This window comes from Aliikangiella aequoris (assembly GCF_053709105.1).
Genome location: NZ_CM132298.1, coordinates 2448086 through 2678771, shown reverse-complemented (window position 1 = coordinate 2678771; position 230686 = coordinate 2448086). Strand labels below are relative to the sequence as shown.

The window sequence follows — 230686 nt, the reverse complement described above, 5'->3', positions numbered from 1 at the left end:
TTCGCGACTTGGATCTCTCCTTTGTATCCTTTTACTATTTCGTTAACGAAATAAAGGCCTAGCCCTTTACCGTGATGTTGATGAGATTTTCGCGTTGAATAGCCTAGCTTAAATAGCTGTTCTTGCTTAGTTTCATCTATCAAAGGACCTCGATTTAGTATATTAAGCTGAATTGCGTCTCGGCTGGATTGTAAATTAATATAAACGCTGTTTTCGCCAGCAGAGCGGGGAACTTTAGCATTAAAAAATAATGCATTTTTAATTAGGTTTTCAAGTAGTAATACTAAGTGATTTGCGTTTCCTAACAGTTCTTCACTGGGATTGAGACTCACCTTAAACTCTTCATTGTTAAAATTAATCGGTTCACGGTACATATGATGATTAATTTTAGCTAAGTAAAGTGTTCGTCTTAGTTCATCATCATGAACAAACATAAGTAGGGCTTTAAGCACCGCTTCTTGTGGATGGTAGGTTGGAGAAATAGGAATCTTTTGGGTACTATCTAAACTCTTATTCGCATCTAAGCTAAGTTGAAAGTAATGTTCTTCGCAATCGATGAGCTTGTTTGCAATATAAAGCGAAAGATTATCCGCAGTCGATAAATCTAGCAAATCCCATAAATAACGTATTGACTCAATCGCGTCTTCATAAAGGCTATTGGCAGTAAGAGATTGAGACGATTGATTTTTGGGTTTACGGGCAGCTAGTTGGTCGTAATCAAAGTCGACTGCTTCATCTGAGTCGTCGATTTGCTTAGATTCATAGATAGATAGAAATGATTGTTGCTCAATGGCTATATTTAATGCAGTGATAATTTTATCGTAACTAATCACACCGTTATGGCGAACTTCTGCTGCGATGCCTTTAAAGTGAATAAACTTTTCATCATGGTCCATAATTTCAATGAGCTTGTCACTAATGAAACTTTGAAGTTTGTCTTTATGATCAAGATAAGTATTTGCTTGTCTTTGCTGCGCTTGCTTTAAACTCCAAAGCTGTTGGTTAGATTGTATTAATCTTTTTTGTTGCTTGATAGCCCGCCTTTTAGTTAGCAGTGCTAGCACAAACTCAATTAACAAAATGGCAAAAACTCCCCCAATGACTAATGCAATCAAAGTTTTTGGTTCTAACTGGGCATTTTGGCTTTTTAATTGATAAAGAGCATCTGGAAAAAACAAGCTAATCAATAAAATAAGTAACACTACAATGAGTGATATATAAGGAAGATAGATAAAGGCAGTCGATTGCTTTTCTAATGCTGCCGAAGCAACTTCGTTTAATAGACTGTTGTTTTGGTGAGAGCTATCAGCCGTTCGATTGGTTTTATTATTCATTGTCTATTTACTCAACATTAGTTAGGTAATTGGGTCCTAAGTTTTAATTCCTACTGAGGCTTTACCCAGCAATAAGCATGCAAATCACCAAAAGTGACGACCCCTTCGCCATCTTTGCACAAGGCTAAAAAACTGTTTTTGTTGGTACTTTTTGCGGCTTGCTCAAATGAGTGTCTGAGTATCTTAATATGTTGACGGTAATTGCTATCAGTTAATTTTTCCAAATCAAGTAGTTCTGCCATTTGGTCGGTTGTTACGGGTCTTGGCGAGTGAATTACAAGTTCTTTGAGCATCTTTCGCGGGGTAGGGGCAAGCGGCCGCTTAGCGTTATTGGGGTTCATTAATTTGGTGTTATGCCAATAAACGTTCCATGTTTGCAAGTCAATTTGTAACGCTCCGCTGCTAAGTATTTGTGAGTTGATGTCAGAAGTAGCTGATTCCAGTTGCTTTTGGCGTAATAGCGCTTTAATTCGCCAACAGATTACTTGTTCAATATTTTGCTGATGTTTTGCAATAAAGTCGTGCGCATTATTTTGTTCAAATGCTTTTTCTTCAATTGGGGTTCCGCTGTGCTCGGAAAGGTAAATGATGGCCACACTGGGCCACTTTTGCTTTAGTTGCAACGAAAGAGTAAGTCCCGCTTCATCATTACCATTTAAGTTGGCATCGAGAATAACGATATCAGGTGAATGCTCGGCAAGCTTTATTGCTTGTTGTGCTGCTTGGTAAAACCGCATGACTTTTACTAAATTTGGATAGTCATTATCGCCAAAGTCTGCGCTTTCTAGCACTGGTTGAAACTTATTTATCCAATGAAACTGGTCTTCTACCCACCAAATATTTGCCATTGATAGTGCCAAGTTAGTTTTCTGTTTGATTAAACATTAGCACGCTTAATCGCATAAAAACAACGACTTAAAGCTTGCATATGTTGCATTAGGTCATTTATTTTAGTTTTTCTCACAAATTTTTCACTGCTAAGAGTCACAATTTAATCACGCTCAGCGAATGGATACATTATTTCAATGATTTTTCAAATACGCTAAGTGAGACTTGATTGGAGGAAAATGATGTTTAATGAACTTTTATCTGTTTGGTCTAATAACCAAGCTATATCTCTTTTAGTGTGGCTATTAATTGCTATTGTTAGCCTATATTTAGGCCGTAGCCAAGCTCATAAGCTGTTTGCTGGCTTAGGTAACGCGGTCTATAAAACCTTGCGCTTATGGAGTTTCTCGTTAGCTAGCGCTGAAGCGAAAATGCGTATTCGCAATGAGCAAGTGCTGCTCCAAAATGGCGCGCAAGCTCTAGAGAAAACGATTGAGCGGGAGTTTGTACGAATCGCTGATATAGTGCAGCGCGATCTGTCTCAATACCCAGGCTTACACCGAAAGTTATCGGAGTCTATTGATAAAATTGAGAGTAGCTATCAAGAGTCAACTCAAGCCGCACCACTACCGCCTGCTTGGGGAGAAGTAGTGGAAACTATTTCTAACTTACCCAGCAACGGTGATCCTACTGTGGTAAAAATACTCGCTAATATCAAAAAGGCCGTAGATGAGTCACATCAGCAAACGCTAAAAGCCTATAAACAGTCGAGTGCTAAAAGTCATCATTTACTTTCAACTATGCAACCGGAGTGGCGTCAAATTAGCCAAAAGTTGAGTGATGTTGACGCCAAGGTACAAGGCTTAGATGAGTGTGCTAAAAATATTGACTGTCATATTCAAAACTACGCTGATGTACTAGCAAGCAAAAATTCAAGTGTCAATCAACTCAGTGCGTCAGCGTTTACTCAGTTCTTTATTTCTGGATTGGTGCTTGTGGTTGCGGCCCTTGGCGGACTGATTAACTTTCAACTAATCGCTTTACCCATGTCAGAAATGGTTGGCGGCGCTAGTTATATTGGTTCAATGAAAACATCCGATATAGCGGCCTTAGTGATAATTTTAATAGAAATTGCGATGGGACTATTTTTATTTGAGTGTTTACGAATTACTCAGCTATTTCCTGTTATTAGCAGTATGGATGACAGGTTGCGCAAAAGGATGATGATTGTCACTTTTAGTATTTTATTCATACTCGCATCGATAGAAGCGTCTCTTGCTTACATGCGCGATTTACTAGCAATGGATAAAGAAGCATTGCAACACGCTTTAATGAATGCTGGGACTAACGCGAGTGTTGTGGAAGCCCAGTTTCGCTGGATTCCATCAGTTGGCCAAATGATAATGGGGTTTATTTTACCCTTTGCGCTGGCATTTATCGCGATTCCGCTTGAGTCATTTATTCACTCATTACGGGTAGTTCTTGGTGCGGTGAGCGTAGCGTTAATAAAAGTATTACGCGTCACATTACGGTCGCTCGGCGGGCTAGCAAAACAATCGAGTAAAATTTTAATCGCTTTGTATGACATCGTCATTATGATACCGGTTAGCTTTGAAAATCTTTGGGGTGCTTATCAGCAAAAAACTGATGCTAGTAAAATGCATCAAGTTAAGTCTTAAGTTTAAAGTGGGAGTTTAATATGATGAATTTAAATAAGATTTCAAAAACTGTTGTTGGTGCCTGTTTATTTATTTTGATTAGCGCATGCGGCGAAAATGCGCGCAAAAGTAAAGCGGTTTATTTGTTGTTAGATACCTCAGGTACTTACACACAAGAACTCGTTAAAGCGCAAGCGATTATGAATTATTTACTGGCCACCTTAAATAGTGGTGACTCAATTGCAATTGCAAGAATTGATAGTGGTAGTTTTAGCGAAAAAGATATTGTTGCTAAAACAACTTTTGATATTCGCCCAAGTAGAGCAAACGATCAAAAACGGCTATTCAAAAGCAATGTTGATCACTTTGTTAGCAGCCTCAAACGTGGTAGCAGTAATACTGATATCACTGGGGGGCTAGTGCAAGCGGCTGATTATGTTAACGAAACTAAAGCATCAGAAAAATATGTATTAATATTTTCTGATCTAGAAGAAGACTTAGCTAAAGGTCATGTGAGAGACTTTCCCATTGATGTGAAAGGTATTCAAGTGGTAGCGCTTAATGTCACCAAACTAAGAAGCGATAACATTGACCCTAGAGACTACAAAAAGCGACTGGCTGAATGGCAGTTGAGAGTAGAGCAGGGCGGAGGCCAATGGCGAGTTGTAAATGATTTAGAGCGGTTAGAAAAACTAATTAGCAGGCATTAAGGTTTTATGTTTGCTTGGTGCGTTAATACCAGATTTTAAACTAGCTAAAGTTAAGTGTAACCTCTAGCTAGTTTAACGTTAAGTTTTGTGAAGTATTTTCAAAGTGAACTTCAGCCACCGGCTTACCAAGAAAATACCCTTGTCCAAAATCACAGCCGTTAATAGTTAAAAAGTCAAGCTGTTCTTGCGTTTCAATTCCTTCAGCGATAACTTGAATGTCCATATTCTTAGCCATTGCAATAACAGTTTTAATTAATGTTTCAGAAGAGTGATCTAACCCTATTTGATCAACAAAGCTCTTGTCTATTTTTATAATATCTACAGGAAACTTAACTAAATAGCTCAGAGAGGAATAGCCTGTTCCAAAATCGTCAATCGCTATTTTAATGTCGAGACTTTTTAAGTGGTTTAGCACGTCAAGTGCTTTGTCACTATCGCTTGTAAGTAGTCGCTCGGTAATTTCAACGGTAATGTCGAGAGATTTGTTCAGCTCGGTAATGCACGAAATCCAAGTTTCTAAAGCATTGTCTTTAGTCACAAATAGCCGTGGAGAAATGTTAATTGATAAACCGATTTTATTTTTTCGTGTTCGGTTGCTTTGAATTAAATAAGCTGCCGATTTTTTTAGCATAGCGATATCTATTTTGTTAATTAAACCGCTTTCTTCAGCTATTGAAATAAATTCATTTGGAGGAATGAAGGAGCCATCAGTTTGCGGCCAGCGGCATAAAGACTCGCACTTTACAGTTTTAATTTCTTGTAAACAGGCGATGGGTTGATAGTAAGGAATGAGTTGCTCGCTATTAATGGCATCGATTAGTTCAGAGTGCAATGTGTGTCTATATTCTGAGCTAATCTGCATTTCATCAGTATAAAACTGCCAGCCATTTCTGCCTGAAGATTTTACAACATACATTGCCTGATCAGCATTTCTTATTAGCGTGTCTGCATCGCTAGCGTCGTCTGGATACAGCGCAATACCGATACTTGCAGAGCAATGAATTGAAAGGTCGTCTATTTGATAAGGTGCTTGCATAGCACCCATGATTTTTTCTATGATATTTAAAACATTAATATTTTCGTTAATATCAACCAATAAAACACCAAACTCGTCTCCACTCAACCTAGAAACCGTGTCGGAATTTCGGACGCAAGGTAAAATTCTATGAGCCGCTTCAATTAATAGTTGATCGCCAACAAGGTGACCATGATTATCATTAACGGGTTTAAAACGATCTAAGTCAATAAAAAGAACTGCTACTTTAAAGTTATTTCTTTCGGCTCTTTCTATTGCGTGAGTTAGCCTATCACTAAACAAAACTCGATTAGGGAGATCAGTTAGTGCATCGTAGGTTGCTTGGTGTTGAATAATTCTGGCATCAACTATTTTTGAGGTAATGTCTTGAATTGTTCCACTAATGTGCGCTGAATTTTTTGTCGCTACATCAGCAATTAATCTTACCCACAAGTTATCAATAGTTTTTGATTGAATAGAGATTTCTATGTCAAACGAATGGCCTCTACTAAACGCATCGCTAATTTTTTTCTTCCACAGCATTGCATCTTCAACTTTTAACTTTTGACAAAAATCGACTGTATTACTAGGCATTTTTTTAAAATAAGGCGAAAGCATCGACACTGCTTGTTTTGACCAAGCTTCAAATTCGCCATTTGAGTTGATGGTCCAACCGCCTATTTTGGCAATTTTTCCAACTTGAATAAGCGTGTGCTGTTTTTTCTTGACTTTGGCTTCTAAAAGTAGGCGTAGCTTTTCTTGATTAAAGCGATAAATAATTAGTAGCGTAAACACTATCGAAATAAATAGCGCAATGAGCCTTGAAATTAGTACTTCATTGCTAATTTCATTGCTTTCAAATTTTGGCGCGAGTGCCAGTTTCCAGGTGCCCCCTCCAACTGAAATGCTTTCCTGTACATGGGTGGGATGATCGAACGTAGACTTTTGTCCGTAAATGATCTTCCCTTCAATATTAAAAGTGTTATAAACCTTAATAGAGAGTTGATAATCATTACCGACTTGGTAAACATCTGAATGGCGATAGAGTTTGTCTGCATCTAGTGGGGCAGATATAATCCCCCAAAGTTTTCTGTTCGAACCTTCACCAGTGAAAATGGGGGAACGACCGATAAATGCAACTCCACCTTGAACTAAGTTAACAGGACCCACCACGAGCAGCTGTCCTGTATTTACAACTTCTAAAACCATGTCTTTTTGTGCTGGCGTTTTCAAGTAGTCAAGTCCAATGACTTTTTCATTGCCGGTTAGCGGATAAACCAAATTGACTTTTAAGTCTTTAGCGGCAGCAAAATTTATTAACATAGGTTCTTTCTTAAAAAGCTCTCTTGCGTAGCTTCTAAATTCTTCATCTGAAATTTGCGGGTGTGCCGAAATATAAGCGGAAAATCCAGTTAACATAGACAGGTTAATTTGCAAGTTGCCATTAAGTTTTGCACTAATTGAATTCAGTCTACGCGTGAGTTCAAGTTTTATTTCTTGAGATTCTTTGCGGGTGATTTCTTGTTCTACAATAGCTTCTAGAATCAGCATTAAGCTTAAAAAAACGACTAGCGTGCTGTAAAGCTTGCGCTTATACCATAATATAAAAATTAGGCTCAGTAATAAAAGGCAAACCAACACTTTGGTAATACCTGTTAGCAGAGCAGTTTGTGAGTCTTTATTTTTTTGAATATTGGAGTATAAAAAATTCTCATCGAGTGGTTTTCTCACTAGCCCGATAAACCTAAGTTGTTCGCTCATTCCAAACCATCGTTCCGGATTGATATGACCTATCGGTACTTCAGGATACTTTAATAAACTCTCGATATTATCAGCGAAAGCTTTATTGTAGGCGTTTAAGTCTTCGTAATTAACGATATGACGAGGTAGCTCGTTACTAATTCGATTAGCGAGTGAATACTTATTTTTCACCGCATACTCCCACCCTTTTAAACTAGCCTTTACAAAGCGATCCACTAGGTCTGGATTTTGTCGATAAAATGCACGCGAAGTAAAAAGTGAGTCGCTATAAAAATTAATGCCAAAATTGGAGGGTAAAAATTCGCTAAGTTCTACGCCTAGTTCTTTTGCTCTGTGAGCTGCTGAAATCTGGTAGGTTGAAATGACATCTGCTTTGCCGTTGAGCAAAGTTTCAATGGTTGGGGGTTCGTCAACAAATTTGATTAAATCGGTGTCATAGCCGCGCAGCTTAAACAATGTTTGTAATTCAGATTTTATTGCAGAGTCATTAATTACCGCAATACGCTTATTCTCCAGTTGGTTTAAGTCAGCAATGGGGGACGATGCCAGTGAAAATAGAGCTAGCGGGCTTTTTTGAAATATCGGGGCCAGAATTAAGAAGTCAGCCCCTTGATCAAGCGACACCAGCAGGTCTACAGAGCCAATGCCAAACTGTGCGCGTCCTGACATCACTTCTTGGGTTACGTTTTTAAATTCGCCATTGGGGTGTGACAAAGGCAGTATGTCTACTTCTATTCCTGCTTCTTGGTAATAGCCTTGCCATTTTGCTGCGTAATAACCGGCAAATTGAAACTCGTGCTCCCACTTAAGCTGCAACGATACTTTATCGAGCGCAAAAGCGCTCGATAGGCAGCAAAATAAAAGACTTAAAGCAGCAAAAATCTTAAGCATCTATCCAGTATTAGTTAAAAGATTGTTCTTTTAAGCCTAGTCGATAAAATTAACTTTTGCTGACTTAAACCTAATTGCTACAATTGAATATAAATCATTAAATATCAATGATTTACCTAAAAAAAAGGGGCTCTTAGTGGTGCCAGTTTTTGCTATATAAATCTCAATAATAGAAAATGAAGGGGGCTACTTTAATTTTTTAGGGGCTTTTCCCAAAAATGAGCCTTTCCCATTGCAGGATCAAGTTCATAACCTTGAAAGCCGTGTTTTCTATATAAGTTTTGTGCCAGTTCATTGCCTTCGAGTACTTCAAGCGTTATTTTACAATAGCCTCTTTGTTGAGCCAGTTTTTCAATTGCCTGAAGTAAGGTGCTCGCTAAACCATAGCCTCTGTATTCTGGTGAAATGGCAAAGTCATGAATATTAAGTAGTGCTTGACACTTAAAGGTTGAAAAGCCCTCAAAACAATTACTCATTCCAGCGGGTTTTCCGTCTACGTAGATAATAAATGAAACCGCATAGGAAAGCTTTTTAAGTTGCTTAATTAGCTGCTGTTGAGTTTCTGTAGCTAGGGGTTTACCTGCCCCCATTGGATCCATAGAGTAGTCATTTAACAAGTTAAGTAACTCTTCGCATTGTTTAGCGTTATTATAGTCGACAATTTCAGTGATGATATGGGGCATAGATGACCTGTATTAAGTTAGTGACTTCCGTAAGCTGAGTGACTAAAAGCAGAAGATAAATAAAGCGTGCTATCGATAAATGAGCCGATAGTTATACTTAAAATATTAAGTGTTCAATTTTCGGAAGTAAAATGATTTTTACTAGGGCATAATTTTATCTACTGTAAAAATTAAAGTTTATTAGGTTAAAAAGTGCCATGGCAATTTCTAATTCTCACCTACCTGCGCAAGCTGAAATGTATCGAGCACTGTGTAATAAAGATCCAAGTTATGAAGGGATATTTATTGTTGGAGTAAAAACCACAGGCATTTTTTGCCGGCCGACTTGCACTGCGCGTAAACCCAAACCAGAGAATGTCGAGTTTTTTGGCAATACTCAGCTTGCGCTAAATTATGGTTATCGTCCATGTAAAGTTTGCCAGCCTATGCGGGTGCAAGGTGAAACACCCGAGTGGCTGCAAGGCTTGCTAAAAGAAATTTCGGCTTGTCCGGGGATACGCATAACTGATCAGGGGTTGCGAGAAAGACAGCTTGACCCGGTTAGAGTCAGGCGATGGTTTAAAAAAAATCATGGCATCACTTTTCAAGCTTATTTGCGATCCTTAAGAGTCAATCATGCTTTCGGGCAAATTAGACATCAGCAAAAAGTCACTGATGCTGCCTTAGCGAGTGGATATGATTCAATTAGTGGGTTTAATGAAGCTTTTAAACAGTTAACTGGTGTGTTACCAAGCAAAAGCAAACAGCAGTCTGTTGTTATTGTTAATCGGCTTTTAACACCGCTAGGGCCAATGTTTGTAGGTGCAACTGAAGCTGGGATTTGTCTGCTAGAGTTTTGTGATAGGCGAATGCTAGAAACACAATTTAAGCGGCTTACTTTAAGCCTTAATGCACGAATAATGTCGGGTAATCATGAGCTGTTCAGTCAACTTGAGAATGAGTTGGCAGCCTATTTTAATGGCCAGTTAAGCCAGTTTAAGACGCCTTTAGATTTAGTTGGAACAGATTTTCAGCGCCAAGTTTGGGCAATGCTGTTGACCATTCCTTATGCTCAAACACGTAGTTACCAACAGCAAGCTGAGTTAATTGGTAATCCTAAGGCGGTGCGTGCGGTGGCTAAAGCAAATGGTGACAATAAAATTTCAATATTAGTGCCTTGTCATCGGGTAATTGGTAAAAATGGCAAGCTAACTGGATACGGTGGTGGCCTGTGGCGGAAGCAGCGGCTACTTGATTTGGAACAAAACCAACAAACTTCTATTTAAAAGGCTAGTTATGAAAGTGAGTGATGTTTTTAGCTTGTTGTTTTTAGCTGCTATTTGGGGCGCCTCGTTTTTGTTTATGCGAGTTAGCGCACCAGAATTTGGCGCAGTAGGGCTCATTGCACTAAGGGTGGCTATTGCAGGCCTATTTTTGCTTCCTTTCTTTTTTAAACAGGCCAAGCCCGAACAAGTTGCTCAACACTGGAAAGCCCTTAGCGTAGTTGGAGTGCTTAACTCAGCGTTGCCTTTTACACTATTAGCCTATGCAACGTTATCGCTCAGCGCTGGATATACCTCAATTTTAAATGCGGCAACGCCCATTTTTGCGGCATTTATTGGCAGCTTATGGTTTGCGTCGCGCTTTTCAAAAAGCGCATTACTCGGCCTGTTACTGGGGTTTTTAGGGGTTATATTATTGGTGTGGGAAAAGCTTGCTATTGGTCAACTTAATACCAGTTTAGCTGTGGCTGCAGGCTTAAGCGGGGCATTGTGCTACGCATTCGCGGCTAACTATAGTAAGAAGCACTTAATCGGAGTGAGTCCTTTAGCAATAACCACTGGAAGTCAGTTTGCAGCGACTTTGTTTCTTATTCCATTCGCAATTATTTGGTGGCCAGATAAAATGCCATCACAAGGAGCTTGGATTAATGTGATTATACTGGCTGTTGTTTGTACGGGAATGGCACAAGTCATTTACTTTAAGCTTATTGACAATGTCGGCCCAGCAAATGCAACCACAGTCACTTTTTTAATACCTATTTTTGGGGTTCTATGGGGATATTGGTTTCTCGACGAGGTACTTTCGTTGCAAGCACTTTTTGCTGGGTTAGTCATTTTAGTTGGTGTGACTTTAGCTACAGGCTTTTATGAAACCCTAATTAAGCGGTTGCGATTTAACAGGTAAGACCTTAAAAAATAGCTTATTAAGTCAATCGCAGGTATAGTGCGCGCTGACCAAAAACGAGTTAAAAACGTTTTTAATTAATGCTTGTCCTTTAAATCGTCGTCGCAACTGTCCGTAGCGGCTGCGCTTCAAGCCATTAATAACAAAGTTAACCGCGCGGAGCCAATATGTTTGTAAAAAATTACTGTAGTCAAGTTGAACAGTCTTACTCATTTTCTAAACAGCAAGCGAGCGATTTTGCTAAGCAAGTTGCTGGTGACTATAACCCTATCCATGATCCTGATAGTAAACGTTTTTGTGTACCTGGTGACCTACTTTTTGCGTTAACTTTAAGTGAGTTTGGCTTAAGTCAGTCCATGAATTTTGATTTTCAAGGCATGGTAGGCAGTGATACTCCAGTTCAGTTTGTCGAGCAGGGTGACTGTATAAGAGTTGAAAATGAACGCGGTAAAAGCTTTTTGACAGTTACTCGTAGTGGAGACGTGACAAAAGACGACACTTTTGTCAGCGAATTGATTAAATCATACGTTGCCTTTTCGGGTAAAACCTTTCCCCACATAATTGTAAAATTAATGAAGCAAGAAGGGGTAATGGTTAACGCAGAAAAGCCAATGGTTATTTATGACCAAATGAAGCTAACTTTAGACTCTTTTTCTGACGACAAGCCCTCAGTGGAGCTAGAACGATGCCAATTTGACGTAAATGGAAAACGTGGCTTAGTGTCGATGTTTTTTGATATTTGCGCAGCTGGAAAAGTCATTGGAAAAGGTGAAAAGCAAATTATTATGAGCGGGCTGCGCCCTTTTGAGCAAGCTGGGGTTGACTTGTTAGTGCAAAACTACGAAGAAAGTAAAGCAAAGTTCCAAGGCTAAAGCAGGTTTTAGAAGGCAAAAAGCGAGTCATTGCTCGCTTTTTGTTCAGTTAGTAGTTTAAATTAGTTGCGCTTTAATTGATTTAAAGTTTGCTTTATTTGCGAAAAAATCCTACATTATCAGTTAGATAGAATAACTCTAACGATAAAATCATTGATGATTGTGGGTAAATGCGCATGACAGCAAAGATCATTTCTATAGCTCAAGCAAAAGGTGGGGTCGGTAAAAGTACGGTCTGTGCCAATCTCGCGGTAACTTTTTCACAGTCAAATAAAGTTTTAATGATTGATTGTGATCCGCCACAACACTCACTTTCAGCTTGGTTTAATATACGCCAAGATCTCTACGAAGACACTGGTTTGGTGCTACAGCAGGCATCTACGCCGGCTCAATTAAATCAAGTTATTGATAAAAGCTGCGAAAACTTCGATTACATCATTATTGATGGCGCGCCTCACGTAAATGCTTTGGTTCGCGCAATGCTATTGCAGTCAAATTTGGTTTTAGTGCCACTTGCCCCGTCTTCGGTAGAAATATGGTCTTTTCAAACCTTTGAAGCCCTGTTAAACAAAGCTGCTGCGATTAATAAACAGTTAAAAACTAAAATTTGCTGGAATCGTGTGCGGCGTCGGGTGAAATCATCTGAAGAAGTTATTCAAAAGGTCGCCAAAGACTCTAAACTGACAGCATTTAAAAATCAGCTAACTTTTCGAGTGGCTTATATGGATTCTTTTGCTGAAGGCTGCAGTGTGTATGAGTGGACTGATCCTGTCGCTAGCGCAGAGGTATGGTCGTTGTCTTCTGCGGTAAAAAGAGCTGTTAGCAAAGAAGTCAAAGTATCGCTGTCTAAATCGACTAGCGCGCAAGAATTTATTAAAAAAGGTTAGTTTGTCATTTAAAAGTAAGCAATACGGCGTTTAATTGGCTATTCCGCGGGGGGATGTTTGCGTCTTCGCCAAGTAATAAAGCCGCTCAAAGCCAACAATATTAAAATTAAAGCCGTAATATCATTGGTGACCTTGCCACTTAGCCCCAAAATACTACCGCTGTGTAAGTCTTGAATAACTTTAAGCCAACTTAATTGACGTTGACGATAGTCTTGTGCCAAAGCGACTAGTTCTCCTTGGCTGACTTGTAAATTCGCCGGTAGTTTCTGCCAAGTTGCGAGTCGTTCGTGATTAACACTTGGCATTGCTGTTAACGAATAGTTATCCCAGTCAACTTGAAAGACTAATTGGTTAAGTTCGACTAAAAGTCGGTTTTGATGACTCGCGACTAACTCAACAGACTCAAATATTATGGGGCTGCCACTAAGCGCTTTAAACTTAACTTGGTCGATTAGCTGACCGTCATAAGTGAGTAACAATAGCTCTCGATTAGTTGCAACAACAAAGAATTCGTCGTTTAAAATGGCCGTTTTCAAAGGCATTTCTAGTTTTTGTATAAATTGCTTATTAAAGTAAATCAAATTGTCTAATTGACACAGTTTAGCGGATTTTATTGAGTAGCATTGAGCGTGTGTCGGCGCTTTTATTTGGTACCAATTTAGCAGCAAATTAGACTCAACTGCTGTGTTTTGTAAGCCGAGTGATTCGTAGTGATTAAGTAAAACACCCGTTACTGCTAAATTTAAAAGAAAAATTGAGGCGGCAAAGCCTAGCCGTCTATGCCATTTTCTGAAAATGCTTTTACGCTTTTTTTGCTTTTGTTTTTTATGGTATGCGTTCATTGGTTAAGCAGTTTAGCAAGCTTTAAGGCAACACGGGAAATTTTTTTCATGGCATTAACCGACATAGTCGCGCCGGAGATTCCATCAATAGGCCGGTTGAGTTGATCGCTCTCAGTTAGCTGGCTATTTTTAAACTGGTCGCTAAATGCTTGCATTTTTATTTCATCGCCACGACTTTCTCTAAACGCTAATACCTTAACCTGAATAATTTTATGATTGTTAATATGAACCGCAAATGAGATTGGCTTCTCTTTGCCAATTTCCTCTAAAAACCAAATAGTATTTTCTTCAAACTGCCAATACTTTAAGCGCAATTTAGGGTAGGGGTGGCCAAGAATGCTGGATATTTCAGATTGGATCGACTGGTTCAACCAAAGCGTTTTGCGTTGAAAGTTGCTTTGTGAAATAGCGCTGGAGACTTGTTGAATAAATTCATTTTCTGTTAAGTACACCTCGGCTTCAGCCGTTATGGTTAAGCTGAAACTCAGACACAAAAAGATGATCTTAAACAGTCGCTTCATTTATGAAAAACCCATCATTTAATTGTCTACTAGAACGCCAAATGGCAAGCTAAAGCTTGCCATTTTATATTGCTATAAGGCTGATTTAAACTAGAATTGATAACCAACACCTAAGTTAAATCCACTGCCATCTTGTGCACCCATGCGGTTCTCAACATCAAATTTAAAAACCACGTTTTCGTGTGGCCAATAATTTAAGCCCATGTTAGTTTGACGCATTTCTGTATCGTCGCTAAGACCTTCGTTATTATCCCATACGTTGTAGCGTGCAAACAGTCCAAAGTTTTGGTTTAGTCTGTAGCTTGGCTCAACATAAAAACCAGACTGCTCATCTCTACCAACTAACTCTGCTTCAGCACCATCGATTGACCATGTTGCGTAGAGTGCGCGTAGCCCAAAAGCGCCACTCGTATAAACCGCATGAGCCGTTAATAAACTAGCATCTGCGTTTAGTTCGCCTTGAGTAACATCTTGCTGGTACTGGTAAGAAGCTGCTAACTCTAAGCCTGGGATCGCAGTATATTTTAGCCGCGTCGTATAAGCTAAGCTATCCGCATTAGCACTGGCAACTTTTTGGCGGCCACTTCTAATTAAAAATGACTTGCTACCAGAAGTTGGTGTACTTAAACCTGAGTGTAATGCAAACTCAGCTGAAACACCTTCGGCTAATTTAGAGGTAACTCCAACACCTGCTTCCCACCAAGTAGAAGGAATAATGTTCTTTTCAACAGGGTTACGCTCTACGCCGTAAAATGTATTAGGCTCGTGAGTTTCGTTTAATATGCCCACTGGAACTAAAAATAAGCCCGCTTTAATTGATGTTGCATCGCTTAAGTCCATCTCAATATAAGCTTGCTCAAGCTCAACTTCACCAGGTTTTCCGTCGCCTGCGAGTGCATGCTCAATTTCTAGTTCTGAGAAAAAGCGGATATTACTAGTAAATTCGTGGCCGAAAAATAATACAAAACGGTGGAAGTCGATTGATTCGTTTTGTTCAATATTGTTGTAATGAAGCTCGCCATAGCCGCCAATTGATGTTTTTGACGCCACTGAGTTTGCCATTGATTCTTCTACTGCGGTGACACTGGCTTCAACTTTTTGTTCGGTTTGTTGATTTTTTTCCTGATTATCTTTTACTGACTTTTGCAACGCTTGAATTTGTGCTTGTTGCTTTTTAATTAAATCTAAAAGCTCCTGATTGCTTGGCTCTGCTGCAAAAGTTGTAGTGGAAGCTAATATGGCTGCTGAAACAGCCGCTAATTTAAAGTTCATTTTTATACCCTAAATGTTTAAAAAAGATAATGGTGGTTAAGTTTCGCGAACTATACGGTAATCGAATTCTAAATGCAAATCATTTGCAATAGTAAATGCGATTAATTGTTATTTGATGAGGTTGTTCAATTTAAAACCGTAAAAATTCTTGGTAAACACTAGCTTTCTAGCGATTTTTCGACAGAGTGTTTGGCTATTTATTTAAGCTTTTAGCTTTTTAAGGTCTTAATCATAAAGCGGTTAGGATCCACCGCTTGAGCAATCCTAGGCGATAAAGGGGATGGTTGGTTATTGATTAAGGCGGCTAAATGTTGACTGGCCAGTAAACTATAAAGCAGCCCATGAGAACCATAGGCGGTATTTAGCCAAAGCCCCTGCTGATAATAGCTTGTTTGTGGCTTAAGCTGAATTTTTCGCTGGCCGAGTTGGGCGAAGTCTTGTTGAATAGCTTTGGCATTGGGTACTCCGCCGACGATAGGTAAGCGATCGGAAGCATGCAGTCTATACCCTTGGGTGGCAAAATTTACCTCGTCGATATTAGGTACTGGCGGAAGCAGGTGAAGCTTAAGTAATTCGTTCGCCTGATTAAATAAGACTTGTTGATCGCTTGGCTCTAAACTATTAGGCATAGGGTTACTAAGCATTAATTGTTGCGCCACTGTTTTAAATGTACTGCCAATATGAAACCTTTGGTTTCCTAGTGGAACAATATAGCTCTTGCCACATAAAGGCGCATTTAATTGCTTTGCTAAATCTGCATGGTGAAACACGCCTGTTTGACCTTGGGTTATGTGGGTCGCTAACCCTGTATTAGTGGCGTTAATGAGGCTATGGTTTAAACTGGCTCCACCACAGAAAATAACGTGACTAAAGTGCTGAGTTGTTTCTATCTGCTTAGTCTTCAAGGTCAGTTGATGTTGGCCCTGATCTTTGGAATTGATATGCATCAACTGAGTTGAAAGTAAACAAGTAAGCTTGTCGCTTGAACAAAGCGCGATTAACAATTGGCAGAATGCGTTTAGATTAAGCGCACCAGCTTGAGTAAAAACAATGCTTTGCTGCTGATGTGACGATGGTTTATATTTTAGCCAGTCGGCAATCTCTAAGCGATTAAATAGGTTAAACAGCGCATCGGCTTTGTCTCGTTCGAGAGAGCGCTGCAAGTTTTTGCGCAAATCGAGTTGAGCACGTTGTTGACAACTTAATTGATTAAGAAAGCTGACTAGAACTTGATAGGCCTGCCAGTTAAATTGGCTAGCGTAATTTATATCTAGGGTAATTTGAGGGTGAAAAATCCCGGCAGCTGCGGCAGAAGCTGCACTGGCTAATTGAGGGGTTTGCTCAATTAGAGTGACCTGATAACCTTGATTCACTAAGGTAAAGGCAGTTGCGCACCCCGCAATGCCTGCACCAATTACTGCAATACTTTGGTTGTTTTGGGCTAACGAAGGTTGTGTGGCATAGCGAAACCAAGGTTTAGATTTTTTCAAGTTTAGGAAATTCGCTTGTTGGGTTGAGCCCACCTCAATGGGGGGAGCTAACGGAGTACCATTAAAAGTAGCGCAGAGCATTTCTCTTTTTTTGGCAAAGCCTTTGCGTTTTTGTATGCTAAAGCCGACTTGAATTAAGGGTTTTTTTACTGCCGCTGCTACGCTAAAAGAAGCTGCGCGAGTAGCAGAGTGGCTGAGTTGAGCCATTTTTTTGCAAGTTGGCAAGTTCCACATTGATTCGTTTTTAGCAGGCGCAAAGCCATCCAGAAACCAATGGTCAACCTTAAGCATCGGGCGGCTGGTTTGTTCGTCTATTAAATCCTGTAAAGCATCTTCTACCGGCATAAATAATAACGTTAGACTAATATTAAGTCGCTTAAATTTAATTTGAAAGCGTCCGTAAGTTGGGGCTGGATAGTTTTGCAGCAAATGCTCGCTGATCTGCTTAAACTCGGGCCACAGAGAATGCGCTTTTACAAGATCGCTATGTTTGAAAGGCCGCTTTTCTATTGAAATATATTCTAAATGCTGTTGATTTAAGTTGGGGTTGTTCTGATTTTTCTGCTGCCAATGGTGTGCGCAAACTAAAAAATTGAGGCCGCTACCAAAACCGAGTTCTGCGACATAATAGTGTTGCTGTTTAGCGCTTTGCCAATCCTCTAAAAGGTGGTTTCCTTGAATAAAAACATGTTCTGTTTCGGCCACGCCATCTAATTGCGAAAAGTAGATGTCGTTAAACTCAAGACTAATAGGGAGGCCTTCTCGCCACTCGATTTGCGCCGGCTTTACTTGGGCAAACCGAGCTAAATGGGCGCTAGACATATTCGATTTTACTCTCAGGTAATTTTGACTTTGCGCTAGTTTATTTTAGTCTCTAATTAATTCTAAAAACTCAGCACGTGTAGCAGGTTTAGAGCGGAAAGTCCCAAGCATTACCGAAGTTTTCATGGTTGAGTTTTGCTTTTCTACGCCGCGCATCATCATACACATGTGTTTAGCTTCAACAATCACTCCTACTCCGGAAGCCCCTGTCACTTGCATAATCGCTTCTGCAATTTGCTTGGTCATATTCTCTTGGATTTGGAGGCGACGCCCAAACATATCAACGATTCGAGCAATTTTAGAAAGCCCTATAACCTTGCCTGTTGGTAAATAGGCTACATGGCATTTGCCAATAAATGGTAGTAAGTGATGTTCGCACAGAGAGTAAAGTTCAATGTCTTTCACAATGACCATTTCATCGTTGTCTGACTCAAAGATTGCATTGTTGACTACTTCGTCTAATGACTGCTGATACCCGCGAGTTAAAAACTGCATAGCTTTGGCTGCTCTTTTCGGTGTGTCGATTAAGCCGTCTCTAGAAACGTTTTCGCCTAATTCAGTTAAAAGCTCGCTATAAAGTCCAGCTATTTTGTCACTCATTGGTTTTCCAAGGGTTATCGATAAAGCTGGCTATTGTAATCGACCTAGCCTTTTTAGCCAAGCGCTAACCATAATCCAACGCCAAACATTAACGAACCAGAAAGTCGGTTAATTGTTTTTACATTTTGTTGATTTCGCACTAGCTTACTTAAAGTATGTCCGCCAGTAGCATACAAGGTCATAAAGATAAACTCGCTAACTAATATGATTAAAACTAATGCAGACAATTGAGGGGTGAGAGGGAGCTCAGGGTTAATAAAAGGGGGCAATAAAGAAATAGTAAAAGCCCAGCCTTTAGGGTTAGCAATTGCAGTGACAAATCCTTGTAACATAAGTCTTAGCTCAGAAAATTGGACTTCTTGTGCGTCTAAATTAAGTGCCATTTTACCTTTTGAGCGCCACATTTGAATACCTAAGTAAATCAGGTAGGCTCCGCCGAGGTATTTAACTAAATTAAATACTCCGGGGTAATGTAACATGACACTCGCCACTCCAATCACGGCTGAAATAGAAACAATTGCGACTCCAACGAGTTCACCCCACATCATCCATAGGGTTTTCTTTAAGCCTACCGTCATTCCTAAAGTCAGCGCTAGAGTCATACACATGCCTGGGGTGGCAGAAACTAGCATAAAGGTAGGTATAAACAGAGCGAGTAAGGTGTAGTCGAGCAGCATAAGTATCAAAATCTTAAAATTCTAAGAGGGCGCATACTAACTAATTCGTAGGCTAAGTTAAAGCAATTCTTTGTTGTTGCTAAGCTAGTTTTTGGCGAGATTATTCAGTTTAAATTGTAATAAAAGCGCTTTTGAGTTCATTCGGTTTTAAGTTATTGGTAAACCGCTATATTGTCTGCAAAAGCTGACATTAACTATCAATGATGGCTGACAAATTAATACTGCCTTAGCTGAAAGACAGCTGGCGCGTATGGTGCTTAAATTACAACCTGACAAGACAAGTTTTTGTTAGCTATTTTGAATTGAATCGATTTTCTATTCGTCATTGCTTAGTTTTGTGCATGGCTAACTTCAATGCTCGGCTAACTTCAATGCTCGGCTAACTTAAATGCTTGGTTAACATCGGGTGAAAGTAATTTGCTTTCAGAATGCATCGTTTAAATGGACGAAAGAGAGGGAAGAATGCAGCAAGTTAAAGCGCAGCAAAAGTCAGACTTAAGCGCTAGATTGATGGGTTTTTTTAGTTTCGAAAAAACCTTGTTGGTGGTTGTCGTTTTTTTATTAGTCAGTCAGCGAGGCGAAGTGCAGCCAGAAGTTATAAGAGCGAATTTAAGTGATACGCAAGTACAACAAATCACGAGCGCTATAGTCGCTAATCAAAGCCTAAATCAAATTAATAGCTCGCAGTATGAGCAAGATAGTAACAACCAGATCCGTCAGATTAACGCTCAAGTTATCGAAGAAATAAAATTGCTAAAGGATGAAATTACGCTGTTGCAACAAGATTTAGCGCAGCGCAAAAATTCGCATTTAGGGAGTGCCACAGAAATTCCCTTAGAACAACAGCAACAAGCCGTTGCACAAATTGAATTGCGTTTACAGCAAGCCATTCAAAATGGAAGTTGGAGCGCTAATGACAGTGAGTCAATTATTGAGCACGTCGCGCTGATTAGTCTTCATGAAAGAATGAGGCTACTCGACTTATTCGCGCAGGCTGCTGAACAAGGGTTAAGCTCAATTGCTGAATACCCGCCGCCCCTATAAACGAGGCGTAAAGCATTACGTTACTTGGTGCTAAGTGAGTAAAAAAGTGCAGCAAGTTAGGTAATAGAAGTAAAGCGCGTGACGAGCACTTTACCCTTTTAAATCAAAACTGGAGATAAGGATATGCGAAAGTTATTAATTATTAGCGCTATTGCAACACTAGGATTTGCTTCATCAGTGTCAGCTCAAATTTTAGGCAGTGTGATAGTAAACTCAACCAATACTTCGATGACGGGGCAGTTTAATGTGGGTACTTCTCCTACTGCAGGGCATGCCAATAGTTATATTTGGGGTAACGGATATGCCAATAGTAGTATTGGTTTCGGTGGGCGAGACGCAGTGAGTGGGCGCAGCTTTTATTGCACAATTCCGGTAGGAAATGCTTTATACGATGCAGCAGTAAATATTCGTAATAACCTTGGCCCAATGACTTATTTGCGGGTCAATAAGTCAAGTACGAGTAGTACCTGTACTAGCGTGTTTGTACTTAAGGACTCTAGAAGGCATGGCTAGTTGCTTATAAGTCACCCTATCTATAGGTTGTTGAAAGGCAGTGCTTTTGTGGCATTGCCTTTTTTTTGACTAACGGTTTAGGCTTTTTAATCAAGTAGCTTATTTAAGTGTTTTATCACTAAGAGGGGTTAAATTTAGCGGTAAATAAGAAAAATGCGCTAAAACAGACTACATTTACTAAAGGTAAGCGGTATTCAAGTTTTATCTAAGTCGGGATGACCTAGTAATAAAAAGTAGCTTTAATTAAAACCGGTCAAGTTTATAGTAACAGCTGAGAGTCTATTGGAACCACGAAGTTTACAAGAAAGAGTATTAATTGGGTTAGGCGCTTTAGGTGCCGCGGTCATTTTCCCTTTTAGCATTATTCGCTTTTTAAATAGTGAATGGCTTATCGCAATCATCGACTTACTCATTGCTGGGGTTATGGCGCTAATATGTGGCTATGTATTTCGGACGCGCAAAGTGGCATTTCCGAGTTATGCGCTATCTTTAATTTCGGCTGCTGGGGTTATTTTGAGTGTTTCAGTTAAAGGTAGCTCGCAGATATTTTGGGTCTATCCGGCAATTTTAGCCGCCTATTATTTAATTAAGCCCAATGCCGCTGCGTTGGTGAGTTTGTTTGCTAGTGTCACTTGTATCGGTTTAATTGGGTTAGAAGCGAATACGGTAAATTTGTTAAGTATTAGTGCAACCTTATTTATGACCAATGGCTTTGCCTATGTATTTGCTAAAAGCATGCATGACAACCAAGCTAGATTGACCAATGAAGCAGGACGTGACCCATTAACCGGGTGTGGTAATCGTCGCTCGTTAAACGAAAAACTTGCTGAAGTAGTTGAAACACAAGCTCGGCAACCGAGTTCGATTTGTTTGTTTTTATTAGATTTAGACTATTTTAAAATGGTAAATGACCGATACGGACATAAAGCAGGCGATGATGTTTTAGTTGAAGTCGTTGAAATTATCAATAATCGAATTCGAGTCACTGACGCGCTTTACCGTTTTGGCGGCGAAGAATTTATCATCGTTCCCTTACCCATTGAAATTACTCAAGCTATTAATCTTGCTGAAGAGCTTCGCCAATTAGTGGCGAATACTAATTTTAAAAACCGAATTAAACTTACCATTTCAATTGGGCTTGCCCAGTATAACCCTCGCGAATCAGCGTCTGATTGGCTGTCTCGCGCAGACAAGGCGTTATATCAAGCTAAAGAGACAGGCCGAAATAAATGCTGTATTGCCGAGTAGCTAACTTCCTTGGTGAGCTAGTCTCGACAGTTATGTTGTTTCAGCGTTAAACTATAGGCTTTTCAAGTACAAGACCATATTCTGTGAGCTCAATAAAAAAGTTCAGCCTAGTTGCTGACGAAAATATGCCTTTGTTAGACGAGCTCTTTGCTTGTTTTGCTCAAATTCAAAAGTTGCCTGGTCGAGAAATAAAAGCGACGCATTTAGTCGCAGCTGATGCGCTATTGTGCCGTTCGGTGACTCAAGTTAATGCTACCTTGTTAAATGAAAGTCCGGTTAAATTTGTGGGTAGTGCAACCATTGGAATTGATCACTTAGATACTCAATGGCTCGATAATAATAAAATCACATGGACTAACGCCGCAGGCTGCAACGCTGCCGCAGTCGCTCAATATGTTATTAGTGCCATCAGCCATTGGTGTTTGCATAAGCATAAAAAAATAACCGAGCTTAAAGTTGCAATTGTTGGCGCGGGTAACGTAGGTAGTCTGTTAGCCGCGTATCTTAATATTCTTTGTGTTGACTATGTGTTGTGTGATCCGCCGTTAAAAAAATGTGGTGATAAAAGACGTTTTGTTAGTTTTGAAGAAGCGCTTAACTGCGATGTGGTCAGTCTGCATGTTCCTTTAACACATAACGGAGACTGCCCAACCTACCATTTGTTAAACGCGAATAATTTAAATCGTTTAAAACACAACCAGTTAGTGATTAATTCCGCACGAGGTGGCGTTATTGATAACTTAGCATTACGCAGTTATTTAAATCAGCCGCAGCACGCAGATTTTGCTTTAGATGTTTTCGAAAACGAACCTCATATTGATGGCGAGCTGGTCAAGCGCTGTTGGCTGGCAACTCCCCATATCGCTGGGCACACCTTAGAGGGCAAGTTAAGAGGAAGTTTTTTTATTTATCAAGCGTTTTGCCAACACTTTGGAATTTCGCCAACTGTGCTTGAAGAAACGATTTATCCACCTGTTCAATCACTTAATGTTGACTTAGGCCTTAGTGTCGAATCGGTATTGTTAAAAATTTATGACATAGCGAAAGATAGCGAAGCTTTAAGTAAGCAAGTTGAAATATCAGAAGATTTTGGTCAGAGTTTCGATAAATTAAGAAAGCACTATTTGCGCTCTCATAATCAAACACGAAGAGATTATTCGGGCTGGTTCGTAGCCGAGGCAGACAAAAAAACAAAGCACCTAAATGACTTAATAAAGACTCTTAAGCGCCTAACCGCAATACCTTAGCTTTTATTAGTAAAAAACATTCGCTCTACTCGCATCTAAATCGACTATTATAGTCCGCCAACTTCTATTTTATTTCTTCCACTGTGTTTGGCTTTATAAAGTGCTTGGTCGGCGTCATTGATCAAGCTGCTTTGGATGTTAAGCGGGTTGATTTTGTTTTTATCTTGGGGCTGCCAGCAGCTTACGCCAATTGATACAGTGAGTTGGATTTTTTGGTGGTCGGCTAATTTAATGCACAGCTCTGCAATGTTTTTTCTAATTCTTTCCGCTATTTTTTGTGCGGTTTCTAGTTGGCACTCGGTAAGTAAAATAGCGAATTCTTCACCGCCAAAGCGGGCTAGTGTATCTGATGTTCTAAGCACTGGTTTAATAGCTTTTGCTACTTGAACTAACGCTTCGTCACCAGCATGGTGACCATATTTATCATTGATTTTTTTAAAATGATCAATATCTAAATAAAGACAGCACAATGGCTCTAAAGAACGGCTCGCTTTAGCTATTTCTTTTGCCATAGCTTGGAAGAAGTAGCGTCGGTTTTTAGTTCGAGTTAATACATCTACCAAACTTAAATGAATAAACCTTTCTTGATTTAATGAGTTTTCAATACACACGCTAATAATAGAGCCTAAATGCTCTAAAAAATTGGTTGCTAAGCTGGGCTCAAATCGTTGTTGGTCGGTGCTGCCAATTTGGAGGCTCGCAATGAGTTGGTTGTTGCGCATCAGAGGCATTAATACCGCACTTTTTAGGTGACTGCATTGAGCTTTAAAGACTGAATTGATAGTTGAAGTTGATTGGGTTAACTGAAGTTGGGCAGTAGAGCCTTTAATCTCTTTTTGTGCTTGCTGTTGGTTAATTTGATAAAGTGCTTCTAGTTCAGTTACTGTATGACTAAAGTGCAAATTATGAAAGTCTAATTCGCCGTAAATTTCTTCGCAAAGCGATTTAATTTCATTGCCATTGTCAAAAATAACAAGCTCGACTTCTTGGATATTAAACTTAGTTTTAAAGTCAATTAATAAACGCTTAAGTAAAGTCTTAAAATTACTTGCCTGTAAAAAGAAAAGTTCTAGTTGGTAAAAGTTTTCTTGAGTGCGTTGGTTTTCTTTGGCGCTTGTTAAAAGTTGTTCTAAAACACGTTTTACTTTTGCGTGATCAGCCACAAGGTTTTTATTGTCAATTTCGAGAATACGTAACTGTTGGGTTAAGTCTGTCATTTTATGGCCTAGTGGCGTTTATAGTGGCAATCTTTACCGATTTTTTGTAAAAATCAGTAGAGCGCATACTTTATAACGATAAGTTTTCAAATATATTGTGGTCATTCCTATTACTATTATTAAAGCCTAGTCAATAGCGTCTGCTTTTGCTTAGAAATCTGTGCTTCAAGTTATTGGTTTATAATATAAAATGTGTTCATAGAATCAAAGGCTTAAACCCAACATAGTGCAATCCATTGAACTTTGAGATATTTTAAAGTACTAAGAAGGATAACTAGCTGCGAATAATCTTCTATACTGTTAATAAGGGATTGTAACTAACCCATCGTTGTTCCCGCTAGTTAACTCAATTAACCTTAGTTAATTAAATCTAGTGTAATCGATAAGCCGCAGTCACAGGGAACCTAAATAAATGGCTAAAAAAGACATAGATATGGTGAAACCAGAAGATAAAGTAACTTGGACTAGCGAGAAAATCGCGGAAAGGTCAGGTGAAGATAGGCGCACTGGAGAAGATCGTCGCCAGCTAAGCGGTAGAGCGATCACTGTTCCTGATATGCGTTCTGGTATTGATCGTCGCACTGGCGAAGATCGACGAAAGGTTCGCTTGACTATAACAGGCCGGGCTATTGATATTTAACTATTAATATTTTTCTATTTATATTTAGCTATTTATATTTCGACTGTTGCAGCCACCAATCTATATTTGGCTCACAACTAGGTACTACTCAATAAAATACTGCTTGCATAACTAGTTGCCGGTTGTTAGTATTTGCTTGTTGAGAGCGAGTGACTAAATAACTAAATTAAGCTTTATTTTAATCCTAAGTTAGATTGCTTTAGTTAATGTAAAGCTTCCCGGCTTTTTCTCCACAAGAAATTTTATCGTCGTCGGGTGGCTCCAAGTTATTTTTCGGTTAATGACCTAACACAGGGGCGTGAAGGGCGTTAGCTTCTTCGCTCTCAACTTTTTTTTTAACGAACCTCCAAGTAGTCTAATTATTTGATTTTTATGATATTCTTGTGCTCGAGGGTGCATAGATAAAACTGAAAAGCTTTATCTATGCATGTTTTAGGTGAATCTTAAGGTGTTTTAAGATGAATCATTTCCCTTAGTTTTGTATTTGAGACCTTAATTATGCTTGAGTATTTTTCTAATATGGCAAAAATTGAATGGGTGTTACTGTCTATAGCCGCGATTGGCGTTGTCGTTTTATTTATTGGTTTATATTTAGTTCGGCTTAGCCAGCTACTTAAAGGCGATAGCCTAACGCATCAGTTGGCTGCCATGGCCGAGTCTCATGCTGCCAGCGTTGCACAAATTGAAGCAAAACTAGAGTCTAACCAGCAACGCCTATTTGACAATTTAAGTCAAGATAGAGAGCGACAGCTTAACTCTATTGCAGCTTTGCGGCTCGACTTAGAGCAGCGCTTTTCTCTGTCTAGTAAGGTTTTAAGTGAAGATATACAAAGCTTTAAGCTTCAAATGGTTGAACATTTTGAAAAATTAAAGCGTGCTACGTTACAGTCTATGAGCGAAGGACATTTGACCTTAACCACTCATTTAAATCAGTTTTCTAAACAGTCTAACGAAGCTTTAATGCGCTTTCAGTCTGAGACGCAGTCTCAATTTGATCACAAAATATCTCAAGGGCTAAGTTTACTTAACCAAAATTTAGATAAAAGCATTAAACAGCAAAACGAGCAGTTAAAGCAGAGTCTTAATTTTTTAACAGAGTCAACTGATAAACGCTTAAGAGAGATTAGTGGTCAAGTTGAAAAGCGCTTAACCGAAGGCTTTGAAAAAACTACTCAAACCTTTCAAGACGTATTACAGCGGCTTGCTCTAATTGATGATGCCCAGAAGAAAATTACCGAACTGTCGAGTAATGTAATGAGTTTGCAAGAAGTTTTAAATGACAAACGTTCACGGGGCGCGTTTGGTGAAGTTCAGCTGCAGTCGCTTATAAGCAATACCATGCCTGATAGTCATTACAAGATGCAGTATAAACTGAGCAATGGGAAAATTGCAGACTGTATGCTAGAGCTTCCAGAGCCTTCTGGAAGAATAGCAATTGATGCAAAGTTTCCGCTGGAAAGTTATCGTAAAATGACTGATGTCCAACTGAGCGACATTGAGCGCGCAAGCTGTAGAAAACAGTTTTCAAAAGACATTAAAAAGCATATTTTTGATATATCAGGTAAGTACATACTACCGCCTGAAACTGGCGACGGGGCGGTTATGTTTATTCCTGCTGAAAGCGTTTTTGCTGAAATCCATGGCAGCCATCCTGAGTTAGTTGAGCTGGCATACCAAAAGAAAGTTTGGCTGGTTTCACCGACGACTTTAATGGCCATATTAACCACGGCTTCTAGTGTCATTAAAGACGAGCAAACTCGGCAGCAAGTACACATCATTAAACAGCATTTAGGCGCACTGGCCACTGATTTTGGCAGGTTTCAAACCCGAATGGACAATCTGGCGAAGCATATTGGACAGGTATCGAAAGACGTTGAGCAAGTACATGTTTCCGCTAGTAAAATATCTTCTCGGTTTGAGAAAATAGAGAAAGTTGAGGTAGAACAAGAGGTTATAGTAAAGTCTGCAGCCCTAAGTTTATCGGCTGAAGACTAAAGCCTAACTAGGTATCAGTGTTTGAATTAATTAAACTGGCTTATGCGAAAAAGTGGCTAATGGCTAAAATTGTGAATTGTTTCTGTTAGTTTTTGTTTAATCAGCTATATTTTATAGATAGACAAACAATTAGGATATCACCATTGCCAATACCAAAAGTAGTCGCTGACCAGCTTGAGCAACTTGCAATAGAGTTTGAAACAATAAAACTGCCTAGTCCTATGCCGTTGCGACAAGTGGCACAGTTTTTAGGAGAAGACGCTAACTTACTTATAAGAACGATTGCGGTAGATGAAGCCAGCCGCAAACAGCTCGTCGTTTTACCCTATACTTCAGTATTAGATGTTAAATTGTTTGTCGGTGAGTCTATAGAAAGCCTAGAGATTTTGCCTTTAGCGGATGCACAAAGCTTATTTGCTTTTCAGGTTGACTCTTCTTTTCCCCCGATTCAAAAGTGTTGTAAAACACGTTTAGTTGTAGACAGCTCTGTGCTAGAAATGCCTTCAGTTATTATAGAAAGTGGAAGCGCCACAGAGCTAATTAAGCTCAGCAGTGAAGCTGCCCATAAACTCTTTGATGAGTGTGAAACCTTCGCTTTTGCAGTTTCAAGTGAAAGACTGTTCGCAGGAAATAACAGCAAAAGTACTAAGCAAGAAGTCGACAGCAGTTTTACGCCTATTCGGCTAAAACAAAGAGTAGACGATACATTCGACTTGCCGTCGATGCCAGAAATTGCACAAGATATAATGAAGTTGCGAGTTGATCCCAGTGCCGACGCAACGCGATTGGCGCAAATAGTAAAACGCGATCCTTCGTTGGCCGCGCAAGTGATTAGCTGGGCCAGTTCTCCCTATTATGGTTACCAGGGCAAAATTGATTCTATAGAAACCGCGATTGCGCGGGTACTAGGTTTTGAGCTAGTGATGAACTTAGCCTTGGGAATTTCAATAGGAAAATCATTAAACGTTCCAATGGAAGGGCCACTCGGCGTCAAAGAATTTTGGCGACAGGCTATCTATTGTGCGAGCCTTTCAGAAAAGCTGTGCCGAGCTATGCCTATAAAGCAACGACCAGAGCGTGGCTTAATATACTTAAGTGGGCTATTACACAACTTTGGACATTTATTACTGGGGCATATCTTTCCGCCCCAATTTGAGTTGGTCAATAAAACTATTTTAGCCAACCCTCATATTGCGGTTGAAGATATCGAGTTTTATATTTTGGGTGTTACTCACGAAGAAATTGGCGCTTGGTTAATGCAAAACTGGCATATGCCCGACGAGCTTATTGTTGCTGTTCATCGCCACCATCAAGAAGAGTTTTGGAGTAAACACGCTGTTTACTCAAATATTGTGCTGGTAGCCAATCGCTTGCTTAAGCGTATAAATATTGGTGATTCTGTTGACACTATTATTCCAGAGTCCACTTTAGAGTTACTGTCAATTGATGAAGAAGTTACCGACAGCGCCCTTAAAGATATTATGCTTGAGTCTGAAAGCTTAGATATTATGGCTAAACAGTTAGTTGCCTAACATTTCAATTTAATCCTTAATCTGTGTAGTGCTCTCTCGTAGAGCGCTGACTTTCTGCTATCATTTCAATTCTCTTAGGTTATTATCAGTCAGTTGTAATAGACTAAAATTAAGTCAATAATATGCCGAGTTCTTGCATAGGACATAAGCCCTCAAGTAGTTAAGTTCAGTTTCTATTCAGTCGAATAGATTTAACATTGCAATCAAGCTAACCATTGATTGCATTTACTTGTGAATTTTCAAACAGTTCTATGTTTATAAAAGCAGTAAAAAATTTTACCAGATCAGCTTGTCAGACATTATCTTCAAGCTAGTGATATAATGCACTTAATAGTTACGCCTTTTGATTGAAACGAGTTAACACAACATGAAAAAATATATACGCTTTTGTTTAACTATCTGGATTGCTTTATTGAGTGTGACTCATGTGAGCGCGGGGCCTTTGGTTAACTCAAATAACGACCAGCCTTGCAAGATCAAAAGCAGCAAGCAAGTTATCGCGACTGCAGAAAAACGAACCGGTGGAAAAGTGGTGAGCATTAAGTTACGTAAAGATACTAAACAGCCAGTTTATCGGGTGAGAGTATTGGTTGATGGAAAAAGAGTGAAAAACCTAACTATTGAGGCCTGTAGGTAGTTTATGAAAGTATTAATTGTAGAAGATGAACAGCAGATCCGAGACAATTTAGTCGCCTCATTTAAGTCTGCTGGATATGCAGTTGAGGCAGCTTCTTCTGGCGAAGATGGCGCATTTTTAGCGGCTGAGTATCCTATCGATATAGCCGTTGTAGATATAGGACTACCTGGTATTTCTGGACTCGAACTTATCGCACAGTTGCGTAAAGATGGTAATCAAATTCCTGTGATTGTTCTTACCGCAAGAGACTCGTGGCAAGATAAAGTAGAGGGTTTGTCAACCGGAGCCGACGACTATATGGCTAAGCCTTTTCAGTTTGAGGAGTTGCTTGCTCGTTGCAATGCGTTGTTGCGGCGAACCGCCGGTTTTGCGTCACCAACAATTCAGTTTGCAGACATAGAGCTTGATACCATGGCACAGTCAATTTGTAAAAATGGTCAATCGATTGAGTTAACTGCTTATGAATATAAAGTTATTGAGTATTTATTTTTAAACCCTAAAAAAGTTGTTTCCAAGACCGAGCTCACCGAGCATATTTACGAGCAAGACTTTGATCGCGACAGCAATGTGCTTGAGGTTTTCGTTGGGCGTTTACGTAAAAAAATTGATCCTGACAAATCGCTTAACCTCATTCAAACTTTGCGTGGGCAAGGTTATCGCTTAAACCCCGAATACTTGAAAAAATAGCCAATGACTACTTGGTCTTTACGCAAGCGAATGATTTCGATTAGCTGCATTGTGGTAGTGATTGCTTTTTCTACTATTTATTTAATTACTAAGTCAGCTTATACAATCGCAAGTAAGTCGCGCCTGCAAGAAAGTCTTGTTGCGCAAATCTATTCATTAATGGCAGTTATAGAAGATGAAAATGGCCAGCTCGAGCTGCGCGAACTACAACGCAATGATCGCCTTAATCATTTAAACTCTGGACTAGTCGCGTATGTTTTAGACATAGATGGTGACTTGATTTGGCGCTCTCGCTCAAGTGATAGTTTTGCGGTACTGCCAAGTGTCGCAGACAATTATTCGTTAACCAGCATTACAGAATCTCATCTAGATGACAGTGCAATGTTTTGGATAGGTGATTCGATTATATGGGAGCATGAAAATGGCGTTGAGGGCGAATATTTATTTTTAATTGGTGAAAAGCAGTCCTTGCTCAAAGCTTCTGTGCGAGAATTTAAACGCGAAGTTGCTTTTTGGTTAGCAGTTACTGCAATTGTGCTGATTGTCTTAATCGCTTTTGCACTTAATCTTTCATTAAAGCCATTACAAAGCGCACAGTCTCAAATTGAATTAATTAGACGAGGTGATGCAGAAAAAATTAATGGTCGTTTTCCTAAAGAACTATTACCTTTGACGAATAGTATTAATCAGTTATTAGCGGGTGAAGCGCAGCAAAAAGTCCGTTATAGAGACTCACTGGGTAATCTAGCGCACAGCTTAAAAACGCCTTTAGCCATTATTAAAAGTGAACTGCCTAATAACGATAGCGAGTTAACGCATTCTCTTAAAAAGCAAGTTAGCCGGATTGATGATATCGTTAAATATCAATTAAATCGTTCAGTGGTTACCGCCGGGCAAACTATGCGCCGAAAAACACCGGTAAAGCCGTCAATTGAAAAAATTGCAGAAGCTTTACGTAAAGTGCATGCACAAAAAGCGATTGAAATATCGACTCAAATAGAAGAGGGCTGTACTTTTCTAGGAGAAAAAGGAGATTTAATGGAGTTAGTCGGAAATTTAGCCGATAACGCCTGTAAATGGGCCGCTTCTAAAGTTGAAATAAATTGCAAACGCGAAGCTAACCTACTCATTATTACTGTAAGCGACGATGGTTGCGGTGTGCCTGAAGCGCAGCGAGCGTTAATCTTAAATAGGGGCAAACGCTTAGATCAGCAGGCAGAAGGGCAGGGACTTGGACTTTCTATTGTGATGGACATTGTTAAAATTTATCAAGGTAACATGCTAATTGATCAGTCTCCTTTGGGTGGAGCGCTGTTTAGGCTAGAGCTGCCGAGCTTAGCTTAAGTTAAACCGCTTATTGCCTACGCTAAATCCTTTTAACGTATAACTAATTATTAATAAAGTGACGAATTAATCTCGCAATAATCGAGACCTATGATATCATGACTACTTATTAAAGTAGTACTTGAGCTGCTAGGCTTTTAGGTTGGGATTAACGAATCATTATGCGGAAAATAATCCATGTCGATTTAGATTGTTTTTATGCCGCAGTCGAAATGCGGGATAATCCGGCCTTAGCCAATCTTCCTGTGGCTGTCGGTGGCCAGCCGCATTCCCGCGGCGTTATTTCTACCTGTAATTATGAAGCGAGGCGCTACGGTGTGCACTCGGCTATGCCGAGCGCACACGCAGCGCGGTTGTGCCCCGACTTAGTGTTTGTCAAAACCAATATGGCCAAATATAAGCAAGAGTCACAGCGGATTCGAAAAATAATGTCTCGTTATAGTGAAAAGCTAGAACCTTTATCACTTGATGAAGCTTATCTTGATGTAACCGACTCTCCTCATTGCCAAGGTAGTGCTACTTGGATTGCTGAAGCGATATGTGCCGAAATATTCGAAACTTGTAAATTAACCGCATCTGCTGGAGTTGCGCGAACCAAGTTTTTAGCTAAAGTGGCCAGTGACTGGAATAAACCCAATGGAATTAAAGTCGTTTTACCGCAAGATGAAGGCACTTTTATTGATATGCTTCCCGTAAAAAAATTACACGGCGTTGGAAAAGTAATGGCACGTAAGCTAGAAGCTATGGACGTTTTTAATTGTCGAGAGCTGCGCCAAATTGAGCTAGAAGTGTTATTGAAAAGGTTTGGAAAGATGGGAAAGTATTTGTATGATCTTTGCCGCGGAATTGATTTACGTGAGGTGCGCTGTGACTCTCACAGAAAATCATTGAGCGTAGAAACTACTTTTTCGGAAAATATTGAGTCATGGGAAGAGTGTGAAAATGCGCTACACCGTTTAGTTTCAAGTCTTTCTCAACGGTTGGAAAAAGCGGGTAATGTAGAAAGAATTCGAAAAGTTTATGTAAAAATAAAACAGGAGAATTTTCAAATTCATTCGGCAGAGTCAATATCGATAGGGCTAGATATAAAGCTGTTAGTCGCCTTACTCAAACGATTACGAGTTCAATATTCCAAACCAATTCGTTTAATGGGAATTGGGGTAAGGTTTCCGCAGGAGAGCACTGGGTTAAATGCACAACAATTAAAGATTCCATTTTAATTAGTGCAAATAACCGCTAAGCGGGAGTTACTAGCTCCTATACCGTTAGACTGGCACGCATTTATGATTGTGTTGGCTAACGGCTCATTAAAATTTAACTCAAACTGACGCTTTAGCCAAAAATACTCATTATTTGTGGTTTGTCTTCTCTTCGGTTTTTTCCTGGAATTGAACCTTTGTTTTGGCGTAAAAATATTTCATTTATATCTTCAATGCTGTCTTCTAAGCGGCAGTAGTTTTGCTCTTTTAAAGAGGTCATCATACTATTGGCAAAATATTCAAATTCTGTGTGCCATAAATGTGGGGTATTGGGCTGTTTCATACGTCGTCCTATCCGACCTAAAATACCATAAAGTCTAGGCGCATCATGAGTTCTGCAATAGTCCTTAATAACATCTTTCATTAAACTAAACTCAGATGGGGTTATTTTTATGGCTTCTTTGGTGCCAAATTGAGGGCTTATTGTCTTCAAGATGGCAGGTATTTGTTGAACCGACATAGTTTCTACTCCTTTGGTAACCTCTTTCCCTAAAAATAGGTGAAAATCCAGTGATAAAAGCGTGCTACGTAGACATGCTTTCCTATAAAATATAGGTAAGCTTTTTAACAAGTACAATATTTATAATGAAACAATCTCATTTTGCTCTTTTGATAGTTTTAGTTGGTATAAATGCATCGATAACTATTGCAGAAGAAAGCCAAACTAGCCATCAAGCATGTTTATTAAGTGCGATTCAATCGGATGCCAATAATTCTAGCCAAGTATCTGATATTAAAGCGCTTTGCTCTGATAAGTCGGGAATAAATAAACCTAGCGATGACCCTAACTCAGAAACCGCGCAAAACATGTCTCCGCTAGAGCAGCGCATTAAAAAAGAAAAAAATCAGCTAGATAACCCTAATGTGATAACACCACATCGCCGTAACTATATGATGCCTATCACTTTTATGAAAAAGCCAAACAATGAACCATTTATTGGTTCATCATTTGATGGCAAATTAGAAAACTTAGAATCAAAATTTCAATTAAGCTTTAAAGCGCCTCTGTATAAATCCCTGTTAAAAGAAGATGATTTAATATTTTTTGGATTTACCTTGCAGTCTTACTGGCAAATGTATAATTCGGAAATCTCATCTCCTTTTAGAGAAACTAATTATCAGCCTGAAGTTTTCTATGGCTTTTTAAATGACTTTAAAGTTGGCCGTTGGACTAACCGTGTAAATATTATTGGAATTGAGCATCAGTCAAATGGTCGTTCTCAACCGCGCTCGCGAAGTTGGAACCGAGTTTATGCTAACTTTATTTGGGAAAATGACCGTTGGATTATTGGTTTTAAGCCCTGGTATCGGATACCAGAGAAAACCAAAGTCACACCGCAGCAAGCTGATGGTGATGATAACCCAGATATTGAAAAATACATGGGGCATTTTGAGTTTTCGAGCGCTTACAAGTGGAATGAACAAACTTTTGGAATTATGTTACGTAATAACTTACGCAGTGAAAACCGTGGAGCTATTCAGATCGATTGGACTTTTTCACTGGGATCGCGTTACAAGGGCTATGCGCAATACTTTAACGGCTATGGTGAAAGTTTAATTGACTACAATCAATCTGTGGAAAGGTTTGGTGTGGGCGTTATGCTGACTGACTTATTTTAGTCAGTCAGCATAACCTATATAAAGCGGAGCCTAATACAAGTTCGTCATTTTAGTTTGGATTGGATTTAAATATTGCAGTATAAATTTTTCCGTCTTGATCAATATAACCACGGTACATACCGCTTGAATTAAACGAAAAGATAGGTTTGCCGTCGCTGGTTAGTCCTATAATGCCGCCTTCTCCACCCATTTTAACTAATTTTTGTTGAATGACTTCATCTGCGGCTTGTTGCAAAGGCATGTTTTTATACAAGGTTCTCGCACATATATCATGAGCAACAGCTGCTCGAATAAAATATTCACCATGTCCTGTCGCAGATATTGCACAGGCAGAGTTATCGGCGTAAGTACCAGCGCCGATAATTGGCGCATCACCAATTCGGCCAAAACGCTTATTAGTCATTCCGCCGGTAGAGGTTCCGGCAGCTAAGTTGCCGTAAACATCATAAGCCACAGCACCAACGGTGCCAAACTTCTCATCATCTGGCCATTGACTGTGATTCGCTTGTTTGTGAACATCTTTGTTCGAAAGTACTGTGTGGGTATCGGATTGTTTAAGTAGGTTAATAATTTGTTGCCAACGCCTTTTAGTTTTAAAGTATTCTGGTGAGGCCATCTCTAAGTTTTGTTGTACTGCAAAAGCCTCGGCGCCTTTACCACTAAGCATTACATGCTTAGAGTTTTGCATGATTTCTATTGCTAGTTTTATCGGGTTTTTTATCTTGCTCACGCCGGAGACTGCGCCAGCATTTAAGTCTTCGCCGCGCATAATAGAAGCGTCGAGCTCAATGGTTTTATCATGGGTATAAACAGCTCCTTTACCAGCGTTAAACAGCGGTGAGTTCTCCATGCTAACAATTGCCGCTGCTACGGCTTGGGTGCTAGTTCCACCTTGCATTAATATCTGGTGTCCTGTGCTAAGCGCTTCTCTTAATGCTTGATGATAAGCTTTTTGCAGCTCTGGGCTCATTTTTGCCTTGATGATATTGCCTGCACCGCCGTGAATAGCAATAGATACCTTGTTGGCTTGTGATTTTTCTGGTTTCGCTGGTGTTGCTGGTGTTGTCGCAGCGGTCGTCGCAGCGACTAAGCTCAGTAGCCCAAAGAAAAATACAGATATTATGGTTGGCTGGCGTGTTTGCATGGTGTTGCTGCCTTTATTTGTTTTAATTAGACCAGAAAAGTAATCATTCACTGTTAAAAAAGCAACTGGTTAAGGTGTAACAATTCTTGCAAATAATATTTTATGTAATTCTGACATAAAATATTTCCTTTTGGGGCTTGTCGGCAACCCACAATCTATGCTTTTATGAGCGGTTAAGGGCGGTTAGCGATTTAAATTGGTTAGACCAGTAGTTATCGCTCGTTGTAAAGATGCACAGTCGGTTGCTGAATATACCAATAAATATAAAAATTAAACTGCAATAAAATAGCAGTAAAAAGATAAAAATTAATAGCAAAACAACTTATTCAAGATTAAGGAAGTAACATGGCAATTCAACGTGGGGGTTTTAGTACCCGTCTCGGATTTATATTAGCTGCGGCAGGCTCTGCGGTAGGTTTAGGCAACATTTGGAAGTTTCCATTTGAAGTAGGCCAGGGTGGTGGTGCTGCCTTTGTAGTGATGTATTTGGCTTTCTGCTTTATCTTATGCTTTCCAGTCATGGTTGCTGAAATTAGCATTGGTCGGCGAACTCAAAAAAATGCGGTAGGCGCTTTTACAGCTTTAGGGCACAAAAGCTGGTCAATAATTGGCTATTTGGGCTTAGCCAGTGGGGTCCTCATTCTTTCTTTTTATAACGTTGTGGCCGCGTGGGCCTTTGGCTATTTTGTCGATATTGTGATGGGGACTTTCTCTGTTGGTGGCGAAGCCTTTGGCAAGTTTGTTTCTGACTACGTTAAGGTTGGTGGTTATGCCATTTTATTTATGGTGGCCACGGCTACGGTTGTTTCTAAAGGCGTCTCTGGCGGAATTGAAAAAGCCGCGCGAATTTTAATGCCAACTTTGTTTATTATGATTATTTGTTTAATTGGCTATGCGTTAACACTGCCGAACGCAATGGAGGGTTTAAAATTCTACTTGGTGCCTGAGTTTAGTGAGATTACTGGCGCTGTTGTTTATTCGGCACTAGGCCAAGCCTTTTTCTCGTTATCATTAGGTATGGGCGCATTAATTACCTATGGCAGCTATCTTTCTAAAGAGTCTAATGTAGTTAAATCTGCAGCTCAAATCACGCTAATGGATGTGGGCGTTGCGGTACTGGCCGGATTTATGATTTTCCCTTTCGTATTCTCTCAAGGAATAGAAACAACCGGTGGTGCAGGCCTTATTTTTATGACATTGCCAGGGGTTTTTGAATCACTTGGTCCAATATTAGGCATTGTGGTCGGCGCATTTTTCTTTCTTTTGTTATCTTTTGCTGCTTTCACTTCAACCATCTCACTTTTAGAAGTACCAACAGCGTACATAGTAGATGAGCATAAAGTAAGTCGTACTAAAGGTACCTGGGGGGTTGCAATTGTCATCTTTTTAGTTGGAATTCCGTCTTTGCTTTCTGCCGGCGCTGTCGATTCTTTAACCAACTTTATAATCATGCCGGGTAAAGAGTCAGCGACCAGCTTCCTTGATTTTGTTGCATTAATCGCTAACGATACTTTCTTGCCATTAGGTGGCTTTTTAATTGCTGTGTTTACGGCCTATATTTGGCGCAAGGAAAACTTCAATGCTGAGTTGGATCAAGGCGGAGAAAATCTGAAAGGAAGCTTTTTACAAAGCTATGTTAACTTTGCTATTAGTTATATTTGCCCAATATTGCTAGGTACAATATTTGTTGTAACGGTTTTAGATAACTTTTTAGACATTAAAATACTAGATATGCTGTTAGGTTAAATTGTAAGCCGCTTAGACGCGAAGTAGCTGGGCTATTTCGCGCGCTTAAAATGAATTGAATGATTGTTTAAATTGGAGATGCTTGTGCAAGTAAAACCTTTATTACTATTGTGTTTTGGCGCCGCTTTATTTGGCTGTGAAGAAAAAGAAGAACCCAAAACGCCAATTGAAGTGGAGAAGCCAAAACCGGTTTTTGTATCGACTTATCAGCCGCTAGAGTCACAAGATTTTTTAATAACTAACGCGACTATTTTAATCGGTAATGGCGAGCGTGTTAACAATGGAAGTCTTTGGATTAAAGGTGGAAAAGTAGAGGCGGTTGGAGTTAATCTCGCAGCGCCAGAAGGTATTAGTCAAATCGATGTCAAAGGGAAATGGATAACTCCCGGGTTGATCGACGTACATTCGCATTTAGGGGTTTATCCTTCACCGTCTCATGAAGGTAACTCTGATGGTAATGAAATGACTTCGCCAGTGACTGCTCAAGTGTGGGCGGAACATGCAGTATGGCCGCAAGATCCAGGGTTTGATTTGGCTTTGGCTGGGGGCGTAACTAGTCTGCAAATTTTACCAGGATCTGGCAATTTAATTGGTGGCAGAGGCGTAACGCTGAAAAATATTCCATCTATCACTATGCAAGGTATGAAATTTCCAGATGCGCCACACGGTTTAAAAATGGCATGCGGTGAGAACCCCAAAAGAGTATACGGCAGAAAAGGCCAAGCTCCCATGACTCGAATGGGCAACGTAGCGGGTTACCGAGCTGCTTGGATTGAAGCAAAAGCCTATATGGACAAATGGGATCAATATTATCAAGCAGCCGAAGAAGGTGAAGCAAAAGATGAGCCAAAAAGAGATCTAAAATTAGAAACTTTAGCCGAGGTTTTACGCGGTAATATTTTAGTTCATAACCATTGTTACCGTGCAGAAGAAATGGCTGTGATGATCGATGTAGCGAAAGAGTTTGGTTATAAAATATCTACTTTCCATCACGCGGTTGAAGCTTTTAAAGTGGCAGATTTATTAGCCGAAAATGATATTTGTGCAGCAATGTGGGCTGATTGGTGGGGGTTTAAACACGAAGCCTATGACTCAGTGAGAGAAAATGTAGCCTTAGTTGAAAAAGCCAAAGCCTGTGCCGTAGTTCATTCCGATTCGGCAATTGGTATTCAACATTTAAACCAAGAATCGGCAAAAGCCATGGCAGCGGCAAATAAAAGAGGAATGAACCTTAAACCTGAAGATGCTATTCGCTGGACAACTATTAATGCGGCAAAGTCACTCGGTATTGAAGATAAAGTTGGTTCGTTAGAAAAGTCAAAAATGGCAGACTTCGTTGTGTGGTCGGGTAATCCTTTTAGTGTTTACAGCAAAGCTGAGCGAGTATTTATTGATGGCGCGTTGATCTATGATCGCAATAATCCAAAAAATAATGCAGTAAGTGATTTTGATTTAGGCATAACTGATCCAGAAGGAGAAAGACTATGAGAGCATTAACATCTGGATTAGTTTGTTTAGCTTGGGGAGTTTCATCTGCATTTGTGGCTACTAGTATACAAGCGGCAGATTATCTTATAAAAAATGCCACGGTCCATACCGCTACGGCAAAAGGCACTTTAAATAAAGCTGATGTATTGATACGTGACGGAAAAATAGTTCAAGTTGCAAGTGATATCAATAGTCAGCATAAAGTTATTCAAATTGACGCCACAGGAAAGCATTTAACCCCAGGGTTGGTCAATGCATCAACTCAAGTCGGCTTAGTGGAGATTAGTGCTGTATCTGGTACGGTGGATGCTTCTACTAAACTTCAAGGGATAGGAGCTTCATTTAACATTGCTCCGGCAATTAACTTTCGTTCTACTGTTATTCCTCAAAATAGAATTAACGGAATGACACGTGCAGTAGTTTTACCGCGCTCCACACAGTCTATATTTGCGGGGCAAGGTGCTGTAATCGCTTTGCATTCATCGCTTCGCGGCCTATTAATAGAAAATGCTGCAGTAGTCGCTCAGTATGACTCTCGAAAAGGCGGCGGCTCGCGTGCAGCAGCAATGCAATTACTCGACACGGCTTTATCGGAAGCTAAATATCTACGCGCTAATGAAGCTGAATTTAAGCCAGGAGTTAAGTCGGCATTTAGCCAGTCAGTAGCCGATCTTAAAGCCTTGTACCCAGTGCTAGACAGAAAAATACCACTAATTATTTCTGCTAATCGCGTCGATGATATTCAGCGACTAATTAAGCTCAGCCAAAAGCATAATTTTAGATTAGTGATTTCTGGTGGCGGCGAAGCTTGGTTAGTTGCAAAGCAATTAGCTCAAGCAAATGTTGCGGTGATTATGGATCCCATGAGCAACCTGCCTCAATTTGATGCTTTATCTGTGCGTTTAGATGCGGCAGCAAAGTTATACCAAGCTGGGGTAAAGTTATTGTTTACCGGAGGCGATACGCATAATGGCTATTTGGTACGCCAATCTGCGGGTAATGCCGTAGCTTATGGGTTACCGGCATCGGCAGCACTAGAAGCCATGACCATAAATACAGCAGAAGTATTTGGAATTAAGCATTACGGTCAAATAAAGGCGGGCATGCAAGCTGATATTGTACTTTGGGATGCTGAGCCATTAGAAATTACTTCAACGCCAGAGCTTGTGTTAATTCAAGGTGAAAAACAGCCTTTAACTTCACGCTCGACGCGCTTGGCTGATCGCTATTGGGAACTTAAAGGAAATCACCAACAGGCTTTTGAAAATAGCCAGTCGAATTAAAAATAATAAAAGGAAAGCCGAATGGGTAGTACAGAAAAAAAGCAACCAACATTACTTGATGCATTAGTCCCAGTAGTAGGGTTAATCATAATGTTGGTAGCCTCGGTTCAGTTGTATGAAAGTGATTCTTCTTATGGCGCCAATCAAATTGCCTTATTGCTAGCCGCTTCTTTAGCCATAATTGTAGGGTTTCGTAATGGTTACCAATGGAAAGAGCTAGAAGCAGGGATTGTGAAAGGTATTTCAATGTCGCTTGGTGCTATTTTAATACTTTTAATGGTTGGTTCATTAATTGGTACTTGGATATTAAGCGGAACAGTGCCAACGATGATTTTTTATGGATTAAAAATTCTAGACCCAAGCTATTTTTATGCTGCGGCCTGTATAACCTGCGCGTTAGTATCGGTATGCATTGGTAGCTCTTGGACAACTGCAGGGACTATTGGTATTGCGTTGGTAGGAATTGCTGGAGCTATGGGGTTATCGTTACCTATGACCGCTGGTGCGATTATTTCTGGCGCATATTTTGGCGATAAAATGTCACCGCTTTCAGATACAACAAACCTTGCGCCGGCGGTAGCTGGTACTGAATTATTTACCCATATTCGCCATATGGCTTGGACAACCGGCCCGAGTATTTTAGTCGCAGTAACTTTATTTTTTATTATCGGCCTCACTCAAGACAGCGTTGATGCGGAAAATAACTTGCAAGCTACTTTAGCAATTATGCAAAGCGAATTTGCGATTTCAATTTTTTCCTTGATACCTTTGTTCGCGGTATTATTTTTAGCTTATAAAAAAGTTCCTGCTTTTCCAACGTTAATGATTGGCGCACTATTAGGTGGCGTTTTTGCTGCAATTTTGCAACCGAGCACCGTTGAAAAAATGGTTAACTCTTCTATTTATTCTTGTTCGGTGGTTTCTTTAAAAACAGCGGAGTGCGAAGTTGAGTCGACTGAATTTACCCACTTAAGAAGTAGTGCGTCGTTAATTATTAATGAAGGTGCCAAGCAACACCAAGCCAGCATTAAGTTACCAGACGGTGATCAAAACCAGCAAATTGAGCAAGTTATTGCCAACAAAAACTTAACCGTTGAGTTTGAGCGACGTCCTTACTTCGTAAATATGATAGATGCTATTTGGCGCGCTTTAGCTAGTGGTTTTAGCATTGAAACGGGTAGTGAAGTAGTTAACGATTTACTTAATCGTGGTGGTATGAGCAGCATGCTAAACACGGTTTGGTTAATATTATGTGCGATGACTTTTGGTGCCGTAATGGAAACGGTAGGGCTACTTAATCGTTTAGTAAGCTCAGCATTAAAGCTAGTTCGTGGAACTGGCTCACTTGTTACTACAGTCATTTGTTCTTGTATTGGTATTAATATTATTGCAGCTGATCAATATATTGCCATAGTACTACCGGGAAGAATGTTTAGAGCCGAGTTTAAAAAGCGCAAACTTCACCCTAAAAATCTTTCGAGGGTGTTGGAAGATTCCGCGACTATAACTTCGCCGCTTATTCCTTGGAATACTTGTGGGCTTTACATGTCTAGTACGCTTGGTATTGCGACTTTAGCTTATTTGCCATTTTGTTTTTTCAATTTGATGAATCCTATTGTTTCTATTATTTATGGAATTACGCATTTTAAAATTGAAAAAATGAGTGAAACCGAACTGGCGGAACTTGAGTTAGTTGAAGCCCAGAGTAAAGCTTAACAACAGATTGCATAAGTTATTGTTAATATTTAGGTCTTAAAATATGAAAACGCTTTATTCGATAGAAGGTAATTCACAAAAGCTTGATGGCGGTGCTATGTTTGGCAATGCACCTAAAGCAATGTGGCAAAACTGGGTTGATGTTGACGAAGAAAATCGCATTGATTTAGCTTGCCGTGCATTGTTAGTAAAAGATGGCGATCGCAATATTTTGTTTGAGTTAGGTGTTGGCGCGTTTTTTGAACCAAAGCTAAAGCAGCGTTTTGGTATTGTTGAGTCGCATCATGTGTTATTAGACTCGTTACAAGCTGTTGGGCTGACTCATAATGACATAGACGTTTTGGTGTTGTCGCATTTGCATTTTGATCATATTGGTGGGTTATTAGCTGAATGGGAAGAAGGTAAGCCATTACGTTTATTGTTTCCTAATGCAGCCATTGTAACTAGTCAATCAGCGTGGGACAGAGCACATAACCCTCATCCCAGAGACAGAGCGTCTTTTATTCCAGAGCTCATGCAATTGCTAAAAGATCGGCCAAACGTCCATTTAGAAAGCGGCGACTCAAGTGAGGTTTTAGGACGTGACTATCGTTTTCATTATAGTGATGGTCATACACCCGGAATGATGCTGGGAGAAATAGCAATGCCAAATGGTCCAGTGGTATTTTGTGCTGACTTAATTCCAGGAGAAGCGTGGGTTCATCTGCCGATAACCATGGGGTATGATCGATTTGCCGAACTTGTTATTGACGAAAAGCAGCGCTTTTTAAGTGATTTATTAAAGCGCAATGGCAGATTGTTTTTTACCCATGACTGCAAAGTTGCACTGGGGCGTTTAGCTCAAAATGAGAAAGGCCGTTACCATCTCTCTGAAAAGCATGAAATACTTAATGGGTTGACCGAATAGCCATATAACTAACTGAAAATTAAGTAAAAAATAAAATAATCGAATTTATTTTAACAATTATTGAACCATTCTATCTTTGCCCAGTCTGAGTATATAGAGAATGTAACTCCCCAATGGTTGTTGGTTAGGCATTCGGATTGTCTAAAATGCTTTTTTGCTCAAGAATTTAGTAATTAAGTTAGTGACAGAATCTCCGAAACATTTTTAGCCACTTTATTAAGTGGCTTTTTTTTGCCTAAATTTTACCTTTTTAGCCTGCTCGTCAAGATAAAATAATTTTCAACCTGCCAACTTTTCTGCTCAAACTCTCGTCTTAGCAAAATGAGTCTATGTGCCGTCAAAGTGTCGCTCAGTTTTAAGATTGATTAGGGGATTTGACGATTTATTCGTTAATTTTGCTAAGCGATAGAAATATTCTTCCTTAATTACTTGTAACTTATTGATTTTTAAGTTTTAAAAAGTTGGCCTCTTTATTGCGTTGATATGGGTTCTAGAGTTTGAAGTTTTTTATTTATTTAACAAGGAAATTACAATGAAAAATCAAGTTGGGTTGTTTGCTGTTGCATTATTGAGTTTTGGGGTAATCGCTGGCAGCTTAGATTATCAAGAAACTAAAAGTCTAAAACTGTCTGCAGATGATTTAAAGTCTTTCAGAATTAAAGCGGGAGCAGGCAGTTTAACCGTAACCGGTGACGCGTCGCTTAAAGAAATAGAGGTTGTCGCAGAGCTTAATGTAGAAAAAGACAATTACGAGCTTACCTTAAAGCGGGATGGCAGCGAGGCATTACTTGTCGCTGATGCAAATTTAGATGATTCGAGTAATTGGTTTGGTAATAGTGATAGTCCGTATATCCACTTAAATGTGAAAGTCCCAGCTAATCTAAAGTTAAATATTAAAGATGGTTCGGGCTGGATGAAAGTTGCCGATATGATGGCTGACTTAGAAATTAGAGACGGCTCTGGCTCAATTGAAATCGATAGCATTAACGGTCAATTAAAAGTAAAGGACGGCTCTGGCGCTATGGAAATTGTTGGCGTAAGCGGCTCTGTTAATATAGATGATGGCAGTGGTAGTATCTCTGTCAAAAATATTGGCGATACAGTTACTATTGAAGATGGCTCCGGTAGTATAGAGGTAACAAACGTTTCGGATAGAGTCTTTATAGAAGATGGTTCAGGTAGCTTATTAGTTCAAGATATCTCAGGGCATGTCACTATAGATGACGGTTCTGGAGATATAAAAGTAAGGCGGTTAGAGCAAGGACTTACTATTGAAAACTCTGGCAGTGGCGGAGTTTCTATTAAAGATGTTAAGGGGGATGTAGTTCAAGATTAGTGGTTTGCATTTTTGTAATCTCTAACTAGAACTAAGTGCTTCCCTTAAGTTATTTAAATCTGCGAGTAGGAGAGTTTGTCTTGCTCGCTGGTGTGATTTAGCAAGCTACTTGAGGGCCATGTTTTGCAGACAAAATTATTGCCTCCCCATATTGGAGCAACTGATAAAGTGGTTTTATTTGATGGTGTTTGTAAAGTTTGTACTGCTTGGAGCAAGTTTTTAATAAAGTATGACAAACAGCAGCTTTTTAAGTTTTGCAGTGTACAATCAACGGAAGGGAAAGCTGTATTAAGGCATTTCGGGTTGTCTCCTCGCGCTTATGAAACCATGCTTTATGTGGAGGGCGCTTTATGTTTGCAAAAATCTAACGCTTTTTTAGCTGTGATGATGAAGCTAGGTTATCCGTGGAAATTTGCCGGCGTTTTCTATCTCATCCCAAAGCGCCTTCGTGATTGGTGTTATGATCGCATTGCGCTTAATAGATATAAACTTTTTGGCCAGCATGATGAATGTTTGTTACCCACACCGGAGCATAAAGCAAGGTTTATAAATGCCAAACACTAAGTTAGAGCATATTGCTTATGTCAGTAGACTTCTTTTAGGATTTCTGTTTATTTATCACGGCCTAGTGCCTAAAATACTTTGGTTAAGTCCACAAGAAACTCATCTAGTTCAATTAAGCGGTTTAAGTCTTTCCGCCGAAATAGTATCTCCCATTTCGGGCATAGTTGAAATTGCTTTAGGAGCGAGCATCTTATTATTCCCGGAAAGCAAAGTACCTATCTATTTAGCTGCAATAGCACTGCTCTGCTTGTTGTTCTATGTTTGTGTTGTGAGCCCTTTTTATTTAGTCCAAGCGTTTAACCCTGTTACAACCAATATATTAGGTTTGGGGTTGTGTTATTTAGCTTTATTTTCAAGTAATACTAGAAAAACATAATGCACCTGCTTTTTTATTAAAAATATAAAGCCGAGTCTAATTGTAAAAATTGAATTATACTAAATTTAGGTCTGGGCTAAACCAAGCGTTAAATATAACTTTTGGTGCACTATCAAAGGAAATGTCATGGATAAAGCGCTACAAACAATGATCGAAAATATGCCTGAAAAAACAGGTAAAAGTCTTGCTCAGTGGAAGACTCTCCTTAGTAAAAATAACTTTGAAAAACATTCACAAGCGGTCAACTATTTAAAAAGTGAGTATGGGATTACTCATGGCTTTGCTAATACGATAGTGAGCTTATATAAAGCAGATAATGAGCCTGAAATAGACTTAGTTAAAAGCCAGTATCTAAATAAAGAGCAGTTGTTGCCAATTTATGATGCACTTATAAAGTACGCTAAAAGCCTAGGAAGCGATGTTGTAGCAGTACCTAAAAAGGCAAGCGTTAGTATTAAAACTTCAAAGCAATTTGCATTAATCAAGCCTGCCACAAAAACTCGAATTGATTTAGGTTTAAAGTTAAAAGATGTTGAAGCTAAAGACAGGCTAGGACCTTCGGGGCCTTTTGGCGCCATGTGTACTCATAGAGTTCAATTAACAACTGTTGATGATGTTGACCAAGAAGTAAAGCAGTGGCTTAAACTTGCTTACGATAACTCTCACTGATTTATTGACGTCAGCTTCTGACAGCTACATAAATAAGAAAAATTGAATCCGAATAAACAGAGCCGTTTTAAGCTGATAGTTCGGCTTAGTTTATATTTGTGTTGTATTTGATTTAGTGGCTTTCACAAAGTAAAGTCTAGGCGTAAAACACCAACGGAGAAAGTGATGCTTGAACTAACCAACTTAATAGCGGTGATAGTCGCCGCGGCCGCTTCATTTGCGCTAGGAGGCTTGTGGTATTCGCCATGGCTTTTTCTAAAACCTTGGTTAGCTGATATGGGGTTAACCGAAGAAAAGCCTGGTCATCCTGGCAAAGTATTTGGCTTAGCTTTTTTCTTTAGCATTATCGCTTGTTTCTTTATGTTTTCATTTATTGGCGTTGGTAATGGCGCAATTGCCGGAATGATGTTTGGCGTTAAAGTGGTTGTTGGCTTTGTTTTTTGTAGTTATGGCGTTAATTATCAGTTTGCTAGTCGCTCGATTAGGGTGCTTTTTATTGATGGCGGCTACCATACCTTTCAGTTCGCGCTATTTGGCCTAATATTAGGTATATGGCCTTGGTAGTCTTTGCAAGACGAATAAAAAATCGGACAGTCATATAAATATTCGCATTTTAAATTGCTACACTAAGCTGTTTAAGTATTATGCGAATCATCATGTATTTGTTAAAAAAGGGTTTAATTTTTGAAAGGTCCGCTGAGCTTTCTCTAAAATCCAAAACAGAAGCAGCCAAAATACCCACGAGTGTGGTGATTTAAATGTTGCTTTGTGAATGGAGTAGGATTCGAAGTTATCCAGTGCTAAACAGTTTTTCTAATTGCCGAGTTCCTTGAATCCACTGTTGCTCGAGTTGCTCAACCTTCGCTTTTATTGCATTAATGCCTCCCACAAAGCGGCCATAGTTTCGACCATAATGCTGTATTTGGCTCAGCCAATGTGACTGGTTTATATTGAGCTGTGTGAGTACTGATTGAATGTTCGCAGGCAGTGCTGCTTTGTCGGGGTAGACTATTGCTTTACCGGTCCACTCCACTAGTGTTATATAGTCCTTAAGCTTAAAGTTTAACTTGCGCTCTTTTACCTGACCGGCTATCGCGGCAACCGCTTGATTAAGTTTTTCCCTGGTCATCGACTCAACGCGATGTTTAATACTGGTATGGTCGCTTTCTGGTAGCGACTTGGCAATGCCGGCTCTTATTGGGTTTAAGTCAACATAAGCCATACAAGCAAGCGCAGCCGACTCATCTAACAGCGCTTGTGAAGTAAAGCGCGACTCCCAAAAGTGGCCTTTACAGCCATCCTCTAAATTAGCCAGCCGAGCTAGTGGTTCATTTAAGCGTCGCATTAACCATGAAATATCTCCTAATCGTTTGCGGTAAGTGGCAAGCAGCTCATCATCATTGGCAATGGCCTGCAAGCGTAATTGGCGCTGTAATTGAAATTGTGGCTTGTCTAACTTACCAGGAAAAGCTCGTAACCAGCGCTCAGCGACTTCTCGATTTGACCACTGCTGAGGCGCTTTGGGGTTAGAGTAAACCACTAGGTGATAATGGTTGCTCATTACAGCATAAGAGTAGACTTCGATGGCAAACACCTTAGCCAGCTCAAGAATACGATTTTCTATCCAGAGACGACGGTGCTCAAAGCTTATGCCGGTTTCTTTATCAAACCCACACAAAAAAGTGCGTCTTACACAGCGGCTGATTAAATGATAATAACCGGGCGTTTCAGGATCAATTTGGTCTTTTCTGGGAATGGCCATGATTCGTCCTTGAGCATTGGATAGAAGAGCATTGTTGCAGAAAATATTTAACGCTTGAATAAGCAATACTTGATAAAAAGGTTAAGAGATTGGCGCTTGGGAGTGTAGGAAATTGACAGTAAGGTGACTGTCCGTAAATGGGAGTTGGGTTTATGGAAATGCGTCGCTTGGTGTCTGCTAGACATCAGCCTATTGGACTGGGGGTGATTATAAAGAAAATTTAAGATTTTGTTGGTTAGTTCAAGTTCTATTCACTATTCAGGGATATAATCTAATTTTTTAGCGTCGTTTCGTGTGTTACAAATTCTATTTGATGCAATCTTAACTTAAACTAGGAAGGTAAAAAGTGACAGTAAGTAAATGGTTAAAATTAGTGTTGTTGGCGGTTGTTATAGTCGTTAGTGGGCTCAATAGTTTACCTGCTCAGGCTAACATGCAGTTGGCTATTGACCTAAACGCTTCGTTAAAGCAGTTAACGGAAGCTGCGGCTAAAGTCCAACAACAAAATGGTCCTGAGGTGATTACAAAGTTTGGGAAGATCTTAGGCGAACAAAATAGTGATGAGTCATTGAAAGCTGCCGGACGAGCTATTAAGTACTCCTCAGCCGTAAAACAAGAATTCGATGTTGCTTCAAACAATGTTATCACCAATATCGATAGAATTATTGCTGCTAGTGAGATTGCAAGTGATCAAAGTGAGTGTAAGCGTCAGCTAGATAAAATTTTACCACAGTATACAAAACTAAAAGCCGCAGTTGAAGAAAGTGCAAGACTCTCAGTAAGTAATGATGAAGCCAGAGCTAAGGCATTTGTAGCTGCTAATCATGTAATTGGTTTAACTTTGATTGGCGCACAATTTAGTATGCTTAGTGTAGGCGTTTGCCGTTAAGATTGGTGCTTAAATAATAACTCAGTCGAAAATATAAAAGTTTTTGTAATAAATTACACTTTGAGTCGACTAAAGTAATTAGACAGTGAAATTGTTCCACTTTCAATGATTACAATAACAAATTAGGACTGATTATGTTAGAAGTAAAGAACCTTCATAAACGCTTTCGCATTGACAATAAAACGTTAAAAGAGAAGCGTAAAAATAACTCAACTCAAAGAGATGTAAGAGAAGACGGCCACTGGTTTCACGCAGTTAAAGATGTAAGCTTTAGTTGCCAGCCAGGTCAAGTGCTTGGCCTTTTAGGTCCTAATGGCGCGGGTAAAACAACTAGCTTACGAATGCTTTCTACCGCGCTTCAGCCTACCGATGGCGAAATTTCTATTAATGGAGACGATGTGGTTGCAGAGCCTGTTGCAATGCGCAAACGAATCGGCTTTTTGTCTGGAACAACCAGCTTATACCACCGATTAACGGTAAAAGAGAATGTGCAATATTTCGGAAGGCTGCATGGCATGTCTGAAGCCGATCTCGAGCAAGAAACCAAAAAAATATTCGACTTGCTCGATATTCATAGCTTCGCCGATAAAAAAGCCGATTCTCTATCAACAGGAATGAAACAAAGGGCTAATATTGCTCGTACTGTTATTCACCGCCCAGAAGTTATCGTTTTAGATGAGCCTACAACGGGTTTAGACGTTATATCCGCAAAAACGATTATGGAGTTTATCGACTCATACCGTGGGGGCAATGTTCCTGTGATTTTTTCTACTCATCACTTGCATGAAGTCGAACGGCTTTGTGATCGAGTGGTTTTAATCAATGAAGGTACGACCCAATTTAATGGTACGTTAGATGAATTTAGGGCAAAAAGCCCAACGGGCAATATCTACGATGTGTTTGTTAGCTTAGTAGAAAAGGGAGAGCAGTAAAATGTTGCAAGTCTATTTAAAAGAATTATTAGAGTTAACCCGAGACAAGAAAACGCTTATTTTTACTATTTTATTACCAACTCTCGTTATGCCTTTAATTATGGCAGGTTTTATTGCTATAGCGGCTCACATTGCCAATAAAGCTAATGAAGAAGTGCTTGATTTTGTTATTGTTGGCAGCGAAAACTATCCTCAAATAGAACAAGCACTTTTGAGAGAGCCACAAGGCGATGAAAAGCCATTAAACTTTAACTTGGTTAAGTTAGAAAATGGAAAAAGCGTAGAAGAGGCAATCAATGAAGAAGTCATTCGCTTTGCCATTGTCATCCCTGAAAAAACCCAGCAAGTGATTGCAAATAGTATGTCGGCGGAAATTGAGTTTAAGTACAATGACTCGGCTTCAACCAGTGGCTTAATTTATCGACGAGTTGATGATGCTTTGGAAGACTTAAAAAATCTCGAGTTAGTGAAGCGCTACTCCAAATGGGGACTGAGTGAAGAGCAAGGTCTTGCTTTTTCAAAGCCGATAGATTTAGTGAAGTCTTCAACCGCCGATGATCGAGAAGCATTTGGCGAAAAATTTGGTGCATTTTTACCTTACATTTTAATTTTAATTGCTTTGTCTGGCGCTATGTACCCAGCATTAGACCTTGGGGTTGGTGAAAAAGAGCGCGGCACTTTAGAAACCTTGTTGCTTACACCTGTACCGCGATTTCAATTGGTTTTTGCAAAATTTTTAGTAATTTTCTCTACCTCGTTTATATCGGTGCTGCTGTCCCTGCTCAGTTTTGCAATTATGGTCGGCTTTTTTAGCCCGTTTATGCTGAGCTCTATTGGGGCCGAGGGCAGCGAAAAAGTGGCTAGCTTAATGACGGCTTTAGGAACTATTTCTACTTTAGATGTATTTTTAATGTTCTTAATGTTGGTTCCAGTAGCAGCAATTTTTGCGTCACTATTATTAAGCGTGTCTATTTATGCACGTACCTTTAAAGAAGCGCAAAATTACATGTCACCCATTATGATGGTGGTGTTCTTTCCGATACTGTTAGCTATTTTACCGGGGGTAAAGCTTGATTGGGTTTGGGCTGCTGTACCGATTACTAATGTGTCTTTAGCGATTAAAGAAATTTTTAAAGGTACTATTGATTTAAATATGATGCTGGTTATATTTACCTCTACTACTATTTTTGCCGGTGTGTTGTTAGCTCTGTGTAATTGGTGGTTTCAACGCGAGCAAGTTCTCTTTAGGAGTTAGAAACTACTTTCAAGCAAGTATAAAAAAGCGGCCTAGGTGCCGCTTTTTTTGTGGCTGCTTGTTTGACGCTTTAATATACTGTGAATGAAGTTGACCAAAATCAGCTCGACCGATACAGCCCCTTTAAAAATTGTTAATAGGTTCATACTTTATTTAGCGAAAGTCGATATAATCTCACGTTGTAAATTAGTCTAATAAGGAGATTACAGTAATGGATAAGTCAGGAATTCGAGCCGCTATAATCGGCATTGGTCTATTCACTCTACCTAGCTACTTTTTTGCCGTTGAGGCTTCAGAACAGGTCGATAGCGTTGTTGATATGGTGCTGGCTGATATGAAGCAATCTGGCGAATTAAGTGATATGTCAAAGTGTTTTAAAGTTTCAGAAAAAAGCACCTTAAATGCGGTAGAAAAATCGTTAAAGTCCTGTTTTAATCAACATCCCGAGCAGCTCAGTGGCACCTCAAATCCTGATATATTGAGTTCTTGTGTTAAACAAAACTTAATGAAAAAACTAAGTTTAAGTGAAAACCAATACCAATCATGTGAAGCGCAGTATGCAGAAGATGAGCAAGGTGAAGATATCTATGACACTATGTCGACACATGAATTAGCTGAGCAAATCGACCAAGATCAAGCCGAAAGTATGGCAATGCTTGAGCAGAGTCTAAGCCAACAAAAAGCGATGGCGGCAGGCACAGAACATACAATAACCTTGCCTATTTATAGCAACAGTCAATTGTTATCTAACTATCCTCAAGGAATAACTATTGGTGATATTCAGGCATTGCCAGTGGCAATGTTTAAATCGCCAGATAGTCTCGAAAAAATTAGTGATTTTTATAAAAAAGCACTACCTCACTATGCGGTTAAAAACTACGACTTTGGCTATGTTTTATTTATGCCAAGTTTTCCCGAAGGATTTCATCCGCACAAAGGACTTCAAGTGTTAGCGACAACGCCCCACATTTCGATTACCCCTAGCAGCGACGGCACTGGCTCTAATATTGAAATTGCTTATCCTAAAAAATAAAAAAGCTATGCGTCAGCCTTCAGAACAGAAGGTTGCCGCATTCTATTGAGAGCGTAATTACTCTGATAGATTTTTGGCTTGCAACTAGGTAATGGATTACGTAAACTAAATGGTAATCTCTTTAGGAGATTGTTGCTTGGAGGGAACTCAAGTATTTTGGGTCCATTGATACCAGTCGATACAAGGATGTGATTATGCAAGACATTGAAGGTATGGGGTTGCTCGCACTGGGCTCTCGCCTAAAAAGAGCGAGTGATTTGTTATTTAAACAATGTGACGAACTCTATCAAGCTAAGGGAATTCAACTTCACTCCCGCCACTTCCCTATGCTCCAGCTGCTTGCGTCACAAGAAATGCTTTCAGTGACTCAGTTGGCCGCTTTACTAAGCCAAACCCATCCAGCAATAAGTCAAATTAGCAAAAAACTCGAACAACAAGGTTGGATTTATCATGACTCAGACAGTGAAGACGAGCGTAAACGCCTACTCGCACTTACACCCAAAGGCTTTGAGCTGGTTGATAAATTAACCCCAATCTGGGAAAATTTAGACACTGTTTTAAAACGAATACTTAGTAGCTCTGGCTATGGAATTCTTGAAAATATCCAATTAATAGAAAGAGAAATGGGGAAATTTTCAATTCGGGAAAGAGTGGAGTTATTAGAAAAACAAATGAAAAGCGAAAACGTTGAAATTATTCACTTTGAAAATCAGTATGCAGCTGACTTCTATCGCCTAAATAGAAATTGGCTTGAAAAATACTTTTATGTGGAAGCGTTAGATCATGAAATCCTTAGTCAGCCTAAAGAAAACATTATTGAAAAAGGCGGGTTTATATTGTTGGCGCGACTAGATGAAAAAATTATCGGTACTGCTGCTTTAATTGTGGCAGAAAATAATCAGCTTGAACTGTCTAAAATGTCAGTTGATGATGATTATCAAGGATTAGGTATTGGAGAGAAGCTTGCTCGTGCAGCTATAACGCAATATCGCGCAACAGATTGTAGTGGGTTATATTTAGAGTCAAACCGTAAATTAACTCCAGCATTAAACTTATATCGAAAGCTTGGATTTGTAGAAGCGCCTTGTCCATTTGACACATCACATTACACACGCGCTGATATTTATATGGAATATAAAGAAAGCGCCTAAACAGGCGCATTCAATGAAGTGAGGTAAGCCTTAATATTGGCGGGTTATATCAACATATAAGGTGAGTGAGTCACCAGGCTGCAAATATTTTTTATTACCCATTTTACGATTCCATTTTTTTACTGAGCCTAAACTAACATTAAACTTGTTAGCGATTCTTGCTAATGAATCTCCGCGTCTTACTTTGTAGTAAATCTTTTTGGTTTGCTTTTTTGAGTTCGATAAGCTGGCTAATTTTGTTGGCTGCTTTGTCCAAACTACAAGCTTTTGACCTACTTTTAGAGGGTCGGTTGGTGCCATATTATTCCATGCAGCTAATTTGCGCATATTAACCTTATAAAGCCGAGAAATATCCCAAAATGAATCACCTGACTTAACAATATAATTTATTTTAGTGCCAGCTCTGTTCCGACTTTGTTTAGCCAAAAGGCGCTGATTGGCGCTTTTATGGTATTCATCGCGAGCTTTGGAAGGTACAGGAATAAGCAGTTTTTTTCCTGCTCTAATCGAGTTTCCGCGAATGTTATTATTGCTTTTTAATAAGGCTACGGTCGTATTATGCTGTTGCGCAATTTTAATTAAGCTATCGCCTTGTTTTATTTGATAGGATTTAAATGATATGCGTTGTGCTTTAGGGATAGTTTTTAGGTTCTGCTTAAAAACACTTACTTTTTCTATCGGCAGTAATATATGGTGCGGGCCTTCAGGTGATGTTGCCCACTGATTAAAGGCTGGATTTAAGCGATAAAAATCATTCATTGATAGCTCGGCAAGTGCCGCAGCTAAACTGATGTCGATTTGAGACTCAGTATCAACAAGGTCGAAGTAGGGTAAGTTGGTAACGGGTGACCAATAAGCCACGTTCTCATTCTTTTCACTTAGTAATTCTGCTAATGCTAATAGTTTTGGCACATAGGCTTGGGTTTCTCTTGGGAGCTTTAATGACCAAAAGTCGGTTGGTTTGCCTTTTTTCTTATTACGCCGTATTGCTCTACTAACGTTGCCTTCACCTGAGTTATAGGCAGCTAAAGCATGTAGCCAATTGCCGTCAAAGCGCTTATTTAAGTAAGCTAAATATTTTATCGCAGCCTGAGTCGACATATAAACGTCACGACGACCGTCGTACCACCAGTTTTGTTTTAACCCAAATGTTCGGCCTGTTCCGGGAATAAACTGCCACATGCCCGAAGCCCTGCCATGAGAGTATGCAAAAGGGTCAAATGCGCTTTCTACAATCGGTAATAGCGCTAATTCTAACGGCATGTTGTGTTTTTCTAACTCTTCAACAATATGAAATAAGTAAGGTTCGGCTCTTTCCGTAACTCGCTGCATATACTCAGGGTGCCGTGAATACCAAGATTTTTGCGCTCTAACACGGCGTTTATCGGGTACTTCAAATGTCAGCTGGGCTTTGACTCTATCCCAAACATCGGAAAAAGCATGGGGATCGATATCATTGGGTTCAGCTGCACAGTTTTGGGTTAAATCAAAGCTATCTGTAGCGACCGGCTTAGGTTCAACTGGTGCAGTAGCTGCCAAAGAAAGGTTGTTATCAGTGCCATTTTGAACTGTAGGGAGTAAGGTTTTACAACCCGATAAAACGAGCACTAAGGCGCATATAGTTAACTTTAACTGCAAGTAGAAATCCTCTTTAAAGTACTGCTGTGGGCAAAGACGCCAGAATAATATCGCCAAATGGTATTTTCATTGCGGAAGCATGTCAAATTTTAGTCAAAATGTGTCTTTTTGGCGCCTAATTTTGCCAAAGAGTTGCACTGGGTCATTTAATAGATGGTTAGACTCAATATTAAGCGCTTGTTTAAAGTCACTATTGTCGACTCTTAAAAATGGGTTAATGTTTTTTTCCAAGCTAAGTTGTGTCGGTAAGCTCGGTAAGTTTTGCTGTCTTAATTGCTTTACCTTCTCATAATATTTTAATAGTGCTGAATTATTGGGCTCAACAGTTTTGGCAAACTCAAGGTTAGCCAATGTGTACTCATGCGCTGGGTATATTTGAGTTGTGTTAGGCAAATTCAATAACTTTTGTAAGGAGCGCCACATAGTCGCAGGGTCGCCCTCAAATAAACGCCCACAGCCACCAGAAAAAATTGTATCGCCGCAAAAGAGTTGGAGGTTTTGTAGGCTTTCGGCTCGCATAACATAAGCAATATGATCAAGGGTGTGCCCTGGTATTTCCAAAACTTCAAATTGTAGAGGAAACTCGGCAATTTCGAAGCTATCTCCTTCAGCTAGATGCTTTTCAACCTCTGGAATAGCGGGGTTGGTGTGATCATATTGATAGTTAGGGCCATAGACTTGGCAGTGGTATTTAGCCTTTAACTTTGCGATCCCGCCGGTATGATCATGATGATGATGGGTAATTAAAATAGCTTTCAGAGTCAGGTTATTGAGCTCCAAATACTGGTCAACTGGGGCTGCGTCGCCGGGGTCGACAACAATGGCGTTGCCCTGATAGGCGATTAGCCAAAAATAATTGTCGTTAAATGCCGGAATAGGAGTAATGGATATCATCATCACCTTGCGCTATGATAAATTTGATTGTGCATTGAATTAATTACGTCTATCTTAACGTAATAGTTTTCAGGAGGCTAATTTATGTCTCAAGCAAACCCGCTTGCTCCGTTTGACGATGAAGATCAAATGACTAATAAACGTCTCGAACTTATTGAGGCTGCATTGGCTCAAGAGCTTTGCCAAATATTTGGGTTTAATGCCTTACTTTATAAGCCAATGGCAAGAAAGTTATGCCAACAACACTTAAGTATTAGACAGCAAGTTGTAATCAGCCAAGATCCAGAACAAAGTGATGTTCAATGTCGCTTTGAAGAGTTACCTATCGCCTCAGACTGCATCGACTTAGCGGTACTTCCTAGTATACTCCAATGTAGCCAGTATCCACATCAGGTTTTACGTGAAGTAGAACGTGTTCTAATTCCTGAAGGCGTTGTTATTATCATTGGCCGAAATCCATTAAGCTGGTTAGGTATTTCCACTAGAATAAAACAGTTTAAGCAAGAGCAATGGCGAACTTCATTTTGGCGAGAAGTGCTTTGGCGTCAAGCGGATGGGTCTAATCGGTCGAAACAAAATAAAACTGCTTACGCGCGCGATATTAGTAAAAGCCGGGTGTGCGATTGGTTTAATTTATTGGGCTTTGAAGTAGAGAAAGAAGTCAGTATTAGTGTGAGCAATGCTCGAATAGAGGGCAATAGCGTGTCGCGTTGGGTAAAAAAAATTACCCAAATATTCTGTGATTGCTTTTGTAGCTACTATATAATCGTCGGCAGAAAAAAAGTGTCAACACTGACGCCCATAAGGCCTAGCTGGCGTCGCAATAAGCAGTTAGTTTCACCGCGTTTAGCGGAACCGAGTATTCGATCACTGGTTCAGCAGTGGTTTGAAAAGTTTCATCGTTAAACCGCTATCGACTAAACGCAGTATAATTTTTAGTCGCTTTAATCAATTGAATGTAAAAATTTAGACGGGGAAGTAGTTTGAGCCAAATAGAAATATTTACTGACGGAGCCTGCAGAGGCAATCCCGGGCCAGGCGGTTGGGGTGCGCTTTTAAGGGCTGGTAAACATAGTAAAGAGCTGTTTGGTGGAGAAGCTAACACGACCAATAACCGTATGGAACTAATGGCCGCGATTAGAGCTTTACAGGCGCTTAAAAAACCAAGTAATGTCGTTCTCACAACAGACTCTCAATATGTTCGCAAGGGCATTACTGAGTGGATGGAAGGCTGGAAATCTCGCGGTTGGAAGAATAGCGCAAAAAAAACAGTTAAGAATGTTGATCTTTGGCAGTTGTTAGACGAACAAAATTGTCGCCACCAAGTAGAGTGGAGATGGGTAAAAGGACACAGTGGCCATACCGAAAATGAAATCGCAGACAGCCTTGCCAATCGTGGTATTGATGAAATGCTAAAGGTTTAATCTAGCGCGATGTTTAATTTAAAAAAATTAGTTTTATTAAAAGCTGTTAGTCAAAATATTTAATGGGGTAACTTAGAGTATTACTATGCGCCAAATAATCTTAGATACAGAAACAACTGGTATTGAGCCAAGTAGAGGTCACCGCATTATTGAAATTGGTTGCGTTGAAATGGTTAATCGGCGTTTAACCGGAAACCACTTTCATGTATATATTAACCCTCAAAGAGAGATTGATGATGGCGCTATTGAAGTTCATGGAATTACGAATGAATTTTTGCATGACAAACCTCTGTTTGCTGATATTGCTGATGACTTTATAGAGTTTGTTAAAGGGAGTGAGTTGGTCATACACAACGCGCCATTTGATATCGGTTTTATTAACCATGAATTTAAACAATTAAACCCTCCTAAAGAAAAAATAGAAACCGTATGTAGCGTACTGGATACTTTGGTGTTAGCGCGTCAAATGCACCCTGGCCAAAAAAATAGTTTAGATGCTTTATGCAAACGCTACTTTATTGACAACTCCCAACGTGATCTTCATGGCGCACTCTTAGACTCTGAAATTTTAGCAGAAGTTTATTTGGCCATGACTGGCGGCCAGACTGATTTAACCTTAACTCAAAGACAAGACTATCTCTCAGCGAACCGCGACGAAGATGGTATTCGTCGTTTATCTGCTAAGCGTCAAGCTTTTAAAGTTGTAAGTGCGAGTCAAGAAGAGTTAGAGGCGCATCAGGCTTACTTAAAAACCATGCAAAAAACCTGCGGCGATAAGCTTATATGGAAAAACTAGCCGAAACAGCTATTTTTTCTGCATAATAATGCTTTCAATTTGTCAGCAATAATTTTGTTAAAAGTTTCAGTGTTTTGCCTTTGCCATAGTGTTGCCACAATTCAATCGAACTCTGCCATAGTTAATTCACTAAGTTGAAATGTTTTTCACTTAGACTCATTTATACTTAACTAAATGAGAGTGAAAACTATGCAAAAGCAATGGCCTAAAGATGAAAACATTTTGAGCTGGGATCCAGAGCACATGGAAAACTATTGGGAGCTTTGTCGCCAGTATGATCAATATCCTCAGATATCTATCAATGAAAAAGAAAGCCTAAGTCAAGCGAGTTTTAGCTTAACGGCTTCATCAACGAGCCAGTAATCGGCCGTTGATGAACTTGCGTTATATCAGGAAGTAAAAGGTTTGTAGTAGAGTGTTTTTAGCGCTGTTTTTTGAAAGCTAATAGCCTTATACGGGTAACTAAATACCAAACAGCTCCAATACCGGCCACGCTGAGCTCTATAAAGTGAGAAATATCCGTTAGCTGGTTATTGCCAACTAAATACCAGGTTGCTATACCGGCTAAGAATAAAATGATCCCACTCATAGCTTGCATTTGTAATGAATAACGTTGTTTTATTCGTTTGAGCTTTTGTTTTGACGCTAACTGCTCTTCGGTTTCTCCGCTAGCGGTTTCGCCTTTAACAAAATTAAAATTGCAATGGTTGCAAGTTTTTGCTTTGTCAGAGACTCGCTGCTTACATGCTGGACACTTAGTAATTGCCATTGGTTGTTTACCCTAAATAATTTAAATGGTTAATATTTTTTGTATTATAAACTCAAAGACTTATCGACCACTTCGAAAACATCGTTAGATAAGTTAGGCAGTAGCTTTATTCTTTCTAGTTGTTGTTGAATTAGCGCTTGTCTTTTAGCGTCAAATTTTTTCCACTGATTAAACTGTTTACTTAAGCCAGCAGCAATTTGGGGGTTTATTGAGTTTAAGCGAATAATAACGTCGGCGAGTAACTCGTAACCAGCCCCAGTGGCACTATGGAATTGCGGGATATTTCCAGCGACAAAAGCTCCAATTATAGCTCTAACCTTGTTGGGGTTTTCGATTGAAAATTTTGGATGTTTGAGCAGCGATTTAACAGTTTGAGTTACCGATTGGTGGTTAAACATCACTTGAGCGGCAAACCACTTGTCTAACACCAGATCTTCATTTTGCCATTTGTCGAAGAATGCTTGAATGGCTGTTTGCTTTAATGCGCTTTCATTTATCACGAGGGCTTGATACGCCGCCAACTCTTCGGTCATGTTATTGGACTGTTGCATTTGATTTAAAGCAACTTCGGCATATTGGCTTGGGCTAGCTAACATTAAATTACGTAATGCCATGTTTTTTAGCCAACGATCGGCTGGTGTGCTGTTACCTAGCTCACGATACAAAGTTAACCATTGGTCTTGCAACTGCTTTGCTAAATAGGTTTTTAGTTGTAAGTGCTTGGTAAATAGTTTGTCAGCATCAACTTGAGTAGAGCGACTGATTAAACTGCTTAAATCCGGTGTTTGAACGGCGAGCGCTTTCAGTGCGTTATCCAGGTTGTTATCACCTAAAACCGATTTAACTCCGCTGCTAATCACTTGCAGATCGGGTGCGCTAATTTGTTCACTGCTATCAAGTAATACCTGGCTCATCAAGGTTTGGCCAGCATCCCAACGATTAAATGGGTTGGGATCAAATGCATATAACTTAGCTAAATCTTGTTGCGAGTATTGATAAACTAATTTAACTGGCGCACTAAAATCTCTTAAGATAGACGGAATCAGGTTTTCCGTATCAGCGTTTATATTAAATGATTGTTCTTGTTGATTAACGACTAAGAGCTTCTCTAATTGTTTTTCGTCGTCATCAACTGAAAACTCGACCGCTTGACCTTGCTGGTTTATAAAGCCAATTTTTACCGGAATAACAAAAGGTTGTTTTTCTGGTTGCCCAGGAGTCGCAGGGCAAGTTTGACTAAACTTTAATTTAAAAGAATTTGCTGAAGTCGGGGTTAGTACAACATTTAACTGAGGTGTACCGGCTTGACGGTACCAGTTTCTAAATTGGCTCCAGTCTTGTTGGTTGGCATCTTCCATTGCTTTAATAAAGTCTTCGCAAGTAACAGCCTGACCATCGTGACGCTCAAAGTAAAGATCCATTCCCGCTCTAAAACCAGACTCACCAAGTAGAGTGTGCATCATGCGGATAACTTCTGCCCCTTTATTATAGACAGTGACGGTATAGAAGTTATTCATTTCAATGTAAGAGTCTGGGCGTATTGGGTGGGCCATAGGACCCGAGTCTTCCGCAAACTGCGCCGAGCGAATAATTTTAACTTGATCGATTCGTTGTACCGGGGCCGATTGCATATCTTGACTAAACTGCTGGTCTCGAAAAACCGTTAGACCTTCCTTTAAACTCAATTGAAACCAGTCGCGACAGGTAACTCGGTTGCCAGTCCAGTTATGAAAATATTCATGGGCAATAACTCTTTCGACGCCTTCAAAGTCATCGTCGGTCGCGGTGGCTTTATTGGCTAAAACATATTTGGTATTAAAAATGTTTAAGCCTTTGTTTTCCATCGCTCCCATATTAAAGTCGCTGACCGCCACAATCATATACAAGTCGAGATCATATTCTCTTCCGTACTTTTCCTCATCCCAGCGCATCGACTCTTTTAAGCTCTGCATAGCAAATTGACATTGATCTAACTTGCCCTTGTCAACAAATAGTTGCAGCTTTATTGAGCGATTGCTCATGGTTGTAAATGTATCTTCTAAACAGTCTAAATCACCGGCGACAAGAGCGAACAAGTAGCAAGGTTTAAGGTGAGGGTCGTGCCATTCTACAAAATGTCGATCGCCTTCCAGTTCGCCTTGGTCAACTGGATTTCCATTAGATAATAATAAGGGGTACTGATTTTGATCTGCTTCAATTCTAACGCTAAACTCAGACATGATTTCTGGCTTATCAAGATAAAAAGTGATCTTGCGAAAGCCCTCAGCTTCGCATTGAGTGCAAAACTTGCCGCTAGAGGTGTAGAGCCCTTCTAATGAGCGGTTTTTATTCGGCAAGATTTTAACTTGGCTAGTTAATGTAAATTGATTACTAGGTGGGGTAATTGTTAAGTGCTTGCCGTCGTAGTCATAATCATCGGATGACAAGGCTTTGCCGTCTAGCGAAAGCGCTATAATTTCTAATCCGACACCGTCAAGTTTTAAAGGTTGAATCGATTTTGAGGTAGCTAAAGGATTAAGTTCGAATTTTAGCTCACTGTGAACTAAAGTATGGCTATCGAACAATTGGAAGTTCAATCGGGTGTTTTTAATCAGAAATTGGCTTGGAAGGTAGTCTTTGCGAAATTTAACTTCCGGTTGACTGGCATTAGTCATATTTTAAAATCCTAGTTGACGTTACGGCAGCCTGAACTTCTACCTTAACGGGTCGAAAAATAAATTAAAACTAGTTTAACAGTGCTATGTAATAATAGAAAGTTTACGGTATGATAGGCGCCGCTGTGGTTAGACCAGAGAGGTCTAAAAATCCGCTAAATGTGTTGATTTGCGGCCAAAAAACACGAATTTATAGCTAAATGCATTAATTTCGCTATACAAAATTGGTTTAAAGGCTTATTATGCCCGCCCAACAAAAGTAACCAAAAATTGATAACTATTAACTCAATGTTTTATTGAAAATAAGTTGCGATTTTTGTCTCAGTCTTAACGTAATGATTGCAATCAGTTGTTCCAGTTCTGCAACCTCGATTATCGCAATACTAGCGTTCACCAAAAAGGAGATGTCATTTTGACCACCGTTGCTAAGTTTGAGATTAATTACCTCCAGTATATGGATGAAAGTGGCACATTTGTCAGCAAGCAAGTTCCACCAGAGTTTGCGCAAGACATTGACACGTTAAAATCTCTTTATAGAGACATGTGCTTAATTCGCGTCCTAGATCAAAAAGCCTACGCTTTGCAAAGAACCGGTAAAATGGGCACCTACCCAGCTGCCACTGGTCAAGAAGCCATTGGCGTAGGGTTTGGTTCTGCAATGACTAAAGAAGATGTTCTAGTTCCTTATTATCGTGGTCAAGCATCAATGATCCAGCATGGCGTACGCATGGAAGAAGTCCTATTGTATTGGGGCGGTGACGAGCGCGGCTGTGACTATCAAGATGCCAAACAAGACTTTCCAATCGCGGTTCCAATTGCGACCCAGTTATTGCATGCCGCAGGTGTTGCCAAGGCAATGCAAATGCGTGGTGAAAAGCGTTGTGTTTTCACAGAAATTGGTGAAGGCGGAACATCAGAAGGCGACTTTTACGAAGCATTAAATGTTGCGGGTATTTGGAACCTTGGTGTGGTTTTTATTATTAATAACAACCAATGGGCAATTTCAGTTCCTAGCGAAATTCAAACTAACTGTGAAACCTATGCGCAAAAAGCGATTGCTGCTGGCATAGACTGTATTCAAGTTGACGGTAACGATATTATTGCGGTGAGAGACGCAGCAGAAAAAGCGGCTGAAAAAGCACGTAATGGTGGCGGTCCTACGGTGATTGAGTGTATTAGTTTGCGCTTATGTGATCATACTACTGCTGACGATGCGACGCGTTATCGTCCAGAAGGCGAATTAGACGAAGGTTGGAAAAAAGAGCCTATTTTACGGTTACGTAAATATCTAGAAAGTAAAAAAGCCTGGAGCGAAGCAGACGAAGAAAAAATGAAAGCAGAGCTAGCAGAGCAAGTTCAACAGTCTGTTGATGCTTATCTCAATACCCCGGTAGATAGTCCAGAAGCGATGTTCGACAGCTTGTACGCGGAACTGCCAGAAAGAACGCTTGCGCAAAGAGAGTTAGCAATTGCACGAGGAGCAAAATAATGGCTGCGATTACATTAATTGAAGCGGTAAATAAAGCAATGGCCTATGAAATGGGCGCTGATAAAGATGTTGTTTTATTAGGTGAAGATGTTGGTGCTAACGGCGGTGTGTTTAGAGCGACCGATGGCTTGCAGCAAAAGTATGGTAAAGAGCGTGTAATTGACACTCCATTGGCCGAGTCTATGATTGCTGGTGTTTCTATTGGTATGGCAGCGCAAGGGTTAAAACCCGTTGCCGAAATTCAATTTATGGGCTTTATTTTTCCTGCAGTTGATCAAATCATCTGTCATGCGGCAAGAATGCGCCATAGAACTCGTGGTCGTATAAATTTACCCATGGTTATTAGAGCGCCATTTGGTGGCGGTATCCATGCGCCAGAGCATCATTCGGAAAGTACAGAAGCAATATTTGCCCATATTCCAGGGTTAAAAGTGGTAATTCCTTCTAATCCATCTAGAGCTTACGGATTGATGTTAGCGGCTATTAGAGATCCAGATCCAGTGATATTTTTAGAGCCAAAACGAGTTTACCGAATCGAAAAGCACGAAATTGAAGATAATGGTGAAGAGTATCCATTAGGTATGTGTTTTGTTGATCGTGAAGGCACCGATATCACATTGATTTCTTGGGGGGCAATGTTGCACGAAACCAAACAAGCTGCTGAGAAATTAGCTGCTGAGGGAATAAGTGCCGAAGTAATTGACGTTGCAACCGTAAGTCCACTAGACATTGATACTATATTAGAATCTGTAGAAAAAACGGGTCGTGCGTGTATTGTTCAAGAAGCACCTAAAGCCGGTGCGTTAGGTTCGGAAATTGCGGCTGAAATCGCAGAAAAAGGTGTTATGAACTTATTAGCACCCATTGGTCGAGTTTCTGGATATGATACAGTGATGCCCTATTACCGATTGGAAAAGCAATATATGCCAAAAGTTGAGCATATCGTGGAAGAAGCAAAACGAATTGTGGAGTACCGATGAAAACATTTAACTTACCCGATTTAGGGGAAGGCTTGCCAGATGCGGAGATTGTTCGCTGGTTAGTCAAAGAAGGCGATAAAGTAAGCTTAGATCAACCCATGGTTGAAATGGAAACGGCAAAGGCCGTCGTTGAAGTTCCTTCGCCGTATGACGGAGTGATTTCTAAACTTAATGGTCAGCCTGGAGATGTAATTGATGTAGGCGCTGTATTAGTTGAGTTTGATGGTGAAGCATCAAGTAACGAGGTTACTGCGCCACCACCAAAAGCTGAAGCAACAGAACAGCCAAAAGCGGCTTCTACAGCCAAAGCGAGCGCCTCGCAAGTGTTTACTTTGCCGGACTTAGGTGAAGGTTTACCTGATGCAGAGATCGTACGTTGGCTGGTTAGCGAAGGTGATGTATTAGCCGTTGACCAACCTATGGTTGAAATGGAAACCGCCAAAGCGGTGGTTGAAGTTCCATCACCTTTTGCCGCGAAAGTAGCCAAATTACATGGTCAAGCGGGCGACGTGATTGAAGTTGGCGCGGTGTTAGTTTCTTTTGGCGAATCAGGTGCAAGCGCTGAAGCAGAAGTTGAACCGGCTGCTGAAGAGCAAGAGTCTTCTGGTGATGCTGGTACGGTTGTTGGAGCGGTACAAGTTGGTAACCAAGTGGTTGCTGAATCTGCCAATGCAATTGTAAAAGCCTTAGCACGAAAACTGAAAGTTGATTTAACGCAAGTGGTCGCAACCGGCAAAAACGGTGAAATAACACAAGCTGATGTTAAACAAGCGAAGCAAGATGGAAAGCTGATTGGTTCGGGTAGTCAAGTTAAAACAGCGGCTGAAAAGCCTCAACAAAGCGCTACAACAGACGAAAATCCACTCGATTTTAAAGCGTCACCAGCAGTTAGAGCTCTGGCTCGCCGCTTAGGTGTTGCTCTGTCACAATGTAATGCGAGTGGCAAAAAAGGTTCTATCACTAAAGATGACGTGAATAAAGCCGCTAGCTCTCCGCAGTCTAATCGTGCTCCTAAGCCTGTAGCGTCTTCTACTGGCGGTTTACCGAGTGTTCAAGTGAGCATTGAGCCGCAAAGTGTGCGCGGCGTACGCAGAGCCATGGCCATGGGAATGGCAAAATCTCACGCCACTGTCGTACCTACTACTTTAATGGAAGATGCAGATATTAGTAGTTGGCCCAAGCAAGACTTCTTAGCTCGTTATGTGAGAGCTCTTGTGTTTGCGTCAAAAATTGAACCAGCACTTAATTGTTGGTTTGACGGTGAGAAGTTCGAGCGTTTGGTTCATCCAAATGTTCACGTTGGAATTGCAGTAGACTCGCCAGACGGCTTATATGTTCCTGTGATCCATGATGCCGATCAAAAAGACGCCAACCAAATTAGAGATCGCGTGCAAGACTTGCGTCAAAAAATTGAAACACGTTCTTTAAAGCAAGAAGATCAACAAGGTGCAACAATTACACTATCTAACTTTGGTTCTATTGCCGGTCGTTATGGCACGCCAGTTGTGTCACCACCGCAAGTAGCAATATTAGGGGTTGGTCGTTTTAGAGAAGAGTTAAAGCTAACTGATAAGGGGATTGCTAAGCACAAAATGCTACCATTATCGTTAACTTTTGATCATCGGGCTTGTACTGGCGGTGAAGCTGCACGCTTTTTAGCGGCGGTGATTCAAGATTTACAAAAGTCAGTTTAAGTTACATTAAGTGATTAGATAAAAAAAAAGCGCCTTAGGGCGCTTTTTTCGTTTTTATAATAGGCTAGTGTATCGCTAGTAAAGTCAGCCAGTAGAAATTTGCTATCTTGTAGTGAGATATAATTGTGCAAAAAGTTCGCAATTTTCCCCTAAATTATCAAAACAGGTTAAACTTAAAAAGTCATTTAATTAGTCCATTTCCTTGATTTAACTTAAAAAAGGATAAAGATGAGTAGTTTGCCCACAACTTTAACCTATTTTGCTAGCATTCAGTCGGTCATTCCTATTTTACAAAAGAAAGCATTGCCGTTGCTGCATTTTGATGAATTGAATGATCCTTTTTTACCAAACCATGAGTCTAAGCTCGGTTTTGATGTTAACCAGTTATTTGAAATGGCAGTTAAGTATATTACTTCTGCAATCACGGGGCGTACGCCACCTAGAGGGCAACCTAACCATCCGTTGCAAAAGGCAATTGCGCGCTGGCGCATGGAAAGTCGTTTTAATGACGAGTCTGAAATAAAAAATGCATTACTTGGGCTACTACCAGCAATGGTCGAACAATCGTTTCGTACCGCCAATCAGCAACACCAAGATTGGTTAGAGTTCTTAAAAAGTAAGCGGGTAGTCAGTTTATTTGAAAATTACCAAGCACTTGATTTATGGGAGCGCGGCGGCGTTCCTCATCGCTCAATTGGAATTAAATTCAATGTTGATGAAGCGTCTGTATTTCGATTGAGCGAAGCCTGTCTTTATAGCAAGCTGCCACCTAAAACCGTTGATGAAAGAGCTATCTTACAGCATATGGCTGGCGATATTCCTGAATTAGAATTTGACCTTAAAAGCATCGCTCTGAGTCAAAATTATGTTAAGCGTCACCAAAAAGAATGGCGAATTACTATTGATGATAACGATTTAGCGGAGCAATGGATTGAGTTTCCTAAAACGCTCATTAAAGGCTTTTATATAGGTGCTTTAGTTCCACCTAAAGTGGTTAGTCAATTAACTTCGCATATCAAGGCGATTATTCCAAAAACCGCAATTTATCAAGCGCATTGTAACCGTACTAGTTATGATTTAAGCTTTAATAAACTCGATTAGGTTTTTTCGCTGTTGCATTATAACTAACAAAAAATTGATACCTTTAAAACGCTACGCTTTGTCTTTGGTTAGACGAAAATTTAAAAAATATTAATATTAAAATAACGCAATAATCCCTCGCAAAAAGCGCTCGGCTAAGTTTTAGTTGCGTTTAACTTCACAATCAATACTGCCATTACTTAGCATGACCTCTAAGGTTTGATTCACTTTAGTTTGCTCAATTCGATTGATAACTTTACTGGTCTGTTTGTCTTTAACTATCGAATAACCTCGTTGCAGCGTTGAAAGTGGACTTAAGGTGTCCAATTTGCCAACGGCAACTCCTAGCGCTGCAGCGTTGTTATTGAGTTGGGTTTTAATACTGGAAAATAGTCGGTTTTCAATGCTAGCAAGCTTTCTAAGGTCTTGGTTGAGTTGATTAATAGGGTTAACTTGAGCTAACTTTTTTGAGCTGTAAACTAAGTGCTTAGTTTCCGCTTGTATTTTTTCTTTAATGGCTTTAACAAGTTGATTTAATAGGCGTTCTAATTGGTTTTGTTGAGTTAACAGGGCAAGCTTTGGGTCAGTGATTTTTAATGCGGTTTGTTTTAGTTGGTATTGACGCTGTTTAAGGATTGACTCAACGGATTGTGTTAGCTGGCTTCTAATTTGGTCGAGCTTTTGGCGTAAAGATTCAACGTCTATGGAAACAAGCTCTGCCGCGGCTGATGGGGTTGCTGCGCGTAAGTCTGCAACTAATTCTGCAATGGTTGTGTCTACTTCATGGCCAATGGCCGCGACAATGGGAATTGGACTGTTTAGGATCACTTGCGCCAGTCTTTCGTCATTAAAGCTCCATAAATCTTCTAAAGAGCCTCCTCCTCGGGTTAATACGATGACGTCAACTTCATTACGTTGTATTGCAGTTTGTAATTGACTAATAATGCTGTCGGCTGCTTGTGTGCCTTGTACCAGGGTAGGGTAGATTACCACTGGCGTCATTGGACTGCGCCTGGCCAATACGGTTAATACGTCATGAATGGCTGCGCCAGTTGGAGAAGTAACCACCCCTATTGCTTTGGGGTATTGGGGGAGCGCTTTTTTTCTATTTTGATCAAAATAGCCTTGTTCACTGAGTTTTTGCATGAGTACCCGCAGCTTTTGCTGCAAATCGCCAAGTCCTGCAGGTTCCATAAAGTCGGCAATAAGCTGATAGTCGCCTCTTGCTTCGTAAAGGCTTACCTTGGCCTTTACCACAACTTCGTCACCTTCTTGTGGAGAAAACTGCAGTGCTTGCGTTTTGAAACGAAACATTGCACAGCGAACTTGGGCTTGACTATCTTTTAAGCTAAAGTACCAATGGCCAGACGCGGCTTTGGTGAAATTGGAAATTTCTCCTTTGATCCAAACTGATCCTAAATTAGCCTCTAAGCAGGCTTTGGCACTTTTGTTTAGCTCAGATACGCTTAGAATCACTCTTTGCGGCGGCTGTTGAGGTTTTAGCATTGGTTGTAGCATTGGGAGCTTCTGTCTTGATAAATGATGATAGTGTCCTCGCTAGGGTCTATAGCAAGGTAACTTAAAGCCTCATTTTACTTAATTTTAAGGCTTTTTATAGTAAATTACTGAATATGACCTGTTTAATCGCGTGTTATTTGGCTTAGCTTTGCTGTTAAGGCCCTTAAAATAGGGCGAAATAGCCGCTAGAAAGCGTAATTATTAAATTTCGCAAAATATATTGTATTCTGATGGCTTTTTTCTATTGAAATTATTTTTACTCGCATTCATTTATCTGTATAATCCCGCTTTGGCTGCATAGCCCTTCTAAAAATGGTGACTAATAACATGCGTATCATTCAAGAAGCTCTCACGTTTGATGACGTTCTGCTTGTTCCTGCTCATTCTCAAGTTTTGCCTAATCAGGTAAACTTAAAAACTCGTATTACGAGAGATATTGAGCTAAATATCCCTTTAGTGTCTGCCGCAATGGACACGGTAACCGAAGCGAATCTTGCTATTGCATTAGCACAGGAAGGCGGCATTGGCTTTATCCATAAAAATATGGACATTGCCACTCAAGCGTCGGAAGTGTTAAAAGTTAAGAAATTTGAAAGTGGTGTTGTAACTGATCCCATTACAGTTACTCCTAACACGAGTATTGCCGATTTAAAAGAGATTACCTCGCGTAACGGAATTTCAGGTTTGCCCGTTGTAGAAAATGGTGAGCTACTTGGAATTGTCACTAGCCGCGATATCCGGTTTGAGACCCATCTAGATCGCCCTGTATCAACAGTTATGACTAGAAAAGAAAAGCTTGTCACAGTGACCGAGTCAGCGACTCAAGAAGACGTACTTAAATTAATGCATCAGCATCGTATTGAAAAGGTATTGATGGTCGATGACAATTTTAATTTAACCGGTTTATACACCGTTAAAGATATCCAAAAAGCAGAAGATAAGCCAAACGCGTGCAAAGATAAGCTCGGGCATTTACGCGTTGGTGCCGCAGTAGGTACTGGCCCAGACACCAATGAGCGTGTTACGGCTTTGGTTGCAGCTGGGGTAGATATCATTTTGGTCGATACTTCTCATGGACACTCTCAAGGCGTGTTAGATAAAGTTAAATGGGTCAAAGAAAACTTCCCTAAAGTTCAAGTTATTGGTGGAAACATTGCCACGGCTCAAGGTGCGAAAGATTTAGTCGCAGCCGGTGCAGACGGAGTTAAAGTTGGGATTGGCCCAGGTTCTATTTGTACCACCCGAATTGTAACCGGTGTGGGCGTACCACAAATTTCCGCGGTAAATAATGTAGCAGAAGCATTAGAAGGTACTGGTGTACCGCTGATTGCTGATGGCGGTATTCGTTATTCAGGCGATATGTGTAAAGCGATTGCTGCAGGCGCGTTTTCAGTGATGGTAGGTTCAATGTTAGCAGGTACAGAAGAAGCTCCTGGTGAAGTTGAGTTATTCCAAGGTCGCTCCTATAAGTCGTATCGTGGCATGGGCTCTTTAGGCGCTATGCAACAAAAACATGGTTCTGGCGATCGTTATTTTCAATCTTCAAATGCTGCCGATAAGTTTGTACCAGAAGGAATTGAAGGGCGCGTGCCTTATAAAGGTAGCTTAACTGCTATTGTTCACCAAATGCTAGGTGGCTTACGTTCATCAATGGGCTTAACCGGTTGTGGTGATATTCAAACTTACCGCACTAAAGCTGAATTTGTAAAAGTGACCGCCGCAGGCATGCGCGAAAGCCATGTTCATGATGTTCAAATTACGAAAGAAGCGCCTAACTATCAAGTTTCTAAATAGCGCGTTTAATCTTTGTATTGATTTAAACATGCGATTAATTTAAAAGACTTAGTAAGCCGCAAATCACCGAATGGTTTGCGGCTTTTAAGTTTTTAACTATTTTTATTGAGTCGCAGTTAAAAAAGTGACTCCTATAGACATTGCTGACAAAAGGTAAATACTATGTCCACAGATATTCATGCGCAAAAGATCTTAATTCTTGATTTTGGTTCGCAATACACTCAGTTGATTGCGCGTAGGGTACGAGAATTAGGCGTTTATTGTGAACTTTACCCGTTTGACTTAGAAGCCGAAAGAATTAAAGAGTTTGCGCCAGATGGCATTATTTTATCGGGTGGACCAGAAAGTGTTACCGCATTAAATACACCACGAGCCAATGACTTAGTGTTTGAACTTGGTGTGCCGGTTTTAGGGGTTTGTTATGGAATGCAAACTATGGCACATCAACTCGGCGGTGAAGTGGCTAGCTCATCTAAGCGAGAGTTTGGATATGCCAAAGTACGTCATGCAGCTAAGTCTAAGCTATTTGATGGAATAGAAGACCATATGGAAAATGCCGTTGGGGTTTTAGATGTTTGGATGAGCCACGGCGATAAAGTCACTAAACTGCCAGAAAATTTTGTCACCATTGGCGAGTCAGATAATGCCCCGTTTGCCGCTATGGCCAATGAAGAAAAACAGTTTTACGGCGTGCAGTTTCATCCTGAGGTCACTCATACTCACCAAGGTGGACGCATCTTAGAGCGATTTGTGAGAGATATTTGTCAGTGTGAAAAGTTGTGGACTGCCGACAATATAATTGAAAATGCGATTAACGAAATTAAGCAGTTAGTCGGAGACGAAGAAGTGATTCTTGGTTTGTCTGGTGGCGTAGATTCATCGGTAACCGCCATGTTGTTGCACCGAGCCATAGGGAGCCAGCTAACCTGCGTGTTTGTTGATAATGGTCTATTACGCTTAAACGAAGCCAAACAAGTTATGGAAATGTTCCATGAAGGCTTTGGCTTAAACGTGATAAAAGTTGATGCTGAAGAGCAGTTTTTAAGTGCGCTAAAAGGTGAGGTTGACCCGGAAGCTAAGCGTAAAATTATCGGTCGAGAATTCGTTAATGTTTTCCAACAGCAAGCGCTCAAGCTAACCAGTGCAAAGTGGTTAGCTCAGGGGACTATTTATCCTGACGTAATCGAATCTGCTGGAGCGAAAACCGGCAAAGCGCATGTGATTAAGTCACACCACAACGTTGGCGGTTTACCTAAAGATATGACGCTCAAATTAGTTGAACCGTTACGCGAGTTATTTAAAGATGAAGTACGCAAAATTGGATTGGAATTAGGCTTACCCTACGATATGTTATATCGTCATCCGTTTCCGGGGCCAGGACTCGGCGTTAGAATTTTAGCTGAAGTAAAAAAAGAATACGCAGACTTGCTAAGAAAAGCTGATGATATTTTTATTCAAGAGCTTTATAACCACGACTTGTACCATAAAACCTCTCAAGCATTTACCGTGTTTCTTCCCGTTAAGTCCGTTGGAGTTATGGGAGACGCGCGCAAATATGATTATGTTGTTGCTATACGCGCGGTGGAAACCATTGATTTTATGACTGCACGTTGGGCTCATTTACCTTATGAATTTTTAGAGCTAGTTTCTAATCGAATTATTAATGAAGTCGATGGGATATCTCGGGTCACTTACGATATTTCTTCTAAACCCCCTGCGACAATTGAGTGGGAGTAATAGGGCAACGCTAGCTTAATGCTAGCGTTTTATTTTCTGAAAGACGAATACTTGGTATTTCAGCGAAACCCGGCTTTAATTTCATACAGTTTACGATTAAATGTTAAAACAATTAAACCATGAATACTGGATGCAACAAGCTTTAGGCTTGGCTAAAAAAGCTGAGTCACTAGGAGAAGTACCTGTGGGTGCGCTACTCGTTAAGGATGATAAGCTTATCGCTGAGAGCTTTAACCAGCCTATAAAAAATAATAATCCCTGTGCCCATGCAGAAATATTAGTGCTCCAACTTGCCGGAGAAAAACTTAATAATTACCGGCTAATTGATAGCACGCTGTATGTAACGCTAGAGCCCTGCGCAATGTGCGCAATGGCCATGGTGCATGCCAGAATAAAACAGGTTGTTTATGCTGCACCAGAGCCAAAAACAGGAGCAGCGGGAAGTCTTTACCAATTGTTGCAGCATCCGGCTCACAATCATCAGGTTGAAGTTATTAGTGGAGTTTGTGAAGTGCAAGCTGTCGAACAAATACAAAGTTTTTTTCGACAGCGTCGCAAAGAGAATAAACAGAAAAAATCTTTAAGTTAATTAACCTTTTAAAAAATCTGACTCAATTAATTCTGGGAGCATAGGTTTTGAGTAGTAATAGCCTTGTATACGCTCAATTTCAAGGTTTTTGCATAGTTCAACCCCACCAATATCTTCTACGCCCTCAGCAGTAATAATTAACTCTAGTGACTTTAACATGGCGGTTAAGCCTTTAATCAGCGCGAGAGAGCGCTTTTCTTCATAATTAAACATCAATGACTTATCTATTTTTACTACATCTATCGGTAAATTTTGTAGATGAGAAAGTGAAGAAAATCCCGTTCCAAAGTCATCAAGTGCTATTGAACAACCTAATTGTTTTAATTCGTGAATGACGTGTGAACGTTCATTAGGATTTTGTATAAATGCGGTTTCGGTTAACTCAAATTCAATCGCAGGGGCATAAAGATTGTTCTTGGAAATTTGCTCTGCGATAAATTCAGGGAGCTTATCGTCGCCTAGTTGTACCGCAGACAAGTTTATAGCCATGGTGAGATTGCTGGAGTAGAGTTTTTGCCACTTAGCCAACTGCATAAAGGTTTCTTCAATGATCATTCTGCCGATATCAATAATTAAACCAGACTCTTCTGCAATACCAATAAACTCATCGGGCATTATGAGTTTCTTGCCGCTTTCCCAGCGCACTAAAGCTTCAACACCTAATACTTTATCATCTAGAGGTGATATAACCGGCTGGTAAAATACGATAAACTCGTTGTTACTAATGGCATCTTTTAATTGATTTTCAACATCATATCGGCGTATAAAATCTGCCTGCATTTTTGATTCGAAAAAACATAACTGATTTCTACCATTTTTTTTGGCGCGGTACATCGCTATATCTGCAAATTTAAATAAATCGTCTGAATTATTTGCATTTTCGGGAAAGGTTGACAGGCCGATACTTGCACTGATTTTTAAGATGGTTTCACCAATATGAAAAGGTTTTTCCAAAACCCTTAATATTCGCTGTGCCACCATGCTAATTACGCGTAAATCAGTGACATTTTTTAATATTATGGCAAATTCATCTCCGCCAATGCGAGCAAAAACCTCATTGCCTCGCAAACAACCATTGATACGATTGACGACTCGCTTTAAAAACAAGTCTCCAAAGTCATTGCCGTGGTGGTCGTTAATATATTTGAAATGATCTAAATCAAAAAGTAATAAAGCAACTCTTTCTTGACTGCGCGCAGCATCGCTAATCTCACTGCGTAAGCATTTTTCAAATAAATAGCGATTCGCTAATCCAGACAAAGCATCAATTTCAGCTAATTGCTTTACTTCTTGGTAGCTTCGCAATAGCTTCTGTTCTAACTCAAACCTTTCTCTCGCTTGCGAAATTGCTCGGTGTAGGCGAGAAGAGGTTACTTCTGATTTCATTAAAAAATCATGTGCACCTGCTTTAATACAACTTAACGCAAGCTCGTCGTCCTCAGAGTTACTCAGTAAAATTACCGCAACGCTGTGTGACTGCTTCAAATTTTTAATTTCGATTAGCAGTTCAATGCCATCCTTTTGCGGCATACGGTAGTCCGACAAAACAATATCGAATTTGTTTTTTTTGAGCTCTTCAATAGCATCATCTACTGAAGTTTTCTCAACAAAATTACATTGACTGATCGTTCGACTGAGAATATGTTTGATTTCTTCTCTATCTACATAGTCATCATCAACAATGAGTATATTCAAACTTAAACCTTAAATAACTTTAATAAAACGTGTGAAAGTAAACTGGCTTAATTAGCCATTACTAGGAAAGTGGACTACTTTCCAGTAACCTTCTAATAGGTTAACAACATTAAGAAATTCGCTGCCAGTTTGGTCTTTGACGAAATATCCCGCAATCTGTTTTTTATAACTTTCAGTGATGTCTCTATCATCTTTAGATGTAGTTAACACAAAAACAACACTGTCTTTTAGATCATCGTCTGAGCGAATCGCTTCTAGAAATTCAAGCCCATTCATTCTAGGCATTCTTAAATCTAGAAGTATAATATAGGGCCGTTCGATTTTTCCAGTGCGCAACATTTCTAGTGCTTCGAGGCCGTCACGGGCCCTCACAATAGGGTTGCTAATGCGCTGCTTTTTAAACTCTCGCGTTACCGTCATGGCATCAATGTCATCGTCTTCAATTAAAAATAGTTTGACTTCTTCGGTCATATTTTTTCCTCTTTATCATGATTAAGATAAACAATTTTCCAGTACCCGCCCAGTAATTCTATGATATCTTTAAACTCTTTGCCAACTTGGTCTTTAATAAAATAGCCGGCAATGTTTTTACTATAACTGAGTGCAATGTCTTTATGATCTTGAGACGTTGTTAAAACAAAAACTACCGTGTCTTTATGTTTTTCAATTTCTCTTAAATCGTTCAAAAACTCATGCCCATCCATTCTAGGCATTTTTAAGTCGAGCAAAATAACAAAGGGCTCTTTGATCTGACCGTTTTTAAGCATTGCCATTGCTTGTTCGCCATCTCTTGCTCTTACTATAGAGTTGCTAATTTTATTTTTCTTAAATTCACTTTCCAATAGCAAAGCGTCAACATCGTCATCGTCAACAATGAAAAGCGTTATCTCGCTAGACATCTTAAAAATTTCCAGGATTAGATTTTGGCCAGTTTAAGTGAATCCGGATGCCTCTACCCTCATGGGGTTCGATTTCTATACTGCCCTTGTAGTGTTCAATGATTTTTTTAGAGATAGCTAGCCCCATGCCACTGCCTTCCACTTGATCTCTAGCCTGTAAGGTTTGGAACATTTCCATTGCCTTTTCATGGAGTCTTGGTGGAATGCCGGGACCATCATCAGTAAAAGTAAAGTGATAAGAATTTTCAGACTCTTTGCAAATAACGCCAATGTCGGCGGTATCTTTATCATGGTGCTTAATTGAATTCGATATCATGTTTCGCGCAATAATTTCGAATGGAATTCTAGGCAAATAGAGTTCTTGAGTGTCTGCGGTTAATTTAACGCTGTCGCTATGATCTAAGTAGTTAAATATATTGGTCACCGATTGGCTAAGCTCAAATGCCTCGCTTGGGTAGTTGATTCGGCCAATTCTAGAATAATGGAGTAAGTCATCAAGTAACTTATTCATTCGTTTAGTTCTGCCTTTCAGCAACGCAATATGTTCTTGAGACTGTAAGGGTAAAATGCCTTTGCAGTCTTCCTCTATCCACGCGATAATTTTTTTAATGGCGTTAAGTGGCGACTTTAAATCGTGTGAGGCGACATAAGCAAATTGTTCTAGGTCGTAGTTAACTTCTTTTAAACTTTTAGCTTTTTCTTTTAAATCTTTTGTCATGCTGTCAGCTAGTTTAATAGCTTTGCGGTTTGCATTAGCCAGAAAAACAAACAATATAAATAGCAAGGAGTCAATTGTTAACCCGCCAATTAATATTAATAAAGGCTGGGAGTTTCTTGCGGCTTCAGAAAATGTATTATTGCTGGTAATGACAAAACTCCAAACTCTACCGTGCATTGTGATGTCTTTCGTAGTGATGAAGTCAGCGTTAATTTTTTCTTTCCCAATAGATTCATCCTTAGTGTTTGTAGTATCACTAAAGAGCAAGGTTTCGCCATCGGATATGCGAACATTCACAAGCCGATTTTTCTTGTCGAGGGTACCTTCCATTAACTTGTACATGATAAAAGGCGCATAAGTAGCACCGGCAATTTTGGCTCTGCGCTCTGTTATATTATTGGGGCTATCACCATTTTGGTAAAATGGCACATAGAATAAGAAGCCTGGTGTTTGCTTTTCGTCTTGAACCAAAGTGATCGGTCCTGTCACTTGTGAAAGCCCAGTATCTCTGGCTAAAGCGGCGGCATTATAGCGGTTGTCTTCAAAAGCAATATCAAGTCCAACCGCTTTTTTATTAACATCGACCGGCTCAATATAAGTAATTGGCCATAAGTCGTTACGTGAATGGCTTGGATGAACTGAAAAGTCTTTACGCTGCAGTCGTTGCTGGGCGATAAATGAATCTAATTTTTCTGGAGCAATATTAAAAATAACGCCTATACCATTGACACCAGGAAACCGTTTATCTATGTCTAAACTATGGGAAAAGTTATACCATTGTTCATGGGTGACAAATCCTTGGTTAGCATCAACATAAGCCGCGCTGGCTTGCAATACATTTTCATATAGCTCCATGCGCTCTTTGACAAGCTGTATTACTTGGTCAACTTCTCGCTCAAAGCGTTGTTGCTTATTTTTCTCTACTTGATTGTCAGAAATAAACCAAGCGCCTAGAGTCAAAATGAGTGAGAGAATAACCACGCACCAGTGAATCCAGCTAAGTCTAGCTAATGGCATATTTAAATTATCTGAACTTGATTGCGGAGCTTCGGGTTGGCTCATATTTATTACCACAAAAACTTATATTGAATACCCAGTGCTAAATTATTTACATCACTGCGACGGTATTGATTAACTCGGTATTCAGCGATTAAATAAAGATCGTCAATAAGCTGAAAGCCAAATTGAGCTTCACCTACAATGGGGTTGCTAGGTATGCTTGCTGGAAGATTTTCGTTAAATGTATGGTCGATAAAACCAGCGAGGTAAAGGCGGTTAGAGATATAAGGAAACTTCATAAAGAAAGAATGCTCTAATTGCCATACGGATTCACTTCGATGATCAAACTGTATGGCATGCAAATTAATCGCATATTTTAAGTTTATGCGCTTAAAAAAGCTGCTGAGACTATCGGTATCATTAAACCGCCAGCGAACCCCTAATCTATGTCTGTCGTTATTAGTTCCTGTGCGAAAATTGGATTGCCAGGTTAAATCGAATGGTGAGCTTTCAGATACTTGCCAGCGAATGTTATGTTCAGTGTAAAAGCTAGTGGTATCGCTTAGCTCTGAGCGATCTGACTGGTTTGCGAAATTGGTTAAGCTAAAGTATGAAAGGCGGTTGCCTAAATTAGCTGCTGCATTAATTGTTATGGTGTTGTCACCGCTCACGTCAGTCATGTAAGGGTAAACATTAAAGTCAATAAACCCGCCTTTAGTTTTTACTGCGTGGACTAAATTTGGCATAAGTAGGCTAAAAATAAGCATGCTCATACTGAGTAGCTGGGGGAGCCTCGTTCGAAAGCGCTGCGTCATTGTTATTCCTTTTGCTTTATTAGAGGCCACTGTTACAGCTCAGTTTGGCTCAGCTAATAGGATGTTGGTTGCTTTTTTATTAATATTTGTGCTTAATGCACTTTAAAGTTAGTCCAGTTTTGCTGATTTCGCCATTTAATTTACAACCTAAATAGCGCAAGTTACTTAAAAACACCTAACTTGACTTTAAAAATAAGCAAGGCTAACAACTTATTGATTATGAAAGAATTAATTAAAAGGCCTAGAAAATAATAGAGAATAAAAATAGGAGAATAAGAATGTTTAAAAAGTCAAAAGCCGCAGTTAAAACCATTAATATTATAGCTCTCATTTGGAATATTCTTGGATTAATGGCATTTATCATGCATTTAAGCATGTCGCCGGAAATGATTAGCCAATTACCGCCTGAGCAACAGGCTTTGTACACTAAAGTTCCTGATTGGCTTGAAATTGCTTTTGGTGCTGCAGTTATAGGTGGCACTTTAGGGTGTATTGCTTTGCTAATCGGCAATGCATTTGCAGTCCCTTTGTTTATCATTTCTTTAATTGGGGTGTTAGCGCAAAATTATCATTCATTTTTTATGAGCAATACTTTTGAGGTTATGGGCAATAGCGCCATGGTAATGCCTATTTTAGTTATTCTTATTGCAATTTATTTGGTGGTTTATTCACTTAAACTACGTAAAGAAGAGCATATTAAATAGCTGTTTTTCTTAAAGCTGTATTATAACTCCACAACTAAAGGCTTAATCCTTGGTTGTGGTGTTATTTAAAACCTTTCTTATTCCCCTGTTTTCCCCAAGTAGTTTTTCTTTTGATGTCCTGTCGCATTGATTGCACCGCTTTTTCAAGTTTATCAGTTGCTTATTTTTACAATGAACAAGCTGCTGACTTGCCACTCTTTGTGGATTGGCTTGAGTTGCCGCAAAAGCGGATTTCGCTTGCCGCTCTAGCTGAGCTATCTAGCTAACTTACTGTATTTAAAGCCTAAAATAACTGGCACAAGCTTTGCATTTAAGCTTGTGTAGAAATCAATTTTGGCTCAACTAATTGTACACAGGCGGTCAGAGGCTAAATTAATTGAACAATTGGTTACTGCAGCGAAGGAAGTAATTAACCATTTAAAGTGATTAATTAGCCGCAGCTAAATTAAATTGTGTTAGCGGCTAACTAATCACGGTAAGACAGAGCAACGGTAAAACTATGTCAATCAATTTTGAGAAAGCATTCGGTATTCATGCCACAGCACTAAACTTGAGAGCTGAGCGTGCCAAAGTGCTCGCTAATAATTTAGCTAATGCGGATACACCTAATTTTAAAGCAAGAGATATCGACTTTAGTAAGGCGCTTCAGCAAGCTCAAGGAAATTTAGATAGCAGCTTAAAAAGAACGCATGCCAACCATATTGATTCTAAAGTCGGCACAGAAATTCCTGGCTTGTCTTATCGTATCCCTTTGCAGCCAGATACCGGTGACGGTAATTCGGTTGACGCTCAAATTGAGCAAACAAAATTTGCAGAAAACGCAATGCAATATCAAACCTCATTGCGGTTTTTAGATGGAAAGATCAAAGGCTTAATGCAAGCAATACGTGGAGAATAACAGTGAGCTTATACGATATCTTTAATATTAGTGGTTCGGGAATGTCGGCGCAAAGTGTTCGCTTGAATACCACTGCGAGTAATATAGCCAATGCTGATAGCGTTGCGAGTAGTACCGAAGAAACTTACAAAGCAAGACATCCTGTTTTTGCCGCAGTACTACAAAATGCGACTTCAAACGCTACCTCAGGTGGCGTGGCAATAAAAGGCATTGTTGAGTCTCAAGCAGCGCCTGTTGCGCGGCACCAGCCAGACAACCCTTTGGCGGATGAAAATGGCTATGTTTATGCGCCTAATATTAATTTAGTGGAAGAGATGGCAAACATGATATCTGCTTCTCGTTCTTATCAATCGAATGTGCAAGTTGCCACTATGACTAAGCACTTACTTAATAAAACCTTGACCCTAGGCCAATAGACTAAGAGAAACTCATTATGACTAGTTCAGTTACGCCAACAGATTACTCCAATATTGGCCTTCAAAATCATACCGAGCAAACCAGAGAAATTAAAAAGGAGCTTGGTCAGGCAGACTTTTTAGCCTTGCTTACAACCCAGCTAGCTAATCAAGATCCTTTAACGCCGGTTGATAATAAAGAATTTATTTCGCAAATGTCACAATTTGCTAGTTTAGACAGTTTGCAGTCATTGGTTAGTGGCTTTGATGAACTGACTAACTCACTGACATCTAATCAAGCGCTGCAAGCCTCATCCTTAGTTGGCCGAAATGTTCTAGTTCAAGGCGATACAGGGCTACTCACAGACAATACCTTAATTGCGGGTCAATTAAACCTAGATTCAACCACGCAAAATATTCGTTTCGAAATCAAAGATCAGACCGGCCAAGTTGTTAGAAGTATGGCGATTGGAACACAAGAAGCCGGTGACATTGATTTTGTTTGGGATGGCAATAATAACGATGGCGAGAAAATGCCACCCGGACTCTACACTGTTGCCGCTTATGGGCAAGTTGGCGGCACCACCGAACAGCTTAAAACATCAATGGTGGCTCGTGTAGAAAGTGTTAATTTAGGCGGCCCTGGTGGCCAATTATTGCTGAACCTAGCAGGTTTAGGTGAAATAAAATTTAATGAAGTTAAAGAAATCGGTTAAACAGGAGAGCGGTTATGTCTTTTAATACAGCCTTAAGTGGTTTAAATGCGGCACAAGCAGAGCTAAATGTTACTGCAAATAATATTGCCAATGTAGGAACAACGGGTTTTAAAGAATCTCGCGCAGAATTTGCCGATATTTTCTCGACTACGTCGTTTGGTAGTTCTGGTACAACAATTGGTAATGGGGTGCTACTTGCAAATGTTGCACAACAATTTAATCAAGGTAATTTAGAGTTTACTTCAAACACTTTAGATTTGGCTATTTCCGGCGAAGGCTTTTTTGTTTTATCGCCTTCGGAAAGTAATAGCAACTCTATTTTTAGTCGTAATGGTGAAATGGGGGTGGACAATAACGGGTTTGTTGTTAATAACGCCGGGGCGCGTCTACAAGTTTTTCCAGTAAACGCAGATGGTACGGTTACCGCAACCAGTTTATCAAGCACAACATCATTGCAGCTTCCACAAACTGCGGGCGTACCAACAATGACTTCTTTGGTTGATATTGGTATTAATTTGCCGGCCAATGCTGCGGTTTTAGATCCCAACTCTTTTGACCCACAGCAAGCGTCAACATTTAATGCGTCAACGTCATTAACGGTTTTCGATTCGCTCGGTGAAAGCCACGTGGTGACAGCTTACTATACAAAAGTCGCTGATAATCAATGGGCAACTTATTACAATACGACTGACTCTAATGGCGTTAACTTGCCAATAGATATTGCTGGTGGCACAGCAGGCGCGGGTGGTCAGCTTTACCATTTAACCAACTTTGATAATACGGGTAGTTTTCAGTCAAATACACCGGATCCAATTATTACTACGGCTATAGATTTTAATAATGGTTCCGATCCAACTCAAACCTTAAATTTAAACTATGGCAATAATAATACGACTCAATTCTCATCGGCATTTACTGTAAATGTTTTATCTCAAAACGGTTTTCCTATAGGAAGATTAACAGGAGTTGAAATTTCTGATAGTGGTGTTGTAAGAGCTAATTTTTCTAACGGACAAACTACCGCTTTAGGAAAAATTGCGCTTGCTCGATTCCAAAACGCGCAAGGTTTAGCGCAAATTGGTAACAATGCTTGGGAAGACTCTATTGATTCGGGCACACCTTTAGTGGGCGAAGCATTAACTTCGAGCTTTGGCCAAATTAGAGCGGGTGCACTAGAAGTTTCTAATGTTGATTTAACCGCGCAGTTAGTTAACTTAATTTCAGCGCAGCGAAATTTTCAGGCAAACGCAAAATCAATTGAAACAAATAATACAGTGACTCAAGCAATTATTAACATTCGTTAGCGCGTAATGCTTCCTATTACCTAAGAGAGTTTGTTCAGGCTCTCTTAGGTCGTTTCAACTTAGCTACCAAGACTTATCGAGAATCTCTATGGATAACATGCTTTATATTTCAATGACCGGTGCGCGAGAAACTTCAATGGCGCAAGCTACTGCTGCTAATAACCTTGCTAACGCCAAAACCTCAAGCTTTAAAGCTGACTTAGCTCAGTTTAGAGCGATGCCTGTGTATGGCGAAGGATTAGCGTCGCGAGCTTTTGCAATGGCAGAAAGGCCTGGCTATGACTTTTCTCCTGGCAGTATGAAAACAACTGGCCGAGATTTGGATATTGCAATTCAAGGAGAGGGTTGGTTTGTTACCCAGAACGAACAGGGTGAAGAGCTGTTAACGCGACGAGGCGATTTAAAAATTACCGCCAATGGTGAGCTATTAAATGGAGCTAATCAACCCATTTTAGGCGAGGGTGGGCCAATTGCGCTTCCGCCTTTTGAAAAAATTGATATTGCTAAAGACGGTACCATCACGATTCTGCCCTTAGGCGCTGAAGCTAACGCCATTGCCGTACTCGATCGCATCAAAATGGTCAAACCGGATCCGGCAACGCTAGATAAAAACGCTCAAGGTCTGTTTAAAAGTATTGACGATGAACCTTTTGTGGCAGACGCAGCAGTTAGTTTAAGTAGCGGAGTGCTTGAGTCAAGTAATGTGAGTGTGGTTGAAGAGTTAACCAATATGATTTCTCTTTCACGCCAATTCGAAGTTCAAGTGAAATTAATGTCATCAGTTGAAGAACGTGGGCGATCTTTGGATCGATTATTGCAACCTTAATTCTATCAGACCTAAATAGTAGAAATATTGACAATTAGACGTGTCACTTAGGGTGGCAAAAAGAGGTAAAGATTATGCATCCAGCATTATGGATTTCAAAAACTGGGCTAGAAGCACAAACCAAAGATTTAGCTGTTATTTCAAATAACTTAGCTAACGCTGGAACAGTTGGTTTTAAAAAGTCGCGAGTCGCTTTTGAGGATTTATTTTACCAAAACCTACGTCAGCCCGGTGCTGACTCGTCGCAAGATACCCGTTTACCATCTGGTTTACAGCTTGGTACCGGGGTGAAAGTGGTTGCAACTCAAAAAATTCATACTCAGGGTAATTTTCAAACTTCAGAAAATCAACTGGATATGGCAATTCAAGGTTCTGGCTTTTTTCAAATTCTTATGCCTGATGGTTCTACAGGTTACACCAGAGCGGGTAACTTTACTCTGGATGAAAATGGGCAAATTGTTACCCAAGGAAGCGGCTATGTTTTGCAGCCTGCAATCACTATTCCCCAAACCGCAACCAGCATGAATGTGTCAATCGACGGCACAGTGACGGTGCAAGAGGCGGGGCAAGCAGCAGCAACTAATATTGGCAATATTCAATTGGCAGACTTTATTAATCCAAGTGGCTTACAACCCATAGGTGAAAACTTATTTTTAGAAACCGGAAGCAGCGGTGCGCCAGTCATTGGTACTCCGGGACTCGATGGGCTTGGTGCGGTAAGAGGCGGGCAACTTGAAACATCTAATGTTTCAACGGTTGAAGAGTTAGTCGCAATGATTGAAACCCAGCGAACTTATGAAACCAATGCCAAAGTACTTTCTGCAGTTGACCAAATGTTGCAGTTTATTAATCAAACACTTTAGTTGGATAGATTTTATGTACCGTTTATTAGATAAAGTTAAGAGTGGTGCTAAGCAAGTCAAACTGGTGAGTTATTCTTTTATCTTACTGAGTTTGTCCGGGTGCACTACGGTTTATCAGAATGCAAATGCTGGCGATCCGGAATGGGCACCGGCATACCCAGCAATGAGTGACACCAGTCAAAGCAACCCTGGTGCTATCTATAATCCTTCATCTAACCAAATGCTATTTCAAGATAAAAAAGCATTACGAGTTGGTGACATTATTACGATCGTTTTAACCGAGAATACCAACGCAAGCAAAAATGCCGATACTGAAGTGGCAAAAGATTCAAGTACCGAACTATCTGCGCCTTCGATTTTTGGCAATGTACTTTCGGTCGGTGGTGGAATGGCTGACTTAAGTGTATCAAGCGGCGGTCAAGCAAGAAGTTTTAAAGCTGAGGCCGATTCAGCTCAAAGCAATAAATTAAGTGGCACTATTACAGTGACCGTACATCAAGTCTATCCTAACGGAAATTTAATGATAAAAGGCGAAAAATGGATTTCGCTAAATCAAGGCAGTGAGTTTATTCGAGTTGCAGGACTGATTAGACCGGAAGATATTGATAAAGATAATCAAATACAATCTACAAAAATTGCGAATGCAAGAATTTATTATGGTGGAAAAGGAGTATTAGCCGAGGCAAATGAGTCAGGTTGGCTAACCCGATTTTTTAATACTGGCTGGTGGCCTTTTTAGACTCCTTTAAGCTTAGGAAACTATTTCAAATGAATCAGAATTTAAAACAGTATCATCAAAAGTTTAGCTTCGTACTCCGCTTATTTATAGTCGGTGTTTTGGGAGTAATTCCTTTAGCTAATGCCGAGCGACTGAAAGATATTACCAGTGTACAAGGTGTACGCGAAAACCAGTTAATTGGTTATGGACTTGTGGTTGGCCTTGATGGTACGGGTGAAAAAACTCGCTATACAGAACAAACTTTTCGCACTATGTTAGCGCGCTTCGGAATTAACGTGCCACAAGGTAGCCAGTTAAAACTAAAGAATACTGCGGCGGTTGCGGTTCATGCGACACTGCCTGCTTTTGCTAAAGCCGGACAAACGATTGATATAACCGTTAGCAGTTTAGGTGAAGCAAAAAGTTTACGTGGTGGCACGCTATTAATGACTCCGCTACGTGGAGCAGACGGGAAAACCTATGCTATTGCGCAAGGTAACTTAGTGGTTGGTGGTTTTGGTACTCAAGGTAGTGACGGTTCTAAAATTACCGTTAACCACCAAACTGTGGGTAGAGTGCCTAACGGCGCAAGTGTTGAGCAAATGGTGGAGACCAATTTTTTGACTCATGACTATCTAGTATTTAACTTAGATAAACCAGACTTCACTACCGCAGTAAGAGTTGCTAAAGCCATTAACGATTTAGTTGGTTCAAACACAGCCAAACCGATTGATCAAACCTCTATTCAAGTCACTGCTCCAAGAGATGCTGCACAGCGCATAAACTACTTGTCTGTATTAGAAAATATTGACGTAAAGCCGGCAGAATCAATTGGCAAAATAGTGGTTAACTCTAGAACGGGAACAATCGTTATTGGTAAACATGTTAACTTAAAAGAAGCGGCGATCGCACATGGCAATTTGATAGTTAAAATAAAAGAAAACCAAACCGTGAACCAACCTTTGCCATTAACACAAGGTCAAACCGCGATTAACCAAGATACCGAACTGGAAGTTGTGCAAGAAGATACACGCATGTTTCATTTTGAGCCAGGGGCTACTTTGCAGCAGTTAGTTGAAGCAGTTAACGCGGTGGGCGCTGCGCCGGGTGATGTTATGGCTATTTTAGAAGCGCTTAAACAGGCTGGCGCAATTAGCGGTGAGTTGGTGGTCATTTAAAATGAATTCTTTAGCTGATACTTCTATTACCCAAAGTGCATTTACTCAAGCGAGTATACACTCGGATCTGAGTTCATTGGATAGTATTAGAAAACAAGGGCTTACCGATGAAAAGGGGGCGATTGCCAAAGCGGCGAAAGAGTTTGAAGCATTCTTTATGAATATGCTCTTTAAAAGTATGCGCCAAGCGAGCGAAGTGATTAGTGAAGATTCGCCATTTAATAGCCAACAAGAAAAAATGTTTACCAGTATGTTAGATGAGCAAATGAGTGTTGAGCTAAGCCAACAAGGAAACTTTGGTATTGCGGAATTGATGATTAGCCAGTTAACCAATTCGCCGATTGAGCCGGTCAAGAAAACGATTAAATACATTCCTCCAGTTGATCAAGTCGCCTTAAAGGTGAATAGCTTAACAAGTAATCCTTTAGCTAATAATAAAACGTCTAACGAGCATGGGGCTAGTAAACTCAGTGAAGCAGCAGCGGTTAGAAAAGTAGATAAAGCCACTCAGTCAGTTAGCATTAGCAGCTCAAACGCTAGCGAAAAAGTAGCCCTTGAACCTGAGGCTATAACTAATTCCTTAGTTGACTCGTCTGCTCTAGAGACTCGTAAAGTTAAAGTCGAAAAGAAAGCGCTGTTTGATAATGCCAAAGACTTCGTCGCTTCACTTTTACCGGTTGCTACTAAAGCGGCAAAGCAGTTGGCTGTTGATCCTAAATTATTACTCGCACAGGCTGCACTAGAAACTGGGTGGGGTAAATATGTTATGCATGATGAGGCGGGTAAACCGGGATTTAATTTATTTGGAATAAAAGCCAATAATGCATGGCAGGGAGAAAGTATTGTCGCTGATACCTTAGAAGTAGAAAATCAAGCGTTTAAGAAAGTAAGTGCAGCGTTTAGAAAATATCACAGCTTACAAGAATCATTTACTGATTATGTTAACTTTATAAAAGGAAATTCACGTTATCAAGGCGCGGTGAAGGCATCGAGTGATGAAGCGAGTTATGCTAATGAGTTACAGTCTTCGGGATACGCCACTGATCCTAACTATGCAGAAAAGATTTTAAAAATTTACCAGATGTTAAAAACATCTGATTTAGATTCAAGTGAGCAGTAAGTTGTACTGAATCGTCTTGAAAAGAGAGATTAAATTATGAGTATATTCGATATTAGTGTTTCTGGATTGTTGGCAAACCAAGCCTCAATTGCGACTACCTCGCATAATATTGCGAATGCTAATGTTGATGGCTATTCTCGCCAAAGAGCAGAGCATACTAATCGTTTACCGCAGTTTGTTGGTGGAAACTATTTAGGTTCTGGAGTGGAAGTTGGTGCAGTCCGTAGAATATTTTTACAGTCACAACAGTTAGAGTTACAAAATACCACATCTGAGTTTAATAATTTTGATACATTTTTAACTCAAGCATCGAGAGTTGATAGCTTACTTGCTGATAGTGAAAATGGTGTTAACAATGCGATTCAAAATTTCTTTTCCGCTTTGCAAGGTGTTTCAAATGATCCTGCATCAATACCTGCAAGACAAGTAATGCTAAATGAAGCTCAAACGATGGTTTCTCGGTTTCAATTGGTTCATTCGCAACTAGAAAGCCAAGTCAATGAAGTGAACGGTAGTATTCGCTCTATCGCAGATGAAATATCTTCATTGGCCGACTCAATTTCAAAATTAAACGTGGCTATTACCGGTTCACCTGGCGATTTTCCACCAGATTTACTCGACCAAAGAGACCGTCAAATTAATCGATTAAGTGAATTAGTGAATGTACAAACTATTCAGCAAACCGATGGTAGTCTCAATGTATTTATTGGAACAGGGCAGTCGTTGGTTGTTGGTAGTTTAGCCAATAACCTAGAAGCATTTGCAGATCCACTTGATCCTAGAAGTATGCGATTAGCGCTGACTAATGCGTCTTCCAACGTTGACATTACCGATAATTTAAGTGGTGGTAAGCTCGGCGGTTTACTGACTTCTGTTGAAGAAATTATTGAACCGGCATTTAATACACTCGGAAGGGTAGCAATTGGTATCGCTGCTAATTTTAATCAGCAGCATGAGTTAGGACTCAATTTAAATAACCAGTTAGGGGGAAACTTCTTTAACGATATAAACTCTGCGAGTTTAGAAATTAGTCGTGTGGGATCGCCCGCTAGTAATACGGGTAATGCGGCGTTATCAATTACCATAGATGATCCTTCTTTAGTCGGTGATTCAAACTATCGCCTCTTTTTATCTGGTGGTAACTATCAATTAATTGACCAAACAACCAATGCAACAGTCGCTACCTTTTCGCCACCAGCAACCGTACCTAACAGCGTTCAAATTGTTTCGGAAGGTATTAGCATTAACTTTTTATCTGGCGCTGCTAATAATGGCGACCAATTTGAAATTCAGCCTAGCCGAGATTTCGCGAGGGACTTAGATGTTGTATTAACCTCGGCCGAGCAAATAGCTGCAGCTTCACCAGTAAGAGGCGAGCAGCTTTCTTCAAATATAGGTTCTGGCAGTATTTCTGCAATTAGCGTTACTGACACCACGACGGCTCAATTTACTACAACCCCAGGAAGTTTATCACCACCGATAAGGGTTAGTTTTGACGCCACACCAGGAGAGTTTTCTCTTTATGATATGAGCTCGGGGACGCCTGTGCTTTTGGCCGGCGGTATTAGCGGATTTGTTCCAAACCAAGAAAATAATATGCTTGCTTTAGCTGGAGCGCCTTACGATAGTTATGGCTATGAAGTCACTATTAACGGTGAACCTCAACCAGGAGATAGCTTTGATTTAAGCTTTAACACTAATGGCTCTGGAAATAACGCTAATATGAGCTTGCTTGGTGATTTACAATTAGCCGCGACTTTAGATAATGGTAAATCAAATTTTCAACAAGCGTTTGGTCGAGCAATTAGTCAAATAGGCGTTAAAACTCAGTCTGCCGAAATTAAACGCGGCGCTGCAGAAAGTCTTATGTTTCAAGCTCAAGAGCGAAAAGAAAGTACTTCGGGTGTTAACTTAGATGAAGAAGCTGCCAATTTAATTAAGTTTCAACAAGCCTATGAAGCTTCCGCGCAAGTGATTAGTGTTGCTCGTACTTTGTTTCAAACTGTGCTTGATTCGGTTAGGTAATCAGTATGCGACTATCTACAGCTCAAATGACAAACTCTGGCGTACGCCAAATGCTCTTAAGGCAAGCTGAAGTGCAGCACACTCAGCTTCAATTGGCGACTCAAAAGCGGGTGTTAAAGCCTTCTGATGATCCTGTAGCTGCCACATCAATTAACTTTTTGCGTGCTGAAATTGCTCAGCTAGAACAGTTTAATAAAAATGGTGATGCGGCAAAGGCTAGCAATGAGTTAGAAGAAAGTGTTTTATCTAGTAGCACAGATATTTTATTTCGAGTGAGAGAGCTAACCGTTCAACTTGGCAATGGAGCCTATGGTGAAAACGAGTTGGATAGTATCGGCGTTGAACTAAAAGAGCGGCTGGCAGAGTTAGTCGGTTTGGCTAATACGCGTAATGCAAACGGTGACTACTTATTTTCTGGCAGTAAAGTGAAGACTCAGCCCTTTGTTAAAGATGCTGCGGGAAACTATATTTATAATGGCGATCAAAATCAGCGTTTACTGCGAGTTTCAAGCGGAACCGTAGAGGCAACTTCTGACTCGGGATTTGAAGTTTTTCTCAATGTTAAAAATGGTAATGGCAAGTTTGCAACTTCCGCGAGCATTGCAAATACAGGAACAGGCATAATTGATCCTGGAAGCTATCAAGCACCGCCAAATTTTCTTGCTGAGCCTTACACCATTACCTTTGGAACAGATCTTAATGGAAACACTACCTATCAAGTCGATGGAGTGAACTCTGCAACCAATATTATTCCTGCTACCGTATGGAATTCTGGAGATGCGATTAGTTTTAACGGCGTTAACACGCAAATTCAAGGAGAACCGCAAGCCGGCGATGTTTTTACTGTGAGCCCGAGTAGCTCTGAAGATTTGTTTGGTAATATCCAATCAGCGATTAATGCAATTGAAAACTATACAGACAGCGATGCAGGGCGGGCGGCCTTTTCCAACCAAATTAATGGCATGCAAGAAACACTCGATCGGCATATGACCAACATTGACATTGTCAGAGGTAAAGTTGGCAGCCGCCTTAATGCCATAGAGTCTGAAAGTAATAGCAATTTAGCTTTACTTGTTACCAGTAAGTCGACTTTATCTGATGTAGAAGATCTTGATATTGTTGAAGCGTCAACTCGCTTTTCACAGCAGCTAGTGGTACTTGAAGCCGCTCAACAAAGTTTTGTTAGAGTACAAGGGCTTAACCTGTTTAATTTTCTTTAACACACTATTTTAAACTTAATAGCTAGTTTGGAATTAATAGCTGCTTCGTATTGTCTCTAACTTATGCCGACTAGTTGAATATCAAGTTTCGACTTTGCCGTATAGTGAACAACTTCCCCTAGCGAGAAAATTTTGATTAGAATGCCAACATGGACTGCTCATGGAGGCCGATTCAACAGGAATAAATTCGCTGGAGGGGTTGTGTTTTCTAGAAAAACTGGATAACGTGAGTTCACATTCAAAAGGTTGTCGCACAATTCGCATATCGCGCACCGTGCACAATAATTAGTTGTTATGCCTACTAGAATATGAAGCATCTGCTAGCCCAAAGTAAAAACTACCGACTCTACGGAGTTTATGAAGAAGCGCAGCTTGAAGGAACTGATATTGATGATTATCTGGTCGTTGGTGACTTCTATGGACATGTAGAATGCGCTTGTATTGACCAGGGCGAAAAGTGGTGTGCTATTGGTGGAAATGGATTGATTATCTATAAACTAGAACATCCACTTGAACCTTATCGATATGATCATAAAACGAAACAGTGGGATGAGCTATAGCGTTCTGATAGCGATTGGTATCCCGAAGTTATTTATCAGATAGATGAAGTAACATTACGAATGGTAATGGATGTATATGCGGAAGCGAAAGGTGTATACGATCTAAACATTAATTCGCTCGAGCTTACAAAGAGAGTATAAATGCATAACCATTCATTGGAAACGGCGCGAAAAACACGCGTCTCAATTTGGCGTTAGTTGACTTACCGATGTCGGCACTCGTTAAGGCCTAAATGATAAAATCAATTTTAAAGGACTTAAATAATGAAAGTTTTTCCCCTTCTAGTGTTGTTATCTATCTGGGCAAGTAGCTCTTGTGCTACGGATGATTTCTCTGCCATTGATAAATATGTTAACGCCGCAAAAAAAGAAATAGGCTTGCCTTATGGCACTGCTATTGCTGTTGTTAAAGAGGGGGAAATTGTTTATGAAGGATATTTTGGTTACGCCAACATCAAAGAAAAGAAGAAAGTAACTTCTGAAACTGCATTCTATATTGCCTCGATAACAAAACCTATGTTTGCTTTGTCCACTTTACTGTTGGAACACAATGGAGATATTAATGACAGCACTTCAATGGCTAAAATGTTCCCTAAGCAAGACTTTCTGAATATAGATGCAGATAAAGTTCAATTAAAACACTTGATGTCTTGTTCTTCAGGCATCAACAATGATGCACTTTTAAAAACTTTAGCTTTCACCGGCAACCATAATCTTAAGCAACGTCATGCTCTTTTAAGTGCTTCGGTTAAAAATGAAAGGAATCCTTTGGGGCAATTTGAATATACCAATCTTGGTTTTAATATTGCTAGCGTATGGATTGATGACTTCTACTCGCAAGGCTGGCAAAAGATATTATCAGAGACAATTTATCAACCACTTGGTATGAATCATACTAGTTCCTTCATGAGTGACGCCACTAAAAAAGGTATTGAGGTAGCTCGTCCTTATGGATTAAAAGGTAAAGATCCTGCAGCAATTTTACCGTTTGAAAAAAGCGATATAACTATGCATGCAGCTGGTGGAACTATTGCAACGGCATCTGATCTAGGGCTATTTTTAATCGCACAGCTCAATCAGGGAATAGTTAATGGAAAACAAGTTTTCCCTGCAGAAGTAATCAAAAAGTCTCACCAACAATTAGTCTCACACAATGCAAGTTTTCTTGATTTTAAACGTACTGGTTATGCATGGGGCTGGCAAATAGGCCCATACAAAGGAAGTCGAATGCTTCATCATTTTGGTGGTGTTGCTGGTACTCATACTCACAGCTCTTTTATTCCAGAGCACAATATTGGTTTAGTGGTATTGAATAATGAGAATCAAATTAGTCAATATTTGACCAATGCTATCAGTGATATCGCTTATAGTATTTTACTTGATGAAGGTGATGCCAATAAAAAGGCAGAAAAGCATATTTTAGCGATGCGAATGAGAGCTACTGAAGTGAAAGCAAACATTAAAAAGTGGGACGATATAAAGGCAAGAAAAGCATCCTCTAGAGTTATGAAACTTAGTCTGGAAAAACAAAAATATGTTGGAGTATTTCATCATCCTCTTTGGGGACAACTAAATATTAAGCTGCTTAAATCAGGTGCTTTTGAAGTGAGATTAGGTGCTATTAGTACAATAGCAACAGCTTATACTAAGTTGGATACAATGCGGGTCGAGTTCTCTGAAATGAATGAAGGAGGCAAAGTTTTAACATATAAATTAAAAGATGGCGAAGTTAAAGGCTTGTCGCTTTTCGGAGAAAACTTTAACAGGATATAACTAAAAAAAAGAGGGGTAAAATCCAACTAACACTTATACACCGTTCTCTAGTCAATAAGCAAAAGTAATTTATTTCGGTTACCTCAGTAACCAAATAGTAGTTAGTTATATCATCTATTTCGTTTGTCGTTTGAGCTGTGACGTCAACCGCTTACACAAACACTTAGTGAGGCTCTTTTATCGCAGCCTCACCACAACCTATCCCATTTCAGTCCTTAGAGTGAACAGGTCACTACGACTGCATGGATGTAGGAGTTAGAGTAACGCAGGTGCAGCTACCACGACATTCATCGGTTAACCCTGTGTTGGCACTATTTAAGAGACGGGTTGCTGTTTATCCAATTAGAATTAGGCTCCACTGTCCGGTTTACCGCCACTAACTCCTCCCTCAAAAGGGGAACGCCGATGGCAATTTTATAGCCTAGTACTGGTGAAAAAATTTAGGTCAATACCTGCAGTTTGCCATTATACGGTTTTAAAAAATTAACCGCCGACAAGTTTATCTCGGTTCTTAGAAATGGATACTCCGATGATGTCTAGACATAAAATCATAAGTGTGAGATGAAATTTGAGCATCCAAAGCTACTTGATGATTTTTCGCGCCGTAATAGAGGTAACTAAGTAGCCCGATTCTCGCCAAAAATTACCGGCCATGGCGTTTTGGACTGTGTAATTACACTCCACATAATTAATTCCATTTTCCTTAAAACAAGCTTCTGCATTTTTAACTAGTTCAGACGCAATTTTTTTATGTCGGTATTCCTTATCAACCCATAATAGTTGGATAACACCTTTTAAGTTCTCTTTAAGAAAACCATTATCATTAATAACGCTTGTAGCCAAAACAAATCCAACGGGGTTAGCGTTATAATTTGCAATTAATAGTAAGCTATTCAGGTTGTCCAATTCAGATTCTAGCCAAGTCGCCAAGTTTGATTCAAAGCGTTCGCTCATTTCAAGTTGCTTGTCGTTTTCTTGCTGATGAATACCTAAAGTCCAAGTTAGGAGTTTGCCTAAATCTGAACGATTTGCTTGAGTAATTTCTAACATAGGCCTTAAAATTTTGAGGTGGTTACTACCAAGTATAGATTAATATCTTGAGTAACTTTCAAATCTTTAATTGAATTTATGAGGTTGCAGTGTGATTTTTAGTGTTTTGATAGGCTTGTAATGCAGTTTGAGAGCTTTTTAAGTCTAAATTTTCTTGGATAGAAGCGCTTTTAGCAAGTTTGATTGCTTTCATTAGTTGCTCGTCCGTTTGCTTAATCACTCGATGGATTTTTTTTGCTAGGTCAATATCTTGCGCTTGATGCGCTTCTGTAGTGAGCGATGTAACTAATTGATGACGCTTTTCAGTGTGAGTCTTTACGCCGCTCCAGTCGGATAGCTTGGCCGATTTGAGTATTTGCTGGTTGAGTAATTCTAACTGTTGGAAGTTACTCATTAGCTTTGGTTTAACTCTTGTATGGCTTGTTCGCGAATTCCGTCCCAACCTTCTTTTATTTGTTGCATTACTTGCAATACTTCATCCAGTTTTTCGCTGCTATTTTCAAGGTTTGCTTCTACCAGTTTTAAGCTGCAAAATTCATAGAGAGTGTCCAGCGTCGTTGCTAAGTCGCCACCTTTTTCTTTGTCTAAGCTTCCTTTCAGGCCTCCAATAATGGAAATAGCCCAGCTAATATGCTGACCCTTTTCGGCTATTTTATTGTTTTTCATAAAAAACTTGGCTCTGTTTATTTTTTCAATACTACCGTCAATGAGCATTTGAATAAGACGATGAGGATCGGCATTTTCAACGCCTGTGGTTGTACTCATTTTTGAATAAGCGGATGCACCTGTTAATCCCATTGATTCGGCCTCTATAATTTAAATGTTACTATTCTTTTTTACTTGAAAAGCCAGGTAAGCTGGCAAATTGTTGAGCAATGTAGCTTTGAGTGCTGTTCATTTGAGCTACTATAGCGTCCATAGTCGCAAACTGCTCAGTCAAGCGTATGGTTAAAGCTTCAATTCTACGATTAAGCGAAATTCTATCATCGGAAATTTGTGATAGTTGTTCGTTTAAAGACTGCTCTCTAGAAGAAATAACACCAGATGAGCCCGTGTAGTTATCCACTAAATCTTTAAGCTTTGTTGCAAATCCTTGCTCGCCACTAAATAGCTCTCCAAAGTCTTCAAAATTACTTTCAATCGCCGCGTCTAAAGTCGTATTATTGATCTCTAGCTTGCCTTCTCTAGTCGTTGTAATTCCAAGAGATGAAAGACTGTTAAAACTGCCTAAAATATCTGAGTTTGGAGTGGAAATTAAGTTTCTTATTTGAGAGTTGGCTTGTCTTAAAGTGTAATCACCAACGAGTAAGCCCGCTTGCCCGGTTTCTGCAGAGCCTAATTCTTTCACCACGTCGACAAATCCGTTAAAAGCTTCAACAAATGAAGTGACTAGTGCCTTAGTACTTGCAGTATTCAAAGCAACAGAAAGTGTTTCAGTTTCGCCAAGTGTATTGATTTTCTTAACATCAATAGTTACGTCTTGGACAATATTTTCAAACTTATTTGTGCTACTGGTTGCTTCAAAGCCATCGACGAGTATTTTTGCGTCTCCAGCTGGTGTAGTTTGGGTTAAGTTGTCTGCAAGATCGGCAAGCGATGCATCGCCAGTGTAGGTAACAACTAAGTCATTGCCTGCACCGGTTACTGCCGAATTAAAAGTTAAAACGCTGCCGGTTTCATCTGGATCCGGTGTAGTATCGGTTATATTGTTGAGAAGGTTAGCAGAAACAAAATCGTTTCCAGTTGCTGCGTTAATATTCGCTCTCACTTCTTCAAGCGTATCGGTTGAGCTGACCGCTACGTCAAAAGTTTGGCTGCCAACGGTGAAAGTCAGAGTGCCATCTCCGAATGTCGTTGTTGCTCCTCCAGTAAAAACCTTTGATTGTTGCGTACTACCAACAGCAAGCTGTTGAACTTCAATTGCGTATTCACCCGCATTGGCGCTACTTGTTGCCGTAGCACTAAAATAGGCTTTGTCTGAAATTGTGACACTGCGTTTAGAAAAGCTTGACGATAAAGATAGATCGAAAGCTGCAGTTCGTAGTTCATTTAATGAAGCTTTTAATCCACCAAGGCCGGTTAAGGTGACAGAGACATCGGTTTCAAATCGATCTAAGCTATTTTGCTTAGGCGCTCGTTCAGCATTGACTAATGCTTCAACGATTCCCTGAACATCTAACCCCGAACCGAGTCCACCTATAGAAATAAGGCCCATAATATTACCTAATTAATTATCCTAAATTTGATTTAAATGACTTTATTTAAAATCTATTTGAATCGTGTTTCTAACAATCACAAACACTGTTCAGATAACTTTTAAAAAAGTTCCTGGTTAAAAATAAATATTGCAACGTTTCAAATGCTTTGCTTATTTATCATTCGAAAGTTATTGATCATAAATATAGCAAATATTGCGCCAATTTTAATAATGCTAAGTGAAGGGGAGCGAACCCCCCTTTACCTAAACTTTCTCTTGAAGCAAAATACCTCGACTGCCGACATTCTCTTCATTGAGCTCCTTCAACCTTTTAGAAAGGTTAATGAGTTCTTCTGGTGGAAATTGTCTAATCAGTTCGTCGGTTTGTTTATCGACGACCCTAACAATTGTCACGCCAAGCTCCTCATCTACCTTAAACTGGAGACTTCGGTCGATACTTTGATTAAAGTTTTGAAGTTCTTCAATCTCAGAAGCGGCTTCTTTTTCCGCGTTAGGTTGCTTTCTCTCAGTTAGTTTACTGACATCACTCGCATAATCTGTGGGTGAAACAGTGTTAACTGCTCTCAAGTCCGTTTCAGTTTCCGCATTAGCAGCTGAAGGCGCTCTGCCTTCCGATGACGGCAAACTGCTGCCGCTCGTCGGTTGAGGCGGTTGAAAGTTGCCAGACAAATTATATATAGCCATAGCAAATTACCTTTGTAGAGCGAATGAGTAAGTCGAAATAAATCGACTTACTCGCTTAACGTTAAAAATAGTTTTAACGTGATTCATCAGCTTATTGAAGTAATGACAACACTGACTGACTTGAAGCGTTAGCTTGCGCTAATACTGAAAGTCCGGCTTGTTGAAGTACTTGGTTTTTAGCTAAGTTAGCTGTTTCAGCGGCAAAGTCAGTATCTCTAATCCGTGAACGTGCTGCCGATACGTTTTCGATGATACTTCCTAAGTTAGATATCGTGCTGCTTAGACGATTTTGTATCGCACCTAAACTCGCTCGATTACTATCGATACCTTGGATTGCAGCGTCAACTACTGCGATAGCGTTTTGCGCACCTGACTGTGAACCTATGTCAATTGATGCAACGCTACTTAAAGCTGAAGAGTTAGCTGTTGTTGCACCAAAAAGACCGCCAACTGCTGCTGAAGTTACAGTAAATGCACTACTTCCAGTAAAGGTTAAATTACCACCAGCTTTAGTTGAGTCTGCAGCTGTTCCATTCGCATCTAAAGTCCGTGTAGTACCATTCTCCGCACCCGTTTGATCTAGCGCAGTAAAGTCAATGTCAGCAGCATCAGTTGCGGCAGCATTGGTGTCATTACCGAAATTCTCGATGTAAATGTCACGACCTTCTTCGTTAGTCAAAATAATGTTGTCACCGAAAGACTCTGCGGTAACTCCAGTCGTTGCAGCTTGTGCATTAATTGCATCTGCCAATGAAGATAAATCACTGGTTGAAGCAACCGTCACATTAATTGCAGCAGATTGCGTGGTTAAACCCGAATCGTCACCAGAGGTAGTACCTAAGGTGAAATAAAGGTCACCGGTAGCAGCTAAGTTATCTAGCTTAACCTGCGTTCTTGCACTTGCGGTAACGCCCGTTGATGAGGTGTTTGCGTTGACTAATGCTGCAACTGAGTCTGCAGTTTGACCAGCAAGCACATCAATTGTTGCTGAACCCAAATTTCCAGAAACAGTTAAGTCTTCTGTGGCTAACACACCATTGGTGGTTGCCGCACTAGTTGCGCCCAAAGCAATCGCTTCGTTCAAAGTACCGCCAATATTAACGGTATTAGCACCAATGTTAGTACCTCTAGCGTTGCTAATTGTTACTTGGATGGTTTCATTTGCCTGCGCACCAACTTGTAGCTGAGTCGATCCAAAAGTTCCGTCTAGTAGATTACGACCACCAAAAGAGGTTGTTTCCGCTATTCGGTTTAGCTCCTGTTGTAGCTGACTTACTTCTTGTTGTAACGCTGAGCGTTCAGAAGCACTGTTACTACCATTTGCCGATTGGATAGACAAATCACGAATACGTTGCAAGATATTAGTAGACTCTTGTAATGCACCCTCTGCAGTTTGCGCTAAAGAAATACCGTCATTCGCGTTTCTCACTGCTACACCCAAACCGTTGATTTGAGAAGTTAAGCTGTTTGAAATTTGAAGTCCGGCTGCGTCATCTTTTGCACTGTTAATTCTTAAACCAGTAGAAAGACGTTGAAAAGTGGTACCTAGTGCTTCGTTTGTTCTGCCTAAAGTGCGTTGTGCAGCGATAGACGACACGTTCGTTTGTATTACATTACCCATGATAAATCTCCTAAACCTTTGATATTTATGACAATTAAAATCACAAAATTACAAAGTGCTTAAAAAGTAAGATGGCAAATACCATCCGCGAAAAATGCTAAACCATTGTCTGAGAAACAAAATTGTTAGCTAGGATTGAGGTTTTCTAGAAATGAAATCTGAGAAAAATCATCGCCTGAGAAACAACAATCTATTGTGATTGCAAATCGCTGAGAACAATTTGCGTTCAAAAGAAGTATCGGCCCTGAAAATGGCGACTTTACAAAAACGTGAAAATAATTTGAATAAATTTAATGAGGATTTCGTAACTAACTGAATTGTAAGTGAAAACCCGAGCAAAATAAATTGCTCGGGCAATGCACCTAAGGTTGTCGTACGGTAGGGGCTTTTCGGGCTTGCATTATTCTAACCTTGTAGCAGGGTTAATACAGACTGACTTGAAGCATTCGCCTGTGTTAATACCGATAGTCCGGCCTGTTGGAGTACTTGGTTCTTAGATAAGTTTGAAGTTTCAACCGCATAATCAGTGTCTCTAATACGTGATCTCGCCGCAGCAACGTTCTCAATGATGCTTTGTAGGTTAGAGATTGTAGAAGATAGTCTGTTTTGCACCGCACCTAAATCTGCACGATTACGGTCAATTTGCTTGATGGAAGCGTCTACTACCGAAATTGCCGACTGCGCACCAGTATTAGTAGATATATCTAAGTCACTGACTCGGTCGCCTGCGGTAACATTGCCAGCTACTGAAGTTGTTCCGATAATACCGCCAGATCCAGCTGCTGTAGAGCCGATTAATGAAAAGGTGGAGTTAGTATCGCTAGTTGTAAATGCAATATCACCAGTGACTACCGTGCCTTCAGAAACCGCGTCCAATACCACTGGGGTTCCACCTGGCGTACCTGCAGCGTTTACATAGTCAACGGTCATGGTTTCGTCAGTGTCAGTTGCTGTAATCGCCGTTAACTGAACCGAAATATCGGCACCGCTTTGGTCGGTGATTTCAACATAGTTATTAGTCGTGTCTATAGTAACTTCTAAGCCACTTAACGCGCCCAACTGCTGAATACCAGAACCAAGTGAAGTTAATAACTCGTCTTGAGTAGTTCCGGTAACAACGAGTGAAGTTTCTCCATTGATACTTACACTGTATGACTCGTCGCCATCTAATGTACCGCCAAAGCTTAATCGCGCCGTGGTTTTAGCATCAGCAGTAACGCTAGGCACTTCAGAGTTGATTTTATCGGCAATTTGCTGAGCCGAGTCTCCAGCAGCCACAGAAACCGCAGAAGACGCGCTGTTAACGCCAAAAGTTAATGTGTCAGCTACAACGCTGCTAGTAGGGGTTGTTGAAACAGCACTTACTCGGTTGCTTGCAAATCCGGTAAAGGCAAGATTATTAATGCCTAAATCGTCGGCACGTGCTGAGTTAACCGAAATGTTAATTGTTTCAAAGGATTGCGCACCGACTTGAAACTGCGCGCCGGTTAATGTCCCAGTTAAAATATTGCGACTTCCAAAGCGAGTTGTATTGGCAATTCTGTCAACCTCTTGAACAAGTTGTTGAACTTCTGCATTAAGTGCAGCGCGTTCAGAAGGTCCGTTACTTCCATTCGCACTTTGAATCGCTAAGTCACGAATACGTTGCAGTATGTTGGTGGTTTCCTGCATCGCGCCTTCAGCTACCTGAGCTAAGGATATACCATCGTTGGCGTTCCTTGAGGCTACAGTTAAGCCATTGACTTGTGAAGTAAGGCCATTAGAAATTTGTAAGCCCGCGGCATCATCTTTGGCGCTATTAATGCGTAATCCAGAAGATAAACGTTGGAAAGTTTGCGAAAGGCTGCCATTGACATTAGTTAAGCTGCGCTGCGCATTTAGAGAAGAAACATTGGTTGCTAATACGTTTCCCATTTTATTGACTCCTAATCTATCGCTTTAAACAACAGGCGGTCAGAGGGCTTGTTGTTAGGTAAAGCTTTAAAAAATTAATAACAAAGTTTGGGAAAGAAACACTGAGAATATTCTTTCGATGTAATATCACCATCTGAGAACTGGGATGAGCTTTAATAAAAAACACTGAGAATGCTACAACTTTTATTAAAGTGAGAGGAATTGAGATTTTCCGCTCACAAGTTGTATCGGCGTCAAAAAATCCGACTTTAAAAAAAAAGTGAATTTTTTTAATTTTTTTATTTTAAGCCTTTTTAAAAAGCTGGCACGCTGATTGCTTTATGGGAAAGTAGCAAATGTTTTTGTGAATGAAGAAAATCATTACCCATGATAAATCTCCAGAAACTAACATGAGCTATCGCTCGCAAGAGCAACGCTAGACTTAATGTTGTAAGTTGCTGAGAACAGCTTAAAACAAAGGGTTTAGCTCGAAGATTGAAAGCTTTTGATTGCTGAGAACAGTCATAATGCATTTATCTTCTGTCGTACGGTAAGGGGTCGAGTTTCGACCCCTTTTCTTTTGCCTAAAATTTCTTCCGGCAAAAAACGTCAAAATAACGTGGCAAAAGCTTGCCCATTTGTAATTTGATAAACGTATTTTATAAAACGATCCCAGATGGCCTTTTAAATAGATAATAGTGGATTCTTATAAACAGCATAAGACTATCTAAGTTGATGAGTGCTTTATCTAGGGCTAATTTTTAGCGCTATTTTTTCGATCTTAAGTTAGGTAATAAAAAGTACTTTTTAGATAACTTAAATCCAATGATTGATTGTTTTATAATCAACTTTTAGTCACTTGGCTAGCCTTTAATAATTTTCTTGTTTATTTAGCGACAAAACTTTGACAAATTCCCATCCTTTGACTAGATATAAAGCTATATCCTTAATTTTAAAACTATTTTTGCATATTTTTTAAACGGCGATTGATTGTTTTCAGGGAATAATAAATGCTAAAAAATAAGAAACTGCTAATCATTGACGATGATCAAAGTCGTTGTCATGATTTGAAAATGATCCTCGATTTTGTTGGAGAGTCATGCCAAGAGTCAAATAGTGCTCAATGGCAACAAAGTTTTAAAGCTACCGAATCACTAATTGGCGTTTTAGTGGGTCAGCTAGATAACTATCCTAATCTGGCCGATTTTTTAAAGTCGCTTGGTGAGTTAGACAACACAATGCCGGTGATCCTTTTAGATGATATTGCCGCCAGTGGCGATCTTTCGAATGAGCAGTCTCAACAAGTGGTCGGGCGAATTAGCTGGCCGTTAAAGCAAAATGAAGTGTTAGAGTCTATTCATTCTTGTCAATACTGCCGCGACAACCAACACGCATTTTCTTCCGACGAAAAATCTTTAGAGCTATTTCGAAGCATGGTTGGTCAAAGTAATGCAATGCAAGGAATTAGAAGACTTATAGAGCAAGTTGCGTCGAGTGATGCGAATGTTTTAATACTAGGCGAATCTGGGACCGGTAAAGAAGTTGCCGCGCGAAATTTACACTATTTATCTAATCGCGCAGAGAAACCTTTTGTGCCTATTAATTGTGGTGCGATACCGGCGGAATTATTAGAAAGCGAATTATTTGGCCATGAAAAAGGGGCCTTCACCGGAGCATTAACAGCGCGCAAAGGCCGTTTTGAACTGGCCAAAGGCGGTACAATTTTCTTAGATGAAATTGGCGATATGCCACTTCCTATGCAAGTGAAATTATTGCGAGTTTTACAAGAGCGAACCTTTGAAAGAGTGGGCAGTAGTGAGCCTATTACTGCTGATGTACGAATTATTGCGGCAACCCACCGTCAGCTAGAAGAAGAAGTGTCAGAAAACCGCTTTAGAGAAGATCTATTTTATCGCTTAAATGTTTTTCCTATAGAAATGCCAGCACTTCGTGATCGATGTGACGATATTCCAATGTTAGTAAATGAATTGGTCGCTCGTTTAGAAAGCGACAAACGTGGCTCGGTGAGACTAAGCCCTAATGCACTGCAAAGTTTAATGCAGTGCCAATGGCCAGGTAATGTCCGTGAGTTGGCCAACTTGATTGAACGTATGTGTATTCTTTACCCCTATGGTGTGGTTGATGTTAAAGAGTTACCCGCTGAATATCAGTTTGTTGAGGGATTAGAAAGTTACCCAAAACCAGAATTAGCAGAGCGAAGAGAAGCGATAGCACCGCAAGTGGTGACAGATCAACCCTTAATTCCAGTGGCGCAATTACCAGAGCAGGGCGTTAATCTCAAAGAGTTTGTCGCTAAATTAGAAATCTCCTATATAGAACAAGCTTTAATGGAAGAAGATTGGGTTGTAGCGCGTGCTGCGAAACGTTTAGGAATGCGCAGAACTACCTTAGTAGAAAAAATGCGTAAATATGAGCTTCAAAAAGCCAGTTAATTGACGACCATCCGCAATGTTTTATAAAACCGAATTTAACCTATTGAAATAAAAGGAAAATAAAAACAGGCACGACCTTTGCATTATATCAGTTAGAGCGTTTATTTAAGTAAAATTTTTGACACTTAGACTTAAATAAAAATGACCAGATATAATGACCGAGGTTCTAATGTCACAACTAAGCAGCCAAGTAATTTCAGATGATAGTTTCGTTACCCTAAACGAACAAGAAGCATTGTCTACTGCAACAGAAACTTCCTCTAATAAAAATAATTCGGCTCAATCTAGTGAGCAACTCGAGTCTGTGATGGGCGAATTAAATCGTTTGTCGAAATCATTTGTTAATTCCTATCAAACTTTAGAAAACCAAGTAGAAAAACTTAATGGTCAATTGATTAATGAGTCTCAACAAAAAAATACCGCGCTGCAAGAGAAACAACGTTTATTAGAAGAAAAAGCCTCACTGTCTGATCGGCTACAAAACTTATTGGCCATTATGCCTGCAGGCGTCGTTGTGATTGATGCAGAAGGCAGAATTAAAGAATGCAACGCTATGGCCACTGAACTTTTAGGTAGGCCATTAATGGGGCAAAAGTGGGTTTCTATTATTCAGCGCGCGTTTCAACCTCAAGCAGATGACGGACATCAAGTCTCTTTAAAAGATGGCCGAAAAATTCATATTGAAACGCGGGCACTAGATAGCGAGCCAGGACAACTCGTTTTATTGACAGATTTAACTAAAACGCGCGAACTACAGGCTGAACTAAGCCAGCAACAAAAGCTATCGAGCATGGGGAAAATGATTGCTTCGCTTGCTCACCAAATAAGAACGCCATTGTCGGCGGCTATTCTTTATGGTTCACACATCGCCGACGAACAAATTGAAGATGAAACTAAAAAAGAATTTAGTGGCCGCTTGATGGAAAGGCTGCATTTTATTGAGCGACAAATTAATGACATGCTCAATTTTATGAAAGGTGAGCGTAAGCAAAAGTCGACACTGGCTATTACCAACTTATACCAAACTTTAGTCAGTATGAGCCAAGGCATTAGCGAAGATATTACTTTTAGCTTAGATAGTGCGGCTGAAAATTTTGCCGTTTATGCAGACCAAGACGCACTGCTAGGCGCCATTGTTAATTTAATTGAGAACGCGTGTCAGGCTTGTGAAAAGCAAGACTCACCAGAAGTAAAAGTCGATTTTAATATTGGGCGCGAGCTTTCAATAAGCGTGAAAGACAATGGTGTTGGCTTAACTGAGTCGCAAAAGAAAAAAATATTTGAACCATTTTATACCAGTAAAAAACAAGGCAATGGGCTAGGTTTAGCAATCGTTTATGGCGTGGTTCTTGACCATCGCGGTCAGATTAAAGTCGATTCAATTGTCAACCAAGGAAGCGAGTTTAAAATTTCATTACCGCTGTTAAGCATTAATAAAGAGGAGAATCTTCATGAACTCTAGAGTCCTCGTTGTTGAAGACGACCAAGCATTACGCGACGCATTAACGACAACTTTGAAGATTGGCGGTTATCATACTTCGAGCGTGGACTGTGCTGAGTCTGCTTTGCAGCTGCTTAACTCTAATGAAACACCAGATATGGTCATTACAGACATTCAAATGGGTGAAATGAGTGGGATCGAATTGTTACGCAATGTGCGTAAAACTAACGCCAGTCTACCGGTAATTTTAATGACTGCACATGGTGATATAAGTGATGCAGTTGAAGCGATGCGACTCGGCGCTTGTGATTATTTGCAAAAACCGTTTGAACCACGTTCATTAAAAGCATTAATTGAAAACTACTTGCCGACTAAAACGCAATCTGAAGTGATCATTAAAGATCCTGCTAGCAGAAAAATCTTTGATTATGCCGAGCGGATTGCGCAAACTGACTCTAACGTTTTGCTAAGTGGCCCAAGTGGCGCAGGTAAAGAAGTGATGGCGCAGTTTATTCATAAAAATTCCCATCGTAATGAACAACCTTTTGTTGCTATCAATTGTGCTGCTATTCCAGAGAATATGTTAGAAGCCACTTTGTTTGGTTATGAAAAAGGCGCATTTACTGGCGCGCACCAAGCAAACCCAGGAAAGTTCGAACAAGCTCAAAACGGAACGCTTTTGTTAGATGAAATTTCAGAAATGGATTTAGGCTTACAAGCAAAAATTTTAAGGGTCATCCAAGAGAAAGAAGTAGAGCGCTTGGGCGGAAAAAAATCAATAAAGTTAGACGTTAGAATTATTGCTACAACTAATCGAGATTTAAAGCTTGAAGTAGAAAACAAAAACTTTAGAGAAGATCTTTACTATCGGCTTAATGTCTTTCCTATTCGTTGTTTGCCTTTGTGTGAGAGACCACAAGATATTATTCCATTAGCAGAAAGCATGTTGAAGAAAAATGACTATGTGAAAGGTCGTGGCGGCTTAACTTTTTCGAGTGAAGCCAAGGCCAAACTAGTTGCTTATAGTTGGCCTGGCAATGTTAGGGAGCTAGATAATTTAATTCAACGAGTCGCAGTATTAGCGATGGGAGCCATGATACGAGCTGATGATATTGATTTTGAAAATGACTTAAAAAGTGTGGATCAAGATAAATCTTCTAGCACCTTAACAGGCGAAAGCCCTTTAGGTAATGAAATGCAACACCATGAGTTTCAATTGATAATTGAGTCAATTCAAAAGTACAACGGTAAGAAAAAAGATGTTGCGGAGGCGCTAGGAATCAGTCCAAGAACCTTGCGCTATAAAATTGCGAAAATGCGCGAAATGGGATACGAAATTCCAACTAAAGGAGGCGTAAAATGAAAACGGGTTTAGATCAGAACGCCATGTTGGCGCAAATGCACAAGCTTAGTCAGCTTGCCAAGTCTGGCGGAGCCCAAGCCAGTCAAAATATTAACCCAGCGAATGCTGCACAACCTACTGACTTTACTCAGGTTTTAAGTGGCGCAATTAATAAAGTTAACCAATATCAACAAGAGTCTGCTCAAGCGGCGACTCAAATAGAAACAGGCGATGGTGGCGCTAGCTTAGTTAAAGCAGTTATTGCTTCGCAAAAAGCCAGTGTGGCTTTTCAAGCAACTTTACAAGTTCGCAATAAAGTTGTGAATGCATACCAAGACATTATGAATATGCCAATTTAATAGGCTTTATAAAAAGAGCGAAAAACAAATGCAATTTTTAAACAAAAATTTAAGTTGGAGTTAACGTGGCCGAAACAGCTTCTACAGAAATGATGTCGGTTGATTCGTCTAACCAAGGAGGAATACTTCCTGGCATGACGAGCCTTGCGCCGTTAAAACAGGTTGGAATTCTTGTTGCGATTGCGGCAAGTATTGCGTTAGGTGTGTTTATTGCACTTTGGTCTAACGAGCCGCCAATGAGACCGCTCGGTAATTTATCGCCAGAAGTTTCGATGGATGTTATTAACTTTTTAGAGCAGCAACAAATTACTTACCGAGTTGATCCAAGTGGTAAAATTTTAGTACCGCAATCTCGTTATAAGCGAATTCAAATAGAACTGGGCGCACAGGGTGTTGCGATTGAAAGTAACAATGAAGATTCATACTTAAAGAAAGATTCCGGATTTGGTGTAAGCCAACGCATGGAGCAAGCCAGACTATTGCGAAACCAAGAATTGCGCCTAACTAAAACGTTAGAGCAGTTTAATGGTGTTAAAGGAGTGAAGGTTCACCTTGCGATCCCAAAGGAGTCTTCTTTTATTAAAAATCGCCGTGATCCGAGTGCTTCAGTGTTGTTAAACCTTTATTCAAGAGGTAGCTTAGCTGACGAACAAGTCGATGCCATGGTCGATTTAGTGTCAGGCTCTATTCCTAACTTAAAGCGCGAAAAAGTGACTATTACCGATCAATACGGCAGGCTCTATCATTCAGGTAGCATGAGTCAGGTACAAAGAGACTCTTCAAAAGAGTTAAATATTGTGCGTGAAAGGCAGGCTGATATTAAGTCTCGGATCGAGCAAATTTTAACGCCTTTAGTTGGCGCGGCTGCCTACACAGTTCAAGTAAATGTCGATATGGACTTTACTAAAAAAGAGCAAACTCAGCAGTCATATAATCCAGACTTACCGGCTATTCGAAGCGAAAGAACACTAAACGATACAACTGGTGCCGGTGGTGGAGGCCAAGGCGTTCCAGGGGCTTTATCAAACCAACCACCCGGGGCAGCGCAAATTCCAGCAACTACTGCTGCTAATACTAACCAAGCGCAAAATGGTGTAGCGGCTAATCAACGTAGTGAAGCCGAGCGAAATTACGAGCTAGATACCACCATTAGTCATATATTACCGCAAGTTGGTGTGGTAGAGCGGTTAAGCGTTTCAATTGGCTTAGATCATATTGAAGATGCTAATAATGCGGGTCAAAAAATTCCGAGAACTCCGGCTGAGCTAGCTCAAATATCGCGCTTAGTACAAGCAGCGATAGGCTATAATGTTCAAAGAGGCGACGTAGTAAGTGTTGAGTCTTTTCCGTTTAGTCAAGCTGAAGAATTGCCAGAGCCAGAACCATTGCCATTTTATGAGCAAGAGCTTTTTCAAACTTTGTTAAAGCCTGTAGTGGGTTTGATTTTAGGTCTTATGCTAATTTTTGGAGTGCTTAAGCCGACTTTAAGAAAACTTTCAACGCAGCCTGCAAAAGTAGAGTCGAAGGAGTTAGCGGCAAACGACGATTTAGATTTATCTGGTTTAGCTAACAGTGATGGTGATAGTGGGCTAGCCGATGACCAAGTGATATTAGCAGGAAACGATAATTTAGAATTACCACCGCCCACGGTAGGTGAAGTTAAAAAGATGGAACAAGCTAAAGGCGTCGTTAACAATAACCCAACATTAGTTGCTCAACTCGTTAAGAACTGGATAGAAGAAGATGGCTGAGGAAAAACCTAAACCTAAATTAACTGGCATAGATAAAGCCGCCATATTACTTTTGTCTTTAGGTGAGAGTACTGCGGCTGAAGTGCTAAAGCATATGGGGCCAAAAGAAGTTCAAGTGCTTGGTATGCAAATGGCCTCGTTACGTAATGTTGCTAAAGGCTCAGTAGAAGACGTTGTGGATGAGTTTTTAGAAAAAGTAGAAGAGCAAACAGGTATTGGAATTGGCACCGAAGATTATATTCGAAGTACCTTAAAGTCGGCGTTAGGTGATGATAAAGCCGGAGCGTTAATTGATCGAATTTTGGCTGGTGCTAATACTAAGGGCTTAGATACGCTTAAATGGATGGATGCACGCTCTGTTGCTGATGTGATTCGGTTTGAGCATCCGCAAATACAATCAATCGTTTTATCTTATTTAGATCCGGATCAATCTGCTCAGGTGTTACAACTGTTACCTGAGAAAGTGCGGGTTGATTTAGCAATGCGAATTTCTGCATTAGAAGCGGTTCAACCTGATGCGCTGCAAGAACTAAATGACATTATGGAGAAACAATTTACCGGTAGTGGCTCGTCTCAGTCTCGTCAAATTGGTGGCGTTAAGACAGTGGCTGATATTATGAACTTTATTGATGGTGCCAATGAAACACTCATTATGGAGTCAATAAAAGAAACTGATGAAGATTTGGCGCAACAAATTGAAGACTTAATGTTTGTATTTGATAATTTAGTTGATGTGGATGATCGCGGAATTCAAGCATTACTCAGAGAAATTTCTACTGATGTATTAATTGTGGCGCTTAAAGCTTGTGAAGATGAGATACGAGAAAAAATATTTAAGAATATGTCGAAGCGTGCTGCTGAATTAATGCGAGACGATTTAGAAGCAATGGGACCTGTTAAAGTGAGCGAAGTGGAAGCGGCGCAAAAAGAAATTCTAACAGTAGCAAGACGTATGGCCGAGTCAGGTGAAATAGCGCTTGGCGGCGGCGGCGAAGAAATGGTTTAAACCAATTGATTTTTATCATTATGATTACCTTTGTGTAAGTAAATTGGAATTTTAAAATGGTTGTAAAGACTAAATCGGACAACCCGATAAAACTAATAAAAGGTGAAAAAGGCTATCGCTCTTGGCTAGTGCCAGAACTTAGTGGTAGCGGGAAAGCGCCAAGTTTCAACCAACCTGTTGAAGAAAATAAAGTCATTAAACCGAGTGAAGCCGTTGAGGTTGAGTTAGTTGATAAAGTCACTCCTGATGAATTACAAGCAATTAGAGATGCCGCTTACGAAGAAGGGTTTCAAGAAGGAAAAACTGAAGGTTTAGCTGCAGCTCAGTCCGACATAGATGCAAAATGTACATTGCTGACAGATACTTTACAGCAACTTGCTGCGCCGCTAGAGCAATGTGAGAGTGAAACTCAACAACAGATTTTGCAGTTGGCTTTTGCCGTTGCACGACAAATTGTTAGAAGAGAGTTACAGCAAGATCCTAGTCAAATTATTGCAATTATTCGTGAAGCATTAAACTTGCTTCCGGTTGGTGCGCAAAATGTCGCTATTTTATTGCATCCGGAAGACGCTAAAATTGTACGAAATGCTTTGTCATTAAATGAAGATAATGGAGAAGATGAAGAGTCTTCTGCAGATGATAATTCTTGGGTTATTAAAAGTGATCCGTCGATTGAGCGCGGAAGCTGTTTAGTCAATACAGAAAATTCGAAAGTAGACGCTTCAATCGATAAACAAATTGCCGTTTTATTTAGTCGTATAGTCGGTGGGCAAAGAGTTGGCGAAACCGATGCTGAGTGATCAATCTTTAGCTAACTTTTTAGAACCTTTTAAAAACAAGGTGAGCCAAACGTCTTCTATCATAGTTGAAGGGCGCTTAACCCGTATGGTGGGTATGACGCTTGAGGCTGTGGGCTGCAACGTTAATATTGGCGAAAGATGTCATATAGAAACCATAGACGGTAAGCTTGAGGAAGCAGAAGTTGTTGGTTTTGCGATGGACAAAATTTTTCTTATGCCGATAGGTAGTATTCGAGGATTAGGACCGGGTGCTCGAGTGATTCCCACTAACAAAGCGGCTGTCATTCCTGTTGGCGAAGCACTTTTAGGCCGAGTTTTGGATGGTCAAGGACATCCAATAGATGGTTTAGGCCCTGTTCACTGTCATCAATATCGCCCATTAGCAGCAGAACCAATTAACCCCTTAAACCGAGCACCGGTAAATAAGCCATTAGATGTAGGAGTACGCTCTATAAACTCGGTTTTAAGTGTTGGCCGAGGTCAAAGAATGGGGCTATTAGCAGGTTCTGGTGTAGGTAAGAGTGTATTGTTAGGAATGATGACTCGGTTTACTGAAGCAGACATTATTGTTGTTGGCCTTATTGGTGAGCGAGGCCGAGAGGTTAAAGAGTTCATTGAGCAAATTCTTGGTAAAGACGGAGTGAAACGTGCTGTAGTGGTTGCAGTGCCGGCAGATAATTCACCACTAATGCGCTTACAAGGGGCTATGTCGGCAACTACTATTGCTGAGTATTTTAGAGATCAGGGTAAAAATGTCCTGTTATTAATGGACTCTTTAACTCGATTTTGTCAAGCGCAACGAGAAGTCGCGCTTGCGATTGGAGAGCCGCCTGCCACTAAAGGCTATCCACCTTCGGTGTTTGCTATGTTACCCCAATTAGTGGAGCGCGCGGGAAATGGCGGCGAAAATGGTGGTTCTATTACGGGTTTTTATACCGTGTTAGCAGAGGGCGATGATCAGCAAGACCCTATTGTTGATGCGGCAAGAGCGATTTTAGATGGTCATTTAGTGCTTTCGCGAGACCTAGCTGATTCTGGACACTATCCTGCAATTGATATTGAAGGCTCGGTTAGCCGTGTGATTAATCAAATCACAACAGATGAGCATCGTGATGCCATTAGTCAGTTAAAGTATTTGTATTCAACTTATCAGCAAAACAAAGACCTAATTAGCGTGGGCGCTTACCAGCAGGGCAGTGACCCACAGATTGACGAAGCCATTAAAATGATGCCGCATATTCGTCGTTTCTTGTGTCAAAACATCAATGAGGAAGTTCATATGCAAGAGAGTGTCGAACAATTACAGCAAATGATGCAATCCTGACTATACTTAAACTAGTTAGTTTGAGGTTTTTATGGTTTACACCGCAGCAGCAAAATAAGCGAATTTAAGCTAAAAAAGTACAAATATTTTACTTTTTAATGCTGAGTTTTATGCTGTTTTAATAGTGAAAATCAATGTTTTTCAGTGTGTTATAGTTTTTCTCTGTAGAGGTAAGACAAATCAATGGTCAGATCGAAGCGATTACAGCCAATTAATAGATTAGCCCAAAAAGGGGAGAAGGCAGCAGCAATTGAATATGCCCAACTACTTGAAAATCAGCGCAATGAAGCATTAAAGCTTCACCAACTCGAAACCTATAAAACTGAATACTTAAAACAAATGGAAGTTCGCGTAAAACAAGGGGTTAGTGGGGCAACTTTGCAGCATTATCATCAATTTTTAGCAAAAATTAGTGAGGCGATTAAGCAACAAGAGCAAGTGATATTAGCTGCGGAAAACGATTTGCATGAAGGTAAGTCGCGTTGGCATGATAAAAGGACCCACGCTAAGGCCATTGATCAGTTGGTTGGAAAACTGTCAAAAGAAGAGCGTTCAGAAAGAGAGAAAAAAGAAAATAAGCAAATTGATGAAATGTCTACTCAAGCTTTTCTGCGCAGACAGTACCAACTTTAGACTGTATATTGGCTTACAACAGATGAAAAATAGGTTGTTAAAACAACAGGTTGGACAAAAAATAAGCGTTTTCCCTCAAATGGTTAGCATGAAAATCGCAATTCAACATAAATTGATAGTAAGTTTGTAAAAAATATTAGTTTTCAGAGCTAGTTTGCTCTATGCTTATTCTATGTAGTTGTGAATAAAGCCTTTTTATACAAAGGTTTAATAATAAAGTTAAATTGGAGTAAACAATGACAGTGGCTTCAAGTCTTTCACCGGATCAAAAAGTACTTACCATTTCGATTAATGGTCGATTTGATTTTAGTGCTCATCAGGCCTTTAGAGATTCTTATGAAAAATTATCACCTGCTCCTCCGGAGATAATCGTTGATATGGCTGACACTAGCTATTTAGATAGTTCAGCGTTAGGAATGTTATTATTGCTAAGAGACCACGCCGGGGGCGACTCTTCCAATATTACCCTTAAAAATTGTAACGATGATATTCGAAAAATTTTAACCATATCTAATTTTGAGCAGCTTTTTACGATTTAAATCCCTTGAAAATCCTTATTGCAGATGACAACCGAGTTGAACGCCTGATACTTTCCAAAGTACTTATTCAAGAAGGGTATCAGGTAGTTGAAGCAGAGACCGGAAATCAGGCAATTCAAGCTTATCAAGAACATCACCCTAGCTTGGTGTTTTTAGATGTATTAATGCCCGATCTTGACGGCTATGAAGTAGCAGAAGCCATAAAATCTGAGCAGGAATCTCGCTGGGTCCCCATTATATTCTTAACATCTTTAACCGACGCTTACGATCTTGCTAAATGTATTGATTGCGGTGGTGATGACTTTGTTAGTAAACCAATCAATCGGATTATTATTAAAGCAAAGGTTGAAGCTTTTGCGCGTATTTCAAAACTATACGAAACAATTGAAGCGCAAAAAGCGGAAATTCAGTTTCATAATGATCATTTGGTACAAGAGCAAGAAGCGGCCAAAAAAATATTTAATAATATTGCTCACCGAGGCTGTTTAGCTGCCGAAAATATTAATTATCATTTATCTCCAATGTCTATTTTTAATGGCGACTTGTTGTTAGCCGCAGAAACTCCCATGGGAGGGATGCGCTTAATGCTCGCTGATTTTACTGGTCATGGTTTACCTGCAGCGATTGGCGCAATGCCAACGTCTGAAATATTTTATGGTATGACCAAAAAAGGATTTGCGATACAAGATGTTATGACTGAAATGAATTCGCGGCTTTTTTCGGTTTTACCGCGAGGGGTTTTTTGCTGCGTTATTATTGCCGATATTGACCCACTCGACGAACGGCTAACGATTTGGAATGCAGGTGCGCCGCAATCTTATATATTAGATACTGAGTCTAATCAAGTAGAAACGGTTGAGTCAGTTCACTTACCACTGGGAATTCAAACGCCAGAAAAATTTAAAGTTGAAGCAAGTGTTCACCACTTCACCCGCCAGCATAAACTTTTAGCTGTGACCGATGGCATTATAGAAGCGGTAAATCAAGATTCAGAAATGTACGGCGAAGCTCGTATGATGGCCTATATAGAAAGCAACCTAGCAAATGACAATTTATGTGGGGGGCTGGTAGATGAAGTGGTTAAGTTTTGTGGAACTGAAGAGCAGGGTGACGATTTAAGCTTAATAGAAGTCGCCTTTCCGCATCAGCAGCTTGAACAATCGGCCAATTTCGATCAAACCTCGCACGCTCAAACGGGGACTTTAGATTCCAATTTAAGCCTCTGTTTACGCGGAAAATCTCTGGGTAAGTTTGATCCCATTCCTATGATGCTGCAAACATTGCTCGAATGTCGCGAATTAAGGAACCATCGCTCGCGTATTTTTACAGTGTTGTCTGAACTGTATAATAATGCTCTAGAACACGGTGTGTTAGGGCTTAATTCTGCGGTTAAAAATGGCAGTGAAGGCTTTGCTCAATATTATCAACAGCGTAATGACAAGTTACTTGAGCTAAACGATGGATTTGTTAAAGTTGAGATAGATCACTCTCCTTTAAAAGATGGTGGATTACTAGAGTTTAATTTTACTGATAGTGGTGACGGCTTTAATGTCGATAAAGTATTGCAAAAAGGCAGCGAGTCTGGTGGTTATAGCGGTAGAGGACTCCCACTTTTGAATAGTTTGTGTGAATCAATCGAGTATTTTGACAACGGAAAGCATGTGAAGGCAATTTATCGGTGGTATGCTAACGGCCAGTCAAAAGAATAATTGTAACTTAAAGAAATGGAAAGCTTGTGCAACAATTAGATGAAACTATCGTAGCTGATTTAGCTGACCTTATGGGTGAAGATTTAAACACCTTATTTGAAGCCTATTTAGAAGATAATGAAATTAAAATAAAGCAGCTAGTTTCAGTCTGCAAACAGAATGATTATGATTTAATAAGACGTACCGCCCACAGTATAAAAGGCAGCAGTCGCAACGTCGGTGCTTTAAAATTCGCGATTATTTGCGAGTCAATCGAAAATGCCGCATTAATGGAAGAGCTTGAAAGCTGTTTAAGTTTTTTAGATAAGTTACATCTTGAGTACCAACAATTAAAAGCTGAAATAAATAAAAAGATTTTGAATCAATAGCTATTCTAAGTGCAAAGAGCAATTAACATTGCTAATTAACAACAAAGATAAGTGTTCTAGCGTAATAGGTATGTATTTCTTAAAGTGTAGTTACTCAGACTTGAACTGACTTACTAGAGCAAAGAATTTAATCTAATCGTACCATTAGCTTTTCAGTAAATAGCCACTGACAGCAATTAGCCTATTGACGGAAACCTTACCAAACCATTCTTTTTGACTAAGTTTAAAAATGTCAGTTTGTGAAGCCTAAACGGACCGATGAGTGTCTTTTAACGCTTCTTCATTTTTGAAACTGCGCTTTGAATTGCTCACAACTTAAACAGCCAATTTTCTATTTTATTGGAGTCATCTTTACTAAAAACCATTAGACTTGAATGAGTTCTATTTTTGAGTATAAGTTGTGTTACTTGTTGATTTTTATTTGATTGAAAATATCCCGGTGGTGACACTGAATCTATATCTGAGTTTACCAATAGCACTGGCTTACTAACTTTAATTAAGTTATTCAATAAGTCAGTGTCTTCCAAAATAACTGATACGCTTTGCATTGCTCGAGTAACAATACTATCTATATTTTCAGAGAAAATTGAGCTTAATGTCGGTGCTTTATATGGCAAATATTCTTTAGCAGCAAGATCGAATCTCATCATTGGAGCAAGCAAAATAGCAGCATCTACTTGTTTAGATGAAAGGAGGTTGCTCGCTGTTAAAGCCCCCATAGAGTGACCAATAACTATTATAGGCTTTTCAATTTCCCCTTTATTTGCTAACTCTTCAAGAAGCTTCGACAAGACTAGATGCTCGCGCGAAGCAAAGACAAACTTTTCATTTGATTCACCATGACCAAATAAATCGGGAATGATAACACTCATGCCTACAGCTCTAAAGTAAATTGCGGTAGCCAACATAACCTCTTTATTACCTCCATATCCATGCAGCAATAAAGCAGTTCCTTGAAAACGGTTGAATGTGTCAGGTGTCATTCTATGGGTTACAGTATTTTCTACTCCATGGCCCGTTGAGTGGAGGTTGTAATAAACAGAACTATGCGACGGAAAGTCATCAGAATTGTATGGTGGTGCAGTTATATATGGAATACATTGCCATTCATTCTCTGAGCAAAACTGGTGTTTTGTAAAACCTATTTCTTCAGGTGCTGTTTTAATAAATTCAGCCTCTGATAAGTAAATATCAGGATTCGATAAGATGTAGCTACCTATTGATGTACAGCCAGTTAAAAAGAATATAAAAACAATATAAAAATTAAATTTAATTAAGTTATTCACAAGACTCCAATTAAGCAGTTAGCTAATTACTATATGAACACAAGTCGCATATCGCACAGATTTAAAAGAACGATTATACCACATTTACTCATTTAGCTTAATTGACTGGAGGAAAATCTCAGCGAGGATAAATGTGTTATGTTTCAGAATGAAGTTAATACAGAAAAAGATGATAGTCAATCGCGCCCAAATATTTCAATAATTTTAAACTTCCGTTCTAAAATTCAAACCGAAGCTTTTTAGTCTCGAGTTTATTTTCTGCTTAAGAGAAATATGACCATATCGGTCTTGCTCAAATAAGATCTTTGCACAAAGATTAATTTTTGTGCGGTTTAAACTTGCCACAAGGTCATTCACATTTTGCCGTTGAACCATTTGGACATCTGACGTTGTTGAGCCAGACTACTAATATTTTATATCAATAATAGAACTTGTTTTAAAAATTATATTTTCTTTTACTTTATTTCTAAGGTGAATAGGTCTATATTGCTTGAGGAGATATAGTGTAATAGAGATAATCTCTGGGCAAGGATAGCTAAAATTACAGTGCATTGATTGCTTCGTTTTCTGCCAAAACCTATTAGCGATAGTTTTTTGACATTAAACCAAAAGCGGAGCGCGAAATGAAAGGACGGAATCTAACAAAACAGCTATTAAATCTTGGCTGTGTAATATTACTCTTACTAAGTTATCAATCCACTGCAGATGAGTGGTCAATAGGGATTTTAACCGGAAGCTCTCCCTTTAGCCTGTCTGATCCTCCACAAATTCAAAACCCAGTATTAACAGCAGCCGATGTCACTGACGTTTCAGCTACCTTTGTGGCTGATCCATTTTTTATCTATGAAAATAATCAATATCATATGTATTTTGAGGTTTTAAATGGAAGTTCTGGCCATGGTGATATTGGCTATGCTGTCAGTACAAACGGACTCGATTGGGATTATCAGCAAATTGTTTTAGATGAATCATTCCACTTATCTTACCCGCAGGTATTTCGAGCGAATGGGCAAATTTATATGGTGCCAGAGAGTAATGAAAATGCCACTGTAAGGCTTTATATTGCGACTAACTTTCCAACTGAGTGGGCATTTGTTGGCAATTTATTAGAAGGAGTTGAGTTTGTTGATAATACGCTATTTCAGCGCGACAACTCTTGGTGGATGTTTAGCTCTAATACTGGCAACGCTACTTTATACTTGCACTATGCAGACACTTTAGAAGGGCCTTGGACTGCTCATCCGCAAAGTCCGGTAATAACTAATGATGCCAATATTGCTCGCCCTGGTGGACGAGTCTTAGAAGTCGATAATCAATTAGTACGGATTGCTCAAGACGATGTTCCTGTCTATGGAGAGAGTGTGCGAGCATTTAATATAACTGAGTTAACTCGCACCAATTACACCGAAGAAGAAATTCCAGAAAGCCCTATCGTCGTTACTCAAGGCAACGACTGGCGCGAGCTTGGTGTACATCAGCTAGATGCTTTAGAAATAGAGCAGGGTGAATGGATTGGAGTTATTGATGGATATGGAAACCCGCCGATTATAGCGCCACCTGACGATTTAATTGATAAAGCTGGATGGACTTTATGGTTTGTCGATAGCGAAGAAACGGCAGGTGAAGATGGAGCTGCTACTAATGCTTTTGACGATGATGTTACAACTTTTTGGCATACTAACTGGTCAAGTGTTTCGCCGAGTCATCCCCATGAAATTCAAATTAATTTAGGTTCTGTCTATGAAATTTCAGCGCTTCGCTATACCCCACGCCAAGACGGTGGCGTTAATGGTAGAGTAGGGCAGTATCAAATCTTTATTAGCACTGATGGAACCAATTGGGGAAGCAGCGTCGACCAAGGAACCTTTTTATTTTCAGCTAACCCGCAAGATGCCAATTTTGAGCCAACCGCAGGACAATATGTAAAGTTTGTTGGGTTAAGTGAAGCGAATAATAATCCTTGGACAAGCGTTGCAGAACTAGACCTAGTTGGTCAGCCATTTAGCGGTAATTACCCGCCGACGGGTCAAATAACACAACCAAGCGAGAATATTAGTATAATCGCCGGTGGCTCCGTTTTCTTTGACTCCATCGGCAATGATTTTGACGGAAATACACCGCTGCAATTTAACTGGACATTTGGCGCTGGCTCTGGCGTCGCGGAAAGCAGCGTACAAACTCCCGGTGAAGTCACTTTTAATAATGTCGGAACTTATACGGTTAACCTAATTGTGACTGACGCGCTGGGAACGCCCGCTAGCTCACCAGCCCAAGTGGTGATTAACGTATCAGATGGTTCAGAACCTCAATTACTTGACCAAAGTTTGTGGCAACTATTATTTGTAAATAGCCAAGAAATTGCGGCAGAAGATGGTGCGGCCAGCAATGCTTTTGATGGCGATTTAAACACTTTTTGGCATACTCAGTGGTCAAGCAGTTCACCGAGCCCTCCACACGATTTGCAAATCGATTTAGGTGCAGTGTTTGATCTTAGTCAGGTTATTTATACACCCAGGCAAGACGGTGCAACTAATGGCCGAATCAGTGAGTTTGAAGTTTACGTCAGTAGCGACGGTAATAATTGGGGGAGTGCGGTTGCAGCTGGAAGGTTAGCGAACAGCGCATTGCCGCAAAATATTGAGTTTAACCCTGTTTCTGGACAGTTTGTTTGGCTAAGAGCATTATCTGAAGTTGCTGGCAATAATTGGACCGCGGTTGCTGAGTTAGAAGTAGTAGGGCTGCCTTTTTCGGGGAACTACGCGCCGACAGCAACGATTAATTCGCCTCTAGAAGACAGACTCATTAGCGTCGGCGAAAGTGTTTATTTTTCTGGTTCAGGAAATGATCGCGACGGTGATTACCCATTAAATTATAGTTGGTACTTTGGGCTAGGATCGGGCGTTGCGAATTCAACACAAGCCACTCCTGGAAATATAACTTTTAATCAAGCCGGGAGTTTTATCGTTAGTTTGAACGTAAGTGATTCATTAGGTAATCAAAGTAACAGCCCAGCGCAAGTCACTATTACAGTGACCGATGGTAATGAACCACAGAGACTCGCAAAAACTAATTGGCGCTTATTATCGGTTAGTAGTGAAGAGTTGCGTGGTGAAAATGGCGCAGCTGTGAATGCATTTGATGATGATTTAAATACAATTTGGCACTCTCAATGGCTCGATGCTTCACCAAGCCACCCGCATGATATAAGCATTGATCTCGGCGCGAACTACGAAATATCTAGTTTAGTTTACACACCGCGCCAGGATGGTGGTTCGAACGGTAGAATTGCTAACTATGAGATATATGTGAGTGTTAATGGTATCGACTGGGCTTCCACTGTTGCTTCAGGTGCTTTTCAAAACTCGGCCAACCCGCAAACCGTCAGTTTTGCCCCAGTCAGCGGCAGATATATTCGCTTAAGGGCGCTGTCGGAAACTAATAACAACCCTTGGACTGCGCTAGCGGAGATAGACGTTTATGCAAGATAGTTAAAACGCATTAAGTTAAAAACACTATCATCAAGTAGCTGCGACTGCTCTTGAGTTAATTCTAAAATGTGACTCATTGTTGTAGCTACTTTTCTTCAAATTTTTGCGCGCCTAATACTCTGAGCACTTCTTCAATTGACACTAAGCCTTTGTGAACTTTATCAATCGCATCTTCAATCATGGTTTTTAAGCCAGAGCGTTTAGCTATCTCCGAAACTTCTACAAAACTTAATTCGTTATTAATTGCTTGTTTAATGGTGTCGTCAAAAACTAAGACTTCGTAAATGCCAACTCGCCCTTTAAAGCCTGTGCCATGACACTTGTCGCAACCTTCGGCTTCATAATACTGGCCGCTACCAACCGTTAAATTAATACCTAATAAGCGTAGCTTCTTAGGATCTGGCTGATGTTTTTGTTTACAATCTTGGCAGAGTTTACGCACCAAGCGTTGCGCTATAATAGCGACTAAAGCCGAGGCAACGACATAGTTTCTAAGGCCTAAATCAAACAATCGAGCCAAAGTAGCTAATGCTGAGTTTGTATGCAGGGTCGAATAAACCACATGGCCAGTGAGTGCTGCTTGAAATGCAATTTCAGCGGTTTCTGCATCACGAATTTCTCCGACTAAAATTGTGTCGGGATCTTGTCGTAAAACCGCGCGCAATACTGTTGGGAAATCAAATTTTATTTGCTCTTTTACCATGACTTGACCGGCGTTATCCATATAGTACTCGACCGGATCTTCAATAGTAATGTAGTTTTTATCATGCGAATAATTTTGCTTTAGCAATGAGTATAAGGTTGTTGTTTTACCACTACCGGTTGGGCCTGTCGCCAGTATAATTCCTTGAGGCTGTGAACTGACAAAATCGAGTTGATGAAGTTGGCTAGGGCTAAACCCTAAGTCTTCTAAGGCAACAGTTGAGCTATTTCTGTCGAGTAAGCGCATAACAATTTTTTCGCCATTAATGGTTGGTAAAGTTGATAAGCGTAAATCAACAATTTTTAGCGAAGACTTTACGGTAATGCGCCCATCTTGGGGAAGTCGGCGCTCGGTGATGTCTAGCTCTGCCATAATTTTTATGCGTGAAATCAGTGGCATGAGCAAATTGAGTGGTGCTTGAATTTTATCATGTAGAACGCCGTCAATACGATAGCGAATTAAAATGCATTTTGAGGTAGGTTGAATATGAATATCCGAAGCATTTAGCCTTATTGCTTCCATAATAATTGCGTTTGCTAGCCGAATAGCTGGCGGCTCGTTAGTACCTTCTAGTAAGTCATTGAGGGCTAAATCGTCATCTTCATCAATAATGATCTCAATGGAGTCGACTGGGTCAGGTAAAGATTCATAGGAATCTAAGCCGCCCAGTTCTTCAGATGAACCATAAATAGACTCTAGCTTTTCTTCAATGTCTTTGCAGTTTGCCATGACTATATTAAAGTCTAGGCCGCTAGTGAAACGTAAATTTTCTAGCAGACCTTCATCTAAAGGATCGGCCATCACAATCGTAACGCGTTTGCCTTGCTGCTTTAATGGCAGTAGTAGTTGTTGACGACAAAAACTTGCGGGAATTAATGAACTAATCGCTTCATCAACTTGAAATTCACTAAGTATAACTTCTTCAATAAAAAAGTCTTTTTTGATTATTTTTCTAATTTCTTTTTCCGCGACCCAACCTTGCCTTAATACTATTTTTAACGGCGGTATTTTTAGCCGTATTTGCTCGTTAACGACTTTTTGCACTTGAGAGTCGTTAAGCAAGCCGCGTTTATTTAATACCATTAATATTTGGCTGCGGTTTTTTGCCGCCATTTTTGACAGCTTACTTAAATCTTTTTGAACGGTTTCGTTTTCTTTTTTGAGTTCGGAGTTTTTTAATTTTAACTCATACTGTTCAAGAGCGAGCGCGACAGTTACTCTTAAATCATCATCGTTCCATGGCTTAAGGATAAATTTATAGACCGCCCCTTCGTTTATGGCTGTCATTACCGCATTTGTGTCGGCTTGGCCTGTGAGCATTATTCTAACTACTTGAGGGTATTCGTCTTTCACCTTTCTTAAAAAATCTGCGCCATTCATTTTTGGCATTTTAAAGTCAGAAATAATTAAATGTATAGACTGTTTCTTTAAAAGCTCTAGGGCTTCGATTGGATCTTTGGCTAAATGAATGTCGTAATTTTCCTTTCTAAAATTACGTTTTAGAGCGACCAATACATTAGACTCGTCATCAACAAACAACAGTTGATAACGTCCTGTTTCTTGTACTGCTGAATCAGTATCTTCAGCTTTACCTGTGAATAAATTGGCGTATGAGCTCAATATTTACTCCGATTGTTTAACAGGGATAATTACACTAACTTTTGTGCCGACATTGGGCTTACTTTTAATAACTATTTCGCCTTGGTGCGCTTTGACAATATCGCGGCAAACCGTTAGGCCAAGCCCCGTACCTGAGCCAACTTCCTCAGTAGTAAAAAATGGCTCAAATGCTTTTCTTTGGGTTTCTTCATCCATTCCTTTTCCGTTATCAGAAACGGATAGCTCTATCTTGTTATCGAGCATTTTTGCACTAAGAAGGACGCTTCCTTTACCTTCGATTGCATTGGCTGCATTGTTAAGTAAATTTAATAGTAGCTGATTAATATGGTTAGGTTTACAGTAGGTTGGGAGTAGAGGCTCTATTTTAACTTGGAACTGGATATTTTCGCTGGTTGAAGAATTAAATATTCGCCCAACAGATTCTAAATGCTCACTAAGATCAATATAAAGTTGCTCGCTATGGTCGACTTCTGAAAAAGCTTTTAGATCTTTTACTATATTAGAAACTCGCTTAGTTCCGTCAATACACTGTTGCATTAAGTCTGAAAAATCTTCTAGTACAAAGTCGATATCGCTGCTGTCAATTTTGGCTAAATCTTCAGCAGAAATATATTTTATACATTCGGCTATATAGCTTTTTAAATCGGTAACATATTCTGATGCGGTAGTTAAATTACTTTTGACAAAACCAATGGGATTATTAATCTCATGTGCAACTCCTGCAGCGAGCTGTCCAACGGATGCCATTTTTTCGGCTTCGTATAATTGCTTTTGTGATTGCTCAATTTGTGCAACTTGAAGTTGGACTTTTTCTTCTAGCGACTCGGCTAAGTTTTTATATTTACGTTCAGAAATCTCTAGCGCGTTGGTTTTTTCAAGAAGGGCTTTATAGTCATCTTGAGTTGTTTGAATATGGAGGTCAGAGCTCATCTGGTAGCGCCAATTAGTTTGCATAATATCGAGTACTAATGCACTTAAGGCTCTAGCCGCTTGCTCATTCTCTGCAGCAACGCACAGGGTGCCAACGGGATCAAGCTCCGGACAAAGATCAATTTCTACCTCAGACACAGCTTCTCCTTTAGTTAGATAAACTTTGCCAGTGGAGTCGACAAGCTGATAATTGTTGATATTAAACTGCTCTAAACTGCTTTCTATGCGCTTCAGGCTAGTTGCAGGGAGCAGTTCTTGCAAAGTAAACTCGCGTTCAAAGTCAGATATGATGGTCATTTGGAAACTCCCACTATTTGCTCAATAAAGCTAGCTTGGCTTAGCTGATGCTTTTCCGCTAGCTCAAACTCATCTAATGATTGATAGAGCTTTTCTAATAAATGAACAAAGGTTTCTTTAACCCCTTTCTTTTCCAGTGCGCTGGCATAATGGAGAGTCCAGGGAGAAGCTTTCCAGCGCGCTTCCAATTCTGATTCCGGGGTAATATTCGGCAAATCACGCTTATTAAATTGCACAGCTAAAGGCAGCTTTTCTATATCTAAGCCAACGAGTTTTGTGTTTTGAACTAAGTTATTAAATGATTCGGCATTATTTTCCGACTGATTTGTTTGCGAGTCGGCTACAAATACTACGCCATCGGCTCTTGAAAGTACCGCTTTACGAGTACTGTTGTGCACTACCTGGCCGGGTACAGTATAAAGCTTTAATTTAATGGTTGTACCGGTGACTGTTTTTATGCCGAGTGGAAGTAAGTCAAAAAAGAGGGTGCGGTCATTTTGTGTTTCAAGAATTTGCATGTCTCCTTTCATTTTAGGCGCAAGAATATCATGCAGAGCAATTAGGTTAGTCGTTTTGCCACTTAAAGCTGGGCCATAAAAAACCAGTTTTAAGTTTAACGTATTCTTCGCGTCATCCCAGTTAGCCATATAAGTTTTTTAACTCATTAATGAAAAGCAGATTGTTATAATATATAGCTTAATTAACACCAAATAGCCTAATAATTCATAACCCTCCGTGGGCTTTGATATTGGCTTAGATGTAACTTGAAACCTGTCATTTAGTTATTGCGGTACTTGTATTTGTTTTGGCCAGTGAATTATGACGGTCATACCTTTGCCAATATCAGAGTCAAAAGCTAGTTTTCCACCCACATTAAGCATAATTTTTTTAATTAACGCTAAACCAATACCGCTACCTTCAACTTCATCTCTGGATTTTAAGGTACTAAACATTTCGGTTATTTTTTCTAAATGCTTTTCAGCAACGCCTTCGCCGTCATCTTTAATTTTAACTTCTAAAAACTCATCAGTATCTGATATTTCTACCCATACGTTTCCGCTTTCTTCGGAGTGATGTTTTATCGCATTGTCGATTAAGTTGCGCATGACTTGATGGAAAGGTGACGCTAGCGTCGTAATTGTGAACGAGTTTTCTGGCATATGTAACTGCATTTTTTTACCTTTTCCCAGTAACTCGAATAGTTCGGCAAATACCTCACTAGTATTAATTTGGCTTAGTTTTTCTTCAATCGCACCAATTTTAGCGTATTCTAGCAGGCCGCTAAGTAAGTTATTAATGCGAACAATTCTAGTGTCTAGGTGCTCAAAATGTTGTTTAGTGCGGTCGCTAATGGGAATATCGTCATCCATTAAATCTTCTTTTATCCAGCCTGCTATTTTCTTAATGCCATTAATAGGGGACTTTAAATCATGTGAAGCAACATAGGCAAAAGATTCGAGCTCAGCATTACTCCGCTTTAATTCTTGTGTTTTTAGCTCAAGTAAATGGCTTTGCTCTTTAAGTGCTTCTTCTGCTTTTTTGCGATTTTCAACTTCGTCTTTTAACTCCTTAACTGTGGGAATACTTTTTAGAGTGGGGATTAATACCCACAGCATCACCGCGGTAGCGACCGAAACTATGGCTGTTAAGGCTTTTACGGATCCACTAAACCAGTAAGTACCGTTCCAAACGGTCCAAACGGCAATCGCGTGGGTGATCCCGCAAAGTAAAACAAAGGCGCCAAACAGGACCATTACCTTTGAAAAGATAAGATCGGAGCGCTGCTTTAAAATGTAAACTAAACAGATCGGAATAGAAATATAGGAAACGAAGATAAGTCCATCTGAGATTACATGTAGCCATAAAAGCTCTGGCTTCCACATATAACACATACCGTGAGGCATAAATTCGCTTGAAAGTAGTTTTTCGAATATAGACAAAGTTGCACCGCCAGAATTCTTAAGCAATTGTTTTAATTAGTTATTTTTAACTTGTAGAGAAGTTTTTGCTAAATGAATAGTCAAACTAACCCCAAAAGCCTTAGCTATAAGCTTAGTCGATAACTTTTAAGTTTGCGCTCAGATTTAACTAAAACTAGTTAAACTAATCTGGCTCCGAGTTTTAACGGTCGACTGTTAAGCTTGGTTACAGTTTTTGTTGGACGAGCTGCAAGTAAAACTTTTTTAACATAGCCAGCGCTTCGGCTTTATCTATTGCTTGCTCTTTGGCGAGTTTTTGGGCTATTTGTTGTAATGAGAGCTTTCCATCTATTAAGCTGGCTAAATCTGCATACATATTATGAGTAAAAGCAAAAGCTTGGATTTCTTTTGTCTTGGGGATAGGAAGCTCTGTTTGGGTCAACCAATGGGGTAAGACCTGAAGATTCGGGTTGTGCTTGCAGTGTTGTATTTTTTTTGCGCGCCAGCCAGTGATGTTTTCCATACGGTAGCCAGCGTTATAGGGGGACTTTAAATAAGGTGTTTCTATTTGACGCTCAATTTCAATTTCGAAACCGCACACTTTAGCCAACTGCTTAATTTCGCTGAGTGAGTAGCGCATGGCTTGCTTTTTTTGATTAAACACTAAGCTGCCAAAATTGATCCACTGGCCGCCGATAGGTAAGTAATGATTCAGCGCGCGCATAAACTCGGATAATTCGTGCGCTTGTATGTCAATGACCCAAGGGGTCACTATGGTATCAAAGCTTTCCGCTTGTAGTGCCGGTGTGGCAGCATCTGAAAACAACAAATGAAAATTTTCAGGGGGATTATGGCATGCTGGTATTTCGTGATTAATAAAAATATCTTTATCTGTTTTAGGGGCTGGCGGAAACTCGCCAATAGTAAGCCCTGGACCAAATAGTATCTGGTTAGCGGCGAACAGTAAAAGTGGATTGATATCGTTGGCAACCGTTATATTATTTTGTGAATGCAGGCTAATTTTTTGATGTAAGTCATATGCGAGCCGACACGCACCAGCGCCAATAACTAACATTTCGTTATTAGTCGTTTGCTGTAGCATGCTATAAGCAAAATCCGCAGTCACTCTATTTTCTTGTTCTCCCCACACCCAGTCTCTATATAGGTTCGCTTCATAGGCGAGTAAATTTTGAGTGTGCGGTACGCGATCGGTTAAGGCATCATAGACTGGTTTACTTGCAACTTTGGCTTTTAGAACCGGGCTAACTAGCTCATTTACCTGTTGTATAAAATTTTGCTTGCCTTTACACAACGTTTGCAAACGAGGCTTAACAATTTCTGAGCAGCTTTTAAGTTCGTTATTAATCAAGTTGACTTCTTCACTTAGTACTTGATTAAAATGGTTTAATTTAACGCTCCAATCTACCATTGAATGCAGCGGATTTTTATTCAACCAAGGGATCCCATTAATAATAGGGTAGTGCTCTGTGCTTTCGGTATGCGTGGAGGTACTTGCAAGCTGTGTGTCAACTTGCTGCAGTGAGCTACCGCTTTTAGGGCAACGTAGTTTTGATATAAAACCTTTTGAAAGCGGTTGCATGAAATACCTTATTAAATAATCTTAGTAAAAGTTACCTTGAGGCTTTATTTCTTCTGTAGAAACCCGGGTAGGAGTTTGCTTTGCAGCAATTATCCCATAAGCCGCTTGGGCAATAGTTTGAATAACTTTGGTCATAGATTCTATATCTAAAGTTTCAACTTCATCACTAACTTGGTGATAATGTGGATCTATATCGATTTGCGAAGCTGAAAAGCTATGTGCCGGCACGCCTAAGCGAGCAAGTGTGGCATTATCTGAGCGATAAAATAAATTTTGTGTTGGGTAAGGATCTGGATGAATTTGGCTGTCAGCTAAGTGTTGATTCATTAACTGCGCTAAATTTGAGCGATCATAACCTGTCATCCAAGTTGCGCCTTTCCCAAATTTAGAAGGCTTACCAATCATTTCTAAATTAATCATGGCTATTACTTGGTTAGGATCGAGTTGCTTGGAAAAATATTGTGAACCATACCCGCCAATTTCTTCTGCAGTAAACGCAACAAAGACCAGGCTTCGTGCATTATTGTTAAGCTTTGAGTAGTACTCGGCCAAGTTAATCACTGCGGCAGTGCCTGAGGCATCATCGTCGGCGCCGTTATAAATTGTATCGCCTTCTAGTTTTGGGTTAGTGCCAACATGATCATAGTGAGCTGAAAAAAGCACCATTTCTTCTGGTTTAGATTGACCTTTTAACACTCCCACCACATTACTCAATGCTAGTGCTTGGTGTTGAAACGAAAACTCGACTGAAAGTTGCGTTACTTCTGTATTGTCAGTCAATACCACAACAGCAGAATTAGCCGTATTAATATCAAATTTAGTTAAACCGCGCTCAAAATATTGTTGATATTGAGAAAAAACTTTTTGATGCTTGCTAGAAACTAAAACCAAAACATCATGTTTAAGCTGGTTAATTTCTGCCATTCGTTTTCTGAAGTCTTGCTGGTCACTAATGGTTTCAACTTGACTGAGCGTTGCATGTGTAAATGATTGTTTGGTCTGATTAGTTAGAATAAAAATGTTCTCAGGCTTTATCGGGGCAGTGTTTAAGGTGACTTTTTTAGACTCTACCGACAGCTTAAAAATTTCAAAGCTTTGTAAAAAACTCGACTCACCTGCTAGCGGTTTTAGTCCAATCGATTGAAAGCGTTCGCTGATATAAGCCGCGGCTTGATCAATTTCTGGAGTAAATGCTGCTCTACCTTGCATTTTATCTGACGCTAAAGTTTGTATATCTTTTAATACTGCACTTTGACTAATAGTGGCAAGTGGTGGTTTGCTAGAACTTGCGACACTTAAAAAAGAAAAAACTGCCAAAGGTAAGCTGATTAATAAACTTTTAGCTATCATCGAAAGGGTCCTTAAGATACTTTTTGTAGACGTTGACGGGCTAGTGATTTCTAGTAAAGCCTTTATTGATATAGCTGGTTACATCAATATCATACGCGCCATGTGGATGTAGTTTTTTGATTTGGTAAGTTTCACCGCTAGAGTGAACCACCATTCTCGCAAGATCGATAGACTTCTCATAGCCGGTTTGTTTATTTTCGTCAGTAAATAAGTAAACCCGAGGTTTGAGCTTTTTATCACTATGAATTTGAGTCACAACGCCAAGCTCGCCAGTTTTCATTTCCACCACCGAACCAATAGGATAGACGCCCATCCACTCTACAAACTTTTTAGCCAAGTGAGCGTCAAACTGTTTGTCTGAATTATCTAAAATAACCTTAAACGCTTTTGACGGAGACTCTGCTTCGGAATAAACCCGTTTGCTCGTAATGGCGTCAAAGGTATCAACGATAGACACAATTTTAGTATACAGTGAAATCTGGTCTTGCTTTAGTTGTTGAGGGTAGCCTTCTCCATCTAACCGTTCATGATGAGAGCGCGCGATTTCGATTGCGTCGGGTGATAAGTGCTTTTTACTTTGCAGTATTTTAAAGCCTTGCTCTGCGTGATCTTGCATAACGTTATATTCTGCCGGAGAAAGTCTTCCGGGTTTATTTAATATGTTATGCGGAATGCGCATTTTGCCAACGTCATGCAGCATGGCGCCAATACCGATCACTTCAAGCTCGTTTTCTTCAAGTTCTAAAAATTTAGCAAATGCAATCGCCATGATTGAAACTCGCAGACAATGCTCTGCCGTGTAAGCATCAGCGTCTTTTATGTTAGTTAATAGCATTAAAGCGTCAGAGTTGTGTAAAATTGAATCGACGCAAGCTTTTACCGCATTTTGGACAGGTTCTAAATCAAAGTCATCATCCTTGATAATGTTTCGCATTATATTTTTTACTAGCAATGATGAACTGTCGTATTCTTTTTTTGCGCGCGGTAACTCTTCGAGCATTTCTTGGTATTGTTTAGTGCGGTCTTCGCCATTATTGCTAAGGAGGGTTTTGAAGTTTTCGTAATCTTCTTCACAGGGAAACTCTACTTCTACCCATTCGCATTCATTTTTTACGCTGTTAAGGAGTTCTTCTGAATCTATTGGAAAGCCTTGAAACAGAAACGGAGAATCTTCCCAAGGTTTGTCGAGCTGGCTAATGTACATACCTAACTGTAATTTAGCCACTGGCACTTTAATTTTTTTAAGGTATGTATACTGGTTACTCATAAGGCCTTACTAAAACTTTAAAAATCCTTCTGTAATGCTTTAAAGATACCGTGAATTTGCGATTTTGCAAAGCTTTGATGATAATTTATTTGGTGACGCGTTCAATTAATTAATGGGTTTAGGTCATATTGCTTATTTTTTGCTCTCAAATCGACCTGTTCGCTTTAAAAAGAGGCTTTTTACCTAAATTAAAGGCTGGGTTGGACGGTTAATATGCTTGGGCAATACAACCACTCTTGCATCGCAAAATAAGTCATGCCAACCGCGTTTTTCTTGATCAATTAGACACCATAAATTAGCGATACCACCACACGAAAGAAAAGATCGAATATAAGCTTCTTTCCAAGTGAGTAAACTACCATCAGCTTTGCATAATTTTAAATGCCAAGTTTTCATTCCGACGGTTTGGCCACCTTTAACCCAACACCAAACGTAGTAATACTGGATACAGGCAAATAGATAAACGCCCCAAAGCGGGTTTTGATAGAGATGAGTAGATAATGATAAGCCATCGCTGACCCACGGCAAAGTCACAACATAAATAACTAAATAGCCAACGACTAAAGCCAGTATAAAGACCGCCAATGCGCCTAGCGAGTCATAGACCCACGCCATTAAGCGCTTCCAAAATGGCGCTAAAGTAACGCTTAACGCTTTGTTCTTTGTTGTGGACTCGGGATGGCTCATTTATTTCAGTTTGTCGTGTTTTAATGGGATTTGCGCGAATTCTAGCAAATCCGTGATCGGTTAGATAGCCAACTTATTTATAATTTTACTGGAATCGCGCTTTAATAGGGGGCTAGAAAAGTTGATGCATTAATTGAGTCATCGCTTTGAAATCTAATGTTTGCGCAGCATCATTTTGCGCTTTATTAGGCTCTGCATGAAACTTAACTAAAATAGCGTGGGCGCCAACTGCTTTTGCTGCAAGTGCCATAGGAATCATTAGCTCTGGCTTGTCTACCGCATAAGACAACTCGACCATGACGGGCAAGTGACTTAAGGATTTAAGCATTGCTACTGCGCTAAAGTCGAGCTGGTTATGTGTGCCGTTTTCAAGTGGGCTTTGTCCACTCTCACAAAGAATGACCTGCATGTTGCCCTGTATAAGAATATATTCAGCGGCTTTTAATAAATCGTCGATCGAAGCCGTTAGGCTTCGCTTTAAGACAATGGGGCGATTGATTTGTGCTACCGCTTTTAGGAGTGCAAAGTTTTGCATATTGTGCGCACCGATTTGAATTAAATCGGATTTAGCTGCGACTGCTTTGAGCTGCTGAGTATTAAATACCTCGGTAATCACGGGTAAATTGTATTTTTCACCTGCTTGGCGCAAGTAATCCGCACCAAGCTCCTGTTGATCTTGAGAATTGTGCGGGCAATCGCGACTGCTAGAATATTCGCTATGCAGTATTGAAACGCCAATTTCCGCAGCGTGTTGGGCACAGCTTAATATTTGAGCAGCACTTTCAATAGCACAAGGGCCTGCCATTACTTTAAGCTGCGCTGTCCCTATACTAACGCCTTTTACTTCTATTATCGTATCAGCTGCTTTATGGGCACGACTTGCTAAGCGATAGTTATCAATAGGGCTCGTCTGCTGGTTGCCGTGACCCGTGACGCAATTGCTCTTGGGTTGCTCAGCAAATGCGTCGCTTTCATTTTGACTGAAAGGCTCGGGGGTAGAGAGTTTAGCTTGAGTTAACGCATTGGTAGATACTTTAGTTGCAGAAAAATCTTCACTCGGATAGCTCCCCAAAACCTTTAAATAGCGACATGACTTTGCAACATGGGCCAGTGCAGACTGAACCTGATCAGATTCAATATTGCCTTCAAAGTCTAAATAAAACATTTGTTCCCATGGTTTTTCTGCGATAGGTCGAGACTCTAGCTTAGTGAGCGGCAAAGCGGCATCTCTAAAAGCCAGTAAAACTTCAGCTAGAGCACCGGGCTGTTGGCCCGTTGTAAATGCGATCGATGTTTTACAGTTAAGTTGAGCTGAGACTTTATGGGCGTTTTTGGCCAATACCAGAAAGCGCGTGGTATTGTCTTTTAAATTAGCGATATTGCTTATTAAAATACTAAGTCCAAAGTCTTTAGCTGACTGCTCGCTAGCAATTGCAGCGAGTTCTCCATTAGGCGCGTCAGCAACTAATTTTAACGCTTCTGCAGTGCTTGAAACTAATTTAATTGGAGCGTCTAGTAGGTTGGGTAAATTTTGGTTACATTGTTTGCTTGCTTCAGGATGGGCAAGAATGGTTTTAATTTGGCTGTTTCGAACATTTGGCTGGGTAACTAAGCAATGCTTAATGGGATATTTAATTTCGCCAATAATGGACAGCGTTGAAGGCAATAACAGGTCGTAAACCTCAGTAATACCACCAGACGTGGTATTTTCGATAGGGATTACCCCAAAGTTAGTCTTTTCATCGATAACTGCTTGAATAACTTGACTAAAACTATCGCAAGCCAGCATTTTATGTTCAGTGTGACTGAAGTGTTTTTTAGCAGCTAAATAGGAATAGGCCCCTACACCACCGAGCACCGCAACAGTGGTTGCTTGGTCGGTCATTGTTTGTGGATTGCTCTGGCGCTGCAAATAGTCTCTCTGAACGCTTAAAGAGTCTTCTATGATTGTGTTATACAAGCGAGTGACATAGTAAGGATCTAGCCCAAGCTGACTGCCTTTTTGAATGAGTTTATCAAGTAGTTCTTGTTCTCGCGATTGATCTCGGATCGGCTTTTGGATGCTTTGCTTGTTAATAGCAACAGCAAGGCTAAGTTCGCGTCTTTGCGCAATTAATTCGAGTAAACTAAGGTCTAAAGCGCTAATTTTATGCCTAATTTCTTCTAATGTAAGCACTTGGTTTGGTGAAGTTTGAGCGTTAGGCTTATGGTCTGTCACTGGGTTCAATCTTTATTGCAAAGCTAAATATGCGCTAAGTCTATCTGATTTTAGGCCTAAATGCCCTTTTAAAAGCGGGTTATTATCGCTAATTTAAAGTTATAAGCTAAGCCCATTTTATCTCGGTTTGAAGCGATGGGCGCAATGCCATTGAGGTTAAACTGAATTGAGAGCCAGCAAGATAGTTAATATTAGCGCACATTAAGTTTTTATCTAGTTAATTAATATGTTTTGGGGCTTGTTTTAACTTATTGATATTTATAGGTAATTGTTGTTTTTTGAGACTTTGTCGCAGGTAATAAAGGGCGCTTAATTGACTGAAGTAATTAATTGTTAACCATTTGGCTTCAGCTTGGGTATAATGCTCGGTTCAAAAATGAATTAATACTATTTGGGGAACAAGGTTTGAGTGGTTTAGGCCTGCAAAATCAACGCGTTTTATCTGGCATGCGTCCGTCTGGGCGATTACATTTAGGTCATTATCATGGGGTGTTAAAAAACTGGGCAAAGCTACAGCATCAACATGAATGCTTTTTCTTTGTTGCCGACTGGCATGTGTTAACTACCCACTATGATACCCCAGAAATTATTGAGCAGTCTGTCTGGGACATGGTGATTGATTGGCTTGCTGCGGGAATTAATCCTGGCTCAGCAACATTATTTGTTCAATCGAGAGTACCTGAGCATGCTGAATTGCATCTTTTACTATCCATGATGACGCCATTAAGCTGGTTAGAAAGAGCGCCAACTTATAAAGAGCAGCAAGAAAAGCTAAAAGACAAAGATCTGAGCACCTATGGCTTTTTAGGTTATCCGTTACTGCAAACTGCGGATATTTTAATGTATCGTGCTGGAGCCGTGCCTGTGGGGGCTGATCAGGTACCTCATGTAGAAATGTCTCGTGAAATCGCGCGTCGTTTTAACCATACTTTTGGGCGAGAAACAGGCTTCGAAGAAAAAGCAGAAGCTGCGGTCAAGAAATTGGGTAAGAAAAACGCCAAGCTCTACCAAAACTTGCGAAGAGATTATGTTCAAGAAGGCAATGAAAGCTCATTAGAAAAAGCACAAGCCTTAGTCGATGGTCATGCATCTATTTCAATAGGGGACAAAGAGCGTTTAATTGGGTATCTAGAAGGTGGCGGAAAGATTATCTTACCCGAGCCTCAAGCATTGCTAACCCCGGTATCAAAAATGCCCGGCTTAGACGGTCAGAAAATGTCAAAGTCGTATGCCAATACCATTGAAATGCGAGAGTCAGAAGAGTCTATTGAAAATAAGATTAAGCGAATGCAAACTGACCCAGCAAGAGTTCGTCTCACTGATCCAGGTAATCCCGACAACTGTCCCGTGTGGCAATTGCATGAAGTTTACTCTCCTGACGATGTGAAAGCTTGGGTTCAGGAAGGTTGTACGAGCGCGAGCATTGGCTGTTTGGAATGTAAAAAGCCGGTAATTGATTGTGTGAAAAAAGAAACTGGTGAATTTAAAAAGCGTGCCAAAGAGTTTGAAGAAAACCCAGAAGTGGTTCGAGGAATTATCGCCGAAGGTTCTGAACGCGCACGCGAAGTAGCTCGTGAAACCATGGAAGATGTTCGTCAGGTTATGGGACTTAATTACCGTTAAAAATGATTATAAATAAGTAGATTGATCGCTAATGAGTGAAACACAAGACATACCAGAAAACGCTGAGTCAGAATTACCAGAATCTTCAATGGAGGATTCTGGCAATAGTGATATTCAGGCAGCGTTAGACGATCAAACTACCTCAACTGCGGTTGACGCTCCTGATTTAACCGATGCTCACTCCAATGTTAGTGAACCTGCTAAGTCGGAGCCACCAGCGGCACTCGGTGCCGATCAGCATACTCAAGAAGAAATGCATTTTGCCATTGTTGCTGGAGAAAAAGTCAGTGATGTGCCAAAAGACTTGTATATTCCGCCTGATGCATTAGAGGTGTTTTTAGAAGCATTTGAAGGGCCGCTTGATTTACTGCTTTACTTAATTAAACGCCAAAACGTGGATATTCTTAATATTCCTATTGCTCATATCACCGAGCAATATATGGCTTATGTTGAAATCATGAAGTCAGTCAATTTAGAATTGGCAGCTGAATATTTAGTTATGGCAGCAATGCTCGCCGAGATTAAAAGCCGAGTATTATTGCCTCGGCCAAAAGTAGAAGAAGAAGAAGATGACCCTCGCGCTGATTTGATTCGTCGCTTACAAGAATACGAGCGATTTAAAAAGGCCGCGCTAGATATTGACGAACTACCGCGAATGGAGCGAGACACACAACAGGTTGATATAGAAACGCCCGAGCTACATGTTGATAAACCACTACCTGATGTTGATCTTAGAGATATATTGCTAGCACTTAAAGATGTTTTAACTCGTGCAGAAATGTTTTCTCATCACCATATTCAAAAAGAAACCTTATCGATTAGAGAAAAAATGGGTAATGTGTTAGCCATTTTGTCCGCAGACGGTTTTACCAGTTTTGTATCATTATTTAATGTAGAAGAAGGCCGTATGGGGATTGTAGTGACATTTTTGGCTATTATGGAGCTAACCAAAGAGTCGATGGTAGAGCTAGTGCAAAGTGAGCCCTATGCACCTATTCATGTGCGCGCCAAACTACAAAATGCCAATGAAGAAGTTGAACTTGAATCTCAGCCAAACTAAACCAGTATTCAACAATTAAGAATTATTTTATGAGCATTGACAATAAAAAATTAAAAAATATTCTAGAAGCAACGTTAATGTCGATAGGCAAGCCTATGAGCGTTGAACAGTTAACCAAGCTGTTTGATGAAGACGCTTGTCCTAGTAACGCCCAACTTAAAGCGGCCTTAGCAGAACTGCAGTCTGAATGTGAAGGTCGCGGCATTGAGCTAAAAGAAATAGCCAGCGGCTATCGTTATCAAGCCCGCCAAGAATACTCGGAGTGGATGAGCCGCTTATGGGAAGAAAAGCCGTCTAAATACTCTCGCGCCTATTTAGAAACTTTAGCTTTAATTGCCTATCGCCAACCAGTGACTCGAGCAGAAATTGAAGATGTGCGCGGAGTTAGTGTGAGTAGTAACATCATTAAAACCATGCTTGAAAGAGAATGGATTAGAGTTGTTGGACATAGAGATGTACCTGGCAGACCGTCACTTTACGCAACCACTAAACAATTTTTAGACTACTTTAATATGAAGAGTTTGGAAGATCTTCCTAGTTTAGCAGAGATTAAAGATTTAGAAGATTTAAGCCCCGAGCTAGATCTAAGAGAGCCAGGTAGTGATAGCTCAGAAATTGATTTGACAGAAAAGAAGGATGACAATCAGGCGCTCGCTGATGATGGAGACAACAACAATTCAGAGGCAGCAGATACTGCGAGAGAAGAGAAGGCAACGGAAATAGATGCTGAATTAGACGCAGAAATAGATGCTGAATTAGACGCAGAAGTAGATGAAGAAATAGACGCAGAAATAGACGCAGAATTAGATTCAGAAATAGACGCAGAAATAGACGCAGAAATAGACGCAGACCACGGTGAGTTCACTGTAGACCCTGCAAGTGAGCAAAATTCACCAGACGCTAATGAAGCACTTGACCGTGATTCCGCTGGTCTCGTAAAAGAAGATAAGGTTTAAAAACGAAACGATTATGTCAGAAACTCAAGACGAAAAGTTACAAAAAATTATAGCTCATGCTGGCTTGGCGTCGCGTCGAGAAGCGGAAACTTGGATTAAAGCTGGGCGAGTAAGTGTTAATGGAAGTATCGCTGAGCTTGGTGATAGAGCAAATGCAAAAGATAAAATTCGAGTAGACGGAAAATTAATTCAAGTTACCGCAAAAACTGACTTTCAACGCCGCATGTTGGCGTATCATAAGCCAGAAGGTGAAATTTGTTCACGTAAAGATCCTGAAGGTAGACCGACAGTATTTGATGCGCTGCCTACAATAAAGGGTGGTCGCTGGATAAACGTCGGGCGATTAGATATTAATACCAGTGGACTTATCTTTTTTACTAATGATGGTGAATTAGCGAATCGTTTAATGCATCCGTCTAACCAAATTCTACGTAAATATGCCGTTAGAGTAAGAGGTCAAGTTACTGATGACATGCTTAAACAATTAGTCAGTGGGGTAGAGCTTGAAGATGGCGAGGCTCACTTTGAAGCTATAGATGATGCTGGCGGAGAAGGCAGTAACCATTGGTACAACGTTACCTTAAGAGAAGGTAAAAATAGAGAAGTTAGACGTTTGTGGGAAGCTTTTGATATTCAAGTATCACGTTTACATAGAATTCAGTATGGTAGTTTTGAGTTACCACGCTCTATTCGCAAAGGGCGCTGGCAAGAGTTAAGCCCTGGCGAAATGTCTGTTTTTGAAGACATGGTCGGATTAAAGAAAACCATAGTTGCAAAGACCTTGCGTCAAGACAACCGTAAAAAGCATAAAACTAAAAAGTTAAAGGCTAGGACACCGCGCAGAAGATGAGAAAGTATTGTGTAATTTTAAGTTTGTTATTGGTTAGTAGTTGTGGAGATTTTCCGGACTACCAATATTCTCAATCGGAAAATTACTGTGTGATGAGCTTTCCTTTTGCGGGCGGTTTTATTGGCCGCAAATATGTGGGCTACTTTAATATTGTTTCATCGCTACAATACCTAGACTTAGATCCAGAAATATCCATTTTTGTTGGAGAGCCTTCACATTTAACGCTCGAAGTTGGCAGTTTAATTAATGTGCAAGTAGGCGATAAAAACTTTAAGCCAGAATTTAAGAAAAAGCATATGAATGGCGAGCTACAATACTGGGGGCCTGCTTTTACTTTTAATAAAGAGCAATCAGAAGCAATTTATGCGGCACTAAAAGACGGTTATGATATTACCTTTAGTGGTCGTTTAGAAGTAGGTAAACACTATGAAACAACGGTTTATAACTACTTCTTTGAGTCAGATGCAGAAGTTTTTAATGCCTGCGTTAACCGTTTATTAGACGAACAAGATTTACAAAAACTGCAACAAAAACCCGGCTAGTCTCAGCCATCACGAATAAAGCTGGCGTTAATCTAAAAATGTAGCGGAAGTTGACGCCAAAATCACCTAGTCAGCGATTGCAATAGCGCCTTTATCCACGCCCTCATAAGCTTTTACTTTAAATGCAGACTGTGGCGCTTGCTTTTTTAAATAGTTTGCTAAATGAACAGCGATTAACTCAACGGTTGTATCTGTTGTGATAATGTCACAGCGCTGCTCTGCAATCATCAGCTGAAATAAACCTTGATTAGCGTGATATTGAAAAACTAAGTAGTTAGTTTGGTCTATTGTTTTGCGTTCAATAATATCTTCTTCGGTGGCTAAATAAATATCTTTCCATGCTTTAGCAATATGCGCTTGCCAATGGGGAGAGCGCTCGCCATTTTCCCATATTTCTATTTTTGAACGGTGTCCATGGGCAATTCTTTGGCAGTCGCCAAAATGCTTTTTGAGACCGTGACTGTAGTGATAAAACTCATTTTGAATTATGGCTTCTTCACGTAAATTTAAACTTACTTTGGTAACGTTGTTAGGAAGTATCTTTTTTATTTCGTCTTGAATAGAGTCAACGATGGCTTGCGGAGTGACATATTCAGCATTAACAAAGTGTACCGCTTGGTGCGGGCTAATATGCTCTATTAGGTCGCCTTGCAACGTCTCTAGGTTTAGGCTTAATTGAGTCGGTGTTTCAGTATAGGTTAGCTTAGGATATTGCTTAGCAACTAAAAATTTATGATCAACCAAAGAGTCAACCGATGACTTAATGCGCTTTTTGACAAACGAAAAGTCAAATAACATGCCTTCTTGATTGAGTTCTCCAAACAGTTCAACGTCCAGAATAAGGCTTTCTCCTACGATTCCACGGGCTGGGTCAAAGTAAGAAAAATCAATCACAGTTAAGTTGTCGACAAATAGTGCTTGCATAAGTCATTCATTAATAAAAATATTAGTATAAGTGCAATTTTATCATACTAATCTGCTAAAATGCGTTTACTTTAACGGCTATCACCAAGTATCTCTGTGTATCGGCTTAAGATTAGTACGCACAGGACTAGCCAGCCAGTTTAATATACTCCAAATAAGGCGGATTGAATGACCTCTAAATATCAAGTTTATGGCATTGGCAATGCTCTAGTTGATTTTGAAATAGAAACAACAGCTGAAGAGTTGGCGAGTTTAGAAGTGGAAAAGGGCGTGATGACCCTAATTGAAGAAGAGCGCCAAGGTGAGTTGTTTATGGCGTTTAAGGGTAAACAGCATTCAAGAGCTTGTGGGGGAAGTGCTGCTAATACCATTATTGGTGCGCAATCGTTGGGCGCGCAATGCTTCTATTCTTGTAAAGTTGCTAACGATGAAACGGGGCACTTTTACCGAGATGATTTACTTAACCACGGTGTTGCTAGTAATTTAGCTTCGGAAGCATTAAGTGACGGTAAAACTGGAAAGTGCCTCGTTTTAATTACTCCCGATGCCGATAGAACCATGAATACATTTTTGGGTATTACCGGAGATATAAACGCCAATCAGCTCGACAAAGAAGCCTTGCTTCAGTCTGAGTATGTGTATGTTGAGGGTTATTTGGCTAGTTCGCCTAGTGCTTTGTCTGCGGTGGATGCAGCCAAAGATATGATAAAAAATACATCAACCAAAATGGCAGTATCATTATCCGATCCTAATATGGTTAAATTTTGCAGGGCCGGTTTAGATCAAATCATTGGTGATGGCGTTGAGATTATTTTTGCTAATTATGATGAAGCAACTTTATTTACTCAAATGTCAAACTTGCAAGACGCCCTAAACGAGCTGTTAAAGTTTGCTACAACCGTTGTGGTCACTTTAGGCCCTAAAGGCGCAGTCGTTGCGACCAAGCAGCAGCTAATTGAAATAGCGGGTCACACTGTTGAGGCTATCGACACCAATGGTGCTGGAGATTTATTTGCGGGTAGTTTCTTATACGCCTTAACCCATGGATTTTCGTTACAACAAGCGGGACAAATTGCGAGCTATGCGTCGTCTTTACTCGTGACTCAGTTTGGACCGCGTTTAAATGCAGAGGGTGTAGCTAAAGTAAAAAGCTATATTCAAAGCTTAACTTAATCAGTTAAGCTAAGTAACCACTAAATTTGACTGATTGGAGCCAGGTATGCCGGTTAAAATTAAAAACTTATGGATAATGCGCCACGGTTTAGCCGAATCAGATTTTGACACGGATTTTAATCGCGCGCTTTCTTCAACCGGACATCAGCAATCATTAGATATTGCGCAACAACTAAAGCGTGAACTAATTAAGCCTGAGTATATGTTAGTGAGCCCCTTTAAACGCACCCAGCAAACAGCAGAACTTGTACACCAAGGGCTAGGTATGTCAGCGCCGTTTGAGACGGAAGAGATGCTAGTACACTTTGCAGATCATCAAGTATTAGGTGATTATTTAAGTTGTAGCGAACATTCAAATTTAATGGTTGTGAGTCACATGCCAATTGTCGCCAAACTAACTCAATATCTTGCGCCAAGTTGCGCAATATTTGGTTTTCAAACGGCTCAAGTTGTTCATTTAGAAAATAATGGGAAGTACTTTGAACTAGTGAAAAGTTATTTACCTAGTTCAAATTAGCTTGAAAAATTAAGTCCAGGTAATTGTTAAATACTTGAAATAGAATTAAGAAAAATTAATGAATGAATCAGCAGTTAAAATAAAAAAAGCCGGAAAAATTCAATTTTTAATTATTGCATTTATGACTGGCGTGTATACTTTTTGGTATTCATCAAAAGTAGTAATGCAGTCAATTTTTTGTAAAGACTACAGAGCCAAAGTTGATGAGTCTATGCAAGGCTGGGCTAAAAAGTTGGTTGGTTTGATTAAAGTAAAACTTAAAGTGGTAGGGGAAGCCCATTTAAATTTAGAAACTGATCGGCCTTTAGTGGTTATGTGCAATCATAGTAGTTTATATGATATTCCCATTAGTATTTTAGTCGTTAAAAAAAGTTTACGCATGTTGGCTAAAAAAGAGCTATTTAAAATTCCTGTTTTTGCCGCAGCGCTAAGACGTGGTGAGTTTGTTTCTATTGACCGTCATAATCGAGAGCGATCGTTTAAAGATTTAGTTAATGCAAAACAAAAAATGCTTGATGGTGTCGTTTTGTGGGTTGCGCCAGAAGGAACACGGTCTCAAGATGGTCAACTTGCGCCCTTTAAACGAGGCGCGTTTCATATCGCTATTGAAACTAAAGCGTTAATTATTCCTATGGTAATTAAAGATATTCATAAAGTTCAGGCGGGTACTGATCTTTCGTTGTATTTAAACCAAGATGTTAACGTAGAGGTGTGCCAGCCGGTAGACGCTGCAGATTATGATATTGATAGCCGAAAAGCGTTAATCGAAAAAGTTAGATTAGAAATGCTAACTGCTTTAGGCCAAAATAGAACATAAATAATAACTCTATAGAGTCAGGTAAGTTTTGCCTAACTTAGCCTAAGCGAATACACAAAGGATAGAAGCAATGAGTCAGTTTAAAAAAGAGCAATTAAGCCAGAGCCAAGCTAGCCAAGCTGTTCAAGATTTAAGTTCAATACTTGACCTGATTAGGTGGAGCTTTTCACAGTTTGAGAGCGCTGATTTATTTTATGGTCACGGTACCGATAATGCTTGGGACGAATCGGTTGCATTGGTTTTACAATCATTAGAGTTACCATTTGATTACCCTGAACGACTCTGGTCGGCGAAGTTAACGCGCGAAGAAAAAACGCTTCTTGTTACTCGAGTGTTAAAGCGCGTGAATAATAAAACACCTTTGGCTTATCTAACCAATAAAGCATTTTTCTGTGGTACTGAATACTATGTTGACGAAAGAGTACTAGTACCACGTTCGCCCATAGGGGAATTAATTGAAAACCATTTTCAGCCTTGGATTGATCCTAATCGGGTGAGTCACATTTTAGATTTATGCACGGGTAGTGGTTGTATTGCCATTGCTTGTGGACAAGCTTTTCCTGATGCATTAGTTGACGCTAGCGATATTAGTAGTGACTGTATAGAAGTTGCCGAGCTTAATCGGGAGCGTTTACAGCAAGATAATGTCGCATTTTTTCAATCAGATTTATTTAATAGCTTACCAGAGAAACAATACGATATTATTGTCTCTAACCCTCCCTACGTTGATGAAGAAGACTTTGACGAAATTCCCGCCGAGTTCTTAGCGGAGCCTAAACTCGGTTTAGTCTCAGGTATTGATGGACTAGATATTACCCGAAAAATACTTGCCCAAGCGGCGAGGTTTTTAAATGACGATGGCATTTTAATTGTTGAGGTCGGCAATAGCGCCGGTGCATTAGAAGCTCTTTATCCGCAATTAGGTTTTACTTGGTTAGAATTTGAGCGCGGTGGCTTAGGCGTGTTTCTGTTGACTAAAGCCCAACTTGAATTAATCAATAAAGATTAATTAAGATAGCCTCAATTTTTTTACCCAGAGCCGATTTAATTGTACTAAAAAATAGTTAAGTCGGCCGTCGCGCGCTAAGATTAATTTTAATAACAAGGTTTGTTTTATTTTCTGGCAAACTGGGGCTTAACTACCGGCAAAATTCAATGCTGGTACCCAAAAATATCCGTGATTAGTTCTTCTTTAATTCTCGCTATGCGATTGTTTTAACCCAACAAAATACCACTTCAATTTAATTGAGCACTGTTTTTTATAATATTAGTTTTATGTTAATGAAAACTAATATTTTACATTATTATTCAAATGCTTAGCAAAAACACAATCAGCTTGTTCAAGTGAATTTTACATTACACAAGCAATTGCTATTAAGTTAAAAACTTATTCTATAGGTGAATAAATATACAGCAAAAGCGTGAACTGGTTCTCATAACTGCAAGTGCTTATTTGGGGAGTTGCTGGCAACTTCTGTAGAGTCTAGTTGGCTCTTTAGATGTATCTAAGACGCTTCTCGGCAGAAAATAATTGAGTAGTATGTTTTCTATAAATTTAAAATACTAAAATTATGGAATATAAAATATGAATAACAACAAAAAGTTTGTGCTTAGCGCACTAGCAATTAGTGTCCTTAGCGCAACCGCCGTTAATGCTGCAGAAAAAGTTTTTCTGCAAGAAAAAGACGATTATAAAAATAACCTTGTTAATAGTTCTCCCACCTTGTTATCAAGTAATTTACCTTCAATGCTTGGGCTGAGTGCTGGAGAATCACTAGAGATCCGTAAAAGCTATTCGAATGCCAACGGAACGAATACCGTACGATATCAACAAAAGTATAAGGGCCTACCGGTCATTGGTGATGACGTCGTGATTTCACGTTACAACAATGGAGAGTTTCGATTAGCTCATGGCGCAGTGCTCAACGGCATTGCTGACGACATTAAATCAACTTCTCCTAAGTTGACGTTAAACAAAGCCATACAAATTGCTAAGCGCAGCTCGCTAAATAATGGTTTAACCTCGTCGGCTCAATCACAAGTTAGCTATGAAAATGAAACCTCGCGGCTTGCAATCTGGCAAGATCAAAATGGTAAAGCGAAGCTAGTTTATGAAGTTAGCTTTGTGCAGTATGCTGATGAACCTTCTCGTCCATATATGATTATTGATGCTAATTCGGGAAAGGTTTTACATCAAATGGACAACTTGCAAACGGCTAATGCTACTGGCCCTGGCGGAAATCAAAAAACCGGTCAGTATCAGTATGGAACTGACTTTGGTTATATGAATGTTGCGCAGTCAGGGAACACCTGTACTATGCAAAATAGCAATGTAAAAACCGTCAACTTAAATCACGGAACTTCTGGTAGTTCGGCTTACAGCTTTACTTGCCCAGAAAACACCCATAAGCAAATTAATGGTGCTTATTCGCCATTAAATGACGCGCATTATTTTGGTGGTGTTGTTTATGACATGTATAACAGCTGGGTTGGTTCTCCGCCGCTAAGTTTTCAGTTACAAATGCGTGTGCATTATTCAAATAATTATGAAAATGCTTTCTGGAATGGTAGCGCCATGACTTTTGGTGATGGGCGCACAACTTTTTACCCACTTGTCAGTTTAGATGTATCTTCACATGAAGTAAGTCATGGCTTTACTGAGCAAAATTCTGGATTAATATACTCTGGTAAGTCTGGAGGCTTAAACGAAGCATTTTCTGATATGGCTGGTGAGGCCGCAGAAGATTTTATGAATGGTAGCAATGACTTTTTAGTTGGCGCTCAAATTTTTAAAGGAAATGGCGCTTTGCGTTATATGGATGATCCGACTAAAGACGGTCGTTCAATTGGCCATCAGTCAGATTACACTTCTGGAATGGATGTTCATCATAGCTCAGGTGTTTATAACAAAGCCTTTTACTTGCTTGCGAATAAGGCTGGCTGGAATGTGCAAAAAGCCTTTAAAGTTTTCGCATTAGCTAACCAACAGTATTGGACTGCCAGTACTAACTGGGATATTGCCGGTAATGGTTCAATTGATGCAGCATGTGATTTAGGCTATAACGGCGATGATGTTAAAGATGCATTAGCAGCGGTTGGAGTCAACTCTAATGGGAGTACCACAGACTGTGGTGGCAATCCTCCACCTCCTGGTGGCAATGAGTTAGTTAATGGCGTACCGGTGAGTGGCTTGGGTAAGTCGCAAGGTCAAGATATTGTTTACACGCTTGATGTACCGGCTGGTGCAACTAACATTAGCTTTAGTATTAGTGGTGGAACCGGTGATGCTGACTTATATGTTAAGTTTGGTTCAACTCCTACCGACTCAAGCTATGATTGCCGACCTTACCGCAACGGTAATAATGAAACTTGTACCGGAACGGCAACGGGTGGAACTTATTATGTGAGAGTAAAGGCTTATACTTCTTTTTCTGGAGTAAGCTTAGTGGGTAGTTATACCCCAGGCGGCGGCGGAACAGGCCCTGACCCTATCGATGAAACGATTTCGAATATCTCTGTTTCTCAAGGTCAAATGAAATACTATTCTGTGACTTTGGCGGCAGGTTATGCTGATTTCAATGTGTCTATTTCTGGCGGAAGCGGCGATGCGGATCTTTATGTAAGAAAAGGTGCCCAGCCAACGACTTCTAGTTATGATTGCCGACCTTATCGTTGGGGTAATAATGAAACTTGTAGTTTCACCAACCCAGAAGCAACTACTTGGTATATTGGTATAAGAGGCTATAATGCGTCATCAGGCGTTACCTTAAACTACACTGCAACACCAGAGTAGCTTTTAGCAACGTTTAAAAAGGGGAGCTTTGCTCCTCTTTTTTTATCAGAAAAATATATTCTTTTAGCAATACTTTAATCTAAACGAGTTAGAAGTTAGTTGTTATGCGATTTTTATGAGCGAGCCATTGGCAAGCTAAAAAATAGATGTTCCTAAGGCGTTAGTTAATAATTGAAGGGCATGTGTACCCGCTAAAGAATTACCTGCTTGATTAAGCTCCGGTGACCAAACGCAAACACTGTATTGACCTGGCTTTATTGCAACGATTCCACCTCCGACACCACTTTTTCCGGGAAGTCCTACTCTAAAGGCAAAGTCACCTGCTGCATCATAAAGTCCGCAAGTGACCAGAAGGGCATTCATACGTTTACTTTGTTGTGGAGTAAGTATGCTTTTGCCTTGGATAGTCTTACCTTGGTTGGCTAAAAATAAAGTTGACTTTGCTAAGTCGATGCAGTTCATTTGAATTGCGCAATGGTGCGTATAACTGCGTAGTACTGTATCTACTTCGTTATGAAAATTGTCGTAAGACTTCATTAAGTAAGCCATGGCAGCATTGCGAGAACCATGTTGCATTTCAGACAAGGCAACATCGGTGTTGACATGGATGTTTGGATTATTTGCTAGCTCTCTTAACAGGCTTAAAAGTTGAAAATTAGGTGTCGAGCAGCGTGATTCCAATAAATCGCAAATGAGCAAAGCTCCGGCGTTTATAAAAGGATTTCTTGGAATACCATTTTCGCTCTCTAGCTGAATTAATGAGTTAAACCTTTGGCCAGAGGGCTCTCGGCCAACTCTAAGCCAAGTTTTGTCGGCGTAGATTTGCATGGCCATAACCAGCGAAAAAAGTTTGCTGATACTTTGAATTGAAAATGGTTTTTGAGCATCTCCAGCAGAAGTGATGTTGCCATTAATGTCGCACAGTGCAATCCCAAACTGATTAGGATTAACGCTAGCTAAAAGCGGAATATAGTTTGCGACTTTACCTAAGCCTATTTTCTTTCTACTTTTTTCTTCAATTGAATTAAGTAGGCTTTGTAAATCTTTTTGGCTTAAGTCGAGTGGCATAGGCTCCTGCTAATGTGAGAGTTAAATATTAATACCTCATCATACGCAAAGAGTTTTTGTGCTTCAAGAAGTCTTAGCAAGGCCAAACAAAAAGCCTATCACTTAAGCTTAGCGTCAACTAACGGCTTTTGTAGTTCAGCAACTTGCTATGCTGCTCTAAGCATATTGGTGAATTAAATTTTGCCAATTTTTTTGCTGAGCCAGCCAACTCGACTTCATTTCTTTATATTGTCGTTTTAAATCTTGGTATTGCTTAGTTAGTTGGCTTTTTTCAACATTCTCAGCAATATTTTCTGCGGCATGCTCAACCCAGAGCTTTTTTGCCTGATAAAACTGATTCATTTTTAAGATTAACTCGTCATATTCGCTTTCTATCGCTTGAATAACTTTGTCTTTTTCAGGCAGCCTTAGCGTAGCTAGTTTTTGTTGTGCTAAATTTAACTGTCTTGCGGCAACCGCTTTGGCAATTTTTTCTTCAGGGATTTTCTTTAAATTAGAAGCGAGACCTACCCAGCTTAAACTTTTGATTAGCCATTTGGTTGGGTCAAACTGCCACCATTTAATTGCATTACGATAGTCGTATTGAAAAGCATGATGAAAGTTGTGATAGCCTTCGCCATAAGTTAATAAAGCGACAATTGGATTGTCTCGGGCAGTGTTTTTATCGCTATAAGGCTGTTTGCCCCACATATGCGCTAACGAGTTAATAAAAAAAGTAACATGGTGACTAATTACTAAACGCATAAAACCAATTAGCAATAAACTCCCCATTATATTTCCATTGATTATTCCAAAGACTAATGGAATACCAATATTAGTGAGTAACACTAGCGCAAGATAGTGGTTATGTTGCCACATGACGATAGGGTCTTTTTTTAAATCTTTAACATTGTTGTAGTCATTGTATCGATGTGCTTGGTACTCACGCAGCATCCAACCTATATGAGAATACCAAAATCCTCGTTTGGCAGAGTAGGGATCTTGATCATTATCGTCGACGTAGCGGTGGTGAATTCGATGGTCTGAACTCCAGTGCAAAATACTATTTTGCACTGAAAATGCGCCACCAATAGCATAGATAAAGCGCACCAAGCTGCTAGCCTGATATGACTTGTGGGACCATAAGCGGTGATAGCCTGCCGTGATAGACATTCCGCAATAGCCGGTCGCAATAATAAAGGCCAAGATAGTAGCCGTATCAAAATCGTAAAAGTAGCTGTAAACAGGTACTCCGATAAAAGCGACTAAAAAAGTGATTGAAAATACTAAAATATTAAGCCAAATCAGTTTAGGCTTAGGGGCATTTTGCGGGCTGTTTGTCATGTTTCGTCTTCTACCAATTTGCAGTGCTATTAATTACATCTTGCTTAATGAAGTGATTTTTCGCTTCGACCAACGGCCATCATTGGCCTGTTTAGGTTTGACAAAGCCCTAGGTTTAATAAAGCTAAAAATCTGGGCTTAAGCGATCAAATCAACATCTTGCGTACAGGTGTACGCTCAATTTTAGACAGTATAGACATCGGAGCAGTTAAAATCAATTCAGTTTACAATTGTTAGCTGAAATTTTAAAAATCAGGCCCGCTTGGTGTACACTGTGCCAAAGTGATTAAATTTTCTATCGGCCGCAAATTAGAAAACCAAAGCTTTTATTAATTTATCTAAGTTAATGGTTTCTAGTTGAGTGTTGAATGAGTAATTTAAGAAGTCAGCAAAAAGAGAAAACACGCCGCTGTATTATTGAGGCAGCGCTGGGCCAATTAAGCGCCGAAAAAAGCTTTGCAAGTATTAGCCTAAGAGAGGTTGCGCGAGAGGCAAACATTGCACCTACCTCCTTTTACCGTCATTTTAAAGATATGGAAGAGCTCGGCTTAACCTTAGTGGATGAGTGTGGTCTTGCGCTGCGCCAATTAATGCGTAAAGCACGCAAAAGATTTGAAGCGGGCGGTAGTGTGATTGTAACCTCAGTGGTCACCTTTATGGAGTTTACTGAGCAAAACCCTAATATTTTTCGTGTTCTGTTTCACGAGCGTTCTGGAACAGCGGAAGTTTTACGTAATGCGGTAGCACGAGAAATTCGATTTTTTATTGTAGAGCTTAGTGACTATATGGTGAGTCGCGGGTTTTCTAAAGCAGTCGCTTACGCACAAGCAGAGGCTATGGTTGCCGTGGTATTTAATGCAGGCGCAGAATCGTTAGATGCCACTCAGGCAGAGCGTAACGTGATCGCCGAAAGGGCCGTAATGCAACTTAGGTTTATTGCCGCAGGCGCTAAAACATATAAAAACCAAAAAGAAAGTTAAAGCGGCTGCCGTTAAACTACAGCTTGTATCTGAGGTGTTTAAATTGAGGGCCGTAAGATATGGCTTTTAATAACGTAACCAACCTTCGCGGGGCAGGTTTAAATGTAGGCAAACGATACCAATTATCGCCATGGCCCTTATACACGACAACCTTGGGATGTTTAAGCCCCCATAACCGCAGCTTTTTAGGCTGATGGCGCAGGGTAATTAAAACACATTGAGCGTCTTTAGGATCGCTTTCTACTTTTAAGATTTGTTCGCTCATTTTTAGTTGATAACCTGTTACTTAATTTGCCCTTGCTAGTTTAAAACTAAGGCAATACGACTGAGTAATTAGAGTGTTTTTATTTCTTGCTGGTTAGCGAAATTATGGAAATTCAATTAATTTGACTAACACGATAAGAAATCGCTTTTCAAACCGCTGTGAAAAGGCTAGATTCCCTAATTATAGTCAATCGTTGGACTTTAGGCACGGGAAATGCGTGTTTTTTGACCAATTATTTTGCGTTGCAGCAAAATTTTTCGGGTATAATCTGGCTCTCGGTTAAATCAGCGTCTTATTTCAACCTCAATTGACCTGGTAATTCTTATAGCGATGGCTTCAAGAAGCTTATTTGTAGGGCAGTTAGCGTTAATCTGTATGAATAATATTGAAGTTTTAAAGTTAAAACGCTTGCAAGCGTTGTTTAATCAAACCTTTCGAGAGTCGCGAAATACTTTATTGCAGGTTGGTGCCAGCGAGCCTTTTTATGCTGCAGCGAAACTAGATGAACCGGCCATTATCTATTCTAGAGAAAACTTTTTGTCCTCGGCATTACATGAAATTGCCCACTGGACTATTGCAGGCACTGCGCGCAGGAAGCTTGATGATTATGGTTATTGGTATGCGCCAGATGGCCGCACCCAAGAGCAGCAAGCGGCGTTTGAACAGGTTGAAGTAAAGCCACAAGCCATCGAATGGATATTATCTGATAGCTTAGATCATTCATTTCATTTTTCCGCAGACAATATTGAGTTAAAGCTAGGTCCTTCGGCTAAGTTTGTCGAGCGGGTTACAGCGCAAAGAAAAGCCTATTTAAGTAACTCTAGTTTACCCATTGATGCCCAAATACTTTTGCAAGCGATTGCTCAAATTAATTTTAAGCCCAGTGGTTTTGGGCTGGGTAAGCAAGCCCAAGAAACGCAGGCAAAGAATCCAAACCAACCCAAATCAAGCAAAAGGTTAATGCATGTTTAAGTTAGGTTTAATTATTAATCCATTTGCTGGTATTGGCGGTCGAGTGGGGTTTAAAGGTAGCGATGGTGAGGCCATCAGAAATAAAGCGTTAGCGATGGGTGCACCCAAGTTGGCTCAAGATAAATCCCGCAATGCTTTAAATGAAGTGGCTGCATTAAAGGATAAGTTTGAAGTTATTACGGCCAGTGGTGAAATGGGAGAAACACTTTGCCAAAATTTAAAACTTAATTACCAAGTGGTTTATCAAGCCAGCAGCGTAACTACTTCTGACGACACTCAAGCTGCATTGAAAGCCATGTTAAAAGAAAAGGTCGACTTGGTGTTATTTGCTGGAGGCGATGGCACTGCGCGTGATATTTTTGAAGTGTGCCCAGAAGAGCAGTTAGTCTTAGGCATTCCAGCAGGAGTGAAGATTCATTCCGGCGTTTACGCTATTTCTGCACAAGCAGCGGGATTGCTTGTTCGCGATTTAATTGAAGGTAAAATTTTAAGTTTAACCAGTGCCGATGTAATGGATATAGACGAAGCCAGCTTTCGCCAAGGCATTGTAAAGGCAAAGAAATTTGGCTATTTAAATATTCCAAGCGCTTTAGAGTATGTGCAAGCAGTAAAAAGTGGCGGTCAAGAAGTTGAAGCCCTAGTTTTAGAAGATATTGCTGCAGAAGTTATAGAAGCAATGCAAGACGATATTTATTACGTTATTGGGTCAGGCTCAACTTGTGCTGCAATTATGCAGCAGTTAGGACTAGAAAATACCTTATTAGGCTCTGATATTGTGTTTCAACAACAGCTTTACAAAGCTGACGCGGTTGAGAAAGATTTGCTAGCGCTTTTGGCGTCGGGTAAACAATTGAAATTTATTATCACGGTTATTGGTGGACAAGGGCACATACTTGGCCGAGGTAATCACCAGTTGTCACCGCAAGTTATTCAAACGGCGGGTTGGCAAAACTTTGAAATTATCGCCACAAAGTCTAAATTAGAACAATTAAAGGGCAAACCTTTATTAACGGATACCGGTGATCCGCAGCTAGATATTGCCCTAGAGGGTCCTAAGCGGATTACCACAGGCTATCGAGACTTTGTGGTCTATCCGGTAGCTTGTTTGGCGAGAAAGCAAAGTTAAAATTTCCAACAAAATCACTTTGTAGCCCATTTTGAGTGATACCAACTCACCTTCAATCTAAAGCATGTAAGACAATCGCCATTGTGTTTGTGCGAGATATCTCACAAAGCCGTGGGATATTGCCTAATGTTGCCTAAGCTTTTCTCCCGTTATTTTACCTGGCTACTACTAACGCATTGTTTTATAACACTAAATTTTTCAAACAAGGCTTTTTAGTGATTAGTTGAAATAAGGTTTTAGAATTATCCTTATTGTAGATAATCAAAAAAGCTATAGACTTTCAATTGTCGCCGCTGCAAAGGATTAGGGAATAAGCAAGGTGAATGGAGACTCAAGGACGAAGTGAGAATTTCAGGATCTGCCAAAGGGACTGGTTACTCAGGATGAGTTAGGGAAGTTGTTTTGCTAGTGTGCAAATTTAGGGATAAAAAGGAGCAGACAAAACGGATTTTGTTAGGCTTAGTTGAAGGATTGACTTAAAAGGACTTTAAGGGATAACGGACTAAGGCGCTGTCAGGGTGATAGCTAGCATGGAAGCAAGGCTCAAATAGGATTTTGAGCCACAAGGATGATTAAGGACTTTAGCAAGGAAAGAAAGGACTAGGATCGCTGCTCATAAGGATTGAGCTTGCAAATGGAATTGTTGCATAAGGAAATAGTAAGGATTTAGGTAAAGGGATTACCTGTCAATGGAGTTGAGTTAGGAACTTAGGAAGAGCGTAGGAACTTTAAGGAAGAAGTGAAGGATTAGACTTGGAACGATAGAAAAAAATTGAAGAGGCAGCTTTAGCTGCCTTTTTTATGCCTGTAAAATAGACTCAGTAAATTATTGTGTGTAACAGACTATCTGCAAGTTAGCGATTATTTCTTTAGCTACAGCTAAAGTGTAGTAGCTCAGACTTGATCTGACAGTTACCCGTTTTTTAACGGTATCTGTCAGTTTAGATTTGAGCTAAATTCTTTTCAGCCCAAATCAATTTACCATCAAGTAAAGTTTCATTTGGCGTTCTGCCACAGCACATTTTACCTTGATGAGTTCGATCATTGTTATAGTATTCCATCCAAACGTCCAGATCTTTTTGTGGCTCTTCCATCGTTGTGTAAAGTTTTTTCCTAAATGTGATTTGATAAAACTCATTCAAAATTGTTTTATGAAACCTCTCACAGATGCCGTTAGTTTGCGGCGACATGGCTTTTGTCTTGGTATGGTCAATATCATTGATTGCCAAGTAAAGTTGATAATCATGATGCTCTACGCGACCACAGTACTCGGTTCCACGATCAGTCAGAATGCGCAACATAGGCAATTCATGTTGATTAAAATATGGCAACACTTTGTCATTGAGTATGTCTGCCGCAGTGATTGGCGTTTTGGTTGTGTAGAGTTTGGCGAAAGCGACTTTGCTGTATGTATCAATAAAAGTCTGCTGATAAATTCGACCAACACCTTTAAGGTTACCCACGTAAAACGTATCCTGAGAGCCCAAATAGCCTGGATGAGCAGTTTCTATTTCACCACAAGCTTCGTCATCATGTTTCTTTTTTTCAAGTGCAGCAACTTGCGCATCGCTTAAAATGATACCGTCATTAGCGACTTTTTCCTCAAGTGCTTTAAGGCGCTTTTTGAAGTTTTCCAGATCATGACGAAGCCAAATTGAACGAACACCGCTGCCAGAAACAAACACGCCTTGTTTGCGCAACTCGTTACTTGTTCGATGCTGGCCAAATGCTGGTTGCTCTATCGCATAGGCCACAACAGCTTGTTCTGTCGCTTCATCAACTCGGTTCTTAGGGTTGGCTTTCCGCCTGGTCTTTTCGATTAAGGCATCAATTCCACCTTCTTCAACCAGTTCTTGATAACGATAAAATGTATCTCGTGAAACGCCCATCACCTTACAGGCTCTGGAGACATTATTGAGTTCTTCAGCTAGATTTAATAAACCTGCTTTGTGTTTAATGATTGGATTGTTAGTATGTAGCATGAGAGTTACCTTTTGTTTTGATTTAAAGATTCGACACCTTTATCAAAACGGGTAACTCTCTTCTGGTCAAGCTGAAGTGTCAGATGAAGTCGGAACTAATACAACTAAAGAACATCGTAATTATCCTTTTCAGCCATTTATTCTTTAAGAGTTATCACTCATTCAATCACCACACCACACTTGTATGTTAGTTTTGATTTGAATTTGAAACCTGGAGATGGCACCTGTTCATCAAATAGATCGATAGGCTCAAGCTTCTCTCCTTTTCTTGCGCAAACCTTTTTTGCTTTGGCTTTAGCTTTCTCAAGTGCGTCATCATAAGCTTTATCGCTAAGTCCAATATCGTAACAACAGTTTTTGTTGATATCCGAAATTCTTGAATTCGTAGAAGTTGCAGCTGTTTCATTGAGGTTGGTGGTTGAATTATTTGCTTGTTGCTTAATCATAGATTGATGACTATTTGCAGTGTTTTTTGATTGTACTTTGGCTCGATTACCTTGAGACCAGCCTTTAACCGCAACATCATTGGCATAATTGCAGCCACCACCTTCGCGCCATGTTTTTCCGGCCTTTAAACAGTTTTGTTTTTCAAACTCGTAGGGTGACGGTTGTTTAGGCTTCGATTTTTGAACACTGGATATTGATGACGTTTTACAACTTCCTGTTCTTTCGTCGTAACTACCGCCTCGCTCAGCGCACCATGTTTGGTATCGTTGATTTAAAAGGGCGGGACTTGGCTCTCCCCGAGGTATATAGGAAAGCACTTCTTTGTTATCTCTTGTTTGTTTTCTTGTGTTGTTATTTCCTAGCGCTTGTATCTTTGGATCTGCCAGTCCAATTGGCGAGTTGTTAAAATTAGCTACAGCTTCCGTAAATGAACTATGTAAAGTTGCTGACCGAGCCTTTTTTCTCCGTCGCTCCTCCGCTGCTAATCTAGCGTCAAGCCTTGCTTCCTCCTCTAGAGCAATATCTCGTCTTTTCTGACGGATGCCTCGCTTCTTATTATTGACTCTCATTACACCGGCTAGATATTTTGGCGACTGAAAACGCGCCATATAAATTTGTGCGAAAGTTTGATTGATATCATCCTGTGGCGTTATATAGAAATAGGCCGCAAGCTGGCGTAGTGTGTTACGATAAGTGGAAAGCTGTAGATCAAATGACTCACCGGTGGTATGAATGTTGTTAAACGTGCACCAAGCGTAATCGGGATCTCGAGTGCGATTGGTAAATATGCCTTGGGTACAATAAATTAACGGTACGCCTTTGCTGGCCAGTTTGTTTTTGAGAGTCCACGCTTGTTGAGAAAATATTATCCCTTTTGGGCTATAACTAAGCAGAAATGGTGTCGATTCAGCACCAAGTTGAGGTTGGGTGGCATATTTGCAATCTCGAGAAATATCTAACCATGGAAAGCTTAACGCGACTCGTATAATAGTCCGCTCTCCATTAACGGAACCATCAAAAGATTTACTGCTCTTAATTTTTTCCGTGTGGACCCATAACCCCATTGAATCTAGTGCTTTGTCCGATGGATGACATTTTCTCGTATAACCTGGCGCCCCCCCCTTGTAATGATATTGTTGAGGGGTATATTCAATTCTATCGTTAGTCAGTTGAAGCGGAGCATTTACCTTTATTACTCGACTTTTATTTTCCATAAATTCTTTAATGGGTCTATTCCAAATTTCATTCATAAATAACTCAACGAGCAAATCGGTATTTCTTTCCTCTCGCTCTGCTTTTATTCTTCTGGCTTCGGCCCAGCGCGCTTTTTCTTCGGCGGTAGGTCCGGATGCACAAGAGGTAATAGTAGTGATTAGTGAAAGAATTATGCAGGCTTGAAGAGTAAAAATTAAAATTTTATTCATAACTGATTAACTCCTACCGGTTCTCAGTTTTTCTATGGCTAAACGAATTAATCTCTATGTAATCGAGGCTTGTTCGTCTTTAAGCTTAGTGCATAACTAGTGAGTTTACACTGAATTGTGTAAAAATCATTGGTTATAAATTACTGTAAAGTGGCTCAATATATGCTTTAACGGTTATAAATAGTGCTTGAAAACAGATCATACTATGGTAGCATCGTTTTAGCCTTTTTATCTGAGTGAGCTCGGTAAGCTCTAAAGCAAAAAAAAAAAAAGGGACACCCACAACTTTTTCAAAAAACATCTCAAGATAAATTTGACGGCGACGCGAGTTTTTATTAGTTTGGTTTAAAAGGATATCAAACTAGAAGGAATTTCAACGATGACTCGCGCTCGCAATTCAATAATTGATTTAGCTTCAACCACTTATTACCACTGTATCTCTCGTTGTGTTAGGCGCGCATTTTTATGTGGAGAAGATAAATTTTCTGGAAAGAATTTTGAACATCGCAGACACTGGATTATTGAACGAATAGCCTATCAATTAGACTCCTTTGCCATTGAAGTCGCGAGTTACGCCATTATGTCAAACCATTATCACCTTGTGCTTAGAGTCGATGACGACAAAGCTAAGAGTTGGAGTGAGGCCAATGTTATTCGGCGCTGGAAACGGCTCTATAAGATTCCGCCTGTGGTACAGCAGTATATTAAAAATCCACAGGCGCAAGGTATCGCTGAGGTAGCTCAAGACATGATTCAAGAATGGCGAGAGCGACTGATGGATATCTCTTGGTTTATGCGCGGTTTAAATGAATATTTGGCCAGAGAAGCGAATAAAGAAGATGAATGTAAAGGCCGTTTCTGGGAAGGACGCTTCAAATCTCAACCACTGTTAGATGAAGCCGCAGTTATCACCGCAATGGGCTATGTCGACTTAAATCCCATCCGAGCCAAAATGGCGAAGACGCCAGAAAAGTCTGACTTTACTTCAATTCAACAGCGGATTAAACAACAACTAAAAGCCAAAGTTCAAACCCCAATCCCCTTAATCAAACTCACCCAATCAAAACAAAAACATAAAAATGCAATTAACGTAACCCAACAAGACTATATCGAACTAGTTGACTGGCTGGGTCGTGCGATACTTCCCACAAAACGAGGTTATATTGAGAGCGATACACCGCCAATACTAAACCGACTTAATCTCCATGCTGAGGAGTTTGTTTCGTTAATGAAACAGAAAGACGATTTATCGCAACTCAGCGTCATTGGCTCTCCCAGTGCGATTACGCATTTTATGGATGTAGCAGAAAGGAAGTTAGTCAAAGGGCTTTCTGCAAGTCAGCGATTGTTTCTTTAGATAAATCACATTTCATCAACTCATAATACCCTAATCAGCTTGGCTGAGGTTTAGTGTATCCTGAAAATTAATATCTATCCGAAAAATGTCCTGAACGAATCTAACTCGATAAAATTATTCTCATAAAACGCAGACTGGGGCGCTTTAAAGTTATAGTGTGGTGGTGTAACATAAAGCAGGTATGAAAATGGATGTCCTGTTATTTATCTATTAGCTATTCAATTAATATCACGTGGAAATATCATGATTAAAGTATTATTACTTTCAATTTCTCTGTTTTCTTTTGCTTCATTAGCGGAAAACAAAGTTCTTATAGAAAATGTCACTATCGTTTCATCTCACTTGCAAGCTCCCAAAATTCAGATGAATGTATTAATAAGTGACGGACGAATTAGCGAAATAACTAGAAAAAAGATTACATCCTACGATCTTAAAATAAATGGTTTAGGTAAATTTTTAACGCCAGGTCTTATGGATAGCCATGCACACGTATCGTCAATCCCGGGTATGGGGTTTGGGGTTGAGCCAATGGCGATTAAAAATCCGAAACTCGCACAAGCTTATTTTGAACAACAACCAAGAAGCTTTTTATTTTATGGGGTAACTCAAATACTTGATCCGAATCCGGGAGTGAGTTTCAATTATTTTACTTCGGCTTCTCATCGTCCTGATTATTTTCGCTGTGAAGTATTAACATCAAAGAATACCTTCCCATATGTAGAGAAAACAGACGACCTATCAAGATCAATGTTTACTTATTTAATTGATGAAAGTGCAGAAGCAACCGCAGAAAATTCAGTAGAAAGGTTAATTGATAAAATTGCCCATTCAGGTGCTTCGTGTATAAAGCTTTATTTTGAAGACGGTTATGGTAATGCTAACCAATGGGCAACACTATCAACTAACACATTAAAACGAATTAAACTAGCTGCTAAAAAGTCTAATTTGCTTATAGTCGCTCATGCTAATGCCTTAGATATGCAGCAATTAGCACTTGCCGCAGGTGTTGATGTTATCGCTCATGGTATGTGGAATTGGGGGCAATATAATCGCGAACAAAATATTCCTAAAGAAATTTCTAACACTCTGGATAAAATGATTAATGACGAAGTAGGTTATATGCCAACACAAAGAGTGATTGCTGGCTTAGGTGAAGTAATGATCTCTACCATTGTTAATTCTCCTGAATTTTCATCCATTACACCTAAGTCACTTATTGATTGGTATAAAACCGCTGAAGCGCAATGGTTCAAAGAAGAACTTCGAATTGGCTTTGATGGAATGCCTGATCAATCAATCTCAGATGCATTTTTATATGGACGAATAGGAAAAGGCAATAAAGTCATTCAATATCTAAGAAGTTCTAACCATCCTATTTTATTGGCTTCGGACTTCCCTGGAAGCCCTAGTTTTGCCAATCAACCAGGGCTGACAACCTACCAAGAAATGAAAACTATGGTTACTGCAGGGCTATCGCTGGAAGAAGTACTAGCGGCGGCAACCATTAATAATGCTAAACAATTCAGAATTGATAATGATTACGGTACAGTAGAAGTAGGCAAAATTGCTAACCTTCTACTACTTAAAACTAATCCTTTAGACTCTATAGAATCGTGGAACCGTATAGAAACGATTATCCTACATGGAGAGCCCATAGCTAGAGAAAGTTTGGTGGTCAATAAATAGCGAACACACATGAGTGGCTCTCTAGTCAATAAGCAAAAGTAATTACTTTCGGTTACCTCAGTAACCAAGTAATAGTTAATTAGTAATATCATCTACTTCGTCTGTCGTTTGAGCTGTGAAGTCAATTGCTTACCGCAAACACATATAGAGGCTCTCTCACTTTGTTCTCAACATTGCCTGCTTGGTACTTTCCATAGAGTTTAGCAGGGGCACTACGATTGCATGGATGCAGGAGTTAGAGTAACACATGAGCAGTTACCGAGACATTCATCGGTTAACCTTATAAAGGCACTATTCAAGATTAGGGGTTAATTTCATTATCCAGTTATTACCAGGCTCAGTTAAGGTGTAAACAACCTTACTCATTAAATTAAAAAAGCACGCCAATGAGGTGGCTAATCAAGGTGGTTGGGTCCTAGTTTTTGGTGTATAAAATTGAAATGTTAAGTTTAAAACCAGTCAGCAGACATCAATTTTAATCACACTCTGCATACGTCCAGTTAGGCGTTGCGCTACCCTCATTGCGTGACTTACTCTTCAGGAATTTTTGATCATCAAATATTGACATAAGTTTTTCACGGGCGCAGATATTCTTTAAGTTAACTTTGTTGGGCGGTAAGTTGTATTGGCTAGTTGTATTAACGACATGTGCTTTTAGATGTGCACTGTGGCGTACTATTTTCATTCTTCGGCGGAGCAGCTCTCGTGTTGCTTGTTTCTCTTTTAGGTAAACGTAGGCTAATGGGAAGTTTCCACCTCGAATGAGATTAGCGATCTTGAAAGAGTCGATACGGTCGTCACGGCTTACTCGAGTCCTTCTTCACTTAGTTCTTGCATCTGTTTCACCTCTCGCTCAAAATAGTGCTTTAATCTGTCTATCTAATCTGGTTGTTTTATATACCATGCCAATAACCATCAATACGACAAAAATCCAATCACAAGATAGTGATGGCTGTCTTTTTTTAGCGCCTAACGCGCGCACTAAGCAGGCTTTAATCGCTGGTTTTGTGGCTAATGCTGCCGAAGGAGAAGTGCGCGTTGCCCAAAGTGTATATTCGTTTAGCGAGTGGCTAGATTTGCTTTGGGAAGAGCTATCGTTTCAAGTGCTGCTGCCGGTAATAATAGGTAACTTAGAGTTAAAGTCTTGGCTAAAACAGAAAATTGAAGCAGACACTCAATGGCAACTAACTAATGAGCTTGGTGTTGCAGAAAAAATGCTTGATGCCTACAAAGTATTGTCCCAATGGGGAATTAGTTTAAACAGCTTAGGAAAAGTGTTATCTGCTTCAGAAGAGACTTGTATTATAACGCAAGACTTGCTCGATCTAAGTTTATTTAATGATGCCAACTTAGAACCAAATTATCTTAATGAGCAGGGCGAAAAGCTAGCTGAGTCGCTCAGTTTTTTTGCACAACAACCGAGTGCGCCGTGTACCCTAGACTCGGTTAGTAAAGAAGTTGAATGCTTTATTAACTTTGGTTTAGCACTAGAAAGCTTTCTAATGGAGCGAAATTTAATTGCAAGCTTTAAAAAGCTATGGTGGCTAATAGAAAACCAAAGAAAATTGATAACCTTATTGCCTGAAAAAATCGTATTGGTTGGATTTAATCAGCTTACGCCTGCGGAACAATCTTTTATTCAGCTTTGCATTAAATCTGGCTCTCAGGTTAGTGAGTTTCAACCACAGGTAAAAGCAGATTTTATCAAACGGACTCAACATACTGAGTTAAAGTCTGAACTAGAGTTTGCGGCAAAATTAACTAAACAAATTACGCTTGAATCGCCTGATAAAAATATTGCTGTGGTGGTGCATCAATTAGCTAATTATACCGACCAAGTTCACGATATATTTAGTCAAGTATTTCACCCAGAAGAGGACAAGCCATGGGTAGAGCTTGAGAGAATGCGATATAACGTTTCCGCTGGTGAATCCTTTCAAGCGCTTCCGCTTATTTATATTGCGACTAAAATTTTGGGGTTTGATTATAAAGGGCTTAACTTAGAGTCACTTTACTTAATTAAAACAACCCCTTTTATCGACTGGGGCCAGCATACTGCTGAAATTAGAGCCTTTCTCAATCAGTTAGGTAATTTAAGTTATCCGCAGTATTCTTACGATTTTATTTTGCAGGCAATTAAAACGCATGCCAAAGCCAAAGAGTTGGAACTATTAAAGCAGCGGATCGAGCTGTTATTAAATGCGAGTAATACGCCTAGGCCAATGCAAGCATGGGTCGACTCATGGAGTCACAGGCTACAATATTGGGGCTGGGGGGTAAAAGAAAAATTAAATCAAGCTGAGCTAAAGCAGTTAAAAGAGTTTGAAGCTTTAATGCTTGGCACAAAAAACTTAACCAGAGTATACGATAAGCCGCGCCACTCTCAAGCGAAAGAGTTTTTGTTTCAAGCGATTAAGCAGGCCTCTTTTCAAATGCCCAGCGATAGAACTAATATTCATATTCTTGGGGTGTTAGAGGCTGCAGGTTTAGAGTTTGATGCCACCATTATTGTGGGGTTTAACCAATCTAACTGGCCGCAAAAAGCTAAATTAAACCCGTTTATACCGACTTTAGTTCAGCAAACCTTTAAAATGCCCAATAGCTCGGCAGAAAAAGAGTATGAGTACGCAAAAGACATTTCGAGCTCACTGCTTAATTCGGCTAGTTCAATTTGGATAACAGAATCATTTAATGAAGCAGGTGAAACCAATTCTTCTTCTTTCTTTGAGAAAATCTCGCTGTGCTTGCCCAGTGAGTTTGTCGCTGACTCGGCAGAACCCATTTTTACGCCGGATTACCAGTGGATTACTGATGAAAAAATTGATTTGCAGGAAAGTTCAATAAAGGGCGGAACCTACTTATTAAGCAACTATGCAGCATGCCCATTTAAATCACTCAGCAGTTTTTTGTTTGACTTGTCTATACCAGAAGATAACAAACCGGGGATTCAAGCAAAAATTAAAGGTTCATGGTTGCATACAGCAATGGAGTTCTTTTGGAATAAAGTAAAAGATAAAAAAACTTTGTTAGCAATGGAGCAATCACAGATTGATGAAAGTATAAGGCGAGCGCTTTTAGACGCTAAAAATGTCTACCTTAAGCAATTATATGCCAACGCATCTGAACCTGTCATTGATATTGAATTTAATAAGCTGTTCCAGCAAATTAGAGAGTTGTTAATTATTGAAACGCAAAAACCAGATTTTAAGGTTGCCACAGAAATTGAACAGACACTTAATCTCAATGGCATTGACTTAAAGTTTAGAGTCGATCGTATTGATACTTTAGCCGACGGCAGTATAGAAATTATTGACTATAAGACAGGTTCTACAGATATTAAGAAATGGTTAGGAGAAAGACCACAAGAAGCACAAATGCCCGCTTATATTTTGGCAAATCAGCAGAGTAAGGTTGCTGGTCTTTACTATGCCAAAGTAAAAACGGGCGAGATCGCTCAGTCCGGTTTTAGCTTCTCGCCGCAATTAAACGAAAATGATCTTCAGTCGCCTTTTAAAGAGACTGTAAGCTGCATTGAACTGAGTGCTGAGAACAAATTAGATAAAACTAAATCCTTTCTTAAAAATACCAATGGCTATAATTTCAACCTTAATGTTTTGGCACAATGGCGACATGACTTATCTAATCTTGCGGAGAATATTAAGTCGGGATATATGCCTGTTTCGCCTCAGTCTACCAGCGAAAATTGTCGCTTTTGTGAGTTAAGCGACTTTTGCCGCATTCAAGAAGGACAACCTGAAAAATTAGCTTGCTCAACAGAGGAGACTGCCGATGAATAATTCTGTTGAGACTAATCAGGTAAGTGATCAGTCTGTAAGAGACGAGCTGTTAAATCCATTTGAATCTTTTATTGTTCAGGCACCGGCCGGTTCTGGTAAAACGGAGTTATTAACTCAGCGCATTTTAGCGTTACTTGCGGTGGTAGAAAAACCTGAAAATATTTTAGCAATTACTTTTACGCGTAAAGCAGCCGCCGAAATGCGTAACCGCGTTGTTTCGGCTTTGCAATTAGGACAACAGCCACAGCCATCGGCTTCTCATGAAAAAAAACGTTGGGATTTAGCACAAAAAGTTATCCAGCGAGATACTGCGCTGGGGTGGAACTTACTAGAAAACTCATCTCGGTTAAATATAACCACGATTGATAGTTTATCATCTTCATTGAGCAATGCGCTTCCGCTTTTGTCGCAAACAGGCGTATTACCAAAGGTAGAAGAAAATGCTCAGTCCTATTATTTGCAAGCTGCGCAAGCGTTAATAGAGTCAGTTGCAGAGGATAACGAATATTCCTCTCATATTTTAACTTTATTACAGCATAAAGATAATAATGTTTCGCAAGTCATCGAGCTTGTTGCTCAAATGTTAGCAAAGAGATTGCAGTGGATTGGTAGTGTTACACGCCATTCGCGCCAGTTTGACTCTGCTTCATTAATTGAATCATTTGAAGTGATTATGACCGAGAAGTTGCAAAAAGCCTACGCGGTAATTCCTACCGATATTCTTTGCGAGCTACCGGAGTTACTTAATCAAGCAAGTGAAGTACTGGTTAAAAAAGGCGCTCAAAATAAAGTTTACATTTGTCAGCTAGAGCCGCAAGCGGCAATTAAATTCCCGCAGGTAGCTGACTTGCCTACATGGAAGGCGATTGCAGAGCTGTTTTTAAAAGCTGCAAAAAAACCAGAGGTTTACACTAGCTTTAATGTTAAAAATGGTTTTCCTACAGCCAAAGATGCGTCTAACGTAATTGAAGAAGAGCGCTTTAGTAAAAATAAGTCACAAGTATTATTAATTGCTGAGCAGCTCAAAACGATGCCAGAGGTGGTTGATTTACTCGATCAAATTAGACAATTACCCGACGATGTTGAACGCAGTTTTACTCAAGAAGCATTGCATGCTGCGGTAGCGCTACTACCAATTGCGGTGGGGCATTTGAAATTAATATTTAAGCAATATAATTTAGTCGACTTTTCAGAGCTTGCTATTGCTTCACTAAACGCTTTAGGCCACGCAGACAGTCCCAGTGATTTGGCATTGGTTTTAGATCACCGCTTAGAACATATTTTAATTGATGAGTTTCAAGATACTTCGACACCACAAATTGAATTAATAAAAATGCTTACTGCTGGTTGGGATGACTCTTTACAGCGCAGTCTATTTTTAGTGGGCGATCCTATGCAGTCGATTTATCGATTTAGAGACGCTAATGTAAGCTTGTTTATGCAAATAAGAGAGCAAGGTCTTGAGCAAATTAAAATTTTGCCGCGAAATCTTGAAGTAAATTTTCGTTCAAATTTTAAGATTGTTAATTGGGTTAATCAGCAGTTTTCTCAGTTGATGCCAGAGCTAGAAGATTTAACTTACTCTGCGGTGAGCTATGCACCATCAGTTGCTTTTCATCAACAAGATATTGGTGCAAAGGTTGAAACATACTTAACTATTGATGCTGAAAGCCACTGGCTTCAAGCAGAAAAAATACTCGAAATAGTTAAATCGCACCTTGCAAGCAATGCTAAGCGTGACAAGCCTCAAACCTTGGCGATTTTAGCTAGAGGCCGAGGTCACTTAATAGAAATTATTGAGCTGCTTAATCAACATTCAATTGTTTATCAAGCCGTAGAAATAGACCGCTTGTCACAAAAAATGGTCGTAAAAGATATTACTAACTTGGCTTTTGCACTCTGCGATGATTATGACCAACTCAGTTGGGTTAGCTGTATGCGCTCGCCTTGGTTTGGGCTGAGTTTAAATGATATTCGCTTAATTATGACAACTAGCGATAACGTTCAACCAATGCTGCAACGAATTAAGGCTGCGTCAAATAATATTTCTACGCTTGGGCAAGAGAGGTGCCAAAGAATACTTCCATTACTTGAGGCGGCTCGACAACAAAAAGGTAAAAAACCATTTAAAAAATGGTTGCTTGGCTGCTTTAAAGCGTTAGGCGGAATGTATCAATTAGACTATTCGTCAGAACAAGCGGATTTAATTGTTTGTGTGGAAAAGTTAGCAACGCTGCAGCAAGGTGGTGAGCTTGGTGATAGAAAAAAAGTGAATGAAGCCATTGAGCGCTTGTTTGCCGCACCTAATCCGTTAGCCGACGCACAAATTCAAGTAATGACCATTCATAAATCAAAAGGACTGGAGTTTGATACTGTAATACTGCCGCGCTTAGACGCGATGAAACCCGGAGGAGATTCATCGCTTTTAAAGTGGACTGAGGTAGTTGATGAACAAGGTGATGCCCATAATTTATTAGCTATTTCTAGAGAAACTGGGCAAAACAATGATCCGGTCTATCAATTTATTTCTTTTTTAGATTCTAAGAAATCTTTTTATGAAGACCAGCGTGTTTTATATGTTGCTGCCACTCGAGCTAAACAAAATTTAATTTTATTAGGCAACTTAAAACAGGACCTTAAAAAAGGTGAAATAAAAACACCACCTTCCGGCAGCTTTTTAAATATGCTTTGGCCAGGAATTAAAGATAATTACTCTGTCATTTTAGCCAAGTCTGAAGCGGCTTTAGAACAATCTAATTTACTCCCAAGCAAAGCCCAATATGATAGCCGCCAAATTAAGCGCGTCAATTTAGAGCGTGCGGCTAAATTACCTAAAAATGTCCGCACCGCTAATTGCCTTGAAGCGCTTAATTCACACCCTGATGTGCCACTAGAACCTCAGCAAAGGGATTTGTTTGCCGCCCACACTATAGGCGCAGGTGCAAGCGCAGCAATGGCTCAGTCACAAGCAACTGAATTTGCTGTAACTTCAGATATAGCGGTTGCCATAGGCACGGTCATGCACCGACAATTGCAATGGATAAGCGAAAACTATCAGCCCAACTTTAAATTACCCCCAAATTGGCCAGAGTTAACTCGCTCTCAATTAGTCAGCTTACTCGCATTTAGTTTGCCCGAAGAGTTACAGAATGCCATAGACGCCGTTGTAAAAGGTGTTACTATGACCCTAGAAGATCCGCTAGGGAAAATGATTGTAGGACCTAACGACGATGCAGCGAGTGAACTTGTACTACACAAAAAAATTGAGGATGGTGGCGTTTTAACTCGTATCATTGATAGAACATTTATCAAAGATGAGGTGCGTTGGATTGTAGACTATAAATCTTCTACTCCTGAAAAAGGCGAGTCGCTTGCACAATTTTTACAAAGAGAAAAGCAAGTCTATTTTGTACAGCTAAGTGATTATTTTAGAATGTTTTCTCAGCTAGAAAAGCGCCCGATTCGATGCGGTTTATATTTCCCGTTGTTGAGCCATTTTGAAGTAGTTATTGAAAGTTAAACTTCGACGTCGTACAAACTGATAATTAATAGGTAGAATATGCAGTCTAGCTTTACACGATTTTTATTATTTATTTTAATTCTGGTTGGATTAGGACTTGGGGCTAGGCTTATTTTTAAGCCTCAATCAAGTAACAGTGAGGCTGGTGTTATGGGTTGGCTAAACCAGATTTTTTCTCAGTCGGCTAAGTCGCCAAATGAGCCTGTCAATCGGCCTAACACTCTGATAAAGCAACAACCTAAAAGCAATTTTCAGCCTAACGCTGATAGTAGCCAAGATAAAAGCGCACAAAAGCTGATGTATCGTTGGCTTGATGACGCTGGAAATTTAAAGTTCACACAAACGCCTCCAAAAGATAGAGAGTACCAAACGGTTACTTACACCAGCGAGCCAACTCGTAAGCCTGGGAGTATCAGCCCGTCGCGGCAATATGAAATAAAGAATAATAAACCGACACAATATTTACCTAATGTTACTACACGTCAACAAAGCACAGCTAGGAATGATCAAACTGACACTAAAGATCTTGGTCTTTCATTGCAGTGCACTAGTCAATTGAATCATTTAAAGCGTTTTGAAAAAAAGCTGGACAAAAGCAAAGATGTTGCACAAAGCATTTGGCTACAAGATTATTGTTCTGCATTGTCTGAGCTTATTCAAACTAACTGCGTTATTGCCAAGAAATATATAAAGTACAATCAGTGGTGCGGAGTAAGATACCGGCGTTAGCCTCGCTACCCCCACGGTATAAAAATCTAAAGGGAGTACTTTAGTTAGCTAAAGCTAAAAGGAACGATTTTAAGTATTTATTATGGCAAGTTAAAATAAACACTTTTAATGCCGCTTTGGGTGACGTCTAAATAATGGCCTTGTTGTCCCCAGTCACTTAATACGATACGTTCTACGGGTTTGTTGTTTACTGTTAATTGATGGCAGTTTTCTCTATGCGTGTGTCCATGAATTAATCGGTCGCACTGGGTTTGTTTAACCAATTCTTCTACTGCCGCGGAATTGACATCCATGATTTGATTTGTCTTTTGTTTTTGCTGTGCTTGGCTTTGCTGGCGCACGCTTTCAGCGTAAGCTAATCGATTGGCTAAAGGTTGGCTTAAAAATTTTTGCTGCCATTGAGGTGCGCGAACCATGTTTCTGAACTGTTGATATTCAACATCGTCAGTGCAAAGTGAGTCACCGTGTAAAAGGCAAATCTTTTGTTCAAACCATGTTGTGATATAGGGCTCGCTAAGTAAATTGCCGCCTGTTTGTTGGCAAAATTCATCGCCTAGCAGAAAATCTCTATTACCTAACATAAAAAATAGCTCGCCAGAAGTTTGCGAATATTTTTTAAACTCGTCAATGATTGTTAAGTTAAAGGGGCTTTGATGATCGTCACCAACCCAAACTTCAAATAAATCTCCAAGGACATAAAGCTGCGAATAATTTGGCGCGATAGTTTGCATAAAATGCAAAAAAAGCTCGCTCAGGTGAGGTTGCTCTTCACAAAGATGAAGGTCAGAAATTATTCCAATGGCTTTTGACATATTAGACTCTTATGCGATGACTAAACTAATAAATTATGCTGGAACTAGCGTTTTAAAAAATTGACAAGCTAAGTTAAAGCGCTTTAATAGCCAGTTATAATAGAAACTAGTTTAAAACGCTCTCTTAGCTCAAAAATTAACTATTCTACACTAACCTTAATTATTTCAACCGGGTCTACTGGCACATCTTGCATGCCACGAGAGCTAGTTGTTTCAACGCCTTTAATTTGATTAACTACTGTCATGCCGTCAACCACTTTTCCAAAAACTGCGTATCCCCAACCTTGTGCTGTCTCGTTGGTAAAATCCAAAAAGTCGTTATCTTTTACATTAATAAAAAATTGCGCGGTGGCAGAGTGAGGATCCATAGTCCGAGCCATAGCCAAAGTACCTACTTTATTAGACAGGCCATTTTGTGATTCACAATTAATTGGAGCGCCAACGGCTTTTTGATTGAGGTCTTTGTCAAAGCCTCCACCTTGAATCATAAAGTTTTCAATGACGCGATGAAAAATTGTCCCTTCATAGTGGCCAGACTCAACATATGACATAAAGTTCTTTACGGTTTCAGGGGCTTTCTCGGCATCAAGCTCAATTTTAATGTCACCGAAATTTGTGTGAAAAATAACCATTAATATTACTCCAACTGGAAAAAAGTTGATTTTAACGTAATTAGACAGGCAAATGAAAGCGAACAAAGAGCTGATATTGTGTCGCAGATAACTGAATTACGCCAAAGCGCAAAATATGGCGTATTGTCCTCAATGCCGGTACAAGCAAACTTTTGTTTATTTAAAAGCGACTAATTGGGGGTGCTTTCAATGGGTAAGGGCATTATAATAGCGGCCAATTAACAGTCTAAAACATCGTTAGTTGTTTTTAACTTATTATTTTAATTCCGCAAATAACGGAGCACATTATCCATGCTACAAATATACGATAGTCTTTCTCAAAGCAAACGCGAGTTTAAGCCGATTGAGCCGGGAAAAGTGCGTATGTATGTGTGTGGCATCACGATTTATGATTATAGTCACGTAGGGCACGCGAGAACCTTTGTGTCTTTTGACGTTATGGCGAGATATTTAAGGTTTTCTGGCTACGATTTAAAGTTTATTAGAAATATCACCGACATTGACGACAAGATTATTGAGCGTGCAAATCAAAATAACGAGAGTATCGGTGAACTAACGGCTCGTTTTGAAAAAATAATGCACGAAGATTTTGACGCGCTAGGCATGATTCGGCCTGATATTGAGCCTAAAGCAACTGAGTCAATACCCGAAATTATTGAAGTAATTCAATCGCTTATTGAAAAGGAATATGCTTATCAAGGAGAAAATGGTGACGTTTATTACCATGTGCCTCAATTTAAAGACTATGGCAAGCTAAGTAAGCAAAACTTAGATGCCTTACAGGCCGGTGAAAGAGTTGATGTAGCGACTGACAAGAAGAACTCTATGGACTTTGTTCTTTGGAAAGTTGCAAAGCCCGGCGAGCCGAGTTGGCCTTCGCCGTGGGGAGAAGGGCGTCCTGGTTGGCATATTGAATGTTCTGCCATGTCTAAAAAGTGCCTAGGTGATAACTTTGACATTCACGGCGGTGGCTCAGATCTTCAGTTTCCACATCACGAAAATGAAATTGCTCAATCGGAAGCGGCCAATGGTTGCTGCTTTGCTAATATTTGGATACATACCGGAATGGTCCAAGTCGACAAAGAAAAAATGTCTAAATCATTGAATAACTTTTTTACTATTCGTGATGTTTTAGCGCTTTACCGTCCCGAGTCTGTTCGTTATTTTATGCTGACAAGTCACTATAGAAGTCAATTAAACTATAGTGAAGACAGTTTAAAGGCAGCAGACGCCAGTTTAGAGCGTCTTTATTTAGCACTGCGTGATGTTGAAGTAGCGTCTAGTTTTCAATTAGATAAAAATAATCCGCATGTGGTTAAATTTATCGGCGCAATGGATGATGATTTTAATACCCCGGTTGCGCTGTCTGCTTTATTTGAGCTAGCCAAAGAAATTAACAAGTTAAAAGCAAGCCAAAGTCCAAAGGTTGCCGAGCTCGCTGCGTTATTAGTGCATTTAGGTGGCGTGTTAGGTATTTTGCAATTGTCTCCCGAGTTGTTTTTACGCTCTAGCGCCAGCACTAGTGATAGTGATGAGTCGGAAATTGAAGACTTAATCTTGCAGCGTAATCAAGCGCGTACAGACAAGGACTGGGGCAAAGCAGATGAAATTAGAGATAAGTTGCAGCAAATGGGGATTGTACTAGAAGACAAGTCTGGTCAAACCGTATGGCGGAGAGAGTAGTTAAGGCAGGCTCTTTAGCTTCCTAAGAATGAAACTAAGTTAAATAAACCCATTAAAGCCAGCGTAAATCGCTGGCTTTTTAGTTATTTAATTAAAATAACGGTTGAGCGAACACTTGTACGCTAAGGTCATACCAGTTTGATGTCTTAAACAAGCGATAATGGCGCGATTTTTTAATGGGGCATTTTGCAACTTTATAGTGTCAGCTAAGTTGCCCGCCTCTAATACACAATTTAAGCTGTCACAAATAAGGTTAAATTTTATGAGCCGTACAGAGTCATTTTCGAGAGATGAGTTAATTGCTTGTGGTAAAGGTGAGCTTATCGGTACTGCAACCGAAGGACGCCCTATAGCCCGATTACCGTTACCTAATATGTTAATGATGGATCGTATTACTAAAATTAGCGACGAAGGCGGAAGTTATGGTAAAGGTCAGGTAATAGCAGAGCTCGATATTAACCCTGATTTATGGTTTTTCGGTTGTCATTTTGAATCAGATCCAGTTATGCCTGGCTGTTTAGGCGTTGATGCTTTGTGGCAGTTAACCGGGTTTTTCTTATCTTGGAGTGGTTACCCTGGAAAAGGGCGAGCGTTAGGCGCAGGGGAAATAAAGTTTGTTGGCCAAGTTTTACCCACTGCTAAAGTTGTGCAATATGTCGTTGATATTAAAAGAGTATTGAAAAAAGGACTTTCAATGGTTATTGCAGATGCTAAAATGCTGGTAGACGGAAGAGAAATCTACACGGCAAAAAATCTTCGAGTTGGCTTGTTTGAATCAACCGCTGACTTTTAACCAGTAGCAACCACTAACTAGCCTATGCTAGTAGCCGTTCCATCAAATTATAATTGATAGAAGCTAGGCCAGTGCGTAGCTTCTAAAACAAAGTGAGGAATTAAAATGAAACGAGTCGTTGTCACCGGCATGGGTGTTGTTTCATGTTTAGGTAATGATGTAGACAGTGTCGTTGATTCGCTAAAAGCGGGTAAATCTGGCATTCGTTTTATGGAAAAATATAAGGAACTTGGGCTACGCAGCCAAGTTGCTGGACGCCCTGATCTTGAAACTAAAGACCATATTGACCGTAAAGTTTTACGCTTTATGGGCGATGCTTCTGCTTACACTTATATTGCAATGAGCCAAGCGATTAAAGACGCTGAGCTTCCAGATAGTTTGGTATCTAATCCGCGAACAGGGATTATTACCGGTTCTGGTGGCGGTTCACAAAAAGCCCAAGTTGAATCAGTAAATATTTGCTTAGAAAAAGGTGTTAAGCGAGTAGGTCCTTATGCGGTACCTAAAACAATGGCGAGTACTACCAGCGCGTGTTTAGCTACGCCATTTAAAATTTTAGGAGTGAATTATTCCATTACTTCTGCTTGTGCAACGAGTGCGCACTGTATAGGAAATGCTTACGAGCAAATCCAACTTGGCAAACAAGATATTATTTTTGCCGGCGGTGGTGAAGAAGAAGATTGGCGTTTAACTTTATTATTCGACGCGATGGGAGCACTTTCATCTAAATATAATGATACCCCTGAAACGGCTTCTCGGCCATACGACGAAACGCGTGATGGCTTTGTTATTTCTTCTGGCGGCGGAATTCTAGTTCTGGAAGAGTTAGAACATGCCAAGGCTCGTGGCGCTAAAATCTACGCCGAAGTTATTGGTTACGGTGCAACTTCAGATGGCTACGATATGGTTGCGCCATCTGGTGAAGGTGCTGTTCGTTGTATGCAACAGGCGCTTGCCACAGTTGATGCAGAAGTTGATTATATTAATGCTCACGGAACCAGCACGCCGGTAGGTGATACAGCTGAGTTAGGCGCAATTAAAGAAACTTTTGGTAATAACATTCCAAAAATTGGTTCAACCAAATCGTTAGCTGGTCACTCATTAGGTGCGACAGGCGTACACGAAGCCATTTATAGTCTTTTAATGATGAAACATGGTTTTATTGCCGGTTCAATAAATATAAACCAGATTGATCCTCAAGCCGCAGACTTACCGATTGTAACTAAAACTCAAGATGCAGAGTTAAATACGATTTTATCGAATAGTTTTGGATTTGGTGGTACTAACGCTAGCTTGGTGTTTGGAAAGTATAAAGGCTAGCCTCAAACTAGCGAAACATAAATAAAAAAGCGTCTTAACTGGCGCTTTTTTTTTGTCTTAAGTAGAATCAATTGATAGCAGTAAAAACTACAATAATAAATGAGACCATAGATTGAAATTTAAAAGTCGCCATCAGCTGGTTAATATCTTTCTAGGTATACTTATTTCTACATGCTGCTTTTGGGGGAGTGTTTGCGCCTCCGCCCTTCAATCTGAGCAGCTAAATCAAGCAACCGAGATCATTGAAACCACAAAAGCATCGGCAAGTGCTGATATTTCCGTTGATAAACTAGCCTCTAAAGCAACCATACTGACCCTAAACTCTCAATTTAATGGTGTGGTTCCCGCTTCATACATAGAGTATTTAGTGGCTAATTCACAACAGCTAAAAGACTTTAATGCGCTTTTACAAAGCGAGCTGCAAAACGAGCTGCAAAACAAGGATCTCAAATGGCAAAGCTTTACCAATATAACGCGTTTAGATCCGAATCAATGGTACTGGTTTAGAGTGCGAATACGCAGTGATTTAGCTTCTAAATCATGGTTGTTTTCGCCTGGGTATTGGCATGAAAGCGAACTCTATTATCAACAAGACTCTAAGTGGCAAAGCTATGATTTAAGCGCATTTCTACCGCTTGAAAAGCGAACCTACCCCAGCAGCCGTCCGATGGTTAAGTTGCTTGTAAACCAACCTCAGTCAACTTTATATCTTAAAAGTAAAGGATTTAGGCAAGGCCGCAAGCCTTTAGCACAGCGCTTAAAAATATTAGATGAAACGCAGTTTCAACAAGAACTTATTGAAGCGCATCGGGTACAAGCTGGCTACTTAGGGTTTGCAATTGGTATTGCTTGTTTTCATTTTATCTTGTGGTTGTGGTTTAGAGAGCGAGTTTATCTTTGGCTAGTGGTTGCAATGGTTTCAAGCCCAATATTCTTTCATGCATTCTACGGCTTTGGGCTGACTCATTTGTGGCCGAACTGGCCAGTTTGGAACGAGTATTCGGCGAGTCTACTTGCTGCCATTGCGCCCGCGTTCTATCTTAAATTTGGGATCGTTTACTTAAACTTATCAATCACTTTAAGCAAAATATGTCGCTTGCTGCACTTTTTAATTTATGGTCTGGTAGTGAGTTCTGTTGCAGTTTTTTATCACGAAAGTAATTTGTTATGGATTCAAGCCTTAATTACCTCATTTGCTTCTGCCTTGTTGTTATTCTCTTCAATTTACTTAGCTTATAAGGGGTATCGTTATGCTTGGTATTTTATTGCTGGCAACTTTGCGATTCTCGTAGCGCTATTTATATGGACCTTGATAGAGTTGCAACTTTTAGGGTGGGACGATTTAGCTTTTTCTATTGTCGATTTAGCGCAGTTTGGTTCTGCATGGCAAGGTACACTGCTTGCACTAGGCATGGTAGAGAGAATGCAGTCGATGCGACAAATAATGCTAAAACAAGCATTAGAAGCGGAAAAAGAAGCATTGCAGCACGCCCAGCAAACTAGAGCATTAATTCAAGCGCAAAACGAAGAACTTGAGTCGAGTAATAAGGCGCTAAAAGAATTAGATGATCTTAAAGATGACTTTCTAGCAAGAACCTCGCACGAACTTAATACCCCCCTCAACGGAATTATTGGGTTATCGCAGCTGTTGCTAGATAAAGAGTTAATTCAGTCGGAAAAGGAAAGGACGGAGTATTTAGAAATTATCGCTTCACGCGCGGAACATTTAAAAGACTTGGTATCTGAGCTGCTGGAGTTTGTAAAAGTTCGTAAAGACGTGATTACTTTATACCCTGAAGAAATAAACGTTGCTTCGCACATTCGAAAAATTATTTTAACTTTTAAAACGCAAGCTGAGCAAAAAGAGTTAACCTTGATAGGACCCGAGCAAGAGTCAGTGATGGTTAACGCAGATGCGCGGCGATTACGCCAGTGCTTAACCATTCTGCTAGACAATGCGATAAAATATACTGATGAAGGCTCAATAAAAGTAGCAGTATTTGATCAAAGCGAACAGATAGTTATTTCAGTTGCTGACACAGGAATAGGCATAAAAAGTGATTTAATTGCGAGTATATTTGAGCCTTTTAAGCAGCTTGAGTATAAGAATAAAACTCGAGAAGGAGCCGGGTTGGGGCTTTCAATTTGTAAACAATTAGTTGAGCTACATCGCGGAGTATTAAGCATTGAGTCGACTGAAAATGTCGGTTCTACATTTTCAATAACGCTACCCAAAAATTCTCGCGATTGTTAAGCGCCCGAGGCGTAAAAGGTTTTTAGGCGGTGTATCAATGAAGAATTTTTGCCGGTAGTTAAAAGGCTGAATTAATTATCAAACTAAAGCTGTGCAGTTGCTGTTTCGTTCAGGCTTAGCTAACTACTCAAATCAATCCCAAATACCCATAATAAGTTGAATTCTTTATCTTGATTGCACGCGCCACTAACTAAAAAGTTGAATGACCACTTTATGATCTACTCTTTGGCTTTAATGTTTATGGCGCTAGTGTGCTTAATAGTGGGGTGGTGGAGTTTCCAAGTTCGCATCAATCACATTGGGTTGGGCAATATCTTCCATTTGTGAGTTTAAATTGTCGATCATTTTAGTTAGTTTTTTTATGTCTTCTAGTTGCCTTACAATTGAGTCGTTGAGTTGTTCAATTAGGTCATCTTGAAACATGACTTTGGTTTCTAACTCTTCTACTCGTTGTTCTAAGTTCGCTTGGTTCATTGATTGGTCCGTTTAAATCTAAAGTTGATAATTAAGCTAAAGAATTGCCAAAATATCTTTTTCAATGGTTTCAGGCTTATCGGTTGGCGCATAACGTTTCACGACTTGTCCTTCTTTATTAACCAAGAACTTGGTGAAATTCCACTTGATACTTTTAGAGCCTAAAATACCTTTTGCTTCAGACTTAAGGTAGTTGTACAGCGGGTCGGCATTGTCACCATTAACATCAACTTTAGCAAAAAGAGGGAATGTGACCTTGTAGGTTAGATCACAAAAGCTCGCTATTTCTTGGTTGTCGCCTGGCTCTTGTTTGCCAAATTGATTACAGGGAAATCCCAATACTTCAAGACCGCTAGCTTGATGCTTAGATTGAAGCGCTTCTAAGCCTTTATATTGCGGAGTAAAGCCGCATTTACTGGCCGTATTTACAATTAGTAACGTTTTGCCTTTATAGTTTGATAACGGAACTAATTGATTATTGATGTCTTTAACTTCAAACTCATAGATTGATTGTGACATTTTTTGCCTCTAAAAGGTAAACTCTAATTGAACGTACATAGTACACTGATGTTCACAATTTGGTAAGCTCTGCGACTTGTTTAAACAGCGCTATTGAATATTAAAATTAAAGTATAGGAATAAACAATGAAATACCCTTTTAGGCTGATTAGCGTTGTATTGGTAGCGCTCATCTCGGCAAGCTTGCAAGCTCAACCGCTTGACGAAGAAACACTAGTTGCACAGCTAAGAGACAAAGCACTAAAAAGTGATTTACCTTTTCAAATTTTAGAGTCTTTAACGACTGAAGTAGGCGCAAGAATGCCCGGCACACCGCAAGATGCGCTAGCGGTGGAGTGGGGAGTGAATAAGTTAAAATCGCTCGGGTTTGATAAAGTTTGGAAAGAGCCTGTAGAGTTTGATACATGGATTAGAAAGCATGAAAGTGCTTCGATTACCGCGCCTTATTTTCATAATTTACATATTTCCGCACTTGGTTTTAGTGTTCCTACTGGCCCTAAAGGGATACATGCCGAAGTCGTGCACTTTGATTCAATTGAGGCATTACAGGCCGCGCCTGAAAATGCAGCAAAAGGAAAAATTGTTTTTATCAGCCGCAAAATGGAACGCTTTAGAAATGGTCAAGGTTATGGTCCTGCCGTTAAGGCGAGGCGTAATGGAGCGGTTGAGGCGGCTAAAAAAGGTGCCGTTGCGGTTGTAATACGTTCCATTGGTACAGACTCGCACCGTTTACCGCATACTGGACTAATGCAGTACCAACAAGGCGTTAAGCGTATTCCTGCTGCAGCACTTTCCAATCCAGATGCCGATTTATTAGTGCGAATTTTTAAGCGCAAGCAGCCTGTCCGAATTAACTTAAGAATTGATTCGCACCAGGGTGAAAAATATACTTCACACAATGTGATAGGCGAGATGTTAGGTAGTGAGCTACCGAATGAGAAAGTAGTAATCGGTGGCCATTTAGACTCTTGGGATCTTGGAACTGGTGCGGTTGATGACGGCGCTGGCGTTGCAATCACTATGGCTGCGGCGAAAATGATTGGTGATAGCCCAGTTCGCCCTAAGCGAACGATTCGCGTGGTATTGTGGGCTAATGAAGAACAAGGTTTAATTGGCGCAAAAGCTTATGCTAAAGCACATAAAGACGATTTAGCTAACCATGTTACGGGGGCTGAGTCAGACTTTGGCGCGGGAAAAATCTATGCGTTTGCATCGAATGTTGCGGAAGATAATTTGCCTGTCGTTAAAAAAATGCAGCGTTTAATGCGGCCTTTAGGAATTGAGTATGTCGATAACAACGCTGGTCCTGGACCTGATTTAATTCCGATGTATCAATTAGGTATGTCTGTATTTAGTTTACGCCAAGATGGGACTGACTATTTTGATCTGCACCATACTGCTGATGATACGCTCGATAAAGTAGTGCCGGAAAACTTATCACAAAATACTGCTGCTTATATTGTGTTTGCTTATATTGCAGCAAATAGTGAGCAAAAATTAAGCCGTTAAGCTATGTTTAGCGGCAGCTAACTTTAATCGTTATTTATTTTTTAGGGAAAGTATTATGAGCGAAGAATTAATTCTCGGCAGTGAACATAATGGGGTTTATCAAATTGTGTTTAACCGCGGCGATAAGCTTAACGCGCTTACTGACTCAATGTATGCAAGTTTAATTCGTCATTTGAAGCTTGCAGAAGAAGACGATTCAGTCAAAGTAGTCGTATTAATGAGCAACACTAAGCATTTTAGTGCAGGAAACGATTTAGCTGATTTTTTAGAAACTGAGTTTAATTTAGAGAGCAATGTTGTACAGTTTTTAATTCAATTAGCGAGCATGAAAAAGCCACTGTTGGCCGCCGTAGGTGGCGCGGCAGTGGGAATTGGTACTACAATGTTGTTGCACTGTGACTTGGTTTATGCGGCTGCAGATAGTAAATTTAGCGTTCCATTTATAAAGCTTGGCTTAACCCCTGAAGGTGGCTCTAGTCAATTGTTGAGCTACCGGTGTGGACAATTAAAAGCGAATGAATGGTTGCTCACTGGGCGTAATGTACTGGCTGAAGAAGCCTTGCAAACCGGCTTAGTTAATCAAGTCTACGACAGTATAGAGGCTACTTGGAATGAGTGTATAGCAACCGCTGAGTCTATCGCAAAAAATCCATTGCAAGTATTATTAGAAACCAAAAAATTAACTCATGGAGCTACTCAACACCAAATTATTGAGCTCATTAAGAAAGAAGGCACAATATTTGGTCAACAGTTGCAAACAGAGCAGGCTAAAGCCGCTTTTGCCGCATTTTTAGGACGTTAATCGCTTGCTTTTGAGTTGAAATTAAACCATTTGCCCAAATAAAGGTGGTTAGTGAGCGTTATCAGTAAAATGTATTAATCAAATAGCACTAACTGAATAGCATTAACTGAAAAGCACTAACTGAAAAGCACTAACTGAAAGTATCGACTGATACAGGTTATTTATTATTAGCTATATGAATTGGCTTTGAGTGGAAAATTAAAATGAAACGTGTATTGTTTTTTATCGCTACAAACCTCGCCATTGTATTAGTTTTAAGCATTGTATTGAGTGTTTTAGGCCCAGCATTAGGTTTAAACCCAGGAAGTTATTCTAGCCTGTTGCTTTTTGCTGCTGTGTTTGGTTTTGGCGGTGCTTTTATATCGCTATTAATGTCTAAATTTATCGCCAAACGTTCAGTTGGCGCGCAGGTAATTGATAATCCACGCAATGAAACCGAGCGGTGGCTGTTAAACACTGTCGCGCGTCAATCAAAGTTAGCTGGAATAGGTATGCCAGAAGTGGCGGTTTATGAGTCACCAGAAATGAACGCATTTGCTACCGGCGCAAGTAAGAACAACTCGCTGGTGGCGGTAAGTACCGGGCTTTTGGAGTCTATGCAACCTAAAGAAATAGAAGCAGTGCTAGCCCATGAAGTATCTCACATAGCTAACGGTGATATGGTGACTTTAACTTTAATTCAGGGTGTTGTGAATACTTTTGTCATCTTTTTAGCGCGTGCGATTGCTGGGGTGATAAATAATGCCATGCGTGGTAATAATAATCAGGGAGGCGGCTTAGGTGGCTTTGCCTATTATGGAATTGTGATTGTTTTAGAGATTCTATTTGGCATATTAGCAAGTATTATTGTCATGTGGTTTTCTAGGCAGCGTGAGTTTCGTGCCGACGCTGGAGCAGCTAAACTAGAAGGTAGTCCAGCAATGATTGCCGCGTTACAAAGGTTGAGTCAAAACCACGAAAGCCAACTCGAGGGCTCTATGGTAGCTTTTGGGATCGCAGGCAAGGCGTCGTTTAGCGACCTCTTTAGAAGTCATCCGCCAATTGAACAGCGTATTGCTGCATTAAGAAAACTGTAAGTAAACAACTAGCGGCATAAATTGGCCAGTAATTTAGTCATCATTAAATAAGCTGGCCAATGATTTTTCTGAGTTGTGTATGTGCGTGTGTATGTGTATAATTGGCGAAAGGTTGATAGAGGAGAGCTAATATGCAAACGGCCCATGACGAGCTAAGACGTAAAAACTATATGGTGTCTGACTCAAATATCAATAAAGTCGACAATATTGCCAAACAAGCAGGACTTTCATCAAGTGCTGTTATTCGTTTAGCCATTGAAGCTTACGAGCCACAAAATGCGAGCGAACTTGACACCCCAGAATTAATCGAGTTAGTCTCTGAGCGCCTAAAAGAAGCCATTGAATCAACCCGCAATGCTAACCATAAAGTAGCTGTGACTTTACAAACGCTTGAAAACTTGGAATCAAATCAACATGGCTAGCTGGAAAGATATCTTACTGGAAACTCTGACGCTTACTGATGAAGTAAAACGTTTAAATGCGAGAACCGAGAAACTTTCTGATCGGACTCTTGAGATTGATAAACGCTTAGTTCGGTTAGAAACAATGGTTGAAATTGCCAGTTTAAACCAGCCAAAACTAAATAAGCAAAACTAGAATTAAAGCACTCTAATCTTAGCTAGTTTTAAATGTTAAATGGTGTTGTTAACTAGCCAATTTAAAGCAAACCACGCAATGGGTTTGTGTTGCGAGTTCATCGCATTAACATTTACCAAACCATTCAGTCTTCTAAATAAAACATCCCAGGAATCCAACTTTTTTTGAAGGCTTTAGTTTGCGCTAGCGTTTCGTTTTCAGGATCAACAAATTTAAACTGCTTAGTGCCTATAGAAAGAATGTCCTGATCATTTAATGGTTGACTTGTAACTTGCTGATTATTAACAAAAGTGTGGTTGGTACTTTCTAGATCTTGAATGAAGCAAATGTGGGCACCATCTTTTAGCTCTTTAAGCTCAACTTTGGCATGTTTTTGACTTACTGAAGGATCATCTAAATAAATATCGTTTTTTATCGAGCGTCCAATGGTTAAACCTTGGCTGCCGATTTCAAACTTATTAATAACTTCACCGTCAACTAAATGAACTAAAATTGGCATCTTCTAATACCTAGAGGTTTTCAATGCTCTAATGCTAGATAAATTATTAAACGATTTAAAGCTTAATCGCATTAAAATGTCTAACGGTACGCGTTTTATATCTCTAAGATAAATATTAGCCTTTAAGTTTGCCGTTACTTGACTCAGCTTAAGCTATATAAAGTGGCATATGGCAAGGCAAAGGCTTAATCCCAAATAGATTAAGCAAACTTGGTGTTTTACTTGTTTGCGCATTGTACTTTTCCTTATTGAGCATTTATAACAAGTAAAGCAAGCGCTGTGCCAGTTACTGCTAAATAGTTAAGCTATTGTTATATAAGACTTTAAATTGTTTTCCCTAGATTGCCAGTATAATAACAGCGTCCGCTAATTAATTAACGGACACCTGAGTGTCCCAATAGCGGACATAGATTAGCCTAAATTACCGACTAGAATATCGCCAAAGGCGAATTGGTTTAACGTAAAGCTTTCACATATAATGGCTTAACATTTTTTTAAGAGAAGCATTATGAAAATAGAAAAGGATTGTGTAGTACAGTTTAAATATATTCTATCTGACGAAAGCCAAAAAGAGCTTGAGAAGTCAGATGATAAAGTCCCTATGGCATATTTGCATGGACACAATAACTTACTTTCTGGGTTAGAAAAAGCGATGCAAGGTAGAGAAGCTGGTGACTCTTTTTCGGTGACTTTAGCGCCTAGTGAAGCATATGGAGAAGTGCTTCCAGATCAAGAACAACGTATTCCAATTAAACACCTTCAGGGCGCTAAAAAATGGAAAAAAGGTATGGTTGGGGTTGTGCATACTGAAAAGGGGCGTCGCCAAGTTAGTGTGGTAAAAGCCGGTAAATTTATGGTGACGGTTGATTTTAATCACCCATTTGCGGGTAAAACCTTACAGTTCGATGTAGATATAATCGATGTGCGCGCTGCAACGGGTGAAGAGTTAGCACATGGCCACGCTCACGGCGTGGGTGGTCATCAACACTAAGTGTTTTTAAGTCTTTAAGAGGTAACTTTATGGCTAAAACTATTTTAATTACCGGAGCTAACCGAGGTATTGGGCTAGCTTTGTGTGAAACTTATGTTGCACGTGGAGAGAATGTTATTGGCGTATGCCGAAAGTCTTCTGAAGCTTTAGAGGCGCTAAACGTTAAAGTGATATCTGGAATTGACGTAAGCAAGCCAGAAGACCTTATAAAACTGTCAGAAGCGATATCCGCAGAAACAATCGATATATTAATTAATAACGCTGGGATCCTAAGAAGTTCTAGTTTTAGTGATCTGAACTATGATGATATTTTTGAACAGTTTAAAGTTAATGCTGTAGCACCGCTAAGGGTTGTCGAGGCGGTGGCACCTCACTTAACCAGTGGCAGTAAAGTGGCTATGATTACTAGCCGCATGGGCTCAATTGAAGATAACTCTTCTGGCGGCAGCTACGGTTATCGCATGTCTAAGTGCGCGCTAAATGCCGCAGGCAAGTCGTTGGCTATGGACTTTAAACCGAGAGGCATTGCAGTTGCGCTTCTGCATCCCGGCTATGTTTCTACCGAAATGGTTAATTTTAGCGGCCTAATTGAACCACAAGAGTCTGCCCAAGGACTTGTAGCGCGAATTGACGAGCTAAACTTAGATAACTCTGGCAGCTTTTGGCACAGTAATGGTGAGCTCCTGCCTTGGTAGTCGTTTAGTTGGGTTTGTAAGTACTTGGTTAAAGCGCCAGCAAAAGGTAATTTTGCTGGTTAGCTTTACTGAATAGCTTTACTGGGCATTTATGGGCATTTATGGTCGTTATTGGGTGTGGGTGTGTGCTTGTTTAACAAAGTTAGGTACTTCTTGAGGTTTTATGGCTTTGGAAAATAAGAACCCTTGAATTAAGTCGCACTGATGCTCAGTTAAAAACTTCAACTGTTCTTCTGTTTCCACACCTTCGGCAACTAATTCTAGGCCTAAACTATGAGCTAAAATAATAGTCGAACGAACAATACCTTGGCTTTCTTTACTTTCCATAAGATTCGTAATAAACATACCATCTAGCTTTAATGTGTCGGCAGGAAAGTTTTGTATATATTGTAAAGAAGAATAGCCGGTACCAAAGTCATCAATTGCAATACGTAACCCCATTTTTTTCATAGCGCGTAATGTTTCTAATGTGCGCTCTGAGTGTTCAACAAATACGGCTTCGGTGATTTCAATTTCTAATTGGTTTGGGTTAACTTGATGAATAATAAGCTGAGCTTTAATGTGTTCTAATAGAGTATCGCTGATCAAGTGCCCTGCAGAAATATTTACCGCTACGGTAACGTCAGTGAACCCTTGTTGCTTCCAATTGTTGAGTTGTTTACAGGCTTCTGAAATAACCCATCGATCAATTTGATTAATGAGCCCAGTTTCTTCAGCAATGGGAATAAACTCTCCAGGTGAAACAAAACCAATTTCGGGATTTTTCCAACGTATCAGTGCTTCAACATTTTTATATTCATTATCGCTGGTGCGTCTTTGGGGCTGATAGAGCAAGTAAAGTTCGTGTTTGTCTATGGCGGAACGTAAATTGGTTTCAATCGCAAGTCGCTCTAGCGAGCTTCTATTCATTTCTTCATTGTAATAGCTAAAGTGGCCAGGACCTTTCTCTTTCGCATGGTACATACTAATATCTGCGTTTTTGAGTAAGGTTTTATCGTCTTCACCATTTTCTGGAAAAATGCTAATTCCAATACTGGTGGACACATGTAAGATATGTTCTTGAATATGGAAAGGCGTTTTAAAACTAGAGATAATTCGGCGTGCAGTTTTTGCGGCATCTTGTGGATTATTTAGGTTCTCAAGTAAAAATACAAATTCATCACCGCCCAGTCGTGCCACAGTGTCGCCTTCACGAGCTAATTTGGAAAGGCGTTTGGCGACTTCTTTTAAAAGTAAATCACCACTTTGGTGCCCTAAGTTGTCATTAATGACTTTAAATCGGTCTAAATCTAGAAATAAAAGCGCTAAAATATTCGAGTTCCGACTAGAGTTTGTGATTGCGTGGTGCAGTCTGTCGACGAGCAAATAACGGTTAGGTAAACCTGTTAAAGAGTCAAAGTGTGCCTTTTGATAGAGCTGCTCTGTGCGAACTTCTACCAGTCTTTGCAATTGTTTGCCTTGCAAAGTGAGATCGTTTTCTCTTTCTTGAACCGTGTCGAGCATTAAATTGAACTCTTTTATTAAGCCTCCGACTTCATCGTTCCTGCGTGACTTAAGCCTAGTTTCAAAGCTTTGATTTTTATAAATGCGTTTGATATGTCGTACCATTCTACGAATAGGGTAGGTTAGAGATTGTTCAAAAAAACCAGCGACAATATAAGTTACGACGAGTGCAGCTAAAAATATGCTAGCTAAATAGATATAACGGGTTTTTTGGATGCTACGCAATTGCGGTAAATGATTTTCGGAATAAAAATAGCCGAGTATGTCGGTTTCGCTGTAGTTAGTGTAAATAGGTTCAATAATCTTTATTTTGGCCTGTTCAAGTTGCAAACGTGGGCCAGAAAGATCGGGCTGTTTTGATTGTGGGAGCAAGTTATAGTATGCGAGAGCGCTGCCATCACTTAGGTATACAGCTGCTTTTCTAACATGGTTTTGCTCGCTAAATACTTTTAATCGCTCGGTAGCGGATTCGTAATTGGTAGATTGTAATACTGGCACTAAGTCGTTTGCGAAAATTTGTGCCCTAAATGCCTTGTTTTCAATTACTTGAGATTCAAGCTGTTGATTGAAATAAGAAATAAGCCCAACCGCAATAAGAGTAAATAATAGCAAAATACTCGATGCCATTATCGTTAACTGAACTCTTAAAGGGAACTGCTTGCTTAAATTCTTCACTATGCCTACTAAATTATTTACGTCTGATTTTTATTGGACATGCGCTTTTCATTACGCGTTTGAAGCGATAAAACGCCAATACATGGGTTATCATTTCGCAAAGCGTTAAAACACAAGCATAAAAGCTTACCTGATAGCTGTACCTGATAGATAAAGTATAGACGAGCATCTTGACAAATTTAGCATATCCTATTGAATTTTAGTAATTTTAATCCATTTTTTAAGGTTAAGCGTGATAGCGAGCAAAATAGGTAATTTTTTGGGGCTCTATAATCAATTGTGGTACAGTTGCGCACTTCAGGGTTAAAGGCTTATTGATGTTTGAGTTAATAGTTAGGCTAAATGAAAAGCCAAACTATTTCTTCGCTGAAAATAACTCGATAAATAACCCACTATAAATATTCATTAAAAGCGAGAATAGAACCGTGGCAACTGATTTACCCAAAACATACACGAATGTTTTACAGATGATTGGCAATACTGCATTAATTGAATTAAACCAATTAGAAACGGGAAAGTGCAGGTTATTTGGAAAACTAGAATTAAACAACCCAACGGGTTCAATCAAAGATCGCATTGCACTTAATATGATCGAAACAGCCGAAGCCAACGGTGAACTCAAGCCTGGCCAAACAATTATAGAAGCTACCGCAGGTAATACCGGTTTAGGTTTAGCTTTGGTTGCTGCGCAAAAAGGCTACAAATTAAAAATTATATTACCAGACAAAATGAGTATGGAAAAAGAGTATAACCTGCGCGCTATGGGCGCTGAGGTTATTCGCACTCGTTCAGATGTTAACAAAGGGCACCCTGAATATTATCAAGATATGGCCGCTCGTATAGCGCAAGAAGAAGGCGCTTACTATATCAATCAGTTTGCTAACCCAGCTAATGTTGAAGCTCACTATAAAGGGACTGGGCCGGAAATTTGGCAGCAAACCGATGGGAAAGTTGATGCATTTGTTTGCGGTGTAGGTTCAAGTGGCACCTTAAGCGGTGTGGGTAAGTATTTAAAAGAGCAAAACTCAAAAGTTGAAATTGTATTAGCGGATCCTGAAGGCTCAATTTTATCGCCATTGCATAATACTGGAATTCAACCCGAAGCAGGTAAGTGGCTTGTAGAAGGTATTGGTGAAGATTTTATCCCATCAATTTGTGATATGAACTTAGTTGATAAGGCTTATTCTATTAGTGATAAACAAGCGATGTTGGCTTCACGCGAGCTACTTTTAAAAACCGGTATTATGGCGGGATCTTCAACGGGTACCTTGCTGCAAGCAGCGTTAAATTATTGCCAAGCACAAACAGAAGCCAAAACTGTTGTTACTTTGATTTGTGATACAGGAAATCGCTATTTATCTAAACTCTATAATGATGAATGGATGCAACAACAGGGGTTTTTAGACTAGTTTTTAACCACTATTAACGCAAGACTTTATTTTTGGGTTAAATTATATGAGAAAGCACAATGGGTAATGATAACGAGCTTAAATTTGATAGTTTAGTCATTCATGCCGGACAGTCTCCTGATCCGGCAACTGGGGCAGTCATGCCGCCAATCTATCAAACTTCTACTTATGTGCAGTCTGCCCCAGGAGAGCATCAGGGGTTTGAGTATTCGCGTTCACAAAACCCCACACGTTTTGCTTACGAGCGTTGTATTGCTAGTTTAGAAAATGGTAGCCGAGGGTTTGCATTTGCGTCGGGTATGGCAGCAATTGCGACCCTATTAGAGCTTGTGAATTACGGCGATCATGTTATTGCAATGGATGATTTATACGGCGGTACCTACCGGCTGTTTGATAAAGTTAGAAAACGCTCTGCGGGAGTCGAATTTGACTTTATCGATATGAGTAATATTGAAAATCTAGAAGCCGCGATTAAACCAAATACAAAAATGATTTGGGTTGAAACTCCCAGTAACCCAATGTTAAAACTGGTTGATTTAAAAGCGATTGCACAAGTCGCCAAAAAACATAAGCTAATTGCTGTCGCTGACAATACATTCGCTACACCGTTTAATCAAAAACCGTTAGATTTTGGGTTTGATATAGTGATGCATTCAGCTACTAAATACATAAACGGCCATTCTGATATGGTGGGAGGCGTTGCGGTAGTTGGAGATAATAAAGAGTTAGCAGAGTCGTTAGCTTTTTTACAAAACTCGGTTGGCGCTATTGCTGGCCCATTTGATAGTTACTTAGCTTTACGAGGCTTAAAAACATTAGCACTGCGAATGCAACGGCATAATCAAAGTGGGATTAGAATAGCTCAGTGGTTAACCGCACACCCTAAAATTGAATCGGTTTATTTTCCTGGACTTCCAGAGCATCCTCAATTTGACTTAGCAAACCGACAAATGCGTGGCTACGGCGGCATGATTTCGATATTAGTTAAAGGTGGAGAAAAAGCGGCTAGTCAGTTTATGCAAAATATGAAAATTTTTGCGCTTGCAGAAAGTTTAGGTGGGGTGGAAAGTTTAGTTAACCATCCAGCAATTATGACTCATGCATCTGTGCCTAAAGAGGTTCGCAAAAAACTTGGAATTGCTAATAATTTGGTGCGGCTATCCGTTGGCATAGAAGATGTCGAAGATTTAATTGAAGATATTCGCCAAGCATTAGAAAAAATATAATAGTCTACAGCATTAAGGCTAAAGTGAGTGCCTTTAGTCTGGTTCCCAGAGTTTATCGCTTGGACTCTGGGAGCAAGTGGTAAAGATCTTTTCTTTCTGGCGTAATTTTGCGCATGCTTCTCAAATAACACCCGATTTCGCTTTCTGCGCTTCTGCGGCTAGGAAAAGGCCCCATGTCTAGTCCTTCTCGCGTGGCAAAATACCACCCCGCACTTTTATAAAATACTCTGTCGCCGACTGCTGAGGTTGCGGTAAATTTCAACTGCTGACTTGGATGTGCCATTGCTTGAAACTCCTTTTAAGCAAGTTAGGTAGCCATTATAGTTCTGGGCGATATTTTATCCTAGTGGCAGAGTACCTATATTTGTGTGAGATATTGTCCATTCTAAAGTCAAATTAGCACTTAAAAAATGAATTTATATATCCCGTTGAGCTAGTTGAAGGCTGCAAGGTCTTGGCTTACTAGCTTGCAAGCTGGGGTTAGTTGTTTTCGTGAGTGTCCGATTGGTCATCGATTAATTTAGTATCGTTACTCGGCTCAGAGGCTGCTGGCTTATCTGGACATTTGCCTTGTAAAAAGTAAGCGAAGGCAATAATTTTGGCTACAGCAATGTATAGGGGTTCTGGAATTTCTTCGCCAAGGTCGAGGCGAGCTAGTACTTCTAATAACAAAGGATCATTATGTATGTGCACTTCGTTTTGCTTGGCTGTCTCAATAATTTTTTCTGCTAGCTCGCCGTATCCTTTGGCCACTAAAGTCGGTGCATTTTCTCCATCGTACTTTAATGCAGCGGCTCTGGCTGCTTTGGGTGTTGGTTTTTTCATACTTGGATATCTACGCCACTGGTATTTTCATCAACGTTAAGAGGCTCTACTTTACTTTGTTTGCTTTTTATCTCATCAACATCGACACCAGCAATAAAAAGGGAGTCTTTAAGTTGCTGCATATGCGCTTTTAAAAGCGCTGCTGTGGATTCATTTTCTGCACTAAAGTGAGTAGAGATACGTTTGTTTTGATAAATAACTTTAGCCAACATAGGGCCTAGCGGCTCTAAGTCGAATTTAATACTAATTGTCCACTGGCGTGACTGCTTATCTTGCTTGCTTTGTTTTTGTGACTCTAGTAAAAGCTCAAAAGAAGTCACTTTACCGTTATTGTGAATGGGCAAGTCAAACAGGTACTGTTGAAGTAGCGGTAGTTCAGAGCGCAAACTAAGCAATTGGTTTGACTCAGTTTTAGTTATGCTCGCATTAACTTCAAGCAGCATATCATTAAGAATTTGGGTGTAGACTGCTGTTCCGAGCTGTTTTTGAGCGCTTTGGTTTACGCCAACCAATGCCGCGCCTTTCATTAGTTGACTTACAAGTTGATTTAATTCTGGTGAACGGAATATTTTGGGTTGTTCTTCAGGATTGCTACTTGCTGTGTGAAGCTTATCGATAATTGCAGGCGGTAACTGCGTCGAAGCAGTTTTAGAAGCTTGTAGGTGTTGGCTAACCGCTTGGATAACGGACAGCGTCATTTTTGCGGGATCGATTTGTGTATTGTTGGCTTTACCCAATAGTTGAATAGCACTTTCTATTAATTGTTTTAGTTGTAATTGGTTAAGCTTAAAGTCTTTTTTAATCGTATGATTGGTTAAGTTTAAAGCTGTTTGTTTGCTTGCTTTGCTGTTACCGGTAAATGTCGGCGAGTTGTCAGAATTTACTTGGCGCTCAAGCTGTGCCAGTTTCTGTTCAAAAAACAACCCACTATTATTTAGTCGCTGGGCGAGCTTGAGATCGCTATTATTTTTAGAAAAATCTAGAGGTGCGATGAGTTTTTCAGTTTGAAGCGTGACTTGAAGCGCTTTGTTAAGTGCTTTTGTTTGGTTTTGAGGTGCAGGAATCAATTGCATTAGCTCTTTTACTGCTGCGCTATTAAGGCTTTGTTGCAATGGCTGAGAGCGAGGTTTTTCGGGGTTTGTTAAAACGAGTGTTTGACTTGATGTAATTAAATTATTGAGCTGCTGAGACAGATTATTAAGCCGGTTTAAGTTGCTAGATAAATTTTGAGTTGGCTTACTTTGGGGGCTCAGTAGTAAGTTGATAGCCGCTTTTAAACTTATCAGCGGGTTAGCTTGGCTACTGGCTGCATGGGTGTTTTTGGGTGAATTTGGCGTCGCCGCAGTCGAGCTAGTTAAAGGCGCTAATTGAGAAGTGTTTGGAGAAAGTAAGTTGTTCAAACTAAGCGTATTATTATTGAGCAATTTAGCGGAACTAAAAGTCAGCTGAATCGGCGCTATGAGTTTATTGCTAGTGGTTGCCTTGCTATTAACGCCAGAAAGCTCAAGTAGAACCGCGCTTTTAGTCGCAGATAGCTGAGCTTGAAAGCTTTGCTTGGTGATATTGGCAATTGCTTGAGTTAGCTCCATGGGAAGGAGTAGTTGGGCTAAACGAGCATTTCCAGTCAGTGTTAATGATAAAGGTTGTTGTTCCGCTAATAATAGCTGTTTGACCAAGATAGGTTTGTTTTGGATCTCGTTAATTAAGGCAAGCACTCTCGGATCTAGCTGCTTGGCCGCTAATTGATTGATTTGAGCATCGTTGTTTGAAATGCGCAATTTGAATCCTTAATCATGGTAAAATAATTGCCTTTGATATAGTATAGCCGCTGTTTCAGGGATGGGCTTTTTACACGTTGGAAAAAAGAATTAGAGGACAATGAGTGCTAGTTGAAGACGCTAGATATAACCCTGAAAATCGGTTTGAAGTAACGGATTTAACAGTAGTTCGTGGTGACTACCGGATCTTTGAACCGGTCAGTTTTAAACTTTCTGCTGGTGAAGCGCTGCAAATAAGCGGTGCTAATGGCGCCGGTAAAACAACCTTAATTAGAGCGCTTTGTGGACTAACTCGCTCAGCGGAAGGAATGCGCTTGTGGAATGGCAAAAATATTTTTGCAAGCAAAAGTGAGTATAAGCAAGCCTTGCTTTATATCGGCCATTCATTGGGGTTAAAGCCTAAGTTAACCGTGATGCAAAATCTAGAGTTTTTTCAAAGTCTTCGGTTTCCTTTAAATACTGCACAAATTGATGAGGCACTGCAAAGATTTGACATAGCTGAGCTGGCAGATGAAGCGGTATCTTACCTTTCTGCAGGTCAAAAAAGACGGGTCGCTTTGGCTCGAATTATGACAGAGCCAACTCCTTTATGGATTTTAGACGAGCCGTTAGTCGCATTAGACACTCGTGGTCAAGCATGGATGTTACAGCGTTGTAATCAACATTTGGCTCATGGTGGCATGCTTATTGTTACTTCACATCAAGCTGTGACAGGAATTCAAGGATTAAAGGAGCTTAATTTATTATGAAGCTACTGCGGCGTTTAATTTATCGCGAATTAGCAGTAGTGGTAAAAAGCCATTCTGAATTTGTCTATCCGTTGGCGTTCTTTGTAATGGTGACTACCATGTTTCCGTTGGCTGTGACACCTGAGCCGCAGCAGCTAGCTTTTATCGCGCCAGGAGTTATTTGGGTGGCCGCGTTGCTTAGCCTGTTATTATCATTGCAGTCTTTTTATGTGAGCGACTTTGATGATGGTACGCTTGAACAATTAGTTATTAGTGGCGTTCCTGCGAATCAAATTATTGTTGCTAAAGTCAGTGCTAATTGGCTCGTAACTGGTTTGCCTTTAGTGTTTGTAGTACCGCTTATTGGATTATTAATGCACCTTGACGGACAAACCGTTTTAGTTGCGATGCTAGCGCTGTTATTGGGAACACCTAGTCTGTGTTTTATTGGTGCGATTGGTATGAACTTAACCGTTGGATTAAGAAACGGTGCCGTTTTGCTTACTTTGCTTGTGTTACCATTATTTATCCCGGTGTTAATTTTTGGTGCATCTGCTGTAGAAGCGGCTCGCTCGGGGTTAGAATATACTGGGCAGTTGGCGATTTTAGGCGCCATTTTAATTTTGTGTATTATGCTTGCTCCTTTCGCGGCAGCGGCGGCAATGAAAATTTCTTTAGATTAATTAGTTTGTTAATTTTGGAACGATAATTATGTGGAAGTGGTTTTTTCAATTAGCCTCACCTAAATGGTGCTTTTCAATTGCTGAAAGGCTGATTCCTTGGTTTGGGTTGGTCACTCTAGTGTTGTTTGCTGTGGGGTTAGTGCTTGGATTACTTTATTCGCCGGCAGACTACCAGCAAGGTAATACGGTTCGCATAATGTACATTCATGTTCCTGCGGCCTATTTATCAATGATGGTTTATGTTGTTATGGCAATTAGTGGTGCAATTGGCTTAATTTGGCGGATAAAAATGGCGCATATAGTTTCCGTGAGCTGTGCATCTATAGGCGCTATGTTTACTGCTTTAGCTTTAATTACCGGTGCAATCTGGGGGCGTCCGACTTGGGGAACATACTGGGTATGGGACGCGCGTTTAACGTCTGAGCTAATACTCTTATTCTTGTATTTAGGTTATATGGCATTACATGCAGCCTATGACGATAAAAAAGCCGCAGACAAAGCCGCTGCGGTTTTAGCGCTAGTTGGAATTGTAAATATTCCGATTATTCACTTCTCGGTAGAGTGGTGGAACACGCTGCACCAAGGAGCAACATTAAGCAAATTAGAAAAACCATCAATGGATACTTCCATGTTGTGGCCATTATTAGTGATGATATTTGCGTTTAAATTCTATTTTTTTACTACCTTAATGCAAAAAATAAAAGCCGAAATTTTATTAAGGGAAAAGCAAACTAACTGGGTAAAAGAACGAGTCAAACAACTGATTCAAAAAGAAGGTTAATTATGTACTTTGACAGTTTTTCAGATTTTATAGCAATGGGCGGACATGGCGTTTACATTTGGGCGTGTTACCTCATTGTGTTTATCGCACTTATATTACAGTTTAAATTTGCTCAGAAAGTACTCTTTAAAAATGCTAAAGCCGTTGAGCGTTTTTATCGAAGAGAGCAACTTCGCGCAGAGAAAAAAGCGCTTAACAGCTCAACCAATGCAACCAATATAGAAAGTGAGAAAAGTTAACATGGCGATGAAACCACACAGAAAGAAAAAACTTCTCAGTGTTATTGCTGGCGTTGTCGGCGTTGCTGCCATAGTTGGGTTAGTTTTATACGCAAGTGAGCAAAAAATGAATTTATTTTATACGCCCACAGAAATTTTGGCAGGTAGTGCTCCGCAAGATAGAGTCATTCGAATAGGGGGATTAGTAAAAGAGGGAAGCGTAAAGAATATCCCTCAGTCTGATGCTTCGCTTAAAACTCTCTTTACGGTTACCGACAAAAAATCGGATGTTGTTGTCTCTTTCGATAAAATTTTACCCGACCTTTTTAGAGAAGGTCAAGGCGTTGTAGCATTAGGACGGGTGAATAGTGAAGGCGTATTTGTTGCGTCAGAAGTGTTAGCTAAGCATGATGAAGAATATAAAGCGCCTGAGGTTTTAGAGGCGTTAGAAAAAGCCGGTCATCCAGTAAAAAGAGATTATTAAGATGCAGGCAGAGCTTGGACAATTCTTATTGGCATTGGCATTTTTCGCTTCTTTAAGCTTAGCGATTTTTCCTATGCTTGGAAGTTTTACGCAGCACCGTGTGTTAATGCAGACCGCAAAACCTTTAACCTATTTAATCTTCGCGACCCTGCTTGGCAGCTTTTTTTGTTTAGAATATGCCTTTATTGTCGATGATTTTAGCGTTTCTTATGTCGCCAACCATTCTAATTCTTTATTGCCTTTGCGCTACAAAATATCTGCGGTGTGGGGAGGGCATGAAGGCTCTTTTTTATTGTGGGTACTTATTCTTTCTGGGTGGATGCTCGCGGTAGCTTTAAGAACTCAGCAGTTTCCGCTAATTAGTTATACCCGAGTGCTCTCTGTGCTGGGCTTTATTGCTTGTGGGTTTATTGCTTTTCTACTATTTACCTCGAATCCATTTGAACGAACCTTGCCTTTTTTTCCAATTGACGGAAGTGATTTAAATCCGTTATTGCAAGATTTTGGAATGATTATTCATCCGCCGTTATTGTATATGGGTTATGTTGGGTTTGCAGTGTCTTTTGCATTTGCTATTGCGGCTTTAATAGAAGGCCGTTGGGATTCAGAATGGGCCAGAAGAACGCGACCATGGACGATTGCTGCGTGGTCGTGCCTTACCGTAGGAATTGCGTTAGGCAGTTGGTGGGCATATTACGAGCTTGGTTGGGGCGGTTGGTGGTTTTGGGATCCTGTTGAGAACGCCTCTTTTATGCCGTGGTTAGTTGGCACAGCCTTAATTCATTCGCTTGCCGTAACGGATAAACGTGACAGCTTTAAAGGTTGGACGCTTGGCCTTTCGTTAACTACTTTCTCGCTTTGTTTGTTGGGGACTTTTTTGGTGCGTTCTGGTGTATTAACATCGGTGCATTCGTTTAGTAATGATCCCGATAGAGGACTGTTTATATTAATATATTTGGGGATTGTTATCGGTTTTTCTGTGTTGTTGTTTGCGTTTAGAGCAAGCAAGGTCACTAAGCCGGTTAACTTCACCTTTTTATCAAGAGATATGTTTTTATTATTAAACAATATGTTGTTAGTGTGCGCGACATTCATTGTTTTATTTGGAACCTTATATCCATTAATAGCAGAAGCATTCGGGCGCAAACTTTCGGTCGGTGCGCCTTATTTTAATGCGCTCTTTCCTTGGCCAATGTTTATTTTGTTTAGTTTGTTAGGTGTGGGGCCATTGCTTAACTGGAAGCGTCACAATTTTAAAAAATTACTTCCTGTGCTTTTAAAATTGGGGCTGCTTTCTTTATTCGCAGCTATCGGTCTCACTTTATTGATTGGAGACTTCTATTTTTGGGTTTTGATAGGTAGCGTACTGGCGTTTTGGATTGCTTCGTCTAATCTATTTTTCTTAGTGAGAAGCAATAAGCAAAACAATAACTTGTTCGAGCGCTTGAGCAAGATATCTCGCGCTAAGCTCGGTATGGTTATTGCGCATATTGGGATTGCTTGTACCCTTTTAGGGGTGGTGATTGTTAGCTTGCACAGCATAGAAAAAGACTTAAGAATTGAAGTTGGTCAAACCGTAAAAATTGATAACTATGAGTTTAAGATGTTGTCTGCTCAGCCCGTGAATGGAGCGAATTATCAAGCGTATCAAGTCAGTTTTGCGGTGAGTCATTGGGGCGAACAAGTAGCAACGGTTCACCCAGAAAAACGCTATTATTTGGCTGGAAAACAAGTCATGACCGAAGCCTCTATTGACCCTGGATTGTGGCGCGACGTATACGTTTCTTTAGGTGAAGCCATGGACGAGCGTCAACAAGTTTGGGCGGTTAGAATTTACATAAAACCTTTTATTCGCTGGATTTGGGGAGGCGCAGCAATCATGGGCTTAGGTGGTCTTATTGCTGCAATGGATCGCCGGTTTTCAAAAGCAAATAAACGTAAGGTGGTAGCGTGAGTAATTTTATAAAGTGGCTTAAAGTAACGCTTACACTTGTTGTGATAAGCGGAATTATCAGCGTATTTTATTGGGCGTTGCGACATGACTCTAGTCAGCTTCCATCGCAGTTAATTAATAAACCAGCGCCACAATTTGAAGTCGCTGAGCTGCTTGACGAAAATGTCATTTATTCCAATCAAGTATTTAAAGGAAATATTAGTTTGGTCAATGTTTGGGCGAGCTGGTGCGCGGCTTGTTATGTCGAGCATCCTTACTGGAATGATTATGCCCAAATTGAAGGTTTACAAATTGTTGGACTTAACTATAACGATAAAAAAGACAAGGCTCTTGAGTTTTTAGAGACCCAAGGTAATGCGTATGACAAAATATTTTTTGATCATACTGGCCGCGTAGGCATAGAGTTTGGTGTTTATGGTGCGCCTGAAACTTATTTGATCGATCCACAAGGAAGAGTTCGTTATCGTCACGTTGGTGTGGTCAGCCCCGATGTTTTTAAGTCAGACTTCATGCCACTTATTGAAAAAATACGCAGAGGTTTTTAATGAAAAAATATGCGTTTTTAATACTTGTTTTGTTTGCTAGCCACGTTGAAAGTTCCATTCGTGTATTCGAGTTCGAGAGCGCCGAGCAAGAGCAGCGCTTTCACTATTTAAATAGCATTTTGCGCTGTCCAACATGTCAAAACCAAAGCTTAGCTGACTCTAACTCTATTGTAGCTGAAGACTTAAAGGAAATTGTTTACGAACAAGTCATTGCCGGAAAAACTAATCAAGAAATTTTATCGTTTATGAAACAACGCTATGGCGAGTTTATTTTATTTGAGCCAGAACTCACCAATGATAATTTGATACTTTGGGGCGGGCCTGTCGTATTCTTTTTTATCGTATTACTTAGTTTTTTGCTCTGGTACTTAAAAAACAGGAATATATCTAATGATTAATTTGTGGCTGGCAAGCGCATTGATTTTAATCTTTAGCCTAGCGGTTGTGGCTTATTATGCCATCCAAAATAACAGTGGCTTAGAGCAAGAAAGTCCCTATAGCGATGCAAAATGGCCGCTATTATTTCCCTTTGTTGTCATGTTGTTAGCACCCATTTATTATTTTTCACAGCCAAGTTATCAAGCTCAGCAGTCTTGGCAAAATGTTAAAGCAGAGTCAAATACTTTGTTAGCGTCTGGTAACATTAATGACGCCTCTGTGACCATGCAGCAGCTTATATTAGCGTTAAGGACAAAAGCATTTGAGAATCCAGAGTCAGGCACACTTTGGTATGAGTTAGGTCAAGCTTATGCTAATTTAAATATGCGTGAACTTGCGCTTGAAGCAATGCAAAGAGCGGTAAGAGTAGAGCCCAATCCTGACTGGCAAGTAGCGACGGCTCAATTGTATCTCACTGCAAAAACCACCGCCGACATGGAGCAAGCCAAACAGATTTTAACCCGAGTGGTTAAGCAAAACCCTGAACACCAAGGGGCGTTATTAACACTTGGATTTACTGCTTTTCATTTAAAGCAATACCCAGACGCCATTGCTGCATGGCAGCAATTGGTCCAGTTAGAATCATTATCTGATTCTTCTAAGCGCTTTATTAAAAACCAAATAGAGCAAACTAAAACCATGCTGAATAACCAATAAATCTCCAACAGTCTATGTTAGTCATGTCTTTAGGCGCGGTCTTAAGTACTGAAAAAGTAAAAGTTTGTGCCTTGATTTAATAATAATTGCGCCTTTTTAAGGTTAAAAATCGACATAAAGAAACATAAATGTGACGAATGGCACATTAAATTATTGCTTTATTCTAGGCGCTAAGGCATCTTTAAGCGATGAGTCGATGAGTGATAATGTCGTATTCATGCTTATTTTCGCTGGCGTTATTATGGTTGCTAGTTTTGAACCTCTAAACTGAGTGTTTAAATAACCTCGCTTTTAGTCGAAAATGAAGCTAAGTTACTAATGTTACAAAAAGAACTATTTTACATCTGTAACAATTAATTCGTACACCAGTCTCTAGTTATACCGAGACGATTCGGATTAAATTAATTTAATTGATTAAGGAGCTTAACTCTCATGAAAAAACTAACAAAACTAGGTGCAATCATTGGGTCATTATTTTTTGTGACTGCATTTTTTAACACTGCGGCTGCTGATGCTAACCCATTTGCTGAAACTTCAGAAAAAGTCCAAACCTTTGTTGGTGATGGCTCTAAATGTGGTGACGACAAGAAAGATAAAAAATGTGGTGACGACAAAAAGTGCGGCGAAGGTAAATGTGGTAAAGACAAAGCCGACAAAAAGTGCGGCGACCACAAAAAAGATAAAAAATGTGGTGACGACAAGAAAAGCAAGAAAGATAAAAAATGTGGTGATGACAAAAAAGACAAAAAATGCGGTGAAGGCAAGTGCGGCGGTAAATAAGCCTCGCTGAGTCCCGTTAAAAAAACCCACAAGCGATATCGCTGTGGGTTTTTTTTTCGTTTTAAAGTTTATGGTTAGCGGTTGTAATTAGGATTTTAGAAAGATAGTTTAGCCATAAATTTAAGGGTATAATCGAGGTTTGAGCGATCACCGCATTGAATAAATGCATCAACATTAAAGCACGGAATATTTATGTCGAGATTAATTTTAAGCCTGGTAGCAATAATTGGGCTGTCTGGGTGCGCTAGCCAATCTTCTCATCAACAGGACCCATGGGAAGGCTGGAATCGAGGCGTTTATCAATTTAATAAAGTAGTCGACGATAATATTGCGCGTCCGGCAACTGTTGGATACAAAGCCATTACTCCAGACTTTATCGAAGCAGGGGTAACAAATGTTTTTGCTAATTTGGCGGATATTCCTACGATGTTTAATAATTTGTTACAAGGCAAGCTAGGAGACTCAATATCTGACTTAGGCAGAGTTGTAGTTAATACAACCGTTGGTATTGGCGGTTTATGGGACCCAGCCAGTGAAATGGGGTTATTAAAGCATGATGAAGATTTTGGCCAAACTTTAGGCAAATGGGGAGTGCCTTCAGGTCCTTATGTGATGCTTCCGTTTATGGGGCCTTCTACTTTAAGAGACACATTTGCTTACCCGGTCAACTCTCAAATGGACATTATGGGCGTTGTCGATCATGTTCCCACTAGAAATCAATTGAAGCTGCTAGAGCTATTGGATAGGCGCTCTTCGTTAATGAAATTTGAAGATCAGTTAAAAGATGCGATGGATGAATATGCGTTTGTTAGAGATGTTTATTTACAAAACCGACGTTATAAAGTACTTGATGGTAACATCCCGTTTGAAGAAGACTGTGAATTTGAAGAAAACTGCGAGTTTTAAAAAGCAGTTGCTTTACGGTGGTTGGCATAAGAGCCGCTATGGGCGAGCAATGGTTGTAATGTCTTTGATAAGAGAGCTGGCTTAAACGACACGGCGTTTAAGCCATTAAAGAAAAGAGCCTATTTTACGCTTTGAATTGTACCGGCGACTTCATAGCGACCATCGCCCAAGCTTTCTACACGCTTTACTTCAAAATCTGCACTAAGCGGTGCTAACTTACTTTGTTCAGAACGAATGTCCACGCTAAGCTTTTGATTTAATTCGAATTTTTTGTCTGTGATAAAAGAAACGCCATCACCACTTAAATTTTTACTGTCCCCTTCATAAACTTCACTTGTTGCAGGATCGGTAATTGAGACTTTTGCGTCTACGAACATGCGAATAAAATTACGCTTTTCTTCATATTCAGAATTCAACGAAGACATTAACTTCCTCCTAAGGACAGCTTTATTTATCATTATTACTTGTTTCATACTAGAAAATTAATGGGCTAGCGTCAATCAAAAACGCGATACAATTCACTTGTGATTATTTGGTAGTATGCTATAAACGGTTATCAATATAAAAATAACGCAGGGAGCAAGTATTTGTTGGAGTCTGATTTGGTATCTGAAAGCAATGCAACATTGGTACGAAAGATATTAGTCATCGATGATGAGCCTGTAGTAAGAGAAAGTGTTGCAGTCTACCTTGAAGATAGCGGCTACCATGTGATTGAAGCGGCGGACGGCAAAGAAGGCGTCGCGTTATTTAAAGAATATAAACCTGATTTAGTGATCTGTGATTTAAGAATGCCTGAAATGGATGGCATGGAAGTTTTAAAGCAAATCACTACTGAATCTCCCAATACTCCTATTATCATTGTGTCTGGCGCAGGGCAAATCCACGACGTAGTTGAAGCGCTTAGGCTCGGCGCGCTAGATTATTTAGTTAAGCCGGTGACAGATTTAGCGGTGCTAGAGAACGCAATTAATAATGCTCTCACTCGCCATGATTTAGAAGAGCAAAACAAAGCCTACCGAAAAGAATTAGAGCAAGCGAATACCGAGCTTGAGAAAAACTTGGAACTACTCCAAAAAGACCAAGAAGCTGGCAGACGAGCTCAATTACAGCTTTTACCAGAGCCAGACTCCGTAATTAAGCAATTTAAATTTCAACACATTATAAAGCCTTCATTGAATTTAAGTGGTGACTTTATTGACTACTTTGAAATATCTGAGCGCTATTTAGGGTTTTATATTGCAGACGTATCGGGTCATGGTGCTGCCGCGGCTTTTGTGACTATGACTTTAAAAAGTCTGATAAACCAACCGTTACGACAGTTTAGAGTTGGAGAAAGCCAAGCTGTAATTAATCCAAAAGAGTTTATGGCGTATTTAAATGCAGAACTCATCAGTGCAAACCTTGGCAAACATATTACTGTTTTTTATGGTGTAATTGATACCCAGTCGCAAACCTTGACTTATTCGGTAGCAGGTCAGTATCCTGCACCTATATTAAAGTCTAATAACCAATTAACCCCCCTTGAAGCGGGAGGCTTTCCAATTGGATTATTTGAATGGGCGAACTTTGATAATCATTGCATTGAAATAGCTGATGATTTTGGGCTGTTAATGGTTTCTGATGGTTGGCTTGAGTTGTTTGCTGAGTATGACACGCCAGTAAAAGAAAGCTATTTATTAGAATATGTTCAAAGCAAGCCCTTTGGCATTGAGTCTTTAATACAACCGATTAAAAATTATCCTAAAGACAATATGCCTGATGACATTACAATTTTTATCGTTTCAAAGGAATAACAACAGTGGATGGCTCAATTTTTGTAGCGAAAAAAGATGAGATTAATTATATAAAATTTACAGGCACTATTCGTTACTCTCATTGTGGCGGCTTAGATGAACATATTTCTCAACTCTTTTCGGATAGTCAATATCATCAGGTGGTAATTGATTTGGAAGAGGCAGATATTTTGGATAGTACCGCTTTGGGGCTGCTCGCTAGAATTGCGATTGAGTCTAAGAAAACCAGCAATATTAAGCCAGTTATTTTTATACTAGAAGGTGAGCTAAACAATATTTTAAAAAGAGTGTGTTTTGATCAAGTGTTCGACATAGTGTTTGATTCTGAAAGACTACCCGCCAAGGATTTACAGCCTTTAGATGATTTGCCTACTGACGAAGAGGGCGTTTTAAAAAGAGTTGTAAAAGCGCATCGAAACTTGATGAATCTCGATAAGAAAAATACTCAACTTTATCAAGATATAACATCGGTATTGCGCTAAATATTTACCATTTCTTTTTAGGCCCAAAAAGTCCATCGTCAAACTGCTTAATTGGACCTTCGTCAGACTCTTTAGCTTCCTCAGTTGTGTTGTCACTGGCTGGAATAGGTTCTTGTTCAGGGGACTGAGGCGCTTGTGGAGTAGGCTGAGCCGCAGTTTGAATTTCTGGGGTTCTAATTAACTCAAGCAAGTCTTTTTTTAAACTCTGCAATCGTTCATTTTTGTTTGTGATACTTTTCAGCATTTTTAGCGCACTCTGATAGCTTTCTTGAGCTTGAACGAGTTCTTGCTTTGCCTGAAAGCGCCTGCCTTGTTGAATATGTGCCGATATTTTTGACTCTGAAATGAGTCCTAATATTCTACGCACAGACGCGTTAACTAAATTCGAATCTACATCACTGCGTTTATTTAGCTTAAGTAAAAATTTCGCTAAGCTAGATAAACTGCTTATTTGCTTTTTCAATATGTCTAAATCAGCGGGAATATTTAATCTTTGGTTATCAACCGGTAATTGGGTATTTTTAAGTAACTGTTCTGCATGTTGAATATTTTTGAAATTATTAATTTCGCTACTGGAAAGTGAATCTATCGCGTTAAAATTGGCTAGTGCATACTTAAGTAAAAGCTGTCTGGTTTCTGGGCCAACCGGAAAATCATTAATGTTATGTAGTATTTGCATTGCTTGATTGGCGCGATAGCGATGCTGGGCAACCTTTTGTCTCATGAGTGCTCTTTGTTGCTCGCGGCGCTGTACAAATGTAATAGCTAACACACTAGCTACTAGCAGCACTACAATACTAATGATGGTAAATGTATTCATTTAAAACCTGTTTATATTTTTTATCGTTATATTTTTTAGCATCTTCTCATAATTATGGTAGAGTGATTTCAAATACGCCTCCACCAAGTTCTCCGCCATTATATAGCTCTATTTTTCCAGTTAACTCTCCATGTTTATGGAGTTGTGCCACCTGTTGAGCGAAAAACAAGCCTAACCCAGTGCTACCGCTACTGCGGTCAATGCCTTTTATATAATCGCCTTCCATTTCTAACATTGGCCCTGGATAGCCGGGCCCATCGTCACAGATAGATATGCGTACACCTTGATCTATATGTGCTGAAATTCGAATACTGGAATGAGCATAACGTATTGCATTACCGATTACGTTAGATACTACCATCGAAAGCAATGTTTCATCAAAAACTGCTTCAATGTTTTCGCTGATATTGAGTTCACATTGAAACCCTTTCGCATTGAGTAGAGGCTCGTGGATTAGCACTTGCTCTTCAAAGAAGTCGTTTAAATCATGATAGGCTGGGTTAAACGGCATTTGGTTGTTGCCTATTTTATACATCGCTAATAACTGCACAAGCGAGCTATTTAAGCGTGAAGCTTCATACTGCACTACGCTGTAATCTTTACTCGATTTAGCTTGTTGCTGCTGATTTAAAATAACTTCTAATGACTCTAACATCATGCCTAACGAGTTTTTCATATCGTGTACAGTCGATGCTAAAATAGTGCTAAACAGCTCTTTATTATTCATGTCACATACTCTGAATAAGTAATTGAGTTAACCGAGACAACTCGGAGTAACGTGCAAATTTTGGATCTGCCGGCGACAGCCTAGTAATTGATGCGAGAAGTTCCTCTGCTTTTTCTAGCGTATCTCGTTTGCTACTGCATTGCTGCGAGTATTTTAATAATGCTTGTACATGATTAAGATTTATATTGACATTATTAGGGGCAAATTCTGCTGCTTTAGAAAAATTTTCGATTGCTAGCTCGTACTTATTTGATTTAAAAAACTGTACTGCTTTATTATTAAACTGGTTTGCTTTTTGACTATTGGCAATTAAATGTTTATTTGTCGTTAGTTTGGTCGCTTCTTTTATAAATTCTGGATTGTCAAAATATTGTTCTACAGCCTCTTCAATAATACTTTCTGCTAGCTCTTTATCACCCAGACTTTTTAACGATCGAGTAATTTCTATACTCTCAGCTGCACCAATATGCTCTTCTAATCGATGGTAAATTTTATTGGCGGATTTTAAATGCTTTTGAACTGCTTCTGGACTTTCAATTGCCAACCCGAAGTCTGCATGCGCTACTGCACTTCTAAATTGAACTGTTGGTTCAGATTTAAACCGAGAGTCGAGTTTAGAAAAAATGTTTTCGGCTTCTTCAATTAGCTTTTGACGTTGACTACTAGAACTATTTTGCGCTTGCATACCAATTGAACGAGTTAACTTTATATACTCATCAGGAGAGGCAAAAGCAGAGTTGGCTCCAAATTTAACCGCCTGACGAAAAGCGTTTATAACCACTTCTTGGTCGTTATTTTCTTCTGCAATTTCACCCAGCAGCTTTTGCCGTTTTAGTGCTTTGGGAGAACGTTTAACTGCGCTAAGCAGCGTTTTTTGAGCTTCTATAGGTTGTCCTAGTTCATATTGTATTTTCGCCAGCCAGTCGTAGCCTTCGAGCACCATAGGAAACTCTTTAATCATATCGCTAAATACTTCTGCTGCACGTGGTAGCTGCTTCTTAGCGTAAAAAATCTCGCCAACACCCAGTATGGCCCAAGAAATCGCTCTTTGGTGAATGATTTTAGTGGCCAGTTCGAGCGCTTTCTCATGATCTTTCATTGCTTTGTAGCATTCAAATTTATGCCTTAGGCAAGACATTTTAAACTTAGGTTCGGTTTCTATAATTTGATCGCAAAGACTTAGGGCTTCTTGCCATTGCTGTTTTTTAATTTTAATAATAATCGGAGAAATGATATCTTTCTTAATTATCGCTTTGTCTAAACGTGACTTTAAAATGCTGCTATTAAAAGGTTTGGTGAGATAGTTGTCTGGTTGAAATTCTAGCGCGCCCATAACCATCGCCGCAGTGTTCTCTGCGGTTATCATGATAAAAACGCAGCTGCTTTTAATTAGCTTAAAATGGTTGAGCTCTTCGAGTATTTGTTGACCATCTTTTGAGTCACCTAAATTATAATCTGAAAGAATAATATCGTATTTTTTCTCTCTGCAAGCTTGAATCGCGTCTTCTCCGTTATAAACTAAGTCGACCTGCCTGGCTCCCATATTAATGACCATACCCTTTAATGCTCGCCCAAACTCGGCAAAATCTTCGATGATCAACACCACTTTTTTAGCGTAATTGACTTGCCTCTTTATGGGCTTATTAACAAGTGCTTGCATTATTATTCTGAATCTACCTACAATTGTTGAAAGCTATGCGGTTAATCGAGTCTTGTTACTGATGCTAAGACGATATTAATAAAGTATAGTTAAATTATTGAATTTGCGCTAAAAGTTCGTTATTTATTTAAGTTTTAAGGATTACGTCATGAGCACCCTTTTAGGTGAAAAATTAGTTATTGCTATTTCGTCACGAGCATTATTCGATTTAGACGAAAGTCATGCTATATACATGGAGCAAGGGGTAGAAGCTTATTCTAAATATCAAATTGAAAATGAAGACCAGCCACTTCAGCCAGGGGCGGCTTTTCCACTCGTAAAAAAACTCTTATCACTAAACCAAGACAAACGAGATAATCCTGTGGTAGAAGTGGTGTTGTTATCACGTAATAGTGCAGATACCGGCTTGCGAATATTCAATTCAATTAAGCACTATGGCTTAGAAATAAGCCGAGCCGCATTTTCAAGTGGCCGTAGCCCTTATCGCTATGTTTCTGCTTTTGCTACTCATTTGTTTTTGTCAACTGATCCAACCGATGTACGAGCGGCATTACAAGATGGATTTGCAGCTGCCACTATCTTACCGCGTCCCTCGCCATCTGAGGAAGCCTCAGTTGAGCTTCGTTTTGCGTTTGATGGTGATGCTGTGATTTTTTCAGATGAGTCCGAGCAAATTTATAAACAGCAAGGGTTACAAGCATTTACTGAAAATGAAACTGCTGCAGCCAATAAACCATTAGCCGGAGGTCCGTTTAAGAACTTTTTAGCGGCGTTACATCGATTACAAAAAGAGTATTCGGTAGATGAATGTCCTATTCGTACCGCACTGGTAACAGCGCGTTCGGCCCCAGCCCATGAAAGAGTGATTAGAACTTTAAGACAATGGGATATCAGGATTGATGAGGCATTGTTTTTAGGCGGCCTGTCTAAAGGTCAGTTTTTAAAATCTTATGGTGCCGACGTGTTTTTTGATGATCAGTCTAGCCATTGTCATGATGCGGTTGAACATGTCGCCACAGGTCACGTGCCTCATGGTGTTGCAAACCAGTAGTGGATTTATGGGTCAACAACACCAAAAAACCTCAATTTTAAGAGTTGAAGCCTAAATTACCCCTGTTTTTAATGGCTTGTGCCGAGAGTTTAGCTAAAAATTGCAATTTTCTTGTGAAATAGAAAAATGGGTCTATGCTTATAGTAATTTCTTGTTTTAAAAGTTTTCACTATAAGTAATTTGGCCGACTAGATAATGATGTTGTGTTTTTATCTTTATGATTTTAAAGATAAAATTCCATTATCTAGCGAGTAATGATATGACCTAATTTTTTCTTAACTGGAAAATAAATGAAGCTTCAACAAATTAAATATATCTTTGAGGTAGCTAGAAACCAATTAAATGTTTCTGCCACTGCGGAAAGTTTGTTTACTTCTCAACCCGGCATCAGCAAGCAAATTAGGTTGCTTGAGGACGAGTTAGGCGTAGAGATTTTTGTAAGAAGTGGTAAGCACTTAACCAATATAACTCCCGCAGGGCGAGAAATATTGCCAGTCGCTGAGCACATTCTTAAACAAGTCCGTAAAATTCAAGATATTGCTGCGTCACACGTTAATCACAAACAAGGGCGCTTAAACCTATCGACTACGCATACATTCTCGCGTTATTTTTTACCTGAAGTAGTAGAAGATTACCGCAAGCAATACTCGAAAGTGGCTTTACATATTTTTCAAACCAGTGGAGAGCAGACGAATTCTGAGCTAGATGAAGGAAAATTAGACTTCGCGTTAGTTCATCAAGGTGAGCAAGGGTTAGGTGATAAGGTTCACTTGCCATGTTTTTATTGGAAAAGATGCATAGTGGTTCCTAATGGTCATCCGTTAACGCGCAAAGAGTCAGTTAATTTTGACATTTTAGCTCAATATCCATTGTTAACCCATGCAGGCAATGGCTGTGATAAAAACCCCATACAAGCCAAGTTTAAAGAAAATGGCTTTTCTCCTGAAATTGTATTTAGTGCGACTGACTGTGAAGTGATTAAGTCGTATGTCCGAATGGGTTTGGGGGTTGGAATTATTGCTAATATGGCGCACGAAGAGCATTTAGACTCAGACTTAGTGAAAATTCCTGTTGATCATTTATTCGAACCTTCACTTGTAAATGTTGTGTTTGATAGAAATTTATACTTTAGAGAGTATATTTTTGCCTTTATTGAGACGTTAGCACCTCAGCTCACCAGAGACTTAATTCTTCAGGCCCAACAAACTAAATCGGCAAATAAAGTGTCTAAATTAATCGATATTGAGCGTATACCAGTCCTTTAGCTTAATTTGCCTAACTGCGAATGATAACTTCATCTTCTCTGATGTTGGCAAAAGTACATCAGGCTTTAAGTACACCTTTAATAAGTACACCTTTAATTGTCAGTTAAAATATTTCTTTTAAACGTAATACTAGAGTATTCAGAAACTCTGAATACTCAATTAACCTCAACTGTCTCTCCAAATCGTAATTTATCTAACAGAATTAAAACTAAATGAAAGTTCTAACTGGATTTTTAATGGCTTTTGAGGGTTGTATTAGGCATCATTGGCAATCAACTTTATTGGGCTAACAACACAATAACTAATTGATTGAGAGAGCTTTTGGAGTATTGGTTTTGGAAGAGAAAAAAAGTCAAATTATCAAGCTAGACAAAACAAACGAACCCGGTCGGGTGATAGAGCAACCCATGAAGCGCTATTTGGTATTTCAAGTAAAATTAGCACTTGATGCAATTAGAGACATTCTATTAGGCCCAGTAGCCTTAGTTGCTACCCTAGTTGATATTGTGGAAAAAAATAAAGGCCGAAACAGTCATTTTGAAAAGCTCATGAAGTTTGGACGTATTTCGGAGCGACATATAAACCTTTTTAATCAACATAAGTCGAAAAGACAATCGGTTGAGTCGGTCTTTGAGCAAGTTGAAGAAGTAATTAAAAAGGAATATCAAGAAGGGCAACTTACCGCAAAAGCCAAAAAAGCAATCGAAGACAAATTGGCAAAAAATAAGCGCACTAAGAATTAAAGTGCGCTTTTAAAGTAGTTACTTTTCTCTTGATCTAAGCCTTCCATTGACTATACTCCAGCGAGTCCCCGGTTGTCCAACTGAGTGCCAAACTTGGGCAAAAAACTCTCGAGTGTAATCTAAGAATAAATAAATAATTGGCAAGCAAATTAACGTTGTCACTGTCGAATAGGCGAGTCCACCAATGACTGCTCTGGCCATTGGAAAATAGGGTGGGCCTCCACCGCCTAGTTGAGTTTCACCGATGCTTAGCGGTAATAATCCAAGAATAGTAGTTAACACGGTCATCAATATAGGTCTTATTCTGTCATTGGCTGCATGTAATACAGCTTGTTTTTTAGCAACCCCTTGCGCGCGGTAATGATTAATTCTGTCAACTAGAACAATGCCATTATTAACTACAACCCCCATTAGCACCAATATGCCTATCAAAGCCATCATGGATAAAGTTGTATCAGTAATAAAGAAATACCAGTAGACACCGACAATCGAATAAATAATCGAGGTAATTACCGAAAGCGGTAACATAAGCGACTCGAAAAGCGCCGCCATGACAATAAAAATCATCACTACGGCTAACAGCATATTGGTGCTCATAATACTAGCGATCTTCTTCTCTCGATCGGTGCTTCTGCCAAATCCCCACTTGTATCCGTTAGGAAGTGGTACATTTTTCATTAACTCATCGGTTCGTTTTCTTATTTCTTCTGCGGTAGTATCTGAGTAATCAATTTTTAACCTAAAAGAGGTTTTGCGATCGTAGCGGGTAATTTGTGGCAGCGAGCGTGCTATTTCAAATTCACTCACCGCATCAAGTCTGACATTCTTACTACCTCCGGGTTTTGGGTTAGGTAGTTCGATAGGAAGCCCTTTTAAATCATTTAAGCTAGCCTGCTTTTGACCGGCGAAAGTTAAGCTAATATCTGTTTCGCCTAAATCCGAACGGAAAGTCTTTAATTGTTGCTTACGCAAAGCAATCGATATTGCCGATGCTACATCACTAGGTGTCAGCTCTAGTTGGCTTAGCTTGACAGGATCGAGCTTTATTTTAACTTCTTGAGTGCCGTTTTTTGTTGCTGGAGTGACCTTTGTGACACCTTCAATGTTTGCCAACAGTGGTAAAACTTGTTGCGAAATTTCGATCAACGTTTGAGTGTCTTCACCATTAATACCAACTGTAAGCGCTTCTTGGCCACCAGAGCGCTGTCGTTCAAAACTTGGTGAGGCAATGGCGAGCTTTGGTAAGTTTTTTTCCACAAATTCGCGGATCTCTTTGTTGGTTTTGGTTCTAGCTTCGTCATCAATCAAAAGTAGCGTTGAACCCGCTTCGCTGTTGGTGTAGTAAGAGTAAACATTTTCGATATCTAAACGTTGTTTATTGGCGTATAAAAAGGCCTCTATTTTATCGACCGCTCTCTCCACTTTTTCTAGTTCATATTGTCCCTCTACATTGTAAGAAATAAAAAGTCTTGAACTTTCTTCATCTGGGAACATATCACTTTCAACAAAACTTGCTGGTACTGCGACCGAACCAAGCATAGCGATCACAAGTAGTCCCGCAACGCCAGGTTTATTCATAAGCCAGGTTAAAAACTTTGAATAGCGGCCATGCTCTTTTATTGTATCTGTGTGACTGATTTCTTTGGTCTTTGACTTTAATTTACTTAAACATAGCGGAATAATAGTTGTGGCAATAAAAAGTGAGGCGGCAAGAGAAATCACAATTGTTGTGGCAACATGACTTAAAAATACAGTGATATCGACTTTCTCGCCAATGATGTTTGGCAGAAAAACAATGCCGGTTGTAATTGTTCCGGCAACAACTGGCGTGCCAACATCTTTCACACCTTTTAAGGTCGCTTCAATTGGATTGTCCGGCATTTGTTGACGATAGCCAAAAATACTTTCACTCACCACAACGGCATTATCTACAAGCATTCCAATTGCCAGCATTAGCCCCATCATAGAAAGTAAATTGATGCTGACGTTGAGAAAGTACATTGCCGCTAAGGTAATTAAAAGTGAGAAGGGCACCGCAAGTGAAACAATTAAAGTTAGTCTCACGTCGCGTAAAAATGCAAACAGTACAACCGATGAAAGCAGAAAACCAATCAGCCCAGATTGAGCAATATCTTTTAATGAACTCACTACGCCATCTGCTTGGTTTTCCATAACAAACAGTTTAATGCCTTCAAAGTCCGGTAAATCTTCAATGCTCTTCATTTCGGCTACAATGGCATCGGCAGTCTCAACCAAATTTGCGTCGGCCTCGCGAGTTATGTTGATTCCTACAGCGTACTTTCTATCTAAATGTCGACCCACTTCAATTTCATCTTTAGCGTAGCTGACTTTAGCAATATCGGATAATTTTAAACCTTGCGAATTGATAACAAAATTGGCTATATCTTGTTGGCTTAAGAATTGATCGTTTATGGTTATTCGTGTTGTTTCGCCCTGGCTTTTAATTTCTCCGGCAGAAGTCAAACTATTTGCACTTTGCAGCTTTCTTAACAATTGATTGGTATCAATGTGATAGGCTGCGATTCTGTCGGGTAGTAATTCTATTTGAAAGGTTTTTGGTGCAACCCCATGTATTTCAACTCGAGAAACGCCAGGAATTCGCTCTAACCTTTGTTTTAACTGACGGTTAAGCACTTGGTAAGAATCACTGAGATCAGTGTCGGCTGATAGCCGAGCTTCAATAATGGGTTGATCGTTGGTACTACCGGTAAAAATAAATACGCGACGAAGGTCATCAGGTAGTTCTGCTTTTATTTGATCAACTTTTTCACGTGCTTCAACGCCTTTAAGCTTTGCATTTATACCCCAGTCAAAAAGCATAAACACTTGCGCCTGATTACGATTACTAAACGACTGCATTTGTTCTACAGAGCCGATGGTTGCCAAAGTCTCCTCGAGTGGTTTAGTAATGTTTTTTTCAATTTCTTCTGGGCTAGAGCCTTGGTAGTTTGCTTGCACGAACACACCCGGAAATTGAACCGTTGGAAAAAACTCCAAAGGTAGTATTCGGCTAGCTGACATTCCCATGACTAATGCACATATAAAAATCATAGAAACGGTGACAGGGCGCTTTAAAGCTAGTTTGGTGAACCACATGATTAAAGCTCCTGATCAAATTTAACGACTTTGCTGTAATCTTTTCTATCAAGTATTTCATACATAATAGGAATTACTATCAAAGTTAAAAGAGTAGAAGCCAATAAGCCGCCAATCACTGTGATGGCCATAGGAGCTCTTATTTCAGTGCCTTCACCTAAACCAAGTGCTAATGGAATCATTCCAAGCGCTGTGGTTAGAGTGGTCATTAATATAGGGCGAAGTCGTGAGCTTGCTGCTTGTCTTATAGCGTCATCTTTATTTGTCCCTGAGTAGCGAAGTTGATTAATCCTATCAATTAATACTATCGCGTTATTTACCACTATTCCCGCTAACATAATAAGACCTAAAAATACCACAACACTGACTTCAGTTTGGGTGATAACCAATGCAAAAATAGCACCGACGGCCGCAAGCGGTACACTCAGCAATATAATAAAAGGGTGTAACAAAGATTCAAACTGAGAAGCCATTACTAAGTACACCATAAACACAGCAAGCGCCAAAGCAAGCAGAAGAGAGTTATAACTGCGTTCCATTTCTTCTCCTTGTCCGCCAAACTGATAGCTGTTGCCGTAAGCAAGACGAGTATCTTTTAATAAGCTTTGTGCTTCTTCGACTGCTTCAGCAATTCCGCCATATAAAATTTGAGCCTCTACTAGAATAACTCGCTGCTGGTCAATGCGCATAATTTCGCTAGGCCCTTGAGTTTCTTTTATTTCAGCTACTGCTTCTAGAGGGACCGGCTTATCAGAAAGCGGGTTAATAATTAATCCTTTAACGTCTGCTAACTCGTCTCTTGCAGAGTCCTCAAGCCTAACCAATACTTCAATTTGCTGTTCGCGTAAACGATATCGAGTCGCTTTGTTTCCTCTAATTGCATTCACGACAGAAGTGTTAGCTTGATCGATTGATAATCCTAATTGAGCCATTTTATTTTGGTCAAATTTAATTTGCGCTTCCGGATAACCCGACTTCATATTGGTATGTAAATCTACAAATCTATCTGACTTTTCAAGTTTAGACTTGATCATCTCGGCACTGCGCTTTAGTGATTCAAGATCGTAGCCATAAACTTCGATACTTAGAGGAGTTGAAAAAGAAAAGAGCTGCGGACGATCAATATCAGCCGTTATATCAACATATTCGTCTTGCAGTATTTTACGGATCTTTGCAAGCATCTCGTTTTCCATTTCCCTACTAATACCTGGGTTTAGTAGCAAGCTAAATTCAGCTTGATTCTCACCTTCTTGCTCAGGATTAGCGGTCAGTTTATTTCCCATGCCTGCAGTGGCAAAAACCTCTTTTACGCCATCAACTTTAAGTAGCCTTTGAGACAGGGCAATGACTTTTTTATCGGTTAATTCTATCGCTGTTCCAGGTTCAAATTGCACCTTTAAGGCAAGCTCTCCCTGCGCCATTTCTGGGAGTACTACTTGAGGCAGACTTTGCGCCAGATAAAGTGCTAGACCAAATAACGAAACTGCAATGGCTAAGCTAATTGATTTTGCTTGGAGCGTATGGTCGAGTAATTTTTTATATAGCACTTCAACTTTGCTATAACCCCATTCAAATAAATCTTTTGCCGGGACAAAAATAAATGAGAGTAGCGTTGACATAAGTTTAACGAATAACTTAATGACTAAAAATATTCCCGCCAATATGAGCACAATGAGCTCTAATGGAAACAGTAAAACTCGAGCAATTAATGAACGTTGCTTTCGCTCTAATAGAGCTTTATTGGCTTTAACTTTTGAGCTGTGAGCTGCCATAGTGGGAATTAGGGTTAGTGCAATTGCCAGCGACACAATTAGAGAAAAAGTAATAGTTAACGCCTGATCTTTAAATAGTTGGCCGGCAATACCTTCTACAAATATAAGTGGTAAAAATACAGCAATGGTTGTTAATGTTGATGCTGTGATTGCTCCAGAAACTTCACTTGCACCTTCTAAAGCGGCTTTAGCATAAGTTAAACCTTGTTCTTTTTTTCTGGCAATATTTTCGAGTACCACAATTGCGTTGTCGACCAGCATGCCAACCGCGAGCGCCAGTCCTCCTAGCGACATAATGTTCATATCGATTTTTGCATAAAACATTAAATTGAAAGTAACGATAACCGATAGCGGAATAGTTGCAGAAATTATAACGGTTGGACCAAACTCGCCTAAAAATAAGAATATAATAATCATTGCCAACAAACCGCCAATAATAGCCGATGTTATTAACTCCGAAATGGCTTGATCAATAAATTCTGAAGAGTCGGTTAATAGCGTTAATTGCATCGAGTCTGGCAAATCTTCACGTAAACCTTTTAGTTCTGCTTTTATTTTTTCTGCGACTTTAACCGTGTTGGCGTCGCCTTCTTTATAAATGGCTATTTCCACCGCTTGTTGTCCATTATGGCGTATGATCGCGGTTGGATCTTTAAACGTAGCTTTAACTTCTGCAACGTCTTTTAGTCGAATAACTTTTTGGTCTTTTGCTACGACAATAGTATTTTTAAAATCTTCTAGTGAGGTGTATTCGTTAAAGGTTCGAACAAGCAATTGTTGATTGCCATTTTTTATTTGGCCGCCGCTTAAGTTAATATTTTGGCTTCTCAATTTATTAGAAATATCAGCAACGGAAAGGTTTAACTGAGCTAGTTGAGACTGTTTTAGCAGTATTTGAATTTCGTCTTCAAGTCCACCGCTGGCCTTGGCAGCGGCTACGCCTTCGGCGGTTTCTAATTTACGGGTTAGCTTTAACTCTGCGTAGCGTCGGAGACTTTTTAAGGTGAGTTCTGGGTTGTCACCGGGCGTAAGCTCTTGGCTTAAGCTCATTCTTATAATTGGCGCATTATTCGGATTAAAACGAAGTAGGGAAGGTGGAGAAACCTCTAGCGGTAATTGAACTTGCTCCATTTTTTCTCGCACATCTAAACTGGCGACGTCGATATTGGTCCCCCAATAGAACTCTAAAAAGATATCAGAGCGGCCGGCTTTAGAGACTGAACGTAGCTGGCGTAGCCCTTTTATTGTTCCTAAAACGCCTTCTAAAGGGCGGCTCACGAGATTTTCTACTTCGGCAGGTGCTGCGCCCTCAAAGTCGGTGCGAACCGTTAAAGTAGGGTAACTTAATTCAGGCAGTAAATTAAACCCTAACCGATTAACCAAAACTAATCCAAAAACCAAAGCAGCTAGAGTAAACATAGCGACAGTTACTGGGCGGCGAATCGCAATAGCAATTAAATTCATAAGGCGTCCTTAAAAACGATGTTGCTTTAGCCGGCGAAAGCCACCGGCAAGTTTTAATTTTATTTGTCAGTTTTTATTAATTGGTAACGACATTAGCAATTTTGCTATTGGCTTTTTTCTCGACCTCTTCAGCAATTTCATCAGTTACAATTTCAACCAGTGTTTCGTGTTTGAGAATTTGTTGTCCAGTGGTAATGACTTTGTCTGATAAAGCTAACCCAGAAGTAATCTCTACTAAACCTTTATGACTAAAACCAACTTCTACTGGAGTTTGAATCGCTTTGTTGTCTCTTACGACAAAAACATGCGAACGGTTATCTTGGGTGATAAGTGCTTGCTGTTGTAAAACCAAGGTATCTTGGTGGGTGTCGAAAACGACTTCAACTTTTCCAAACATGCCTGCTCTTAGTTCTTGTGATTCATTGATTAAAGTTGCGACGACTCTAAAGGTACCTGTATCTGAGTCAATAGAAGGTCTTATTCTTGCTACTTTGCCACGAATAATTTTGCCTTTAAGTGCGTCGACTTGAAGCAATATTTCTTGGTCTTTCTTGATATTAGTGAGTTCTCTTTCGGGTAAATGTAAAACTGCTTGAAGGGTAGATAAATCGACAATTTTAAATAGCAAATCATTTTCTCGGATTAAATTGCCTGTTTTTACATGCCGCTGAGTAATAACACCGTCTATCGGTGCTTTAATCGATGCGTACTGTAATTTTAGTTGTGAAAGTTTAAATTGCGCTTGTTGCGACTGAAATTCAAACTTGGCTCGATCAAGTGAATCTGAGCTACCTAGTTTACGGCTGAAGAGAGTTTGTTGCCGCTGTAATTCTTTCTCTAGCTTGTTTAAAGTCGCTCGCATTTGAGACACCTCTAGTTGTAGCTGTTCTATATCGAGTTGGGCTAATAATTGACCTTTTTTAACTTTGTCGCCTTCTTCAACATAAATTTCTCTTAGTAAGCCTGTCGAGCGGGCTACTATATCAGCGTCATTTTCCGCTTCTAAAGTTGTTATAGTAGAGTAAGTTTGGCGAATGTCGCCTTTTTCGACTTCTACCACTTCAACTGGTACCGGTTGCTTTTCGTCTTTATCTTGTTTTGATTTGTCTTTTTTATCAGTTGCAGATTCACTGCTGGCTTGATCGTCCTTTGGCGTGTCGTTTGAACAGGCGCTAGTCATAACGGTTAACCCTAAGATTAACGAGATTGCTGAAAGCTTTAATAGCCGAGTTGAATTTGATGCTAAAGATTTCATTTTAAATCCTATTGTAAGTTTACTGCCTAAAAGTAAATCCAAAATGTTATTAATTAACTGATTAATTAATAACCTTGTTTGATGCTTAAAAGCAGAATACGTGCCAAAAAACTAAATAATTTTGAGAAACCAATGATATCGGGGTTTACGCCAGATACGTAGTGTATTATATGACTATAACACCTTTCAAATTGTGTGCTATTTGTAACAAGAGGTTTATTTCGCCTAGCCAAACATACTAACTCTTAGTGAATTCCACCAATCTTCCCATCTTAAATCAGCCTGTAGCGGCTTAAATGCGCGGAGTGACCAGTCTAATATTCTATGCATATTCTACGCAAAGCAGGGTGCAATAGATCATTGCCGGTATCTTCTTGGGTGTTTCTTATTGGCTGGCTTTAGCTAATTAAAAATTATGCTTTTATGCTTAAACAATCTCTGTAGGTTAACGATTAACTGGCGCAAACGTCTAAACTTAACGTATCAAGGTTAAGTAGCTATTGACAAAAGTTTCATTTGAACGTATGTTTCAAACGGTTGTTTGAAAATGTTGAGGCGGTAATGAGTAAACTGGCGCAAACTAAAAACAAGATATTAGATGCTGCAGAGCTGCTATTTGCAGAGCACGGCTTTGCTGAGACCAGTTTACGAGTGATTACCACTAGAGCAGAAGTCAACTTAGCTTCGGTTAATTATCACTTTGGTTCTAAAAAGTCTTTAATTGAGGCGGTCTTTGACCGTTTTATGGAAAGTTTTACTAATGACCTAATGACCGAAATGGTTGCATTAGAAAAACACCAAAAAGGGTTTAACGTAGAGCAGGTACTGAATACTTTGGTTAAACCTTTAATTGCTATTGACGAGCTAAGGCCTAACGGCTCGTCGGTATTTATGAAGTTATTAGGCAGAGCGTATGCTGAGACTCAAGGTCATATCAGGCGCTTTGCAATGCAGCGATACTCGCATGTTCTCGCAAGATTTACTCGCTTGCTGCATAAAGCAAGTCCAGAAATAAGCCCAGCAGACATGTTTTGGAGACTGCATTTTATGTTAGGCGCATTTATTTTTACCTTAGCAGGGCACGAAGCGCTGCAAGATATTGCTCGGAGTGATTTTGAGCAAGATATCGATGTAGAACAAATAATCGAAAAGCTGATTCCGTTTTTATCAGCTGGATTTACAAATTCATCACAATATAGCCAGAAAGTTTCTTCAGGAGAAATTTAATTATGATTATACTCACCCAATTATTGGTGTTAATTGGTGTTGTTTGGGCAACCGCTTACATGCGAGCTCGCATGGGATCGGCCTTAATAGCAGCCGGTCTTGCTTTACTCTGTATGAGTTATTTTCAAGAGTTTAAAGTGATTCCATGGGTATTGTATTCAGCTGTCACTCTGTTGTTTTTTGCAGATGATTTACGCAAAGATAAAATTACTCGGCCAATCTTTAATCTCTTTAAGAGCGTGCTTCCACCGATGAACCAAACTGAAAGAGAAGCATTAGAAGCGGGTGATGTTTGGTGGGATGGCGATTTATTTAAAGGCAACCCAAACTGGAACGAAATGCTTAACTATGAAAAGCCCGTTCTCACGGCTGAAGAGCAGAGTTTTGTAGACAATCAAGTAGAAACTGTGTGTGGGATGGTTTCAGATTGGGATGTAAATTTTAAAGATAAAGATCTGCCAAAAGCGGTATGGGAATACCTAAAGAAAGAAGGATTCTGGGGTCTAATTATTCCTAAAGAATTTGGTGGTAAAGGTTTTTCGGCGTTAGCTCACTCAGCAATTGTAACTAAATTATCGACTCGAAGCGGTGTGCTAGGCGTTACAACCATGGTTCCAAATTCTCTTGGGCCTGCAGAATTACTCTTACACTATGGAACTGATGAGCAAAAAAATTATTATTTGCCCCGTTTAGCCAAAGGCGACGAAATTCCATGTTTTGCTTTAACTGCACCTAAAGCCGGCTCAGATGCTGGCGCGATTCCAGATACTGGTATTGTTTGTAAAGGGGAGTTTGAAGGTAAAGAAGTTTTAGGATTACGCCTTAATTGGGATAAGCGTTATATCACTCTTGCTCCGGTAGCAACAGTGCTAGGTTTGGCATTTAAAATGTATGATCCTGACGGATTACTCGGGGACCAAGAAGACATTGGTATCACCGTAGCGCTTATTCCTACTTCTCATCCTGGAGTTGAAACCGGTGATCGACATTATCCAATGGGTCAAGCCTTTATGAATGGTCCTACCCGTGGTAAAGATGTTTTTATCCCATTAGACTGGATTATTGGTGGTCAAGATTATCGCGGAAAAGGTTGGAGAATGTTAGTTGAGTGCTTGAGTGCAGGCCGCGGAGTTTCGTTACCTTCGTCGTCAACCGCGACCGGTAAATTAGCTTATCGAGCGACTGGTGCTTATTCTGTGTTACGGGAACAATTTAAAACAGAAATTGGTAAATTTGAAGGTGTCGAAGAGGCTCTCGCTAGAATTGCGGGCAACACGTATCAACTCGAAGCCACTAGAATTATGACCGCTGGTGCGGTAGATCAGGGAGTTAAACCTTCTGTTGTGTCGGCGATAGCCAAGTATCATATGACCGAAGCTGCGCGCGATATTTTAAAAGACTCTATTGATATTCATGGTGGCCGAGGTGTCATTATGGGAGAAAGAAATTATTTATCTAGCGGTTACATGTCCATGCCCATTAGCATTACGGTAGAAGGCGCTAACATACTAACTCGCAACTTAATGATTTTTGGACAAGGTGCTGTCCGTTGTCATCCATTTGTTTTCCGCGAAATGCAAGCAGCGAGTAACCCTAATGAGCAAGAAGGTATCAATGATTTTGACTCACTATTTTTCCGCCACATAGGCTACGGTTTAAGTAACTTTGTGCGTAGTTTAAGCTTGGGGATAACGGCTGCAAAAATTGTTTCTAAACCTGTAACCGGACCAACAGGTCGTTACTATCAGCAGCTTACAAAGTTAAGTAGTGGGTTGGCTCTCGTGTCTGATCTTTCTATGGCTGTATTGGGTGGAGAGCTAAAACGTAAAGAGCGTTTATCAGCACGACTGGGTGATGTTTTGAGTTATTTATACTTAAGTTCGTGCGTTCTTAAGTATTACGAAGACAGCGGAAGAAAAGAGGCTGACTTGCCTTATGTTCAATGGTGTATAGAAAACAATCTTTACTTGGCTCAACAAGCTTTCAATGGCTTTTTTGAAAACTTTAAACCAAGCTGGTTAGCATCATTGTTGAAGCGGGTTATTTTCCCTTACGGAAATAGCTATAAGAAACCAACAGATAGACTTGATCATAAAATTGTTAAATCAATGTTTAATCAAAATGAATTACGCGACCGATTAACCGATGGTATTTATATTGGTAATGAGCAAGATCCCATTGGGAGAGTCGAGAGTGCGTTTGTTAAGGTTTTAGCTACCAAGGATATTGCTGCAAAAATTAAGCAAGCAATTAAAGAGAATAAATTAGAAGCTTCTCGCGAGACGCATGACACGGTTGCGACAGCGGTTGCTGTGGGGGTTATTTCGCAGCAAGAAGCTGACGATTACCTTGATGCTGAAGCTGCTCGATTAGACGCAATTCAAGTTGACGACTATACTAAGGAATATATAGCGGGGCAGTTTGAAAGTGTGAAAGAAAACTCGGAGCAAGCGGCTTAATATTTTGTCTTGCGAAAGCATTAATAACCATTCAAAGGCTGCCTTTTAAAAGACAGCCTTTTTTTTAGGTAGTTTCGTAGGAAAATAATTCGAATCGATTATTAAGCAGCTGTTTAATAGAATTGCTTGAACTGTTCAGTTGAAATTAATTTAAGCATTCTATACTCTGCAATAGCATTAACATTCCAGTTAACCAAAAACTAAATTAAAAGGTAAAATTATGTCTGCAAATACATTGTTCGATACTGGTGCCAAGCTAAAAGCTGGTAAAGTTATTCTAACTGCACTCGCTTTTAGTGTTACTTTAAGTGGCTGCCAAACCTACGATGCTTACACTCGAGAAGGCAAAACTAGCAGTGCAGTAAAATACGGTGCAATTGGTGCTGCTATATGTGGCATTATCGGTTCACGAGACTCTTCTAAACATGCTAGAAATGCCGCGCTAGGTTGTGGTGTCATTGGAGCGTCTGTCGGCGCATATATGGACTCGCAAGAAAAGAAATTAAGAGAGTCGCTTGATGCTACAGGTGTGTCGGTGCAACGTGAAGGTGATCAAATCCGCTTGATTATGCCGGGTAATATTACTTTTGCGACTAATCAATCGCAAATTCAAGCAGATTTCTACCCTGTTCTTGACTCAGTGGTTACCGTTTTACGAGAGTATGAAGAAACGATTGTAGAGGTTGAGGGACACACTGACTCTACCGGGTCTTGGCAACATAACATGCAATTATCTGAGTCTAGAGCTCAGCAAGTGGCGAATTATTTACGAGAAGGCGGTATTATTTCTCAGCGCTTACTTACTGTGGGTAAAGGGCCGGGTGTGCCTGTGGCAAGCAACGATACTGCCCAGGGGAGAGCTCAAAACCGTCGCGTAGAAATTAGAATAAGAGCCATAAAAGCCTAATTCGCGCTTTACCTTAGTCCTTATAATTAATAAAGCGAGAGCAACTTTGTGCTGCTCTTGCTTTAGTGATAATTGAGAATGGCTTAAATCTTGTGATCTTGATTGCCCTAATTTAGATAACCTGTAAAATGTAGCGATTAAGAATTTATACTCAATTTGGAATTAAGTTTGCAGTCAATTGCTCAACTAGATGAAGCTTTACGATTACAGTATTTAGAGGCACTCAATGTGACTCAATGGGTGCTGCGTGACGAGCCTGATTTTGTTGTTACCGAGCAAGCTTGCGATGAGACTCCAATGGCAAGCGGAGAAGCAACATCTCAGGCTAGCGCAAACCCCGCAAATTCAGCAAAGCGAGAAGCTTCTTCTAGCCAGGTTAATACTCAACCTAGCGATAGTGTTAAACCGGCCGAACCAGCCACGACTCAACAAGTTATTCCTGCGTCTGCGACCACCGCTGAGCCGGCAAATCCCGGTCACACCAAGTTAAAGACAGACAAGCCCACTAGTTTTACCATTTCGCAACACTTTTTAAAGTTGGTGAACTGGTCGCAAAATAAGCAAGCAGATTGTAAAGTACTGATTATTTGTCGGCATCAAACCGATCAGCCAGCGCAAAGCTTTGCCAAAGCATCCGCTCCCAGCCAGTTTATGCAAGATTATTTAACGGCACTGAACGATTTAGTCATGGCAAAAGGGATAGAGTTAAACACCCAGTTAGCGCATTTATCAGAGGCAGGCTTGGGTGCAGACTGTCAAAAAATTGAAACCGTTTTTACCGATCTTAAGCCTCGCTTGGTTTTAATGTTGGGCGATGAAGCGGTTAAGAATACATTAGGTCCTGAGCACAATGTCGCTACAACTCGGAATCAAGTATTATCGCTGTTTGGCGAAGTTCCTATCGTCGTTAGTTACCATCCATATACTTTAATTAAAAACCCTCACCTTAAAAAATCTGCATTTGAAGACTTAGTTTTTATTAGCCAAATGTTAGCGCAATCAGCTGTTTAGCCTAAGTTGCGTTTAACTGATGAATTTGGTGATTGAAAAGTTATCCACGATTGATTGCCAGGCTTTAACTGATTTAGAGCGTCACTCACACCAAAGTGGTTGGAGTGAAGCCAATATCCGTTCAGCTTTAAATAGCCCGCATCAAATTGGTTACGGTGGTTGGCTGGGCGCAAACTTAGTAGGGTATATGGTTGTTATGCCGCAAGCGGCAGACTGGGAGCTTTTAAATATTGTGGTTGCAAAGCAAAACCAACAAACAGGCATAGGCGGCAAGTTAATGGAGTTTTTGATTGAGCGAGCAAGACAAGCAAGCGCTCAACGAATATTATTAGAATTAAGAGCGTCTAACCATGCTGCGCAAAATTTATACAAACGATTTGGCTTTCAAGTGATTGCGACACGCGCCGATTATTACATTCGCGGTGACAGTAAAGAAGACGCAATCATCATGCAGCTAGCTTTATAACGATGAGACAGAAGCGCCATTTGGGTTGAATTAAAATCAGCACGAAGTGAGATTCAATTAAAGATTAAAAGGTTACTCACCATTAACCTAAAGAGCCTGTCGAAGAACTGACCCAAACGCACGGCTAGCATAGCATTTAGTCTTTTCTTTCGACTTTGCAAAGTAGGTTAGGTTTTAAAAATAAGCAGGTTTGGTTTTAAAAAAGTAGGTTTGGTTTTAGAAGTGGGCAGCGATGTGTTCACCAGAGAAGCAGGTTATCTGCCGGCGGATATTTTCTTTAACCTGTAGAAAAAAGCGAGCATTAGCCGTTAGCTGAGCGCGATTTTGTGAGCGCGCTCATTGCCATTTATTGCCATTTAATGAAGACAGGTTCTTTTAGTCAATACTAGAACACAACCAAATCCCTGGGTCAGAAAAGCGAAAAGAAGAACTCAGTGTTTGATTTATTGTACTTAGTTATTTTGCTAGAATAGCGCTCAAATTTTTTAGAGCTTTGATTAAAGGGTTTGCTGGCCGTAGACGGTGGCAAACGTTTTAAAATCAAAGTTTAGAGTTAACTTTATATTTTTTGTACCTATTGTTGTACAAATTGGGAGCATAGATACATGGCAAACGCCGATTTTCTTAGTGAAACCAAAAAGCGAAGAACTTTCGCTATCATCTCGCATCCCGATGCAGGTAAAACGACGATTACCGAGAAATTGCTTCTACTTGGTCAAAAAATTCAAGAAGCGGGTACAGTAAAAGGTAAAAAATCTGGAAAACATGCCACATCAGACTGGATGGAAATGGAAAAAGAGCGGGGGATTTCGGTAACAACCTCGGTTATGCAGTTTCCATTTGGTGGAAAAATCGTCAATTTATTAGACACCCCCGGGCACGAAGACTTTTCTGAAGATACTTACCGAACCTTAACCGCTGTCGACTCGGCGCTTATGGTCATTGATAGTAGTAAAGGGGTTGAAGACCGTACCATAAAATTAATGGAAGTTTGTCGTCTTCGAGATACACCAATCGTTACCTTTATGAATAAGCTAGACCGCGATATTAAAGATCCAATCGAGTTAATGGACGAAGTAGAAGAGGTATTAAATATAAAGTGTTCGCCAATTACCTGGCCAATTGGCATGGGAAAGCAATTTAAAGGTGTCTATCACTTACTAGAAGATAAAACTTATCTCTACGCAACCGGTCAAGGTCACCGAATTCAAGAAGAAGTCATTATTGAAGGCATTAACAACCCTCAACTCGATGAAGCTATTGGCAACATCGCACAAGACTTACGGGATGAGTTGGAGTTAGTACAAGGGGCTAGTCATGAGTTTGATCTAGAGGAGTTTTTGAGTGGCAAATTAACGCCTGTCTTTTTTGGTACTGCTTTGGGGAATTTCGGGGTTACCCAAATGCTGCATGGCTTTGTTAATTGGGCGCCAGAGCCGCTTAGCCGCCAAACTGATGTGCGCGAAGTTAAATCAACCGAAGCTGACTTTTCTGGTTTTGTTTTTAAGATTCAAGCTAATATGGATCCTGCTCATCGTGACCGAATTGCTTTTATGCGAATTGTATCTGGTCAATATACTAAGGGCATGAAAATGAAACATGTGCGCTTAAATCGTGATTTGCAAGTTTCCAATGCCGTGACCTTTTTAGCTGGTAATCGCTCTAATCTTGAGACTGCCTGTGCCGGCGATATTATTGGGTTACACAACCATGGCACCATTCAAATTGGGGATACCTTTACGAGCGGTGAGATTTTTAAATTTGCGGGCATTCCAAATTTCGCACCCGAGCTGTTTAGAAGAGTTAGGCTTAAAGATCCGCTTAAAAATAAAGCGCTACTAAAGGGCTTAATTCAACTCTCAGAAGAGGGGGCTACTCAAGTGTTTCGACCATTAATGTCTAATGATTTAATTCTAGGCGCGGTGGGCGTGCTCCAATTTGACGTAGTGGCACACCGTTTAAAGGAAGAATATAAAGTCAATTGTATATTTGAGCCGGTTTCGGTTAATACTGCCCGTTGGGTAGAATGTAGCGACGAGAAAATGCTCGAACAGTTTAAAAATAAAGCCTCAGAAAACCTCTCTGTCGATGGCGGTGATAATTTAACTTATTTAGCGCCGACTCGAGTTAACCTCAACCTTATGCAAGAGCGCTGGCCGGATATTGAGTTTAAACAAACTCGCGAGCACTAATTTGACAGTTTAAGTGTAAATAGGCAGCAAACAAAAACTTGGGCTAGCGTGTAGATGCGTCTGGGCTAACCCCTATTTGTACGTGAATTTAGATAAAAGCAGTAAATTAATGGTGTAACTTTTCATTTTAAAGATTAAAAGTTGCTATGCTTAAACTAGCAATAAGAATTTATTCGTTTTTATCAATAAGGTGATTTTTTCGGCTTTATTTGATTTAGAGTCGTTGCATATGCAACAAATTAAATTTAAAGTACGCCTTATAATAAAAAGAGATGTACAAATAATATGCCAAACCAAATCAAGTTGTTTGATTCTCACTGTCACTTAGACTTTCCGGTATTTAAAGGGAAAGTGAATATGTTCATCGAGAAAGCCGTAGAAACAGGCATCGGTGGAATTTTAATTCCTGGGGTTACGCGTGACGGTTGGTTAAGAATTAGACAAATTACCGCTCGAACTGAAATTTGTCATACAGCATTGGGATTACATCCGATGTTTATGGACCAACATAAAGATAAAGACCTACATGATTTAGAAATGGCTTTATCGGTAGGGCCCATTGCTGCTATTGGAGAGATTGGGCTAGATTTTTATAAGTCAAAAGAAAACGCTGCTAGGCAGATTGAATATTTTCAAGCACAAATAGATATTGCCAAAGTGGCGCAATTACCCGTTATTTTGCATGTACGCAAAGCGCATGACCAAGTACTACAAATTTTAAAGCAAAGTTACTTTAAATGTGGCGGTATAGTGCACGCCTTTAATGGCAGCGAAATACATGCCCAACGTTATATTGATTTAGGCTTTAAACTCGGCTTTGGTGGTGCAATGACTTTTCCTAGAGCGGCCAAGTTACATCGCTTAGCTGCAAGCCTACCCTTAGATTCAATTGTACTAGAAACTGATGCGCCAGACATGCCGCCGGTGACCTGTAAAGCTGAGTTTAATACGCCGCTACACTTATTTGACAATTTCAGGAGCCTCGTTTCTTTGCGCGAAGAACCTGCTGCAAAAATTGCATTGCAAACGACTAAAAATGTTCGTTCAGTTTTAAATTTTGATTAAGCTCCTTAATAAATTAGCGTTATCCAAAATGTGGTCTATTTAAAAACTTCAAGGTTTCGTATTTGCTATTTAAATTCAATGCGTTAGACTAAAACAATGTGATTTTTTGGTGATAAATTAATATGTCTGCGAGTGCGACGAGAAAAACTGACGCTGTTAGCATTATTAGTCAATTAGAAAAGACTGAAATGATTGATTCTGAGCAATCAAAACTAGCAGTTTTACAGTTAAGAGCTAAAAAGACTGAAGGTCACCCGATTTCTCAAGTTGCTTCCCTCAACTTAAAATCAAAAGCATTGCGTAATAAGCTGTTAACTGCTGAGCTCCTTTCCGAATGGTACGCCAAGCTTCATAAATTGCCCTATGTGCGGCTAGACCCGCTAAAAATTAATGTTGACGCCGTAACTGCTGTGATGTCTAAAGCATTCGCATTACGCCATGATATTTTAGCCTGTGATGTGTCTCCAACTGAAGTTACTGTTGCTGTGGTTGACCCACTAGCCACAGCTTGGGAAGCAGGCTTAACGCACATCTTACGAAAAACCATAACCAAAGTTTTTGCTAACCCCGAAACCGTACATCGCCTACAACAAGATTTTTACAACTTAAGTCGGTCTATGAAAGGGGCGTCGAGTGAGAGCTTGCAGAACGTTAAGGTCACTAACTTAGAGCAATTACTCGAAGTAGGTAAAACCGGTGACATAGATGCGAACGATCAGCATGTAGTTCAAATTGTTGATTGGCTGCTACAGTACGCATTTTCGGAGCGAGCAAGCGATATTCATATTGAGCCAAGGCGAGAAGCCGCCAACATTCGGTTAAGAATTGACGGAGTACTTCACAAAGTCTATGAGATGCCTGCGAATATTGCTGCGGCAGTAATCGCTCGCTTCAAAATTTTGGGACGCATGGACGTAGCAGAAAGGCGTAAACCGCTTGATGGCCGAATTAAAACTAAAACCCCAAAGGGGATAGAAATAGAGTTGCGGCTTTCAACTTTGCCCACGGCTTTTGGCGAAAAACTCGTCGCCCGAGTGTTCGATCCGACAGTATTGTTGCGTGATTTTGCTCAGTTAGGATTAGATAAAGACGTAGAAAAGGATTGGTTGAAGATGGCGCGCCAGCCAACCGGGATTGTATTGCTTACGGGACCAACCGGATCGGGTAAAACAACGACGTTATACACAACATTAAAATTACTAGCGACCAGCGAGGTTAATGTTTGTACGATTGAAGATCCTATCGAAATGGTTGAGCCAGCATTTAATCAAATGCAAGTGCATCATGATATCAGCTTAGATTTTGCGAGCGGTGTAAGGGCGTTATTACGTCAAGATCCAGACATTATCATGATTGGTGAAATTAGAGACAGAGAAACTGCAGAGATGGCTATTCAAGCATCTTTAACCGGTCATTTAGTGATTTCAACTTTACATACGAATGACGCAGCTTCTGCAATCACACGGCTGCAAGATATCGGTGTGCCACCTTATCTGGTTAATGCAACTTTGTTAGGCGTTATGGCGCAAAGGCTTGTTAGAACTTTGTGCGGACATTGTAAACAAGCGATTGAGCCCAATGAGCAAGGATGGAAAGAGCTTACAGTAGGCTTTTCGTTGCCTTTACCTAAATTAATGTTTAAGCCCAAAGGGTGCGATGAGTGCCGCCAGTCTGGATATATTGGACGGGTGGGGATCTACGAGCTACTGCAAATGTCAGGAGCTGTTAAAAAGTTAGTGTCGACAGGTTGCGAAGTGGCTCCCATAAAGAGCCAGGCACTTGATGATGGAATGCAATTGTTACGAATTAACGGTGCGCGCAAAGTTGCAGAAGGTAAAACAACAATAGAAGAAGTCATGCGAGTTGCTTCTCCTTCAATGGAAGAATCCTAACCTCGTCGGTTTGATCGGTTGCGCTAAGGCGATTTAGTCAGCGAATTTTTTATTTGATTAGCTGACTTTTTCTAGCTAATTACAATTGCTTGTCACATTAGCTTGCTACTTGCTGTTGCCAGCTAATTTGATCAAAATAATGTTTTTTTACTTAAAATAAAAACTCGCCTTGCCAAGCAAAATCCAAGTCGTTTTATCTATATTTTTATTAGGGAATTTTCTATCTTGCGATTACTCACTACTTATATGATTGTTAGCGCGGCTTGCTTTAGTTTATTTGCTAGCAATTCCTATGCCTCGAACCATAGCTCGCTAATTGACAAGCTTAATAATATTCTATCGAAGCAAGCTGATGACAAGCCAGGAATTAGTGTGCTTTTTAGAAAAGATAATCAAGTTATCTTTAAGTCGAGCAAAGGTCTGGCAAACAAAGTTAAAAACTTGCCAATTAATGCAACCACAGGATTTAGAATTGGCTCTATCAGCAAGCCTTTTACAGCATTGGCAATTATGAAATTAGTTGAGCAGAAAAAACTTTCTCTTGAGGATAGTGTCACTGATTTTATTCCCGCATTAGCTTCAAACTGGGAAGGAATTACGCTAAAGCATTTATTGTCTCACCGCGTTTATTTATCGAATGATTTTTTCTCGCGCGCAAACTTACGGCTAGCAAATTTATCCACTAATCACGACCTTATAAAATTTCTAGCGATTAAACAGGTTAAAGTGAAAAAGCTAGCAACAGACAAAGCAATCTATTGTAATACTTGCTACGTGCTTTTAGCCGAAGTTGTTGCTAAAGCAAGTGGTGAGAGTTTTGCCAATTATTTAAGCCAGCATATTTTTGCGCCAGCAAATATGAAAAATACTTATATCTTAGATAAAGGCGTAGTAATGAACCCTAATGATGCACTTAACTATGCTAAAACCGAGTCTTTCTTTCGAATTAAACAATTTACAACGGGTGCAATGGCGCAGGTAAGTAGTATTGATGACTTAAATAATTTTATTATTGCCCTTAAATCCGAAAAAATAATCAGTCAAGACTCATTAGCTTTAATGACTAGAGTTCACGCAGATTTAGGTGATGATGGTACTTTTGGATTAGGTTGGGTAATTGGCTGGGGAAATAAGCCGTTTTACTCTCATGGCGGATCACAAGATGGCTATCAGTCGGAGCTGTTTTTTTATCCAAAGCACGATCTTGAAGTCGCTATTTTAACTAATGGCGGAAACAAAACTTATGCGCTTCAAGCACAAATAATGAAAGCCGTCATTAGTCATTATAATTAATGAGATCTTAGCCTATAACCGTCTTTAAAAAGGCGGCTATAGGCCGCTAATTACATGTTTAGCAACTGGGTTTTTTGTTGTTGTAATTTAACTAATGACTTTTCCGATTGAGCTAGCTTTTCCTTTTCTTTTGCAACGACATCTTGAGGTGCGCGTTCAACAAACTTAGGGTTTTCTAACTTACCAGAGAGCCTTTGTGTTTCTTTACTCAGCTTTTCAATTTCTTTATCTAAACGAGCAACTTCTGCGGTGACATCTATTAATCCCGCGAGAGGGACTAAAATTTCCATATCACCCGCGAGAGCAGTTGCTGCAGGCGGGAGTTCGCCGCTTGCAACTTCGATGCTTTCTAACTTTGCTAAAGCACTTGCAAAATCTTGGTACTCTTTGAGTTTAGCAATATCTTCTGACGAAGCATTTTTAAGTAAAACGCTTACAGGTTTTCCTTGAGAAACATTTAGTTCGCCGCGAATTGTGCGCACAGCAACAATTAAGTTTTGAATCCACTCTAAATCTTGAAGTGCTTTTTCGTCCACTAGCTCTGAATTGTGAACTGGAAAACTAGATAGCATAATCGACTCAGATTGAGTATTAACCATTGGTTTTAGCTTTTGCCAAATTTCTTCTGTGATAAACGGCATCATTGGGTGCAATAAACGCATCATCGACTCTAGCACATTGACTAGCGTATGACGGGTACCGCGTTGTTCTGCTTGGGTTGCTTTTTCACCGTATAAAATAGGTTTAGATAGTTCTAAATACCAATCACAATAATCGTTTCGACTGAACTCGTATAAAGCTTTAGTTGCAAGGTCAAAGCGGTATTCTGTGATGTGTTTTTCAAAAGTTTGGGTGGTTTTTTGTAGTCGGCTGATAATCCATCTATCAGCGATGCTAAGTTTAAGTTCTCCGCCGTCTTTGCCGCAATCTTGATTTTCGCTGTTCATTAAAACATATCGAGTCGCGTTCCACAGTTTGTTACAGTAGTTGCGGTATCCTTCCACTCTGCCTAAATCAAAGTTAATGTCGCGACTCGTTGATGCTAATGCACAGAAAGTAGCACGTAACGCATCGGTCCCGTAAGACTCGATGCCGTCGCCAAACTGAGATCGCGTTCTTTTTTCAATCTTGTTAGCGATTTTAGGGTTCATTAAACCGCTGGTTCTTTTGGTGACTAAGGACTCTAAGTCAATGCCGTCGATTAAATCGATCGGGTCAAGGACATTCCCTTTCGACTTAGACATTTTATCGCCGCTTTCGTCGCGAATGAGTCCGGTAATATAAATTTCTTTAAAAGGTACTTTACCCGTGAACTTTAAAGTCATCATTATCATTCTGGCTACCCAGAAGAAAATAATATCAAAACCGGTCACTAATACGCTGGAAGGAACAAACTTCTCTAATTCTTGAGTTGAGTTAGGCCAACCCATAGTGGCAAATGGCCATAAAGCAGAAGAAAACCAGGTATCTAATACGTCATTGTCTTGGGTTAGTTTTATGTCGTCACCAAGCTGGTTTTCACTGCGCGCTTCGGCCTCGCTGGCTGCAACATAAACGTTTCCTTGCTCATCATACCAAGCCGGAATACGGTGTCCCCACCAAAGTTGTCGACTAATGCACCAATCTTGAATATTTTCCATCCAGTGATAATAAGTTTTGTCCCAGTTAGCGGGTACAAACTTGATATCGCCAGACTTAACTGCGTCGATTGCAGGCTTAGCTAAACTCTCAACCGCAACATACCATTGATCAGTTAACAGCGGTTCAATAACTTCATTACTTCTATCTCCGCGTGGAACTTTTAGCCCATGATCGTCAATTTTTTCTAGTAGTCCAAGTGACTTAAATTCTTCAACAATTTGTTTTCTGGCAGCAAACCTTTCTAATCCGTGATAATTTGGGGGGAGTGTTAAATCGATTCCAGCTAAAGGTTTTCCCGCAACATCAAAAGCTTCTGCTTGATTAAGAATATGGGCGGTTGTTGATAAAATATTAATTAAAGGGAGTTTATGACGCTTGCCTACTTCATAGTCATTAAAGTCATGAGCTGGCGTTATTTTCACGCACCCAGTACCAAACTCTTGGTCAACATAATCGTCTGCAATTATTGGAATGACGCGATTAACCAAAGGTAGTAATAGGCTTTGACCAATAAGGTCGGTGTAGCGCTCGTCATTTGGGTTTACTGCGACAGCCGCGTCACCGAGCATTGTTTCTGGACGAGTGGTTGCAACCACTAAATAGTCTTTTCCGTCAGCGGTCTTTGCGCCATTGGCAAGTGGGTAGCGGAAATGCCAAAGGAAGCCTTTTTCGTCATGATTTTCTACTTCTAAATCGGAAATTGCTGATTGAAATTTGGGGTCCCAATTAACGAGTCGTTTGCCGCGGTAAATGGTGTTTTCTTTGTACAGTTGAATAAAAACTTCCTGTACGGCTTTCGATAACTCTGGACTCATTGTAAATGCTTCGCGGTTCCAGTCAGGAGAGTCACCTAAGCGTCGCATTTGCTGTGAAATATTTCCGCCAGATTGTTCTTTCCAATCCCAAACTTTTTCTACAAAGGCTTCTCGACTAAAGTCAGTACGCTTTTTACCTTCAGCATTAAGCAATCTTTCTACCACCATTTGGGTGGCTATGCCGGCATGGTCGGTACCACATTGCCATAAAGTGTCGTCACCTTTCATGCGGTGATAACGGGTCAGCAGATCCATGATGGTATGTTGAAACGCATGTCCCATATGTAAGCTTCCGGTTACATTGGGCGGTGGAATTAAAATACAATATGGCTCGCCTTGGCCACTAGCTTTAAAGTAGTCACCATCTTCCCAAATTTTGTACCATTTTTGTTCAATATTTTGGGGAGTATAAGATTTTTCCATGATAAGAACTCAGTATTAGGTTTAATTATTGAATAGGGTGCTTGTTGCTATATTTTTCTGTGGTTGAGTGGATAGCCACGCTCTCGGTAAAAGCGAAAACGATCTCTAGCAAGCTCTTTATTTTCGTCGTCTCCAAACGCATATTCGAAAACCCACTTAAACTGACTAAAAAACAAAGGTACTTGCGTACCCATGTTGATTAACACGTCGGGTCTTACACGAGGGTTTTGACCATAGCCAATTTCAATTGGAGGCAGCGTATCTTGATCTTCTCCAACCAATTGATGAGGTAGAAAACTTTTTGCGTCGTGAGTCCAAAGCAGCTCGTCAATTTTTTCAGCTTGTTTACGATCAGCTGTATTAACAAATACTTTTTGGCCTTTGCGATAGGCACGCTTGATAACCTCACATAAATGTTTGTGAGGTGCATTCTGCGCAGAAGATTCCACTGAGTAGAATTCAATCTGAGTCATTTAATCGCCTTTTAACTTAGTTTAAATAAAAATCGATGCTAGCTATTTAGCTTTCGCATCGATTCATAATAAACTGGGTTAGCAATGGAACAGGACGGCCGGTAGCGCCTTTGTTTTTGCCTGAAATCCAGGCAGTACCAGCAACATCAATATGAGCCCAGTTATACTTTTTAGTAAAACGAGACAAAAAGCAGCCTGCGGTTATTGTGCCAGCAGCGCGCCCACCTAAGTTAGTCATATCTGCAAAGTTAGAGTCAAGTTGCTCTTGGTACTCATCCCATAATGGTAAACGCCAAACTCGGTCACCACAAAGTTCACCTGCATTTAATAACTCATGGGCTAATGGGTTATGGTTGCTCATTAATCCAGACGCTTGACTGCCTAATGCAATAATACAAGCACCAGTTAAGGTGGCTACATCAATTACTGTGTCTGGCTCAAATCGCTCTACATAAGTTAATGCATCACAAAGAACGAGGCGACCTTCCGCGTCTGTGTTTAATATTTCTACGGTTTGCCCAGAAAGGGTTGTTACAATATCACCAGGTCGGCTGGCACCACCGCTTGGCATATTTTCTGCTGCGGCAATAACCATAATTAAATTGACCGGTAACTTCATTTCTGTCACTGCGACAAATGCACCAAAAACTCCAGCTGCACCGCCCATGTCGTATTTCATTTCATCCATACGCTCGCCAGGCTTTAATGAAATACCGCCACTATCAAAAGTGATACCTTTGCCCACTAAAACAATGGGTTTTTGGTCCGGTTCGCCACCTTTGTATTCTAGTATAATCATTTTGGCCGGTGTATCTGAGCCTTGTGACACTGACACAAATGCACCCATGCCCATTGCTTTTAATTCTGCTTCATCAAAAATTTGACAATTAACAGAACTATTTTCAACTGCGAGTATTTTTGCTTGTTCAGCTAAATAAGTTGGATTAGCCACATTGGGGGGTAAGTTAGCTAAGTCGCGCGCTTTGTGAGCGCCTTTGGCTATGGCTAAACCTTCTTCAATCGCTTGCTCACCAATAGTGAGTTCTTTTCTAGTGGTCACATTAAATGTTAGCCGGCGAAGAGGGCGGCGGGCAGAGTCTGTTTTGCTTTTGAATTCTTCAAACGCGTATAAAGTGTCTTGCGCTGCTTCAATGGCGTGTCTAATTTTCCAACGGGTATCACGCCCTTTAACATTAAGTTCGCTTAAAAAGCATACCGCTTCCATCGAGCCTGTTTCATTTAAGGTGGTAATCGCTTTGGCAATGACTTTTAGATATTGTTTGTCGCCAAAGTCACGCTCTTTACCACAGCCAATCAATAAAACTCGATCAGACAGTGTGTTAGGAACATTGTGTAACAATAGTGCTTGGCCTAGTTTACCTTCGAGGTCACCGCGCCTTAAAATATTGCTTAAGTAGCCTTCACTCACTTTATCTAGCTGCTCGCCCATTGCGGATAACTTTCTTGACTCAAAAACGCCAACAACAACACAGGCGCTTCTTTGTTTTTCAGGGTTACCGCTTTTTACATTGAATTCCATTAAACAAACCTTATTTTAATTTGATTAAAAATATTAGTGTCAATCAACAATTGTCTATAATTCACCCGATTCAATCGCCACTATTTGTGAATTGAATCGTGCATTTAAGCTTACTTAATCTCAAACTAACTAAATACTACAAGCTATGGTATATTTGTGCCCAATTTCATTGGCTGAAGCGCGATTTTTCGCAGAAAAGCTAAGAAAACGAGAGTTTAACTTAAAAATCGTTAATAATTAAGTAAAAGTAACACTTTTCTGAGTAAATATCTTGATCCTTAAGCGCTACATTAATACTGAAATCATAAAAAGCACATTAGCCATTTTGGTAGTGTTGATATTGATTTTTATCAGTACACGTTTCATTAAATATATTCAGCTCGCTGTCGACGGCACTATTTCGTCTGGCGCCGTGTTTAAATTAATGGCGCTGCAAATTCCTACAGTCGCTGGCTTTCTTATTCCTTTGTCGTTTTTTATTGCGATTTTGCTGACATTAGGGCGCCTTTATAGTGAAAATGAAATGGCCGTACTAAAAAGTGTTGGCGTAGGCGAGCGCATGATGATTAAGTTTATTTTACCTGTGGCTTTAGGGTTGTCGTTAGTTTCAGCGGGTCTATCCTTTTGGGTTACACCATGGTCAAACTTGAAGGCAAAAACATTGTTAGCTACGGAAAAAGCAGAAGCCGAGATGGGCGCTTTTTTACCGGGACGGTTTCATGAAAATAAGTCGAAAGATGGCGTGGTATTTGTGGAGTCTAAAGATGAGCAAGGCTCAATTCGTCGTCTATTTAGTGTAAGCGGTCTAAACCAAGCTAGTGAAGAGCTCAACATACAAGTCGCAGCCCAAGGCGATTTTCTACGTGTTCAAGACCGCTCTGTAGCGACAAAAGACCAACTTGAAGATTCAATTAATCAGCTACCTAAAGGGAGTTATATGTGGTTAACGCAAGGCCAACACTATCGCTTTGATAAAACCGAAAAGCGTTGGCAAGTGACTGACTACCAAAGTTATTTTATGCGAGTGCCCGAAGAAGCGGTAAAAGAGTCTGCGGTAAAAACTAAAGCATTGTCATCTATTGAGTTACTGAGTAGCCGAACTTTGGCTGCTTGGGCGGAAATTCATTGGCGTTTGTCGGCACCACTTTCTATACCTATTCTGGTTTTATTGGCTGTACCCTTGGCTAGGTCGCAGCCTCGCCAAGGAAAGTTTGCAAGGCTAGGGCCGGCCATTTTACTTTACCTCATTTATGCGGTGTTAATGATGAATACGAGACAATTAATTGTCGATGCAAAAATTCCGGTTGAACTTGGCTATTGGTGGATTCATGCAAGCTTCCTGGTCGCTGCTTTGTGGCTATTAAAGCCGTCTAAGTTTAAGCCTCTACGTAGGCGGCAAGCCAATGTTTAGTTTGCTCGATCGGTATATTGGCAAGCAGGTTATAGCGGCGAGTTTAATCATTTTGATTATTTTAACTAGTTTGCGTAGCTTATTTAGCTTGCTTGACGAAATGGGAGATATTGGAGTTGGTCGTTATCAAATATCGGACGCGCTGCTTTATATTGGATTAATGATTCCCGAGCGGCTACTGGAGTTTTTTCCTATGAGTGTGCTTATAGGTTCGCTTTTCGCTATGGGAAGTCTTGCTCAGCATAGTGAGTTAACAGTGATGCGCGCTGCAGGTATAACAACTTGGCGAATTGCAGCTTCCGCGATTAAAGCTTCTGGCATTCTTATGTTGTGCGTTATTTTGGTCAGCGAATGGCTTGCGCCAGTGACAACTAAATCAGCTTCGCAACTTCGCGCGGTAGCGATTAGTAGTGGTGAGCTCAGTTTAAGTCAGTCTGGCTTATGGGCAAAGCAGGGTAATCGCATCATCCATATACTGAATATAGTGAATGATAAAGAGCTCAAAGGGCTCACCATTTTTCAATTGAATAATGTCGGAAGCCTAGAGCAAATAATCAAGGCGGAAAGCGCCAGTCAGGTAGGGGCAGCATGGCAATTAAATAAAGTGACCGAAACTCACTTTGCTCAAGAGCAAATAGTGACTAAGCAATCTGAGTCGAAAGCTTGGAATTCACCGCTAAAATCCAGTCAAATTGAGAGCTTAACCATCCCTGCAGACTCACTCAATTTAGTTGGCCTAATTGATTATATTGAGTATCTTAATTCAAATAAATTAAATAGTGCAGAGTATGAGCTAGCTGCATGGAAGAAAGTCTTTCAACCCTTTGCCATTGTCGTGATGATGTTTTTAGCTGTGTCGTTTGTTTTTGGTCCCATGCGCAGTGTTACTATGGGGGCTCGAATATTAGCTGGTGTGATTTTAGGTTTTGGATTTCACTTAGCTAATCAGTCATTTGGTCCGGTAAGTATTGTTTATAATTTGCCCCCAGTTTTAGGCGCTTTGTTACCACTTATTTTATTTGCTGGAGCCGCCTGGTGGCTAATGCGCAGAAGTAGTTAGTTTGGGCGAGATTGGTTAAGGTTAAAATTCTGCTATACTCGAATAAAATAAAAAGGTTTAAACTTATAACTTGTAAGGGTTGGGTCGGTGAAATGGATACACTATGCTTGAGCTAAATGACTTTTTTGGGCTTGCCATAGATGAAGATATATCGGATATAAAGTACTTTATTACTTTAATAAAGCTAAAAAAGCTCATCGAAGGGACTAATGTTGTACAAACTTTAGCCAAGCAAAATGGCCGAAATGCGGCAATTGTCAATGTCGCTAGAAGACAGCAGATGCTAAAAGCAATTAAACCCTTATTAAACGCCAAAATGAAAAACTATGAAGCCTCTTTTTATAGCAAGGAGGTGACCACTTCTAGTGAGCACGATCGGATTTATAGCGCCGAAGATAAACTTTTAGAGTTCGCGCTGTTGGTTGCTTCGACGAAAAGTAAAAAAGTGATGTTAGAAGATCCTAACATTTTAACGGTTAAGCAGTTACGAGAAGCGAAGTTTCTTGGTACTCGATTTGATCGTTGCTGGGAAATTCTATCGGTAGAGTCAAGTCATACCGTGACCGCATACCGCAAAGCTAAAAAATAGCCAAGTAGTCGCTTAGTCAGATAGAGTGATTAACTTCACCAGTTCCTTTAACCTAATCTCCTTTTAACCGATTCTCTTTTTATGCTCGCTTGTGGCTTGTGGCTTGTTGGCTAATTTGGGTGGAGATATAGAGGCTAAAAAAAACCCGGACAGATTGGCAGATCAGGCCGGGGGGGGAATGCTCCATGACGGGAGACTAAATTTTTACTGGAAACTTAATTACTATGACGACTAAATCTTAAAAAAGTTGCTTCGTTTTTGTCGTCACAAGTTACAAAATGTAAATTGCTACATCTATTTACGGTTAAATTATAGACAATTAATTTAGGCTGAAACTTAGTGCAAGTCTTGCTAATCAATCCACTGGAAGCATTGAGATATAAAGACATTTTGATTAATTAATGCTAAATCAGTTTGTGTGGAGTAATAATAACGACGATATTTATTTCAAATTGATCTATAAATTATTTGATGTAACACCTCTCTTTAAAGTCGAAAGCCAAAATTCATTTTTGAATAGAAAGGTTTTTGTTATTTAATCTAATTAGAGTGGTAAAATAGTGCTACAACCACTTTATTTAGAAGTCAGATGTTAGAAGATTTTAAATTTGTTTTGTCCCATACAACGCACCCTGGAAATATTGGTGCGGCCGCAAGAGCTCTAAAGGTAATGGGGCTTAGCCGATTAAGCTTAGTGAACCCCAGTAAATTTCCTAGTGCAGAAGCGACTGAGCGTGCCTCTAGAGCCGATGACGTATTAGCCAATGCGCAAGTTGTCACCAATATTGAAGAAGCCATCAGTGAGTGTCGCCTTGTTGTAGGCACTAGTGCGCGAACCCGAAGTTTACCAAGCAAGCTAGTCACTCCACGAGAGTTAACCAATATCATCAAAGCAAATCCACAGAAGAGGCCGGTGGCGGTATTGTTTGGAACTGAAAACTCAGGTTTAACTAATCAAGAGCTTCATTTATGTCACTATCATGTTTATATACCAACGAATCCCGAATACTCTTCGCTTAATTTAGCCTCGGCGGTGCAGTTAGTGGCGTATGAATTGAGTTTGGCATTTGCCGAGTTTGAGCCTTTACCTAGTCCTGAGATTCCTGAAAATGAGCAGCCAATTCCACGAGAGCTGTTAGCAGGAACGCTCGCGCACTTTGATGAAGTGATGCGGCTAACTGGATATTTACTTCCAAAACATGAAAAGCATATTGATATCCGTATGAACCGGCTATTGAATAAAGCTGAGCTTACCTATAGCGAAATGAATATTTTGCGAGGTTTTTTGCGTTCAGTAAAATACCGGATCGATCAGCTAAGTGTTAAAGATTAAAGCATTGCTAAGCGGAAAATGAGCTAATAGCAAACCATTAATTTAAATTTAAGTGTGACTTAAAAGTAATATGAAAAAAGTAATTTATTTAGATTATGCAGCGACTACGCCTGTTGATCAGAGTGTTGTTGAAGAAATGACTCGCTGTCTGTCAATAGAGGGTGACTTTGGAAACCCTGCCTCTCGTTCCCATCGTTATGGCTGGCAAGCCGAAGAGTTAGTTGATATTGCTCGTAACCAAGTGGCGGAGTCAATTAGTG

General features: G+C 40.0%; 198 protein-coding genes and 1 pseudogene (2 of these 199 cut by a window edge). 132 read left to right on the top strand and 67 right to left on the bottom strand.

Features of this window, described 5'->3' with window-relative positions:
* Nucleotides 1-1334, bottom strand: partial view of a sensor histidine kinase gene (locus tag ACUR5C_RS11555; protein ID WP_454465284.1) — the 5' portion only. It extends 493 nt beyond the left edge of the window; 1334 of the gene's 1827 nt are visible here — the first part of the coding sequence; it begins with the start codon at nucleotides 1332-1334; its stop codon lies beyond the left edge, outside the window.
* A gap of 50 nt (nucleotides 1335-1384) precedes the next feature.
* The gene (locus ACUR5C_RS11550; RefSeq protein ID WP_454465283.1) at nucleotides 1385-2182 is read right to left on the bottom strand and encodes a response regulator transcription factor; all 798 of its coding nucleotides are present in this window, start codon (nucleotides 2180-2182) and stop codon (nucleotides 1385-1387) included.
* 219 nt (nucleotides 2183-2401) lie between these two features.
* Between ACUR5C_RS11550 and ACUR5C_RS11545 the strand changes: the two genes are divergently transcribed.
* Together ACUR5C_RS11545 and ACUR5C_RS11540 are read left to right on the top strand one after the other, a co-directional pair.
* Nucleotides 2402-3841, top strand: coding sequence for a hypothetical protein (locus ACUR5C_RS11545; RefSeq protein ID WP_454465282.1), 1440 nt, complete (start codon nucleotides 2402-2404; stop codon nucleotides 3839-3841).
* A gap of 20 nt (nucleotides 3842-3861) precedes the next feature.
* Entirely contained in the window at nucleotides 3862-4530 is a 669-nt protein-coding gene (locus tag ACUR5C_RS11540; RefSeq protein WP_454465281.1) for a vWA domain-containing protein, read from the top strand.
* 67 nt (nucleotides 4531-4597) lie between these two features.
* Here ACUR5C_RS11540 and ACUR5C_RS11535 read toward each other — a convergent pair whose 3' ends face one another.
* Together ACUR5C_RS11535 and ACUR5C_RS11530 are read right to left on the bottom strand one after the other, a co-directional pair.
* Nucleotides 4598-8197, bottom strand: coding sequence for an EAL domain-containing protein (locus tag ACUR5C_RS11535; protein ID WP_454465280.1), 3600 nt, complete (start codon nucleotides 8195-8197; stop codon nucleotides 4598-4600).
* Nucleotides 8198-8388: 191 nt separating this feature from the next.
* Nucleotides 8389-8880: a GNAT family N-acetyltransferase gene (locus tag ACUR5C_RS11530; RefSeq protein ID WP_454465279.1), complete on the bottom strand. Its 492-nt coding sequence runs from the start codon at nucleotides 8878-8880 to the stop codon at nucleotides 8389-8391.
* Between the two features lie 197 nt (nucleotides 8881-9077).
* On the opposite strand from ACUR5C_RS11530, the gene ACUR5C_RS11525 reads away from it, so the two are divergent.
* The 4 genes from ACUR5C_RS11525 to ACUR5C_RS11510 all read left to right on the top strand — a co-directional run bounded on the left by ACUR5C_RS11525 (nucleotide 9078) and on the right by ACUR5C_RS11510 (nucleotide 12805).
* Entirely contained in the window at nucleotides 9078-10145 is a 1068-nt protein-coding gene (locus ACUR5C_RS11525) for a bifunctional transcriptional activator/DNA repair enzyme AdaA (protein ID WP_454465278.1), read from the top strand.
* A 10-nt stretch (nucleotides 10146-10155) separates the two neighbouring features.
* Entirely contained in the window at nucleotides 10156-11046 is an 891-nt protein-coding gene (locus ACUR5C_RS11520) for a DMT family transporter (protein WP_454465277.1), read from the top strand.
* A gap of 167 nt (nucleotides 11047-11213) precedes the next feature.
* Nucleotides 11214-11918: a DUF3581 family protein gene (locus tag ACUR5C_RS11515; RefSeq protein ID WP_454465276.1), complete on the top strand. Its 705-nt coding sequence runs from the start codon at nucleotides 11214-11216 to the stop codon at nucleotides 11916-11918.
* A gap of 176 nt (nucleotides 11919-12094) precedes the next feature.
* Nucleotides 12095-12805 (top strand): AAA family ATPase, encoded by a 711-nt coding sequence (locus ACUR5C_RS11510; RefSeq protein ID WP_454465275.1) that lies wholly within the window; start codon nucleotides 12095-12097, stop codon nucleotides 12803-12805.
* Nucleotides 12806-12843: 38 nt separating this feature from the next.
* On the opposite strand, the gene ACUR5C_RS11505 is transcribed toward ACUR5C_RS11510, so the two are convergent.
* From ACUR5C_RS11505 to ACUR5C_RS11480, 6 genes are all read right to left on the bottom strand, one after another.
* Nucleotides 12844-13647: a PepSY domain-containing protein gene (locus ACUR5C_RS11505; RefSeq protein WP_454465274.1), complete on the bottom strand. Its 804-nt coding sequence runs from the start codon at nucleotides 13645-13647 to the stop codon at nucleotides 12844-12846.
* Entirely contained in the window at nucleotides 13644-14168 is a 525-nt protein-coding gene (locus ACUR5C_RS11500; RefSeq protein WP_454465273.1) for an FMN-binding protein, read from the bottom strand. The genes ACUR5C_RS11505 and ACUR5C_RS11500 overlap by 4 nt, the downstream gene beginning before the upstream one ends.
* Before the next feature lie 90 nt (nucleotides 14169-14258).
* Nucleotides 14259-15440 carry a porin gene (locus tag ACUR5C_RS11495; RefSeq protein ID WP_454465272.1) on the bottom strand — a complete coding sequence of 394 codons (1182 nt, stop codon included), beginning with the start codon at nucleotides 15438-15440 and terminating at the stop codon, nucleotides 14259-14261.
* 209 nt (nucleotides 15441-15649) lie between these two features.
* On the bottom strand, nucleotides 15650-17752 hold the full coding sequence (mnmC1, locus tag ACUR5C_RS11490) for an FAD-dependent 5-carboxymethylaminomethyl-2-thiouridine(34) oxidoreductase MnmC1 (RefSeq protein ID WP_454465271.1): 2103 nt from the start codon (nucleotides 17750-17752) through the stop codon (nucleotides 15650-15652).
* Between the two features lie 45 nt (nucleotides 17753-17797).
* The gene (folE, locus tag ACUR5C_RS11485) at nucleotides 17798-18352 is read right to left on the bottom strand and encodes a GTP cyclohydrolase I FolE (protein WP_454465270.1); all 555 of its coding nucleotides are present in this window, start codon (nucleotides 18350-18352) and stop codon (nucleotides 17798-17800) included.
* Nucleotides 18353-18405: 53 nt separating this feature from the next.
* Nucleotides 18406-19029 carry a LysE family translocator gene (locus tag ACUR5C_RS11480; protein ID WP_454465269.1) on the bottom strand — a complete coding sequence of 208 codons (624 nt, stop codon included), beginning with the start codon at nucleotides 19027-19029 and terminating at the stop codon, nucleotides 18406-18408.
* A 462-nt stretch (nucleotides 19030-19491) separates the two neighbouring features.
* Here ACUR5C_RS11480 and ACUR5C_RS11475 point away from each other — a divergent pair, with 462 nt between their 5' ends.
* The 4 genes from ACUR5C_RS11475 (at nucleotide 19492) to ACUR5C_RS11460 (ending at nucleotide 23081) form a co-directional block, all read left to right on the top strand.
* Nucleotides 19492-20073 (top strand): hypothetical protein, encoded by a 582-nt coding sequence (locus ACUR5C_RS11475; RefSeq protein WP_454465268.1) that lies wholly within the window; start codon nucleotides 19492-19494, stop codon nucleotides 20071-20073.
* Between the two features lie 123 nt (nucleotides 20074-20196).
* Nucleotides 20197-20586: a hypothetical protein gene (locus ACUR5C_RS11470; protein WP_454465267.1), complete on the top strand. Its 390-nt coding sequence runs from the start codon at nucleotides 20197-20199 to the stop codon at nucleotides 20584-20586.
* Nucleotides 20587-20868: 282 nt separating this feature from the next.
* Nucleotides 20869-21834, top strand: coding sequence for a GGDEF domain-containing protein (locus tag ACUR5C_RS11465; RefSeq protein WP_454465266.1), 966 nt, complete (start codon nucleotides 20869-20871; stop codon nucleotides 21832-21834).
* Between the two features lie 83 nt (nucleotides 21835-21917).
* The gene (locus tag ACUR5C_RS11460) at nucleotides 21918-23081 is read left to right on the top strand and encodes a 4-phosphoerythronate dehydrogenase (RefSeq protein WP_454465265.1); all 1164 of its coding nucleotides are present in this window, start codon (nucleotides 21918-21920) and stop codon (nucleotides 23079-23081) included.
* Between the two features lie 47 nt (nucleotides 23082-23128).
* Here the strand turns inward: ACUR5C_RS11460 and ACUR5C_RS11455 are convergent, their stop codons facing one another.
* A complete protein-coding gene (locus ACUR5C_RS11455; protein WP_454465264.1) occupies nucleotides 23129-24298 on the bottom strand; it encodes a DUF484 family protein in 1170 nt (389 codons plus the stop codon).
* A gap of 412 nt (nucleotides 24299-24710) precedes the next feature.
* Here ACUR5C_RS11455 and ACUR5C_RS11450 point away from each other — a divergent pair, with 412 nt between their 5' ends.
* From ACUR5C_RS11450 to dinB, 7 genes are all read left to right on the top strand, one after another.
* Nucleotides 24711-24938 (top strand): hypothetical protein, encoded by a 228-nt coding sequence (locus ACUR5C_RS11450; protein ID WP_454465263.1) that lies wholly within the window; start codon nucleotides 24711-24713, stop codon nucleotides 24936-24938.
* Nucleotides 24939-25436: 498 nt separating this feature from the next.
* A complete protein-coding gene (locus ACUR5C_RS11445) occupies nucleotides 25437-26933 on the top strand; it encodes a DNA recombination protein RmuC (protein ID WP_454465262.1) in 1497 nt (498 codons plus the stop codon).
* 143 nt (nucleotides 26934-27076) lie between these two features.
* On the top strand, nucleotides 27077-28465 hold the full coding sequence (locus tag ACUR5C_RS11440) for an HDOD domain-containing protein (protein WP_454465261.1): 1389 nt from the start codon (nucleotides 27077-27079) through the stop codon (nucleotides 28463-28465).
* A gap of 367 nt (nucleotides 28466-28832) precedes the next feature.
* Nucleotides 28833-29102, top strand: coding sequence for a PepSY domain-containing protein (locus ACUR5C_RS11435; RefSeq protein WP_454465260.1), 270 nt, complete (start codon nucleotides 28833-28835; stop codon nucleotides 29100-29102).
* A 3-nt stretch (nucleotides 29103-29105) separates the two neighbouring features.
* Nucleotides 29106-29789, top strand: a complete 684-nt coding sequence (locus ACUR5C_RS11430; RefSeq protein ID WP_454465259.1) for a response regulator transcription factor — start codon at nucleotides 29106-29108, stop codon at nucleotides 29787-29789.
* Between the two features lie 3 nt (nucleotides 29790-29792).
* Nucleotides 29793-31133, top strand: coding sequence for an ATP-binding protein (locus tag ACUR5C_RS11425; RefSeq protein ID WP_454465258.1), 1341 nt, complete (start codon nucleotides 29793-29795; stop codon nucleotides 31131-31133).
* A gap of 161 nt (nucleotides 31134-31294) precedes the next feature.
* A complete protein-coding gene (gene dinB / locus ACUR5C_RS11420; protein ID WP_454465257.1) occupies nucleotides 31295-32353 on the top strand; it encodes a DNA polymerase IV in 1059 nt (352 codons plus the stop codon).
* A 112-nt stretch (nucleotides 32354-32465) separates the two neighbouring features.
* On the opposite strand, the gene ACUR5C_RS11415 is transcribed toward dinB, so the two are convergent.
* A complete protein-coding gene (locus tag ACUR5C_RS11415) occupies nucleotides 32466-32852 on the bottom strand; it encodes a hypothetical protein (RefSeq protein ID WP_454465256.1) in 387 nt (128 codons plus the stop codon).
* Nucleotides 32853-32977: 125 nt separating this feature from the next.
* Between ACUR5C_RS11415 and ACUR5C_RS11410 the strand changes: the two genes are divergently transcribed.
* Complete coding sequence (locus tag ACUR5C_RS11410; RefSeq protein WP_454465255.1) at nucleotides 32978-34012, top strand: phospholipase A; 1035 nt, start codon at nucleotides 32978-32980, stop codon at nucleotides 34010-34012.
* Nucleotides 34013-34061: 49 nt separating this feature from the next.
* Here the strand turns inward: ACUR5C_RS11410 and ACUR5C_RS11405 are convergent, their stop codons facing one another.
* Nucleotides 34062-35156 carry an isoaspartyl peptidase/L-asparaginase family protein gene (locus ACUR5C_RS11405; protein WP_454465254.1) on the bottom strand — a complete coding sequence of 365 codons (1095 nt, stop codon included), beginning with the start codon at nucleotides 35154-35156 and terminating at the stop codon, nucleotides 34062-34064.
* A 345-nt stretch (nucleotides 35157-35501) separates the two neighbouring features.
* On the opposite strand from ACUR5C_RS11405, the gene ACUR5C_RS11400 reads away from it, so the two are divergent.
* From ACUR5C_RS11400 to ACUR5C_RS11355, 10 genes are all read left to right on the top strand, one after another.
* Nucleotides 35502-36902, top strand: coding sequence for a sodium-dependent transporter (locus ACUR5C_RS11400; RefSeq protein ID WP_454465253.1), 1401 nt, complete (start codon nucleotides 35502-35504; stop codon nucleotides 36900-36902).
* Nucleotides 36903-36986: 84 nt separating this feature from the next.
* Nucleotides 36987-38390: an amidohydrolase gene (locus tag ACUR5C_RS11395; protein ID WP_454465252.1), complete on the top strand. Its 1404-nt coding sequence runs from the start codon at nucleotides 36987-36989 to the stop codon at nucleotides 38388-38390.
* Nucleotides 38387-39673: an amidohydrolase family protein gene (locus ACUR5C_RS11390; protein ID WP_454465251.1), complete on the top strand. Its 1287-nt coding sequence runs from the start codon at nucleotides 38387-38389 to the stop codon at nucleotides 39671-39673. Before ACUR5C_RS11395 ends, ACUR5C_RS11390 begins: the two co-directional genes overlap by 4 nt.
* Nucleotides 39674-39694: 21 nt before the next feature.
* On the top strand, nucleotides 39695-41389 hold the full coding sequence (locus tag ACUR5C_RS11385; protein WP_454465250.1) for a Na+/H+ antiporter NhaC family protein: 1695 nt from the start codon (nucleotides 39695-39697) through the stop codon (nucleotides 41387-41389).
* Between the two features lie 43 nt (nucleotides 41390-41432).
* The gene (locus ACUR5C_RS11380) at nucleotides 41433-42296 is read left to right on the top strand and encodes an MBL fold metallo-hydrolase (RefSeq protein ID WP_454465249.1); all 864 of its coding nucleotides are present in this window, start codon (nucleotides 41433-41435) and stop codon (nucleotides 42294-42296) included.
* Between the two features lie 532 nt (nucleotides 42297-42828).
* Complete coding sequence (locus ACUR5C_RS11375) at nucleotides 42829-43632, top strand: toast rack family protein (protein ID WP_454465248.1); 804 nt, start codon at nucleotides 42829-42831, stop codon at nucleotides 43630-43632.
* A gap of 123 nt (nucleotides 43633-43755) precedes the next feature.
* Entirely contained in the window at nucleotides 43756-44196 is a 441-nt protein-coding gene (locus ACUR5C_RS11370) for a thiol-disulfide oxidoreductase DCC family protein (RefSeq protein WP_454465247.1), read from the top strand.
* Entirely contained in the window at nucleotides 44183-44572 is a 390-nt protein-coding gene (locus tag ACUR5C_RS11365; RefSeq protein WP_454465246.1) for a DoxX-like family protein, read from the top strand. Before ACUR5C_RS11370 ends, ACUR5C_RS11365 begins: the two co-directional genes overlap by 14 nt.
* A 126-nt stretch (nucleotides 44573-44698) precedes the next feature.
* Nucleotides 44699-45241 (top strand): DUF4287 domain-containing protein, encoded by a 543-nt coding sequence (locus ACUR5C_RS11360; protein WP_454465245.1) that lies wholly within the window; start codon nucleotides 44699-44701, stop codon nucleotides 45239-45241.
* A gap of 165 nt (nucleotides 45242-45406) precedes the next feature.
* A complete protein-coding gene (locus tag ACUR5C_RS11355; RefSeq protein ID WP_454465244.1) occupies nucleotides 45407-45805 on the top strand; it encodes a DUF1761 domain-containing protein in 399 nt (132 codons plus the stop codon).
* 226 nt (nucleotides 45806-46031) lie between these two features.
* Here ACUR5C_RS11355 and ACUR5C_RS11350 read toward each other — a convergent pair whose 3' ends face one another.
* The gene (locus ACUR5C_RS11350) at nucleotides 46032-47003 is read right to left on the bottom strand and encodes a transposase (protein ID WP_454465243.1); all 972 of its coding nucleotides are present in this window, start codon (nucleotides 47001-47003) and stop codon (nucleotides 46032-46034) included.
* A 346-nt stretch (nucleotides 47004-47349) separates the two neighbouring features.
* On the opposite strand from ACUR5C_RS11350, the gene ACUR5C_RS11345 reads away from it, so the two are divergent.
* The 5 genes from ACUR5C_RS11345 to ACUR5C_RS11325 all read left to right on the top strand — a co-directional run bounded on the left by ACUR5C_RS11345 (nucleotide 47350) and on the right by ACUR5C_RS11325 (nucleotide 52263).
* On the top strand, nucleotides 47350-47892 hold the full coding sequence (locus ACUR5C_RS11345) for a hypothetical protein (RefSeq protein WP_454465242.1): 543 nt from the start codon (nucleotides 47350-47352) through the stop codon (nucleotides 47890-47892).
* Nucleotides 47893-48026: 134 nt separating this feature from the next.
* Nucleotides 48027-48824, top strand: coding sequence for an ABC transporter ATP-binding protein (locus ACUR5C_RS11340; RefSeq protein WP_454465241.1), 798 nt, complete (start codon nucleotides 48027-48029; stop codon nucleotides 48822-48824).
* Between the two features lies 1 nt (nucleotide 48825).
* A complete protein-coding gene (locus ACUR5C_RS11335) occupies nucleotides 48826-50079 on the top strand; it encodes an ABC transporter permease (RefSeq protein ID WP_454465240.1) in 1254 nt (417 codons plus the stop codon).
* Between the two features lie 211 nt (nucleotides 50080-50290).
* Nucleotides 50291-51112 carry a hypothetical protein gene (locus tag ACUR5C_RS11330; RefSeq protein WP_454465239.1) on the top strand — a complete coding sequence of 274 codons (822 nt, stop codon included), beginning with the start codon at nucleotides 50291-50293 and terminating at the stop codon, nucleotides 51110-51112.
* A gap of 194 nt (nucleotides 51113-51306) precedes the next feature.
* Nucleotides 51307-52263 (top strand): bifunctional helix-turn-helix transcriptional regulator/GNAT family N-acetyltransferase, encoded by a 957-nt coding sequence (locus tag ACUR5C_RS11325; RefSeq protein WP_454465238.1) that lies wholly within the window; start codon nucleotides 51307-51309, stop codon nucleotides 52261-52263.
* Nucleotides 52264-52293: 30 nt separating this feature from the next.
* Here ACUR5C_RS11325 and ACUR5C_RS11320 read toward each other — a convergent pair whose 3' ends face one another.
* Both ACUR5C_RS11320 and gloB read right to left on the bottom strand, forming a co-directional pair.
* Nucleotides 52294-53901 (bottom strand): LysM peptidoglycan-binding domain-containing protein, encoded by a 1608-nt coding sequence (locus ACUR5C_RS11320; RefSeq protein WP_454465237.1) that lies wholly within the window; start codon nucleotides 53899-53901, stop codon nucleotides 52294-52296.
* Nucleotides 53902-53994: 93 nt separating this feature from the next.
* Complete coding sequence (gene gloB / locus ACUR5C_RS11315) at nucleotides 53995-54798, bottom strand: hydroxyacylglutathione hydrolase (RefSeq protein WP_454465236.1); 804 nt, start codon at nucleotides 54796-54798, stop codon at nucleotides 53995-53997.
* Nucleotides 54799-54879: 81 nt separating this feature from the next.
* Between gloB and ACUR5C_RS11310 the strand changes: the two genes are divergently transcribed.
* The 4 genes from ACUR5C_RS11310 (at nucleotide 54880) to ACUR5C_RS11295 (ending at nucleotide 57378) form a co-directional block, all read left to right on the top strand.
* Nucleotides 54880-55701 carry a methyltransferase domain-containing protein gene (locus ACUR5C_RS11310; protein ID WP_454465235.1) on the top strand — a complete coding sequence of 274 codons (822 nt, stop codon included), beginning with the start codon at nucleotides 54880-54882 and terminating at the stop codon, nucleotides 55699-55701.
* Between the two features lie 77 nt (nucleotides 55702-55778).
* Nucleotides 55779-56219: a ribonuclease HI gene (gene rnhA / locus ACUR5C_RS11305; RefSeq protein WP_454465234.1), complete on the top strand. Its 441-nt coding sequence runs from the start codon at nucleotides 55779-55781 to the stop codon at nucleotides 56217-56219.
* 85 nt (nucleotides 56220-56304) lie between these two features.
* Entirely contained in the window at nucleotides 56305-57015 is a 711-nt protein-coding gene (gene dnaQ / locus ACUR5C_RS11300; protein ID WP_454465233.1) for a DNA polymerase III subunit epsilon, read from the top strand.
* Between the two features lie 189 nt (nucleotides 57016-57204).
* On the top strand, nucleotides 57205-57378 hold the full coding sequence (locus ACUR5C_RS11295; protein ID WP_454465232.1) for a hypothetical protein: 174 nt from the start codon (nucleotides 57205-57207) through the stop codon (nucleotides 57376-57378).
* Between the two features lie 58 nt (nucleotides 57379-57436).
* On the opposite strand, the gene ACUR5C_RS11290 is transcribed toward ACUR5C_RS11295, so the two are convergent.
* Together ACUR5C_RS11290 and pepN are read right to left on the bottom strand one after the other, a co-directional pair.
* Nucleotides 57437-57784 (bottom strand): hypothetical protein, encoded by a 348-nt coding sequence (locus tag ACUR5C_RS11290; RefSeq protein WP_454465231.1) that lies wholly within the window; start codon nucleotides 57782-57784, stop codon nucleotides 57437-57439.
* Between the two features lie 44 nt (nucleotides 57785-57828).
* Nucleotides 57829-60438, bottom strand: coding sequence for an aminopeptidase N (pepN, locus tag ACUR5C_RS11285; RefSeq protein WP_454465230.1), 2610 nt, complete (start codon nucleotides 60436-60438; stop codon nucleotides 57829-57831).
* 412 nt (nucleotides 60439-60850) lie between these two features.
* On the opposite strand from pepN, the gene pdhA reads away from it, so the two are divergent.
* From pdhA to ACUR5C_RS11265, 4 genes are all read left to right on the top strand, one after another.
* Nucleotides 60851-61927, top strand: a complete 1077-nt coding sequence (gene pdhA / locus ACUR5C_RS11280; protein ID WP_454465229.1) for a pyruvate dehydrogenase (acetyl-transferring) E1 component subunit alpha — start codon at nucleotides 60851-60853, stop codon at nucleotides 61925-61927.
* Complete coding sequence (locus ACUR5C_RS11275) at nucleotides 61927-62907, top strand: alpha-ketoacid dehydrogenase subunit beta (RefSeq protein WP_454465228.1); 981 nt, start codon at nucleotides 61927-61929, stop codon at nucleotides 62905-62907. The genes pdhA and ACUR5C_RS11275 overlap by 1 nt, the downstream gene beginning before the upstream one ends.
* Nucleotides 62904-64601, top strand: a complete 1698-nt coding sequence (locus ACUR5C_RS11270; RefSeq protein WP_454465227.1) for a 2-oxo acid dehydrogenase subunit E2 — start codon at nucleotides 62904-62906, stop codon at nucleotides 64599-64601. Before ACUR5C_RS11275 ends, ACUR5C_RS11270 begins: the two co-directional genes overlap by 4 nt.
* 228 nt (nucleotides 64602-64829) lie before the next feature.
* Complete coding sequence (locus ACUR5C_RS11265; protein WP_454465226.1) at nucleotides 64830-65702, top strand: hypothetical protein; 873 nt, start codon at nucleotides 64830-64832, stop codon at nucleotides 65700-65702.
* Nucleotides 65703-65843: 141 nt separating this feature from the next.
* On the opposite strand, the gene xseA is transcribed toward ACUR5C_RS11265, so the two are convergent.
* Nucleotides 65844-67199 carry an exodeoxyribonuclease VII large subunit gene (xseA, locus tag ACUR5C_RS11260; protein WP_454465225.1) on the bottom strand — a complete coding sequence of 452 codons (1356 nt, stop codon included), beginning with the start codon at nucleotides 67197-67199 and terminating at the stop codon, nucleotides 65844-65846.
* A gap of 327 nt (nucleotides 67200-67526) precedes the next feature.
* On the opposite strand from xseA, the gene guaB reads away from it, so the two are divergent.
* The 3 genes from guaB to tadA all read left to right on the top strand — a co-directional run bounded on the left by guaB (nucleotide 67527) and on the right by tadA (nucleotide 71319).
* The gene (gene guaB / locus ACUR5C_RS11255) at nucleotides 67527-68993 is read left to right on the top strand and encodes an IMP dehydrogenase (RefSeq protein WP_454465224.1); all 1467 of its coding nucleotides are present in this window, start codon (nucleotides 67527-67529) and stop codon (nucleotides 68991-68993) included.
* Between the two features lie 162 nt (nucleotides 68994-69155).
* Nucleotides 69156-70730: a glutamine-hydrolyzing GMP synthase gene (gene guaA, locus ACUR5C_RS11250; protein WP_454465223.1), complete on the top strand. Its 1575-nt coding sequence runs from the start codon at nucleotides 69156-69158 to the stop codon at nucleotides 70728-70730.
* A gap of 100 nt (nucleotides 70731-70830) precedes the next feature.
* Complete coding sequence (gene tadA / locus ACUR5C_RS11245; RefSeq protein ID WP_454465222.1) at nucleotides 70831-71319, top strand: tRNA adenosine(34) deaminase TadA; 489 nt, start codon at nucleotides 70831-70833, stop codon at nucleotides 71317-71319.
* On the opposite strand, the gene ACUR5C_RS11240 is transcribed toward tadA, so the two are convergent.
* From ACUR5C_RS11240 to ACUR5C_RS11220, 5 genes are read right to left on the bottom strand one after another with little or no spacing between them, the layout of a single operon-like run.
* Nucleotides 71320-73014 carry a two-component system response regulator gene (locus ACUR5C_RS11240; protein WP_454465221.1) on the bottom strand — a complete coding sequence of 565 codons (1695 nt, stop codon included), beginning with the start codon at nucleotides 73012-73014 and terminating at the stop codon, nucleotides 71320-71322.
* 51 nt (nucleotides 73015-73065) lie between these two features.
* Nucleotides 73066-73485 carry a response regulator gene (locus ACUR5C_RS11235; RefSeq protein ID WP_454465220.1) on the bottom strand — a complete coding sequence of 140 codons (420 nt, stop codon included), beginning with the start codon at nucleotides 73483-73485 and terminating at the stop codon, nucleotides 73066-73068.
* Nucleotides 73482-73913, bottom strand: a complete 432-nt coding sequence (locus ACUR5C_RS11230; RefSeq protein ID WP_454465219.1) for a response regulator — start codon at nucleotides 73911-73913, stop codon at nucleotides 73482-73484. The genes ACUR5C_RS11235 and ACUR5C_RS11230 overlap by 4 nt, the downstream gene beginning before the upstream one ends.
* Before the next feature lies 1 nt (nucleotide 73914).
* Nucleotides 73915-75693, bottom strand: a complete 1779-nt coding sequence (locus tag ACUR5C_RS11225) for a CHASE domain-containing protein (RefSeq protein WP_454465218.1) — start codon at nucleotides 75691-75693, stop codon at nucleotides 73915-73917.
* Nucleotides 75694-75698: 5 nt separating this feature from the next.
* Nucleotides 75699-76376, bottom strand: coding sequence for a hypothetical protein (locus ACUR5C_RS11220; protein WP_454465217.1), 678 nt, complete (start codon nucleotides 76374-76376; stop codon nucleotides 75699-75701).
* 347 nt (nucleotides 76377-76723) lie between these two features.
* Between ACUR5C_RS11220 and ACUR5C_RS11215 the strand changes: the two genes are divergently transcribed.
* The 14 genes from ACUR5C_RS11215 to ACUR5C_RS11150 all read left to right on the top strand — a co-directional run bounded on the left by ACUR5C_RS11215 (nucleotide 76724) and on the right by ACUR5C_RS11150 (nucleotide 90745).
* Nucleotides 76724-77149, top strand: coding sequence for a hypothetical protein (locus ACUR5C_RS11215; RefSeq protein WP_454465216.1), 426 nt, complete (start codon nucleotides 76724-76726; stop codon nucleotides 77147-77149).
* A 499-nt stretch (nucleotides 77150-77648) separates the two neighbouring features.
* Entirely contained in the window at nucleotides 77649-78047 is a 399-nt protein-coding gene (gene flgB, locus ACUR5C_RS11210; protein ID WP_454465215.1) for a flagellar basal body rod protein FlgB, read from the top strand.
* A gap of 2 nt (nucleotides 78048-78049) precedes the next feature.
* Complete coding sequence (gene flgC, locus ACUR5C_RS11205) at nucleotides 78050-78463, top strand: flagellar basal body rod protein FlgC (protein WP_454465214.1); 414 nt, start codon at nucleotides 78050-78052, stop codon at nucleotides 78461-78463.
* Nucleotides 78464-78480: 17 nt separating this feature from the next.
* On the top strand, nucleotides 78481-79158 hold the full coding sequence (locus tag ACUR5C_RS11200) for a flagellar hook assembly protein FlgD (protein ID WP_454465213.1): 678 nt from the start codon (nucleotides 78481-78483) through the stop codon (nucleotides 79156-79158).
* A gap of 14 nt (nucleotides 79159-79172) precedes the next feature.
* The gene (gene flgE / locus ACUR5C_RS11195) at nucleotides 79173-80462 is read left to right on the top strand and encodes a flagellar hook protein FlgE (RefSeq protein WP_454465212.1); all 1290 of its coding nucleotides are present in this window, start codon (nucleotides 79173-79175) and stop codon (nucleotides 80460-80462) included.
* 88 nt (nucleotides 80463-80550) lie between these two features.
* Nucleotides 80551-81288 carry a flagellar basal-body rod protein FlgF gene (flgF, locus tag ACUR5C_RS11190; RefSeq protein ID WP_454465211.1) on the top strand — a complete coding sequence of 246 codons (738 nt, stop codon included), beginning with the start codon at nucleotides 80551-80553 and terminating at the stop codon, nucleotides 81286-81288.
* 74 nt (nucleotides 81289-81362) lie between these two features.
* Nucleotides 81363-82151 carry a flagellar basal-body rod protein FlgG gene (gene flgG, locus ACUR5C_RS11185; protein WP_454465210.1) on the top strand — a complete coding sequence of 263 codons (789 nt, stop codon included), beginning with the start codon at nucleotides 81363-81365 and terminating at the stop codon, nucleotides 82149-82151.
* 13 nt (nucleotides 82152-82164) lie between these two features.
* Nucleotides 82165-82890 carry a flagellar basal body L-ring protein FlgH gene (flgH, locus tag ACUR5C_RS11180; protein ID WP_454465209.1) on the top strand — a complete coding sequence of 242 codons (726 nt, stop codon included), beginning with the start codon at nucleotides 82165-82167 and terminating at the stop codon, nucleotides 82888-82890.
* Between the two features lie 29 nt (nucleotides 82891-82919).
* Nucleotides 82920-84047 (top strand): flagellar basal body P-ring protein FlgI, encoded by a 1128-nt coding sequence (locus ACUR5C_RS11175; RefSeq protein WP_454465208.1) that lies wholly within the window; start codon nucleotides 82920-82922, stop codon nucleotides 84045-84047.
* A gap of 1 nt (nucleotide 84048) precedes the next feature.
* A complete protein-coding gene (gene flgJ, locus ACUR5C_RS11170) occupies nucleotides 84049-85167 on the top strand; it encodes a flagellar assembly peptidoglycan hydrolase FlgJ (RefSeq protein WP_454465207.1) in 1119 nt (372 codons plus the stop codon).
* 36 nt (nucleotides 85168-85203) lie between these two features.
* Nucleotides 85204-87192, top strand: a complete 1989-nt coding sequence (gene flgK / locus ACUR5C_RS11165; RefSeq protein WP_454465206.1) for a flagellar hook-associated protein FlgK — start codon at nucleotides 85204-85206, stop codon at nucleotides 87190-87192.
* 5 nt (nucleotides 87193-87197) lie between these two features.
* Nucleotides 87198-88412 (top strand): flagellar hook-associated protein FlgL, encoded by a 1215-nt coding sequence (gene flgL, locus ACUR5C_RS11160; RefSeq protein ID WP_454465205.1) that lies wholly within the window; start codon nucleotides 87198-87200, stop codon nucleotides 88410-88412.
* Between the two features lie 308 nt (nucleotides 88413-88720).
* Entirely contained in the window at nucleotides 88721-88972 is a 252-nt protein-coding gene (locus tag ACUR5C_RS11155; RefSeq protein WP_454465204.1) for a hypothetical protein, read from the top strand.
* A gap of 264 nt (nucleotides 88973-89236) precedes the next feature.
* Nucleotides 89237-90745 carry a serine hydrolase domain-containing protein gene (locus ACUR5C_RS11150; RefSeq protein ID WP_454465203.1) on the top strand — a complete coding sequence of 503 codons (1509 nt, stop codon included), beginning with the start codon at nucleotides 89237-89239 and terminating at the stop codon, nucleotides 90743-90745.
* 582 nt (nucleotides 90746-91327) lie between these two features.
* On the opposite strand, the gene ACUR5C_RS11145 is transcribed toward ACUR5C_RS11150, so the two are convergent.
* The 7 genes from ACUR5C_RS11145 to ACUR5C_RS11115 all read right to left on the bottom strand — a co-directional run bounded on the left by ACUR5C_RS11145 (nucleotide 91328) and on the right by ACUR5C_RS11115 (nucleotide 98232).
* Nucleotides 91328-91795 carry a GNAT family N-acetyltransferase gene (locus ACUR5C_RS11145; RefSeq protein ID WP_454465202.1) on the bottom strand — a complete coding sequence of 156 codons (468 nt, stop codon included), beginning with the start codon at nucleotides 91793-91795 and terminating at the stop codon, nucleotides 91328-91330.
* Between the two features lie 76 nt (nucleotides 91796-91871).
* Nucleotides 91872-92189, bottom strand: coding sequence for a hypothetical protein (locus ACUR5C_RS11140; RefSeq protein ID WP_454465201.1), 318 nt, complete (start codon nucleotides 92187-92189; stop codon nucleotides 91872-91874).
* On the bottom strand, nucleotides 92189-92593 hold the full coding sequence (fliS, locus tag ACUR5C_RS11135) for a flagellar export chaperone FliS (RefSeq protein WP_454465200.1): 405 nt from the start codon (nucleotides 92591-92593) through the stop codon (nucleotides 92189-92191). Before fliS ends, ACUR5C_RS11140 begins: the two co-directional genes overlap by 1 nt.
* 28 nt (nucleotides 92594-92621) lie before the next feature.
* Nucleotides 92622-94010 (bottom strand): flagellar filament capping protein FliD, encoded by a 1389-nt coding sequence (gene fliD, locus ACUR5C_RS11130; RefSeq protein ID WP_454465199.1) that lies wholly within the window; start codon nucleotides 94008-94010, stop codon nucleotides 92622-92624.
* Nucleotides 94011-94256: 246 nt separating this feature from the next.
* A complete protein-coding gene (locus tag ACUR5C_RS11125; RefSeq protein WP_454465198.1) occupies nucleotides 94257-94697 on the bottom strand; it encodes a flagellar protein FlaG in 441 nt (146 codons plus the stop codon).
* A 91-nt stretch (nucleotides 94698-94788) separates the two neighbouring features.
* Nucleotides 94789-96318 carry a flagellin N-terminal helical domain-containing protein gene (locus ACUR5C_RS11120; protein ID WP_454465197.1) on the bottom strand — a complete coding sequence of 510 codons (1530 nt, stop codon included), beginning with the start codon at nucleotides 96316-96318 and terminating at the stop codon, nucleotides 94789-94791.
* 405 nt (nucleotides 96319-96723) lie between these two features.
* On the bottom strand, nucleotides 96724-98232 hold the full coding sequence (locus ACUR5C_RS11115; RefSeq protein ID WP_454465196.1) for a flagellin N-terminal helical domain-containing protein: 1509 nt from the start codon (nucleotides 98230-98232) through the stop codon (nucleotides 96724-96726).
* Between the two features lie 989 nt (nucleotides 98233-99221).
* Here ACUR5C_RS11115 and ACUR5C_RS11110 point away from each other — a divergent pair.
* The 12 genes from ACUR5C_RS11110 to ACUR5C_RS11055 all read left to right on the top strand — a co-directional run bounded on the left by ACUR5C_RS11110 (nucleotide 99222) and on the right by ACUR5C_RS11055 (nucleotide 111936).
* The gene (locus ACUR5C_RS11110; protein ID WP_454465195.1) at nucleotides 99222-100664 is read left to right on the top strand and encodes a sigma-54 dependent transcriptional regulator; all 1443 of its coding nucleotides are present in this window, start codon (nucleotides 99222-99224) and stop codon (nucleotides 100662-100664) included.
* A gap of 169 nt (nucleotides 100665-100833) precedes the next feature.
* The gene (locus ACUR5C_RS11105) at nucleotides 100834-102126 is read left to right on the top strand and encodes a sensor histidine kinase (protein WP_454465194.1); all 1293 of its coding nucleotides are present in this window, start codon (nucleotides 100834-100836) and stop codon (nucleotides 102124-102126) included.
* The gene (locus ACUR5C_RS11100) at nucleotides 102116-103468 is read left to right on the top strand and encodes a sigma-54-dependent transcriptional regulator (protein ID WP_454465193.1); all 1353 of its coding nucleotides are present in this window, start codon (nucleotides 102116-102118) and stop codon (nucleotides 103466-103468) included. The genes ACUR5C_RS11105 and ACUR5C_RS11100 overlap by 11 nt, the downstream gene beginning before the upstream one ends.
* Nucleotides 103465-103806 (top strand): flagellar hook-basal body complex protein FliE, encoded by a 342-nt coding sequence (gene fliE, locus ACUR5C_RS11095; RefSeq protein ID WP_454465192.1) that lies wholly within the window; start codon nucleotides 103465-103467, stop codon nucleotides 103804-103806. The genes ACUR5C_RS11100 and fliE overlap by 4 nt, the downstream gene beginning before the upstream one ends.
* A 65-nt stretch (nucleotides 103807-103871) precedes the next feature.
* Nucleotides 103872-105557, top strand: a complete 1686-nt coding sequence (fliF, locus tag ACUR5C_RS11090) for a flagellar basal-body MS-ring/collar protein FliF (RefSeq protein WP_454465191.1) — start codon at nucleotides 103872-103874, stop codon at nucleotides 105555-105557.
* Nucleotides 105550-106563: a flagellar motor switch protein FliG gene (fliG, locus tag ACUR5C_RS11085; RefSeq protein ID WP_454465190.1), complete on the top strand. Its 1014-nt coding sequence runs from the start codon at nucleotides 105550-105552 to the stop codon at nucleotides 106561-106563. Before fliF ends, fliG begins: the two co-directional genes overlap by 8 nt.
* A 56-nt stretch (nucleotides 106564-106619) precedes the next feature.
* A complete protein-coding gene (locus ACUR5C_RS11080) occupies nucleotides 106620-107363 on the top strand; it encodes a flagellar assembly protein FliH (protein ID WP_454465189.1) in 744 nt (247 codons plus the stop codon).
* Nucleotides 107353-108687: a flagellar protein export ATPase FliI gene (fliI, locus tag ACUR5C_RS11075; protein ID WP_454465188.1), complete on the top strand. Its 1335-nt coding sequence runs from the start codon at nucleotides 107353-107355 to the stop codon at nucleotides 108685-108687. Before ACUR5C_RS11080 ends, fliI begins: the two co-directional genes overlap by 11 nt.
* Before the next feature lie 183 nt (nucleotides 108688-108870).
* On the top strand, nucleotides 108871-109320 hold the full coding sequence (gene fliJ / locus ACUR5C_RS11070; protein ID WP_454465187.1) for a flagellar export protein FliJ: 450 nt from the start codon (nucleotides 108871-108873) through the stop codon (nucleotides 109318-109320).
* Nucleotides 109321-109556: 236 nt separating this feature from the next.
* Nucleotides 109557-109859, top strand: a complete 303-nt coding sequence (locus ACUR5C_RS11065; RefSeq protein WP_454465186.1) for an STAS domain-containing protein — start codon at nucleotides 109557-109559, stop codon at nucleotides 109857-109859.
* 5 nt (nucleotides 109860-109864) lie between these two features.
* Entirely contained in the window at nucleotides 109865-111568 is a 1704-nt protein-coding gene (locus ACUR5C_RS11060) for an ATP-binding SpoIIE family protein phosphatase (RefSeq protein ID WP_454465185.1), read from the top strand.
* A 26-nt stretch (nucleotides 111569-111594) separates the two neighbouring features.
* Nucleotides 111595-111936, top strand: a complete 342-nt coding sequence (locus ACUR5C_RS11055; protein ID WP_454465184.1) for an Hpt domain-containing protein — start codon at nucleotides 111595-111597, stop codon at nucleotides 111934-111936.
* A gap of 308 nt (nucleotides 111937-112244) precedes the next feature.
* Here the strand turns inward: ACUR5C_RS11055 and ACUR5C_RS11050 are convergent, their stop codons facing one another.
* A complete protein-coding gene (locus ACUR5C_RS11050) occupies nucleotides 112245-113222 on the bottom strand; it encodes an alpha/beta hydrolase (protein ID WP_454465183.1) in 978 nt (325 codons plus the stop codon).
* Nucleotides 113223-113845: 623 nt separating this feature from the next.
* Here ACUR5C_RS11050 and ACUR5C_RS11045 point away from each other — a divergent pair.
* On the top strand, nucleotides 113846-116710 hold the full coding sequence (locus ACUR5C_RS11045) for a discoidin domain-containing protein (protein ID WP_454465182.1): 2865 nt from the start codon (nucleotides 113846-113848) through the stop codon (nucleotides 116708-116710).
* An 85-nt stretch (nucleotides 116711-116795) separates the two neighbouring features.
* Here the strand turns inward: ACUR5C_RS11045 and ACUR5C_RS11040 are convergent, their stop codons facing one another.
* From ACUR5C_RS11040 to pheA, 9 genes are all read right to left on the bottom strand, one after another.
* Nucleotides 116796-119033: an ATPase, T2SS/T4P/T4SS family gene (locus ACUR5C_RS11040; RefSeq protein ID WP_454465181.1), complete on the bottom strand. Its 2238-nt coding sequence runs from the start codon at nucleotides 119031-119033 to the stop codon at nucleotides 116796-116798.
* Between the two features lie 3 nt (nucleotides 119034-119036).
* On the bottom strand, nucleotides 119037-120260 hold the full coding sequence (locus ACUR5C_RS11035) for a sensor histidine kinase (RefSeq protein ID WP_454465180.1): 1224 nt from the start codon (nucleotides 120258-120260) through the stop codon (nucleotides 119037-119039).
* Nucleotides 120257-120907: a GTP-binding protein gene (locus ACUR5C_RS11030; protein ID WP_454465179.1), complete on the bottom strand. Its 651-nt coding sequence runs from the start codon at nucleotides 120905-120907 to the stop codon at nucleotides 120257-120259. The genes ACUR5C_RS11035 and ACUR5C_RS11030 overlap by 4 nt, the downstream gene beginning before the upstream one ends.
* A gap of 135 nt (nucleotides 120908-121042) precedes the next feature.
* The gene (locus tag ACUR5C_RS11025; RefSeq protein WP_454465178.1) at nucleotides 121043-122227 is read right to left on the bottom strand and encodes a sensor histidine kinase; all 1185 of its coding nucleotides are present in this window, start codon (nucleotides 122225-122227) and stop codon (nucleotides 121043-121045) included.
* A gap of 178 nt (nucleotides 122228-122405) precedes the next feature.
* Nucleotides 122406-123779 (bottom strand): hypothetical protein, encoded by a 1374-nt coding sequence (locus ACUR5C_RS11020; protein ID WP_454465177.1) that lies wholly within the window; start codon nucleotides 123777-123779, stop codon nucleotides 122406-122408.
* A 21-nt stretch (nucleotides 123780-123800) separates the two neighbouring features.
* The gene (locus ACUR5C_RS11015) at nucleotides 123801-125129 is read right to left on the bottom strand and encodes a M20/M25/M40 family metallo-hydrolase (protein WP_454465176.1); all 1329 of its coding nucleotides are present in this window, start codon (nucleotides 125127-125129) and stop codon (nucleotides 123801-123803) included.
* Nucleotides 125130-125169: 40 nt separating this feature from the next.
* Complete coding sequence (locus tag ACUR5C_RS11010; protein WP_454465175.1) at nucleotides 125170-126396, bottom strand: cyclic di-GMP phosphodiesterase; 1227 nt, start codon at nucleotides 126394-126396, stop codon at nucleotides 125170-125172.
* Nucleotides 126397-126579: 183 nt separating this feature from the next.
* A complete protein-coding gene (locus tag ACUR5C_RS11005) occupies nucleotides 126580-127083 on the bottom strand; it encodes an RDD family protein (RefSeq protein WP_454465174.1) in 504 nt (167 codons plus the stop codon).
* 112 nt (nucleotides 127084-127195) lie between these two features.
* Nucleotides 127196-129301, bottom strand: coding sequence for a prephenate dehydratase (gene pheA, locus ACUR5C_RS11000; protein ID WP_454465173.1), 2106 nt, complete (start codon nucleotides 129299-129301; stop codon nucleotides 127196-127198).
* Nucleotides 129302-129706: 405 nt separating this feature from the next.
* On the opposite strand from pheA, the gene ACUR5C_RS10995 reads away from it, so the two are divergent.
* From ACUR5C_RS10995 to ACUR5C_RS10975, 5 genes are read left to right on the top strand one after another with little or no spacing between them, the layout of a single operon-like run.
* The gene (locus ACUR5C_RS10995) at nucleotides 129707-130924 is read left to right on the top strand and encodes a tryptophan--tRNA ligase (protein WP_454465172.1); all 1218 of its coding nucleotides are present in this window, start codon (nucleotides 129707-129709) and stop codon (nucleotides 130922-130924) included.
* Between the two features lie 31 nt (nucleotides 130925-130955).
* On the top strand, nucleotides 130956-131984 hold the full coding sequence (locus ACUR5C_RS10990; RefSeq protein WP_454465171.1) for a segregation and condensation protein A: 1029 nt from the start codon (nucleotides 130956-130958) through the stop codon (nucleotides 131982-131984).
* A 29-nt stretch (nucleotides 131985-132013) separates the two neighbouring features.
* Complete coding sequence (gene scpB / locus ACUR5C_RS10985; RefSeq protein ID WP_454465170.1) at nucleotides 132014-132940, top strand: SMC-Scp complex subunit ScpB; 927 nt, start codon at nucleotides 132014-132016, stop codon at nucleotides 132938-132940.
* 13 nt (nucleotides 132941-132953) lie between these two features.
* Entirely contained in the window at nucleotides 132954-133790 is an 837-nt protein-coding gene (gene rluB / locus ACUR5C_RS10980; RefSeq protein ID WP_454465169.1) for a 23S rRNA pseudouridine(2605) synthase RluB, read from the top strand.
* On the top strand, nucleotides 133787-134332 hold the full coding sequence (locus ACUR5C_RS10975) for a hypothetical protein (RefSeq protein WP_454465168.1): 546 nt from the start codon (nucleotides 133787-133789) through the stop codon (nucleotides 134330-134332). Before rluB ends, ACUR5C_RS10975 begins: the two co-directional genes overlap by 4 nt.
* Before the next feature lie 66 nt (nucleotides 134333-134398).
* On the opposite strand, the gene ACUR5C_RS10970 is transcribed toward ACUR5C_RS10975, so the two are convergent.
* Entirely contained in the window at nucleotides 134399-135256 is an 858-nt protein-coding gene (locus ACUR5C_RS10970; protein ID WP_454465167.1) for a 6-carboxytetrahydropterin synthase, read from the bottom strand.
* 168 nt (nucleotides 135257-135424) lie between these two features.
* Between ACUR5C_RS10970 and ACUR5C_RS10965 the strand changes: the two genes are divergently transcribed.
* The 5 genes from ACUR5C_RS10965 (at nucleotide 135425) to ACUR5C_RS10945 (ending at nucleotide 141556) form a co-directional block, all read left to right on the top strand.
* Nucleotides 135425-136429: an adenosine kinase gene (locus ACUR5C_RS10965; RefSeq protein ID WP_454465166.1), complete on the top strand. Its 1005-nt coding sequence runs from the start codon at nucleotides 135425-135427 to the stop codon at nucleotides 136427-136429.
* A 46-nt stretch (nucleotides 136430-136475) separates the two neighbouring features.
* Nucleotides 136476-136946, top strand: a complete 471-nt coding sequence (gene sixA / locus ACUR5C_RS10960) for a phosphohistidine phosphatase SixA (protein WP_454465165.1) — start codon at nucleotides 136476-136478, stop codon at nucleotides 136944-136946.
* 58 nt (nucleotides 136947-137004) lie between these two features.
* On the top strand, nucleotides 137005-137763 hold the full coding sequence (locus ACUR5C_RS10955; protein ID WP_454465164.1) for a lysophospholipid acyltransferase family protein: 759 nt from the start codon (nucleotides 137005-137007) through the stop codon (nucleotides 137761-137763).
* A 70-nt stretch (nucleotides 137764-137833) separates the two neighbouring features.
* Nucleotides 137834-138772: a 50S ribosomal protein L3 N(5)-glutamine methyltransferase gene (prmB, locus tag ACUR5C_RS10950; protein WP_454465163.1), complete on the top strand. Its 939-nt coding sequence runs from the start codon at nucleotides 137834-137836 to the stop codon at nucleotides 138770-138772.
* Nucleotides 138773-139348: 576 nt separating this feature from the next.
* Complete coding sequence (locus ACUR5C_RS10945; RefSeq protein WP_454465162.1) at nucleotides 139349-141556, top strand: M4 family metallopeptidase; 2208 nt, start codon at nucleotides 139349-139351, stop codon at nucleotides 141554-141556.
* A gap of 135 nt (nucleotides 141557-141691) precedes the next feature.
* On the opposite strand, the gene glsB is transcribed toward ACUR5C_RS10945, so the two are convergent.
* Nucleotides 141692-142624, bottom strand: a complete 933-nt coding sequence (gene glsB / locus ACUR5C_RS10940) for a glutaminase B (protein WP_454465161.1) — start codon at nucleotides 142622-142624, stop codon at nucleotides 141692-141694.
* A 156-nt stretch (nucleotides 142625-142780) separates the two neighbouring features.
* Entirely contained in the window at nucleotides 142781-143947 is a 1167-nt protein-coding gene (locus tag ACUR5C_RS10935; protein WP_454465160.1) for a fatty acid desaturase, read from the bottom strand.
* A gap of 367 nt (nucleotides 143948-144314) precedes the next feature.
* Here ACUR5C_RS10935 and fabR point away from each other — a divergent pair, with 367 nt between their 5' ends.
* Entirely contained in the window at nucleotides 144315-144926 is a 612-nt protein-coding gene (fabR, locus tag ACUR5C_RS10930; protein ID WP_454465159.1) for an HTH-type transcriptional repressor FabR, read from the top strand.
* A 16-nt stretch (nucleotides 144927-144942) separates the two neighbouring features.
* Here the strand turns inward: fabR and ACUR5C_RS10925 are convergent, their stop codons facing one another.
* Nucleotides 144943-145191 carry a hypothetical protein gene (locus tag ACUR5C_RS10925; protein WP_454465158.1) on the bottom strand — a complete coding sequence of 83 codons (249 nt, stop codon included), beginning with the start codon at nucleotides 145189-145191 and terminating at the stop codon, nucleotides 144943-144945.
* Nucleotides 145192-145566: 375 nt separating this feature from the next.
* Here ACUR5C_RS10925 and ACUR5C_RS10920 point away from each other — a divergent pair, with 375 nt between their 5' ends.
* Both ACUR5C_RS10920 and ACUR5C_RS10915 read left to right on the top strand, forming a co-directional pair.
* Entirely contained in the window at nucleotides 145567-146163 is a 597-nt protein-coding gene (locus tag ACUR5C_RS10920; RefSeq protein WP_454465157.1) for an elongation factor P hydroxylase, read from the top strand.
* On the top strand, nucleotides 146156-147289 hold the full coding sequence (locus tag ACUR5C_RS10915) for an ATP-NAD kinase family protein (protein WP_454465156.1): 1134 nt from the start codon (nucleotides 146156-146158) through the stop codon (nucleotides 147287-147289). The genes ACUR5C_RS10920 and ACUR5C_RS10915 overlap by 8 nt, the downstream gene beginning before the upstream one ends.
* Nucleotides 147290-148230: 941 nt before the next feature.
* Here ACUR5C_RS10915 and ACUR5C_RS10910 read toward each other — a convergent pair.
* Nucleotides 148231-149271 (bottom strand): IS481 family transposase, encoded by a 1041-nt coding sequence (locus ACUR5C_RS10910; protein WP_454465155.1) that lies wholly within the window; start codon nucleotides 149269-149271, stop codon nucleotides 148231-148233.
* 158 nt (nucleotides 149272-149429) lie between these two features.
* Nucleotides 149430-151142, bottom strand: coding sequence for a hypothetical protein (locus ACUR5C_RS10905; RefSeq protein ID WP_454465154.1), 1713 nt, complete (start codon nucleotides 151140-151142; stop codon nucleotides 149430-149432).
* 379 nt (nucleotides 151143-151521) lie between these two features.
* On the opposite strand from ACUR5C_RS10905, the gene ACUR5C_RS10900 reads away from it, so the two are divergent.
* Together ACUR5C_RS10900 and ACUR5C_RS10895 are read left to right on the top strand one after the other, a co-directional pair.
* On the top strand, nucleotides 151522-152499 hold the full coding sequence (locus tag ACUR5C_RS10900; protein ID WP_454465153.1) for a transposase: 978 nt from the start codon (nucleotides 151522-151524) through the stop codon (nucleotides 152497-152499).
* 243 nt (nucleotides 152500-152742) lie between these two features.
* Nucleotides 152743-154185 carry an amidohydrolase family protein gene (locus ACUR5C_RS10895; RefSeq protein WP_454465152.1) on the top strand — a complete coding sequence of 481 codons (1443 nt, stop codon included), beginning with the start codon at nucleotides 152743-152745 and terminating at the stop codon, nucleotides 154183-154185.
* A gap of 550 nt (nucleotides 154186-154735) precedes the next feature.
* Here the strand turns inward: ACUR5C_RS10895 and ACUR5C_RS10890 are convergent.
* A pseudogene (locus ACUR5C_RS10890) lies at nucleotides 154736-154990 on the bottom strand (IS110 family transposase); the annotation flags it as partial.
* Here ACUR5C_RS10890 and ACUR5C_RS10885 point away from each other — a divergent pair.
* From ACUR5C_RS10885 to ACUR5C_RS10875, 3 genes are read left to right on the top strand one after another with little or no spacing between them, the layout of a single operon-like run.
* Nucleotides 154947-157982 carry a PD-(D/E)XK nuclease family protein gene (locus ACUR5C_RS10885; RefSeq protein ID WP_454465151.1) on the top strand — a complete coding sequence of 1012 codons (3036 nt, stop codon included), beginning with the start codon at nucleotides 154947-154949 and terminating at the stop codon, nucleotides 157980-157982. The pseudogene ACUR5C_RS10890 and the gene ACUR5C_RS10885 overlap by 44 nt on opposite strands.
* Entirely contained in the window at nucleotides 157975-161502 is a 3528-nt protein-coding gene (locus ACUR5C_RS10880) for a UvrD-helicase domain-containing protein (RefSeq protein ID WP_454465150.1), read from the top strand. The genes ACUR5C_RS10885 and ACUR5C_RS10880 overlap by 8 nt, the downstream gene beginning before the upstream one ends.
* A gap of 39 nt (nucleotides 161503-161541) precedes the next feature.
* A complete protein-coding gene (locus ACUR5C_RS10875) occupies nucleotides 161542-162231 on the top strand; it encodes a DUF4124 domain-containing protein (protein WP_454465149.1) in 690 nt (229 codons plus the stop codon).
* 80 nt (nucleotides 162232-162311) lie between these two features.
* Here the strand turns inward: ACUR5C_RS10875 and ACUR5C_RS10870 are convergent, their stop codons facing one another.
* Nucleotides 162312-163043, bottom strand: a complete 732-nt coding sequence (locus tag ACUR5C_RS10870) for a UDP-2,3-diacylglucosamine diphosphatase (RefSeq protein WP_454465148.1) — start codon at nucleotides 163041-163043, stop codon at nucleotides 162312-162314.
* Nucleotides 163044-163183: 140 nt separating this feature from the next.
* On the bottom strand, nucleotides 163184-163675 hold the full coding sequence (locus ACUR5C_RS10865) for a peptidylprolyl isomerase (RefSeq protein WP_454465147.1): 492 nt from the start codon (nucleotides 163673-163675) through the stop codon (nucleotides 163184-163186).
* 291 nt (nucleotides 163676-163966) lie between these two features.
* Here ACUR5C_RS10865 and cysS point away from each other — a divergent pair, with 291 nt between their 5' ends.
* From cysS to ACUR5C_RS10845, 4 genes are all read left to right on the top strand, one after another.
* Nucleotides 163967-165358, top strand: a complete 1392-nt coding sequence (cysS, locus tag ACUR5C_RS10860; protein ID WP_454465146.1) for a cysteine--tRNA ligase — start codon at nucleotides 163967-163969, stop codon at nucleotides 165356-165358.
* A 262-nt stretch (nucleotides 165359-165620) separates the two neighbouring features.
* Nucleotides 165621-166151, top strand: a complete 531-nt coding sequence (fabA, locus tag ACUR5C_RS10855) for a bifunctional 3-hydroxydecanoyl-ACP dehydratase/trans-2-decenoyl-ACP isomerase (protein WP_454465145.1) — start codon at nucleotides 165621-165623, stop codon at nucleotides 166149-166151.
* Nucleotides 166152-166256: 105 nt separating this feature from the next.
* Nucleotides 166257-167471 carry a beta-ketoacyl-ACP synthase I gene (fabB, locus tag ACUR5C_RS10850; RefSeq protein ID WP_454465144.1) on the top strand — a complete coding sequence of 405 codons (1215 nt, stop codon included), beginning with the start codon at nucleotides 166257-166259 and terminating at the stop codon, nucleotides 167469-167471.
* 112 nt (nucleotides 167472-167583) lie between these two features.
* The gene (locus ACUR5C_RS10845; RefSeq protein ID WP_454465143.1) at nucleotides 167584-169725 is read left to right on the top strand and encodes a sensor histidine kinase; all 2142 of its coding nucleotides are present in this window, start codon (nucleotides 167584-167586) and stop codon (nucleotides 169723-169725) included.
* A 255-nt stretch (nucleotides 169726-169980) separates the two neighbouring features.
* On the opposite strand, the gene ACUR5C_RS10840 is transcribed toward ACUR5C_RS10845, so the two are convergent.
* Both ACUR5C_RS10840 and ACUR5C_RS10835 read right to left on the bottom strand, forming a co-directional pair.
* A complete protein-coding gene (locus tag ACUR5C_RS10840; protein ID WP_454465142.1) occupies nucleotides 169981-170199 on the bottom strand; it encodes a SlyX family protein in 219 nt (72 codons plus the stop codon).
* Nucleotides 170200-170235: 36 nt separating this feature from the next.
* Nucleotides 170236-170718, bottom strand: a complete 483-nt coding sequence (locus tag ACUR5C_RS10835) for a glutathione peroxidase (protein WP_454465141.1) — start codon at nucleotides 170716-170718, stop codon at nucleotides 170236-170238.
* Between the two features lie 126 nt (nucleotides 170719-170844).
* Here ACUR5C_RS10835 and ACUR5C_RS10830 point away from each other — a divergent pair, with 126 nt between their 5' ends.
* The 5 genes from ACUR5C_RS10830 to ACUR5C_RS10810 all read left to right on the top strand — a co-directional run bounded on the left by ACUR5C_RS10830 (nucleotide 170845) and on the right by ACUR5C_RS10810 (nucleotide 174702).
* Nucleotides 170845-172227 carry a M20/M25/M40 family metallo-hydrolase gene (locus ACUR5C_RS10830; RefSeq protein ID WP_454465140.1) on the top strand — a complete coding sequence of 461 codons (1383 nt, stop codon included), beginning with the start codon at nucleotides 170845-170847 and terminating at the stop codon, nucleotides 172225-172227.
* A gap of 55 nt (nucleotides 172228-172282) precedes the next feature.
* Nucleotides 172283-173029, top strand: coding sequence for an enoyl-CoA hydratase-related protein (locus tag ACUR5C_RS10825; RefSeq protein WP_454465139.1), 747 nt, complete (start codon nucleotides 172283-172285; stop codon nucleotides 173027-173029).
* A gap of 203 nt (nucleotides 173030-173232) precedes the next feature.
* A complete protein-coding gene (gene htpX / locus ACUR5C_RS10820; protein ID WP_454465138.1) occupies nucleotides 173233-174105 on the top strand; it encodes a protease HtpX in 873 nt (290 codons plus the stop codon).
* Between the two features lie 131 nt (nucleotides 174106-174236).
* Nucleotides 174237-174527 carry a hypothetical protein gene (locus ACUR5C_RS10815; protein ID WP_454465137.1) on the top strand — a complete coding sequence of 97 codons (291 nt, stop codon included), beginning with the start codon at nucleotides 174237-174239 and terminating at the stop codon, nucleotides 174525-174527.
* A complete protein-coding gene (locus tag ACUR5C_RS10810; protein ID WP_454465136.1) occupies nucleotides 174520-174702 on the top strand; it encodes a hypothetical protein in 183 nt (60 codons plus the stop codon). The genes ACUR5C_RS10815 and ACUR5C_RS10810 overlap by 8 nt, the downstream gene beginning before the upstream one ends.
* Nucleotides 174703-174826: 124 nt before the next feature.
* On the opposite strand, the gene ACUR5C_RS10805 is transcribed toward ACUR5C_RS10810, so the two are convergent.
* Complete coding sequence (locus tag ACUR5C_RS10805) at nucleotides 174827-175201, bottom strand: FHA domain-containing protein (protein ID WP_454465135.1); 375 nt, start codon at nucleotides 175199-175201, stop codon at nucleotides 174827-174829.
* Nucleotides 175202-175709: 508 nt separating this feature from the next.
* Between ACUR5C_RS10805 and ACUR5C_RS10800 the strand changes: the two genes are divergently transcribed.
* A complete protein-coding gene (locus tag ACUR5C_RS10800) occupies nucleotides 175710-176192 on the top strand; it encodes an FKBP-type peptidyl-prolyl cis-trans isomerase (protein ID WP_454465134.1) in 483 nt (160 codons plus the stop codon).
* Nucleotides 176193-176221: 29 nt separating this feature from the next.
* A complete protein-coding gene (locus tag ACUR5C_RS10795; RefSeq protein ID WP_454465133.1) occupies nucleotides 176222-176887 on the top strand; it encodes an SDR family oxidoreductase in 666 nt (221 codons plus the stop codon).
* A 108-nt stretch (nucleotides 176888-176995) separates the two neighbouring features.
* On the opposite strand, the gene ACUR5C_RS10790 is transcribed toward ACUR5C_RS10795, so the two are convergent.
* Complete coding sequence (locus ACUR5C_RS10790; protein WP_454465132.1) at nucleotides 176996-179065, bottom strand: EAL domain-containing protein; 2070 nt, start codon at nucleotides 179063-179065, stop codon at nucleotides 176996-176998.
* Between the two features lie 425 nt (nucleotides 179066-179490).
* Between ACUR5C_RS10790 and ACUR5C_RS10785 the strand changes: the two genes are divergently transcribed.
* Complete coding sequence (locus ACUR5C_RS10785) at nucleotides 179491-180474, top strand: PLP-dependent cysteine synthase family protein (RefSeq protein WP_454465131.1); 984 nt, start codon at nucleotides 179491-179493, stop codon at nucleotides 180472-180474.
* 59 nt (nucleotides 180475-180533) lie between these two features.
* Complete coding sequence (locus tag ACUR5C_RS10780; protein ID WP_454465130.1) at nucleotides 180534-181700, top strand: cystathionine gamma-synthase; 1167 nt, start codon at nucleotides 180534-180536, stop codon at nucleotides 181698-181700.
* A gap of 52 nt (nucleotides 181701-181752) precedes the next feature.
* On the opposite strand, the gene ACUR5C_RS10775 is transcribed toward ACUR5C_RS10780, so the two are convergent.
* The 3 genes from ACUR5C_RS10775 to fliK all read right to left on the bottom strand — a co-directional run bounded on the left by ACUR5C_RS10775 (nucleotide 181753) and on the right by fliK (nucleotide 184303).
* On the bottom strand, nucleotides 181753-181983 hold the full coding sequence (locus ACUR5C_RS10775; RefSeq protein ID WP_454465129.1) for a DUF6316 family protein: 231 nt from the start codon (nucleotides 181981-181983) through the stop codon (nucleotides 181753-181755).
* Between the two features lie 197 nt (nucleotides 181984-182180).
* The gene (locus ACUR5C_RS10770) at nucleotides 182181-182525 is read right to left on the bottom strand and encodes an EscU/YscU/HrcU family type III secretion system export apparatus switch protein (RefSeq protein ID WP_454465128.1); all 345 of its coding nucleotides are present in this window, start codon (nucleotides 182523-182525) and stop codon (nucleotides 182181-182183) included.
* Nucleotides 182522-184303, bottom strand: a complete 1782-nt coding sequence (gene fliK / locus ACUR5C_RS10765; RefSeq protein ID WP_454465127.1) for a flagellar hook-length control protein FliK — start codon at nucleotides 184301-184303, stop codon at nucleotides 182522-182524. The genes ACUR5C_RS10770 and fliK overlap by 4 nt, the downstream gene beginning before the upstream one ends.
* 104 nt (nucleotides 184304-184407) lie before the next feature.
* On the opposite strand from fliK, the gene ccmA reads away from it, so the two are divergent.
* The 11 genes from ccmA to ACUR5C_RS10710 all read left to right on the top strand — a co-directional run bounded on the left by ccmA (nucleotide 184408) and on the right by ACUR5C_RS10710 (nucleotide 192477).
* On the top strand, nucleotides 184408-185052 hold the full coding sequence (gene ccmA / locus ACUR5C_RS10760) for a cytochrome c biogenesis heme-transporting ATPase CcmA (protein ID WP_454465126.1): 645 nt from the start codon (nucleotides 184408-184410) through the stop codon (nucleotides 185050-185052).
* On the top strand, nucleotides 185049-185714 hold the full coding sequence (gene ccmB / locus ACUR5C_RS10755) for a heme exporter protein CcmB (RefSeq protein WP_454465125.1): 666 nt from the start codon (nucleotides 185049-185051) through the stop codon (nucleotides 185712-185714). The genes ccmA and ccmB overlap by 4 nt, the downstream gene beginning before the upstream one ends.
* A 28-nt stretch (nucleotides 185715-185742) precedes the next feature.
* Entirely contained in the window at nucleotides 185743-186495 is a 753-nt protein-coding gene (locus ACUR5C_RS10750; RefSeq protein ID WP_454465124.1) for a heme ABC transporter permease, read from the top strand.
* 2 nt (nucleotides 186496-186497) lie between these two features.
* Nucleotides 186498-186734, top strand: a complete 237-nt coding sequence (ccmD, locus tag ACUR5C_RS10745) for a heme exporter protein CcmD (RefSeq protein ID WP_454465123.1) — start codon at nucleotides 186498-186500, stop codon at nucleotides 186732-186734.
* Nucleotide 186735: 1 nt separating this feature from the next.
* Nucleotides 186736-187197, top strand: coding sequence for a cytochrome c maturation protein CcmE (ccmE, locus tag ACUR5C_RS10740; RefSeq protein WP_454465122.1), 462 nt, complete (start codon nucleotides 186736-186738; stop codon nucleotides 187195-187197).
* Nucleotide 187198: 1 nt separating this feature from the next.
* The gene (locus ACUR5C_RS10735; RefSeq protein WP_454465121.1) at nucleotides 187199-189151 is read left to right on the top strand and encodes a heme lyase CcmF/NrfE family subunit; all 1953 of its coding nucleotides are present in this window, start codon (nucleotides 187199-187201) and stop codon (nucleotides 189149-189151) included.
* Nucleotides 189148-189696, top strand: a complete 549-nt coding sequence (locus tag ACUR5C_RS10730; protein ID WP_454465120.1) for a DsbE family thiol:disulfide interchange protein — start codon at nucleotides 189148-189150, stop codon at nucleotides 189694-189696. The genes ACUR5C_RS10735 and ACUR5C_RS10730 overlap by 4 nt, the downstream gene beginning before the upstream one ends.
* Nucleotides 189696-190094 carry a cytochrome c-type biogenesis protein gene (locus ACUR5C_RS10725; protein ID WP_454465119.1) on the top strand — a complete coding sequence of 133 codons (399 nt, stop codon included), beginning with the start codon at nucleotides 189696-189698 and terminating at the stop codon, nucleotides 190092-190094. Before ACUR5C_RS10730 ends, ACUR5C_RS10725 begins: the two co-directional genes overlap by 1 nt.
* Complete coding sequence (locus ACUR5C_RS10720) at nucleotides 190087-190791, top strand: tetratricopeptide repeat protein (protein WP_454465118.1); 705 nt, start codon at nucleotides 190087-190089, stop codon at nucleotides 190789-190791. Before ACUR5C_RS10725 ends, ACUR5C_RS10720 begins: the two co-directional genes overlap by 8 nt.
* A gap of 432 nt (nucleotides 190792-191223) precedes the next feature.
* Nucleotides 191224-191571, top strand: coding sequence for a hypothetical protein (locus ACUR5C_RS10715; protein WP_454465117.1), 348 nt, complete (start codon nucleotides 191224-191226; stop codon nucleotides 191569-191571).
* A gap of 192 nt (nucleotides 191572-191763) precedes the next feature.
* On the top strand, nucleotides 191764-192477 hold the full coding sequence (locus ACUR5C_RS10710; RefSeq protein WP_454465116.1) for an MlaA family lipoprotein: 714 nt from the start codon (nucleotides 191764-191766) through the stop codon (nucleotides 192475-192477).
* Between the two features lie 119 nt (nucleotides 192478-192596).
* Here the strand turns inward: ACUR5C_RS10710 and ACUR5C_RS10705 are convergent, their stop codons facing one another.
* The gene (locus tag ACUR5C_RS10705; protein ID WP_454465115.1) at nucleotides 192597-192902 is read right to left on the bottom strand and encodes a PilZ domain-containing protein; all 306 of its coding nucleotides are present in this window, start codon (nucleotides 192900-192902) and stop codon (nucleotides 192597-192599) included.
* A 162-nt stretch (nucleotides 192903-193064) separates the two neighbouring features.
* Between ACUR5C_RS10705 and ACUR5C_RS10700 the strand changes: the two genes are divergently transcribed.
* Nucleotides 193065-194273: a response regulator gene (locus ACUR5C_RS10700; RefSeq protein WP_454465114.1), complete on the top strand. Its 1209-nt coding sequence runs from the start codon at nucleotides 193065-193067 to the stop codon at nucleotides 194271-194273.
* Nucleotides 194274-194278: 5 nt separating this feature from the next.
* The gene (locus ACUR5C_RS10695) at nucleotides 194279-194755 is read left to right on the top strand and encodes an STAS domain-containing protein (protein WP_454465113.1); all 477 of its coding nucleotides are present in this window, start codon (nucleotides 194279-194281) and stop codon (nucleotides 194753-194755) included.
* 4 nt (nucleotides 194756-194759) lie between these two features.
* Here the strand turns inward: ACUR5C_RS10695 and ACUR5C_RS10690 are convergent, their stop codons facing one another.
* From ACUR5C_RS10690 to ACUR5C_RS10680, 3 genes are read right to left on the bottom strand one after another with little or no spacing between them, the layout of a single operon-like run.
* On the bottom strand, nucleotides 194760-195575 hold the full coding sequence (locus tag ACUR5C_RS10690; RefSeq protein ID WP_454465112.1) for a hypothetical protein: 816 nt from the start codon (nucleotides 195573-195575) through the stop codon (nucleotides 194760-194762).
* 52 nt (nucleotides 195576-195627) lie between these two features.
* On the bottom strand, nucleotides 195628-196302 hold the full coding sequence (locus ACUR5C_RS10685; RefSeq protein WP_454465111.1) for a sensor histidine kinase: 675 nt from the start codon (nucleotides 196300-196302) through the stop codon (nucleotides 195628-195630).
* Between the two features lies 1 nt (nucleotide 196303).
* On the bottom strand, nucleotides 196304-197962 hold the full coding sequence (locus ACUR5C_RS10680) for a response regulator (protein WP_454465110.1): 1659 nt from the start codon (nucleotides 197960-197962) through the stop codon (nucleotides 196304-196306).
* 148 nt (nucleotides 197963-198110) lie between these two features.
* Between ACUR5C_RS10680 and ACUR5C_RS10675 the strand changes: the two genes are divergently transcribed.
* The 3 genes from ACUR5C_RS10675 to ACUR5C_RS10665 all read left to right on the top strand — a co-directional run bounded on the left by ACUR5C_RS10675 (nucleotide 198111) and on the right by ACUR5C_RS10665 (nucleotide 201021).
* Complete coding sequence (locus tag ACUR5C_RS10675; protein ID WP_454465109.1) at nucleotides 198111-199013, top strand: 5'-nucleotidase; 903 nt, start codon at nucleotides 198111-198113, stop codon at nucleotides 199011-199013.
* A 290-nt stretch (nucleotides 199014-199303) separates the two neighbouring features.
* A complete protein-coding gene (locus tag ACUR5C_RS10670) occupies nucleotides 199304-200278 on the top strand; it encodes a LysR substrate-binding domain-containing protein (RefSeq protein ID WP_454465108.1) in 975 nt (324 codons plus the stop codon).
* Between the two features lie 335 nt (nucleotides 200279-200613).
* The gene (locus ACUR5C_RS10665; protein WP_454465107.1) at nucleotides 200614-201021 is read left to right on the top strand and encodes a hypothetical protein; all 408 of its coding nucleotides are present in this window, start codon (nucleotides 200614-200616) and stop codon (nucleotides 201019-201021) included.
* Between the two features lie 18 nt (nucleotides 201022-201039).
* Here ACUR5C_RS10665 and ACUR5C_RS10660 read toward each other — a convergent pair whose 3' ends face one another.
* From ACUR5C_RS10660 to ACUR5C_RS10650, 3 genes are all read right to left on the bottom strand, one after another.
* On the bottom strand, nucleotides 201040-204138 hold the full coding sequence (locus tag ACUR5C_RS10660) for an efflux RND transporter permease subunit (protein WP_454465106.1): 3099 nt from the start codon (nucleotides 204136-204138) through the stop codon (nucleotides 201040-201042).
* Nucleotides 204139-204140: 2 nt separating this feature from the next.
* Complete coding sequence (locus ACUR5C_RS10655) at nucleotides 204141-207374, bottom strand: efflux RND transporter permease subunit (RefSeq protein WP_454465105.1); 3234 nt, start codon at nucleotides 207372-207374, stop codon at nucleotides 204141-204143.
* 76 nt (nucleotides 207375-207450) lie between these two features.
* Nucleotides 207451-208629, bottom strand: a complete 1179-nt coding sequence (locus ACUR5C_RS10650) for an efflux RND transporter periplasmic adaptor subunit (protein WP_454465104.1) — start codon at nucleotides 208627-208629, stop codon at nucleotides 207451-207453.
* A 561-nt stretch (nucleotides 208630-209190) separates the two neighbouring features.
* Here ACUR5C_RS10650 and ACUR5C_RS10645 point away from each other — a divergent pair.
* From ACUR5C_RS10645 to ACUR5C_RS10605, 9 genes are all read left to right on the top strand, one after another.
* Nucleotides 209191-209856 carry a TetR/AcrR family transcriptional regulator gene (locus tag ACUR5C_RS10645; protein ID WP_454465103.1) on the top strand — a complete coding sequence of 222 codons (666 nt, stop codon included), beginning with the start codon at nucleotides 209191-209193 and terminating at the stop codon, nucleotides 209854-209856.
* A 2-nt stretch (nucleotides 209857-209858) separates the two neighbouring features.
* Nucleotides 209859-212315 (top strand): acyl-CoA dehydrogenase, encoded by a 2457-nt coding sequence (locus tag ACUR5C_RS10640; protein ID WP_454465102.1) that lies wholly within the window; start codon nucleotides 209859-209861, stop codon nucleotides 212313-212315.
* A 220-nt stretch (nucleotides 212316-212535) separates the two neighbouring features.
* Nucleotides 212536-213222 (top strand): YiaD family glycine zipper/OmpA-like lipoprotein, encoded by a 687-nt coding sequence (locus ACUR5C_RS10635; protein WP_454465101.1) that lies wholly within the window; start codon nucleotides 212536-212538, stop codon nucleotides 213220-213222.
* Nucleotides 213223-213390: 168 nt separating this feature from the next.
* The gene (locus tag ACUR5C_RS10630) at nucleotides 213391-214233 is read left to right on the top strand and encodes a hypothetical protein (RefSeq protein WP_454465100.1); all 843 of its coding nucleotides are present in this window, start codon (nucleotides 213391-213393) and stop codon (nucleotides 214231-214233) included.
* A gap of 19 nt (nucleotides 214234-214252) precedes the next feature.
* On the top strand, nucleotides 214253-214699 hold the full coding sequence (rimI, locus tag ACUR5C_RS10625; protein ID WP_454465099.1) for a ribosomal protein S18-alanine N-acetyltransferase: 447 nt from the start codon (nucleotides 214253-214255) through the stop codon (nucleotides 214697-214699).
* Nucleotides 214700-215304: 605 nt separating this feature from the next.
* Nucleotides 215305-216891: a peptide chain release factor 3 gene (gene prfC / locus ACUR5C_RS10620; protein ID WP_454465098.1), complete on the top strand. Its 1587-nt coding sequence runs from the start codon at nucleotides 215305-215307 to the stop codon at nucleotides 216889-216891.
* A 285-nt stretch (nucleotides 216892-217176) separates the two neighbouring features.
* Nucleotides 217177-217956, top strand: coding sequence for a TatD family hydrolase (locus tag ACUR5C_RS10615; protein ID WP_454465097.1), 780 nt, complete (start codon nucleotides 217177-217179; stop codon nucleotides 217954-217956).
* A gap of 122 nt (nucleotides 217957-218078) precedes the next feature.
* Nucleotides 218079-219848 carry a type IV pilus assembly ATPase TfpB gene (gene tfpB / locus ACUR5C_RS10610; RefSeq protein WP_454465096.1) on the top strand — a complete coding sequence of 590 codons (1770 nt, stop codon included), beginning with the start codon at nucleotides 218079-218081 and terminating at the stop codon, nucleotides 219846-219848.
* Between the two features lie 225 nt (nucleotides 219849-220073).
* Nucleotides 220074-221141, top strand: a complete 1068-nt coding sequence (locus tag ACUR5C_RS10605) for a serine hydrolase domain-containing protein (RefSeq protein WP_454465095.1) — start codon at nucleotides 220074-220076, stop codon at nucleotides 221139-221141.
* Between the two features lie 50 nt (nucleotides 221142-221191).
* Here ACUR5C_RS10605 and ACUR5C_RS10600 read toward each other — a convergent pair whose 3' ends face one another.
* The 3 genes from ACUR5C_RS10600 to pepA are packed head-to-tail and all read right to left on the bottom strand — an operon-like array spanning nucleotide 221192 to nucleotide 226033.
* Entirely contained in the window at nucleotides 221192-224020 is a 2829-nt protein-coding gene (locus ACUR5C_RS10600) for a valine--tRNA ligase (protein WP_454465094.1), read from the bottom strand.
* 47 nt (nucleotides 224021-224067) lie between these two features.
* Nucleotides 224068-224493 carry a DNA polymerase III subunit chi gene (locus ACUR5C_RS10595; protein ID WP_454465093.1) on the bottom strand — a complete coding sequence of 142 codons (426 nt, stop codon included), beginning with the start codon at nucleotides 224491-224493 and terminating at the stop codon, nucleotides 224068-224070.
* A gap of 46 nt (nucleotides 224494-224539) precedes the next feature.
* On the bottom strand, nucleotides 224540-226033 hold the full coding sequence (gene pepA / locus ACUR5C_RS10590) for a leucyl aminopeptidase (protein WP_454465092.1): 1494 nt from the start codon (nucleotides 226031-226033) through the stop codon (nucleotides 224540-224542).
* Nucleotides 226034-226304: 271 nt separating this feature from the next.
* On the opposite strand from pepA, the gene lptF reads away from it, so the two are divergent.
* From lptF to ACUR5C_RS10565, 5 genes are all read left to right on the top strand, one after another.
* Entirely contained in the window at nucleotides 226305-227444 is a 1140-nt protein-coding gene (lptF, locus tag ACUR5C_RS10585; protein ID WP_454465091.1) for an LPS export ABC transporter permease LptF, read from the top strand.
* Nucleotides 227437-228504 carry an LPS export ABC transporter permease LptG gene (gene lptG, locus ACUR5C_RS10580; RefSeq protein ID WP_454465090.1) on the top strand — a complete coding sequence of 356 codons (1068 nt, stop codon included), beginning with the start codon at nucleotides 227437-227439 and terminating at the stop codon, nucleotides 228502-228504. The genes lptF and lptG overlap by 8 nt, the downstream gene beginning before the upstream one ends.
* A gap of 103 nt (nucleotides 228505-228607) precedes the next feature.
* Complete coding sequence (locus tag ACUR5C_RS10575; protein ID WP_454465089.1) at nucleotides 228608-229093, top strand: hypothetical protein; 486 nt, start codon at nucleotides 228608-228610, stop codon at nucleotides 229091-229093.
* A 589-nt stretch (nucleotides 229094-229682) separates the two neighbouring features.
* On the top strand, nucleotides 229683-230426 hold the full coding sequence (locus tag ACUR5C_RS10570; protein WP_454465088.1) for an RNA methyltransferase: 744 nt from the start codon (nucleotides 229683-229685) through the stop codon (nucleotides 230424-230426).
* A gap of 70 nt (nucleotides 230427-230496) precedes the next feature.
* Nucleotides 230497-230686 carry the start of an IscS subfamily cysteine desulfurase gene (locus tag ACUR5C_RS10565; protein ID WP_454465087.1) on the top strand. It continues 980 nt past the right edge of the window, so 190 of the gene's 1170 nt are visible here — the first part of the coding sequence; the start codon lies at nucleotides 230497-230499; its stop codon lies beyond the right edge, outside the window.

Excerpts from the sequence above, each read along its gene's own strand:
- ACUR5C_RS11550 (WP_454465283.1), bottom strand. The coding sequence starts at position 2,182 with ATGGCAAATATTTGGTGGGTAGAAGACCAGTTTCATTGGATAAATAAG.
- ACUR5C_RS11545 (WP_454465282.1), top strand. The coding sequence starts at position 2,402 with ATGATGTTTAATGAACTTTTATCTGTTTGGTCTAATAACCAAGCTATA.
- ACUR5C_RS11540 (WP_454465281.1), top strand. The coding sequence starts at position 3,862 with ATGATGAATTTAAATAAGATTTCAAAAACTGTTGTTGGTGCCTGTTTA.
- ACUR5C_RS11535 (WP_454465280.1), bottom strand. The coding sequence starts at position 8,197 with ATGCTTAAGATTTTTGCTGCTTTAAGTCTTTTATTTTGCTGCCTATCG.
- ACUR5C_RS11530 (WP_454465279.1), bottom strand. The coding sequence starts at position 8,880 with ATGCCCCATATCATCACTGAAATTGTCGACTATAATAACGCTAAACAA.
- ACUR5C_RS11525 (WP_454465278.1), top strand. The coding sequence starts at position 9,078 with ATGGCAATTTCTAATTCTCACCTACCTGCGCAAGCTGAAATGTATCGA.
- ACUR5C_RS11520 (WP_454465277.1), top strand. The coding sequence starts at position 10,156 with ATGAAAGTGAGTGATGTTTTTAGCTTGTTGTTTTTAGCTGCTATTTGG.
- ACUR5C_RS11515 (WP_454465276.1), top strand. The coding sequence starts at position 11,214 with ATGTTTGTAAAAAATTACTGTAGTCAAGTTGAACAGTCTTACTCATTT.
- ACUR5C_RS11510 (WP_454465275.1), top strand. The coding sequence starts at position 12,095 with ATGACAGCAAAGATCATTTCTATAGCTCAAGCAAAAGGTGGGGTCGGT.
- ACUR5C_RS11505 (WP_454465274.1), bottom strand. The coding sequence starts at position 13,647 with ATGAACGCATACCATAAAAAACAAAAGCAAAAAAAGCGTAAAAGCATT.
- ACUR5C_RS11500 (WP_454465273.1), bottom strand. The coding sequence starts at position 14,168 with ATGAAGCGACTGTTTAAGATCATCTTTTTGTGTCTGAGTTTCAGCTTA.
- ACUR5C_RS11495 (WP_454465272.1), bottom strand. The coding sequence starts at position 15,440 with ATGAACTTTAAATTAGCGGCTGTTTCAGCAGCCATATTAGCTTCCACT.
- mnmC1 (WP_454465271.1), bottom strand. The coding sequence starts at position 17,752 with ATGTCTAGCGCCCATTTAGCTCGGTTTGCCCAAGTAAAGCCGGCGCAA.
- folE (WP_454465270.1), bottom strand. The coding sequence starts at position 18,352 with ATGAGTGACAAAATAGCTGGACTTTATAGCGAGCTTTTAACTGAATTA.
- ACUR5C_RS11480 (WP_454465269.1), bottom strand. The coding sequence starts at position 19,029 with ATGCTGCTCGACTACACCTTACTCGCTCTGTTTATACCTACCTTTATG.
- ACUR5C_RS11475 (WP_454465268.1), top strand. The coding sequence starts at position 19,492 with ATGCAGCAAGTTAAAGCGCAGCAAAAGTCAGACTTAAGCGCTAGATTG.
- ACUR5C_RS11470 (WP_454465267.1), top strand. The coding sequence starts at position 20,197 with ATGCGAAAGTTATTAATTATTAGCGCTATTGCAACACTAGGATTTGCT.
- ACUR5C_RS11455 (WP_454465264.1), bottom strand. The coding sequence starts at position 24,298 with ATGACAGACTTAACCCAACAGTTACGTATTCTCGAAATTGACAATAAA.
- ACUR5C_RS11450 (WP_454465263.1), top strand. The coding sequence starts at position 24,711 with ATGGCTAAAAAAGACATAGATATGGTGAAACCAGAAGATAAAGTAACT.
- ACUR5C_RS11445 (WP_454465262.1), top strand. The coding sequence starts at position 25,437 with ATGCTTGAGTATTTTTCTAATATGGCAAAAATTGAATGGGTGTTACTG.
- ACUR5C_RS11435 (WP_454465260.1), top strand. The coding sequence starts at position 28,833 with ATGAAAAAATATATACGCTTTTGTTTAACTATCTGGATTGCTTTATTG.
- ACUR5C_RS11430 (WP_454465259.1), top strand. The coding sequence starts at position 29,106 with ATGAAAGTATTAATTGTAGAAGATGAACAGCAGATCCGAGACAATTTA.
- ACUR5C_RS11425 (WP_454465258.1), top strand. The coding sequence starts at position 29,793 with ATGACTACTTGGTCTTTACGCAAGCGAATGATTTCGATTAGCTGCATT.
- dinB (WP_454465257.1), top strand. The coding sequence starts at position 31,295 with ATGCGGAAAATAATCCATGTCGATTTAGATTGTTTTTATGCCGCAGTC.
- ACUR5C_RS11415 (WP_454465256.1), bottom strand. The coding sequence starts at position 32,852 with ATGTCGGTTCAACAAATACCTGCCATCTTGAAGACAATAAGCCCTCAA.
- ACUR5C_RS11410 (WP_454465255.1), top strand. The coding sequence starts at position 32,978 with ATGAAACAATCTCATTTTGCTCTTTTGATAGTTTTAGTTGGTATAAAT.
- ACUR5C_RS11405 (WP_454465254.1), bottom strand. The coding sequence starts at position 35,156 with ATGCAAACACGCCAGCCAACCATAATATCTGTATTTTTCTTTGGGCTA.
- ACUR5C_RS11400 (WP_454465253.1), top strand. The coding sequence starts at position 35,502 with ATGGCAATTCAACGTGGGGGTTTTAGTACCCGTCTCGGATTTATATTA.
- ACUR5C_RS11390 (WP_454465251.1), top strand. The coding sequence starts at position 38,387 with ATGAGAGCATTAACATCTGGATTAGTTTGTTTAGCTTGGGGAGTTTCA.
- ACUR5C_RS11385 (WP_454465250.1), top strand. The coding sequence starts at position 39,695 with ATGGGTAGTACAGAAAAAAAGCAACCAACATTACTTGATGCATTAGTC.
- ACUR5C_RS11380 (WP_454465249.1), top strand. The coding sequence starts at position 41,433 with ATGAAAACGCTTTATTCGATAGAAGGTAATTCACAAAAGCTTGATGGC.
- ACUR5C_RS11375 (WP_454465248.1), top strand. The coding sequence starts at position 42,829 with ATGAAAAATCAAGTTGGGTTGTTTGCTGTTGCATTATTGAGTTTTGGG.
- ACUR5C_RS11365 (WP_454465246.1), top strand. The coding sequence starts at position 44,183 with ATGCCAAACACTAAGTTAGAGCATATTGCTTATGTCAGTAGACTTCTT.
- ACUR5C_RS11360 (WP_454465245.1), top strand. The coding sequence starts at position 44,699 with ATGGATAAAGCGCTACAAACAATGATCGAAAATATGCCTGAAAAAACA.
- ACUR5C_RS11355 (WP_454465244.1), top strand. The coding sequence starts at position 45,407 with ATGCTTGAACTAACCAACTTAATAGCGGTGATAGTCGCCGCGGCCGCT.
- ACUR5C_RS11350 (WP_454465243.1), bottom strand. The coding sequence starts at position 47,003 with ATGGCCATTCCCAGAAAAGACCAAATTGATCCTGAAACGCCCGGTTAT.
- ACUR5C_RS11340 (WP_454465241.1), top strand. The coding sequence starts at position 48,027 with ATGTTAGAAGTAAAGAACCTTCATAAACGCTTTCGCATTGACAATAAA.
- ACUR5C_RS11335 (WP_454465240.1), top strand. The coding sequence starts at position 48,826 with ATGTTGCAAGTCTATTTAAAAGAATTATTAGAGTTAACCCGAGACAAG.
- ACUR5C_RS11330 (WP_454465239.1), top strand. The coding sequence starts at position 50,291 with ATGGATAAGTCAGGAATTCGAGCCGCTATAATCGGCATTGGTCTATTC.
- ACUR5C_RS11325 (WP_454465238.1), top strand. The coding sequence starts at position 51,307 with ATGCAAGACATTGAAGGTATGGGGTTGCTCGCACTGGGCTCTCGCCTA.
- gloB (WP_454465236.1), bottom strand. The coding sequence starts at position 54,798 with ATGATGATATCCATTACTCCTATTCCGGCATTTAACGACAATTATTTT.
- ACUR5C_RS11310 (WP_454465235.1), top strand. The coding sequence starts at position 54,880 with ATGTCTCAAGCAAACCCGCTTGCTCCGTTTGACGATGAAGATCAAATG.
- dnaQ (WP_454465233.1), top strand. The coding sequence starts at position 56,305 with ATGCGCCAAATAATCTTAGATACAGAAACAACTGGTATTGAGCCAAGT.
- ACUR5C_RS11295 (WP_454465232.1), top strand. The coding sequence starts at position 57,205 with ATGCAAAAGCAATGGCCTAAAGATGAAAACATTTTGAGCTGGGATCCA.
- ACUR5C_RS11290 (WP_454465231.1), bottom strand. The coding sequence starts at position 57,784 with ATGGCAATTACTAAGTGTCCAGCATGTAAGCAGCGAGTCTCTGACAAA.
- pepN (WP_454465230.1), bottom strand. The coding sequence starts at position 60,438 with ATGACTAATGCCAGTCAACCGGAAGTTAAATTTCGCAAAGACTACCTT.
- ACUR5C_RS11275 (WP_454465228.1), top strand. The coding sequence starts at position 61,927 with ATGGCTGCGATTACATTAATTGAAGCGGTAAATAAAGCAATGGCCTAT.
- ACUR5C_RS11270 (WP_454465227.1), top strand. The coding sequence starts at position 62,904 with ATGAAAACATTTAACTTACCCGATTTAGGGGAAGGCTTGCCAGATGCG.
- ACUR5C_RS11265 (WP_454465226.1), top strand. The coding sequence starts at position 64,830 with ATGAGTAGTTTGCCCACAACTTTAACCTATTTTGCTAGCATTCAGTCG.
- xseA (WP_454465225.1), bottom strand. The coding sequence starts at position 67,199 with ATGCTACAACCAATGCTAAAACCTCAACAGCCGCCGCAAAGAGTGATT.
- guaB (WP_454465224.1), top strand. The coding sequence starts at position 67,527 with ATGCGTATCATTCAAGAAGCTCTCACGTTTGATGACGTTCTGCTTGTT.
- guaA (WP_454465223.1), top strand. The coding sequence starts at position 69,156 with ATGTCCACAGATATTCATGCGCAAAAGATCTTAATTCTTGATTTTGGT.
- tadA (WP_454465222.1), top strand. The coding sequence starts at position 70,831 with ATGTTAAAACAATTAAACCATGAATACTGGATGCAACAAGCTTTAGGC.
- ACUR5C_RS11235 (WP_454465220.1), bottom strand. The coding sequence starts at position 73,485 with ATGACCGAAGAAGTCAAACTATTTTTAATTGAAGACGATGACATTGAT.
- ACUR5C_RS11230 (WP_454465219.1), bottom strand. The coding sequence starts at position 73,913 with ATGTCTAGCGAGATAACGCTTTTCATTGTTGACGATGACGATGTTGAC.
- ACUR5C_RS11225 (WP_454465218.1), bottom strand. The coding sequence starts at position 75,693 with ATGAGCCAACCCGAAGCTCCGCAATCAAGTTCAGATAATTTAAATATG.
- ACUR5C_RS11220 (WP_454465217.1), bottom strand. The coding sequence starts at position 76,376 with ATGCCAAATTTAGTCCACGCAGTAAAAACTAAAGGCGGGTTTATTGAC.
- ACUR5C_RS11215 (WP_454465216.1), top strand. The coding sequence starts at position 76,724 with ATGTTTAAAAAGTCAAAAGCCGCAGTTAAAACCATTAATATTATAGCT.
- flgB (WP_454465215.1), top strand. The coding sequence starts at position 77,649 with ATGTCAATCAATTTTGAGAAAGCATTCGGTATTCATGCCACAGCACTA.
- ACUR5C_RS11200 (WP_454465213.1), top strand. The coding sequence starts at position 78,481 with ATGACTAGTTCAGTTACGCCAACAGATTACTCCAATATTGGCCTTCAA.
- flgE (WP_454465212.1), top strand. The coding sequence starts at position 79,173 with ATGTCTTTTAATACAGCCTTAAGTGGTTTAAATGCGGCACAAGCAGAG.
- flgF (WP_454465211.1), top strand. The coding sequence starts at position 80,551 with ATGGATAACATGCTTTATATTTCAATGACCGGTGCGCGAGAAACTTCA.
- flgG (WP_454465210.1), top strand. The coding sequence starts at position 81,363 with ATGCATCCAGCATTATGGATTTCAAAAACTGGGCTAGAAGCACAAACC.
- flgH (WP_454465209.1), top strand. The coding sequence starts at position 82,165 with ATGTACCGTTTATTAGATAAAGTTAAGAGTGGTGCTAAGCAAGTCAAA.
- ACUR5C_RS11175 (WP_454465208.1), top strand. The coding sequence starts at position 82,920 with ATGAATCAGAATTTAAAACAGTATCATCAAAAGTTTAGCTTCGTACTC.
- flgJ (WP_454465207.1), top strand. The coding sequence starts at position 84,049 with ATGAATTCTTTAGCTGATACTTCTATTACCCAAAGTGCATTTACTCAA.
- flgK (WP_454465206.1), top strand. The coding sequence starts at position 85,204 with ATGAGTATATTCGATATTAGTGTTTCTGGATTGTTGGCAAACCAAGCC.
- flgL (WP_454465205.1), top strand. The coding sequence starts at position 87,198 with ATGCGACTATCTACAGCTCAAATGACAAACTCTGGCGTACGCCAAATG.
- ACUR5C_RS11155 (WP_454465204.1), top strand. The coding sequence starts at position 88,721 with ATGAAGCATCTGCTAGCCCAAAGTAAAAACTACCGACTCTACGGAGTT.
- ACUR5C_RS11150 (WP_454465203.1), top strand. The coding sequence starts at position 89,237 with ATGAAAGTTTTTCCCCTTCTAGTGTTGTTATCTATCTGGGCAAGTAGC.
- ACUR5C_RS11145 (WP_454465202.1), bottom strand. The coding sequence starts at position 91,795 with ATGTTAGAAATTACTCAAGCAAATCGTTCAGATTTAGGCAAACTCCTA.
- ACUR5C_RS11140 (WP_454465201.1), bottom strand. The coding sequence starts at position 92,189 with ATGAGTAACTTCCAACAGTTAGAATTACTCAACCAGCAAATACTCAAA.
- fliS (WP_454465200.1), bottom strand. The coding sequence starts at position 92,593 with ATGGGATTAACAGGTGCATCCGCTTATTCAAAAATGAGTACAACCACA.
- fliD (WP_454465199.1), bottom strand. The coding sequence starts at position 94,010 with ATGGGCCTTATTTCTATAGGTGGACTCGGTTCGGGGTTAGATGTTCAG.
- ACUR5C_RS11125 (WP_454465198.1), bottom strand. The coding sequence starts at position 94,697 with ATGGCTATATATAATTTGTCTGGCAACTTTCAACCGCCTCAACCGACG.
- ACUR5C_RS11120 (WP_454465197.1), bottom strand. The coding sequence starts at position 96,318 with ATGGGTAATGTAATACAAACGAACGTGTCGTCTATCGCTGCACAACGC.
- ACUR5C_RS11115 (WP_454465196.1), bottom strand. The coding sequence starts at position 98,232 with ATGGGAAACGTATTAGCAACCAATGTTTCTTCTCTAAATGCGCAGCGC.
- ACUR5C_RS11110 (WP_454465195.1), top strand. The coding sequence starts at position 99,222 with ATGCTAAAAAATAAGAAACTGCTAATCATTGACGATGATCAAAGTCGT.
- ACUR5C_RS11105 (WP_454465194.1), top strand. The coding sequence starts at position 100,834 with ATGTCACAACTAAGCAGCCAAGTAATTTCAGATGATAGTTTCGTTACC.
- ACUR5C_RS11100 (WP_454465193.1), top strand. The coding sequence starts at position 102,116 with ATGAACTCTAGAGTCCTCGTTGTTGAAGACGACCAAGCATTACGCGAC.
- fliE (WP_454465192.1), top strand. The coding sequence starts at position 103,465 with ATGAAAACGGGTTTAGATCAGAACGCCATGTTGGCGCAAATGCACAAG.
- fliG (WP_454465190.1), top strand. The coding sequence starts at position 105,550 with ATGGCTGAGGAAAAACCTAAACCTAAATTAACTGGCATAGATAAAGCC.
- ACUR5C_RS11080 (WP_454465189.1), top strand. The coding sequence starts at position 106,620 with ATGGTTGTAAAGACTAAATCGGACAACCCGATAAAACTAATAAAAGGT.
- fliI (WP_454465188.1), top strand. The coding sequence starts at position 107,353 with ATGCTGAGTGATCAATCTTTAGCTAACTTTTTAGAACCTTTTAAAAAC.
- fliJ (WP_454465187.1), top strand. The coding sequence starts at position 108,871 with ATGGTCAGATCGAAGCGATTACAGCCAATTAATAGATTAGCCCAAAAA.
- ACUR5C_RS11065 (WP_454465186.1), top strand. The coding sequence starts at position 109,557 with ATGACAGTGGCTTCAAGTCTTTCACCGGATCAAAAAGTACTTACCATT.
- ACUR5C_RS11045 (WP_454465182.1), top strand. The coding sequence starts at position 113,846 with ATGAAAGGACGGAATCTAACAAAACAGCTATTAAATCTTGGCTGTGTA.
- ACUR5C_RS11035 (WP_454465180.1), bottom strand. The coding sequence starts at position 120,260 with ATGACCATCATATCTGACTTTGAACGCGAGTTTACTTTGCAAGAACTG.
- ACUR5C_RS11030 (WP_454465179.1), bottom strand. The coding sequence starts at position 120,907 with ATGGCTAACTGGGATGACGCGAAGAATACGTTAAACTTAAAACTGGTT.
- ACUR5C_RS11020 (WP_454465177.1), bottom strand. The coding sequence starts at position 123,779 with ATGCAACCGCTTTCAAAAGGTTTTATATCAAAACTACGTTGCCCTAAA.
- ACUR5C_RS11015 (WP_454465176.1), bottom strand. The coding sequence starts at position 125,129 with ATGATAGCTAAAAGTTTATTAATCAGCTTACCTTTGGCAGTTTTTTCT.
- ACUR5C_RS11010 (WP_454465175.1), bottom strand. The coding sequence starts at position 126,396 with ATGAGTAACCAGTATACATACCTTAAAAAAATTAAAGTGCCAGTGGCT.
- ACUR5C_RS11005 (WP_454465174.1), bottom strand. The coding sequence starts at position 127,083 with ATGAGCCATCCCGAGTCCACAACAAAGAACAAAGCGTTAAGCGTTACT.
- ACUR5C_RS10990 (WP_454465171.1), top strand. The coding sequence starts at position 130,956 with ATGAGTGAAACACAAGACATACCAGAAAACGCTGAGTCAGAATTACCA.
- scpB (WP_454465170.1), top strand. The coding sequence starts at position 132,014 with ATGAGCATTGACAATAAAAAATTAAAAAATATTCTAGAAGCAACGTTA.
- rluB (WP_454465169.1), top strand. The coding sequence starts at position 132,954 with ATGTCAGAAACTCAAGACGAAAAGTTACAAAAAATTATAGCTCATGCT.
- ACUR5C_RS10975 (WP_454465168.1), top strand. The coding sequence starts at position 133,787 with ATGAGAAAGTATTGTGTAATTTTAAGTTTGTTATTGGTTAGTAGTTGT.
- ACUR5C_RS10970 (WP_454465167.1), bottom strand. The coding sequence starts at position 135,256 with ATGCAAGCACTATTTGTCGACAACTTAACTGTGATTGATTTTTCTTAC.
- ACUR5C_RS10965 (WP_454465166.1), top strand. The coding sequence starts at position 135,425 with ATGACCTCTAAATATCAAGTTTATGGCATTGGCAATGCTCTAGTTGAT.
- sixA (WP_454465165.1), top strand. The coding sequence starts at position 136,476 with ATGCCGGTTAAAATTAAAAACTTATGGATAATGCGCCACGGTTTAGCC.
- ACUR5C_RS10955 (WP_454465164.1), top strand. The coding sequence starts at position 137,005 with ATGAATGAATCAGCAGTTAAAATAAAAAAAGCCGGAAAAATTCAATTT.
- prmB (WP_454465163.1), top strand. The coding sequence starts at position 137,834 with ATGAGTCAGTTTAAAAAAGAGCAATTAAGCCAGAGCCAAGCTAGCCAA.
- ACUR5C_RS10945 (WP_454465162.1), top strand. The coding sequence starts at position 139,349 with ATGAATAACAACAAAAAGTTTGTGCTTAGCGCACTAGCAATTAGTGTC.
- glsB (WP_454465161.1), bottom strand. The coding sequence starts at position 142,624 with ATGCCACTCGACTTAAGCCAAAAAGATTTACAAAGCCTACTTAATTCA.
- ACUR5C_RS10935 (WP_454465160.1), bottom strand. The coding sequence starts at position 143,947 with ATGACAAACAGCCCGCAAAATGCCCCTAAGCCTAAACTGATTTGGCTT.
- fabR (WP_454465159.1), top strand. The coding sequence starts at position 144,315 with ATGAGTAATTTAAGAAGTCAGCAAAAAGAGAAAACACGCCGCTGTATT.
- ACUR5C_RS10925 (WP_454465158.1), bottom strand. The coding sequence starts at position 145,191 with ATGAGCGAACAAATCTTAAAAGTAGAAAGCGATCCTAAAGACGCTCAA.
- ACUR5C_RS10920 (WP_454465157.1), top strand. The coding sequence starts at position 145,567 with ATGAATAATATTGAAGTTTTAAAGTTAAAACGCTTGCAAGCGTTGTTT.
- ACUR5C_RS10915 (WP_454465156.1), top strand. The coding sequence starts at position 146,156 with ATGTTTAAGTTAGGTTTAATTATTAATCCATTTGCTGGTATTGGCGGT.
- ACUR5C_RS10910 (WP_454465155.1), bottom strand. The coding sequence starts at position 149,271 with ATGCTACATACTAACAATCCAATCATTAAACACAAAGCAGGTTTATTA.
- ACUR5C_RS10905 (WP_454465154.1), bottom strand. The coding sequence starts at position 151,142 with ATGAATAAAATTTTAATTTTTACTCTTCAAGCCTGCATAATTCTTTCA.
- ACUR5C_RS10900 (WP_454465153.1), top strand. The coding sequence starts at position 151,522 with ATGACTCGCGCTCGCAATTCAATAATTGATTTAGCTTCAACCACTTAT.
- ACUR5C_RS10895 (WP_454465152.1), top strand. The coding sequence starts at position 152,743 with ATGATTAAAGTATTATTACTTTCAATTTCTCTGTTTTCTTTTGCTTCA.
- ACUR5C_RS10885 (WP_454465151.1), top strand. The coding sequence starts at position 154,947 with ATGAGATTAGCGATCTTGAAAGAGTCGATACGGTCGTCACGGCTTACT.
- ACUR5C_RS10880 (WP_454465150.1), top strand. The coding sequence starts at position 157,975 with ATGAATAATTCTGTTGAGACTAATCAGGTAAGTGATCAGTCTGTAAGA.
- ACUR5C_RS10875 (WP_454465149.1), top strand. The coding sequence starts at position 161,542 with ATGCAGTCTAGCTTTACACGATTTTTATTATTTATTTTAATTCTGGTT.
- ACUR5C_RS10870 (WP_454465148.1), bottom strand. The coding sequence starts at position 163,043 with ATGTCAAAAGCCATTGGAATAATTTCTGACCTTCATCTTTGTGAAGAG.
- ACUR5C_RS10865 (WP_454465147.1), bottom strand. The coding sequence starts at position 163,675 with ATGGTTATTTTTCACACAAATTTCGGTGACATTAAAATTGAGCTTGAT.
- cysS (WP_454465146.1), top strand. The coding sequence starts at position 163,967 with ATGCTACAAATATACGATAGTCTTTCTCAAAGCAAACGCGAGTTTAAG.
- fabA (WP_454465145.1), top strand. The coding sequence starts at position 165,621 with ATGAGCCGTACAGAGTCATTTTCGAGAGATGAGTTAATTGCTTGTGGT.
- fabB (WP_454465144.1), top strand. The coding sequence starts at position 166,257 with ATGAAACGAGTCGTTGTCACCGGCATGGGTGTTGTTTCATGTTTAGGT.
- ACUR5C_RS10840 (WP_454465142.1), bottom strand. The coding sequence starts at position 170,199 with ATGAACCAAGCGAACTTAGAACAACGAGTAGAAGAGTTAGAAACCAAA.
- ACUR5C_RS10835 (WP_454465141.1), bottom strand. The coding sequence starts at position 170,718 with ATGTCACAATCAATCTATGAGTTTGAAGTTAAAGACATCAATAATCAA.
- ACUR5C_RS10830 (WP_454465140.1), top strand. The coding sequence starts at position 170,845 with ATGAAATACCCTTTTAGGCTGATTAGCGTTGTATTGGTAGCGCTCATC.
- ACUR5C_RS10825 (WP_454465139.1), top strand. The coding sequence starts at position 172,283 with ATGAGCGAAGAATTAATTCTCGGCAGTGAACATAATGGGGTTTATCAA.
- htpX (WP_454465138.1), top strand. The coding sequence starts at position 173,233 with ATGAAACGTGTATTGTTTTTTATCGCTACAAACCTCGCCATTGTATTA.
- ACUR5C_RS10815 (WP_454465137.1), top strand. The coding sequence starts at position 174,237 with ATGCAAACGGCCCATGACGAGCTAAGACGTAAAAACTATATGGTGTCT.
- ACUR5C_RS10810 (WP_454465136.1), top strand. The coding sequence starts at position 174,520 with ATGGCTAGCTGGAAAGATATCTTACTGGAAACTCTGACGCTTACTGAT.
- ACUR5C_RS10805 (WP_454465135.1), bottom strand. The coding sequence starts at position 175,201 with ATGCCAATTTTAGTTCATTTAGTTGACGGTGAAGTTATTAATAAGTTT.
- ACUR5C_RS10800 (WP_454465134.1), top strand. The coding sequence starts at position 175,710 with ATGAAAATAGAAAAGGATTGTGTAGTACAGTTTAAATATATTCTATCT.
- ACUR5C_RS10795 (WP_454465133.1), top strand. The coding sequence starts at position 176,222 with ATGGCTAAAACTATTTTAATTACCGGAGCTAACCGAGGTATTGGGCTA.
- ACUR5C_RS10780 (WP_454465130.1), top strand. The coding sequence starts at position 180,534 with ATGGGTAATGATAACGAGCTTAAATTTGATAGTTTAGTCATTCATGCC.
- ACUR5C_RS10775 (WP_454465129.1), bottom strand. The coding sequence starts at position 181,983 with ATGGCACATCCAAGTCAGCAGTTGAAATTTACCGCAACCTCAGCAGTC.
- ACUR5C_RS10770 (WP_454465128.1), bottom strand. The coding sequence starts at position 182,525 with ATGAAAAAACCAACACCCAAAGCAGCCAGAGCCGCTGCATTAAAGTAC.
- ccmB (WP_454465125.1), top strand. The coding sequence starts at position 185,049 with ATGAAGCTACTGCGGCGTTTAATTTATCGCGAATTAGCAGTAGTGGTA.
- ACUR5C_RS10750 (WP_454465124.1), top strand. The coding sequence starts at position 185,743 with ATGTGGAAGTGGTTTTTTCAATTAGCCTCACCTAAATGGTGCTTTTCA.
- ccmD (WP_454465123.1), top strand. The coding sequence starts at position 186,498 with ATGTACTTTGACAGTTTTTCAGATTTTATAGCAATGGGCGGACATGGC.
- ccmE (WP_454465122.1), top strand. The coding sequence starts at position 186,736 with ATGGCGATGAAACCACACAGAAAGAAAAAACTTCTCAGTGTTATTGCT.
- ACUR5C_RS10735 (WP_454465121.1), top strand. The coding sequence starts at position 187,199 with ATGCAGGCAGAGCTTGGACAATTCTTATTGGCATTGGCATTTTTCGCT.
- ACUR5C_RS10725 (WP_454465119.1), top strand. The coding sequence starts at position 189,696 with ATGAAAAAATATGCGTTTTTAATACTTGTTTTGTTTGCTAGCCACGTT.
- ACUR5C_RS10720 (WP_454465118.1), top strand. The coding sequence starts at position 190,087 with ATGATTAATTTGTGGCTGGCAAGCGCATTGATTTTAATCTTTAGCCTA.
- ACUR5C_RS10715 (WP_454465117.1), top strand. The coding sequence starts at position 191,224 with ATGAAAAAACTAACAAAACTAGGTGCAATCATTGGGTCATTATTTTTT.
- ACUR5C_RS10710 (WP_454465116.1), top strand. The coding sequence starts at position 191,764 with ATGTCGAGATTAATTTTAAGCCTGGTAGCAATAATTGGGCTGTCTGGG.
- ACUR5C_RS10705 (WP_454465115.1), bottom strand. The coding sequence starts at position 192,902 with ATGTCTTCGTTGAATTCTGAATATGAAGAAAAGCGTAATTTTATTCGC.
- ACUR5C_RS10690 (WP_454465112.1), bottom strand. The coding sequence starts at position 195,575 with ATGAATACATTTACCATCATTAGTATTGTAGTGCTGCTAGTAGCTAGT.
- ACUR5C_RS10685 (WP_454465111.1), bottom strand. The coding sequence starts at position 196,302 with ATGAATAATAAAGAGCTGTTTAGCACTATTTTAGCATCGACTGTACAC.
- ACUR5C_RS10680 (WP_454465110.1), bottom strand. The coding sequence starts at position 197,962 with ATGCAAGCACTTGTTAATAAGCCCATAAAGAGGCAAGTCAATTACGCT.
- ACUR5C_RS10675 (WP_454465109.1), top strand. The coding sequence starts at position 198,111 with ATGAGCACCCTTTTAGGTGAAAAATTAGTTATTGCTATTTCGTCACGA.
- ACUR5C_RS10670 (WP_454465108.1), top strand. The coding sequence starts at position 199,304 with ATGAAGCTTCAACAAATTAAATATATCTTTGAGGTAGCTAGAAACCAA.
- ACUR5C_RS10660 (WP_454465106.1), bottom strand. The coding sequence starts at position 204,138 with ATGTGGTTCACCAAACTAGCTTTAAAGCGCCCTGTCACCGTTTCTATG.
- ACUR5C_RS10655 (WP_454465105.1), bottom strand. The coding sequence starts at position 207,374 with ATGAATTTAATTGCTATTGCGATTCGCCGCCCAGTAACTGTCGCTATG.
- ACUR5C_RS10650 (WP_454465104.1), bottom strand. The coding sequence starts at position 208,629 with ATGAAATCTTTAGCATCAAATTCAACTCGGCTATTAAAGCTTTCAGCA.
- ACUR5C_RS10645 (WP_454465103.1), top strand. The coding sequence starts at position 209,191 with ATGAGTAAACTGGCGCAAACTAAAAACAAGATATTAGATGCTGCAGAG.
- ACUR5C_RS10640 (WP_454465102.1), top strand. The coding sequence starts at position 209,859 with ATGATTATACTCACCCAATTATTGGTGTTAATTGGTGTTGTTTGGGCA.
- ACUR5C_RS10635 (WP_454465101.1), top strand. The coding sequence starts at position 212,536 with ATGTCTGCAAATACATTGTTCGATACTGGTGCCAAGCTAAAAGCTGGT.
- rimI (WP_454465099.1), top strand. The coding sequence starts at position 214,253 with ATGAATTTGGTGATTGAAAAGTTATCCACGATTGATTGCCAGGCTTTA.
- prfC (WP_454465098.1), top strand. The coding sequence starts at position 215,305 with ATGGCAAACGCCGATTTTCTTAGTGAAACCAAAAAGCGAAGAACTTTC.
- ACUR5C_RS10615 (WP_454465097.1), top strand. The coding sequence starts at position 217,177 with ATGCCAAACCAAATCAAGTTGTTTGATTCTCACTGTCACTTAGACTTT.
- tfpB (WP_454465096.1), top strand. The coding sequence starts at position 218,079 with ATGTCTGCGAGTGCGACGAGAAAAACTGACGCTGTTAGCATTATTAGT.
- ACUR5C_RS10600 (WP_454465094.1), bottom strand. The coding sequence starts at position 224,020 with ATGGAAAAATCTTATACTCCCCAAAATATTGAACAAAAATGGTACAAA.
- ACUR5C_RS10595 (WP_454465093.1), bottom strand. The coding sequence starts at position 224,493 with ATGACTCAGATTGAATTCTACTCAGTGGAATCTTCTGCGCAGAATGCA.
- pepA (WP_454465092.1), bottom strand. The coding sequence starts at position 226,033 with ATGGAATTCAATGTAAAAAGCGGTAACCCTGAAAAACAAAGAAGCGCC.
- lptG (WP_454465090.1), top strand. The coding sequence starts at position 227,437 with ATGTTTAGTTTGCTCGATCGGTATATTGGCAAGCAGGTTATAGCGGCG.
- ACUR5C_RS10575 (WP_454465089.1), top strand. The coding sequence starts at position 228,608 with ATGCTTGAGCTAAATGACTTTTTTGGGCTTGCCATAGATGAAGATATA.
- ACUR5C_RS10570 (WP_454465088.1), top strand. The coding sequence starts at position 229,683 with ATGTTAGAAGATTTTAAATTTGTTTTGTCCCATACAACGCACCCTGGA.